204 protein-coding genes and 3 tRNA genes (1 of these 207 running past the window's edge) are annotated in these 230,686 nt (G+C 63.9%); 111 read left to right on the plus strand and 96 right to left on the minus strand.

Annotated elements, in window-relative coordinates:
* The 6 genes from SZ64_RS11125 to SZ64_RS11150 form a co-directional block, all read right to left on the minus strand.
* On the minus strand, positions 1-7,400 hold a 7,400-nt coding region (locus SZ64_RS11125), incomplete at its 3' end, for an autotransporter outer membrane beta-barrel domain-containing protein (RefSeq protein WP_054530890.1).
* Positions 7,401-7,789: 389 nt separating this feature from the next.
* On the minus strand, positions 7,790-8,647 hold the full coding sequence (locus SZ64_RS11130; RefSeq protein ID WP_054530891.1) for an alpha/beta hydrolase: 858 nt from the start codon (positions 8,645-8,647) through the stop codon (positions 7,790-7,792).
* A 1-nt stretch (position 8,648) separates the two neighbouring features.
* On the minus strand, positions 8,649-9,764 hold the full coding sequence (locus SZ64_RS11135; RefSeq protein WP_054530892.1) for an NAD(P)-dependent alcohol dehydrogenase: 1,116 nt from the start codon (positions 9,762-9,764) through the stop codon (positions 8,649-8,651).
* Entirely contained in the window at positions 9,761-10,309 is a 549-nt protein-coding gene (locus SZ64_RS11140) for a nuclear transport factor 2 family protein (RefSeq protein ID WP_054530893.1), read from the minus strand. Before SZ64_RS11140 ends, SZ64_RS11135 begins: the two co-directional genes overlap by 4 nt.
* Entirely contained in the window at positions 10,306-11,754 is a 1,449-nt protein-coding gene (locus SZ64_RS11145) for a carotenoid oxygenase family protein (RefSeq protein ID WP_054530894.1), read from the minus strand. The genes SZ64_RS11140 and SZ64_RS11145 overlap by 4 nt, the downstream gene beginning before the upstream one ends.
* Positions 11,755-11,766: 12 nt before the next feature.
* The gene (locus SZ64_RS11150; protein WP_054530895.1) at positions 11,767-13,212 is read right to left on the minus strand and encodes an aldehyde dehydrogenase family protein; all 1,446 of its coding nucleotides are present in this window, start codon (positions 13,210-13,212) and stop codon (positions 11,767-11,769) included.
* Between the two features lie 125 nt (positions 13,213-13,337).
* On the opposite strand from SZ64_RS11150, the gene SZ64_RS11155 reads away from it, so the two are divergent.
* Positions 13,338-13,847: a MarR family transcriptional regulator gene (locus SZ64_RS11155; RefSeq protein ID WP_054530896.1), complete on the plus strand. Its 510-nt coding sequence runs from the start codon at positions 13,338-13,340 to the stop codon at positions 13,845-13,847.
* 95 nt (positions 13,848-13,942) lie between these two features.
* Entirely contained in the window at positions 13,943-14,617 is a 675-nt protein-coding gene (locus SZ64_RS11160) for a response regulator transcription factor (RefSeq protein WP_054530897.1), read from the plus strand.
* 282 nt (positions 14,618-14,899) lie between these two features.
* On the opposite strand, the gene SZ64_RS11165 is transcribed toward SZ64_RS11160, so the two are convergent.
* Together SZ64_RS11165 and SZ64_RS11170 are read right to left on the minus strand one after the other, a co-directional pair.
* Positions 14,900-17,677: a TonB-dependent receptor gene (locus SZ64_RS11165; protein WP_054530898.1), complete on the minus strand. Its 2,778-nt coding sequence runs from the start codon at positions 17,675-17,677 to the stop codon at positions 14,900-14,902.
* A 108-nt stretch (positions 17,678-17,785) separates the two neighbouring features.
* The gene (locus tag SZ64_RS11170) at positions 17,786-19,354 is read right to left on the minus strand and encodes a hypothetical protein (protein WP_054530899.1); all 1,569 of its coding nucleotides are present in this window, start codon (positions 19,352-19,354) and stop codon (positions 17,786-17,788) included.
* 329 nt (positions 19,355-19,683) lie between these two features.
* On the opposite strand from SZ64_RS11170, the gene SZ64_RS11180 reads away from it, so the two are divergent.
* The 11 genes from SZ64_RS11180 to SZ64_RS11230 all read left to right on the plus strand — a co-directional run bounded on the left by SZ64_RS11180 (position 19,684) and on the right by SZ64_RS11230 (position 32,015).
* Positions 19,684-20,067, plus strand: a complete 384-nt coding sequence (locus SZ64_RS11180; protein WP_162225115.1) for a tetratricopeptide repeat protein — start codon at positions 19,684-19,686, stop codon at positions 20,065-20,067.
* A 179-nt stretch (positions 20,068-20,246) separates the two neighbouring features.
* Positions 20,247-20,927 carry a lytic transglycosylase domain-containing protein gene (locus tag SZ64_RS11185; RefSeq protein ID WP_054532208.1) on the plus strand — a complete coding sequence of 227 codons (681 nt, stop codon included), beginning with the start codon at positions 20,247-20,249 and terminating at the stop codon, positions 20,925-20,927.
* Positions 20,928-21,245 carry a TrbC/VirB2 family protein gene (locus SZ64_RS11190; RefSeq protein ID WP_193391522.1) on the plus strand — a complete coding sequence of 106 codons (318 nt, stop codon included), beginning with the start codon at positions 20,928-20,930 and terminating at the stop codon, positions 21,243-21,245.
* A gap of 3 nt (positions 21,246-21,248) precedes the next feature.
* Entirely contained in the window at positions 21,249-21,533 is a 285-nt protein-coding gene (locus SZ64_RS11195) for a type IV secretion system protein VirB3 (RefSeq protein WP_082384555.1), read from the plus strand.
* Positions 21,534-21,568: 35 nt separating this feature from the next.
* On the plus strand, positions 21,569-24,007 hold the full coding sequence (locus SZ64_RS11200) for a VirB4 family type IV secretion/conjugal transfer ATPase (RefSeq protein WP_054530901.1): 2,439 nt from the start codon (positions 21,569-21,571) through the stop codon (positions 24,005-24,007).
* Positions 24,004-25,197 carry a type IV secretion system protein gene (locus SZ64_RS11205; RefSeq protein ID WP_054530902.1) on the plus strand — a complete coding sequence of 398 codons (1,194 nt, stop codon included), beginning with the start codon at positions 24,004-24,006 and terminating at the stop codon, positions 25,195-25,197. Before SZ64_RS11200 ends, SZ64_RS11205 begins: the two co-directional genes overlap by 4 nt.
* Positions 25,194-25,991, plus strand: a complete 798-nt coding sequence (locus SZ64_RS11210) for a TrbG/VirB9 family P-type conjugative transfer protein (protein WP_082384556.1) — start codon at positions 25,194-25,196, stop codon at positions 25,989-25,991. Before SZ64_RS11205 ends, SZ64_RS11210 begins: the two co-directional genes overlap by 4 nt.
* A complete protein-coding gene (locus SZ64_RS11215) occupies positions 25,991-27,106 on the plus strand; it encodes a TrbI/VirB10 family protein (RefSeq protein WP_054530903.1) in 1,116 nt (371 codons plus the stop codon). The genes SZ64_RS11210 and SZ64_RS11215 overlap by 1 nt, the downstream gene beginning before the upstream one ends.
* Before the next feature lie 28 nt (positions 27,107-27,134).
* On the plus strand, positions 27,135-28,139 hold the full coding sequence (gene virB11 / locus SZ64_RS11220; protein ID WP_054530904.1) for a P-type DNA transfer ATPase VirB11: 1,005 nt from the start codon (positions 27,135-27,137) through the stop codon (positions 28,137-28,139).
* Between the two features lie 158 nt (positions 28,140-28,297).
* The gene (locus tag SZ64_RS11225) at positions 28,298-30,442 is read left to right on the plus strand and encodes an RNA degradosome polyphosphate kinase (protein WP_054530905.1); all 2,145 of its coding nucleotides are present in this window, start codon (positions 28,298-28,300) and stop codon (positions 30,440-30,442) included.
* 25 nt (positions 30,443-30,467) lie between these two features.
* Positions 30,468-32,015 carry a Ppx/GppA family phosphatase gene (locus SZ64_RS11230; RefSeq protein ID WP_241773025.1) on the plus strand — a complete coding sequence of 516 codons (1,548 nt, stop codon included), beginning with the start codon at positions 30,468-30,470 and terminating at the stop codon, positions 32,013-32,015.
* Between the two features lie 21 nt (positions 32,016-32,036).
* Here the strand turns inward: SZ64_RS11230 and SZ64_RS11235 are convergent, their stop codons facing one another.
* From SZ64_RS11235 to SZ64_RS11245, 3 genes are read right to left on the minus strand one after another with little or no spacing between them, the layout of a single operon-like run.
* Positions 32,037-33,395 (minus strand): alkaline phosphatase PhoX, encoded by a 1,359-nt coding sequence (locus tag SZ64_RS11235; RefSeq protein ID WP_054530907.1) that lies wholly within the window; start codon positions 33,393-33,395, stop codon positions 32,037-32,039.
* Entirely contained in the window at positions 33,365-34,414 is a 1,050-nt protein-coding gene (locus tag SZ64_RS11240; protein ID WP_054530908.1) for a phytase, read from the minus strand. Before SZ64_RS11240 ends, SZ64_RS11235 begins: the two co-directional genes overlap by 31 nt.
* Positions 34,414-37,188, minus strand: coding sequence for a TonB-dependent receptor (locus SZ64_RS11245; protein ID WP_054530909.1), 2,775 nt, complete (start codon positions 37,186-37,188; stop codon positions 34,414-34,416). Before SZ64_RS11245 ends, SZ64_RS11240 begins: the two co-directional genes overlap by 1 nt.
* A gap of 245 nt (positions 37,189-37,433) precedes the next feature.
* Between SZ64_RS11245 and SZ64_RS11250 the strand changes: the two genes are divergently transcribed.
* The 3 genes from SZ64_RS11250 to SZ64_RS11260 all read left to right on the plus strand — a co-directional run bounded on the left by SZ64_RS11250 (position 37,434) and on the right by SZ64_RS11260 (position 40,203).
* Positions 37,434-37,817, plus strand: a complete 384-nt coding sequence (locus SZ64_RS11250) for a protocatechuate 4,5-dioxygenase subunit alpha (RefSeq protein ID WP_054532212.1) — start codon at positions 37,434-37,436, stop codon at positions 37,815-37,817.
* Positions 37,814-38,668 carry a class III extradiol dioxygenase family protein gene (locus tag SZ64_RS11255; RefSeq protein ID WP_054530910.1) on the plus strand — a complete coding sequence of 285 codons (855 nt, stop codon included), beginning with the start codon at positions 37,814-37,816 and terminating at the stop codon, positions 38,666-38,668. The genes SZ64_RS11250 and SZ64_RS11255 overlap by 4 nt, the downstream gene beginning before the upstream one ends.
* 77 nt (positions 38,669-38,745) lie before the next feature.
* Positions 38,746-40,203, plus strand: coding sequence for a carotenoid oxygenase family protein (locus tag SZ64_RS11260; protein WP_054530911.1), 1,458 nt, complete (start codon positions 38,746-38,748; stop codon positions 40,201-40,203).
* 185 nt (positions 40,204-40,388) lie between these two features.
* On the opposite strand, the gene SZ64_RS11265 is transcribed toward SZ64_RS11260, so the two are convergent.
* The 10 genes from SZ64_RS11265 to ccoN all read right to left on the minus strand — a co-directional run bounded on the left by SZ64_RS11265 (position 40,389) and on the right by ccoN (position 49,744).
* On the minus strand, positions 40,389-41,702 hold the full coding sequence (locus SZ64_RS11265; protein ID WP_054530912.1) for a radical SAM protein: 1,314 nt from the start codon (positions 41,700-41,702) through the stop codon (positions 40,389-40,391).
* A gap of 68 nt (positions 41,703-41,770) precedes the next feature.
* The gene (locus tag SZ64_RS11270) at positions 41,771-42,022 is read right to left on the minus strand and encodes a hypothetical protein (RefSeq protein WP_054530913.1); all 252 of its coding nucleotides are present in this window, start codon (positions 42,020-42,022) and stop codon (positions 41,771-41,773) included.
* On the minus strand, positions 42,022-42,171 hold the full coding sequence (gene ccoS / locus SZ64_RS11275) for a cbb3-type cytochrome oxidase assembly protein CcoS (RefSeq protein WP_054530914.1): 150 nt from the start codon (positions 42,169-42,171) through the stop codon (positions 42,022-42,024). The genes SZ64_RS11270 and ccoS overlap by 1 nt, the downstream gene beginning before the upstream one ends.
* 13 nt (positions 42,172-42,184) lie before the next feature.
* Positions 42,185-44,305: a heavy metal translocating P-type ATPase gene (locus tag SZ64_RS11280; RefSeq protein ID WP_054530915.1), complete on the minus strand. Its 2,121-nt coding sequence runs from the start codon at positions 44,303-44,305 to the stop codon at positions 42,185-42,187.
* Complete coding sequence (locus SZ64_RS11285) at positions 44,302-44,784, minus strand: FixH family protein (protein WP_054530916.1); 483 nt, start codon at positions 44,782-44,784, stop codon at positions 44,302-44,304. The genes SZ64_RS11280 and SZ64_RS11285 overlap by 4 nt, the downstream gene beginning before the upstream one ends.
* Complete coding sequence (gene ccoG, locus SZ64_RS11290) at positions 44,781-46,253, minus strand: cytochrome c oxidase accessory protein CcoG (protein WP_054530917.1); 1,473 nt, start codon at positions 46,251-46,253, stop codon at positions 44,781-44,783. The genes SZ64_RS11285 and ccoG overlap by 4 nt, the downstream gene beginning before the upstream one ends.
* Positions 46,240-47,169 carry a cytochrome-c oxidase, cbb3-type subunit III gene (gene ccoP, locus SZ64_RS11295; RefSeq protein WP_054530918.1) on the minus strand — a complete coding sequence of 310 codons (930 nt, stop codon included), beginning with the start codon at positions 47,167-47,169 and terminating at the stop codon, positions 46,240-46,242. The genes ccoG and ccoP overlap by 14 nt, the downstream gene beginning before the upstream one ends.
* Positions 47,162-47,332: a cbb3-type cytochrome c oxidase subunit 3 gene (locus SZ64_RS11300; protein WP_054530919.1), complete on the minus strand. Its 171-nt coding sequence runs from the start codon at positions 47,330-47,332 to the stop codon at positions 47,162-47,164. The genes ccoP and SZ64_RS11300 overlap by 8 nt, the downstream gene beginning before the upstream one ends.
* On the minus strand, positions 47,329-48,078 hold the full coding sequence (ccoO, locus tag SZ64_RS11305) for a cytochrome-c oxidase, cbb3-type subunit II (protein WP_054530920.1): 750 nt from the start codon (positions 48,076-48,078) through the stop codon (positions 47,329-47,331). Before ccoO ends, SZ64_RS11300 begins: the two co-directional genes overlap by 4 nt.
* Before the next feature lie 13 nt (positions 48,079-48,091).
* A complete protein-coding gene (gene ccoN, locus SZ64_RS11310) occupies positions 48,092-49,744 on the minus strand; it encodes a cytochrome-c oxidase, cbb3-type subunit I (protein ID WP_054530921.1) in 1,653 nt (550 codons plus the stop codon).
* A gap of 215 nt (positions 49,745-49,959) precedes the next feature.
* Here ccoN and SZ64_RS11315 point away from each other — a divergent pair, with 215 nt between their 5' ends.
* Positions 49,960-50,643: an OmpW family outer membrane protein gene (locus SZ64_RS11315; RefSeq protein ID WP_054530922.1), complete on the plus strand. Its 684-nt coding sequence runs from the start codon at positions 49,960-49,962 to the stop codon at positions 50,641-50,643.
* Positions 50,644-50,700: 57 nt separating this feature from the next.
* Here SZ64_RS11315 and SZ64_RS11320 read toward each other — a convergent pair whose 3' ends face one another.
* From SZ64_RS11320 to SZ64_RS11355, 8 genes are all read right to left on the minus strand, one after another.
* Positions 50,701-51,396, minus strand: a complete 696-nt coding sequence (locus tag SZ64_RS11320; RefSeq protein WP_054530923.1) for a Crp/Fnr family transcriptional regulator — start codon at positions 51,394-51,396, stop codon at positions 50,701-50,703.
* A 138-nt stretch (positions 51,397-51,534) separates the two neighbouring features.
* The gene (locus SZ64_RS11325) at positions 51,535-55,158 is read right to left on the minus strand and encodes a hydantoinase B/oxoprolinase family protein (protein WP_054530924.1); all 3,624 of its coding nucleotides are present in this window, start codon (positions 55,156-55,158) and stop codon (positions 51,535-51,537) included.
* Between the two features lie 30 nt (positions 55,159-55,188).
* Positions 55,189-56,526 (minus strand): MFS transporter, encoded by a 1,338-nt coding sequence (locus SZ64_RS11330; protein ID WP_054530925.1) that lies wholly within the window; start codon positions 56,524-56,526, stop codon positions 55,189-55,191.
* A 15-nt stretch (positions 56,527-56,541) separates the two neighbouring features.
* Positions 56,542-57,885: an MFS transporter gene (locus SZ64_RS11335; protein ID WP_054530926.1), complete on the minus strand. Its 1,344-nt coding sequence runs from the start codon at positions 57,883-57,885 to the stop codon at positions 56,542-56,544.
* Positions 57,886-57,928: 43 nt separating this feature from the next.
* Positions 57,929-59,083 (minus strand): alpha-hydroxy acid oxidase, encoded by a 1,155-nt coding sequence (locus tag SZ64_RS11340; protein ID WP_054530927.1) that lies wholly within the window; start codon positions 59,081-59,083, stop codon positions 57,929-57,931.
* Positions 59,084-59,198: 115 nt separating this feature from the next.
* Positions 59,199-59,933: an SDR family oxidoreductase gene (locus SZ64_RS11345; RefSeq protein WP_156313626.1), complete on the minus strand. Its 735-nt coding sequence runs from the start codon at positions 59,931-59,933 to the stop codon at positions 59,199-59,201.
* 1,235 nt (positions 59,934-61,168) lie between these two features.
* Positions 61,169-62,176, minus strand: coding sequence for an LLM class flavin-dependent oxidoreductase (locus tag SZ64_RS11350; protein ID WP_054530928.1), 1,008 nt, complete (start codon positions 62,174-62,176; stop codon positions 61,169-61,171).
* Positions 62,177-62,224: 48 nt separating this feature from the next.
* The gene (locus tag SZ64_RS11355) at positions 62,225-62,887 is read right to left on the minus strand and encodes a queuosine precursor transporter (protein WP_082384557.1); all 663 of its coding nucleotides are present in this window, start codon (positions 62,885-62,887) and stop codon (positions 62,225-62,227) included.
* Between the two features lie 143 nt (positions 62,888-63,030).
* Here SZ64_RS11355 and SZ64_RS11360 point away from each other — a divergent pair, with 143 nt between their 5' ends.
* From SZ64_RS11360 to SZ64_RS11400, 9 genes are all read left to right on the plus strand, one after another.
* Positions 63,031-64,344: a nucleoside transporter C-terminal domain-containing protein gene (locus tag SZ64_RS11360; protein WP_054530929.1), complete on the plus strand. Its 1,314-nt coding sequence runs from the start codon at positions 63,031-63,033 to the stop codon at positions 64,342-64,344.
* 9 nt (positions 64,345-64,353) lie between these two features.
* Positions 64,354-65,283 carry a 2-oxoglutarate and iron-dependent oxygenase domain-containing protein gene (locus tag SZ64_RS11365; protein ID WP_054530930.1) on the plus strand — a complete coding sequence of 310 codons (930 nt, stop codon included), beginning with the start codon at positions 64,354-64,356 and terminating at the stop codon, positions 65,281-65,283.
* 280 nt (positions 65,284-65,563) lie between these two features.
* Positions 65,564-69,013, plus strand: coding sequence for a TonB-dependent receptor (locus tag SZ64_RS11370; RefSeq protein ID WP_054530931.1), 3,450 nt, complete (start codon positions 65,564-65,566; stop codon positions 69,011-69,013).
* A 140-nt stretch (positions 69,014-69,153) separates the two neighbouring features.
* Complete coding sequence (locus tag SZ64_RS11375; RefSeq protein ID WP_054530932.1) at positions 69,154-70,065, plus strand: alpha/beta hydrolase; 912 nt, start codon at positions 69,154-69,156, stop codon at positions 70,063-70,065.
* Positions 70,065-71,684 (plus strand): NAD(P)/FAD-dependent oxidoreductase, encoded by a 1,620-nt coding sequence (locus SZ64_RS11380; RefSeq protein WP_054530933.1) that lies wholly within the window; start codon positions 70,065-70,067, stop codon positions 71,682-71,684. Before SZ64_RS11375 ends, SZ64_RS11380 begins: the two co-directional genes overlap by 1 nt.
* A 275-nt stretch (positions 71,685-71,959) precedes the next feature.
* Complete coding sequence (locus tag SZ64_RS11385) at positions 71,960-75,016, plus strand: TonB-dependent receptor (protein WP_054530934.1); 3,057 nt, start codon at positions 71,960-71,962, stop codon at positions 75,014-75,016.
* 171 nt (positions 75,017-75,187) lie between these two features.
* Positions 75,188-76,006, plus strand: a complete 819-nt coding sequence (locus SZ64_RS11390; RefSeq protein ID WP_054530935.1) for a universal stress protein — start codon at positions 75,188-75,190, stop codon at positions 76,004-76,006.
* Positions 76,007-76,184: 178 nt separating this feature from the next.
* A complete protein-coding gene (locus tag SZ64_RS11395; RefSeq protein WP_054530936.1) occupies positions 76,185-78,143 on the plus strand; it encodes a PQQ-binding-like beta-propeller repeat protein in 1,959 nt (652 codons plus the stop codon).
* A 37-nt stretch (positions 78,144-78,180) separates the two neighbouring features.
* The gene (locus SZ64_RS11400) at positions 78,181-79,200 is read left to right on the plus strand and encodes a VOC family protein (protein ID WP_054530937.1); all 1,020 of its coding nucleotides are present in this window, start codon (positions 78,181-78,183) and stop codon (positions 79,198-79,200) included.
* Positions 79,201-79,278: 78 nt separating this feature from the next.
* Here SZ64_RS11400 and SZ64_RS11405 read toward each other — a convergent pair whose 3' ends face one another.
* Entirely contained in the window at positions 79,279-79,647 is a 369-nt protein-coding gene (locus tag SZ64_RS11405; protein ID WP_054530938.1) for a cytochrome c, read from the minus strand.
* A 226-nt stretch (positions 79,648-79,873) separates the two neighbouring features.
* Between SZ64_RS11405 and SZ64_RS11410 the strand changes: the two genes are divergently transcribed.
* The 8 genes from SZ64_RS11410 to SZ64_RS11445 all read left to right on the plus strand — a co-directional run bounded on the left by SZ64_RS11410 (position 79,874) and on the right by SZ64_RS11445 (position 88,625).
* Positions 79,874-80,350 carry a hypothetical protein gene (locus tag SZ64_RS11410; protein ID WP_054530939.1) on the plus strand — a complete coding sequence of 159 codons (477 nt, stop codon included), beginning with the start codon at positions 79,874-79,876 and terminating at the stop codon, positions 80,348-80,350.
* Between the two features lie 6 nt (positions 80,351-80,356).
* Positions 80,357-81,046, plus strand: coding sequence for a HupE/UreJ family protein (locus SZ64_RS11415; RefSeq protein WP_054530940.1), 690 nt, complete (start codon positions 80,357-80,359; stop codon positions 81,044-81,046).
* Positions 81,043-81,642, plus strand: a complete 600-nt coding sequence (locus SZ64_RS11420; RefSeq protein ID WP_199797074.1) for a hypothetical protein — start codon at positions 81,043-81,045, stop codon at positions 81,640-81,642. The genes SZ64_RS11415 and SZ64_RS11420 overlap by 4 nt, the downstream gene beginning before the upstream one ends.
* Positions 81,643-81,844: 202 nt before the next feature.
* A complete protein-coding gene (locus SZ64_RS11425; RefSeq protein ID WP_054530941.1) occupies positions 81,845-83,815 on the plus strand; it encodes a pyrroloquinoline quinone-dependent dehydrogenase in 1,971 nt (656 codons plus the stop codon).
* On the plus strand, positions 83,815-84,858 hold the full coding sequence (locus SZ64_RS11430; protein WP_054530942.1) for a hypothetical protein: 1,044 nt from the start codon (positions 83,815-83,817) through the stop codon (positions 84,856-84,858). Before SZ64_RS11425 ends, SZ64_RS11430 begins: the two co-directional genes overlap by 1 nt.
* On the plus strand, positions 84,848-85,921 hold the full coding sequence (locus SZ64_RS11435) for a hypothetical protein (RefSeq protein WP_054530943.1): 1,074 nt from the start codon (positions 84,848-84,850) through the stop codon (positions 85,919-85,921). The genes SZ64_RS11430 and SZ64_RS11435 overlap by 11 nt, the downstream gene beginning before the upstream one ends.
* Positions 85,922-85,926: 5 nt before the next feature.
* Complete coding sequence (locus SZ64_RS11440; RefSeq protein ID WP_054530944.1) at positions 85,927-86,973, plus strand: hypothetical protein; 1,047 nt, start codon at positions 85,927-85,929, stop codon at positions 86,971-86,973.
* Positions 86,974-86,978: 5 nt separating this feature from the next.
* A complete protein-coding gene (locus SZ64_RS11445) occupies positions 86,979-88,625 on the plus strand; it encodes a carboxylesterase family protein (RefSeq protein ID WP_054530945.1) in 1,647 nt (548 codons plus the stop codon).
* A 390-nt stretch (positions 88,626-89,015) separates the two neighbouring features.
* On the opposite strand, the gene SZ64_RS11450 is transcribed toward SZ64_RS11445, so the two are convergent.
* Both SZ64_RS11450 and SZ64_RS11455 read right to left on the minus strand, forming a co-directional pair.
* Positions 89,016-89,519 carry a DUF6644 family protein gene (locus SZ64_RS11450; protein ID WP_054530946.1) on the minus strand — a complete coding sequence of 168 codons (504 nt, stop codon included), beginning with the start codon at positions 89,517-89,519 and terminating at the stop codon, positions 89,016-89,018.
* 15 nt (positions 89,520-89,534) lie between these two features.
* Positions 89,535-90,074, minus strand: a complete 540-nt coding sequence (locus SZ64_RS11455; protein ID WP_054530947.1) for a DUF6644 family protein — start codon at positions 90,072-90,074, stop codon at positions 89,535-89,537.
* A gap of 215 nt (positions 90,075-90,289) precedes the next feature.
* Between SZ64_RS11455 and SZ64_RS11460 the strand changes: the two genes are divergently transcribed.
* From SZ64_RS11460 to SZ64_RS11470, 3 genes are read left to right on the plus strand one after another with little or no spacing between them, the layout of a single operon-like run.
* Positions 90,290-92,206, plus strand: a complete 1,917-nt coding sequence (locus tag SZ64_RS11460) for a PQQ-binding-like beta-propeller repeat protein (RefSeq protein WP_054530948.1) — start codon at positions 90,290-90,292, stop codon at positions 92,204-92,206.
* A 10-nt stretch (positions 92,207-92,216) separates the two neighbouring features.
* Positions 92,217-93,071: a hypothetical protein gene (locus SZ64_RS11465; RefSeq protein WP_054530949.1), complete on the plus strand. Its 855-nt coding sequence runs from the start codon at positions 92,217-92,219 to the stop codon at positions 93,069-93,071.
* 52 nt (positions 93,072-93,123) lie between these two features.
* The gene (locus tag SZ64_RS11470; RefSeq protein ID WP_156313628.1) at positions 93,124-93,549 is read left to right on the plus strand and encodes a DUF6152 family protein; all 426 of its coding nucleotides are present in this window, start codon (positions 93,124-93,126) and stop codon (positions 93,547-93,549) included.
* A gap of 136 nt (positions 93,550-93,685) precedes the next feature.
* On the opposite strand, the gene SZ64_RS11475 is transcribed toward SZ64_RS11470, so the two are convergent.
* From SZ64_RS11475 to SZ64_RS11495, 5 genes are all read right to left on the minus strand, one after another.
* Positions 93,686-94,882 (minus strand): ABC transporter permease, encoded by a 1,197-nt coding sequence (locus SZ64_RS11475; RefSeq protein WP_054530951.1) that lies wholly within the window; start codon positions 94,880-94,882, stop codon positions 93,686-93,688.
* Positions 94,882-95,628, minus strand: coding sequence for an ABC transporter ATP-binding protein (locus tag SZ64_RS11480; protein ID WP_054530952.1), 747 nt, complete (start codon positions 95,626-95,628; stop codon positions 94,882-94,884). Before SZ64_RS11480 ends, SZ64_RS11475 begins: the two co-directional genes overlap by 1 nt.
* Complete coding sequence (locus SZ64_RS11485) at positions 95,625-96,914, minus strand: efflux RND transporter periplasmic adaptor subunit (RefSeq protein WP_054530953.1); 1,290 nt, start codon at positions 96,912-96,914, stop codon at positions 95,625-95,627. The genes SZ64_RS11480 and SZ64_RS11485 overlap by 4 nt, the downstream gene beginning before the upstream one ends.
* Positions 96,911-98,290 carry an efflux transporter outer membrane subunit gene (locus SZ64_RS11490; protein ID WP_241773026.1) on the minus strand — a complete coding sequence of 460 codons (1,380 nt, stop codon included), beginning with the start codon at positions 98,288-98,290 and terminating at the stop codon, positions 96,911-96,913. The genes SZ64_RS11485 and SZ64_RS11490 overlap by 4 nt, the downstream gene beginning before the upstream one ends.
* Before the next feature lie 272 nt (positions 98,291-98,562).
* Positions 98,563-100,392 (minus strand): diguanylate cyclase, encoded by a 1,830-nt coding sequence (locus tag SZ64_RS11495; RefSeq protein ID WP_054532216.1) that lies wholly within the window; start codon positions 100,390-100,392, stop codon positions 98,563-98,565.
* Positions 100,393-100,653: 261 nt separating this feature from the next.
* Between SZ64_RS11495 and SZ64_RS11500 the strand changes: the two genes are divergently transcribed.
* Positions 100,654-104,193 carry a PAS domain S-box protein gene (locus tag SZ64_RS11500; RefSeq protein WP_054530955.1) on the plus strand — a complete coding sequence of 1,180 codons (3,540 nt, stop codon included), beginning with the start codon at positions 100,654-100,656 and terminating at the stop codon, positions 104,191-104,193.
* On the opposite strand, the gene SZ64_RS11505 is transcribed toward SZ64_RS11500, so the two are convergent.
* The 5 genes from SZ64_RS11505 to SZ64_RS11525 all read right to left on the minus strand — a co-directional run bounded on the left by SZ64_RS11505 (position 104,190) and on the right by SZ64_RS11525 (position 109,504).
* Positions 104,190-105,611 carry a glycosyltransferase family 2 protein gene (locus SZ64_RS11505; RefSeq protein ID WP_054530956.1) on the minus strand — a complete coding sequence of 474 codons (1,422 nt, stop codon included), beginning with the start codon at positions 105,609-105,611 and terminating at the stop codon, positions 104,190-104,192. The genes SZ64_RS11500 and SZ64_RS11505 overlap by 4 nt on opposite strands.
* The gene (locus SZ64_RS11510; protein ID WP_054530957.1) at positions 105,608-106,570 is read right to left on the minus strand and encodes a HEAT repeat domain-containing protein; all 963 of its coding nucleotides are present in this window, start codon (positions 106,568-106,570) and stop codon (positions 105,608-105,610) included. Before SZ64_RS11510 ends, SZ64_RS11505 begins: the two co-directional genes overlap by 4 nt.
* A gap of 2 nt (positions 106,571-106,572) precedes the next feature.
* Positions 106,573-107,643 carry a YaiO family outer membrane beta-barrel protein gene (locus SZ64_RS11515; RefSeq protein WP_054530958.1) on the minus strand — a complete coding sequence of 357 codons (1,071 nt, stop codon included), beginning with the start codon at positions 107,641-107,643 and terminating at the stop codon, positions 106,573-106,575.
* Positions 107,633-108,022: a response regulator gene (locus SZ64_RS11520; RefSeq protein WP_054530959.1), complete on the minus strand. Its 390-nt coding sequence runs from the start codon at positions 108,020-108,022 to the stop codon at positions 107,633-107,635. Before SZ64_RS11520 ends, SZ64_RS11515 begins: the two co-directional genes overlap by 11 nt.
* A 156-nt stretch (positions 108,023-108,178) precedes the next feature.
* A complete protein-coding gene (locus tag SZ64_RS11525) occupies positions 108,179-109,504 on the minus strand; it encodes an MFS transporter (protein WP_054530960.1) in 1,326 nt (441 codons plus the stop codon).
* A gap of 87 nt (positions 109,505-109,591) precedes the next feature.
* Between SZ64_RS11525 and SZ64_RS11530 the strand changes: the two genes are divergently transcribed.
* Positions 109,592-110,737: a Ca2+-dependent phosphoinositide-specific phospholipase C gene (locus tag SZ64_RS11530; RefSeq protein ID WP_156313629.1), complete on the plus strand. Its 1,146-nt coding sequence runs from the start codon at positions 109,592-109,594 to the stop codon at positions 110,735-110,737.
* Positions 110,738-111,020: 283 nt separating this feature from the next.
* Entirely contained in the window at positions 111,021-111,641 is a 621-nt protein-coding gene (locus SZ64_RS11535; RefSeq protein WP_054530962.1) for a TetR/AcrR family transcriptional regulator, read from the plus strand.
* A 76-nt stretch (positions 111,642-111,717) separates the two neighbouring features.
* Here SZ64_RS11535 and SZ64_RS11540 read toward each other — a convergent pair whose 3' ends face one another.
* Both SZ64_RS11540 and SZ64_RS11545 read right to left on the minus strand, forming a co-directional pair.
* Positions 111,718-113,523 (minus strand): alkaline phosphatase D family protein, encoded by a 1,806-nt coding sequence (locus tag SZ64_RS11540; protein ID WP_082384563.1) that lies wholly within the window; start codon positions 113,521-113,523, stop codon positions 111,718-111,720.
* Between the two features lie 63 nt (positions 113,524-113,586).
* Positions 113,587-115,899, minus strand: a complete 2,313-nt coding sequence (locus SZ64_RS11545) for a TonB-dependent receptor (RefSeq protein WP_199797075.1) — start codon at positions 115,897-115,899, stop codon at positions 113,587-113,589.
* A gap of 388 nt (positions 115,900-116,287) precedes the next feature.
* Between SZ64_RS11545 and SZ64_RS11550 the strand changes: the two genes are divergently transcribed.
* Both SZ64_RS11550 and SZ64_RS11555 read left to right on the plus strand, forming a co-directional pair.
* Complete coding sequence (locus SZ64_RS11550) at positions 116,288-117,271, plus strand: sterol desaturase family protein (protein WP_054530964.1); 984 nt, start codon at positions 116,288-116,290, stop codon at positions 117,269-117,271.
* Positions 117,272-117,429: 158 nt separating this feature from the next.
* Positions 117,430-118,065: a hypothetical protein gene (locus tag SZ64_RS11555; protein ID WP_054530965.1), complete on the plus strand. Its 636-nt coding sequence runs from the start codon at positions 117,430-117,432 to the stop codon at positions 118,063-118,065.
* 481 nt (positions 118,066-118,546) lie between these two features.
* On the opposite strand, the gene SZ64_RS11560 is transcribed toward SZ64_RS11555, so the two are convergent.
* A tRNA-Thr gene (locus tag SZ64_RS11560) sits at positions 118,547-118,622 on the minus strand.
* A gap of 57 nt (positions 118,623-118,679) precedes the next feature.
* Positions 118,680-118,753 (minus strand) — tRNA-Cys (locus SZ64_RS11565).
* A gap of 152 nt (positions 118,754-118,905) precedes the next feature.
* Between SZ64_RS11565 and SZ64_RS11570 the strand changes: the two genes are divergently transcribed.
* The 8 genes from SZ64_RS11570 to SZ64_RS11600 all read left to right on the plus strand — a co-directional run bounded on the left by SZ64_RS11570 (position 118,906) and on the right by SZ64_RS11600 (position 123,266).
* The gene (locus SZ64_RS11570) at positions 118,906-120,384 is read left to right on the plus strand and encodes an FAD-dependent oxidoreductase (RefSeq protein WP_082384564.1); all 1,479 of its coding nucleotides are present in this window, start codon (positions 118,906-118,908) and stop codon (positions 120,382-120,384) included.
* 203 nt (positions 120,385-120,587) lie between these two features.
* Positions 120,588-120,854: a translation initiation factor IF-1 gene (infA, locus tag SZ64_RS11575; protein WP_054532219.1), complete on the plus strand. Its 267-nt coding sequence runs from the start codon at positions 120,588-120,590 to the stop codon at positions 120,852-120,854.
* Positions 120,826-121,059: a hypothetical protein gene (locus SZ64_RS18635; protein WP_156313630.1), complete on the plus strand. Its 234-nt coding sequence runs from the start codon at positions 120,826-120,828 to the stop codon at positions 121,057-121,059. Before infA ends, SZ64_RS18635 begins: the two co-directional genes overlap by 29 nt.
* A gap of 53 nt (positions 121,060-121,112) precedes the next feature.
* Positions 121,113-121,313 (plus strand): hypothetical protein, encoded by a 201-nt coding sequence (locus SZ64_RS11580; protein ID WP_054530966.1) that lies wholly within the window; start codon positions 121,113-121,115, stop codon positions 121,311-121,313.
* Positions 121,314-121,511: 198 nt separating this feature from the next.
* A complete protein-coding gene (locus SZ64_RS11585; RefSeq protein WP_054530967.1) occupies positions 121,512-121,721 on the plus strand; it encodes a cold-shock protein in 210 nt (69 codons plus the stop codon).
* A gap of 89 nt (positions 121,722-121,810) precedes the next feature.
* Complete coding sequence (locus SZ64_RS11590) at positions 121,811-122,002, plus strand: hypothetical protein (protein ID WP_054530968.1); 192 nt, start codon at positions 121,811-121,813, stop codon at positions 122,000-122,002.
* A 97-nt stretch (positions 122,003-122,099) separates the two neighbouring features.
* Positions 122,100-122,552 (plus strand): hypothetical protein, encoded by a 453-nt coding sequence (locus tag SZ64_RS11595; RefSeq protein WP_054530969.1) that lies wholly within the window; start codon positions 122,100-122,102, stop codon positions 122,550-122,552.
* A 369-nt stretch (positions 122,553-122,921) separates the two neighbouring features.
* On the plus strand, positions 122,922-123,266 hold the full coding sequence (locus SZ64_RS11600) for a GatB/YqeY domain-containing protein (protein WP_054530970.1): 345 nt from the start codon (positions 122,922-122,924) through the stop codon (positions 123,264-123,266).
* A gap of 4 nt (positions 123,267-123,270) precedes the next feature.
* Here the strand turns inward: SZ64_RS11600 and ilvD are convergent, their stop codons facing one another.
* The 4 genes from ilvD to SZ64_RS11620 all read right to left on the minus strand — a co-directional run bounded on the left by ilvD (position 123,271) and on the right by SZ64_RS11620 (position 128,529).
* Positions 123,271-124,926 carry a dihydroxy-acid dehydratase gene (ilvD, locus tag SZ64_RS11605; RefSeq protein WP_054532220.1) on the minus strand — a complete coding sequence of 552 codons (1,656 nt, stop codon included), beginning with the start codon at positions 124,924-124,926 and terminating at the stop codon, positions 123,271-123,273.
* A 22-nt stretch (positions 124,927-124,948) separates the two neighbouring features.
* Positions 124,949-126,349 (minus strand): MFS transporter, encoded by a 1,401-nt coding sequence (locus tag SZ64_RS11610; RefSeq protein WP_054530971.1) that lies wholly within the window; start codon positions 126,347-126,349, stop codon positions 124,949-124,951.
* A 106-nt stretch (positions 126,350-126,455) separates the two neighbouring features.
* Positions 126,456-127,268: a crotonase/enoyl-CoA hydratase family protein gene (locus SZ64_RS11615; protein WP_054532221.1), complete on the minus strand. Its 813-nt coding sequence runs from the start codon at positions 127,266-127,268 to the stop codon at positions 126,456-126,458.
* A gap of 61 nt (positions 127,269-127,329) precedes the next feature.
* Positions 127,330-128,529 (minus strand): LL-diaminopimelate aminotransferase, encoded by a 1,200-nt coding sequence (locus SZ64_RS11620; RefSeq protein ID WP_054530972.1) that lies wholly within the window; start codon positions 128,527-128,529, stop codon positions 127,330-127,332.
* A gap of 154 nt (positions 128,530-128,683) precedes the next feature.
* Here SZ64_RS11620 and phaC point away from each other — a divergent pair, with 154 nt between their 5' ends.
* From phaC to clpS, 3 genes are all read left to right on the plus strand, one after another.
* On the plus strand, positions 128,684-130,591 hold the full coding sequence (gene phaC, locus SZ64_RS11625) for a class I poly(R)-hydroxyalkanoic acid synthase (RefSeq protein WP_054530973.1): 1,908 nt from the start codon (positions 128,684-128,686) through the stop codon (positions 130,589-130,591).
* Positions 130,592-130,772: 181 nt separating this feature from the next.
* Positions 130,773-131,600 carry a phasin family protein gene (locus SZ64_RS11630; protein WP_054530974.1) on the plus strand — a complete coding sequence of 276 codons (828 nt, stop codon included), beginning with the start codon at positions 130,773-130,775 and terminating at the stop codon, positions 131,598-131,600.
* Between the two features lie 193 nt (positions 131,601-131,793).
* Entirely contained in the window at positions 131,794-132,213 is a 420-nt protein-coding gene (gene clpS / locus SZ64_RS11635) for an ATP-dependent Clp protease adapter ClpS (RefSeq protein ID WP_241773027.1), read from the plus strand.
* Positions 132,214-132,232: 19 nt separating this feature from the next.
* Here clpS and SZ64_RS11640 read toward each other — a convergent pair whose 3' ends face one another.
* Positions 132,233-132,940, minus strand: a complete 708-nt coding sequence (locus tag SZ64_RS11640) for a VIT family protein (protein WP_054530975.1) — start codon at positions 132,938-132,940, stop codon at positions 132,233-132,235.
* Positions 132,941-133,093: 153 nt separating this feature from the next.
* On the opposite strand from SZ64_RS11640, the gene lptF reads away from it, so the two are divergent.
* Together lptF and lptG are read left to right on the plus strand one after the other, a co-directional pair.
* On the plus strand, positions 133,094-134,317 hold the full coding sequence (gene lptF, locus SZ64_RS11645) for an LPS export ABC transporter permease LptF (RefSeq protein ID WP_054530976.1): 1,224 nt from the start codon (positions 133,094-133,096) through the stop codon (positions 134,315-134,317).
* On the plus strand, positions 134,307-135,404 hold the full coding sequence (lptG, locus tag SZ64_RS11650; RefSeq protein WP_054530977.1) for an LPS export ABC transporter permease LptG: 1,098 nt from the start codon (positions 134,307-134,309) through the stop codon (positions 135,402-135,404). Before lptF ends, lptG begins: the two co-directional genes overlap by 11 nt.
* Before the next feature lie 19 nt (positions 135,405-135,423).
* Here lptG and SZ64_RS11655 read toward each other — a convergent pair whose 3' ends face one another.
* The gene (locus SZ64_RS11655) at positions 135,424-136,512 is read right to left on the minus strand and encodes a fatty acid desaturase (RefSeq protein WP_054530978.1); all 1,089 of its coding nucleotides are present in this window, start codon (positions 136,510-136,512) and stop codon (positions 135,424-135,426) included.
* Between the two features lie 137 nt (positions 136,513-136,649).
* Between SZ64_RS11655 and SZ64_RS11660 the strand changes: the two genes are divergently transcribed.
* Both SZ64_RS11660 and SZ64_RS11665 read left to right on the plus strand, forming a co-directional pair.
* The gene (locus tag SZ64_RS11660) at positions 136,650-137,813 is read left to right on the plus strand and encodes a hypothetical protein (protein WP_054532223.1); all 1,164 of its coding nucleotides are present in this window, start codon (positions 136,650-136,652) and stop codon (positions 137,811-137,813) included.
* 281 nt (positions 137,814-138,094) lie between these two features.
* A complete protein-coding gene (locus SZ64_RS11665; protein WP_054530979.1) occupies positions 138,095-138,883 on the plus strand; it encodes a response regulator in 789 nt (262 codons plus the stop codon).
* Between the two features lie 30 nt (positions 138,884-138,913).
* Here the strand turns inward: SZ64_RS11665 and SZ64_RS11670 are convergent, their stop codons facing one another.
* Positions 138,914-140,563, minus strand: a complete 1,650-nt coding sequence (locus SZ64_RS11670; RefSeq protein WP_241773028.1) for a CHASE domain-containing protein — start codon at positions 140,561-140,563, stop codon at positions 138,914-138,916.
* Between the two features lie 187 nt (positions 140,564-140,750).
* Here SZ64_RS11670 and SZ64_RS11675 point away from each other — a divergent pair, with 187 nt between their 5' ends.
* The 3 genes from SZ64_RS11675 (at position 140,751) to SZ64_RS11685 (ending at position 142,878) form a co-directional block, all read left to right on the plus strand.
* Entirely contained in the window at positions 140,751-140,954 is a 204-nt protein-coding gene (locus tag SZ64_RS11675) for a NepR family anti-sigma factor (RefSeq protein WP_054530980.1), read from the plus strand.
* Entirely contained in the window at positions 140,951-141,580 is a 630-nt protein-coding gene (locus SZ64_RS11680; RefSeq protein WP_054530981.1) for a sigma-70 family RNA polymerase sigma factor, read from the plus strand. The genes SZ64_RS11675 and SZ64_RS11680 overlap by 4 nt, the downstream gene beginning before the upstream one ends.
* 71 nt (positions 141,581-141,651) lie before the next feature.
* Positions 141,652-142,878 (plus strand): AI-2E family transporter, encoded by a 1,227-nt coding sequence (locus SZ64_RS11685; RefSeq protein ID WP_054530982.1) that lies wholly within the window; start codon positions 141,652-141,654, stop codon positions 142,876-142,878.
* Between the two features lie 42 nt (positions 142,879-142,920).
* Here the strand turns inward: SZ64_RS11685 and SZ64_RS11690 are convergent, their stop codons facing one another.
* Positions 142,921-143,526, minus strand: a complete 606-nt coding sequence (locus SZ64_RS11690; RefSeq protein WP_054530983.1) for a superoxide dismutase — start codon at positions 143,524-143,526, stop codon at positions 142,921-142,923.
* A 75-nt stretch (positions 143,527-143,601) separates the two neighbouring features.
* On the minus strand, positions 143,602-144,867 hold the full coding sequence (locus SZ64_RS11695; RefSeq protein ID WP_241773029.1) for a dicarboxylate/amino acid:cation symporter: 1,266 nt from the start codon (positions 144,865-144,867) through the stop codon (positions 143,602-143,604).
* 86 nt (positions 144,868-144,953) lie between these two features.
* On the opposite strand from SZ64_RS11695, the gene glmM reads away from it, so the two are divergent.
* The 3 genes from glmM (at position 144,954) to thiD (ending at position 147,359) form a co-directional block, all read left to right on the plus strand.
* Complete coding sequence (glmM, locus tag SZ64_RS11700) at positions 144,954-146,291, plus strand: phosphoglucosamine mutase (RefSeq protein ID WP_054532225.1); 1,338 nt, start codon at positions 144,954-144,956, stop codon at positions 146,289-146,291.
* Positions 146,291-146,518: a DUF1272 domain-containing protein gene (locus SZ64_RS18310; RefSeq protein WP_082384566.1), complete on the plus strand. Its 228-nt coding sequence runs from the start codon at positions 146,291-146,293 to the stop codon at positions 146,516-146,518. Before glmM ends, SZ64_RS18310 begins: the two co-directional genes overlap by 1 nt.
* Positions 146,519-146,609: 91 nt before the next feature.
* Positions 146,610-147,359: a bifunctional hydroxymethylpyrimidine kinase/phosphomethylpyrimidine kinase gene (gene thiD, locus SZ64_RS11705; protein WP_054530985.1), complete on the plus strand. Its 750-nt coding sequence runs from the start codon at positions 146,610-146,612 to the stop codon at positions 147,357-147,359.
* Positions 147,360-147,468: 109 nt separating this feature from the next.
* On the opposite strand, the gene SZ64_RS11710 is transcribed toward thiD, so the two are convergent.
* The 3 genes from SZ64_RS11710 to SZ64_RS11720 all read right to left on the minus strand — a co-directional run bounded on the left by SZ64_RS11710 (position 147,469) and on the right by SZ64_RS11720 (position 149,807).
* On the minus strand, positions 147,469-148,362 hold the full coding sequence (locus SZ64_RS11710) for an LOG family protein (protein ID WP_054530986.1): 894 nt from the start codon (positions 148,360-148,362) through the stop codon (positions 147,469-147,471).
* 150 nt (positions 148,363-148,512) lie between these two features.
* Complete coding sequence (locus tag SZ64_RS11715) at positions 148,513-149,565, minus strand: carbon-nitrogen hydrolase family protein (RefSeq protein WP_054530987.1); 1,053 nt, start codon at positions 149,563-149,565, stop codon at positions 148,513-148,515.
* Between the two features lie 168 nt (positions 149,566-149,733).
* A tRNA-Gln gene (locus tag SZ64_RS11720) sits at positions 149,734-149,807 on the minus strand.
* A 154-nt stretch (positions 149,808-149,961) separates the two neighbouring features.
* Here SZ64_RS11720 and SZ64_RS11725 point away from each other — a divergent pair.
* The gene (locus SZ64_RS11725) at positions 149,962-151,182 is read left to right on the plus strand and encodes a Ppx/GppA phosphatase family protein (protein WP_054530988.1); all 1,221 of its coding nucleotides are present in this window, start codon (positions 149,962-149,964) and stop codon (positions 151,180-151,182) included.
* Positions 151,182-151,844, plus strand: a complete 663-nt coding sequence (locus tag SZ64_RS11730) for an RlmE family RNA methyltransferase (RefSeq protein WP_054530989.1) — start codon at positions 151,182-151,184, stop codon at positions 151,842-151,844. Before SZ64_RS11725 ends, SZ64_RS11730 begins: the two co-directional genes overlap by 1 nt.
* A 278-nt stretch (positions 151,845-152,122) precedes the next feature.
* On the opposite strand, the gene SZ64_RS11735 is transcribed toward SZ64_RS11730, so the two are convergent.
* The gene (locus SZ64_RS11735) at positions 152,123-152,755 is read right to left on the minus strand and encodes a cytochrome c family protein (protein WP_054530990.1); all 633 of its coding nucleotides are present in this window, start codon (positions 152,753-152,755) and stop codon (positions 152,123-152,125) included.
* 115 nt (positions 152,756-152,870) lie between these two features.
* Here SZ64_RS11735 and SZ64_RS11740 point away from each other — a divergent pair, with 115 nt between their 5' ends.
* The 8 genes from SZ64_RS11740 (at position 152,871) to SZ64_RS11775 (ending at position 160,782) form a co-directional block, all read left to right on the plus strand.
* Positions 152,871-153,764 (plus strand): prephenate dehydratase, encoded by an 894-nt coding sequence (locus tag SZ64_RS11740; RefSeq protein WP_054530991.1) that lies wholly within the window; start codon positions 152,871-152,873, stop codon positions 153,762-153,764.
* Positions 153,765-153,887: 123 nt separating this feature from the next.
* Positions 153,888-154,571, plus strand: a complete 684-nt coding sequence (locus tag SZ64_RS11745) for a hypothetical protein (RefSeq protein ID WP_054530992.1) — start codon at positions 153,888-153,890, stop codon at positions 154,569-154,571.
* Entirely contained in the window at positions 154,568-155,893 is a 1,326-nt protein-coding gene (locus SZ64_RS11750) for a DUF4350 domain-containing protein (RefSeq protein ID WP_054530993.1), read from the plus strand. The genes SZ64_RS11745 and SZ64_RS11750 overlap by 4 nt, the downstream gene beginning before the upstream one ends.
* Positions 155,890-156,852: a MoxR family ATPase gene (locus SZ64_RS11755; RefSeq protein WP_054530994.1), complete on the plus strand. Its 963-nt coding sequence runs from the start codon at positions 155,890-155,892 to the stop codon at positions 156,850-156,852. The genes SZ64_RS11750 and SZ64_RS11755 overlap by 4 nt, the downstream gene beginning before the upstream one ends.
* Positions 156,853-156,856: 4 nt before the next feature.
* Entirely contained in the window at positions 156,857-158,176 is a 1,320-nt protein-coding gene (locus SZ64_RS11760) for a DUF58 domain-containing protein (RefSeq protein WP_054530995.1), read from the plus strand.
* 124 nt (positions 158,177-158,300) lie between these two features.
* Complete coding sequence (locus tag SZ64_RS11765) at positions 158,301-159,359, plus strand: stage II sporulation protein M (protein WP_054530996.1); 1,059 nt, start codon at positions 158,301-158,303, stop codon at positions 159,357-159,359.
* Positions 159,356-160,249: an RDD family protein gene (locus SZ64_RS11770; RefSeq protein WP_054530997.1), complete on the plus strand. Its 894-nt coding sequence runs from the start codon at positions 159,356-159,358 to the stop codon at positions 160,247-160,249. The genes SZ64_RS11765 and SZ64_RS11770 overlap by 4 nt, the downstream gene beginning before the upstream one ends.
* Positions 160,246-160,782 carry a GNAT family N-acetyltransferase gene (locus SZ64_RS11775; protein WP_241773030.1) on the plus strand — a complete coding sequence of 179 codons (537 nt, stop codon included), beginning with the start codon at positions 160,246-160,248 and terminating at the stop codon, positions 160,780-160,782. The genes SZ64_RS11770 and SZ64_RS11775 overlap by 4 nt, the downstream gene beginning before the upstream one ends.
* 100 nt (positions 160,783-160,882) lie before the next feature.
* On the opposite strand, the gene SZ64_RS11780 is transcribed toward SZ64_RS11775, so the two are convergent.
* The gene (locus tag SZ64_RS11780) at positions 160,883-162,643 is read right to left on the minus strand and encodes a cation:proton antiporter (protein WP_054530998.1); all 1,761 of its coding nucleotides are present in this window, start codon (positions 162,641-162,643) and stop codon (positions 160,883-160,885) included.
* Between the two features lie 159 nt (positions 162,644-162,802).
* On the opposite strand from SZ64_RS11780, the gene SZ64_RS11785 reads away from it, so the two are divergent.
* The 6 genes from SZ64_RS11785 to SZ64_RS11810 all read left to right on the plus strand — a co-directional run bounded on the left by SZ64_RS11785 (position 162,803) and on the right by SZ64_RS11810 (position 167,419).
* On the plus strand, positions 162,803-163,696 hold the full coding sequence (locus SZ64_RS11785) for an SMP-30/gluconolactonase/LRE family protein (protein ID WP_054530999.1): 894 nt from the start codon (positions 162,803-162,805) through the stop codon (positions 163,694-163,696).
* Between the two features lie 100 nt (positions 163,697-163,796).
* Positions 163,797-164,936 (plus strand): flavodoxin-dependent (E)-4-hydroxy-3-methylbut-2-enyl-diphosphate synthase, encoded by a 1,140-nt coding sequence (ispG, locus tag SZ64_RS11790; RefSeq protein ID WP_054531000.1) that lies wholly within the window; start codon positions 163,797-163,799, stop codon positions 164,934-164,936.
* Positions 164,933-165,262: a hypothetical protein gene (locus SZ64_RS11795; RefSeq protein ID WP_241773031.1), complete on the plus strand. Its 330-nt coding sequence runs from the start codon at positions 164,933-164,935 to the stop codon at positions 165,260-165,262. The genes ispG and SZ64_RS11795 overlap by 4 nt, the downstream gene beginning before the upstream one ends.
* The gene (locus SZ64_RS11800) at positions 165,259-165,753 is read left to right on the plus strand and encodes a GNAT family N-acetyltransferase (protein ID WP_054531001.1); all 495 of its coding nucleotides are present in this window, start codon (positions 165,259-165,261) and stop codon (positions 165,751-165,753) included. Before SZ64_RS11795 ends, SZ64_RS11800 begins: the two co-directional genes overlap by 4 nt.
* A gap of 397 nt (positions 165,754-166,150) precedes the next feature.
* The gene (locus SZ64_RS11805; RefSeq protein ID WP_156313631.1) at positions 166,151-166,714 is read left to right on the plus strand and encodes a DUF6624 domain-containing protein; all 564 of its coding nucleotides are present in this window, start codon (positions 166,151-166,153) and stop codon (positions 166,712-166,714) included.
* An 81-nt stretch (positions 166,715-166,795) separates the two neighbouring features.
* A complete protein-coding gene (locus SZ64_RS11810; protein WP_054531003.1) occupies positions 166,796-167,419 on the plus strand; it encodes a murein L,D-transpeptidase catalytic domain-containing protein in 624 nt (207 codons plus the stop codon).
* A gap of 1,033 nt (positions 167,420-168,452) precedes the next feature.
* On the opposite strand, the gene SZ64_RS11815 is transcribed toward SZ64_RS11810, so the two are convergent.
* Complete coding sequence (locus tag SZ64_RS11815) at positions 168,453-169,775, minus strand: L,D-transpeptidase family protein (protein ID WP_156313632.1); 1,323 nt, start codon at positions 169,773-169,775, stop codon at positions 168,453-168,455.
* Positions 169,776-169,937: 162 nt separating this feature from the next.
* Here SZ64_RS11815 and SZ64_RS11820 point away from each other — a divergent pair, with 162 nt between their 5' ends.
* Complete coding sequence (locus SZ64_RS11820) at positions 169,938-170,834, plus strand: DMT family transporter (protein ID WP_054532228.1); 897 nt, start codon at positions 169,938-169,940, stop codon at positions 170,832-170,834.
* Here the strand turns inward: SZ64_RS11820 and SZ64_RS11825 are convergent.
* Positions 170,831-171,004 (minus strand): hypothetical protein, encoded by a 174-nt coding sequence (locus SZ64_RS11825; protein ID WP_156313633.1) that lies wholly within the window; start codon positions 171,002-171,004, stop codon positions 170,831-170,833. The two genes, SZ64_RS11820 and SZ64_RS11825, sit on opposite strands and share 4 nt — an antisense overlap.
* 202 nt (positions 171,005-171,206) lie before the next feature.
* Between SZ64_RS11825 and acnA the strand changes: the two genes are divergently transcribed.
* The 6 genes from acnA (at position 171,207) to SZ64_RS11855 (ending at position 177,302) form a co-directional block, all read left to right on the plus strand.
* Positions 171,207-173,879: an aconitate hydratase AcnA gene (acnA, locus tag SZ64_RS11830; protein WP_054531006.1), complete on the plus strand. Its 2,673-nt coding sequence runs from the start codon at positions 171,207-171,209 to the stop codon at positions 173,877-173,879.
* A gap of 450 nt (positions 173,880-174,329) precedes the next feature.
* A complete protein-coding gene (locus SZ64_RS11835; RefSeq protein ID WP_054531007.1) occupies positions 174,330-174,872 on the plus strand; it encodes a DUF6644 family protein in 543 nt (180 codons plus the stop codon).
* A 16-nt stretch (positions 174,873-174,888) separates the two neighbouring features.
* Complete coding sequence (locus SZ64_RS11840; protein WP_054531008.1) at positions 174,889-175,392, plus strand: hypothetical protein; 504 nt, start codon at positions 174,889-174,891, stop codon at positions 175,390-175,392.
* A gap of 158 nt (positions 175,393-175,550) precedes the next feature.
* Positions 175,551-176,102 carry a rhodanese-like domain-containing protein gene (locus SZ64_RS11845; RefSeq protein WP_054531009.1) on the plus strand — a complete coding sequence of 184 codons (552 nt, stop codon included), beginning with the start codon at positions 175,551-175,553 and terminating at the stop codon, positions 176,100-176,102.
* A 222-nt stretch (positions 176,103-176,324) separates the two neighbouring features.
* A complete protein-coding gene (locus tag SZ64_RS11850; protein ID WP_054531010.1) occupies positions 176,325-176,654 on the plus strand; it encodes a hypothetical protein in 330 nt (109 codons plus the stop codon).
* A 114-nt stretch (positions 176,655-176,768) separates the two neighbouring features.
* Positions 176,769-177,302 (plus strand): hypothetical protein, encoded by a 534-nt coding sequence (locus SZ64_RS11855; RefSeq protein ID WP_054531011.1) that lies wholly within the window; start codon positions 176,769-176,771, stop codon positions 177,300-177,302.
* A 363-nt stretch (positions 177,303-177,665) separates the two neighbouring features.
* On the opposite strand, the gene ruvB is transcribed toward SZ64_RS11855, so the two are convergent.
* Positions 177,666-178,697 (minus strand): Holliday junction branch migration DNA helicase RuvB, encoded by a 1,032-nt coding sequence (gene ruvB, locus SZ64_RS11860; RefSeq protein ID WP_054531012.1) that lies wholly within the window; start codon positions 178,695-178,697, stop codon positions 177,666-177,668.
* A gap of 29 nt (positions 178,698-178,726) precedes the next feature.
* On the opposite strand from ruvB, the gene SZ64_RS18945 reads away from it, so the two are divergent.
* Positions 178,727-179,014 carry a hypothetical protein gene (locus tag SZ64_RS18945; RefSeq protein ID WP_241773032.1) on the plus strand — a complete coding sequence of 96 codons (288 nt, stop codon included), beginning with the start codon at positions 178,727-178,729 and terminating at the stop codon, positions 179,012-179,014.
* Here the strand turns inward: SZ64_RS18945 and SZ64_RS11870 are convergent.
* On the minus strand, positions 178,983-179,234 hold the full coding sequence (locus tag SZ64_RS11870) for a type II toxin-antitoxin system ParD family antitoxin (RefSeq protein ID WP_054531014.1): 252 nt from the start codon (positions 179,232-179,234) through the stop codon (positions 178,983-178,985). The genes SZ64_RS18945 and SZ64_RS11870 overlap by 32 nt on opposite strands.
* A gap of 403 nt (positions 179,235-179,637) precedes the next feature.
* Here SZ64_RS11870 and SZ64_RS18880 point away from each other — a divergent pair, with 403 nt between their 5' ends.
* Positions 179,638-179,940 carry a hypothetical protein gene (locus SZ64_RS18880; RefSeq protein WP_206742911.1) on the plus strand — a complete coding sequence of 101 codons (303 nt, stop codon included), beginning with the start codon at positions 179,638-179,640 and terminating at the stop codon, positions 179,938-179,940.
* Between the two features lie 47 nt (positions 179,941-179,987).
* Here SZ64_RS18880 and ruvA read toward each other — a convergent pair whose 3' ends face one another.
* Positions 179,988-180,596 (minus strand): Holliday junction branch migration protein RuvA, encoded by a 609-nt coding sequence (gene ruvA, locus SZ64_RS11880; RefSeq protein ID WP_054532229.1) that lies wholly within the window; start codon positions 180,594-180,596, stop codon positions 179,988-179,990.
* A 111-nt stretch (positions 180,597-180,707) separates the two neighbouring features.
* Here ruvA and aroC point away from each other — a divergent pair, with 111 nt between their 5' ends.
* From aroC to ahpF, 3 genes are all read left to right on the plus strand, one after another.
* The gene (aroC, locus tag SZ64_RS11885) at positions 180,708-181,772 is read left to right on the plus strand and encodes a chorismate synthase (RefSeq protein ID WP_054531016.1); all 1,065 of its coding nucleotides are present in this window, start codon (positions 180,708-180,710) and stop codon (positions 181,770-181,772) included.
* Positions 181,773-181,935: 163 nt separating this feature from the next.
* Positions 181,936-182,502, plus strand: coding sequence for an alkyl hydroperoxide reductase subunit C (ahpC, locus tag SZ64_RS11890; protein WP_054531017.1), 567 nt, complete (start codon positions 181,936-181,938; stop codon positions 182,500-182,502).
* A gap of 107 nt (positions 182,503-182,609) precedes the next feature.
* Positions 182,610-184,199: an alkyl hydroperoxide reductase subunit F gene (ahpF, locus tag SZ64_RS11895; protein ID WP_054531018.1), complete on the plus strand. Its 1,590-nt coding sequence runs from the start codon at positions 182,610-182,612 to the stop codon at positions 184,197-184,199.
* Positions 184,200-184,284: 85 nt separating this feature from the next.
* Here ahpF and SZ64_RS11900 read toward each other — a convergent pair whose 3' ends face one another.
* From SZ64_RS11900 to SZ64_RS11910, 3 genes are read right to left on the minus strand one after another with little or no spacing between them, the layout of a single operon-like run.
* On the minus strand, positions 184,285-185,889 hold the full coding sequence (locus SZ64_RS11900) for a HAMP domain-containing sensor histidine kinase (protein ID WP_054531019.1): 1,605 nt from the start codon (positions 185,887-185,889) through the stop codon (positions 184,285-184,287).
* Complete coding sequence (locus SZ64_RS11905) at positions 185,886-186,608, minus strand: response regulator transcription factor (RefSeq protein WP_054532230.1); 723 nt, start codon at positions 186,606-186,608, stop codon at positions 185,886-185,888. The genes SZ64_RS11900 and SZ64_RS11905 overlap by 4 nt, the downstream gene beginning before the upstream one ends.
* Positions 186,609-186,619: 11 nt before the next feature.
* Positions 186,620-188,227, minus strand: a complete 1,608-nt coding sequence (locus SZ64_RS11910) for a DUF4173 domain-containing protein (RefSeq protein ID WP_054531020.1) — start codon at positions 188,225-188,227, stop codon at positions 186,620-186,622.
* Positions 188,228-188,562: 335 nt separating this feature from the next.
* Between SZ64_RS11910 and SZ64_RS11915 the strand changes: the two genes are divergently transcribed.
* Positions 188,563-190,368 carry a DEAD/DEAH box helicase gene (locus tag SZ64_RS11915; protein ID WP_054532231.1) on the plus strand — a complete coding sequence of 602 codons (1,806 nt, stop codon included), beginning with the start codon at positions 188,563-188,565 and terminating at the stop codon, positions 190,366-190,368.
* Positions 190,369-190,434: 66 nt separating this feature from the next.
* Here the strand turns inward: SZ64_RS11915 and SZ64_RS11920 are convergent, their stop codons facing one another.
* Genes SZ64_RS11920 through SZ64_RS11935 form a run of 4 tightly spaced genes read right to left on the minus strand, consistent with a single transcriptional unit; the run spans position 190,435 to position 193,442 of the window.
* Positions 190,435-190,890, minus strand: coding sequence for a hypothetical protein (locus tag SZ64_RS11920; RefSeq protein WP_054531021.1), 456 nt, complete (start codon positions 190,888-190,890; stop codon positions 190,435-190,437).
* A 59-nt stretch (positions 190,891-190,949) separates the two neighbouring features.
* A complete protein-coding gene (locus tag SZ64_RS11925) occupies positions 190,950-191,543 on the minus strand; it encodes a Smr/MutS family protein (RefSeq protein ID WP_054531022.1) in 594 nt (197 codons plus the stop codon).
* Positions 191,544-191,553: 10 nt separating this feature from the next.
* Entirely contained in the window at positions 191,554-192,768 is a 1,215-nt protein-coding gene (locus tag SZ64_RS11930) for a murein transglycosylase A (RefSeq protein ID WP_241773033.1), read from the minus strand.
* Positions 192,769-192,776: 8 nt separating this feature from the next.
* On the minus strand, positions 192,777-193,442 hold the full coding sequence (locus SZ64_RS11935) for a Tim44/TimA family putative adaptor protein (protein ID WP_054531023.1): 666 nt from the start codon (positions 193,440-193,442) through the stop codon (positions 192,777-192,779).
* Positions 193,443-193,716: 274 nt separating this feature from the next.
* Between SZ64_RS11935 and secB the strand changes: the two genes are divergently transcribed.
* From secB to SZ64_RS11955, 4 genes are all read left to right on the plus strand, one after another.
* Positions 193,717-194,238 (plus strand): protein-export chaperone SecB, encoded by a 522-nt coding sequence (secB, locus tag SZ64_RS11940; protein ID WP_054531024.1) that lies wholly within the window; start codon positions 193,717-193,719, stop codon positions 194,236-194,238.
* A 24-nt stretch (positions 194,239-194,262) separates the two neighbouring features.
* Positions 194,263-195,867 (plus strand): murein biosynthesis integral membrane protein MurJ, encoded by a 1,605-nt coding sequence (gene murJ / locus SZ64_RS11945; RefSeq protein WP_054531025.1) that lies wholly within the window; start codon positions 194,263-194,265, stop codon positions 195,865-195,867.
* A gap of 249 nt (positions 195,868-196,116) precedes the next feature.
* On the plus strand, positions 196,117-197,139 hold the full coding sequence (gene trpS / locus SZ64_RS11950) for a tryptophan--tRNA ligase (protein ID WP_054531026.1): 1,023 nt from the start codon (positions 196,117-196,119) through the stop codon (positions 197,137-197,139).
* Positions 197,140-197,366: 227 nt separating this feature from the next.
* The gene (locus SZ64_RS11955; RefSeq protein ID WP_054531027.1) at positions 197,367-198,035 is read left to right on the plus strand and encodes a DUF4136 domain-containing protein; all 669 of its coding nucleotides are present in this window, start codon (positions 197,367-197,369) and stop codon (positions 198,033-198,035) included.
* 97 nt (positions 198,036-198,132) lie between these two features.
* Here SZ64_RS11955 and SZ64_RS11960 read toward each other — a convergent pair whose 3' ends face one another.
* The 3 genes from SZ64_RS11960 to SZ64_RS11970 form a co-directional block, all read right to left on the minus strand.
* Entirely contained in the window at positions 198,133-198,441 is a 309-nt protein-coding gene (locus SZ64_RS11960; protein ID WP_054531028.1) for a PilZ domain-containing protein, read from the minus strand.
* Between the two features lie 182 nt (positions 198,442-198,623).
* Positions 198,624-199,091: a dUTP diphosphatase gene (dut, locus tag SZ64_RS11965; RefSeq protein WP_054531029.1), complete on the minus strand. Its 468-nt coding sequence runs from the start codon at positions 199,089-199,091 to the stop codon at positions 198,624-198,626.
* On the minus strand, positions 199,078-200,811 hold the full coding sequence (locus tag SZ64_RS11970; protein WP_054532233.1) for a bifunctional phosphopantothenoylcysteine decarboxylase/phosphopantothenate synthase: 1,734 nt from the start codon (positions 200,809-200,811) through the stop codon (positions 199,078-199,080). The genes dut and SZ64_RS11970 overlap by 14 nt, the downstream gene beginning before the upstream one ends.
* Positions 200,812-200,963: 152 nt before the next feature.
* Between SZ64_RS11970 and SZ64_RS11975 the strand changes: the two genes are divergently transcribed.
* Positions 200,964-201,362 (plus strand): DUF4345 family protein, encoded by a 399-nt coding sequence (locus SZ64_RS11975; protein WP_054531030.1) that lies wholly within the window; start codon positions 200,964-200,966, stop codon positions 201,360-201,362.
* A 135-nt stretch (positions 201,363-201,497) separates the two neighbouring features.
* Here SZ64_RS11975 and ubiB read toward each other — a convergent pair whose 3' ends face one another.
* The 3 genes from ubiB to SZ64_RS11990 are packed head-to-tail and all read right to left on the minus strand — an operon-like array spanning position 201,498 to position 204,722.
* A complete protein-coding gene (gene ubiB, locus SZ64_RS11980) occupies positions 201,498-203,048 on the minus strand; it encodes a 2-polyprenylphenol 6-hydroxylase (protein ID WP_054531031.1) in 1,551 nt (516 codons plus the stop codon).
* Between the two features lies 1 nt (position 203,049).
* Complete coding sequence (locus tag SZ64_RS11985; protein WP_054531032.1) at positions 203,050-203,781, minus strand: class I SAM-dependent methyltransferase; 732 nt, start codon at positions 203,779-203,781, stop codon at positions 203,050-203,052.
* 23 nt (positions 203,782-203,804) lie between these two features.
* The gene (locus tag SZ64_RS11990) at positions 203,805-204,722 is read right to left on the minus strand and encodes a DMT family transporter (RefSeq protein ID WP_054532234.1); all 918 of its coding nucleotides are present in this window, start codon (positions 204,720-204,722) and stop codon (positions 203,805-203,807) included.
* 82 nt (positions 204,723-204,804) lie between these two features.
* On the opposite strand from SZ64_RS11990, the gene mutM reads away from it, so the two are divergent.
* The 5 genes from mutM (at position 204,805) to SZ64_RS12015 (ending at position 209,364) form a co-directional block, all read left to right on the plus strand.
* Positions 204,805-205,617 (plus strand): bifunctional DNA-formamidopyrimidine glycosylase/DNA-(apurinic or apyrimidinic site) lyase, encoded by an 813-nt coding sequence (gene mutM / locus SZ64_RS11995; protein WP_054531033.1) that lies wholly within the window; start codon positions 204,805-204,807, stop codon positions 205,615-205,617.
* A gap of 157 nt (positions 205,618-205,774) precedes the next feature.
* Entirely contained in the window at positions 205,775-206,035 is a 261-nt protein-coding gene (rpsT, locus tag SZ64_RS12000) for a 30S ribosomal protein S20 (protein WP_054531034.1), read from the plus strand.
* A 515-nt stretch (positions 206,036-206,550) separates the two neighbouring features.
* Positions 206,551-207,972: a chromosomal replication initiator protein DnaA gene (dnaA, locus tag SZ64_RS12005; RefSeq protein ID WP_082384570.1), complete on the plus strand. Its 1,422-nt coding sequence runs from the start codon at positions 206,551-206,553 to the stop codon at positions 207,970-207,972.
* A 179-nt stretch (positions 207,973-208,151) separates the two neighbouring features.
* Positions 208,152-208,577 carry a DUF983 domain-containing protein gene (locus tag SZ64_RS12010; RefSeq protein WP_054531035.1) on the plus strand — a complete coding sequence of 142 codons (426 nt, stop codon included), beginning with the start codon at positions 208,152-208,154 and terminating at the stop codon, positions 208,575-208,577.
* A 10-nt stretch (positions 208,578-208,587) separates the two neighbouring features.
* Complete coding sequence (locus tag SZ64_RS12015) at positions 208,588-209,364, plus strand: HesA/MoeB/ThiF family protein (protein ID WP_054531036.1); 777 nt, start codon at positions 208,588-208,590, stop codon at positions 209,362-209,364.
* Here SZ64_RS12015 and SZ64_RS12020 read toward each other — a convergent pair.
* Positions 209,353-210,054: an NAD-dependent deacylase gene (locus SZ64_RS12020; RefSeq protein WP_054532236.1), complete on the minus strand. Its 702-nt coding sequence runs from the start codon at positions 210,052-210,054 to the stop codon at positions 209,353-209,355. The two genes, SZ64_RS12015 and SZ64_RS12020, sit on opposite strands and share 12 nt — an antisense overlap.
* A gap of 35 nt (positions 210,055-210,089) precedes the next feature.
* Between SZ64_RS12020 and dapB the strand changes: the two genes are divergently transcribed.
* From dapB to nth, 3 genes are read left to right on the plus strand one after another with little or no spacing between them, the layout of a single operon-like run.
* Complete coding sequence (gene dapB, locus SZ64_RS12025; protein WP_054531037.1) at positions 210,090-210,818, plus strand: 4-hydroxy-tetrahydrodipicolinate reductase; 729 nt, start codon at positions 210,090-210,092, stop codon at positions 210,816-210,818.
* Between the two features lies 1 nt (position 210,819).
* Positions 210,820-211,671 carry an ion transporter gene (locus SZ64_RS12030; protein WP_054531038.1) on the plus strand — a complete coding sequence of 284 codons (852 nt, stop codon included), beginning with the start codon at positions 210,820-210,822 and terminating at the stop codon, positions 211,669-211,671.
* On the plus strand, positions 211,661-212,323 hold the full coding sequence (gene nth, locus SZ64_RS12035; RefSeq protein WP_054531039.1) for an endonuclease III: 663 nt from the start codon (positions 211,661-211,663) through the stop codon (positions 212,321-212,323). The genes SZ64_RS12030 and nth overlap by 11 nt, the downstream gene beginning before the upstream one ends.
* Here the strand turns inward: nth and SZ64_RS12040 are convergent.
* Both SZ64_RS12040 and dapE read right to left on the minus strand, forming a co-directional pair.
* On the minus strand, positions 212,274-213,599 hold the full coding sequence (locus SZ64_RS12040; RefSeq protein WP_082384572.1) for a dicarboxylate/amino acid:cation symporter: 1,326 nt from the start codon (positions 213,597-213,599) through the stop codon (positions 212,274-212,276). The two genes, nth and SZ64_RS12040, sit on opposite strands and share 50 nt — an antisense overlap.
* 64 nt (positions 213,600-213,663) lie before the next feature.
* Positions 213,664-214,815, minus strand: coding sequence for a succinyl-diaminopimelate desuccinylase (gene dapE, locus SZ64_RS12045; protein WP_054531040.1), 1,152 nt, complete (start codon positions 214,813-214,815; stop codon positions 213,664-213,666).
* A 57-nt stretch (positions 214,816-214,872) separates the two neighbouring features.
* Here dapE and SZ64_RS12050 point away from each other — a divergent pair, with 57 nt between their 5' ends.
* Positions 214,873-215,337, plus strand: coding sequence for a cupin domain-containing protein (locus tag SZ64_RS12050; RefSeq protein WP_054531041.1), 465 nt, complete (start codon positions 214,873-214,875; stop codon positions 215,335-215,337).
* A gap of 3 nt (positions 215,338-215,340) precedes the next feature.
* On the opposite strand, the gene SZ64_RS12055 is transcribed toward SZ64_RS12050, so the two are convergent.
* The gene (locus SZ64_RS12055; protein ID WP_054531042.1) at positions 215,341-216,012 is read right to left on the minus strand and encodes a glutathione S-transferase family protein; all 672 of its coding nucleotides are present in this window, start codon (positions 216,010-216,012) and stop codon (positions 215,341-215,343) included.
* A gap of 384 nt (positions 216,013-216,396) precedes the next feature.
* On the opposite strand from SZ64_RS12055, the gene SZ64_RS12060 reads away from it, so the two are divergent.
* Positions 216,397-216,579 (plus strand): hypothetical protein, encoded by a 183-nt coding sequence (locus tag SZ64_RS12060; protein WP_054531043.1) that lies wholly within the window; start codon positions 216,397-216,399, stop codon positions 216,577-216,579.
* A 78-nt stretch (positions 216,580-216,657) separates the two neighbouring features.
* Here SZ64_RS12060 and SZ64_RS12065 read toward each other — a convergent pair whose 3' ends face one another.
* The 10 genes from SZ64_RS12065 to SZ64_RS12105 form a co-directional block, all read right to left on the minus strand.
* A complete protein-coding gene (locus tag SZ64_RS12065; protein ID WP_054531044.1) occupies positions 216,658-218,835 on the minus strand; it encodes a TonB-dependent receptor in 2,178 nt (725 codons plus the stop codon).
* 114 nt (positions 218,836-218,949) lie between these two features.
* Positions 218,950-219,348, minus strand: a complete 399-nt coding sequence (locus SZ64_RS12070; protein WP_054531045.1) for a DUF2946 family protein — start codon at positions 219,346-219,348, stop codon at positions 218,950-218,952.
* Positions 219,349-219,393: 45 nt separating this feature from the next.
* A complete protein-coding gene (locus SZ64_RS12075; protein ID WP_054531046.1) occupies positions 219,394-220,014 on the minus strand; it encodes a DsbA family protein in 621 nt (206 codons plus the stop codon).
* A 21-nt stretch (positions 220,015-220,035) separates the two neighbouring features.
* Positions 220,036-220,722, minus strand: coding sequence for a hypothetical protein (locus tag SZ64_RS12080; RefSeq protein ID WP_054531047.1), 687 nt, complete (start codon positions 220,720-220,722; stop codon positions 220,036-220,038).
* A 9-nt stretch (positions 220,723-220,731) separates the two neighbouring features.
* Complete coding sequence (gene yihA / locus SZ64_RS12085) at positions 220,732-221,373, minus strand: ribosome biogenesis GTP-binding protein YihA/YsxC (RefSeq protein ID WP_054531048.1); 642 nt, start codon at positions 221,371-221,373, stop codon at positions 220,732-220,734.
* A 16-nt stretch (positions 221,374-221,389) separates the two neighbouring features.
* Positions 221,390-223,177, minus strand: a complete 1,788-nt coding sequence (gene yidC / locus SZ64_RS12090) for a membrane protein insertase YidC (protein ID WP_054531049.1) — start codon at positions 223,175-223,177, stop codon at positions 221,390-221,392.
* A 63-nt stretch (positions 223,178-223,240) separates the two neighbouring features.
* On the minus strand, positions 223,241-223,450 hold the full coding sequence (yidD, locus tag SZ64_RS18320) for a membrane protein insertion efficiency factor YidD (RefSeq protein WP_082384573.1): 210 nt from the start codon (positions 223,448-223,450) through the stop codon (positions 223,241-223,243).
* Positions 223,447-223,821, minus strand: a complete 375-nt coding sequence (gene rnpA, locus SZ64_RS12095; RefSeq protein WP_054531050.1) for a ribonuclease P protein component — start codon at positions 223,819-223,821, stop codon at positions 223,447-223,449. Before rnpA ends, yidD begins: the two co-directional genes overlap by 4 nt.
* Positions 223,822-223,975: 154 nt before the next feature.
* Positions 223,976-224,110 carry a 50S ribosomal protein L34 gene (rpmH, locus tag SZ64_RS12100; RefSeq protein WP_054531051.1) on the minus strand — a complete coding sequence of 45 codons (135 nt, stop codon included), beginning with the start codon at positions 224,108-224,110 and terminating at the stop codon, positions 223,976-223,978.
* A gap of 102 nt (positions 224,111-224,212) precedes the next feature.
* Positions 224,213-225,019 (minus strand): alpha/beta hydrolase, encoded by an 807-nt coding sequence (locus tag SZ64_RS12105; protein ID WP_156313635.1) that lies wholly within the window; start codon positions 225,017-225,019, stop codon positions 224,213-224,215.
* Positions 225,020-225,207: 188 nt separating this feature from the next.
* Here SZ64_RS12105 and SZ64_RS12110 point away from each other — a divergent pair, with 188 nt between their 5' ends.
* Together SZ64_RS12110 and SZ64_RS12115 are read left to right on the plus strand one after the other, a co-directional pair.
* Entirely contained in the window at positions 225,208-226,716 is a 1,509-nt protein-coding gene (locus SZ64_RS12110; RefSeq protein ID WP_054531052.1) for a YifB family Mg chelatase-like AAA ATPase, read from the plus strand.
* Positions 226,717-226,728: 12 nt separating this feature from the next.
* Entirely contained in the window at positions 226,729-227,226 is a 498-nt protein-coding gene (locus SZ64_RS12115; protein ID WP_054531053.1) for an N-acetyltransferase, read from the plus strand.
* 3 nt (positions 227,227-227,229) lie between these two features.
* Here SZ64_RS12115 and SZ64_RS12120 read toward each other — a convergent pair whose 3' ends face one another.
* Positions 227,230-227,664, minus strand: coding sequence for a helix-turn-helix domain-containing protein (locus tag SZ64_RS12120; RefSeq protein WP_241773034.1), 435 nt, complete (start codon positions 227,662-227,664; stop codon positions 227,230-227,232).
* 220 nt (positions 227,665-227,884) lie between these two features.
* On the opposite strand from SZ64_RS12120, the gene SZ64_RS12125 reads away from it, so the two are divergent.
* Complete coding sequence (locus SZ64_RS12125) at positions 227,885-228,226, plus strand: hypothetical protein (protein WP_054531055.1); 342 nt, start codon at positions 227,885-227,887, stop codon at positions 228,224-228,226.
* Between the two features lie 93 nt (positions 228,227-228,319).
* On the opposite strand, the gene SZ64_RS12130 is transcribed toward SZ64_RS12125, so the two are convergent.
* The 3 genes from SZ64_RS12130 to galE form a co-directional block, all read right to left on the minus strand.
* On the minus strand, positions 228,320-228,943 hold the full coding sequence (locus SZ64_RS12130) for an HAD family phosphatase (RefSeq protein WP_054531056.1): 624 nt from the start codon (positions 228,941-228,943) through the stop codon (positions 228,320-228,322).
* Between the two features lie 125 nt (positions 228,944-229,068).
* Positions 229,069-229,194, minus strand: coding sequence for a type B 50S ribosomal protein L36 (ykgO, locus tag SZ64_RS12135; protein ID WP_029941846.1), 126 nt, complete (start codon positions 229,192-229,194; stop codon positions 229,069-229,071).
* A gap of 70 nt (positions 229,195-229,264) precedes the next feature.
* Positions 229,265-230,269, minus strand: a complete 1,005-nt coding sequence (galE, locus tag SZ64_RS12140) for a UDP-glucose 4-epimerase GalE (RefSeq protein WP_054531057.1) — start codon at positions 230,267-230,269, stop codon at positions 229,265-229,267.
* Positions 230,270-230,395: 126 nt separating this feature from the next.
* Between galE and SZ64_RS12145 the strand changes: the two genes are divergently transcribed.
* Positions 230,396-230,686, plus strand: partial view of a hypothetical protein gene (locus SZ64_RS12145; protein ID WP_054531058.1) — the 5' end (the start) only. Its footprint extends 564 nt past the window's final position; the window shows 291 of its 855 coding nt (coding positions 1-291); the start codon lies at positions 230,396-230,398; its stop codon lies beyond the right edge, outside the window.

Raw genomic sequence — 230,686 nt, forward strand, 5'->3', positions numbered from 1 at the left:
TACGACTTATCCCAGTCGAAGAACACGATGTACGGGCCCTTGTTGCACACCGGCGGCGGCGGAGGCGGCGGAGGCGTGGCAGCCTTGCCAAACTCGTGACGCAGCGTGATCGCACCCGAGTGCACGTCGTGGCCATCGGCCATCCAGCCCTCGTAACCAAGCTTCAGCCAGGTGTTATCCGTGACGGTCGCGGCGATCGAGGCACCCAGAACGAGCGCATCTTCAGCCCGGTAGGGGCTGATCACCGAGAACGGCGTGCCCGGCTCTTCCGAATAGAAGGCAGTGAACATCGCGGGTTCGTCGTTGAACTCGTGACGCCAGCCGGCCTTCACTTCCGGAACGATGCCGCCGACATTGCCGGAGAGCTTCAGACCCAGTTCGGAGGTCAGGAAGTCATCCGTGCTGTCGTTCACCGTCAGACGGCCAGCAAAGGTGCCGCCTTCAGCGAAGCTCTCCAGCTTGGCCGAGACATAGTCGAGGCCAGCATACGGAGTGACCGTCGCACCACCCAGATCGAAGCGGTAGCCCAGTTCGCCACCGGCAGCCCAGATGTTGGCATCGGGCGAAGCCGTTACCGTACCGGTGATGCTGCCGACAGTGGCGGTGCGGATCGATTCACCGTTCAGGTCAGAGTAGCTGACTGCCGCCTTCACATAGAACTGACCTGGATCGTAGGCACCGTAGACACCGACCTGGAAGCCGTCGGCGTCCATGCTGCCGCCGTACCAGTCGAAGTCGCCCTGGTTCTTGACGTAGCCGCCACCGATACCGAGCACGAAGTCCTCGGCAACCGGGAAGTCGACACCGATCGCAGCCAGCCACTGTTCGCTCTCGTAACCGGTCGCATCGGCAGTGGTATCGCTGTCGATGTTTTCCTGACCGTAGTTGAGCGTACCCCAGATACCGGCGCTTTCGCGACGGCAGGTAAGGGTGCTGTCTTCGAGCTGGAGCGCAGCGCATTCGCCCATATCAGACAGGACACCGTTGAAGCGGTTACCCATCCAACCCAGCGACTGCAGGTAGGTGGCGTACTGCGCACCATGCAGGTTGCTGAGAGCCGAACGATATTCCGGCACGTCGAGAGTGAAGACTTCGGCGAGCATGTCGGCGAACGGACCGGTCAGCGACGAGGAGTAGACATCCTCGATACCGCCAGCAGCGGCAGCCTGATTCGGCGTGAGGCCGAAGCGGCTGTCATCGAACGCGACGCGCTTGATGCCCAGATCGACGTTGTCTTCTGCGTCATAGATGTCCGTCAGGTCGAGGAACATCGTGTTCGACACATAAACGTCGCCGAAGGTGCCGGTCAGATCGTCGGAGTCGATGACGTTGTTGAAGAAGTAGTCATCATCGTAGAGCCCGTTTTCGGTCGAGGCCCGGATCTCCAGAGCGCTGTCTGCACCCAGAACCGCCGTGTTGGCGAAGATCTGCTGGTAGTTGAACGGCGCCACGCTGTTGTTGACGTCCCCGGCATCCGAATAGTTCGGAAGTTCGAGCGCCAGCGTACCGCCGGAAGCAACGGTGAGGTTGTCCACCCAGCCCTTGGCAGGTCCGGCATACTTGTCGTTCGACGCAGCCGGATTATCGCGAAGGTAGAGGACGCCGCCGTCAGCGATCGTCAGGTCACCGACCATGTTCGCCGAGTCATTGATCTGGCCGTCGAACTGGGTTTCGCCGTTATCGACGGTGATGGTGTCACCGGCGCCAACGAGGATGTTACCGTAGATCGTTGCCGGACCGCTGGCCCCGCCATTCAGGTTGATAGCCGTCAGGGTCGGGTTGTCGCGAACGTTGATCGCATTGCCCCAGGTCCAGCTGTCGCCATTGTCGCTGCTCACGCGAACGTCAATGTCACCCGAGTTGGTGATGGTGAGGGTTTCAGTACCAAGCGGCACACCGACGGCCGGGCCGGTCCCGGCATAGATGCCGTTTGCGGTTACCAGACCACCATCAGCTGCAACTGCCGCCACGTCAATGAGACCGGAGTTGGTCACATCCATCGTGTTGTAGTCGCCAAGCAGGACAATGCCATTGGCCGATGCGCTCGAAGCGCCCGATCCTGCCATTGCGGTTGCGCTGACGACCAGATCACCGCTGTTGGAGATCGAGCCGGCAAGGCCGGGTTCGCCAACACCTGCTTCAAGATACAGGCCCGTTGCATAAGCTTCGGCGTAACCAGCGCTGGTCGCTTCCGCATATGCACCGACCGTGATGGTACCTTCGTTGACAACGTTTACTTCTTCGAAGTCACCGCTGGCAACATAGGCTGCAGCACCAGCCATCGCGAAGCTGGACGAAGTGCCTTCGGCAACTGCGCTGGCGTTCACGTTGATCGAATTGCTGTTGGTCATCCACGCCATGGCATCAGTGCCGGCCGCAGAGTGGTGTGCCTGAACAACGCCAGTCGCAAAGGCGAGGGCATCAACCGAGTAACCGCCGATTGCGTGAGCGTTTGCCGCCACGGTGAATTCACCGCTGGAACCGTTCACGAACGACATGCTCGCGGTCGTACCACCTTCAACGTACTGGAAGACCCCGTTTGCGGAAGCGTAAGCATACGCCTGCGACCCGGAAGACGCGCTGGAAGCCACGGCGTTGGCAACCGCCGAGAAGGTGCCTTCATTGGTGAATTCGGCAACTGCTTCGGAACCCCACGCATACTGGCTGACGGCCGAAACCGTTGCGAGAGCGTAGGCATGCGTGACCCCCACGGCGCTGGCGTCAGCCAGGTAAGCCATGGAGCCATTGTTCGTCACGTTGACGGTCGAACCGTAAGCTTCCTGAACGATGCCGGTCGCATAGGCCCAAGCATCGGCATAACCGGTGCTTGCGTCGGCCTTGGCGATTGCCGAGACCGAGAACTCGCCGTCATTTTCGACCGATGCCAGCGAGTCAGTGCTGCTGACGAACTGATAGAGGCCGAAGTTGACGTCAGCGTAGGCGCTCGCGGCACTGCCGACGGCCGAAGCCGAGCCGAGTACCGAGAATTCTGCGCTGCTGCCGTTCTCGAACACTGCTGCTGCCTTGCCACCGAACGCGGTTGCCCCCTGGACAACACCGTTCACGTAGGCGTTAGCATCTGCAAAGCCGCTTGCTTCGGCGACCGCACCAGCTGCCAGCGAGAGGCTGCCCTGGTTGTCGATCATCGCAACGGCGTCGTAGCCGGTCGCATCGAACGAACTGGTGTCAATCGGCGGTTCGTAGTCGTAAGTACCGGCCACCACGTTCTGGGAAATCACGCCGCTCGGCATGCCATCTTCCTGAACAGCGATCATGCCCGAACCGCCGAGTGCAGCCATGGCGAAACCATCGGATGCTTCGACTTCTTCTTCCACGACATCAGCCGTGGAAAGGGCACCAGCGCCGCCGTCGGAGTGAGCCATCGCCGAGATGGTGATGTCCGCATCGACAGCATTCGCGATCGAGACCAGAGCCGTGCCGTTGGGCGTGTCGGCCGCCTGGCTGATGCCAGAGACAACCGCGGCACCCGCTCCGGCATAACCGGCAACGGCACCTGCGTCAGCATTGGCAGTTGCGCCAACCGACATGCTGCCGCTGTTTTCCAGCGTCGCAGTCGCGTCACCACCGGACAGAGCGATCTGACCGATGCCAGCCTGCACGAATGCCTGAGCCGTAGCAGAGTTTGCACCCGTAGCGGTTGCATTCGCGCTGATGTCGAATGCGGTGCCAGCATTGGTGATCGAGGCAAGCGCCGAGCCGCTGCCGATAGCCATCTGGCCGACGCCGATCACGACGCCTGCAAGAGCATCGCCCGAGTCAGTCGCACCCGCACCGTGAGCGGAGGCGCTGATTTCCAGCGACGTGGCATTGGTGAGCGAAACCGTGGCGGTATCGTAAGCGTAGGCAATCTGGCCGACACCCGCGCCGACAAAGGCGTAGGCTTCACCGTCTTCACCGGCAACCGCCTCAGCGGTGGCGCCGATCGACAGCTGACCGTTGTCGAACGTTGCGGTGGCATCGCCGGAAGTGGCGATGGCAGCCTGAACAACGCCCGCACCGAAGATGGCGATCGAGTGAGCGTCATCGGCATCGGCCGTGGCCGAAGCCTTGGCGCTGTAGTCGATCAGGCCTTCGTTCGTGATACCAACGGTGGCGGTTTCGTCTGCGTATGCAACCTGAGCGATACCGATGCCGTAACCGGCAGCGGCAGTCGCTTCATTGGCGGCATCGGCAGTTGCCTTGGCAGCGCCGCCGATGACGGCGACTTCGGTGGCGTCAGCAGTTGCTGCGTTCACGAGGCTTACGGAAGCTTCCGTGCTGCCGATAGCGACCTGGACGTTGCCGGCGAGGACGCCGGAGAGAGCAACGGCGTTGTTCGCACCGCCGCCGAGGCTGCCCGAGGTAGCCTTGACAGTGGAGGAAACGTCAACCGAACCGCTGTTCATCACGGTAGCCGAGGCGTTCATGTCACCATAAGCGACCTGAGCGACGCCGCCGCCGACGAAGCCGACTGCAGTGGCGTCTTCACCGCCATTTGCCGAGACATTGGCAGCGATCGTGAGGTCACCGCCATTTTCCAGAAGCGCCGAAGCGGTCTGGGTGGTTCCGACTGCGACCTGCACGACACCGGCAAGCACACCGCCGAACGCATGCGCGTCGTCAGTGCCGGCGATTGCCGTTGCGTCAGCGGTGATTGCCAGCGAACCGTCGTTGACGAGACCGACGGTCGCGTCAGGACCGACGATACCGCCATCGGCGACAGCCAGCTGGCCGACACCGAGACCGACGAAGGCGTTGGCGGTAGCTTCGACAGCGCCATCGGCACTAGCCGCAGCGCCGATTGCGATCGAACCGTCAGCAGCGTTGGTGAAGTCGACGTGAGCAGAGGTGCTGCCCCAGGCGACCTGAGCGACACCAGCCATCAGCATGGCGTTGGCATCGGCAGTGCCGTCCGTGGCATCAGCCGAGGCAACAGCGGTCAGGCTGATGAGGCCCGAGTTTTCGAAGCCAACCGAAGCAACTTCGTCACCCAGAGCGAACTGGCCGATGCCGAGACCCAGCGAAGCGTCAGCCGAAGCGGTGGTCACACCAGTGGCAGCCGCGAGGACGTTCACGTTGAACTCAGCCGGAACAGCCGGAGCCGTGCCGGTTGCAGCCGGGGTCAGGTTGCTGAAGGTGGCCGAGGCATCGACGCCTTCAACCATCTGCAGCAGACCGGCGCCAATGCCGGCTTCTGCTTCGGCGCTATCCGAAGTCGAGACCGCACCGGCAGCCGCCATCACACCGGCGCTGCCAGTGTTGGCAAGGGTCGCGCTGGAAACGCCGCCCGAACCGGCATCCTGAAGGATACCGACTTCGACACCAGCGCCAGCATAGGCACTGGAAGAAGCCGTAGCGTTCGCGAGGGCCGAAACCCCGAGCGCGCCGCTATTGTCGACCAGCAGGGTTGCGCTGTCGGCAGCGCCAGCTTCCTGGTTGATGCCTGCCACGATGGAAGCCTGGGCATCCGCCTGGCCACCAGTGGTGTTGGCATTTGCATCGGCGAGCACACCCAGCGAGGCGCTGTTGGTTACCGTTGCAGAAGCGTCGCCACCCGAACCGGCGGTCTGATAGATGCCGGTTTCAACGGCAGCACCTGCATGCGCATCAGTGCCAGCGGTCGCAGTTGCGACGGCCGCGAGGTCGAACGATGCGGCTTCACCCGAATTGGCGAAGGAAGCCGAGGCCTGATCGGGGCCGCCGACGTCCTGATAGACACCGTCGTCGATCGACGCGTCGGCATCAGCGTCACCTTCAGCAACAGCCTTGGCCGAAGCGAACACGCCGCTGTCAGCGCCGGATACGGCGATCGAGGCCGAGTTGACCGGAGCGCCCGAACCCACTTCCTGACGAAGACCGTCATTGATGTGTGCATCGGCATTGGCGTTGTCGGCAGTGAAGAGGGCGTCGGTCGGAGCAACGGCCGAAGCAGTCGCCTTGGCCGAAACAGCCAGAGTGTCTTCAACGTCGATGATCGCGAGCGAGCTGTTGCCCGTGCCAGCACCACCGTCGACAGTCTGGAAGATGCCGAATTCTTCAATGTCGGCGCGAGCAACCGCATCATCAGCGGTCGAAACAGCCTTGGCGGCCGCGCCGATGTCGATCGAGCCGGTGCCGGTGATCGAAGCGGTGGCGTTGTCGCCCGAACCGGCGTCCTGATAGATGCCGGTCTGGATGTCAGCATCGGCAACAGCGTCGTTGGCGGCAGTCGCGTCAGCAAGCGCGTTGATGTTGATCGCAGCAGCCGTGTCCGAAGCCGTGCCGTTGACGATCAGAGCGTTAGCCGTGTTGGCCGCGCCCGCATCCTGATAGATGCCATAGTCGATGTCAGCATATGCGGTTGCGTCATCGAGACCGAATGCGTCAGCGTCGGCGAGAACGCCCACGGTGCCGCTGTTTTCGATTTCGACGGTAGCAACGTCACCCGAACCAGCATGCTGGTAGATGCCGGTGTCGACGCCAGCGTCAGCATCGCCGGAATCGAAGAAGGTGCCGGTCGAGGAAGCCGACGCGACAGCCGAAATGTTGATCGAGCCGCCAGCTGCGTTGGAAATACCGGCGTAAGAATCGCTGCCCGAACCGGCGTCCTGGCGGATACCGATATCAACGTCAGCGTCTGCATCAGCGTCGTCGGTACCGAAAGCGGTAGCGACCGCACCGATGTCGATGCCGCCGGTGTTGGTGATGGTGGCCGAAGCAGAGTCGGAACCGCCAACATCCTGGTTGATGCCGTTGTAGACGTAAGCGTCTGCATCGCCGTCACCCGATTCGCCCATGGCGATGGCGGTAGCCTTCACATACAGCTCGGCAGGCGCAGTGGCCGCAGAAGTTGCCGCATTGGTGATCTCAGCGTTGCCGGCCGTGCCGCCGTGCGCGCTCTGGTTCACTGCGGGCAGGATGTAGATGTTCGCTTCCGCGTCGGCATTGCCGGTCGGGTTGGTCGCCTGAGCAAGCGCACCTACACCGAGCGAGCCGGTGTTGAGGATCGTTGCAGTGTTGGCACCCGGGGAGTTCGGATCCTGGTAGATCGCGCCGAAGACGTCAGCATCGGCAATCGGGCCGCTCGTATCGACTGCGATGGCCGAAATGGCCACATCGCCGGCAGCAACGATTTCGATGTCTGCAAAGTTGGTCGCAGTAGCGGTCTGAATGACCCAGCCGCTGGCAACGCTGTTCACGTCCGAGAAGGGCGGGCTGTCATCACCGGCCTGACCATCGGCAAGGTCGCCGATGTGCGTAATGACCAATGTGGCCTCGACCGTAGAGGCCGGGCCACCAAAGCCATCATCATTTTGCTGAATGACGCCGGCGCCTTCTGCGAAAGCAGTGCCTGAACCCACCGAGTTCAAAGCCAGCGCAGACACACCGACCGCCAAAAGGCGACGCGTATTGCGGTTCATCCGTATAACTCCCTCATATCGCCCCCACCGGAGGCTTCTGCAGTCGAATCTTTAGTCGGGCCTTTGAAGGCCCTGAAAGCTTAGCGACCCGCCCTTTTTGGGCGATTTTGTTGTTATCGGTGACCTATTTGGCAGTTTTCATACCGCCTCAGCCACCATTCGTCCATGCCCAATGACCCATTTTTATGACAACAAGCCGGCAAAAAGGCCGATAACAAAAGTTATCCGTCGTTTTGCGGACCGCCTGCCTGGGCGAAAGGCATACACGCCAGCAGTGTTAGATTATGTCCCCCCTAAGCAACTGTCCATGCCGAAGAGTGCCTCCTTGCGAAATCCGGCACCCCCGTCACCTTCCGGCAACAGTTCCATGCCGGGCTAACTATCCGTCCTTAACGAGCACTTACGAAGGCACTCAGGATAGGCCCGAAGGAATCGACGTTTGATCCGATCTGGCGCGCTGCCGAAATGTGGTTGTGGCCGGGCTGGACGAAAATCACCGGAAGAGCGCCCTTTGCCGCGTACCAGCCATCCGCCAGAGCCTTCGCCTGATCGTGGCATTCGGCCATATCCAGTTCGCACAATGCGAAGAGGCAGGGAACGGCGCTGGCGATCAGGCCGGGTAGCGGCGACATGGGCGACCAGTCTGCCACGTCGGCCCCGTAATATTGCGGCTTGAAGGGATCGCGGACCGCGATGGAAAGGTCGTAGAAGCCGGAGCTCATGATCGCACCAGCGAACCGGCCCGCAGCCTCGCCCGGTGCGGCGACCACATCTGCCACATGGGTGGCGCCGGCCGAATGGCCCATCAGGTAGATCCTTTGCGGATCAATCCCGTATTCCGCAGCATGGGCCGCGAGGTGGAGGATCATCGCGATCACATCCTGCCTGCCCGCCGGCCAGCGCACTTCGGGGGCAAGCCGATAATTCATCGCCGCACAGACGAAGCCCTGCCCTTGTGCCCATGCACCGACGTTGTTGTAAAAGGGCGCGCCGGGCGCCCCCTTGTCCCCCATCACGAAGCCGCCATCATGGACGAACAGCAGGCAGGGCGCCGGTTCCCCAGCCGCCGGACGGAACAGGTTGAAGCGATGCCTTTCATGCGGGCCATAGGCGATGTCGCGCGTGGTAAGCGCCTCGTCAGGCGAAGGCACGAGCGGTGCGAGCAGGGCATTGGTCTGCTCGATCAGTTCCATGGTGAAATCGCTGCCCATGGCGCGCAGGGTTGCGTGGAAGGTCTTGCGGTCCATCTCAGGCTCCGTTTTGGGGAGTTGGCATCATCAGCACGGGCTTGATCGCAGCCGCCGTTTCGCAATCGTGCCAGGCGCGGGCGAAATCGGCGAAGGGATAGCGGGCGATCATCCGCTCCACCGGGAAGCGACCCTGGCGCCACAGATCGACCAGTTTCGGGATGAACAGGCGCGGCGAGGCACTGCCGCCCAGAATGCCCTTCATGCTGCGGCCATGGGCGAGCATCGCCATCATGTCCGGCGTCCAGGGTTCGCGCGGGCGGGTTACGAAGCCAGCCGTGCCCTGCATCGCCAGCACCTGCAGGCTGGTGGAGAAGACCTCCGCCGAAGTGGTGGTGTTGAAGCTGAAATCCGCACCAAAGGGCAGGGCCGCCCTCACCTGCCCGGCAACATCGCCTTGCGCGGCGTCGATAATGTGGGTGGCCCCCAACTCCTTCGCCAGTTCAAGCCGCTGGGCCACAGTGTCGACCGCGACAATGGCGGCGGCGCCTGCCACGCGGGCGGCCATCACCGCGGAAAGGCCCACGCCGCCCACGCCGAACACGACGATGCTCTGGCCGGGCTTCACTTGCAGCGCCTCGATCACCGCGCCAGCGCCCGTAATGACACCGCAGCCCATGGGGGCGACAATGTCCAGCGGCACGTCCGGCGAAACGGGCACAGCTCCGCGCGCATTGGCAATGCAATGAGTGGCGAAGCTCGACTGGGCGAAGAAGTGGCTCGCGACCTTCTCCCCATTCTGGATGAGCGAGGTGGAGCCATCGCTGCGCTGCCCGCCGAAGCTGCGCGGCATGGCCTCGCGACAATAGGATGGCTTGGCGGAAAGGCAGGACGGGCAATTGCCGCAAGAGCCGCCCGAGATGACGACATGGTCCCCCGCCTTCAGGTGAGTGACGGCGCTGCCGACCTTCTCCACCACGCCAGCCCCTTCATGGCCCAGCACGGCGGGCTTGGGCACGGGCATGCCGATACCGGCATGGGAATGCAGGTCCGTATGGCAGATGCCGGCAGCCACGACGCGGACGAGGATTTCATCCTCGCGCGGTTCGCCCAGATCGACCTCTTCCAGCACCGGCACGGCTGCACCCGCGCGCGAGACGGCAGCGGTGATCCTCATTCCACGCCATCCTTTGCATCGTCGAGGCTGTGGCGCGGCGGAGTCATCTTCGGGCGGCCCTTCATCAGCAGATCGCCCTTCCATGGCACGTCCTCAAGGCTGCGCCAGGCGTTGACCAGCAGTTGCTTGAACACCCACACACCGTCTTCCTTGATCAGGATATCGTCGCGCGTGCCGATGCCGAACACGAAGTTCGTGCCGTATTCGATGTTGAACTGCAGGATCTGGAACATGGAGCGCACCCGCGCGCCCTGTTCCGTGGGCGTCATCAGGAAGTGCTGGAACAGATGCTGGCGGCCCAGCCACCAGTGCTGGCGGTGATACCACAGCTCCTTCAGGTTCTCGAGAATGGCGGCATGCCCCCGCACTTCCCCCTGCCACAGATGATCGAAGCTGGCATCGCGGGCGAAAGAGGAAAGGGCAAGGTCCGCATCGGCAAGGTCAATGCCCCAGGCATAGCGGGCATAGGTTTCCATGATATCCCCGCGATCCTGCGCGGGCATGGTCTTGGGGACGCCGTCGGGCCAGCAGGGCGTATCGCTCATGCCACTGCCTCCATCTGGTACTTGCCGGTTTTCAGTACCTCCTCGGGCACCCACACGCCATGGAAGGTGGAGCGCACACGTACGGGCATGTGCAGCCGCGCGATGGGGCCTTTGGCCAGGTTCAGCGCATCGAACACGCCGATTTCGCTATGGCCCTGATCCAGCCGACTGAGGAAGGACAATATCCAGCCGTCCCCTTCCTTCGAACTGCCGCTGCGGGGCACGAATTGCGGTTCCTGCACGGAAATCATCTGGCCGTGTTCCCACACGTCCAGTTCGCCCGTCTTCACGTTGACATGGCCCAGTGTGCTGGTGCCATCGCCCGAACGGTACACGATCACCCAGCCATGGCTGTAATCGCGGCCCTGCCAGCGATCGTCCGTGCGCGGCATTTCGCAGGGCACCGGCATGATCGGGCGGGTTTCGTACCCGCCATCGTTGCGGGCCAGATCGAAGGTCATGCGGGTGAGGATCGGCGGCACGGCCGGCCAGACCTTGCCATCGGGCGCGGGGAAGAAGGGGAAGCAATTGCCGTTATAGAGGCAGAGGTCGAGATGGACCTTGGTTCCATCCGTCACCGCGTTGAGCATGTGCCCGGCAGTGGTGTTCGGCCCTTCGAACCAGCGCACGTCCTCCGCCTTGCCGTAACGCGGCACAATGGCGACCATGGTGGGCTTGTCCGGGTGGTATTCGTAGAAATGGCGCCCTTCCTTCAGCCCGTCGATACTGGGGGTGATCAGGGGGAAGAACGGCACCACGATGTGGCTTTCGGTGATGGCGAAATCATGCACCACGCCCGGCCAGGGGGCGTTGAACCAGATCTCGTTCACTTTCGCGCCGTCCGCGTCGAAGATGTAGATGGCAAAGTCGGTCGTTGAATCGCCCTTCGCCTGATAGGAATAGGTCAGCAATTCGCCCGTTACCCAGTCCACCTTGGGATGGGCCGTAAGGCTGACCGCGCTCACCTGCCCGCCAAGATCGGTCTGCGGGCCGGTTTCCAGCGTATCGGGATCAATCTCGTAAGGCAGGGCATCTTCCTTCTGGGCCAACAGCTTGCCTGCGTGGAACAGCATGGAAGTGTTGGCCGTGCCCGGGCTGGTGCCCGCCGCCAGCGGATCGGCGGTGTAGCGGTTGCGATAGCGGCCGAACAGGCTGCGGCGATGTTCCTCCTGCAGCTTGTAGCGGGGCGTTTCGATCCAGCGGCTGCGATAGCTGACATGGCCATCCTCGAAGCGGACCATATGGGCCATGCCCTCGCCGTCGATGAAGATATCCTCGCCATTCATCGGCGGATATTGCCGGTCAGCGCCGCAGCGATACCAGGTGCCGCGCAATTCGGCCGGGAGATGCCCTTCGACGATCTCCAGCCCCTCCACATGGGATTCGCTGCGCAACGGCTTGCCCCAGCCCTTGTAGAGCGGGATGTCGGGGAATGTGATTTCCATCGGAGCCTCTCTTCAGCCGATTGCCTGATCGACAGCACTGACGGCCTGCCGCGTCAGGCAGACCGGTTCGCCGGAATTGATGAGCAGTGCCTGCTTGCGCACGTAACGGGTAAGGTCCGGGCGCAGGCCCGGCAGGCCCGAGAAGCCGAAGCTGTCGTTCTTCGCCTCAGACCCGAAGAAGGTCAGGAATGCGTCCTGAATGCTCACCTTGCCCGCATCGATCCGCTCGCCCACGGCCATGGCGCTTTCCTCGTCCGGACCGATCACGGCGGCGGACAGGCCGTAATCCGTATCGTTGGCAAGGCGGATCGCCTCCTCGATATCGTCATAGGCCATCACCGGCATGCAGGGGCCGAATGTCTCTTCGCGCATGATCTTCATTTCATGCGTCACGCCGGTCAGCACAGTGGGGCGCATATAGTCCCCGCCGTCGATCTGGAACGGCAGGCCGCCTTCCGCGATGGTCGCACCCTTGGCCAGTGCGTCTTCCAGATGCCCCCGGACGATCCCGGCCTGATGAGGCCCCGTGAACGGACCGATATGGCCACCCAACGGATCGGGGTGATTGAGTTCGATCTTCTTCGCCCGCTCGACCAGAGCGGCGACATATTCGTCGTGAATCTGGCGATCCACATAGATGCGCTCGATCGAGAAGCAGACTTGCCCCGTCGCGCTGATGGCACCGCGGATCGTGGCGGAGACCGCCCGGTCAATGTCCGCTCCCTTCATCACGATCAACGGGTCTTTCCCGCCCAGCTCCACGTCATAGGGGATCATCCGTTCCCCGCAGGCCGCGGCCACCTTGCGGCCATTGGGAACGCTGCCGGTGAAGGAGATGTAGTCCGCTTCCTGGATCAGCGCCTGCCCGGTTTCCCCGTCGCCCAGCACGCAGTCGAACACTTCGGCCAGTTCGGGCACTTCGCGCACGCTGTCGAACAGCGGGCCGGTAAAGCGCGGCGTGACTTCGGACGGCTTCAGCAGCACCGCACAGCCCGCGAACAACGGCGGGATGGCGTGCAGCATGGAAAGCATGGTCGGCGCGTTCCAAGGGCTGATGATGCCCACGAGGCCATAGGGCTTGAGGATGCTGGTGAAGCGAATGTCCGGATTTGCCCGCGCCACGCCTTCGCGCAGGGCGCCCTTCAGCTGGGCCGGGGCACTGGCGCACAGCCCGCCGATCACGCCCAGCATCATGTCGGGCGCGATGCGGCTGATCTCGCAATAGCCGGTGTCGTGCGAATCCGCGTCAATGATCGCCTGCCGGTATTTGCTGGCAATCACCTGCGCCCAGCGGCCCATTACCTTCACGCGCTCTTCCGGCGGCATGGCGGCCCATTTGCGCTGCCCCGCCCGCAGCCTTGCGGCCTTGGCGGCAACCGCCGTGCGGTCGGCAACTTCGATTTCCAGATCAGGTTTGCCAGTGCGCGGATTGCGCACGGCCAGGCTACGCCCTGCCATCCGTCTTCTCTCCCGTATATCCTCGTTGTATCGAGTGCCTTTGACGGCACCGCTCTTTATTGATTATTCAATGAATGGCATGATCGAGTCAACCGGGGATCGGTGAAAGGAAAGGCGGACGGGGAATGGCCAAGGGACGGAGCGCAAAGGCGCCTGCAAATGACGGGATGCCGCCGCTGGCGGATGAGGACATCCCCCCTTCCTACCGCCTCGGCGGAATGGCGTTCTTCGGCTATCGTCTGGCCGTGACGGCGAAGCTGTTCGACCGTAAATTCGTGGAAATGCTCAAGGCCAATTCCACCCTCACCCTGCCTCAATGGCGGTGCGTAGCGCAGCTTGGGCTGGCGGAGCGCGGGACAGTGCGCAGCCTTGCCGAAGGCGCCGTGGTGGACCGGGCCGAAGTCAGCCGCGCCCTGGCCCGTCTGGAGGCGCAGGGGATCGTACAAAGGCACCGAAATGAAGAGGATCAGCGCAGCCCGCAATTCAGCCTGACGGCCGATGGCCGCGCCCTTTACGACCGGTTGCGCAAACCCGTTTCACAATTCATCGGAACATTGGTTTCGCAGGTCGAAAAGAGCGACATCGAAGCCGCCGACAGAGTACTCTGGACCATCTCCAAGGGCTGCTTCGACTGAGCCGGAAAACGCCGCGGTCAAATTTGTTCTGATCGTCATAAACGAGTCACATGAACCCGGCAGTTCGCCCTAGTTTAAAGGGGAATTGCGCGGCTATGGCACTGGTCAACATCTTCCTGACAGACCCCAAGGGGGACGTGATGGAGGATTTCGTCCATGACGATATGACCTTCACTTTCAACAGCATGGACGGGGCAGGCCCCCGCCGCCTGGTGGAAGGCCCGATGTGGGCGTTTGTCGACTGGGTGATGCTCGATCTCTCCGGTCTGGAAATGTGCCGGCGCCTTCGGGCAGACCCGCGCACACAGGACTGCCACATCACCATCGTGCTGGAACAGGACGATCAGGAAGACCGCCGCCGCGCCTTGCGCGCCGGGGCTGACGATTACATCGTGGGTCCGCTCGACCGGCAACGAATTCTGGACCGTGTCCTTGCCCTCCAGTCGCGCCAGCAGCAGCGCCATGCCACCCAGATGGTGGAGCTTGGATCGCTGAAGATTGATCTCGGTGCCCAGCAGGCCCGCTGGTCGGAAAAGCCGATTCCGCTGCGCCCGAACGAGTTCCGCCTTCTGCGCTTCCTGGCCGAGAATCCCAACCGGGTGCTTTCCCGGCAGGAGATGATCGAAGGCCTAGGCAAGCAGGAACCGCCGATCGATCCGCGCACTGTGGACGTATGGATCGGTCGCCTGCGCCGCGCGTTCCGCTCGGCCGGCGCGGGCAATCCGTTGCGCACCGTGCATGCCATGGGTTACGTCCTCGACGCGCCCTGAACGGCGCGGCCGGAAACAACGGCCAAGCCACTTCAATCACGATAAGCGAACCCATCGCAACGGAGTGGGCGCCGCCTGACGGCCTTTTGCTGTCGCGCGCCTGTTCCAGACACAATCTCGCCCGGAAGCCGCAAAAAAACCCGGCCGCAAGTTACCTTGCGGCCGGGCTGAGTGGGTGGCTCTAAAACCGGGTGGAGAGGAGCCTGAGATGGCTCCTCTCAATCTGTTCCAAACCCTGTCTAATTTGCGGAGCCGGCAAAAGCCAGCCCCGCCGATGCAGGATCAGAGCGTCGCCGAAAGCGAGATCGCGAACGTCGTTCCGACGTCGTAGGTGTTGTTATCGATACGCAGGCCGGCAGCATTGACCTGATATTCCTGATGGCGCGTTCCAAGGACGTTGCGCGCTTCGAACTTCGCCTCGATTTCCTTGCCCTTGATGGTGAAGCCCTGACGCGCCACGATGTCCAGGCTCACGCCCGGCTTTTCAATGACGTCAGGCAGGCCACCCTGGCTGCGATAAGTCGGGCGCTCGCTGGAGTAAGACACCAGGAAGGTAAGCTGCTGCAGCTTATCGGTATCTTCGAAACCGAGCTGGAGGTTCACCAGGTGATCCGACTGGCCGATCAGCGGAGCGCCGTCAGTGAAGATCTGGTTCGCCGGGAACTCGCTGGCATTACCACCCTGATCGATCAGGATCGTCTCGCTGCCGACCTTCAGGCTGGACTGCGTGTAGGTGTAGTTGCCGACCAGCACGAGTTGCTTGGTTTCGAACCAGCCGCCCCAGTCCGAAAGATCCTGGAAAAGCTGGGCCTCAAGCTCGGCGCCATAGAGCGTCGCGCTGGGGGCATTGGCGTAGGAAATCGTACCGTCGCCTGCCAGGAAGGCTTCTATCGGATTGTCGATCTTCTTGTAGAACCCGGCCAGCGAGAAACGGCTCTGGCTGTTCAGATAATACTCGCCGCGCGCTTCGAAGTTGAGAAGCTCGCTGTCGTTGAGATTCGGGTTACCGCTATAGGAACGGTTGGTTTCCGGATCGAAATAGATCTGCGAAATCAACTCGCGGAACTGCGGACGCGCGATGGTGCGCGAACCGCTGGCCCGGAGCTGGAAGTCGTCAGCCGGTTCCCAGGTGAGGGTAAGGCCGGGCAGGAAGTAGTCCTTCTTGTTCACGCGCGCGGTTGCCGTGTTGTTGGCACCAATCGGCGTGGAGGACTGTTCCGCGCTTTCGAAGCGCACGCCGCCCTGAACCGTCACGGACGGCGCAGGCAGCCACTGCAGCTGGCCATAACCGGCATGGATCGTCAGACCCGCGCCGAAAGCCGGCGTGGTGCTGCCCGATTCAAGCAGATTCACGTTGAACATGTTGAACGTCGCGGCGTTGAAGAGCAGCCAGGGCGAACGCGTTCCGGCAGCGGTGAGGATCTGCTGAAGTGCCGGAATGGCCGCCGGATCGAGCGGCGGGATGTCCGGATCGCCGTCCGGATTGAGGAAGTTCAGATCGACGCTGGCGCGAAGCTGGAAGGCCCGGCGTTCGGTATAGCGACTGGTGTCGGTATAGGCATAACCGACTGTTGCGCTGAGATTATCCGCCATCTCATAGCTGAGATCCAGCCCACCATACCACAGCTCTTCGTTCAGGTCCGAGAAGGACACCTGAACGCCGGATTCCTGCAGCGCCTGCTGCCCGGAACCGCTCAGGTCGACCCGGTAATAGTCGCCATAGGTATCGGCCGCATTGTTGGTCTTGGCGTAGATGTAGGTCAGGTTGTAGGGCGCGCGGCGATCCGTGCGGGCATAGCCGCCACGAACGTCAAGGCTGAGCTTGTCGAACTTGAATTCGCCGACCAGCTGGCTGTCGATAAGCTGACGCTCATACCAACCGGTATTCTGGCGCAAGAAGTCCGCCTCGGCCACGTCGGCGATCTTGTAGGAAGCAAGGCTCGCCTGCTTGACCGTGTCCCGGATGAACAAATTGGTCCAGCGGATGACGTGATCGTCGAATTCATAGCCGGCGCTGAACAATGCGTTGGCCAGGATGTGGTTGTCGGTCACGAAATCGTTTTCGTAGCGGGAATAATCGGTATTCGCGTTACCGGCTTCCTGGCGCGTGATCTCGCGATTGTTGAGGCTGTTGCTGAGGTTTGCGCTCAGCACGAGGCCAAGGCGGCCATCGTCGCCGACATCCAGCGAAGTGCCCGCCGAAAGACCGCCCGAGAAGTTCGGCCGCTGTTCGCCAATGATCTGCAGCGTCGCGAAGCGGCGCGGGGTCAGCGTCCAGGCAAGGTCTTCGATCTGGCTCTGGTTCATCGAACCGATCGAAGTGCCGTTGGCGATCGAATCGTCCAGATAGTTGCGCAGCACATCGGGAATGTCGCGAGCACCACTGTCGAATCCGGTCCAGTCGGAACTGCTGCCATAATAGGCATAGCCGTTCTGGAAGGTGGTTTCGGTATCGCCGCTAATGCTCCCGCTGATGGTCAGGAAGGTCTCGTCCGGAACCGCGCGAGTGGTCAGGTTGATCACGCCGCCGCCGAACTCGCCGGGGAAGTTCGGCGAATAGGTCTTCTGCACGAGGCTGGAAGCGATGACGTTGGTCGGGAAGATGTCCAGCGGAACCACGCGGCTGAGCGGCTCCGGGCTCGGCAGAGGAAGACCGTTCAGCAGGGCGAGCGAGTAGCGATCGCCGAGGCCGCGAACATAGACGCGGCCGTTGCCGACAACCGACAGGCCGGTAACGCGGCCGAGCGCGCCGGCGATGTCGCCTTCACCCGTGCGGGCGATTTCCTCGGTGGAAAGAACCGACACCACCTGAGACGAACTGCGCGTGATGTCGCGTTGGCGGCGGCCGGTAACGATGATCGCCCCGCCGGGAACGGAAATCTCGGGCACATCGGCCTGATCTTCCTCGTTGGCAGCGTCAGCGGACTGATCGATCGGCTCTTCGTCAGCCTCCGCATCGACCGCGGCGTTGCCGTTGGTTCCCTGGGCGTATGCCATTCCGGGAAATGTGAGTGCGGTGGTGAGCAAGAGCAGCCCAGCCAACTGCTTGGCAGTGGTCATGACAGAGACCCCCTCAAAATAAGGACCATGTTTTCAATGGGCTAAGCCCAAGACAAAGGAGGAGGCGCCCGCTGAACACGCGAGCGCCTCCCTATCCTTCAAGCCTGCTTAGTAAACCGGCAGGGACTTACAGGAGACGCCGCTGCCGAAGGAGACGGTCGTGCTGTCGCAGGTCCAGCCCTTGGTCCAGGCCAGGTCGGCACCCGCAGGACGGGCAACCGCACCGACATAAGCGGCCGCAGTGAAGAAGCTGGAGAACCCGGCGGTCGCGTCATAGATCGGCGTGAAGGTCATTTCCTTGTCGCCGTTCAGATACTTGCCGGTCAGCGTATTTACCGCGAATGAGTTGCCGCTGCCGTTGGCAACCGCAGTGTTGGTGGCGGAGTTGGCGGCGCAATCCAGTTCGACCGAATAGAACTTCACGAGCGCACCGCGGCCACCGCCGGTGTTGCCGTTGTCGTTGGTGCAGGACTGGGTCGAAGCGGCCGGCTTGTAGATTACGCCGTTGGCCAGAGTGAAGTCGCCAGCGCCGCGAGCTTCGATCGCCTTGCCGGTGCTGGTCGCCCAGAAGGTGAAGTTCGAGATACGGGTCATGGTGCGCGGCATGGCGTCGGGGATGGTCGTGCCCGGACCCTTGTCGTCCGGCGGCGAGTCGTTTTCGAGCGCCTTGTCACCGACGTTGTCGCGCTGAACGGCCAGAGCGAACTGGAGGTCCAACTGCGCGCCGCTGTCGACGTCGAACGAGTCGTCTTCCGCACCGACCGCGACGAAATGCTTCACATTCGGGTGACCACCGAAGAATTCGACGCCGTCATCCGAGCTGTTGTAGGACTGGATGTAGTCCAGCGTGGTGCCGCTGCCGACGCCGCCCAGGGTCAGCGACTGGAGTTCGCTGCCGAGTTCGAGCGTGAAGCCCGAGTAGCGGATCTGGATGTACTGCAGGTTGCCCGAACTGTCCGCGGGGGTGTTGCCGCCGAAGAACGGAATGTTGTTGGCGATGCCTTCCACGCGCATTTCGCACTTGGTCTGGTCCGCCTGATTGATGCCGCCGGCGAAGCAGTCGGCAACCGGAGCGCGGCCGAGCAGCACGATACCGCCCCACAATGCGCTGGTGTCGTCCTGAGCTTCGCCCTTAACATCGGCTTCCGCAGTGAAGATGATCGGGCTGGCGCGCTCGCCAACGGCGGTCAGCTTGCTGCCGCGATTGACGATCATGTACGAACCGCCGCTGACGCCGGCAGCGCCGTACAGGATCGCGCCCTTCTGAATGGTGAGGTTCACCTTGGTGCCGGTCACGCTATCAGAATTGTCGGCGGTCGGGCCGTCGTCGCGACCCACGTCCACGCGGCCGTTGATCTCGTAGACCACGCCGGAAACAGCAGGCAGGGTAGCATCGGCAGTGAACAGCGAAGGCAGGGTGCAGACGCGATAGGTGCCGGTCGGGCCGGTGATCGTGCCGTTGTTGAGCAGGTTGTCGCCGCCGGCAAGGGTCGGACAATCAGCCGCGGGCGTCACGCCCGTCGCGCCGGTCGGGGTCGGCGTCGGCGAGCCGCCGACGTTGATGGGGCCGGTGTTGATGTCGCCATTGACACCAGGCGAGCCAAGGTCGTCCGGACCACAGGCGGAAAGAGCCAGCAGGCTACAGCCGATAACGAGCGAGCGGTGGATATTTTTCACGGCGAGCGGTCCCCTCAAAAACCGAAGAATCGAAGTCGCGAACTGTTGATCGCGACTCGCCCGCTAGACGGGGGACATGACAGTTTCTTTGCAAAGTTACGCCTGACCTCCGGCGCGAATTTTATGAAGTTTTTGTTACACTTATTACAGTTTGAGGACTCGCACTCGCCGCGCAGCCAACACTCGGAACAGGCGTCGAAAAATGTCTCGCCAACCTCACTCCAAAGCCATTTGTTACACTTCGATGACATTATGACGTTTTTGTTGCAGTCCATGGGCATCGGGAACACTCTGCGCTCATGAAGAACATGCAAGCGGGAGATTCTGTGATGCAAAAAGTCCTTGCCTTTGCCCTGCTGGCAGCCTCCGTTTCCCCGGCTGCCGCGATTGCCGCCGACACTGCCGACTCCAATGTGCAGAGCGTCGACGTTGCTTACGAAGCCCTTTCGGAAGGTCGCACTGCCGAAGCTATCGCCAGCCTGGATGGAAGCGCTGCCGTGCAGACGTCCGATCCGGCTGCCCTGATCAATCTGGGCACTGCCTATGCGCGCCAGGGTCGCATCGCAGAGGCACGCGCGATGTTCACCGCCGCTGCAGAGAGCAGGGAACGCTATTCGCTGGAAATGGCGGATGGCAGCTGGGTCGATTCCCGCAAGGTGGCGAAGCTGGCGCTGAAGAACCTGGAGAAGAGCAACGGCATCGCCATGCGGTGACACGCTCCCCGGCGCTCGGACATGAGTGAGCGGGCCTGAGTAGATAAATCCGGCCTTTCGGCCATCGGACCCGCGCGAGATCGCCCCCTCGCGCGGGTTTTTGATTGCAGCTCAATGCTTCGGTCCAGACCAGCATTGCATGTCACGCCTTTGTCATGTGCTGCCCGCATCAGGCGGCAATGATGAGGGATCTGATTCTCCTGACGGGCCGTTGCGCGGCACCCGTCTCGCTGGCTTGCGCGGGCGCCCTTGTGGCCGCTTCGCCCGCCCGCGCGGACGTGCTCGAAATCGGCGGGGAAGGAGCCTATTGGGTCGCAGGCCCGGCACTCGGGCAGGAAGCCGGTGCCCCGGCCGCCCAGCAGCTCTCGGCCAGCTATGCTCCGCGTGCCGCGCTGGAGCAGGTGCCGGAAGACATCGCCGTGCCCGACGTCGCCGTTGCCGTGCCGGAACAGCACGCCGCGATCGTTCCCGACGCTTATGACGCCAAGGTGCGCGAACTTGCCCGCCGGTTCGATCTCAGCCCCGCCCTGATCGAAGCGCTGGTGTGGCAGGAAAGCCGCTGGCACGCCGGGGCCGTTTCGCCCAAGGGCGCGCGCGGCCTTGCCCAGCTGATGCCCGGAACCGCCCGCCAACTGGGTGTGGATGCGCGCGATCCCTTCGCCAATCTGGAAGGCGGCGCGCGCTACCTGCGCGAGCAGCTCGATCGTTTCGACGGCGATCTGGAGAAGGCGCTGGCTGCCTATAACGCCGGACCCGGCCGGGTGGAGAGCGCCGGGGGCGTTCCCAACATCCGGGAAACAAAAGCCTATGTCGCGGCCATCATGGGCCGCCTTTCGAACCATTCGCGGAGTACCGACTAAATGCGTGCGCTTATCCGTTCCAAGTTCCTGGCCCGCCTTGCCGTTCTTGCCAGCTTCCTTGCACCCGCCGCTGCCCATGCGCAGCAGGTTGGCGATCCGCAGGGTTCCGGGCCGATCGTTTCGGCACTGCTGTGGCTGCAGGGCACGATGCTGGGCAATGTCGCCACTGCCGTTGCCGTGATGGCCGTAGCCGCCGTGGGCTTCATGATGCTGACCGGCCGCCTCAACTGGCGCTTCGGTGCGACCGTGATCATCGGCTGCTTCGTACTGTTCGGTGCTGCCTCGATCGTGGCGGGCATCCAGGGCGCGGCGGGCTGATCCGTGAGCGGGCTGATCCGCTACCCCGTGCACCGGGCGCTTACCCGCCCGCAGATGTTCGCCGGGGTGACATATAACTTCTTCATCCTGAACTTCGCGCTGACGACGGAGCTGTTCCTGATCAGCGGCAGTTTCTGGGCACTGCCCGCTGCGCTGGTGTTTCATGTGGTCGGCTATTTCGCCTGTCTGCGCGAACCGCGGATTTTCGACCTGTGGCTCACCAAGGTCAGCAAATGCCCGCGCGTGCGCAACTGGAAGCGCTGGGGCTGCAACAGCTACGCCGCCTGACCGGCGGCATTGGGGCCTCAGGAGGGCCTGTTCGAATGGTGAAATGGATCGGAGCCGCCGCCTGGAGCGCGAAGGAAGCCCTTGCGGGCGACCGCCTGCCCTATGCCCGGCTGGTGGACGAGAACACGGTGCTGCTGCGCGACGGATCGCTGCTGATGGCGCTGCAGGTTCCCGGCCTGCTGTTCGAAACCGAGGATAGCGACGCGTTGAATGCCCATGCGGCCACGCGCGAAGTGATGCTGCGCGCCAATCTGGATGCGCGCTTCGTGATGTATCACCACGTCATCCGCCGCCGGGTGCAGGTGGAACTGGAAGCGACCTTCGAAGACCCGCTTTCCGCCCATATCGACCGCCGCTGGCGCGAGAAGCTGAGCCGCGGATCGCTGTTCATCAATGATCAGTTCGTCACGCTGGTGCGCCGCCCGGCGCGCGGCAAGGCCGGCATTGCCGAACGCATGGCCAAGATGTGGCAGCGCGCCGGCAAACGTGGGGCGCAGGAAGTCCTTGAGGCCGACCCCAAGGACATCCGCAGCCTGCGCGCGGCCGCTGGCGCCCTGATCGCCTCGCTGGGCCAGTATGGCGCCACATTGCTGGGCGATTATCAGGGCAATGGCGGGCAGACCAATTCCGAAGTGCTGGAACTGCTCTCCGCCCTCTACAATGGCGAGATGCGCCCCGTGCGCCGCCCGGTGGAGGATACGGACATCGGCCAGATGCTGCCCTATCGCCGGGTGAGCTTCGGGCTGGACGCGATGGAATCCAAGGATGGGCGCGGCACCGATTTCGCCTCCATCCTCAGCCTCAAGGATTATCCGGACGCCACTTCGCCCGGCTTGCTGGACGCACTGCTGCGGCTGCCCTTCGAAATGGTGGTGAGCGAGAGCTTCGCCCCCTGCGAACGCCAGACCGCACGCGAGAAGATGGATCTTGCCCTGCGCCGCCTGCGCTCTGCCGACGAGGAAGCCCGCGCCGAACGGGCCGACATGCTGGCCGCACGCGACGAGCTGGGCGCCGGTTCGGTGGGCTTCGGCGATCATCACCTGAGCGTGCTGATCCGCGAGAGCAATCTTGCCCGCCTGGACGATGCCAGCGCCGCCTGCGCCGCCGCGCTTGCCGATACGGGTGCCATCGCGGTGCGCGAGGATACCAATCTGGAGCCTGCCTTCTGGGGCCAGTTCCCCGGCAATGAAGGCTATATCGTGCGCCGCGCGATGATCTCCACTGCCAACATGGCCAGCTTCGGTTCGCTCCACGGCTTCGCGCTGGGGCAGGCCAGCGGCAATCACTGGGGCGATGCGGTGACGCTGCTGGAAACCACCAGCGCCACGCCGTTCTTCTTCAACTTCCACAATGGCGATCTGGGCAACTTCACCGTCATCGGGCCTTCGGGGTCGGGCAAGACGGTGGTGATGAACTTCCTTGCCGCGCAGGCACAGAAATTCGCGCCCCGCACGATCCTGTTCGACAAGGATCGCGGCGCGGAACTGTTCATTCGCGGGATCGGCGGCCGGTATGACCGGATCGCCGCAGGCAATCCGGCGGGCTTCAACCCGCTGGCCCTGCCCGACAGCGCCACCAACCGCGCCTTCCTGCGTGACTGGCTGGGCGTGCTGCTGAAGGCCGAAGGGCCGGAAGAACTGGCCACCATCGCGGGCGCGGTGGATGCTGCCTATGCCAACGATCCCGCCCTGCGCCGCCTGCGCAATTTCCGCGAGCTGCTGGCCGGCACCCGCCGCCCGATGCCGGGCGATCTGGCCGACCGGCTGACCCCCTGGATCGAGGAAGGCGAGCATGGCTGGCTGTTCGACAATGCGGAAGACAAGCTCGAACTGTCCAACCGCGTGCTCGGCTTCGACATGACCGCGCTGCTGGAAAGCCCGCGCCTGCGCACGCCGGTGATGATGTATCTGTTCCACCGCATCGACGAGCGGCTGGACGGCCAGCCGACCATGATCCTGATCGACGAGGGCTGGAAGGCGCTGGACGACGAGGTATTTGCCGCCCGTATCCGCGATTGGCTGAAGACGCTGCGCAAGCGCAACGCGCTGGTCGGCTTTGCCACCCAGTCCGCGCGCGATGCGCTGGAAAGCCGCATTTCCACCGCGCTGGTGGAACAGACCGCCACCATGATCTTCATGCCCAATGCCCGCGCCCGGGCCGAGGATTACTGCGAAGGCTTCGGCCTGACCGATCACGAACTGGCGCTGATCCGCTCGCTGCCCGCGCATAGCCGCTGCTTCCTTGTACGCCAGCCCGATGCAAGCGTTGTGGTGCGACTGAACCTTTCCAACGCGCCGGAAGTGCTGACCATCCTTTCCGGCCGCGAAAGCGCCGTGCGCCGTCTCGACGCCCTGCGCGAGGCTGTGGGCGACGAACCGGCCAAGTGGTATCCCGCCCTTACCGGCCATGCATGGCCCAATGCCCAGGGCGATGACGGCGAGGACGATCTCGCCATCTGGGAAGCCGCGGAATGAGCCCGCAATGCCAGCAGGCCGTGGCCGAGGTCGGCGAAGGCATCAGCGCATCCCTGCGCGGGGTGGATTGCCTTGCCGCGGACATGACGCAGGCCGCCTTCGGGCGCCTGTTCGGATCGCAGGGCGCACTGGTGCCCGTGCTCACCAGCCTGCTGACCCTGTTCATCATCTTCTTCGCCTTCGCGCTGATTACCGGGCGCACGCAGATCAGCATCCGCGCGCTTGTACCGCGGATCGTGACGCTGGGCATGGTCGTGACACTGGCGACCAGCTGGCTGGCTTATCAGACGCTGGTCTGGAACGTCGCCACCGGCGCGCCTGACCAGATCGCGGGCATCCTGACCGGCACCAAGGGTTCCGCCACGCAGGTCTTCGGCGACAAGATCGACATCGTCTTCACTGCCATTCAGGATGCGACCGGCCAAGGCCAGGACCAGGCCGGCGGCGAAGCCAAGAAGGACGTTTCCACATTCTCGCCGGAAGGCATGATGTGGATGGGCGCCACGCTGCTGCTGCTCGGCACGGTGGGCGTTCTCGTCACCACCCGTATCGCGCTGGCAGTGCTGATGGCCGTTGGCCCCGTCTTCGTGGTGCTTGCCCTGTTCCCGGCTACACGCGGGCTGTTTGCCGGCTGGCTGAGAGCATGGGTGATGATGGCCGTCACGCCCCTGTTCGCAGTGGTCGGCGGTACGATGATCCTCGAACTCGCCATCCCGATCATCAATTCGCTGCTGGCGGTTCCCGGCCAGCTAGATCCGCGCGCGGCCATGGCCTTTTTCCTGATCGGGGCGGTCCATGTCTCGCTGATGGTCATGGTCATCAAGCTCGGTTCGACCATGGTCGGCAACTGGAGCGTGTTCGGCCTCGCCGGTTCCGGCCGAAGCGAACCGCGCGACAATGCGCCCGCCCCCACGGCGCACCCGGCCCCTGTGCCGGTCGAAATGCCGGTTGCCCAGCCCGGCGCGCAGGGTTCCGCCCCGCCGCGCCACATTGCCATCGCCCCCGCAGTGGCAGGCATGGCCGCCAATGATGCCGGCCCGTCCGGTAATTCCACTCACAGCCGGGAAACGCGGATCGTGGGCACTGAAGGCAGTGCTTCCACCCCGCTTTCGGCCTCCCCCTCGCGCACTCGCGGCATTGGTAGCCGCTTCCGCGCCGCCCCCGTTCGTTCATCGGAGAAGTTCAAATGAACCGCGCCCTGCTGCCCGCGCTGATGCTCGCGGCCGCATCTGCCGCCTTTGCCGCCCCCGCCCATGCCGGGGACGCGCGCCTTGTGGAACGCCTCTACAATCCGTCCGAAGTCGTGCTGATCGAAGGCAAGCCCAATGTGCAGGCCACGATCACTTTCGGCGATGACGAGCATATCGAAAATGTTGCCATCGGTGACAGCAACAGCTGGCAGGTGACGCCCAACAAGCGCGCCAACCTGTTGTTCGTGAAGCCGCTCGCCGCCCGCGCCAGCACCAATATGACGGTGGTGACCGACCGGCACACCTATCTGTTCGATCTGGTCGCCCGGCCCGACGCGAAGCCGCTTTACGTGCTCAACTTCACTTATCCGGAAGAACCGGAAGCGGCGGAGGACGAAGCCCAGCTCGCCCGCCAGCCCGGTGCCAGCGATCTGGAAATGGCCGCCGCCAGCGATCCCTATGCAGTCGCCGATCCGGCCAAGCTTAATTTCTCGTGGACCCGCAAGGGCGCGCCCAAGCTGATGCCCGAGCAGGTCTATGACGACGGTGACGCGACCTTCATCACCTGGCCTGCGGATGCGACCATTCCCGCGATCCTGGTGAAGGACCGCAACGGCACCGAAGGGCCGGTCAATTACGCCGTGCGCGGCACCACTACCGTCGTGGACGGGGTTCCGAACGAGATCATCCTGCGCTGGGGCGACGATGTCGCCACTCTGACCCATGCGGCTCAGGTCGGCGCGGCCATGGCGGACAAGAGCAAGGCTCTTGCCAGCAACAGGGAGGCGAAGTGATGCGGCTTGCGATGCAACTGCCCGAGAAGAAGGGTTCCTCTTCGGCCAATGATGCCGATCCGCGCGAGGCCATGCCGGCCGAGGTGATCGACCTTGCCAGCCGCAATGCCTTCCCGGCCGTAACCCAGCGCAAGGGCGGTTCCGACATGGTCGGGCTGATGGCTGGCGTGGGCATTGTCGCCTTGCTCGGTGTCGTCACCCTGTGGGGCATGAACGCGGCTCGCGTGGATAGCGGCCAGCAGTCCGGCACGCAGCAGCAGGCCCAGCCAGTTCCCGCCGCTCTGCCGCCCGCGCCGGAAGAAAACCCTGCCCAGCCGCAGACCGTTGCCCCGCCCGCACCTGCCGCCGATCCGGCACCGGCACCGGTACTGTCGGCCATGCCGGCCGTGCAGCCCGGCTTCGCCGCCAATCCCTACAACACCCCGGCTGTGGTATTCGATGCCAGCTCCATGCCGCTTCCCGCGGCAGCGGTCACACCTTCGACCCCGGCGGGCAGCACCGTTTCCAGTTCGGCCAACGATTTCGCCAGCCGCGTGGGCGGCATTGGCGGCGGCCCGGCGAAGGCCGCGCGCCAGTTCGATCCGCAGACAACTGTGGCGCAGGGCACGCTGATCCCGGCGGTTCTGGAAACCGCCATCAATACTGACGTGCCCGGCTATGTCCGCGCCGTGGTGAGCCAGGACGTGCGCAGCTATGACGGCAGCCGCGTGCTGCTGCCGCGCAGTTCGCGCCTTGTCGGCCAGTATCAGTCCGGATTGCAGGCCGGGCAGAAGCGCGCCTATGTGATCTGGACCCGCGCCATCCGGCCCGACGGGATCACGGTGGACCTGGCCTCACCCGCCACCGACTTTGCCGGGATGACCGGCCTGCCGGGCGATGTGAACTCGCACTTCTTCAAGCGCTTCGGTTCGGCCATGCTGCTTTCCGTCATCGGCGGCCTTGGCGCCTTTACCGGCGCGGGCACGGCAGTGGTGCTTGGCGGCGGGCAGAGCGCGGCGGCCACCGCCCTGCAGCAAGACGGGCAGATCGGCCCCACGGTGCGCGTACGCCTGGGCGAGCCGATCCGCGTCTTCGCCGCGCGCGATCTCGATTTCTCGACCGCACCGACGCTGTAAGGAACCCAAGTTGAGCGCATCGGTCCACATGCTGTCTCCCACCGACGAACCTTCGGCACCGGTTCAGCCGCCGCTGGCCGGGCCGCGCAGCGTCTATCTCGACGCTTATCTAGCGCCTTTCGCCGAATGGCTGCAGCGCGACACGGTGACCGAGATCATGGTCAACGGTCCGGGCGAGGTATGGGTGGAAGATGCCGCCCATTCCGGCATGCAGCGCATCGCCGCGCCGGAAATCGACGACCGGCTCGTGCAGCGTCTGGCAGAACAGGTCGCTCGTGTCAGCCATCAGGGCATCAACCGCGAACATCCGCTGCTGGGTGCGACCCTGCCCGACGGCGCGCGCATCCAGTTCTGCGGCCCGCCCGCCACGCGCAAGCACTGGACCATGGCGATCCGTCGCCATCGCCGGCTGGACCTGCCGCTCGATGCCTATGACACCGGCCCGCTGGTGCCCCGTGCGCCCGCTTCCCTGCCCGATCCGGCAGAGCAGCCGGTGGCTTTCCTGCGCGAGGCGATCCGCCAGCGCATGACCATCCTGATCTCCGGCGGCACCTCAACCGGCAAGACCACCTTCCTCAACGCCATGCTGGGCGAAATTCCCGTGGAAGAGCGTGTGGTGCTGGTGGAAGACACGCCGGAACTCAAGCTGCCGGGCGCCAATGGCGTGGGGCTGGTGGCCGTGAAGGGCGAGCTGGGCGAGGCCAAGGTCACTGCCAACGAATTGCTGCAGGCCGCCCTGCGCCTGCGCCCCGACCGGATCGTGCTGGGCGAATTGCGTGGCGCGGAAAGCGTCAGTTTCCTGCGGGCTATCAATACCGGTCACCCGGGCAGCTTCTCCACCATTCACGCCAATTCGCTGCGCGGCGCGCTCGATCAGCTGGCCCTGATGGTGATGCAGACGGGCATCGGCCTGACCCGCAACGATACCATCGCCTATGCCGCGTCGGTGATCGACGTTGTGGTCCAACTGGGCCGCAATGGCGACGGCAAGCGCGGCATCGCCCAGATCGCGCTCAGCCATCAACTGGTGTGACCTTTTGGGCGCGGTCCGGGGTGGATCAGATTACCAGTTGTGACCACCTATGGTTGGTTGGTGCTATTTTCACAAATATGTAACATACCCCTCCCATCGAGCCAGTGACAGGCCGGGAATTTCCGGCCAGCCAGGGGCCTTCGCTGCCAAGCAGGAACATGAGTACCCAACTCGACAGCAGAGCCGATGCGTCCATACCGGTGGACCGCTATTTCAACCGGGAGCTGAGCTGGCTCGCCTTTAACGAGCGCGTGCTGGCCGAGGCCCGCAACGCCCGTTATCCACTGCTGGAGAGGCTGCGCTTCCTCTCCATCTCGGGCAGCAATCTCGACGAATTCATCATGATCCGCGTGGCCGGTCTCGCCGGTCAGGCCCAGCGCAACATCGCCACTACCTCACTCGACGGGCGCACTCCTTCGCAGCAGCTTTCCGCAGTGCGCGCCGCGATTGCGGAACTGGAAGTGCAGCAGCAGCAGAGCTGGCGCGAATTGCGCCCGCTGCTGGCCGGCAAGGGCATTCACGTTGCCGATGAAGGCCGGATCGACGCAGCCGCCGCCAAGTGGCTGCGCGAACATTTCATCGACAATATCGCCCCCGTCATTACCCCGCAGGCGATCGACCCGGCCCACCCCTTCCCATTCGTGGCGAATGAGGGGATCGGCGTGCTGTTCAACCTCACCCGCCTTGCCGATGACGAGCAGGTGGTTGAGATGATCCTGGTGCCCACCGCCCTGCCGCGCTTCGTGCGCGTGCCGGGGGAAGAGGCGATCTATATCAGCATCGAAAACCTGATCTGCCGCCATGCGGACATCATCTTTCCCGGCTTCCGCGTGGAAGGGGACGGCGTGTTCCGCGTGCTGCGCGACAGCGACATTGAAATCGAGGAAGAGGCCGAGGATCTCGTCCGCTTCTTCCGTACCGCGATCCAACGCCGCCGCCGTGGCCGGGTGATCATGCTGGAACTGCAGGACGATTTCGATCCGGATGCGGAACAGCTGCTGCTGGCCCAGGTGGGCCTCGACGATGCGATCCTGATGCGCACCGATGGCACGATCGGTCTTTCCGGCCTGTCCGCCATTGTCGAGGAAGAGCGCCCGGATCTGAAGTGGGAGCCTTACATGCCCCGCTATCCGGAACGCGTTCTGGAACATGACGGGGATTGCTTCGCCTCGATCCGCGAAAAAGACATCGTGATCCACCACCCTTACGAAAGCTTCGAAGTGGTGGTGGACTTCATCCGGCAGGCAGCCGCCGACCCGGAAGTGGTAGCGATCAAGCAGACGCTGTATCGCGCGGGCAAGCAATCGGCCGTCATTGCCGCCCTGATCGCGGCGGCGGAAGCCGGCAAGGCCGTGACCGCCGTGGTGGAACTGAAGGCCCGCTTCGACGAGGAACAGAACCTCCTCTGGGCCAACCAGTTGGAACGGGCGGGCGTGCAGGTGATCTACGGCTTCGTGGACTGGAAGACCCACGCCAAGGTCAGCATGGTGGTCCGGCGTGAGGAAGGGCACCTGCGCACTTACTGCCACTTCGGCACCGGCAATTACCATCCGCTGACATCCAAGATCTATACCGACCTCAGTTTCTTCACTGCCGATCCCAAGCTGGGGCGCGATGCTGCCAAGCTGTTCAATTTCATCACCGGCTATGTCGAGCCGCGCAATCTGGAGATGCTGGCCATCTCGCCCATCGGCCTGCGCGCGAAGCTGGAACATCTGATCGAGCGCGAAATTGCCAACGCCTGCGCAGGCAAACCCGCCTTCATCTGGGCCAAGCTCAATTCGCTGACCGACGGCCAGCTGATCGACCGGCTGTATGAAGCCAGCCAGGCGGGCGTGCGCGTCACTCTGGTCATTCGCGGAATCTGCTGCCTTCGGCCCGGCATTCCCGGCCTGTCGGAAAATATCGCGGTGAAATCCGTGATTGGCCGCTTTCTGGAACACGCACGCATCTGGGCCTTTGCCAATGGCTTTGCCATGCCCAGCCACCGGGCCAAGGTGTTCATCTCCTCCGCAGACGGGATGGAACGCAATCTGGACCGACGCGTGGAAACGCTTGTGCCGATCAAGAACCCCACGGTGCACGATCAGGTGCTGCAGCAGGTTTTGCTGGCCAATCTACTCGATACCGAACAGAGCTGGGAACTGGGGCCGGACGGCACTTATCACAGGCTGGAATCGGGTGAGCGCCCCTTCAACCTGCATCGCTATTTCATGACCAACCCCTCACTCTCGGGCCGCGGCACCGCGCTGGACGAAGGCGCCAAGGTGCCCAAGCTGGCCCTGCGCAAGGGCGGGGTCTGACCGTGTTTTTGAGGACTGCTTTCACGTGATTGGCGACAGGGACACCGCATTTCCCAACACTTTGCCCCACCGGGCAGTGATCGACATCGGATCGAATACCGTGCGCCTGGTGGTCTATGGTGGAGCGCCGCGTGCGCCCACCGTGCTGCTCAACGAGCGTGTGACCGCCCGGCTGGGGCGCGACCTGATGCACGATGGACGCATTCCCGAAGTGGCGACGCAGATCGCGATTGCCGGGCTGAAGCGCTATCGCCGCATCCTGACAGATCTGCACGTCACCGAAATGGACGTGATCGCCACGGCCGCCGCGCGCCTGGCGAAGAACGGCCCTGAATTCCTGGATCTCGTGCGCGAATGCGGTTTCAATCCCACGCTGCTTTCGGGCGAGGAAGAGGCACGCACCAGCGCCATGGGCGTGATCGGCGCATTTCCGGGCGCGCGCGGCGTGGTGGCGGACCTTGGCGGCGGCAGCATGGAGCTGGTCGAAATCCGCGACGGCAAATGCACCCACGGCGCCAGCATGCCGCTGGGCACGCTGATGCTGGGCGAATTGCGCGCCGAAGGGCCGGAAGAATTCAAGCGGCGGGTGAACAAGGCCCTCAAGCATGAAGACTGGGCACATTCCATGTCGGAGCCGCTCTACATGGTAGGCGGCACGTGGCGCGCACTGGCCGGTTTCGCGATGGAGGCTGCGGGCCATCCGCTGACCGACCCGCACGGTTTCGAACTGACCGGTGAGGAAGCGCTGAAACTTGCCAAGCGAGTGCGCGGCATGACGGCGGAAAAGCTTGTCGAAACGCGGGTTTCCTCCATGCGCGCGGCCATGCTGCCCGATGCGGCGGCGCTGCTCTACATCCTGCTGGGCAAGCTGGAACCGCCCAAGCTGATCTTCTCATCCTGGGGCCTGCGCGAAGGGCGCCTTTACGACCAGCTCGATCCGGCCGCACGGGCGCAAGACCCGCTGTTGGCGGGTGTGGCAAGCTTTGCCGCGCCGCGCGGCGGACCGCCTGTGCTGGCGGCGCGGATCGCGGGCTGGACGGTGGATTCCCTGCCCCGCGATGGTGCCGGATCGGAACGCGTTCGCCTTGCCGCTACGATGCTGGCGCTGGCTTCCATGCAGATCGAGCCCAATCTGCGGGTGCGGCAGGCCATCAATTGGGCGCTCTACAAGCGCTGGATCAATTTGACGGACGAGGGCCGCGCGATGATCGCCGCCGCCCTTGCCGCCAATTGCGGCACCACGGACCTGCCCAAGATACTCACCCGGCTGGCCAGCCAGAAGCGGCTGGACGAAGCCATGTGCTGGGGCCTTGCGGTGCGCCTTGCCCGCCGGCTGGGCGGCGGATCGCGCACATCGCTGCGCAACACTGCGCTGGGCATTTCCGGTGATCGGCTGGTGCTTTATCTGGGCGAGACCCATGCAGACCTGTGGGCCGACCATGTGGAACAGGATCTGGGCGCGCTTGCCACCCGGCTCGGGCTGGAGCCGGTGATGGAAGTAGTGCCGAATGACAGCCTGCTGGAACGCAGCAGTTTCGAAATCCCCGCGCCGGCGCCCTCGCAGGACGCCTAGGCGCGGGAATATCCTCCCGGATCAGGCCATCCAGGGGCCAGTGATCGCGAAAGTGGTAGTCGGGCTGAAGGCGTTGACGAACAGGGTCTTCCCGTCGGGCGAAAAGCACGCGCCGGCCAGTTCGGTCTGCATGCGCAGGCGGCCCAGCGTATAGGATTCACCGGCAGGCGTGATACCGCGCAGGTGATTATCGACCACTTCCGAATACTGGTCTTCGCACACCACCAGATGCCCGTTGGGCGCAACGGTCAGGTTGTCGCCGTAGTTAAACTGATCGAGGGAGGCGGTTTCAAAGAAGAGCTGCAGGCGATCTCCGCTGGCCTGCGGCTTCAACCGGAAAATCTGGCCGCGCTGCAGCGCGCCGCCTGAGGTACAGCAGAAATAAAGCTCCCCCTCGCCCATGTGGATGCCTTCACCGCGGGCGAAAAGAACTGCACCCTTCGCCGCACCCTGCAGGCGCAGATCGTCCTGCGGACTGTCTGGCACGTCGATATCCACCCAGTGGACTGAATGCCAATCGCCCACCTGCATCGCCGCACTGTCGTGATTGCGGCTGTCAGTCAGGCCACCTTCAAGCGCCAGCGCCTGCAGCCTGCCGCCTTCGGCAAGCTGACCAGGAACCTTCGGAATGAAGCGATAGAGCAGCCCATCTCCGCGATCCTCGGTCAGATAGACCATGCCGGTCGCGGGATCGACACAGGCGGCTTCGTGATTGAAGCGGCCCATCGCCTTGAGCGGCACCGGATGGACAGGCCCGGTGGCAGCGGCAGGCACTTCGAACACATAACCGTGATCCTGCCCCAGCCGCCCGCCAGCCTTGGCGACGAATTCCTCGCAGGTCAGCCAACTGCCCCAGGGCGTGGTGCCGCCGGCGCAATTGCGGATCGTGCCGCCCAGCGAACGGAACTGGCTTTCGACCTCCAGCGTCGCCGCGTCGAGCACAATGGTGGTCGTCCCGCCGGGCAGGACCGGGCCGGTGCCGTCCTGGCGATCATAGCCGAGCGCGATTTCACCGCCGCTGTCGGCATCGGGCATCAATTCGTGATTGCGGACAAGCGCGATCTTGCCGCCGGGCAGCGCAAAGCAGCCCATGCCGTCGCCGTGATCGGGCACGCTGCCCCCATCGCTCATTCCGTCGCCAAGGCGCGAGACGATACGATAGGAAAAGCCCGCAGGAAGATCGAGGATACCGGCGGCATCCGGCACCATCGGGCCATAGCCTTCAGCCAGCTTCAGTGCGGCCGCCATTGCCGGGCGGGCCATGCAGTTCGATGCCACGAGCGCGGCAAAGGCGCTGCCCGTCGCGCGCAGGAAGGCGCGACGGTCAGCTTCGGGAAGCCTGGCGAAAGTCAGTTGGTCGCCGGAGGCGGTGCGGTCCATGTTTCAAGTGCCTTTTCGATGTCGGCCCATGAAACCAGCTTGAAGTTCTGGGCGCGCGTACCGTTGAATCCGTCCTGGGCCACGAAGAGCCCGCCCGGATATTTCGGCCCGAAATCGCCACCTTGCAAGTCAATCCCGTCAGTTTCCTCGGTCGAGCCGAGAGTGCCTTCGGCAATGCGGAAACGACCGGCAGGCTCCATGCCAGGCAGGCGATAGACCGCATAGGTATTGTCGCCCTGACTGGACGCGACCAGCCAGCCACCCTTTTCGCCCTGAGGCAGGATGGCGAGGCCTTCCGTGTCGGCAACAAGCTGGAGATTATCCACCTTGGCCACCAGTTCACCCTGCGTCGCCCCGGCGACAAAGCGCCAGATGCCGACATCTTCTTCCCCGACATACAGCGTGCCGTCGCGCGGATCGGCAACGCAGCCTTCGGTCTGGGTAGGAAGCTTCATGGTGCGCACCGGTACGGAAGCAGGCGTTGCCCCCAGTTCGAGGCGGAATTCCTCGATCGTCCCGTCCTTCAATACGGAAAAGGCATGGAGGCCGTCAGCCTGTTCGAGCAGGCAGATGCCATAGCCTTCGCCGGTGCCGCCAGCCACGGCGCCAAGCGGGACCAACTTCGCCGCCACCGTGTCGAGCCGGTAGAGGCGAATCTGCGCGGCAGTGACGATGTTGCGATCGCTCGCCGCCACGATGACGCCAGACGAACCCATATCCTTCAGATCGACATTGTTCAGCCGCCCGTCGGGATGGAAATCGCGCACCTGCCCATCAAGGCCATAGACGTAAAGTCCCGCCTTCTTGTCGGTGCCGATCACCAGGCTGGCTTCCGGATTGGCCGGGTTACGCCAGATCGCCGGATCGTCGGCAGCATCGGCATTGCCGGTGCCGACCGGAACGGTCTCGCCCTGTGCGAAAACGGGCGCCGCCGGCCATGACCTGACCGGCGGCGTGGTGCTGCAGGCGCCCAGGGCGCCTGCAAGCGTGACGATCAGAGCAGCCTTGCTGACCCGCATCAGAAGTTCGCCTTCACGCCGAACTTGAAGGTCGGGCCATACTTCTCGAACTGCAGCAGGCGCTGGACACCGCCGAAGTCCTGATAGGCGAAGTATTTGGCGTTGTTCAGGTTGATCGCGTCGAAGGTCAGGCGCAGGTTTTCCATCACCTTGAACTTCGCCGAGAAATCGAGCTGGAAGTGATTGTTCACCCAGCGATCCTCTTCCGCATCGCCGCCCACTTCGTCGAGATACTTGTCACGATAGGTGCCCGCCAGACGCAGGTCGATGGGGCCCTTATCGTAACCGAGTACCACGTTGAACGTGTTGCGGGCAGCGGCAGGCATGTGGATCTCGCGTCCGTCAGCCAGCGTCGCCTTGCTGTAGGTGTAGGTGTAGTTGAGCTGCGTCAGCAGCCCGTCGAAAGGAGCCGGCAGCATCGTGTAGGCCTGGCTGTAGCTCGCTTCGATGCCCATGACTTCCGCGCTGTCACCGTTGATGGTGGTCGTGAACTCGTCGTAGGTTTCGCCTTCATAAGTGAAGTCGGTGAAGCTCTGCGTGACGGCGTAGTTCTTGATGTCCTTGTAGAAGCCGCCGAGCGAGATCGCGCCGTTGCCGGAGAAGTAATAGGCCACGCCGGCATCCGCGTTCCATGCCTCGTAAGGCAGCAGGTTGGGATTGCCGAATTCAGCCTCATTATCCTCATTCACGGTCGAACGCGGTGCCATGGCGGAAAGCTTCGGGCGAACCAGCGTCTTGTAACCGGCCAGACGGAAGACGAGGTTGTTTTCCGGGCTGTAACGCAGCGTCAGGCTGGGCAGCCAGGTGGTGTAGTTACGCTCGTACTGGACGGGATCGACCGGCGGAGTATCGGATTCGCCATCGTCGGTCACGACGTTGCCGTTCAACTCGTTATGGGTGTGCTCCATGCGCACACCGCCGATGGCGCGCAGCGTGGTGCTGTCCCAGCGGCCCAGCAGGTAGGCTGCTGCAATGTCTTCCTTCACGGAATAGTCGCTGGTCGCCGAGTCCAGAGCCGATGCATATTCGTCGATCGACAGGTCGGCCTCGTTGGCGAGGAACCATTCGGCCGTATCGGTCTTGCTCATGACCGGGCCCATATTGAGCAGGCGATAGGTCTGCTCGCCCAGCACATCGGCCAGGGTGTAGTTCTTCGACTTCTTGTAGCGGGTCATTTCGAAGTCATAGGACTTCTCGCGCCAGCGGGCCTTGGCACCGGCCTGCACGGTGAAATCACCGCCGGTCATGGCGAAGGTGCGGGCCAGATTGGCCTTGAGCGCATATTCCTCGTCGGTGCTGTCCGAAAGCGTAGTCAGTTCGACACGGTTGAGCGTGTAGTTCTCGGGGTTGTTCACCTCGTCAGCGCCGCTGGAGATGGAATAGACCGGGAAGTAGCGGCCCGAATTATCGAAATCGATCACCACGCCGGATTCATCGTCGAACCCACCGTTGAAGCGGACCGGATCGAGCGACCAGGTTTCCTTCTCGGACGACTTGGCATAGCTGGCCTGCCAGTCGAACTTCCAGGTGCCGGTATCGGTTTCGCTGCCGACCGAGACCGAGCGGATGAGCTGGCGTTCGAAGCGATCCTTCAGGTCGCGCTCGATGGTAATTTCCTGGTCGGCCGTATCGAAGCTGGCGGTCGAACCATTCACGGAAGACGGACCATCATCTTCGAACTCGCTGAGATCGAAGGTGGTGCGACGGCGATATTCATGGTCGTCGAACTGCGCCCAGTTGCCGCGGATATAGGCCTTGGTGGTGTCCGAAGCGCGCCAGTCGAACGAGAGCGAGGCGTTGATGCGCTTACGCTTCACGTCATAGTCGCGATATTCGACCGCCGGGTTGAAATAGGTGCCATCGACTTCGAGCCAGTTATCGGCTTCGACATTGTCGGTTTCGAACTGGCGTTCGTAATAGCTGACCGAGCCGGCAACGCCGAAATCGTCACCCAGCTTCTGGGTAAAGTCCAGGCTGCCCTTGGGGGTCACGCTGCCGTCGTAATCGTTGTAGCTGCCTTCGGCGGACACCGAATAACGGTTCTTGCGCGCGTCGAAGGCGCTGGCGGTCTTGATCTCGACCGAGGCGCCGATGAAGTCGCCGTCCATGTCGGGAGTGGCGGACTTCTTCACTTCGATCGATTCAATCGTGTCCGAAGAGATGACGTCGAGCGCCACGGAGCGGACATCAGATTCCGGAGCGGGCAGGCGCACGCCGTCGATCGAGGTGCCGTTCAGTTCCGGATCGAGACCGCGCACCGAGACGAAGCGGCCTTCGCCCTGATCGTTGAGGATGTTCACGCCCGGCAGGCGGCGCAGCGATTCAGCCACGTTCTGGTCGGGGAATTCGCCCACGGCGTCGCGGGTCAACACGCTGGTCACGCCATCGGCCGCCTTCTGGCGCGAAAGGGCGCTGGCAACATTGGCGGCTTGGCCAATGACGAGAATCGTGCTCGAATCGCTGCCCAGCGCGATGTCCTGATGGATCGTGCCGCTCTCGGGAACTTCGACCGTGTACTTGGCCGGTTCGGCGCCGACATAGGTGACTTCCAGAGTGTAAGTGCCGGCGGGCACGTCGGCGATTACATAGCTGCCGTCGCGGCCGGTGGTCACAACGCGGTTCAGTTCCGCGATGCGCACCTGGGCCGACTGGAGAGCAGCCGTTTCCGACGCGTCGTAGACGAAGCCGGTAACGTCGCCCGCAAAGGCAGGGGCAGCCGCGCCCAGCGCAATGGCTGCTGCGCAGGTCGATACGAGCAAACGGGGGGTCTTCATGAGAGGAGGTCTCCGATCCTGAGTTCGCGGCGGGCGGTAGGAACGGTTCGTGACGTGTCAGCTACGTGTCAGTGACAGTTGCGTGACATGAAAGACCTGTTGTCGAACGGCAACAGTCTTACCCATCGCAGGATAGGCCGAAGCGGCCGGATCGCGCATTCCGCAATTTGATCCCGCTCAACAACAAGCTTTCCCGACTCGGCTATCCGGCGATCAGTGAAGAGTTCGATCCGGGAGATAGCGCGATGAACGCTGGCCAGGCCGTGAGCGGCAAAAGGCAGATTTTTGGCACGGAGCCGTTTGACGGCGATCTGGCCATGCGAGGCTATGCGCTCAATGCCATGTGTTATTCCTTCAACACGAAGGACAATCGCGACGCCTTTGCGGCGGACGAAGAAGGCTACATGGCCAAGTTCGAACTGACCGACGAACAGAAGGCCGCCGTGCGCAATCGCGATGTGCTGGCCATGCTCGATGCGGGCGGCAACGTCTATTACCTCGCCAAGCTGGCGGGCATCCTTGGCCTCAACGTTCAGGATCTCGGCGCGCTGCAGACGGGCATGACGCTGGATGCCTTCAAGGCGGCCCTGCTGTCCCATGGCGAAACCACGCGGAGGGCGGCGGCATGACTCAGGTTGCAGGCGGCATTTTCACCAGCCACGTTCCGGGCATTGGCAACGCCATTGCGCGCGGGCTGCAGCAGGATCCTTACTGGAAGCCTTTCTTCGACGGGTTCAATCCGGTCCATGAATGGCTCGCGCGGGAAAAGCCCGACGTGGCCGTGGTGTTCTACAACGATCACGGGCTGAACTTCTTCCTCGACAAGATGCCGACTTTCGCCATCGGCGCGGCCGCCGAATACCGGCACGAGGATGAAGGCTGGGGCCTTGCCTTCCAGCGCCCCTTTGCGGGCCATCCGGAACTTTCCTGGCACATCATCGAACAGGTGGTTGCCAGCGAGTTCGACCCGGTGACCTGCCAGTCCATGCTGGTCGATCACGCTGTGGCCGTTCCTTACGAATTGTGCTGGCCGGGCACGGAGGAATTCCCGGTCAAGCTGGTGCCGATCGCGATCAATACGGTGCAGCACCCGCTGCCCAGCCCCAAGCGCTGCTTCGATCTGGGCCGCGCCGTGGGCCGTGCGCTCAAGAGCTGGAAGGGCGGCGAGAAGATTGTCGTCTTCGGCACGGGCGGGCTTTCCCACCAGCTGGAAGGCAAGCGGGCCGGCTTCATCAACAAGGAATACGATCACTTCTGCCTCGACAATATCGGGCCGAATCCGGAAGCGCTGCTGCGCCACGATTCGCTGGAAATCGTCGAGCTGGCAGGCAGCCAGGGGGTGGAAATCCTCAACTGGCTGGCCGCACGCGGCGCCCTGACGGGTGACGTGGTGGAGTTGGCTTCCAACTATCACGTGCCGATCTCGAACACGGCCGCCGCAACGGTGCTGTTCGAGAACCGCGAATTCCTTCCGGCGTGAGCGTGATTTGATGAAGGTCAAAGCCCTCTTCCTCACGACCGTTATCGTAACGGTCGTTATAAAGGAGAGGTGATGCCATGGTCCATTTTCCGCCCGAACCGCTCTATCAGGATGTCCTGCGGCTGATCCGCCTCGAAGGGGACATCAATGACCTCGAGGTCGAAGGGGAAATCCCCGCCGACCTCGACGGGGCGTTCTATCGCGTCCATCCCGACCCGCAATTCGCGCCCAAATATCCGCATGACCAGTTCTTCAACGGCGACGGCATGGTTTCCATGTTCCGCTTCCGGGACGGCAAGGTCAGCTTCAAGCAGCGCTATGCCCATACCGACAAGTGGAAGCTGGAAAATGCGGCGGGCAAGAGCCTGTTCGGCATGTACCGCAACCACCTGACCGACGATGAGAGCGTGAAGGGCCAAATTCGCGGCACTGCCAATACCAATGTGCTGGTCCACGCCGGCAAGCTGTTCGCCATGAAGGAAGACAGCCCGTGCCTGATCATGGACCGCAATTCGCTGGCCACTGACGGCTATACGGATTTTGACGGCGATCTGGGCAATGCGCCCTTTACGGCCCACCCCAAGATCGATCACGAGACCGGCAATTTCTGCGGCTTCGGCTACGCCATTGACGGCCCGCTGACCGAAGCCTGCCACTATTTCGAGATCGACCCAGCCGGCAAGGTAGTGCGCAAGGCGAACTTCAGCGTTCCCTATTACACCATGCTCCACGATTTCTGCATCGCGGGCGATTATGCGGTGTTCAACGTCAGCCCCTATCACTCCGACTGGAACGTGCTGGAGGAAGGGCGCCCGCATTTCTATTACGACCGCGATCTGCCCTTCTATCTGGGCGTGTTGCGGCGCGACGGCGACGGCAGCGACATGCGCTGGTTCAAGATGGACCCGAGCGTGTGCGGCTGCCACGTGATGAACGCCTTTCAGGACGGGACGAAGATTCACTTCGACCTGCCCACCAGCAAGACGGGCAGCCTGCCCTTCTTCCCGGAAAAGGACGGCCGCCCCTTCAATCCGCAGGAAGCCGTCACCAATCTGATGCGCTTCACCGTGGACCTTGCCTCCAACAGCGACGATATCCAGTCGATGGAGCCGCTCGGCAAGATGCCGGGCGAGTTCCCGCGCATCGACGATCGCTTTGCCGGCAAGCCCTATCGCCACGGCTGGATGATCACTTACGATTTCGCCAAGCCCTATAACGGCCCTCCGGGCCCGTTCGCTGGCGTCATCAATTCGCTGACCCATTATGACCACGCCACGGGCGAGGAACAGAGCTGGTGGTGCGGGCCGGACGGCGCCTTGCAGGAACCCTGCTTCATTCCGCGCAGCAAGGACGCGCCGGAAGGCGACGGCTGGCTGGTCGCGCTCGTCGACAACCACGTCACAAACTATTCCGACTTGTGCATCTTCGATGCACTCGATGTCGCAAGAGGTCCTGTTGCTCGTGCCAAGCTTCCCCTGCGACTGCGTCAGGGACTTCACGGCAATTGGGCAGACGGGGATAAGCTCGCGGCCTGACCGCCAAGAGCCCCCTGTCGCTTCTCCCGACTTGGCGGTCTGCCCACCTAGCCCAGGGCAGGCCGCCTTCTTTTTGTTGTTGGGGGAGGGTCTGACGAATTTCTCCGGCCTTGGCAAGACGGTGCGAGCAGGCACGAAAAAGCGGGGCCTGCAGATGCAGACCCCGCTTTCCGGGAGAGAGGGTTTCAGACAGCCGAACTGAAGCGGCGCTGGGAATCCTGACGATAGGGATCGAAGGCCGCTGCAATGCTGCGTGCATAGGGCAGAGCCTCGCCCGCAATGGTCAGCAGACCCTCGTCATAAGTGCACAGGCCACGCTCGAAATAGGGGGCCAGAATCGGCATGGCCTCGCGCACCAGCGCGGGCGCAATCGTGGCATGGCCCTGGCACAGCAGCGCCTCGATCACCTTGCCGCGCATCTGGTCGTCAGCATCGCGAGCGATGCCTGCCGAATGGGGCAGGATGTCCTGCGAAAGCAGCATGCGATAGCGCCCGGCATTCTTCTCGTTCTGCACCAGCAATTGGGGGAAGCTGCTGATCGCCGATGCGCCCAGCCCCAGCAGGACCGGCGCCGTATCGTCAGTGAAGCCCTGGAAATTGCGGTGCAGCCTGCCGGACAGGGCCGCCTGCGCCAACGGATCGCCGGGCAGCGCGAAATGGTCGAAGCCCACCGGCTCATAGCCAAGGCCGGTCAGTTCGCGATAGCCGAACAGGGCCATGGCGAAGCGCTCGTCCTGTCCCGGCAGATTGGTCGCGTCGATCTGCTTCTGGCGCGGGATCAGATGCGGCACATGGGCATAGCCGAACAGGGCCACGCGATTGGCGCCCAGCAGCGCGGTGCGCTCCAGCGTTTCCTCAAGATCCTGCTGCGTCTGGCCCGGCAGGCCATACATCAGATCGAAATTGAGCGAGCCGACACCTGCACGGCGCAGCATGGCAGTGGCGCGTTCGATCATCTCGGCCGGCTGGACCCGCCCGATCGCTTCCTGAAGATGCGGGGCAAAGGTCTGCACGCCAAGGCTGGCATGAGTGATACCGACGCCCGCCAACACCTCGCCCCAATGGTCTTCCAGCGTGCGGGGGTCCAGCTCGATGGAAATGTCGGGTGTGGAGAGCGGGAAATGCACCACCAGCGCGTCCATCAGCCGGACGAAATCGGTGGGCGCAATCGCATTGGGACTGCCGCCGCCAAAGGCGATGCGGCGCACCTTCGCCCCGCGCGGCAGGCGCGATCCGACCAGTTCTATCTCGCGGTGCAGTGCCTCAAGATAGCTGGCCAGCCGGTGCTTCTTGTTGGCGGCCCCGGTGTTGCACCCGCAATACCAGCAAATCTTCTCGCAATAGGGGATATGCAGATAGAGCGAGACATCGCCGGTCGCAGCTTCCAGCGCGGCGCCATATTCCTTCGCGCCTGTGCCGGGCTTGAACTCGGCGGCGGTGGGGAAGCTCGTATAACGCGGCACGGGCCGCGAGAGCAGATCGGGATAATAAGGCCACATGAGAGCCTGTAGAGCAGGCTGGTGGCCTTTCCGCATTGCGGTGGGTCAAAGAAGAAAAAAGGCGCGCCCTATTCGCCGTCAGGCTCTCCGGGCAGGCCTGAGCCGTCGGCGGCGCCCTTGCGCTTCTTGTCGGTGGAATGGCAGCCCTTGGCGCAGCAGGCCGCGCCCTGTGTGCCCGGCAGGGGATTGCCCAGCGGCACCGAAATCGACGCCCCGCTGCACAGGGTCATCAGCAGGGCTTCACCGCGCAGCATGAGCGAGGGATTCGCTGCGGCCGGAACCAGCGCGATCACGGCAAAGGCCTGTGTCAGCGGACCCATCAGCTATCCTCCTCATCGTCGATCAGAATGCGGTTGGCCGCGCCGTCCATATCCTCGAACTGGCCACTTTTCATCGACCAGAAGAACGCTGCCAGCCCGCCCAGCCCCAACAGCAGGGCCACGGGGATCAGGAAGGCGATCACATTCATGCCGCTGCCCCTCTCACCGTGCCGAGCGCGCAAGGCGCAGCGAATTGGCGACCACCACCAGCGAACTGGTAGACATGGCCAAGGCCGCGATCATCGGCGTGACGAAGCCAGCAATCGCCAGCGGTACGGCCAGCATATTGTAGCCGACGGCCAGCGCGAAATTCTGCTTCACCACCCGCATGGTGGAACGCGCCACCTTTACCGAGCGCGGCAGGGCCATCAGCGAATCCTGCACGAAGACGAGGTCCGATGCCTGCAGCCCCACATCGCTGGCCGAGCCAGGGGCAATGGAACTGTCCGCCTTGGCCAGAGCCGGGCCATCGTTCAGCCCGTCGCCCACCATCAGCACGTTGCGGCCGGCGCCCTGCAGGCGGCGGATGAGATCCTGCTTGTCCTGCGGCGAAGCCTCTGCCTGAGCGAACAGGCCGGTCTCGCGCGCGACCTGGGCGACCGATTCCGTGTGATCGCCGGAGATGATCGAGGCTTCCACCCCCATCTTCGCCAGCCGGGTCAGCGCCTCGTTGGTTTCGGGGCGAAGACGGTCGGCAAAGGGGATGAGCCATGTCGGGCGGCCCGCAATCTCCAGCGTCACGGCAATGCCGCTGGCGCCTTCGGGGCGGCGCAGGGCAACCTTGCTGCCCTGATAGGTGGCGAACACGCCTTCACCGGGGCGTTCCTCAACGCCGTCCAGTTCCACGGCGCGAATGCCGCGGGCGGTCAGCGCGCCGGCCAGCGCTTTGGAAATCGGATGGCGGCTATGCGAGGCAAGCGACAGGGCAACAGCCGCCGCATCGGCGGGCAGATTGGCCAGCACTGCCGGATCGGGCACCGGGCGGCCGAGCGTGAGCGTGCCGGTCTTGTCCAGCAGGGCGCGGTCAGCCTTTGCCAGGCGTTCGAGCGCGGAACCGTCCTTCACCATGATCCCGGCCCGCATCAGCGCGCCGCTGGCCACTACCTGCGCTACAGGCACGGCAAGGCCCAGCGCGCAAGGGCAGGTGATAATCAGCACGGAAATGGCAATGACGAGCGATTGATACCAGCCCGCCCCGGCAATCATCCAGCCGATGAAAGTCAGCGCCGCTAGCGTGTGGACCGCAGGGGCATAAAGCCGCGCCGCACGGTCCGCGATGCGGACATATTTGGAACGGTCCTGTGCGGCGGCTTCCATCAGCCGGGCGATTTCCGCCAGCGTGGTGTCTTGCCCGATGGCCAGCACGCGCACGTCCACTGGCGCATCGAGATTGAGCGTACCCGCCAGCACGCGATCCCCGGCCGCGCCGGGCACGGGCGCGCTTTCGCCCGTAAGCAGCGACTGGTCGAACCGGCTGCCGCCCGAGACGATCTCCCCATCGGCGGCCAGCCTTTCGCCCGCCGCCACGCGCATCACCATACCGGCGGCCAGATCATCGGCCTTCCGCCATTCGACAGTGCCGTCTGCCGCCACGACCATGGCGCCCTGCGCCGCATGGCTGAGCAGCGCATCCACGCCGGTGCGCGCGCGGTCGCGCATCATCGCATCCAGCACGCGGCCCGCCAGCAGGAAGGCCAGCAGCATCAGCGCGCCGTCGAACCAGGCATCGTGCCCGCCGGTTACGGTCTCGTAGAAGCTCAGCGCGGTGGCCAGGATCACGCCGATGGAAATCGGCACGTCCATGTTCGTCCGCCCGCGCCGCAGCACGCCCCAGGCCGATTTGAAGAAGGGCATGCCGCCATAGAGGATCGCCGGAATGGCGATGGCAGCCGAAATCCAGTGGAACATAGTGCGGGTGGGGCCATCGGCCCCCGACCAGACGCTGACCGAAAGCAGCATCACATTCATGCAGGCAAAGGCCGAAACCGCCAGCGGCGCCAACAGCGGCTTCACGGCCGATTGCGTGCGGGCCAGTGCGCCCTTGCGCGGTTCCGCCTCAAACCCGATGCGGTCCAGTTCCTCCACCAGATCGCGTGGGCGCACTGATGCATCATGCGCGATGGTGACCTGCCGGGCGGAGAGGTTCACGCGCGCCGAAACGATGCCGGGGCGCCCTTCCAGCCCGCGCTCGATCTTGGACATGCAGCCCGCGCAATGCATGCCGGGAACGGCAAGCACTGTCTGGACCGCATCGTCCCGATCATGGCGGGCCAGAGCCGTCACCGCAGTTCTTCTTCCGCGCGCCAGCTGGCACTGCCGGAATGGGCCGCCAGCCGCAGGGTCCAGCGCCCGGCAGGCAGGGGCTGGGCCGAGACGAAGGTGCCGTCCGCCTGACGGGCGAAGCTCATCTGCACATCGTCCAGCCTGCCCAACGGATGGCGGGCTTCGGCTTCAAGCACGGCATCCTGCGGTGCCCCCTGTAGCGCAATCGCTACGCGCCCGTCAGCCAGGCGGCTGGCCTCGGCCTTCCAGCCGAGTTCCTTCGACTGTTCGGCCTGATCCAGCCAGCCGTTGAATTCCTGACTGGCGACATAGGAGTTTTCGACCACCACCCCGCCGAATGTGGAAGTGGCGAACCGCGCCATCACCACATTGACGGTGCCGACCGTGCCGAAGAAGGCCACCAGGATCGCCGCGGCGTGCCAGCCGGTGAAGCGGGCGACCTTGCGGGTTTCAGCCTGCTGGGAAGAAGTTCCGTTCATTCCTCTGCTCCCGGTGCTTCGAAGTTCGTAACGCCGCTGTCGCTTTCGCCCGCTTCGTCAAGCGAGCGCAGGGTGAAGGTGAACTTCTGGCTCCTCGCGCCATCCGGCATGACGACATAGGCACGCATCGTGTCGATCTCGTCGGCGGGAACCTCGCGCACGATCTTGCGGGCGGCTGCTTCGCGCGGCATGTCCTCGCTCCACATCACCGCGCCGGGCAAGCCCTCGATCGCCACTTCCATCTTGCGCGGACGGCTTTCCATATTGCGCAGCTTCAGGGTGTAGGCATTGCGGACCGAACCGTCGCTCATCAGCATGAAGGGCGGGTTGCGATCCTGCGCGATGGTGATGTCGGTATGGTTGCGGGTGCCGAGCGCGAACAGCAGGCCAAGGCCGAGCATGCCCCAAACACCCAGATAGATCAGCGTGCGCAAATGCAGGATCGTCTTCCACACGGGGCGCGGCGTCTCGCCGGCGGCCTCGCGCGTATTATCCTCCAGCGTGGCATAGTCGATCAGCCCGCGCGGGCGGCCCACTTCGCGCATCACGCGGTCGCAGGCGTCGATGCAAAGCCCGCAGGTAATGCAGGCGATGTCCGGCCCGTTGCGGATGTCATAGCCCGTGGGGCAGACGGCCACGCACTGGTTACAGTCAATGCAGTCGCCGAATTCGCCGGGGTTCTTTTCCGCCTTCTTCAGGCTGCCGCGTTTTTCACCGCGCCAGTCCTTGTAAGTGACGATCAGCGATTTCTCGTCCAGCATCGCGGTCTGGATGCGGGGCCAGGGGCACATATAGATGCACACCTGTTCGCGCGCGAAACCGCCCAGCAGGAAAGTGGTGGCCGTCAGCACCGCCACGGTCGCATAGGCGATGGGCGCGGCCTGCCCGGTCCAGAAATCGTGGGTCAGCGTGGGCGCATCCGCGAAATACATGATCCACGCGCCGCCGGTCCAGAAACTGATGGCGAGGTAGATCGAATATTTCAGCGTGCGCTTGAAGATCTTGGCCGGCCCCCAGGGCGCCTTGGCCAGCCGCGCCTGTGCGTTGCGGTCCCCGTCGATGAAGCGGTCGACATGCTGGAACACGTCGGTCCACACGGTCTGCGGGCAGCTATAGCCGCACCATGCGCGGCCCACGGCACTGGTCACCAGGAACAGGCCGATACCCGCCATGATGAGCAGGCCCGCCACGAAATAGAATTCATGCGGCCAGATCTCGATGCCGAACATGTAGAAACGGCGATGGGCGAGATCGACCAGCACTGCCTGATCCGGGGCATAAGGCCCGCGATCCCAGCGCAGCCAGGGGGTTCCGTAATAGATCGTCAGAGTGACGAACATCACGAACCATTTGAAGCGGCGGAAGGGGCCGTCGATCTTTTGCGGATAGACGGCCTTCCGCTTTTCGTAGAGCTTCTCCGGCCCCGGGACGTGCGATCCCGGGACCGTTATTCTGTCAGGGTTGTTCATTGGTCTGTTCCGCCGGGGTTGCGGGGGCAGCAGGCGCAGCCGCCTGCTCGGTGAAATCTTCGCCCCCTCCCAGCGAATGTACATATGCCGCCAGCATCTTGATCGTCACGGGGTCCAGTCGGGTTCCCCATGCCGGCATGACGCCTGCGTGTGCGTTCGTGACGCTGGCGATCACGTCCTTGCGGGCGCCGCCATACAGCCAGATCGCGTCGGTCAGGTTCGGCGCGCCAAATTCGCGCATCCCCTTGCCGTCAGGCCCATGGCAGACGGCACAGTTTTCCTGGAACAGCTGCGCCCCCGCCGCACTGTCCTTGCCCTTGCCCGAAAGCGCGAGCACATGGCTGGCCACGGCGCTGATCTGGCCGCCGGTCAGGATGCCGTCACGGCCGAAGCTGGGCATCTGGCTGAAGCGGGTCTGATCGTCGCCCGGCTGACGGATGCCGTGGATCAGCGTGGTCTCAATCGCCTTCAGGTCGCCGCCCCACAGCCAGTCATCGTCATTGAGGTTGGGATAGCCCTTCCCCCCTGCCGCGCCCGAACCGTGGCACTGGACGCAATTGACCTTGAAGGCCGCGCGCCCGCCGGCAACGGCGGCACGCATCAGCTCGGGATTGCCGGGCAATTGCTCGATCGGCATGTTGGCCAGTGCAGCCACGCTGGCAGCGCGTTCTTTCTCCTGCGCTTCCATTTCCGCGGCGAGCTGGCCGCGGCTGGTCCAGCCGAGCATCCCCTGCGTGGCGCTGGAGATCATCGGCCAGGCCGGATAGGCCACGCTGTAGACAAGCGCCCAGAAGATGCAGACGTAGAAGGTCAGCACCCACCAGCGCGGCAGCGGGTTGTTGAGCTCTTCGATGCCGTCCCATTCGTGCCCGACGGTTTCGACGCCGGTTGCCTCGTCGATTCTCTTGTCAGTCATCGCTATCGTCCTTGAAGATCGCTTCGGCGGCTTCCTGATTTTGGCCCCTCGAGCCAGGCCGGAACGGCCACAGGCACAGCCCAACGAACACCACCATCATCGCCATCAGGCCCCAGCTGTCGGCGATGTGGCGGAGGTTGTCGTAGATCGAATGGCCGCTCATCGGCCCTTCTCCTTGGCCAGGTCTTCCTGTGCGGCCGCGCTGTTCACGTCCACCAAGGTACCGAGCATCTGGAGATAGGCGACCAGCGCATCCATTTCGGTCAGCCGCTGCGGATTGCCGTCATAATCGCGGATCTGCGCCTTGGGATAGCGCGTGGCGAGATCGCCGGCATCGGCATCGGGATTGGCCTGGGCCAGCAGATCGGCCTTGGCGCGTTCAATGTCGGCCTTGGTATAAGGCACGCCGACATCCTTGAGCGCGACAAGCCGCGCCGCCGGATCGCCGATCTCGAGATCGCGATCCGCCAGGAACGAATAGGGCGGCATCACGCTTTCGGGAACCACTGCGCGCGGATCCTTCAGGTGCTGCACGTGCCATTCGTCCGAATAGCGGCCGCCCACGCGGGCCAGATCCGGCCCGGTGCGCTTGGAGCCCCACTGGAACGGGTGATCGTACATGCTTTCCGCGGCGAGGCTGTAATGGCCGTAGCGTTCGACCTCGTCACGGAAGGGGCGGATCATCTGGCTGTGGCAGACATAGCAGCCTTCGCGCACATAGATGTCGCGCCCCGCCTGTTCGAGCGGCGTGTAGGGACGCATCCCCTTCACCTTCTCGATCGTGTTGTCGATCCAGAACAGCGGAGCGATTTCCACGATGCCGCCAATGATCACCGCGACGAAGGCGAACACGCCCAGCAGGGTGACGTTGCGTTCCAGCTTCTTGTGATGCTGAGTCAGGCTTACCATTGCTTTTCCCTCCTCACTCGGCCGGAACAGGGGCCGCCGGACGGTCGGCCTCTTCATTGTATGCAGCGGTGCTCATCGGAGCTTCCTGACGCTGATGCCCCAGGATGGTGCGCCACACATTGATCACCAGCAAAACGGCACCGCTGAGATAGAGCAGACCACCGAAGGCACGGGCCAGATAATCCCAGTGAAGGGCGGCAACCGTATCGGCGAAGCTGTTCACCAGATAACCGTCGGCACCGTATTCACGCCACATCAGGCCCTGGGTGACACCGGCCACCCACATGCTGGCGGCGTAGAACACGATCCCCAGCGTCGCGAGCCAGAAGTGCCAGTTGACCATGCGGATCGAATAGAGCCGTTCACGTTTCCACAGGCGCGGGACCAGGAAGTAGATCGCCGCGAAGGTGATCATCCCGTTCCAGCCCAGCGCACCCGAGTGCACGTGGCCGATGGTCCAGTCCGTATAGTGGCTGAGCGAGTTCACGCTCTTGATCGACATCATCGGGCCTTCGAAAGTGCTCATGCCGTAGAAGGCCAGGCTGAGCACGAACATGCGCATGATCGGATCGGTGCGGACCTTGTCCCATGCGCCATTCAGCGTCATCAGACCGTTGATCATGCCGCCCCAGCTGGGCATCCACAGCATGATCGAGAAGACCATGCCCAGCGTCTGCGCCCAGTCGGGCAGCGCCGTATAGTGCAGGTGGTGCGGACCGGCCCAGATGTAGAGGAAGATCAGCGCCCAGAAGTGGATGATCGACAGGCGATAGCTGTAGATCGGGCGTTCGGCCTGCTTGGGCACGAAGTAGTACATCATGGCCAGGAAGCCGGCGGTCAGGAAGAAGCCCACCGCATTGTGGCCATACCACCACTGCACCAGCGCGCCCTGCACCCCGCCGAAGAACGGATAGCTCTTCGAACCGAGGAAGCTGACTGGGATGTCCACATTGTTGACCAGGTGGAGCATCGCGACAGTGATGATGAAGCTGAGGTAGAACCAGTTGGCCACATAGATATGCGGCTCTTTACGCTTCAGGATCGTGCCGACGAAGACGATGAGATAGGCCACCCACACGATGGTGAGCCACCAGTCCACGTACCATTCCGGCTCGGCATATTCCTTCGACTGGGTGATGCCCATCAGATAGCCGGTCGCGGCCAGAACGATGAACAGCTGATAGCCCCAGAAGACAAAGCGGGCGAGGCCGGGAAAGGCCAGGCGCGCGCGGCAGGTGCGCTGCACGACATAGAAGCTCGTGGCGATCAGCGCATTGCCGCCGAAGGCAAAGATCACGGCGGAGGTGTGAAGCGGACGCAGGCGCCCGAAATTAAGGAACGGCTCCAGATTAAGGAGCGGATAGGCCAGCTGCAGGGCAATGAACAACCCTGCCGTAAAACCTGCCATCCCCCAGAACACCGTCGCGATCACGCCCCAGCGAATGGGATCGTCATCGTAACGCGATTCGTCGGGTGTCCTGAGAATCCCCTTGGCGATCGCGGCGTAGTCCGCCTTGTTCACGCTCACCACCAGCCCGATCAGGGCGGCAATGGCGACGATCGTCATGTGGACGGCGAAGCCGCTGTCCTGAGCGCCGGCTACGGCGATCACGGCCAGCAAGAGGATCGCGAGCCAGATGCCCGCGCCTGATACCACCTTTACCATGAGACGTTACCTCCAGTCCGGAGCGGCCTTTGCCCCTCGCGCGTCTGCGCCACATTGATCGCCGTCAAATCACCATGCCTCAAGGGCCAATTGGCGTTTTTGCCCATTTTGCGCCGGATCAATGTTTTGCCGGCGGCACGGTGGGAAGGGAGCATCGCGCTGCAAAAATCCTTGGCCGCACAGGGTGGCCGCTGCGGCGCGAGGGAAATGACACGATGCGTATGATGACCGCCGCCGTGGCCCTGGCAACGGCATTCGCCCTGTCGGTTCCGGCTCACGCCGAAGACGGCGCCAGCGGCGACAAGGGCAAGTGGCAGTTCAAGCTGCTTGGCACTGCCGTGCTCGCCGATGGCAAGCTGACCGAAGTGAACAACGACCTTGTCGGCCTTCCCGGTACGCTCGAAACCAAAGCCAACGACAATTACGTGCCCACCGTGGCGATCGAATATTTCTTCACCGACAATATCTCGGTGGAAACGATCTGCTGCGTCACTCAGCACGATGTCGATGCCACCGCCGGCCTTCCGGGCGCAGAACTGGTCAGCGATGCCAAGATCATTCCCGCCACCTTCACCCTGAAGTACCATCTCGATGCCGGCCCGATTAAGCCCTATATCGGCGCGGGTCCGACCTACTTCATCTTCATCGACGAAAAGCCTGGCGCCGACGCAGTCACTCTTGGCGCCAACGGGTTTAAGCTGAATGACAAGTTCGGCGTTGCCCTGCAGGCCGGTGTGGATATTCCGCTGGGCGATGGCGGCATGTCGCTCGCCCTCGATGCCAAGAAGTATTTCCTCAACACTTCGGCCCACTGGTATGTCGACGGCACTGAAGTGATCGCGACCCGCCATGCGCTCGACCCTTGGGTGCTGAGCGCGGGCATGGGCTTCCGCTTCTAGGCAGGTCCACACCACCCTTCCTCTCCGAAAGGAAGAGGAAGGGCCGGGCATCGGGGGTCAGCCCGCCCTTGCCTCTAGCGCCGCGCGGTCAAGGATCGTAACCGCGCGGCGCGACGGCAGATCGACGATCCCATCCTTCTTGAGACGCGTGAACTGGCGGCTGACGGTTTCGATCGTCAGGCCCAGAAGATCCGCGACCTGCTGGCGCGAGAAGGGCAGTTCGAATTCGTTCAGCATTTCGTCCGGATCTTCGCAGCCCGGTTCGGAAAGGCGTTCCGACATGTCGAGCAGGAAGGTCGCCAGCTTTTCTTCCGCATTCTTGCGGCCCAGCAGCAGCATCCAGCGCCGCGTGCGGTCCAGCTCCGAAAGGGTGCGCTTCAGCAGCTTGTGTTCCAGCGCCGGATGGTCATGCGCGAAGCTGTCAAAATCGGCGCGCGAGAACACGCAGACATTGGCTTCCGTCAGCGCGGTGACTGAATGGCGGGTAGTGGTGCCGAAGGGGCGGCCGATGAAATCCGAGGGATAGACCACGCCAACGATCTGTTCGCGCCCGTCTTCCGTGCCGGTGGAAAGCTTCAGCACGCCTTCGATCACATTGGCGACCAGCAGCGAATCGTCACCTTCCCAGATCAGCGATTCCCCGGCTTCCAGCTTGCGGCGGCGGCCGATCGAATTGAGCGCGGAAACCTCATTCGCGTCAAGCGCGGCGCAAATTGCCCGGTTGCGCACCACACATGTATCGCAAAAGCCCATAGGGCCGCTTACCAATGGCTGCGCCCCACGACAACAATTCAATGCCAAACCGCTGATCCGGAACGGGAAACAGGATCAATTTCATCATAGCTGGCCATGGCGGGCGGCCATCTGCCCGAGTCTGGCGCCGCCGCGCCGTCAGCCCCCGTCAGGCGCCCCGAAACCGCCGCCACCCGGCGTTTCGATCAGGAAGGCGTCCCCCGGTTCCATTGCGACCGTGGCCGATGGGCCGAGCGTTTCGACGCTGCCATCCGCCCGGATCACGCGATTCGATCCCGGCAGGCCATCGCCGCCGCCCGCCAGCCCGAAAGGCGCGGTGAGCCGCCGGCCGGAGAGAATCCCCGCCGTCATCGCTTCCAGAAAGCGCAGGCGGCGAACCGCGCCATTGCCGCCCATCTGCGCGCCCGCGCCGCCCGATCCGCGCCGGATGGAAAATTCTTCCAGCAGGACGGGGAAATTGCCCTCCAGCACTTCCGGGTCGGTCAGGCGGCTGTTGGTCATATGCGTCTGGATCGCATCGGCGCCCGGAAAATCCGCCCCGGCGCCGGAACCGCCCGCGATGGTCTCGTAATATTGGTAGCGGGCATTGCCGAAGGTGAAATTGTTCATCGTGCCCTGCGCCGCCGCCATGGCCCCCAGCGCCCCGAAGATCGCATCGGTGACGATCTGGCTCGTCTCCACATTGCCCGCCACAACCGCCGCCGGATGGCGCGGATTGAGCATGCTGCCTTCGGGCACGATCAGGCGCAACGGCCGCAGGCAACCTTCGTTCATCGGCACTGCATCGTCGATCAGCGTGCGCACGGCATAAAGCACCGCAGCCCGCACCACCGGCAGGGGCGCATTGAAATTATCGGCAAGCTGGGCAGACGATCCGGTAAAGTCGATCACCGCTTCGCGCGCGGCGCGGTCGATCCGCACTGCCACCTGCACCTGCCCGCCATTGTCCATCGGCGCGATGAAGCTGCCATCCTTCAGGCGAAGCAACAGCGCGCGCACTGCGTCCTCGGCCTGCTGCTGGACATGGCCCATATAGGCATCCACCGCCGCGCGGGATTGTTCGCCCGCCACGCGGCGCAATTCCGCCGCGCCCTTGGCACAGGCGGCGATCTGGGCCTTGAGGTCTTCCAGATTGCGCCCCGGATTGCGGGCGGGCCAGCGGCCAGAGGCAAGCAGCGCGCGCATTTCCGCATCGCACAGTCGGCCCCGGTCCACCAGCAGCACATTGTCGAGCAGAATGCCCTCTTCCTCTACCGAGCGGCTGCCCGGCGGCATGGAACCCGGCGCGATCCCGCCAATATCGGCATGGTGCCCGCGCGCGGCGACATACCAGGCAGGCTGCGTATCCCCGGCATCGGCGAAGACCGGCATCACCACGGTAATATCCGGCAGATGGGTTCCGCCTTCATAGGGGGCGTTCAGCGCATAGGCATCGCCCGGCAGAATGCCGCGCCCGTCGCGTCCATCCGCACGGTGGCGGATAATGGTGCGGACACTTTCCCCCATGGAGCCGAGATGCACCGGCATATGCGGGGCATTCGCCACCAGATCGCCGCGCCGGTCAAAGATCGCGCAGGAAAAATCGAGCCGCTCGCGGATGTTCACCGAACTGGCCGCACCCTGCAGCGCGGCGCCCATTTCCTCCGCAATGGCCATGAACAGGGCGCCCATGATTTCCAGCCGGACGGGATCGGGCGCTTCGCCTTTCTCCACCCGCGTGGCCATGGCCCTGCCCGCCTCGCGCCGCAGGATCAGATTACCCAGCGGGTCGATCCGCCCGCCCCAGCCCGGTTCGATCACGATGGTCGACACATCGTCCACCACCAGAGCCGGGCCGCTGGCCTGCCAGCCCGCCGCCAGCCCTTCACGGCGATAGAGCGGCGCATCGTGGAACTGCCCGCCCGAATAAAGCCGGACGATTTCCAGCGGCGGTTCCGATGCCGGCGGCAGCGCTGCGGCAACCGCAGGCGCGTCGCCCGCCGCGATCGCTTCCACCCGCAGGTTCTCCGCAATCGGCGTACCTTCGAAGGCGAAGCCGAACCGGGCGTGGAAAGCATCGGCAAAGGCCGCGCGCATTGCGTCCGCCGGGCCGAAGGGCACTTCCACCATGCTTTCGCTGCCGGGCGGACGCAGGAACAGGCTTGCCTCCTGCCGGATGGCGGCCCCAGCCGCACCCCCTGCCCCACCGCCACATTGGGCGGCCAGTTCCGCCTCGGCCTCTGCCCCATGGGCGGCAACCGCAGCAGCAATGGCAGCCATGCTCCCATCGTCCAGCGGAAGGGCCAGTGTCGCCTCACGCAGCACGCGCCGGTCGGCCAGGCCCATGCCATAGGCGGAAAGCACGCTGGCCAGCGGGTGGCACATCACTTCGCCAATGCCCAGCGCATCGGCCACCAGGCAGGCATGCTGCCCGCCCGCACCGCCGAAGCTGGCCAGCGTGGCACTGGTCACATCATGCCCGCGCCGCAGCGAAATGGTCTTGATCGCATTGGCCATGTTGGCCACCGCGATGGACAGGAAACCTTCGGCTGCCGCTTCGGGAGTATAGTCCTGCCCCGTCGCTGCCTTCACCTGTGCCACCAGTTCCGCGAACTTGCCGCGCACCGCGCCATCGTCCAGCGGCCGGTTGCCTTCCGGGCCGAAAACATGCGGGAAATGGCCGGGCTGCAGCTTGCCCAGCAGCAGGTTGCAATCGGTCACCGCCAGCGGCCCGCCGCGCCGGTAACAGGCCGGGCCGGGCACGGCGCCCGCGCTTTCCGGCCCGACCTGAAAGCGCACCCCGTCGAATGAGCAGACGGACCCGCCCCCTGCCGCCACGGTGTGGATGCGCATCATCGGCGTGCGGATGCGGGCGCCTGCGATGCGGGTTTCGCTGTCACGCTCATAAGTGCCGGAAAACCAAGAGACATCGGTGGAAGTGCCGCCCATGTCGAAGCCGATTACGCGGGCGATACCGGCCTCTTGCGCAGTGGCGGCCATGCCCACGATGCCGCCCGCCGGGCCGGACAGGATCGCATCCTTGCCGCGAAACCCCGCGCCATTGGCCAGCCCCCCGCCCGATTGCATGTAGAGCGTGGACACATCCGGCCCCAGCAGCCGTTCCAGCGTGCCGACATAGGCCTGGAGCACGGGGGAGAGATAGGCATCGGCAACCGATGTCTCCCCCCGGGCAATCAGCTTCACCAGCGGAGCGACCTCGTGGCTGGGCGAGATTTGCGTAAAGCCGATCTCGCGCGCGATCTGGGCCACGCGGCTTTCATGGGCCGTGAACTTCCAGCCATGCATCAGCACGATGGCCACTGCGCGGAAGCCTTGATCATAGGCGGCCTGAAGGGCGGCGCGGGCGGCATCCTCGTCCAGCGGGGCAAGCACTTCGCCCTTGGCCGTCACCCGTTCGGCAATCTCCACCACATCGGCATGGAGCGGCGGATCGCGGCGGATGTGGCGGGCAAAGATTTCCGGGCGTTCCTGCGTGCCGATGGTCAGCGCATCGCCCAGCCCCTGCGTGATCGCCAGCAGCACCGGCTCGCCCTTGCGTTCCAGCAGGGCATTGGTGGCAACTGTGGTGCCCAGCCGCAATTCCGCTGGCGGCAACGGGCCTTCGCCCACGCCGGTGAGGCGGCGCATCGCCTCCACCGCAGCATCTTCATAGCGGCCGGGATCTTCCGACAGCAGCTTGGCACGGTGCAGCGCGCCATCGGGCGCCAGCGCCACGACGTCGGTAAAAGTCCCGCCCCTGTCGACCCAGAATCGCCAGCCCATCCGGCCCCTATAGCACCGATATTCGCCCCGTCAGGCAGCAGCGCGCGCGGGCGGCACCTGCCGATCGACAATGAATACCGATGCCGAAACGAGGATCGCGGCAATGCACAGCACGGCAAAGAAGGGCACCACGCTGCCCTGCCCCAGATCGAGCAGCCAGCCGCCCAGCCCGCTGGCCGAGATCGCCCCGATCCGGCCCACGAAGATGCCAAAGCCGATCCCGGCCGAGCGGCAGGACGCCGGATAGCCGTAAGTCATCATGGCATAGAAGCTGGCGATGGCCGCGCTGAACAGGGCCGCGGCAAGGCCGATCAGCGCCACGATCACCTTGCCTTCGCCCGCGCCCGGAACGCCGGAAAGCTGTTCCAGCCGGAAGGCCAGCAGCAGCAGAGTGAAGAACAGGCCCACCGTTATCACCGCCATGACCCTGCGCGATCCGAAATGCTGGACCAGCAGGCCCGCCGCGATGGAGGATGCGATGGACGTCAGCCCCGCGACCGATACGGCATAGCTCGCCTCCTCAAACGTGAAGCCCTTGGCGGTCAGCATGGTGGTGGTCCAGTTGAGGATGCCATAGGCGCAGGTGGCCGCCGCCGCGAAGGCGATGCCGATGCCGAGATTCAGCCGGAAATTGCCCTTGTCGAACACGCCCACGGCAACCCCGTCGCGGTCCGTATGATGGCGTTCGGGCACGATGTCGTCATCGCCGGGCAGCACCTTGGCCGCCGCCGCGCGGGCCTCTGCCGCCTTGCCGCGTGCCAGCAGGAAGCTGGGGCTGTCGCGCAGCACCATCACGATCAGCACCACCACCAGCAGGGTGGCAAGGCCGATCACCACGAAGGAACCGCGCCAGCCATAGAGATCGACCAGCGTGGGCGCGAGCGCGGCCACCACCAGTCCGCCGGCGGGCGTGCCCACCGAAAGGGTGGTGACCCCTACCGAGCGCCAGCGGTCCGGCAGCCATTCGCCCGCCAGCGTGATCGCATTGGCATAGGCCGAACCGAAGCCCAGCCCACCCACTACGCGCCATGCGGCCATGTGCCACACATCGCCCGCCTGGCTGGCGCCGACCGTGGCGAGGGAGAACAGCACGGTGGCGATGGCCAGCGACCAGCGCCGCCCGATCGTGTCGCCCAGCCAGCCGCCGCCCCATGACCCGATGCCGAAGCCGACCAGCGCCGCGCTCATCGCGATGCCGAAAGTGCCGCCCGCCACGCCGAATTCCTCGATCACCTTGGGGGCCACGATGCCCAGCAGCTGGGCATCCATCCCGTCGCACACCAGCACCAGCATGCAGATGGCGAAGGTCGCCACCGAAAAAGCCTTGAGCGGCGAGCGCGACAAGGCCTCGCTGAAGGTCTGCGCCATCCTCTGTTCTCCCTATTATACCCGTGCCGGCGCGATATGCCGGTCTATGATCCAGGCCGACGAACTGACCGCCAATGCACAGGCGGCCATCACGCCGAAGAATGGCAGCACGGATGTGCCGCCCCAATTGAGCAGATATCCGCCCGACAACGCCATGGCGATCCCGCCGATCCGGCCGAGCAGCATGCCGAGCCCGATACCGGTCGACCGGCAGGATACCGGATAGCCCAGCGCCATCATGGCATAGATCGTGGAAATGCCGAGGCTGACCACGCCGCCAACCAGGCCTGCCAGAACATAGACCGCTGCCAAAGCGGCACCGTCCGGCGCGGCAGAGAGATGTTCCACAATCAGAAACAGGATTGCGACCGCCGCGAAGGTTATCACCGAACACGCCGCCATCGTCCTGCGCGATCCCAATATCCGCACCACTGGCCCGCCTGCCAGTGCACCGGCGACCGACATAAGCCCCGCCCAGAATATCACGCCGATTGCCTGAGCCTGCGTAAAACCGCGCGAGGTGAACAGCACCACGCCCCACAGCGTCACCCCATAGACAATCGCAGTGCATGCGGAAAAGGCAACGGCGACGCCCAGCGTCAGCCGCGTATGATCGCGATGGAATAGGCCGATGCGCTTACCCGCTGCGCCCGGCGCCCCTGTCGACCCGGCCGGTTCGGGCAACAACTCGATCTCTTGCCCAAAAATCCGCCGCGCGGTGCGATTGGCAGCATCTTCCCGCCCTTTGGCAAGCAACCATGACGGAGTTTCCCGCACCAGCAGCAGAGCCAGGAAACCGATCAGGATCGAGGCTCCGCCAAAAATGGCGAACAGCCCGCGCCAGCCGAAATCCTCCAGCAGGAAAGGCGCGATGCCCGCGGCCACTGTCGCTCCCGCCGGTGTACCGACCGAAAGCAGCGCGATGACATAGGTGCGGAACCGTTCGGGCGTCCATTCGCTGGCCAGTGCCAGCCCGTTCGGCCCCGCCGCCCCGAAACCAAGCCCACCCAGCAAGCGCAGGGCGGCAAGTGTTCCCATCGTTTCGGCCTGGCTGGAGGCCATTGTGGTCACGCCGAAGAACAGAGCGGAGGCGAACAACATATTGACTCGCCCGAACCGGTCCCCCAGCCAGCCGCCCAGCAAAGCCCCAATACCCGCACCCAGCAGTGAAGCTGTCAGGGAAGTGCCGAATTCGGCCCGGTCCACGCCCCATTCGGCAATGATGCTGGGCACCACAAGGCCAAGGGCCTGGGCGTCCATCCCATCGAAAACCAGTACCAGCAGAACCATCGCCACCACGGTCAGCTGGAACAGCCGCACCGGGCCTGTGCTTACGGCCTGCGAAAAAGTGATCTGCACCCAGTCATCCCCCTTCTCCCGGCCGTCCGCTCTCTATGGCGGATCAGCCCAACAGGTCTTTTGTCACCTCGCTTATGTCTCTTGCGCCCAGCAGGCCCATGGTCCTGACGGTTTCAGCCTTGAGAAGTTCCAGCGCGCGCACCACGCCGTCTTCACCGCCAGCGGCAAGGCCATAGAGCGCGGCCCTTCCGGCCAGCACGCCCCTGGCGCCCAGGGCCACGGCCTTCACTACATCGCTGCCGCGCCGCACGCCGCTGTCCAGCAGGACTTCGAGCTTGTTGCCGACGGCCGAAACTATGGCAGGCAGCGCCTCCATCGAGGAGATGGAACTGTCCAGCCCGCGCGCGCCATGGTTGGAAACCACGATCCCATCCGCCCCGGCCTTCGCTGCCAGTTCGGCATCGTCGGGCCGCAGCAGGCCCTTGAGAACGAGCTTGCCCTTCCAGCGATCGCGCAGGCGGGCAATCTCGTCCCAGTCGATATTGTCCTGCTTGAACAGTGCGCCGGGATGCGCGCTTTGCGTCACCCGGTTGCGCAGCCGGTCAGGCAGGTTGGCCTGAGAAGGAATGCCGCCGCTCATCGCATAACGGCCCATCACGCCCAGCAGCCAGCGCGGATGCATCAAGATGTCCGCCGTGTTCCGCGCATTGAGGCGGAAGGGCGTACCGAAGCCATTACGATAGAGATATTCGCGATTGGGCGGCACCGGCAGGTCCAGCGTGACCAGCAGGGCCTCGCAGCCCAGTTCCTGCGCCCGGTCCACCACGGCATAGGACAGCGAACGGTCCTTCCATGTATAGAGCTGGAACCACAGCCGCCCGCCCGCCACGGCGATCTGATCTATATCCATCGTGCTGGCGCTGCAGATGGTGAAAGGTACGCCCGCGCGCGCGGCGGCCTTGGCCAGCGCCAGATCGCCCTGATACCACAGCAGCCCCGCTGCCCCGGTGGGGGCCACGGCCAGCGGAATGGCGGACGGCGTGCCCAGCAGGCTGGTCGATCCGTCCACCTGTTCCACATTGCGGGCCACATGCGGGCGGAAGGTTACGGCATCGAAGCCCGCGCGGTTACGCGGCAGGCCCAGTTCGTCTTCCGTCCCGCGCTCGACATATTCCCACACGCCCAGTGGCAGGCGGGCTTTCGCCCGCTTGCGCAGGTCGGCAATGTTGAAACTGCCGAAGGTGGGGCTGCCGGTCATGCAAAGATTCCTTCGTCATCGCGAGCGAAGCGAAGCGATCCAGAGCCTGGCGCGTCAGGCCCTGGATTGCCGCGGGCCTCCGGCCCTCGCAATGACGAAAAGGAAAGCAAGTCCCTCAGCCGCGGCCGAGGAAAGGCAGCTTGTTCTGGACGATCATCGCCTCATAGAAATTGAGGTGATCGGGCAGCGCGGTCATGTGGATGATCGCATCGGCGATATCTTCCGGCATGGCCGCGAAATCCTTGTCCAGCTTGACCGCGCCGGGCGCGATTTCGGTGGCGACGATGCCGGGATTGAACATCGAAGCGGCAATGTTGAATTCCCGCCCGTCAATGGCGAGCGAGCGGGTCAGCCCGTCGAGGCCCCACTTGCTGGCGGCATAGGCCGGGCTGTCCGCACGGGGCACGCGGGCCGAGATCGAGCCGACATTGATGATGCGGCCATGGCCCTTGTCCTTCATGATGCGGAAGGCCTCGCGGCTGCACAGGAAGGCGGAGGTAAGGTTGGTTTCGATCACCCGGTGCCACATTTCGAGCGAAAGCTCGTAAACCGGGGTGCTGTCGGCAATGCCGGCATTGTTGATCAGGATGTCCACGGTGCCGAAGCGGTCCACGGCCTGCTTGAACAGATTGGCCACGGCTTCTTCGCTGGTGACGTCGGTCGCCACGGCCAGCGCTTCGCCGCCTGCGTCCTCGATCTTCTTCACCAGCCCTTCAAGGCGGTCCACCCGGCGCGCGGCCAGCACTACCTTGGCACCGGCAGCGGCATAGCCCAGCGCGCAGGCCTCGCCGATGCCGGAACTGGCACCCGTGACGACCGCGACACGCCCTTTGAGGATTTCAAGATTCACCGGCTTCCTCCAAATATCTCGTTTGATCTAATCCCTCCCCCTCCCCAACCGGAAACCGGAGCGGAGTGCAAGCCGATAGTGCGCAAACGACTGGTGAGGTGCGCCTGTGCCCTGTCGTCATCCCGGCTCTTCGACAGGCTCTGGGTGGACCTCCGAGCGGTCGGTCCGGGATCGCTGGCCTTTGCGCACGCCTGGTTGCCTACTTCCTGTTTCGTCATCCCCGCGCAGGCGGGGATCCAGTCGACGGTTGCTGCTGGATCCCCGCCTGCGCGGGGATGACGAAGATCGGGTTCAACCCCCTGCCCCCTTGGTCATCCCGGACCTGTTCCGGGATCCAGCTTCTTCTTCTCGCCAAAAAGCTGGACCCCGGAATAAATTCGGGGTGACACGTAAAGTGCAATGGGCGAATTTGGCGTTTTCAATTGACATTACGAACCGTTTCGGTTATATGCCCCACACCTTGCAGCAATAGCACGCTGCGAGCCTCCAATCCGGAGGGCGGCATGTCGACTGCCTTTCCTCCCTTGTTCGCTTTGAACAACGCGGCCGGTGCGGGTGTGTGTCTGTTGGGGGCGTTACCCCTTGGCAAAGCCGCCTGCGCCAGATGCGGTTACCGGATGTGCGGATTCACCGGCCGCCCCCGATCCTGCCCCCTCTTGCGGGCAGGCCATCCGGGGCGTGCACGCAGAACCGCCAGTGGCGCGGGATCATCACCCGCGAGAATGGGATGCCCGGCTGCGAGCCCGCGGGCGCCTTTTCCGGCCGGTCACCGATCGGGTTGAGCCAGGTGCATGGTGGATGTGCCCGGCCCTTCGCTATCCTTCCGCCCGCCCCCTGCACGCGCCATTCCTGACGCCGTGCCGGCCGCGCGATTGGTTTGTTTGCACTACACTGGCGGTAAGGTCCGGGTTTGCCGCCGGATGGGGTTTTGTGCCTGCGCCCCAACTACAACCCCAACCTTCGTCATCCCCGCGCAGGCGGGGATCCAGTTCAACCCTTGCTGCTGGATTCCCGCCTGCGCGGGAATGACGAATTAGGGGGAGAGTGCGTAATCACCCACACCCGCTCATCCTGAGCTTGTCGGAAGCGAAGCTGGCCGAAGGCCAACGACACGCGAGACCTTTGCCCAGCCGGACCCGCACAGGGACCAAGTCCAACACGCATCCCGCATCCTTCGACAGGCTCAGGATGGGCGGAGGTGGGGAGGCCGGGCCGGGATGGGTCTTGCGGGTAACTCACCCAAATGCCGGCATGACCTCCGCCGCAAACAATTCCGCCGAGCGGGTCACTTGCGGCAGGCGCATGTCGCCGAAGGCGAACCAGCCGACCAAATAGGTGATGCCGCGCTCCACTTCCCGCTCCACGAAAGCCCGGACTGTCTCGGGCGAACCGGCGCAGCAATTGCCGCGGGCCTGCAATTCGTCCCAGTTGTCGGGATAGATCTCGGTGAAGGGCCGGGGATAGCCGCGCTCGATCCATAATTGGGCGAAGCTGTCGCGCCAGCGCAGATAGGCCGGGCGGGCGATGGCCAGCGCCGCTTCATCCGTATCGGCCACCACCATGTGGCGGCTCACCCCCACCAGCGGCATATGGGCCACATCGCCGCCATGGGTCAGCCATTCGCTGCGATAGAGGTCCGCCACCTGCCGCACCCGTTCCCCATGGGCGAGCGTGACGATATTGATTCCCTCGCGCGCGCACCACTGGATCGAGGCCGGGCTGCCCGCGCCATACCACAGCGGCGGATGCGGCTGCTGCACCGGCTTCACTCGCATCGGCACGCGGTCGAACCGGAAATGCGCGCCTTCATAGCTCAGTTCGTCACCGGTGAGGCCTTGCAGCAGCACCTCCAGCGCCTCGTCGAACAGGGCGCGCTGATCGTCCATCTCGATGCCGAAGAAGCCCGCCTCGATCAGCGAGGCCCCCTTGCCCACGCCCAGTTGCAGCCGCCCGCCCGAAAGGCTGTCGAGCATCGCAACCTCCTCTATCAGCCGCAGCGGATGGTAGAGCGGCAGGCAATAGACCAGCGGGCCGAATTTCAGCCGCGTGGTGCGCTGGGCCAGCGCCGCCAGCAGCACGGAGGGCGAAGGGGATCGGCCCAGCGGCGTGCCGTGATGTTCGGCCACGTGATAGGCATAGAAGCCGCAGCGATCGTAGACTTCCGCCATCCGCAGTCGGTCTTCCAGCTGGCGGTGCAGCGGCTGCCCGTCATCGTCCACATGGTCGAATATGCCGAAGCGCATGGTCCCTCCCCCTTGTCCTTTGGGCGGGAGGCTAACCCATTCCCCGCCTCAGGAATAGCGGCGGGCGAGCTTCACCAGCAGCGCGATCAGCGGCGGCACCAGCACCAGCGACAGCACCACCTTGGCCAGCGCCTGCCCAAGGATCAGATTGCCGATGGGCCGCACGCCAAGGAAGGCGATGGTGATGAAGATCAGCGTATCGACCACCTGGCTCAGCATGGAAGCAATCGCCCCGCGCAGCGCCACCAGCCGCCCGCCAAATGCCGCCAGCTTGGAAAAGATCAGCACGTTCAGCGTCATGGAAACGCCATAGGCTGCAATGCCCGCCAGCATCAGGCGCCAGCTCTGGCCAAGGATGATCGGGAAGGCTTCCTGCGCCGGGGGATACATGCCCGGATCGGTGGGCAGTTCGATCACCAGCCAGGTCAGCAGGATCGCAGTGGACAGCGGCACGAAGCCGAAACGCACCAGCCGGTCCGCCACCGGGCGTCCGTAAAGTTCCGCCACTGCGCTGGAAATCGCCACCAGCATCAGGAAGGGGAAAATCCCTGCCTCCACTGCCAGCGGACCCAGCCCCACCTGCTTGGCCCCCAGCACGCCCGCGATGCAGGTCATCCCGCCATAGAGCAGGGCGAACAGGAACAGCGGTTGCGGGATGGCCTTGAGGGCGGCGGAGGATGCGGGTTCGGGCGCGTGATCGGCAGAGTCCATGGCCCTGCCTATTGCGCAATCCCGCATTTGGGAAGTGGTTCGGCCTGCAACCTGTTTGACCTTGCTGCATTGCACGCGCCATAACTGCCCCAAGACGGGATTCGGGCGCCGCCGCGGCGCCGCCGTGGAACAGGGACGCCGCTTTGCTCATCAACCTGGCCGGGATCGCCGCGATCCTCCTTATCGCCCTGCTGCTGTCCACCGGCAGGCGGCGCATCCGCCTGCGCGTGGTGGGCGCGGCCTTTGCCCTGCAAGCGGGCATCGCGCTGATCGTGCTGCGCACGCCATGGGGCAAGGCCGCGATCCAGGGCATGGCGAACGGGGTTTCGGCCCTGCTTTCCTATGCCGACAAGGGCACGGAATTCCTGTTCGGCGCACCAGCGGACAATCCGCTTTCCGGCACTTTCGCGCTGGGCGCCCTGCCGGTGATCATCTTCTTCGCCTCGCTGGTTTCCATCCTCTATTACCTTGGCATCATGCAGCGCGTCGTGCGCTGGGTGGGCGGCGCCATCGGCTGGGTGACGGGCATCGGCCGCGTGGAATCGCTGGGCGCGGCGGCGAATATCTTCGTCGGCCAGTCGGAAAGCCCGCTGGTGGTGCGCCCCTATCTCGCGGCGCTGTCCCCCTCGGGCATCTTCACGCTGATGACGGTGGGCATGGCGGGCGTGGCAGGCACGATCCTGGCGGCCTATGCCGGTGTGCTGGGCCATGAATATCTCCCCTATCTGCTGGCCGCCGCCTTCATGTCGGCGCCCGGCGGCATCCTGATGGCCAAGATCATCATGCCGGACGACAGCCCCGCCACGCCCGAGCCGGAGGGCGAGATCGCCCTGCCCAAGGCCCGCATCAGCGCAGAAGGCCCCGCCGCCCTGACCGAAGGCGGGGAAAAGCCGCATGAAGTGGAAGTGGCCCAGACCTTCGAGGAAGGGGAAAAGCCCGCCAATATCATCGAAGCCGCCGCGCAAGGCGCGCAGACCGGGGTGAAGCTGGCCGTCGCCGTGGGCGCGATGGTGCTGGCCTTCGTGGCGCTGGTGGCGCTGGCCAACGGCATTCTGGGCGGCATCGGCGGCTGGTTCGGGCTGGACGGGCTGACCTTCCAGAAGCTGATCGGCTATGTCTTCGCCCCGGTGATGTACCTGCTGGGCATCCCCTGGAACGAAGCGCAGATCGCAGGCGGGCTGTTCGGTACCAAGGTGGTGCTGAACGAATTCGTGGCCTTCATCGAACTGGGCGGGATCGACGGCTCCATGCTGTCGGACCGCAGCCGGGCGATCGTCACCTTCTCGCTCTGCGGTTTCGCCAATTTCAGCTCCATCGCGATCCAGATGGCGGTGACGGGCGGCCTTGCCCCTAACCAGCGCCCGGTGATTGCGAAGCTGGGCCTGCGGGCACTGGCGGCCGGCTCGCTCGCCAATCTGATGAGCGCCGCGCTGGCGGGCCTCTTCCTGTCGTTCTAAGGTAGTTCCATGAACCAGATCGCCACCGTCTCCCTCGCCCGCCCCCTGCCCGACATGGCGGACGAACTGGGCCAGAGCTTCCGCGAATGGGGCTTTGCCGTGGTGCGCGACCATGGCCTGCCCGCCGATCTGGTGGCCAAGGCCTGGGAACTGACACGCGAATTCTTCGCCCTGCCCGACGATGTGAAGCGCACCTATCACATACCCGGCACGGGCGGCGCGCGCGGCTATACCCCCTTCGGCACGGAACGGGCGAAGGATGCCGAAGTCCATGACCTCAAGGAATTCTGGCATATCGGCCGCAGCCTGCCGCCCGGCGATCCGCTGGAACAATTCATGCGGCCCAATATCTGGCCCGCCGAAATCCCCGAATTCCGCGAAACCTTCGAGGCGCTCTATTCCGCCTTCGAAGTGGCAGGCGGCCGTATCCTTGCCGCCATCGCGCTGCATCTTGGCCTGCCGGAAGACTGGTTCGCCCCCACGGTGAAGGACGGCAATTCGGTGATGCGCCTGCTGCATTATCCGCCGCTGCCCGAAAGCGCGCCGGAAGGGGCGATCCGCGCCGCCGCCCATGGCGACATCAACACGATCACCCTGCTGCTGGGCGCGGAAGAAGCCGGGCTGCAGGTGCTTTCGGCCAAGGGCGAATGGACCTCGATCACTCCGCCCGATGGCGCATTGGCAGTGAACATCGGCGACATGCTGGAACGGCTTACCAACAACCGCCTGAAATCCACCCTGCATCGCGTGGTGAACCCGGTTGGCCCGGCGGCCCGCCGGTCGCGCTATTCGATGCCGTTCTTCCTGCATTTCAGGCCGGATTTCGTGATCGAAACCCTGCCCGGCTGCGTGGACGATGCCCATCCGGACCTCTATCCGCAGCCGCTTTCCAGCCACGAATTCCTGCTGCAGCGCCTGCGCGAGATTAACCTGGCCTGAGTCGCGCGAAGACCAATCGAAGGCGCTGCAACGCACCAATTGAGCCTTTTCGCCATGTGGACGGCTTGTGGAAAACGGCCGCAAGGCGAAAATTCCCGGAATGTTGCAACGCGGCAACAACGCGCAAAAAACCCGCGGAAATCAGGCCTCGCAGCGGCAAAAATCGCTGCATCGCAATAGCTGGTTCCCGCTGTAACCAACCCGTCATGAAACAGACATGGTTGCGTCTCGAACCAACCATACGCACCCCGGCACCACGCTAACAGGGAGCGTCACTCCAATGAAACTGAAGTATCTTCTCGCAGCCAGCGTTGCAGGCCTGACGGCCGCCGTTGTGCTTCCGGCGCCCGCCGCCGCCCAGCAGATCACCTCCGGCATTCAGGGCCGCGTGCTTGCAGAAGACGGCAACGCGCTGCCTGGCGCCATGGTAACGGTGCGCGATGACCGTACCGGCGTCGAACGCACGATGGTTGCCGACAGCGAAGGCCGCTTCCGCGCCTCCAACCTCACCACGGGCGGTCCCTACACCGTCACTTCCGATCTCGATGGCTATGAAGGCCAGTCTGTCGGCGGCGTCTTCCTGACCCTGCAGGGCGAGACCAGCCTGACCTTCACGCTGATGCCCGGTTCGGGCGCCATCGTGGTTTCGGCTGCGCGCGTGGGCGCCACCCAGCTGGCAGTCGGCCCCGGCCAGAGCTTCACCAGCGAATTGCTGACCGATGCGCCCAGCTTCAACCGCGACGTGCGCGACGTGATCCGCATCGACCCGCGCGTCAGCCTTGACCGCGACGACGGCGGCTCGGGCCAGGATCGCATTTCCTGCCTTGGCGGCAATGACCGCGGCAACGCCTTCACGGTGGACGGCACCAGCCAGGGCGATATTTACGGCCTGAACGACACGGGCTTCTCCTCGCGCAGCTCCACCCCGATCCCCTATGCGGCGGTGCGCGAAACCCAGGTTCAGTTTGCCCCGTTCGACGTCGATTACGGCGCCTTCACCGGCTGCTCGATCAACGTCGTCACCAAGTCGGGCACGAACGATTACCATTTCGGCGGCTTCTTCGAATATTCGGATGACGGCCTGCGCGGCAACAAGGTGGCCGGCGTAACCGTCGCCCCGATCGAGCCGGAAAAGCGCTGGGGCGTTCATCTCAGCGGCCCGGTGATCAAGGACTATGTCTGGCTTTACGGCGCCTATGAGCATCAGCAGGCTGGCCAGTCGCAGGATGACGGTCCGGCAGGCGGCAATTACCCGAACACGATCACGCAGGTTACTGTCGATCAGTTCAACGAAATCTCGCAGGTTCTCAGCGATGTCTACGGCGTCGAAACCGGCCCGCTGATCAAGAGCCGCCCCTATAGCAACGATCGCTATTTCATTCGCGGCGACTTCCAGCTTTCCGAACGCCACCGCGCCGAGCTGACCTATCAGCGGCTCGAAGAAAGCACGATGCGTTCCGACGATCAGGCCCGCACCGGCACCTATGGCGGCACGGTCATCGGCGAGAACACCTATTACCTCAGCGGCACCCGCTCCAACTACTACTCCGCCCGCCTCTATTCGGACTGGACCGACAACTTCTCCACCGAAGTGCGCTATTCGCGCTCCGAAGTGCGCGACGTGCAGGATCCGGTCGGCGGCGGTGAAGCACAGGATGCCAACCCGATCCCGCGTATCGTCGTGGGCGTGGACAATGGCTCCGATCCGGCAGGCGCCGTGGAAGCCGGCCCCGGCTTCTCGCGTTCGGGCAACGACCTGCGCACCAATCTCGACCAGTGGCGCGTTGCCGCCAAGCTGGATCTCGGTGCGCACAAGCTGAAGTTCGGCGGCGAGATCAACCAGGCGAACCTGTTCAACCTGTTCGTCCAGAATGCTACCGGCACGCTGGTCTTCCGCAATATCGACGACCTCAAGGAAGGCATCCTGGCCAATGGTTCGGGCACCACGAACTCGCCGGGCAATGTCGTCAGCGGCAATGTCTCGGGCGCGTTCGGCAACTTCTCGTCCACTGGCGACATCAACGATGCTGCCGCCAAGTTCCGCCGCACCATCTACTCGTTCTTCGTGCAGGACGATTGGGAAGTGACCGATCGCCTGTCAGCCACGCTGGGCCTGCGGGTGGACTGGTACAAGGGCGGCCATCCGACGCTGAACCAGAACTTTGTCAACCGCTACGGCTTCGGCAACGACACCGGCTTCGACGCGCTCGATCCGGTGTGGATGCCGCGCCTTGGCCTGACCTACGATCTCGACGATTTCGCCGTGTTCAGCCGCGCCCAGCTGCATGGCGGCGTGGGCATGTTCTCCGGCGGTGACCCGCTGGTGTGGTTCGGCAATGCCTTCCAGAACGACGGCCGCGGCTTCGCCCAGGGCACTTCGGCGGATTCCGCCTGCCCGGCAGGCCCGCTCGACGTGGTGGTGGACGGCCAGTTCACCGGCGTTCCGGACTGCTTCAAGGCGGCGGGCGTAGCCAGCGCCGCCGCCGGCCTTGGCGATACTCAGTCGATCGATCCGAATATCAAGATGCCGTCGGTGCTGCGCGCCAATTTCGGCCTCTCCAGCGACCTGAACTTTGCCGACAGCGGCTTCTTCAGCGGCTGGCACGTCGATCTGGACTACATCTACAGCCACTACATTAACCCGTTCAACGTGGTGGACCTGTCGATGGCGCCGAACATTTCGAAGGGCCTGAACGGCTATTCGATCGACGGTCGCCCGATCTATGCGGCTGTCGATCCCACCCGCTCGGGCTGTGACGCCACGCTGGTAAGCGCTTCGCCGGTTCCGACTTATGAGAACCTCTCGGCCGCATGCTTCGGCACCAGCCGCGACGACGAACTGATGCTCACCAATACGGGCAGCTATGACAGCCACATCGCCTCGATCATCCTGTCGAAGTATTTCGATGGCGGTGTCTTCACCTCGGGCGGTTCGACGAACTTCACCTTCGGCTATTCCTATACGGACTCGCATGACCGCCGGAGCATGTACAACTCGACCGCCGGTTCGAACTACGACAACCTCGCAGCCTTCGACCGTCAGAACCCGACCTCGACGACCGGCTTCTATTCCAGCCGCCACAACTTCACGGTCAGCGCGAATTTCCGCGAGGAATTCATCGAAGACCTGAAGACCGGCCTGGGCATCACCTTCGTCGCCCGTTCCGGCCGTCCCTATAGCCTGACCTTCGGTGGCAACGGCTATTACGGCGATTCGTCCTCGGGTTCGGACAATGCGCTGGCCTATCTGCCGACCGGCATCGACGATCCGAACATCTCGCCGTCCTCGCCGATCCTGGCCATCGCATCGAGCGATCCGAAGAGCTTCGATTCGATGATGAGCTGGATCAACAGCACCAACTGCGCGAAGCAGTATATCGGCACCAGCATCCCGCGTAACACCTGCGACGGCGACTGGTACTTCGATATGGACCTTTCCTTCTCGCAGGAAATCCCGGGTCCGGGCCATCTGTTCGGGTACAAGGAAGACAAGATCAAGCTCTACGCCACGATCGACAACTTCCTGAACCTGCTCGACGGCAACTGGAACGTGCAGCGCCGCCGCAACTATGCCGGTCTGCAGGACATCGTCGCCTCCACCGGCGTCGACAGCCAGGGCCGTTACATTATCGGCGCATTCAACGGCGCAGAATCGATCGCGGACGACAATGCGATCAACTTCAGCTCGTCTGTCTGGCGCATCAAGGTCGGCCTCAGCTACGATTTCTGATCGCAGCTCCGATTAAACTGAACAGGAAGCGGCGGCACCTTCGGGTGTCGCCGTTTTCGTTTGCGTGCCCCATCGGCGCCGCTACTCTCCCGACTCGATAAGGGCCGCGCATCATGCGGCCGATTGTTTGGGAGAGACTTGTGAATCCACGCCGTGGGGAAGAACCCGCGCTTGCTGCGCTTATCGAAGGCCTGCGTCAGGGCGGCCCCAACTTCGCCGACGATCCGGTGAAAGCGCGCGCCGATTTCGAAGAAACACTGGCCATGGTTCCCGTGGCGGAAGACCTGGTGTTCACGCCGGGCGAACTTGGCGGCATCCCTGCCCTGCACGGCACCTATCCCGGCGCCGATCCGGAAGCGGTGCTGGTCTATGTCCATGGCGGCGCCTTCATCGCGGGCAGCGCCTATGGCTATCGCGCGCTGGCAGGCGAACTCGCCCGTGCAGGCGGGCTTACCCTGTGGTCCATCGACTATCGCCTTGCCCCGGAACACCCCTTCCCCGCCGCGCTCGACGATTGCATCAATGCCTATCGCGCCTTGCTGGAACAGGGCATCGCGCCCGAAAAGATCGTGCTGGCGGGTGACAGCGCGGGCGGCGGGCTGGTGCTGTCCATGCTGATTGGCCTGCGCGAAGCGGGCGATCCCCTGCCCGCGGCCGCCCTGCCGATTTCCCCTTGGGCCAATCTGCTGTGCGATGGATCGACTTATGAAACCAATGCAGAGGCCGATGCATCGCTGACTGCCGAAGGGCTGCTGACGGCAGCCATCGCCTATATGGCGGGCAATGATGCGCGCAACCCCTATGCCTCCCCCGTTTTTGGCGGTTTGCATGGGTTGCCGCCCTTGCTGATCCAGGTCGGATCGGCGGAACTTCTGCTGGAGGATGCGATACGCATCGCCGCCAATGCAGCAACCAGCGGCACGCCGGTTCGGCTGGATGTGTGGCCGAACATGCCGCACGTCTTCCTGGCATTCAACTTCATGCTTGAAGCCGGGAAACTGGCCATAGAGGATGCTGGCACCTTCATGCGCCAGTCGCTCGGGAGGGCCTGATGGAAGGCCGCAATCCCGTCCCCTCGACACTCGACGTGCTGGTTGTGGGGGCGGGGTTCACCGGCCTCTACATGCAACTGAAACTGCGTCAGGCCGGGTTTTCTTCCCATGTGGTGGAGGCCGGCTCCGGCGTCGGCGGCACATGGTACTGGAACCGCTATCCCGGCGCGCGCTGCGATATTCCCAGCATCGAATATTCCTATTCCTTCTCGCCCGAGCTGGAGAAGGAATGGCGCTGGACCGAACGCTATGCCGCGCAGCCCGAGATCCTCGCCTATCTGGACCATGTAGCGGACCGCTTCGACCTTAAGCGCGACATTACCTTCGACACGCGCGTCACCTCTGCCCGCTGGAACGAGGCGGAGGCGAACTGGACGGTCGAGACCGATATGGGCGATATAGTCACCGCCCGCTTCGTAGTGCTGGGCACAGGCGCGCTCTCCGCCCCGAAAACGCCGGACCTGCCGGGCATCGAGAACTTCGCTGGCCCCATCCTCCACACCGCGACCTGGGACGACAAGATCGACCTTGCGGACAAGCGGATCGCGATCTTCGGTACCGGCTCTTCCGGCATTCAGGCGATCCCGCAACTGGCCAAGGCCGCGTCACGCCTCACCGTGTTCCAGCGCACGCCGAACTTCGCCGTGCCGGCAAACAACCGCGATCTGTCGGACGAGGAATTCACGGCCGCCCAGGCGACGTTGCAGCAGGACAGGGAATCCGCCCGTAATTCGCCGCTGGGCTTCTTCGGCGCGCCCCATCCCGGCGCGGCCAAGGCCCAGAGCGAGGATGCGCGGTCGGCCCGGTTCGAACAGCAATGGGGCGCAGGCACCACCGGCATGCTGATGGCCTATGAGGATCTGCTGTTCGACGAGGAGAGCAATTCCTACGCCGCGCGCTTCATCAACGACAAGATCGCGGGGATCGTGAAAGACCCGGCGAAGGTCCGCAAGATGAGCCCGCAATATCCGCTCGGCTCGCGTCGCATGTGTTCCGAAATCGGCTTTTACGAAACCATGGCACAGGACAACGTCACGCTGGTGGACGTGCGTGAAGACCCGGTGGCAGAGATCACCGCCGACGCCGTCGTGACGGAAAGCGGCGCGCATTATCCGGCCGATGTGATCGTCTTCGCCACCGGCTTCGATGCCTGCGTGGGCGCGATCAAGGCAATCGACATTCACGGGCGCGGCGGTGTTGCGCTCCGCGAGGAATGGGAGCTAGGGCCACGCTGCTATCTGGGGCTGGCGGTCGCGGGCTTCCCGAACCTGTTCACCGTCACCGGGCCGGGCAGCCCTTCGGTGCTGTCCAATGTCGTCGTCTCGATCGAGCAGCATGTCGAATGGATCGCACGCTGCCTCGAAGATCTGCGCGAACAAGGCGCTGCCTCCATCGAGGCCGAAGCGGATGCCGAGCAGGCGTGGATGACCCATGCCGACGAGGTGGCGAACATGACGCTCTTTCCCCGCGCCGACAGCTGGTACAAGGGCCGGACGCGCGACGGGCGCGAAGTGTTCATGCCCTATGTCGGCGGCGTGGGCGCCTATCGCGAGAAATGCGAACAGGTGGCCGCATCCGGCTACGAAGGCTTTGCCATAAGGCAGGCCCCTCCCGGCTGATCACCTGGACAAAACACCGACTGCACAAGCGCGCGAGGCCCCGGTTTCGCGCGTTTTTTGTTTGCGTACTGCCTCTTCCTATCGCTCACAAACCTCGCCCGGCCACTCCGGGCGCCTCCTGATTGCCCCGATTGACGTTTTATGAATATGTATTCATATTCATATTAGCGAGCGATGCTTCGGAGAACCACGGCAGGCTCGCCGCCCGCAAGGGCGATGGGGATCGGAGCCGGCGCACGGGACGCACCGGCCCACAGGATTGGGAGGGAATTTCAATGAACCGGAAGACGCATTTTGCTGCCCGCATGGCCTTGCGCGGCATGTTTGCATGTGGCGCCAGCGCGGCAGCCATGACCATGGGGGCGACCGTCGCTCTCGCCCAGGACGATACGGCAAGCGAGGAACAACCAACTATCGTGGTGACAGGCTCTCGCCTGGTCACCAACGGAATGGACACACCCGTTCCCGTCACTGCCGTGCAGGCCGAGGAACTGGAGGCCATGGACCCCAGTTCGCTAATCGCCTCGGTCAGCCAGTTGCCGCAATTCTATGCCAACCAGACACCGGGCAATGCGGCCTTCTTCACCCGTTCGGGCACCGGCACGCTCAATCTGCGCGGGCTTGGCGTCAACCGGACACTGACACTGCTTAACGGCCGCCGTTTTCCTTCGTCGAGCGCATTTGGCGGAGTGGACATCAATGTCTTCCCCGAAGCGATGATCAAGGGGATCGAGACCGTGACCGGCGGCGCGTCGGCCGCTTACGGCACCGATGCCGTGGCCGGCGTGACCAACTTCCTGCTCGATACCGATTTCACCGGGGTCCAGTTGGACCTGCAAGGCGGCATAACCTCACGCGGGGACAATGAGAATTACGAAGGCAAGCTGGCCTGGGGCACCAATCTGGGCGACCGTGGCCATCTGCTCGTCGCCGCGTCCTATGCCAAGACCGAAGGCGTCCACTCCTATGAAGGGCGCGACTGGTACAATGCGACCGGCGCGCTGCAGATCAACGGCGTGTGGACCGACTATGCCAATGTGCGATCCATGCATGGCAGTTTTGACGGCATCATCTCTTCCGCCAGCCCCTTGCTCAATGGCCTGCAGTTCAGTGCGAACGGCACCACATCACCCTTCGTGCCCGGATCGGTTTCGACCGGGGCAATCGGCACCAGCGGCGCGCGCAGCGTGGGCGGCAGCGGCGACGACATCGGCGGCGGCGAAGTCAACACGCTCTATCCCGATACCGACCGCTATTCGATCTTCGCCTATGGCGATTACGAGTTGAGCGACAACTTCAAGGTCTTCGCCCAATATGTCCGCGGCTACAATCGCCAGTGGCAGCACAGCTTCCCGCGCGGTTATTTCCTGGGCAATCCGCAGGGCACGATCACGATCTTCAAGGACAATGCGTTCCTGCCGGAAAACATCCGCGACATCATGAACGACAATAACATCGCTTCGTTCAATCTCCGCCGGGTGGGCAGCATCGAGGACATCGGCCAGTCCTATTGGGAAGACCGGGTGACGCAGAATGTCGGCACCGCAGGCTTCGAGGCCGAGATCGGCGGAGATGGCTTCCTGTCGGGATGGACGGTCGAAGGCTTCTATCAATATGGCCATTCACGGCGCGTGTGGGACCAGTACACCATCCGGCTTGACCGTATCTATGCCGCCCTCGATGCGGTGGATGATGGCACCGGCAATATCGTCTGCCGTGTGTCGCTCGATCCCGAAGGCGCTGCGGCGTTCCCGGGTTGCGCACCGCTCAACCTGTTCGGCCGGGGCAATGCCTCGGCAGAAGCAATCGACTATGTGCTGGGCAACGACGTCGGCGTGCACGTGGATACGCCGCTCTATTTCGCAAACCTCGGTTATACGGGCGAGACGCTGTCTTATGACTCCGTGGCGCCGAAGCGGAACATTACGACGTTCGAGCAGCATTTTGCTGAAGTTTCCGCACGTGGCGCATTGTTCGATAATTGGGCTGGCCCGGTCTCGCTCGCGCTGGGGGCTTCCTATCGCGAGGAATCGATCCGGCAGGTGGTGCAGGACACCACCAACCGCACATCGGACTTCGACACCAAGCCGTACACCGTTGTGAAGTGTGACAGCGCCGCTCTTGGCCTGCGCGGCGTGCCGGTGGGTGATTGCGCAAACAATGCCGTGGGCTTCCAGTTCTCCAAGGTTTCCAACATCCAAGGTGCAACCAAGGTGAAGGAAGCCTTTGCCGAAATGCTGTTCCCGCTGGTGAGCGATCAGCCCTGGATGCAGTCGGCAGCCATCAACGCGGCGGGTCGCTGGGCGAATTATTCGGGCGCGGGGGACATCTGGGCCTACAAGGTGGGCCTCGATCTGACCTTCTCCGACGCGTTCCGCCTGCGCGGTACCTATTCCCGCGACGTGCGCGCCGGCAATCTTTCAGAACGCTTCGACAAGACCGGCGGCGCGGCCAGCGTGGACGATCCACGCACGCCCGCACAGGAATCGATCTCCATCACCACCTTCAGCGGCGGCAATCCGAACATCAAGCCGGAGAAGGCCGACACACTGACCATTGGTGGCGTGTTCCAGCCAGGCTTCCTTCCGGGCTTCTCCGCATCGGTTGACTGGTATCAGGTGAAGATCAAGGACGCGATCGGGCGGGTAGGCCTGAACGAAGTGCTGCGCCGCTGCCTGGTGGATAACGAGGCTCAGTTCTGCGACCTTGTGACGCTGGTGAACGACGTGCCGACCAATGTGGGGGACCAATATGTCAACGTCGCCCAGTCCAAGGTGGAAGGGATAGATGCCGAGATCGGGTATCGCAGCAAGCTGAAGCTGTTCGGCGGGGATGAATCAATTTCCGCACGCATCTTCGCCGCCTGGCTGCTGGACCGCAGCGACACCGGCGCAACCGGAACCGTCACCCGGTTCGACGGGGTCACCGGCCTTTCCCCAGATACGGCGGCGGCAGGCCTGTTCCCCAAGTTCAAGGCGACCGGCAATGTCACATATCGGAACGGTCCGTTCACCGGCTTCCTGCAGGGCCGCCTGATCGGATCGGGCGTACGCACCTATCTGATCGGCGGTGCCGATGCCGTGGAAGGCGCCAATATCGCGGACAATTCCGTGCCCGCGATCTTCTATCTCGATGCGCGGCTCAGCTATGATTTCGATGTGGGCGGCACCGAAATACAGGCCTTCGTTTCAGCCACCAACCTGCTCGACAAGGATCCGCCCACCACGGGCGCCTTCCCCGTCAGCCTGGGCGGTTATGCCGTGCAGACCAATGCCAGCATGTTCGACGTTCTGGGCCGCCGCTTCACCGTGGGGGTCAAGCTGAAGATGTAAACTCTCCAGTGCCTTGCCCGGAAACGGGCATGGCGTTCGGGGGCGGATGGCAACATCCGCCCCACCCTTTTGCGCTGGATCATTCCTTTGTCATTGCCGCCGGCTACTGTAGTGTTTCGGAAAGGCGTTTCCCCGATCGGAGCGCTATGGCAGTTCGGGAGTGCGGCAGTCATGAAATCGGTACTCGTACAGATCAATCGCGACACCGGGCAGGAAGCCCGTTTTCAAGTCGCGCTGGACATCGTGCGCCACTTCGAAGGGCACCTCAGCTGCCTGCAGGTGGCACAGGTGGAGGCCTTCGCCGCGCTCGACCCCTATGGCGTGGGCCACATGCTGTCCGAAACCATCTCCATCGTGCGCGAAGCGGAAGAGGCGGAGAAGAAATCCTTCGAAACCCGCCTGAAGAACGAAGGCGTCAGCTGGGACTGGATCAGCGAAACCGGCGATCCTTCCCGCATGATCGTAGATCATAGCTGGCTGTCCGATCTGGTGGTGGTCAGCGCCCCTTCCGGGGATTGGCTGCCCCGGATCGATGCCCCGCCGACTGCCGCCGAAGTGCTGGTGCGCAGCCGCGCGCCCGTGCTGGTAGTACCCGACGCTTGCCGCGGGATCGATTGTGAAGCCCCGATTGCCATTGCGTGGAATGGATCACCTGAATCCTGCGCCGCAATTCGTGGCGCGCTGCCCCTGCTGCGCAATGCCGGTTCGGTCTGCCTGCTCAATGCCGCCCTGCCCGAAGGCGATTACGACCTCCCGCCGACCGAAGCCGCCACCTATCTCTCGCGTCACGGCGTGGCCTGCGAACTGGTGGAACTCCACCCCGGCGCCGGTCCGATCACCGATGCCGTGCTGGAAGCGGCAGAGGCACGCAAGGCAGGCATGCTGGTGATGGGCGCCTATGGCCATTCCCGCCTGCGCGAAAACATCCTTGGCGGGGTGACGCGCGGCATGTTGCAGAAGGCCCGGCTTCCGCTGCTTCTGGCGCATTGACCGCCTGGGCAGCTGCAGCGGCTGCCCAGACTTCGCCGGGAGTTGCGCTGGCGCGCGCGCCAAAAACTTAGCGTTCTATATGTTTACATTTCACCTATCGTGCCTCTAGACACTGTCTGGAACCGATGGCCCATGCGGCCTTTCGGAAAGACAGAATTGCCGGGGGAGAGGCACGAAAATGCGGATTCGGATTTCACTGGCGCTGGGCGCTGCCTGCCTTGCCATCGGCTCGCCGGCGATGTCGGGCGAGGATCTGACCAAGCCGGCCGATTGGCCGCGCTATGCGCGCGACATGGGCGGCACCCGGTTCTCGCCGCTGGACCAGATCAATACCGGCAATGTGAAGGATCTGCAGCAAGTTTGGACCTATCGCCTGCGCCCGCAGGGCGGCGCCGGGCTGCTGGGTGGCAGCGTGCCGATCGTGATCGACAACGTCCTCTACATGCCGCTGGGCGATGCGGTGGTGGCGCTGGAAGCTGATAGCGGAAAGGAAATCTGGCGGCACAAGGCCGAAGGCGGGCTGGTGCGCCGCGCGGTCAGCTACTGGCCCGGCGAAGGCAGGATCAAGCCGCGCATCTTCTATTCCACCGGCGATGCAATCTGGGCCTTGTCGGCAAAGACCGGCGAGGTCGATACGTCTTATGGCGACGGCGGCAAGTCGGCCATCGATGGCACGCCCTATTCCTATCCGCCTTCGGTCTACAAGAACGTGCTGGTGATCGGCGCGAACACTGCCGAGGATTCCAAGGGGCCGGCGGGCGACAGCCGCGCCTATGACGCGCGCACCGGCAAGAAATTGTGGCAGTTCCATACCGTGCCCCAACCCGGCGAAGTGGGCCACGAAACCTGGCTGGACGATGGGTGGAAGGAACGCTCCGGCACCAATATGTGGGTGTGGTACACCACTTACGATCCCAAGACGAACCTGCTGTATATGACCATCGGCGGACCCAGCCCGAACTATTACGGGGGTGACCGTCCGGGCAGCAATCTGTTCGGCAATTCGCTGGTCGCGGTGGACCTCGATACGGGCGAATATCGCTGGCACTTCCAGACCATCCATCACGATCTGTGGGACTGGGATCTGCCCGCCCCGCCGGTGCTGTTCGACGTGGTTAAAGATGGCAAGACCATCCCGGCCCTTGCCGAAACCGGCAAGCCGGGGCTGATGTATATCCTGAACCGCGAAACGGGCGAGCCGATCCACGGCGTGAACGAACATTTCGTGGCCGCCGCCAATGTGCCGGGCGAATGGTATTCGCCCACTCAGCCGATCCCGGTGAAGCCCGAGCCGCTGAACCGCGTGCGCTGGACGCCCGACGATGTGGTGACCGAAGCCGACACCAATGCGGAACATGTGGCGGCCTGCCACAAGCTCCTCGACTCTTACGGCGGCACCTTCTTCAACTCCGGCCCCTTCACGCCCTTCTTCCTGCATGAGGAAGGCGACCCCCCCCGCGCCTCGATCAACATGCCGCATAATGGCGGCTCGGTCTGGGGCGGCAGCGCGGCGGACCCGCACAAGGGGATCGTCTATATCAACACCAGCGAGGGCGGCTCGATCGGCTGGATCGAGAAGCGCGATCCCAAGGGCGATTACGGCCGGGGGACGACCACCTCCAGCCAGCCCTACGATCGCGGCAGCCTGACCGGGCCGGGCGCCTATTCCGGCTTCATGGCCAGCTTCACCAATGCGGATGGCCGCAAGGTCACTCTGCCCTGCTTCAAGCCGCCATGGGGCCGCCTGCTGGCGGTTGACGGCAATACGGGCGATATTCTGTGGGCCAGCAAGCTGGGGATCACGGAAGACCTGCCGAAGGAAAAACAGGATACCGGCGCCAATAACGGTTCTGGCGGGCCGATTGCCACGGCTGGCGGGCTGGTGTTCATCGGCGCCACGTCCGACCGCTATTTCCGTGCCTTCGATGCCGCCAATGGCGAAATACTGTGGGAGCAGCAGCTCGATTACGCGCCGCTTACCGTTCCCGTCACCTATCAAGGCAAGGACGGGCGCCAATATGTGGCGGTGATGGCCAGCGGATCGAGCCTGGCCCCGGCGGCGCGCACGCCGGAAGGCCGACCGGCCAATAATGAATCCCTCGTCGTCTTCGCGCTTCCCGGCCAGAAGGCCAAGTGAAGACAAGGCGAGCAAAAGAATGAACGGAGAGGCACGAATGCTCAGAAAATCCGCCTTCGCCCTTGCGGCAGGCATGTTCGCCATCGCGGGATGCACCGCCTCAGCCCAGACCGGCTCGGCACCCGCATCCACACCTGCGCCGGGCACCGTCACCACGCCCGAAGGCGCGCTGATGAGCGTCCATCCCGATCTGGCCTACAAGCCGGGCGAGCTGACGCAGGAACAGCTGATGAGCTCCACGCGTGACCTGATGGCGATGGATGCCATGAATGTATTCCGCCGCTTCCCGAACGGCATGACGCAGGAAATGGTGAAGTTCTATGTCGAGGGGCTGGCGCTGCGCTCGCTCAATCCGATCCAGCTCACTTCCACCCAGCAGATGATCCTGACCGGCGTGGGCAAGGCACAGATCAAGCTTTCCGCCGGACAACAGGGCAATCGGAAATATAATCTGGAAGGCGGCGTAAAGGGCGGCACCGGCATCCGCTATTTCTCGCTGAGCTATCCTGACAAGCAGGCCGTGATCGAACGGTTCAAGGCGGCGGGCCTTGCAGCACCTGCCTTTGTCGATCAGGGCAACGGGACACTGGCCGCGCTGGTCACCGATCCGGGCGGCTTTCCGATCCAGATCGTCATCCGCCCCGGCGCCAAGGATGGATCGAACGATGGCGTGGGCGTGGGCATCAGCGTCTCCGATCTGGAGAAGAGCCGCGCCTTCTATCGTGAATTCGTTGGGCTGGACGAACTGGCCCCGGTTACGGACAAACTGCTGGGCCTGACGCTCTATCCCTATCGCAACGGGGAAACGACCCTGTACCTCTATCACGCGGGCGATAATCTGCCGCAGGATAATGGCAGCGCGGGCATCCAGTATGTGGTGAAGGATTCCCCCATGGCCAATGCCAAGGCGCAGGCGCGCGGGATTGCGGTGGAAACGCCGCTGAACAAGCTCAACGGCTTCGATCTCATCACCGTCTGGCTCAACGATCCGGACGGGGTGACAAATTACTACGCCCAGGTCGGCCCCAATTCGCGGACCGCACAGGGCCGGAACTGACGCAAAAAGCCCCGCCAGTGGCGGGGCTTTTCAGTCTGGCGCTGGCCGGGCGGTGCCGAAGCACTCGTCCGCTGCAGCTTACTTGTTCGATTCAGCCGAAATGTAGGTCGCCAGCTGGTCGATTTCCTCGTCGGTCAGCATGCCGCCGAAGCTGGGCATGGCGCCCTGCCCGTTGGTAACGCGGCCCAGGACGAATTCCTTGGTCAGCTTGGTGCCGTCCAGCTTGGGGCCGACATGGCCAGTACCGCCGGCATCCTTGAGCTCGTGGCAGCTGCCGCAGGACCAGTCGTTGAACAACTGGCGGCCCTTTTCGGCCACGGCGGTTGCTTCGTCGTTCGCCTTGGCCTGACCGGCCTGCATCATGCTGCCGGAAATCGCCGCGACAGCCAGCGCAAGCGAAGCCATGCCCATTCCGGCGAGCTTGCGATTCGAAACTTTGTCACCCATTTCTACCGATCCCAATCTATTACGCAGGTGCAGAAAGCCGCCTTCCAGGCGGATGTGCCCCACTATTCCAACTGAATTGCGTGTCAAGCAAAGTCCGGACAAAATCATCAATCGGGCAGATGACATTGACCGATGCTTAACGGCAGGATTGGCAATTTGTCAGGATAATGCAAGCTTGCGCCGCAAGGGATAGGGCAGCTACACGGCCGAATCCGGGGAGAAGGACATGATCAAGAATTCTATCGTCGCGCTGGCCGGGCTGGCGCTGCTGTCGGGCTGCGGCGCGAAAGAGCCGGAAATGGCTTCCGTGCGCGACCTGATGAAGGACGAAGTGCAGCCGACCGCCGAGATCTTCTGGAACTCCGCCGGTGCTGTTTCAGATGAAAACGGCACCCGCGACCTGACGCCCACGACCGACGAAGGCTGGCAGAAGACACACGATGCCGCCACAAAGCTTGGCGAACTCGGCAAGAAGCTGATGGAGCCGCAATATTCCAAGGATCGCGGCGAAGCTTGGATGCGCCTGTCGCAGGGCCTGATCGACGTCAGCAAGCTGGCCGAACAGGCAGCGGCGGACAAGAGCGGCGACAAGGTGTTCGAAGTGGGCGGCACGATCTACGACGTATGCACCGCCTGCCATCAGGCCTATCCGCAAAGCGAAGCTCCCGCCGCGGAAGGTGAAGGCGAAAGCGCCGCCGGGTAAGCTGGCATGACCGCAGCCAACCGCAACCTGACCCTGCTGGTACTTGCCGCCTTGGCGTTGCTTCCCGCAGCGGCCTGGGCGCATGACATCAGCCAGGCCAACCGCGCCTTCGTGGAAGCAATCGACGGCCCCGCCTTCCTGCCCTTCTTCTATCTGGGCGCGAAGCACATGGTCACCGGCATCGACCATGTGCTGTACCTCATCGGGGTAGTGTTCTTCCTCTACCGGCTGAAGGATGTGGTGCTTTACGTATCCATGTTCACCATCGGCCATTCGCTGACCCTGATGGGCGGCGTGCTGTTGGGGACGGGCGCCAACTCACATATCGTCGATGCGATCATCGGCATCTCGGTGGCCTACAAGGCGTTCGAGAACATGGGCGGCTTCCGCAAGTTCGGCCTCAGCTTCGATCCGCGCATCGCCGTGCTGGCCTTCGGGCTGGCACACGGGCTGGGCCTTGCCACCAAGCTGATGGATCTTGCAGTCTCACCCGACGGGTTGCTGGTGAACCTGATCGGCTTCAACCTGGGGGTCGAGGCGGGGCAGGTGATCGTGCTCGCCGTTGTCGTCACCCTGCTCAATCTCTGGCGGCACAGCGCCTCATTCGGGAAGGCGGCCTTCGCGGCCAATGTGGCGCTGATGACGGCCGGCCTCGTGCTGGCCGGCTACCAGTTCACGGGATATTTCGCATCATGACGCTGGCAACTTCCGCAACACCCTCCACCCGCAAGCTCGTCACCGGCACGCTGGCGGCCACAGGCGCTGCCGCCGCGATCCTCGTATTGTTCGTGCTGCCATCCGAATACGGGATCGACCCGACGGGCGCGGGCGCCGCCATGGGGCTGACGGACCTTGCCACATCTGGCGAGATGACCGAGCTGGAGCGCGGTGCGCTGCGCAAGGGACAGGTTCTCTCCCTGTCCGATGCGCCGATAAAGAAGGATCGCTGGGAATTCGAACTCGGCCCGTTCAAGTCGATCGAGTTCAAATATACGATGGATAAGGGCGCCGCCATGCTGTTCGACTGGAAGGCCACCGGGCCGCTCCATTACGATATGCATTCCCACCCCTTCGACGGCGGCACCGCCATGACGGAAAGCTACAGCGTCTCCGATGCGAAGGAAATGAAGGGCAGCTACGTCGCCCCCTTCAGTGGCATTCACGGATGGTACTGGCAGAACCAGTCGATGGACAATGTCACTCTGGTCGTGGAAGCGACGGGCGGCATGATCGAATCCACGATCTTCGACGAGACCGGCGAGCACAAGCGCCCGATCCCGTCGCCGGAGTAACACAGCCTGCCAAAATTCGCAGTGCGGGTGGAACCGGAATGCCGCGAATGCGTTGCGCCGCGCCTTCCGGATTTTGTCAACGAAACGGTATTTTCCGCCTTGTTGCCTTCGCGCGATCTCGTATAGGCTTTGGCTGCCGGCCCGTGCCTACGGGAACGGCCGTAGACATATAAGGCAAGGGGAGTCGGGAGTGTTTGGCCTAGTGCACCAGCATCGTGAAGTTCGTTCGCGCCGTCGCCGGGTGGCATATTGCCTCGCCGCCGCCGCGCTTGGCCTCGTTTCGGCAGGCGCCGTGCAGGCCAAGACGCCTGCCGCTGCCACGAAGACTCCGGGCGCGACTTTCGATCTCGCTGGCTGGGATTCCTATCTCGGCGGCAGCGAATCGTCGCAATATTCTTCGCTGGATCAGGTCAACAAGGCCAATGTCTCCCAGCTCAAGCTCGCCTGGACCTACAAGACCGGCGAAGGCCAGCCCCCGCATTTCAATCCCGTGATCGTGGGCGGCAAGCTCTACATCCTCACGCCCGACAATGCGCTCGCCGCGCTTGACCCGGCATCCGGCAAGGAACTGTGGAAGCGTAAATATAGCGGCCGCGTGGCTGGCCGCGGCATGAATTACTGGGAAAGCAAGGACGGCAAGGACCGCCGCCTGTTCTTCATGATGGACGGCATGCTGACCGCCGTTTCGGCCGAAAACGGCGATCCCATTGCCACTTTCGGCGAACAGGGCGGCGTGGACCTGCGCAAGGGTCTGGATGTTGACATCAGCCAGTTGCGCCCGCTGCAGACCGACAATCCGGGCCGTATCTACAAGGATACGATCATCATGTCGCTGCCCGCAGGCGCATATGACTATGCGTCCGCCCCGGCCGACATCCACGCCTATGACGTGCGCACCGGCAAGCTGAAGTGGAAGTTCCACACTGTCCCCAAGAAGGGCGAGTTCGGCTACGAAACCTGGCCTGAGAAGGACCACGAAAAGTTCGGCGGCGTCCACAACTGGTCGGAATCCACCGTCGATCCCGAAACCGGCATCATCTACATCCCGACCGGCACCGCCCGTTACGATTTCTACGGCGGCAACCGCGAAGGCCAGAACCTGTTCGCCAACTCGATCGTCGCGCTCGACGCGCAGACGGGCAAGCGCATCTGGCATTATCAGGTTCTGCATCACGACCTGTGGGACTTCGACAATCCGCAGGCCCCCAAACTGCTGACGATCCACAAGGACGGCAAGGACATCCCGGTGGTGATCCTGGCCACCAAGATGGGCTTCGTTTTCGTGTTCAACCGGCTCACGGGCGAACCGATCTGGCCGATCGAGGAACGTCCGGTTCCCGCGTCGGATGTGCCGGGTGAAAAGGCCTGGCCGACCCAGCCCTTCCCCACCTGGCCCGAACCCTTCGCGCGCCAGTCCTTCACCGAGGCGGAAATCAATCCGTACATCCCGGAAGAGGACAAGGTGAAGCTGCGCGAGCTGTTCAAGACCGCGCGCAACGAAGGCATCTACACACCGCCCAGCGTCGTCGGTTCGATTTCCGCGCCGGGCCACAATGGCGGCGCCAACTGGGGCAGCTCGGCAGTCGATCCGAAGAACGGCCGTTTCTTCGTCGTCTCCAAGCAGATGCCGACCTTCGACAAGCTGAACCTCGACAAGCGGCCTGAAGCGCTGGAAGCCATGCCCAATGGCGGCGGCGACGTTCAGCCCTACAAATCGGGCGTGAACTTCATGCTGCAGTCCAACGGCCTGCCGGCAATCAGCCCGCCCTGGTCGCTGATCACCGCTTACGACATGAACACCGGCAACAAGATCTGGGAACTTCCCAATGGCGAAGTGACAGAGCTGGTGAAGATGAACATCAAGAACACCGGCAGCACCGCACCGCGTGGTGGCCCGGTGGCTACCGCAGGCGGCATCGTTTTCGTCGGCACCTCGTCGGACCGCAAGATCCGTGCGCGCGACGCCGAAAACGGCAAGGTTCTGTGGGAATTCGAACTTCCGGCCGCATCCGAAGGCGTGCCGGCCGTCTATGAAGCCGATGGCCGCCAGTATCTGGTGATCGCCGTGGGCGGTGACGGCCTGTTCGCCCCGCAGCTTGGCCAGACGCCTCCGGGCGAGAGCCAGTACATGGCCTTCGCCCTGCCGCAGGCCCCTTCGGGCGGGAGCAACTGATGCAGCTTCGCAGCCTTGTCCTTGCTTCGGCGGCCGCCATGGCCGCCTTCGGCGCCGCCGCATCCGCCGGCGCCGAAGAGCAGGATCTCGTCACCATTCCGGCCGTCCCCAAGGACTACAAGCCGAAGACGACGCCGTGGGGCGATCCCGACCTGCGCGGCAGCTGGCCGATCGACCACCTCAACGCCACGCCGTTCCAGCGCACGCCGGAACAGGGCAACCGTTATTATCTGACGGATGAAGAGTTCGCCCAGCGCAACGCCCGCATGACTGCGATGGCCGGTGGCTACGACAAGGAAATCGAGACCAATACGCTTGGCATGGGTGCGTGGATGGAAGTGGGTACGGCCAATCGCCGCACCTCCTTCCTGATCGATCCGGCCAATGGCCGCCTGCCCGCCAAGACCGCCGAGGGCGAGCGCCGCTCCAAGCTGATGCGCTCAAGCTATCGGCAGGGCCAGACCTTCGACTGGGTAACGGATTTCGACAGCTGGGACCGCTGCATCACGCGCGGCCTGCCGGCTTCGATGTTCACCATCAATTACAATAACGGCATCCGCCTGTGGCAGGCCCCCGGGCTGGTGGCGATCCAGCTGGAAATGGTGCACGAAACGCGCATCGTCTACACCGACGGCCGCCCTGCGATCTCGCCGAAGATCGGCAACTGGATGGGCGAAAGCCGCGGCCACTGGGAAGATGGCAACACGCTGGTGGTGGAAACCACCAACTTCACGCCCGGGCCTTCGGCCACCAATGTCGGCACCTGGGGCGCCCCGCCCGAGAACGACACGCCGGTCAGCACTGAAGCGAAGATGACCGAGCGCTTCACCATGACCGGGCCGAACACGATCGTCTATGACGTAACCTGGAACGATCCCACGATCTTCACTGCCCCCTGGAGCGCAAGGCTCGATTGGCGGCGCAATGACGATTATCAATTCTACGAATATGCCTGCCACGAAGGCAATGTGCAGGTTCGCGGCTATATCAGCTCGTCGCGGGCCGAACGCGCACAGAAACAGGAGGGTGCCAATGAGCAGTAAAATTTCCAAGATCCGTGCCGCGATGGCTTCTGCCTCGCTGGCCGTGGTCGCACTCGCCGGCATCGGCGCTGCGCAGGCGCAGCCCGTTCCCGCCGATCTCACCACCATGCCGCCGGTTCCGACCGACTATCAGCCGGCGAAGACCGCCTGGGGCGATCCCGACCTGCGCGGCACCTGGCCGATCGACAACATCGCCAGCATCTTCTTCACCCGCATGCCGCAATATGGCGATCGCTTCTGGCTGACGGACGAGGAATTCGCCCAGCGCCAGGAACAGGCCGACCGCTCGACCGAAGCCTACAAGGCCGAAGAAGAATCCGGCAAGATGGGCATGGGCCATTGGGTGGAATCCGATGCTTCGGGCCGCCGCACCTCGCTGCTGATCGATCCGACCGACGGCAAGCTGCCGGAATTCACCGATTACGCGAAGAACATGATCAAGATCGGCCGCTCCAGCTGGGTGGCCGGCCAGACCTATGACTGGGTAACGGACTTCGACAGCTGGGATCGCTGCGTGACGCGCGGCTTCCCGGCCTCCATGTTCCCCTTCCGCTACAATAACGGCATCCGCATCCATCAGGCGCCGGGCTATGTGATCATCAGCCTGGAAATGATCCACGATGCGCGCATCATCCCCATCGGGAAGAAGACGCATAACGACAGCCGCGTGAAGGAATGGATGGGTGACAGCATCGGCCACTGGGAAGGCAATACCCTGGTGATCGAAACCACCAATATCCAGCCGGGCGCCTCGCCGCTGAACATGGCCACCATGGGCGTGCCGCCGAACAACGTCATCCCGACCAGCGACGAAGCCAAGGTCGTGGAACGCCTGACGATGACCGGCCCGGATCACATCATCTACGAACTGACCTATTCGGACCCGAAGGTGTGGACCAAGCCCTGGACCGCACGCCTCGACTGGACCCGTAACGACGATTACGCGTTCTTCGAATATGCCTGCCACGAAGGCAACGTGCAGGTTCGCAACTACATCAATGCATCGCGCGCCACCCGCGGTACCGATGCTGCGATGAAGGCTGACGAAGCAGCCGCAGAGTAACGCGAATGCGCTCTGCAAAATTCGGCATCATCCTGGCCCCCGTCGCGCTTGCCGTGGCGGGGGTCATGTCTGTCCCCGCCCATGCCGAAGGGGAAGACCTGACTGTCGTTCCGCCCGTCCCGCGCGATTACAAGCCCGCCACAACCTCGTGGGGCGAGCCGGACCTGCGCGGCGGCTGGCCGATCGACCACCTCAATGGCCGCACTCCGCTGGAGCGTGATCCGAAATATGGCGACCGTGTGTTCCTGACCGATCAGGAATTTGCCGAGCGTGACGAGGCCGTGCAGGCCCTGTCCAAGCGCTATGAGAACGAAGAAGCCAGCGGCACGATGGGCATCGGCCACTGGGCCGAAGTCGCCTCCGCCAATCGCCGTACCAGCTGGATCATCGATCCGCCGAACGGCCGGCTGCCTGCTTATACAGAAGAAGGCAAGCGCCGCTCAGACGCCATGCGGTCTACCTGGGCGCCCAACCAGCCCTTCGATTGGGTGACGGATTTCGATAGCTGGGACCGCTGCATCACGCGCGGCCTGCCCGCTTCCATGTTCCCGTTCATGTACAATAACGGCATGCGCATCTTCCAGTCGCCGGGCCTTGTCGCCCTGCAGATGGAAATGGTCCATGAAACCCGCATGATCTATACGGACGGCCGCAAGCCGATCCCGTCCCAGATCATGAACTGGTTGGGCGAAAGCCGCGGCCATTGGGAAAACGGCAATACGCTGGTGGTGGAAACCACCAACCTCAAGCCGGGGCCGTCTGCCACCAATATCGGCACAACGGGTTCACCGCCGACCAACGACACGCCGATCAGCGAGCAGGCGAAGATCACCGAACGCTTCACCATGACCGGCAAGGACAGCATCGTCTACGAAGTGACCCTGGACGATCCTGTGGTGTTCACCAAGCCCTGGACCGCGCGGCTGGACTGGCAGCGCGACGATGGCTTCGGAATCTTCGAATATGCCTGCCACGAAGGCAATGTGCAGGTGCGCAACTATATCAACGCCTCGCGCGCGGAACGCGCGGAGGCCACCAAAACTGGGGAGTAAGCCTGATGAAGACCCGCGCAATCGCGCTCCGTGTCGCCTTGGCCTCGGCCCTGCTGGCCTCGGCCGCAACGGCTCAGGCGGGCCAGCCCACGCTGGCCAAGCCTGTCTCCACAAAGCAGGGCAAAATCCAGGGCGCAGCTGGCGCCGAAGACGGAATCACCGTCTTCAAGGGCATTCCCTTTGCCGCACCGCCCGTGGGCGATCTGCGCTGGGAACAGCCGCAACCGCCCGCCAGCTGGAGCGGCGTGCGCGACGGCAGCAAGTATGGCGCGCCCTGCATCCAGAACCCGGCGCCCACCCGATTCCCGATGAACGGGGCGACCGATTTCAACAATGCGCCCGAAATGTCGGAGGACTGCCTCTATCTGAACGTCTGGACGCCCGCGAAGACCGGCAAGGAAAAGCTGCCGGTGATGATCTGGCTCTACGGCGGCGCCTATAACGAAGGCGGCGGCAATGCCCCCTTCAGCGAAGGCGACAAGCTGGCCAAGAAGGGTGTCGTCCTCGTCACCTTCAACTATCGCGTCGGCTCGCTGGGCTTCATGTCGCACCCGGAACTCACGGCGGCCTCGCCCCACCATGCCTCGGGCAATCAGGCCATGGGCGACGCAATTGCAGCGTTCAAATGGGTGAAGGAAAACATCGCAGCCTTCGGCGGCGATCCCGATCGGGTGACCCTGTTCGGCGAGAGCGCGGGCGCAGCGATGATCGGCGGCCTTGTGGGCGCCCCGCCCGCACGCGGCACGTTCGAGCGCGGCATCCCCGAAAGCGGCGCCTGGATGGGCCTTGGCATCGCCAAGATGGGCACGCGCGAGGCATCCGAAGCCCGCACGCTGGAAGCAGCAGAAAAGCTCGGCGCCAAGAGCCTTGCCGAACTGCGCGCCCTTCCCGCCAAGGACGTGTTCAACGGCATTCGCGGCCAAGGCATGATCATCGACGGCTGGATCATTCCACAAGACGTCTCGATCACCATTGCCGAGGGCAAGCAGAACCCGGTCGACATCCTGGCTGGTTCCAATGCGGAAGAAGGCTCCTTCACGGCAGGCTTCGGCCCGCCGGTGACGAAGGAAAGCTGGGCCGCCGGGGCGCAGCAGCGCTGGGGCGATCTCGCGGAAACCGGCATGGCTGCCTATCCGGCGGCCAGCGATGCCGAAGCCGCCACGGTTTCCACCCTGCCCTTCTCCGACGCGATGGCGTGGCACATGCGCCTGCTGGCCGAAAGCCAGTCCGCCATCGGCAAGAATGCGTGGCACTACTGGTTCACGCATCGTCCGCTGTACGACGAAGGCCAGAAGGATCTAGGCGCCGGTCACACGGCCGAGATTCCCTATGTCTTCAACAACCTCGCCGCTCCGCGCACCTATCCCGCCGGCAGCTCGGTCGACCTGATGAAGAATGATCCGGTGCAACTCGCCTTCGCGGATCAGGTCTCGCAATATTGGGTGAACTTCGCCGCCACCGGCAATCCCAATGGCGCAGGCCTGCCCGAATGGCCGGCAGTGAAGGATCTCGGCTCGACCGAGGCCATGCTGCTCGATGGCGTCAAAGGCTCAGCCAAGGGCCACTGGACCACGGACGCCAAGCTCAAGCTCTATGAGGGCCTGTTCGAACGCGACGTTGCAGGGCCGCTGGGCCTCAAGGAAGGGGAATAAGGGCACAGCCCCCTTCCCCATCCGGAGCAGAACAGCAAAGCCGCGGGACCGAGAGGTCTCGCGGTTTTTGTTTGGGCAAGGAACACGATCCCCAATTCGCGCCAGCCGCCCGTCCTGAGCCTGTCGAAGGGCACGCGAGACAACTGCTTTCCGCACTGTCGTGATCCCAGCGCACGCTGTCGTGCCTGAAGGTAACATGCCACTGGGCAAAGAGCAGTGCGTGTCCTTCGACAGGCTCAGGATGGACGGAGCTGGAGAGATTCGTCCCGACGAATACTCCTTGTTCGGCTTTCCCGCCTCCAAAAGAAAAGCCGCGAAACCCGGTGGGGCTTCGCGGCTTTCTCTTGCCGGGCCAGCGCTTGGGACGCAGGCCTGTGCGCTGTCAGGCGATCAGTAGAAGATGCCCAGGGTGAAGCCGATGGTACGGCCCATCATCACCACGCCGACCCACAGGATCAGCGAGAGAACGCCAGCGACCTTGGCTGCCACGGGGATAATGCCACCCGTGTCCCACTGCTTTACCGACTTCCAGGTCAGCACATGGAACACGCCCATGTTCACCCCGGCCAGTGCCAGCAGGATCATCTTCCGGATGAAGTACGGATTGATCATGTAGTCATGCGCCTTCGCGGTGAAGAGCAATGACCCGGTGATGGCCGCACAGATGAAGGCAATCCAGGTGATCTTGAGCGTATCGTTGCTGATGACGGTGACCGGATAGTCGGTCGAGGTCAGGCCCAGCAGACGGATGTCGACGATCACGATGGTGCCCAGCACGGTGACCAGAGCGATCACGTGCAGGGTTTCCAGCGTCGGGAACGCCCAGGTGGAGGTGGCGATGAAATCGCCGACGGCGGAGGCCTGAAGAGCCTGCCAGAAGGATTCGAGAATCATGAGAAATCTTCCCCCTTAGACCGGCGCGTAAGCGATCCAGCGACCGCCGAACATGACCGCGCACCACAGGATGAGGAGCAGGATGGCTGCGAGACGCAGGCCGCCAGTGGCGCCGCCATTGTCCCAGTTCGGAGCGCGACGCTTGATCGCACCGTTGAACACCAGCGTGGCGATGACGGCGAGAACGATCAGAACCATCTTGATCCAGAAGATCGGGTTGATCAGTTCGCGCACAGGCTCGCCGATGATCAGCAGGATGCCCGAGAACACCAGCAGGCCAAAGGCCCACCAGATCCACGGCATGTAGCGCTGGCTCGTCTGCACCATGGTGCGGCTCATGCCCGTAACGCCGACCGCACGCAGGCTGAGCATCATGGCCGAGCCGAACAGTGCACCGATCGAAAGGATATGAAGCGACTGGATAGACGGAATCGCCCAGAAGTGGGTTTGAATCCACAGGCTGAGCGACCAGTCATTGATCGCGAGAGAGAGTTCGGTAAGCGACGTGCCGCGAAGCCAGTCGGTGAACTCAAAAAGAAGGTCGGATATCGACATCAGAGCATCGGTCCCTTTCCCCGAGGCGTGGCTGCCCAAGCTGGCCACGCTCCAATTGTTTGGTTACGGCCCCGCCCCCCAGCGGCGCCAAAATTTGCCTGCCCTTAGCGAAGCACCGTTGCCACGGCAAGCTTCCGCGTCTAGGACAAAGTCAAAGAAAGCGAAATGGGTGCCCGTGCGGCGTCCTTTATCATACCCGCTGGGAGAGAATTCAAATGCGTCTTGCAGGCACCGCGCTTCTCGCGACGATATCCGCTATCGGATTGTGCGCTGCGGCATCGGCGGAAGTGCCGATGCCGGATGGTGACTGGCGCACTATCAACCGCGATCTTGCCGCGACTCGCTATTCCCCGCTGGACGAGATCAACAAGTCAAACGTCACTCAGCTCCAGCAGGCATGGTCCTACCCCCTGCGCACCTTCAGCACTGCCGTGCCGATCGTGGTGGACGGGGTGATGTATGTGCCCGCCGGTTTCAAGGTGGCTGCGCTCGACGCAGCGACCGGCAAGGAGCTGTGGGTCCATGAAGAACCCAAGCCGGAAGGCCAGGGCGGATTCGGCGGCGGATTCTCCGGCCGCGGCCTTGGCTACTGGGCAGGCAACGGCAAGCTGAAGCCGCGCATCCTTGTGATGCTGGGCAGCAAGATGGTCGCGCTCGACGCGAAGACGGGCAAGCCGGTAACCAGCTTCGGCGCAAAGGGTTATGCCGATGTCGGCGTGTCCTATGGCGGCACTCCCACCATCGTGGGCGATGTTGCCGTGATCGGCGCCGCTTCGCTGGAAAACCCGCGCGGCGCCCCGGGCAATCCGCGCGCCTTCGACGTGAAGACCGGCAAGAAGCTGTGGGAGTTCCAGACCGTTCCGAAGAAGGGCGAGCCCTTCAACGAAACCTGGGGCGATGGCTGGGAAGGCCGCGGCGGCACCAATATGTGGGGCTTCGCCGCCACGGTGGATGCCGATACCGACACCGTTTACCTGCCCATCGGCGGCCCGGCGCATAATTATTACGGCGGCGACCGTCCGGGTTCGAACCTGTTCGGCAATTCCGTGGTCGCGGTCGATGCCAAGACCGGCAAATACAAGTGGCACTTCCAGTCGGTGCACCACGACCTGTGGGATATCGACATGCCCACCGCCGGCCCCCTGGTCGACGTAACGATCGACGGCAAGCGCCAGAAGATTCTGGCCAACATCAACAAGAACAGCTTGTTCTTCGTGCTCGGGGCCAGCGATGGCAAGCCCGCCCTGCCGGTGGAGGAACGCCCCGTTCCCGCTGGCAACGTCCCGGGCGAATATTACAGCCCCACCCAGCCATTCCCGGTTAAGACGCCGCCGCTTAGCCGTGTTGCCATGAGCTACGACGATATCGTCACGGCAAAGGATACCAATCCGGAACATGCCGCAGCCTGCAAGGCCATGTGGGAGAAAGCCGGCGGCTACATCAACGTCGGGCCTTACACTCCGTTCGTCTATCGTGCGGAGGGCGATCCGGTACGCTCCACCATCCAGTTCCCCGGCGGCATCGGCGGCGTGAACTGGGGCGGCCCCGCCGCCGACCCGACCACCGGCATCGTCTATATGAACGCGCTCGACACTTCGCTGGTCGGCTGGGTGGAAAAGGTACCGGAAGGCACCAAGCCCTACAGCTTCGATGCCACCGAATCGCCCGATTACGATCGCGCTAGCGTGGACGGCAAGGGTCCGTTCTTCAGCTTCCAGGCTCCGCTGAGCGGCAAATATGACGCGCAGGGCCGCCCCGAGGGCACTAGCGTGCCGTGCTACAAACCGCCATGGGCGCGCCTGACGGCGGTGGATGCGAACACCGGCGAAATCAAATGGGCGGTTCCTCTTGGACTTTATGAGGAACTTCCTGCGGGCAAGCAGGTTGTTGGCAATGCCGGAAGCGCAGGTCCGACGGTTACCGCAGGCGGACTGGTGTTCGTCGGCGCTACCAACGACAAGCGATTCCGTGCCTTTGATGCCGCAACTGGCAAGGAATTGTGGGAGGCATTGTTGTCTAACAACGCCAATGCCAATCCGATGAGTTATAGGGGCAGCAACGGCAAACAATATGTTGCCATCAATGCAGGGGGGGCGATCGTGTCCTTCGCGCTGCCCGGAACAGGGACCTAAAGGAGAGTTTATGCTGGGAAAGGACAAGTTCGTGAAGAAATTCGTGCTGGGCGCGTTGCTGCTTGCGGGGGCGAGCACCGCTGCGATGGCTGAAGAGCCCGCGAAGCTTGGCGGGCATCCGAACCTCAACGGTGTGTGGCAGGTGCTGAACACCGCCAATTACGACCTGGAACCGCATTCGGCTTCGACCAACACCACTGCAGAACGCACCATGGGTGCGCTGGTCGCCACTCCGGCCGGCCTTGGCGTGGTTGAAGGCGGCTCGATCCCCTACAAGGCCGAAGCGCTTGCCCTGCGCAATGCGAACAAGGCCAATGCGCCGAGCCACGATCCGGAAGCCATGTGCTATCTGCCGGGCATTCCGCGCGCGACCTACATCAACCTGCCGTTCCAGATCGTGCAGGGTGAGAAGGACGACATCCTGATGGTCTACGAATATGCGTCGGCCAATCGCGTCGTCCAGATGAAGGACGTGGAAGTTCCGCCGATCGACACCTGGATGGGCACTTCCTACGGTTCGTGGGATGGCGATACGCTGAAGGTTGTGACCCTGGGCCAGAGCCCGGGCGACGTGAAGCTGCCGGGCGGCGCACTGGAGCCGGGCGTGACTTGGCTTGACCGCACGGGCAACTACCTGACCAACACCGCTGCGGTGACCGAAACCTTCAAGATGATCGACAAGGATCACATCGAATACACCGCCACGATCGACGATCCGTCGATCTACACCAAGCCCTGGACCATCAAGATGCCGCTCTATCGCCGCGTCGAAGACAATGCCCAGCTGCTTGAATACAAGTGCGTGCCTTTCTCCGAGATGCTGCTTTACGGCGATCTTCTGGAGTCCAAGAAGTCGGGAGAATGAGGGGAACAAATAACTCCCCCACACGTTGATATTTCAAAGGAGTGACCACACAATGCGTATGAAGACCCTGCGAGCGGCGATGATCGGCGCCGTTCTGGCGGTGAGCGGCGCGGCGGGCACGGCATATGCCCACCACTCGTTCGCGGCTGAATTCGATCGCAACAAGCCCATCAAGATCGAAGGCACCGTGGTGAAGTTCGAGTGGGTGAACCCCCACTCCTGGATTCACATCAAGATGTCCAACGGCCAGGTGTGGCGCGTTGAAGGCGGTGCGCCGAGCGCCCTGCTGCGTCGTGGCTGGAACCGTAACTCGCTGCCGGCCGGCACCAAGATCATCGTGAACGCGTTCCGTGCTCGCGACGGGGACACCCGCGCAAGCGCCGCGGAAATCAGCTTCCCCGATGGTCGCTCGCTCTCGCTCGGCAATCCGACCACGGAAGCCGCAGCCGCAGCAGCCAAGCGCGCCGGCGGGAACTGATAGCCGCAAGGCATCGTTCCTTACGAACGCAAAGAACCCCCGCAAGCCACCCGGCTTGCGGGGGTTTCTTTTTGCCTGTCAGACGCTTCCAGAGGCCGGACGCAGATGGTCCGCTCCTCCCCCGGACGACTGCCCCTTATTCGTGCCGAAGTGCCTCGATCGGATCGAGCGCCGCCGCGCGGCGGGCCGGGAAATAGCCGAAGACCACCCCGATCAGCGCGGAGACCAGGAAGCTCAGCACGTTGATCGTGGGTGAGAAGACAAAGGGAATGTCCACCGCACGGGCGAGGCCGAAGGAGAATATGAAGCCCAGCACGATCCCCATCACCCCGCCGAAGCAGCATAGCACCACCGCCTCGGTCAGGAATTGCAGCCGCACCTCTCTGGCCAGCGCGCCGATGGCAAGGCGGATGCCGATCTCGCGCGTGCGCTCGGTCACGGAGACGAGCATGATATTCATGATCCCCACGCCCCCCACTACCAGGCTGATGGCCGCAATGGCCGAGACCATCGCAGTCAGCAGGCCCACGGCCGTGGAAACGGCATCGTTCACCTGCGCTGTATCGAGAATGTTGAAATCGTTGACCTGCCCTTCCTGCAGCAGGCGCCGTTCCCGCAGCAGGTCCACCAGCGAGCTTTGCATCGCCGCGCTGTCGTATGCCGGGTCATAGCTGATGACCATGTAGAACACGTTGTCATTGCCCAGGAAGCGCCGCTGGACGTTCTTGATCGGCATGAACACCGAATTGTCGTCATCCTGATTCTGGGCGCCCTGCGCGCGCGATTCGAACATGCCGATCACCGTGCAGGAGACATCGTCCAGCCGCATCCGTTCCCCGATGGGGCTGGTGCCGGCAACGAAGATCTCTTCATAGACCTTCGGCCCGATGATGCAGACATTGGCCCCGGCGGATTCCTCTGCCGCAGTGAAGCGCCGCCCTTCATCCATGCCGATGCCGCGTGCATCCATGAAGGCGTTGGACACACCCTCCACGCGCGAGGACCAGTCCTGCCCGTTGTGGATCGCCTTGACGTCGCGATTCACTTCGCCCGCCACGGCCTTCACGCCCGCGATCTGTTCGCGCACCGCGGTAATGTCATCTTCCTTGAACGGACGCGGCTGGCCGCGATCGGTCTGCTGCGGGAAGACGATGAACACGTTGGAACCCAGCGCGCTGATCTGTTCCTTGATCGAAACGGTCACGCCATTGCCCAGCGTCACCATGGTGATCACAGCCGAAACGCCGATGATGATCCCCAGCGTGGTGAGGAAGCTGCGCAGCAGGTGCCGCCGGATTTCGCCCAGGGCTAGCATCAGGGTGGTGCCCAGCATCAGCGCGCGCCCCCGGCCTCAGGCCCGGCGTGGGCATGATGACGGTGGCCCTTCTCGATCCGCTCCACCAGCCCATCACGGAAATGCACGATGGTCCTGGCGTAGGCGGCCATTTCCGCCTCATGCGTTACCATCAGGACGGTAATGCCCTTGCGGTTGAGATCGGCGAGCAGTTCCATGATCTCGATCGAACGTTCGGTATCCAGATTACCGGTCGGCTCATCCGCCAGCAGCACTTCCGGGTCGCTCACCAGCGCGCGGGCAATGGCAACCCGCTGCTGCTGGCCGCCCGAAAGCTCGGCCGGGGTGTGATCGGCCCAGGGGGCAAGCCCCACCTGCTCCAGCGCGCGCATTCCGGCCTCCTTGCGCTCCGCCTTGCCCAGCCCGCGATAGAGCAGCGGCAGTTCGACATTCTCCAGCGCGGACGTGCGGGCAAGCAGGTTGAAGCCCTGAAAGACGAAGCCGAGATAGCGCCGCCGCAACAGCGAACGCTGATCGCGGTTCAAGGACTGCACTTCCACGCCAAGGAACCGGAACACGCCACTGCTGGGCGTATCGAGGCAACCGAGGATATTCATCGTGGTGGATTTTCCGGAACCGGATGGCCCCATCACCGCCACGAAATCCCCGTGATTGATGGAGAGGTCCACGCCCTTGAGCGCCTGGAACGCAGCCGCGCCCTGCCCGAAGGTCTTGGTTATCCCTTTCAGCTCAATCAGCGGATCTGTGCGCTCGGTCTGCGTCACTTCTGGTTCGCCTTGACCCCCGTGACGACCTTCATGCCCGGCTTGAGTTCCGAAGAATGGACCACGGTGAGTTTGCCGTCGCTCTGCCCGGTCGTGACCTGGATCGTCTTGAGCTTGCCGTCGTCACCCAGCACATAGACCTGCTGCCGGCTGCCCACGCCAATCGTGGCCTTCTCCTCTTCCTGCTGCAGGCCGATCTGGGGATTGAGCGCCCCGCCCCCGCCCAGCTTCTGGGCATCGGGCTTGAAGCGCAGCGCGCCATTGGGAACGAGCATTTGCACGCCAGTGCTGTCCGTGGCGATATTGGCCGTGGCCGTCATGCCCGGGCGCAGCAGGCCCTCCGGATTGGCGACCGACAGGCGGGCCTCATAGATCACAACGGCATTCTGCGTCGTCGTGGTGCTCTGCGATGCGCTGACGGTGTTGTTGGAGCCGAGATTGATCCGCTCCACCGCAGCGGGGAAGCGGCGCCCCGGATAGGCATCCACTGTGAAATTGGCCTTCTGCCCGGCCTTCACCTGCCCGACATCGGCTTCGTCGATAGAGACACGCAGCTGCATTTGCGAAAGGTCTTCGGCAAGGATGAACAGGGTGGGCGTGCTGAAGCTGGCCGCCACGGTCTGCCCCGGCTCTACCTGCCGCGCCAGCACCACGCCCGACACGGGCGAGACGATGATCGCGCGGCGGCGATTGGTTTCAGCCGTGGAAAGCTGCGCCTGAGCGGAAGTGACATTGGCCTGTGCGGAAGCGAGCGAGGCCCGGTCACGGGCGACATTGGCCTCGGCAATGTCCAGCTCGCTTTTGGACGGAACCTTGCCGCCCGAAAGCCGCGCCACTTCCTGCAGGCGCGAAAGCTGCGCCTGATCGAGGCTGAGCGTCGCCTGAGCCTGTGCCACCGAAGCACGGGCGGAAGCAAGGCTGGCGCGCGCCTGCTTGATCTGATCGTCGATCACGTCGGTATTGATCCGCGCCAGCACCTGCCCGCGCGTGACCCTGTCGTTCACGTCGACATAGATCTCGTCGATCTTGCCCGAAACTTCGGAGCCGACATCCACCTGATTGGTCGGCCGCAGATTGCCCGTAGCGGTAACTTCCACGTCCAGCGAGCGCTTGACGATGTCTTCCGTAACATAGCCCGGCCCGCTGTTGCGGCCGATCAGCAGTGCCGCCACGATCAGGCCCACAACCAGCACCACTGCCGGAACCCAGAACATCGCCCAGCGCTTCCAACGCGGGCGATCGGACGTGCCGAGAAATTCGTCGATCGAGGTCTGGCCGTCACTCATGGCGTGTTCCCATCATCGGAAATTGCTGGCGCGCCTTCGCTCCAGCCTCCACCCAGCGCCTGGGTGAGGCGGACAAAGGCAGTGGCGCGATCGGCCTCAGCCGAAGCCACCGAATTGCGCGCGGTAAGCAGCTGGCTTTCGGATGAAAGCAGCGTCTGGAAATCGGTGAGGCCGGCCTGATACTGGCTGCGGGCAAGGATCGCGGCATTATTCGCCGCGTCCAGCGCCTCGGTCAGTTCGGCCAGCCGCGCATCGGCGGCGCGGCGTGCGGCGATGGCGCTTTCGACTTCCTCCAGTGCCGTGAGGATCGACTTGCGCCACCCGGCGAGCGAGCCTTCCGCCGCTGCCTCTGCTGAACGGACCTGCGAACGCGTGCGCCCGCCATCGAACAGCAGCTGGCTGATCGTGGCGGAGATCGAACCCGTCACCATGTCGAACAGGTTCAGCGGCCCAGCATCGTTCGTCCCGATCGAACCGGCAAGCCGAAGCGCCGGATAAAGCTGCGCCCGCGCCACCCCGATCCGGGCACTGGCGGCATAGAGGCTGGCCTCCGCCCCACGAATATCCGGACGGCGGCGCAGAATGTCGGCCGGCACATCCAGCTTTGCCAGCGGGGGCGGCGCGGGGATTGCACCGGGCTGGGCCAGCAAGGCCAGCACCCGGCCCGGCGTTTCACCCGCGAGAGTGGAAATGGCGTTGGATGTGGCCGCAAGGTTGCTTTCCAGCAGCGGAATGCTGGCCGCCGTCTGCGCGCGCTGGCTGCGTGCCTGCTCGACATCGAGGCTGGAGACCAGCCCGGCCTGATTGCGCCAGCGGGCGATCTGCAGATTCTCGTCCTGAATGCGCAAGGTATCGCGCGCGATGGCCAGCTGGCTGGCAGTGGCACGCGCGGAAATCACCTGGCTGGCGACCTGCCCGGCAATCGCACGGCGCAGATCGTCGAGCGAATAGCCTGCGGCGTCGTAATCATAGCGGGCGGCACTGGCCGAATTGCCGATCCTGCCGAACAGATCGGCTTCCCAGCTCGCATCCACGCCCAGATTCAGCAGGGGATCGCCGCCACCGCCATCCAGGATATCCTGCCGCGCACCGCCGCTGGCATTCACTTGCGGCAGGAATCCTGCGCGGGCTTGCGCCAGTGTCTCGCGCGCCTGTGCAAGCCGGGCCGCCGATTGCGCCAGGTCGAGGTTATTCGCCAGAGCGGCTTCGACGATTTCGGTCAGAGCCGGATCGCCCAAGGCCTGCCAATAGACGGCTTCATCATAGGAAGGGGCCGCGCGGCCTTCATCCGACCATGCAGGCGGCAGGGCAATGGCATGGTCGGGAACGGCCCCGCCACCGATGCTGCTGCACCCGGCAAGGCAGAGCGCAAGCATGGCCGCGGGCACAGCCCGATAAGCCCAACTAGCCTCAGCCTTTGCCCGCATTGTAATCCCCCTTCCGCAGCACCTGCAGATTAGATCGCTTTGGCGCAGAGGCCAGTCACGAAATGTCGCAAAGTGCCACGCTGCAACCCAGCCCATGCGTCAGCATCAGGTGAGTTACCCACGTAAGACAGATGGGCACAGGCAGCGTCAAATTCCTGCGTCGTTCTGCCAACCGCCGATGCCGCCTGATGAGCGACATGGGTATGCCGAGGGGCGAACGGTCAGCCGGCGGCTGCGCGTCGTTCCTGCGGGACGTTGGGGGCAGGCCCGGTGGCCACTTCCACCTGATCGCGCCCGTTGGCCTTGGCGCGCAGCAAGGCGGCATCGGCGCTCAGCACCAGCCGGCTCAGGCGGCACTGGTCCGGAGCGCAGGCAACGCCGATAGACGCAGTGATCCGGCCAAGGTCTCGCTCGCCATAAGCGATCTGGATCGCACCGATGCGGGACCGGATTTCCTCTGCCCGCGCGGCGGCCTGCGTGGCATCCACCCCCGGCAGCAGCATGGTGAATTCCTCCCCACCATAGCGGAAGACGAATTCCGGCTCGCGCGTGGCGCCGCGCAGCACCGCGCCCACTTCGCGCAGCACGGCATCCCCGGCATCGTGGCCGAACGTGTCGTTGAACTTCTTGAAGTGGTCCACGTCGATCATCACACAGCTGAGCGGACGGCCCTCGCGATGGGCAAGGTCCAGCTGCTGTTCCAGCACCGCGTCGAACTGGCGGCGATTGGCAAGCCCGGTCAGAGTATCCGCCATCGCCATTTCGCGCAGGGCATCGCGCAATTGCAGGTTAGCCAGCGCCAGCCCGATATTTTCGGCCAGCATGTTCAGGTAGATTTCCGGCGTTGGGCCGACATCGTCATTGCCCGCCGCCGGTTCCAGATAAAGCAGGCCCAGAGTCTCGCGCTGCGCCGTCAGCGGCAGGCAGAGCGTATCGGGCAGATGGCCTTCCTCGAAGTCCAGATGCTGGCAGGGGACGTCTACCATCCCGCCAGAAGGGCGATGCACCAGCCCGCGCCGCAGCGCCCAGCAGGCGGTCGGCGGGAATTCGCGCGGCGAGTGGATCGGCGAGAGCCAGCTACAGGCCGCAACAACGGCATTGCGCTCCTCGTCCACCAGATAGAGCCTGCCGGCGCGCGCCGGGGCAATCTCGGGCACGAAGCGCTGCACCACGCCTTTCAGGTCGTCCAGCGTGTCGCAGCCCTGCATCCGCTGGGTCATGCGCGAGAGGAGGTCTCGCACTGCCAGATCGGCGTCGCGTTCGCTTTCCAGCCGCTGGCGCTCGATGCCGTTTTCACGAAAGACGCGGATGGCCTGCGCCATGTCGCCGATCTCGTCGATCTGGCCGATCTCGGGCGGTTCGACCGCGAAATCCTGCGCGGCAAGACGGTTTACCACATCGCTCAGCTTCACGACCGGGCGAAGGACGCGCTGGCGGAAGACAAAGAACAACACGCACAGAAACAGCAGGCCCGTCACCGCGATGGCCACTTCCGACAGGCCGCGCCACACCTTGGCGACGCCAGTTGCCGCGCGCACTTCATCCTCCACGCGGCGGTCGAGCAGATCCTGGAAACGGGCGATCAACATATCGACCCGGTCCAGCTCCCGCTCATATTCCGGACCGAACAGGATCTTGCGCGCACCGGCCGCGTCGCCGGCCTCATTAGCGGCAAGCGCGGCAGACTGCTCGTCATGCAATGTGTCGGCCCAGCGCACGGCCTCTTTCAGTGCGGCCAGTTCGTCAGCACTGGCCCCGGCATCCTCGATATGGGCAATTCTTCTTTCGACCGTGCCAAGGTCAGCCAGTTCGCGGCGATAGGCGATCAGGTAGGACTGGTCGCCCGTGTCGAGGAACTGGCGCGCATGATCGGTCAGCGCGCGCGTATCCACGTTGAGCCGGGCAGTCGCCTTGCCAAGGCTGTGCCGCAGTTCCACCGCCGCCCGCTCATCCTGCTGGGCGTTGGACGCCAGCAGCATGGTTGTCCCGGTGACGAAAGTAAGGGCAACGGTGATGCCGTATGCCCAGTTAGTGATAGTTGCCAGCCGCATGATACGCAGTTCTACCGGCGACAAACGGCGAAAAGGTTAATGGCTGCGCGGCCGCCCGTACTCCTCCGGCGCAGTGAAGCGACAGGTGACTTGCGGATACTGCCGGCCAAAACCCGCGCAAATACGGGGTCTGCCGAATGGCCAACCCGATCAGGCACCATGCCGTGCGGGGCCTGCTTTCAACGAGCGACCCCAAATTAACCATATCTAAGCGAAGATTCCCGAAACCGGTCGCTTCAATCTGACCGGGAGTGTCACTGGGTGCCCATTATTCCGGAACGTGAAGGGCGGGGTTTCGTGGCAGTAAGCGCCCGCGTGGCATTCGTCGCGCTCGCGTTTGGCCTGCTTGCCTGGCACGGTATCACGTTGACGCGCGATGTCGGGCGCATTGCCGCCCTGTGGCTGCCCAATGCCTTTCTGGTCGTAATGATCCTGCGCCGCCCTTGGCAACATGCCCTGCGCTTTGTGGTGCCCTGCTTCTTTGCCAATGCCGCAGTGGGTTTCCTGGTGGGGGACCATACGGTGCAGGCATTTGGCCTTGCCCTGGCCAACAGCGTGGAGATCATGCTGGTCTATTTCGGCGTCCGGCGCGTTGCCGGGCCTCGGCCCGATCTGTCCGACTTCCGCACTTTGGCGTGGTTTTCCGGTATCGGCGGGATCATGGCGCCGATGGTTTCGGCCGCGATTGCCATCGCCGTCCTGTGGCTGGGCGGGGTAGCGCCTTCGCTGCACACATGGTTCACCTGGCTGATTGCTGACGGCCTGGGCATGCTGATCGGCGCCCCGCTGCTGATGGTGCTGCTGCAGATGGCCTATCGTCGCCAACTGATGGAGCCCGGAGAAGCCACCGAATGGGCCATCGTTATCGGGCTGGGCACGCTGGGAACGTCGCTGGTGTTCGTGCAGACGGCATATCCTTTCCTGTTCATGGCATCGCTCTTCGTGCTGCTGGCCGCGTTCCGGCTGGGGGTGAGCGGTGCTGCCGTCGCCACCGCCATCGTCGCCACAATTGCCACCATCGCCACATCGCTGGGTAGCGGGCCGATCCAGCTTGTGCATGGCGGATTGCAGACGAAAGTGATGGTGCTTCAGCTGTTCCTCGCCTTCACATACGCCGGGTCCATGCCGGTGGCCTTCGCGCTGGCCAAGCGGCGCAAGCTGGAGCAGCAGCTTCGCCACAGCCGGGACTTTGCTCAGTCGATCCTCGACAATATGCGCGAAGTGGTGTTCCGCACCGATCCGAACGGCAGCTGGACCTTCCTGAACCCCGCCTGGGAAAAACTGACCGGCTATTCGGTGATCGAATCCCTCGGCACGCCGATCACCCGGCTGCTGGTGAAGGAGGATTACCTCAAGACCAAGTTCCAGTACCCGCCACTGGTGAGCGGCGAGGTGGACGAGCTGCAATTGCAGCAACGCTTCCTGCGCAAGGATGGCGAAATCCTGTATATCGACGTCAGCGTGCGGGCCTTGCGCGGGCCGAACGGGGAATTCGCCGGGACGACCGGCAGCATCCGCGACGTTACCGAGGCACGCGAAGCCCAACGTGCGCTGAGCGAGAGCGAGCAGCGCTTCCAGACGCTGGCGAACCTCTCACCCGCGGGCATCTTCCGCACGAAGCTGGACGGCGATTGCACCTATGTAAACAAGGCCTGGCTGGACCTTGCCGGGCTGGAGCGGGAACAGGCGATGGGGCCGGGCTGGGCCAAGGCGCTGCACCCGCAGGACCGGGCCAAGATCGCCAAGCTGTGGGCCACCACAGTAGAGGCAGGCGCCCGTTTCCACGCCCAGTTCCGCTTCCTGCGGCCGGATGGCGGCATCAGTTGGGTCATGGCGATGGCAACGCCCGAAACCAACGACGGTGGCGCGCGCGTCGGCTTCATCGGCGTGGTGTTCGACATTACGGAAGTTGTAGAGGCGCGTGAGGAACTGGAGGAGCAGCGCGCGCAGTTCCAGTTCCTGGCCGATAATTCGACGGATGCAATCATCACAGTCGGCACCGACCAGATCTGCCATTATGCCTCGCCCTCGCTGTTCGACATCAGCGGCTACACGCCCGAGGAAGTCATCGGCAAACAGGTCGAAATCCCGATTAACGAGGCCGATCTGCTGAAGATCAAGGCTGCTTACGAAGACATGTTCGCCGGGCGCAGCGAAGGCGCCCTGCTTAGCTATCGCACTCTGCACAAGACCGAGGGCTGGCGCTGGCATGAATCGCACGTCCGCCTCGTCCGCGACCGCAAGACCGGCGAGCCGATGGAAACCATCGCAACCGTGCGCGACATTACGCAGCGCAAATCCCTTGAGGAACGCTTGCGCCACGCATTGCACCAGGCGGAAAGCGCTGCCCTCGCCAAATCGGCCTTCCTTGCGAATATGAGCCACGAAATCCGCACGCCGATGAATGGAGTTCTGGGCTTTGCCGAACTGCTGCGCGAAGGCGATCTGGACGAACAGCAGCGCCACTATGCCGATCTGATCGTCGAATCCGGCCAGTCCATGCTGGCGCTGATCAACGACATCCTCGACATATCGAAGATCGATTCCGGCCAGACAACGATTGCCGTCGACAGTCTGGACATAAGAAAGACCGTGGACGGCACGCTGCAACTGATGCGGGCGGCTGCGGCAGGGAAGAAGCTGGAGCTGAAGGCCGAATTTGCCGGCGAGATCGCGCCCTATATTCTGGCGGACAAGCTGCGCCTGCGCCAGATCCTGTCCAACCTGATGGGCAATGCGATCAAGTTCACAGATCGCGGCGCTGTCACCGTAAACGGCGTGCTTGCCGTGCGGGACGGAGAGCAAGGCATCGAAATCACCGTGGCCGATACCGGCATCGGCATCGCGCCTGAAAGGCTGGACGCGATCTTCGACGAATTCGTACAGGCCGATGCCACCACGGTGAGGAAATATGGCGGGACCGGGCTAGGCCTTGCCATCAGCCGCAGGCTGGCGACGCTGATGGGCGGGACGCTGCGCGTGGAAAGCCAGCCGGGCAAGGGGTCGCGCTTCACGTTACGCCTGCCCTATGTCCCCAGCGACATTCCCGAAGCCGAAGAGGAACGGCTCCCCGCCGAACGGCGCCGCGAGCCTGAAGGTACAACCGATGATCGCTGCATCCTTGTGGCCGACGATCACGAGATCAACCGCCTGCTCGTCACGGCGCTGATAGACAGGGCAGGCTATCGTCACGAATCTGCGGCAGGCGGCACCGAAGCGATCCACATGATCGAAGAGGCGAAAGCCAAGGGGCAACCCTTCCAACTGGTGCTGATGGACATCCAGATGCCCGACATGGACGGGCTGGAAGCGACCCGCCGCATCCGCGCAGCAGGTATCACAGCGGAAGAACTGCCCATCGTCGCTCTGACCGCCAATGCCTTCCAGAGCGATGTGGAAGCATGCCTTGAGGCCGGGATGCAGGCCCATCTGGCCAAGCCCGTACAAATGGGCGAACTGGGCCGCATGTTCGACCGGATGTTGCCCAAGCGCCGCAAGGCCGACCTGCCGGACGAGGATACGGCCACAGTGGAGGCGCTGCGTCCGCGTTACGAGAAGTTCAAGAGTGATGCGGTCGCCCAGCTGGAACGCTGCCTTGCCGCCCTGCCCGGCACACCAAAGGAAGATACGGAAGAATTGCGACGGCTGATGCACAAGCTGGCCGGTTCGGCCGCCATCTTCGGCGACGAGGAACTGGGCGCGCAAGCCGCCAGTCTCGAACATGCGATCGAGGCCAGCGACGCTTCGGGTGAGGCAGACGAACTGGAAGACGCCATCGTCCAGTTCCGCAAATATCTCTAGCTGAAACCGGTGCGCGGCACGGCGGACCAGCCAGTCTCCCGCTTGAGGTGACGTTTGATGCCCACCAGCCGGAAGACGAGGTTGGCCTGCCGGAAACCGAAATTCTCCAGCAGGGCGGCCGCGGCGATCTTCAGCAGGTCTGCCGCCGAAGGGGTGCGCCGCAGCTGGGCCTCTTCCAGCGCCAGCGTGGCGATGCTCAGCCCCGTGCCGAAGGCCACCGTCAGGGCGAGGAAGGCCAGCGCCATCTGGCCTGACAGTAGGCCCAGCGCCCATGCGGCTGGCACCACCAGATAGCCGATCACTTCAGCCGGCGGGCCGATTACGTCCTCCACCAGCATCTGGGGCGTGGCCAGCATCCCGATGCGGCCATAGCGCGGGTTGAACAATATCCCGCGATGGGCCTCCAGCGTTTCGAGCGCGCCCTGCTGCCAGCGCGAGCGCTGGTTCTTCAGGCCAAGCATCGAAACAGGGGCTTCCGTCCAGCACACGATCTCCGGCACGAAGCCGATGCGATAGGGAATGTTCCGTTCAAGGCTGTAGCGATGCAGGCGGACGACCAGTTCCAGATCCTCGCCCACCGTATCGTGGCGATAGCCGCCGATCTCAACCAGCGCAGACCGCCGGAACAGGCCGAATGCCCCGGAAATCAGCAGCAGCGAATTGAAATGGGCATTGGCAACGCGCGCGGTGAGGAAGGCGCGAAAATATTCGATCACCTGAAAGCGGGCGATCCATTCGCGCGGGATGCCGATCTTGCGCAGCGATCCCCCGCGCACTTCGCAGCCGTTCACGATGCGGATCGCGCCGCCCACGGCCAGCAGCGATCCGTCATCGGTCATGAAGGGTTCTGCCGCGCGCAGCAGGCCATCGGTCTCGATGATCGAATCCGCGTCGATCACGCACACCAGCGGCGTGCGGGCAAATCCGATGCCCATATTCACAGCGTCCGCCTTGCGCCCGTTCTCCTTGTCGACCACCAGCAGGTTGCGGTGAACGCGCGAGCGATAGACGCCGAGGATCTTCGTGCGCTGCAGCGCCGCGATCTGCGGACGGTCCGACGGCTCAAGCTCGAAATCGCGGATCAGCGTGGCGAGCGTTGCGTCCTTCGATCCATCATTGACCACGATGATCTCGTGTTCGGGATATTCCAGCGCCAGCAGCGCACGCACGCTCTGCGTGATGGAAAGCTCTTCATTATAGGCAGGCGCGATCACCGAGATGGGTGGCGCCAGATCGACCGAGCGCGACCACAGATCGATCGCGCGCGGTGCCGGTTCGATCCGGGTCCAGAAGACCCATGCCGCCACGGCCAGTTGCACCCCGCTGACCAGATTGCGCGCGAGCACCACCAGAAAGCACGACCATGCGAGAACCATCACCGCCATTGCGGCAATATGGAGGGCCTGCGCGCTGCTCATCCCGCTTCCCCGGCCGGGGCCTGCGGTGCGAGCAGGGCCATGGCATCTCCGGTCCGCACGCGGACCCATACCGATGCGTCATCCTGCAATTCGCGCAGCTTCGGCAAGGCGGACTTGAAGCCCAGCTTGGCCACGCTCTGCACGGCCTGAATGCGCACGATCTCCGCTTCGTCTGACAGGGCGGCGATCACCCAGGGCTCCGTCCGGGGATCGCCCACCAGCCGCGCAGCACGCACGGCCGCCGCGCGGATTTCCGCCACGGGTTCGCGCGCAGCGCGTTCCAGTTCGGCAACGTCACGCAGATCGCCGCCATAGGCGACCGCGTCGATCAGCACGGCGCGCAGGTCCGGCTGGACATCCTCATGCAGCAATTCGCGGATCTGTTCGGGATGCTGGGCCGCGATAGAGCGGAACAGGGCACGATGCAGCCGGATCACCTGCCCGTGCCGCAGGCCCAGCATTGAAATCGTATCCTTGGCGGAGGGAAGCCTGCCCAGCCGCGCCAGCGCCGCCGCCGCCTCCAGCCGGATTTCGTTTTCCTCGTCATTGGCCATCAGCATCTGCAGGGCGCTGACGCAACGTGGGCTGCCGAACTGGTCAAGCGTGCGGATCGCTTCCGAACGGCGCGCGGCACGCGGGCTTTCCGCAAAATGCAGGGCAGTGTCGAACAGGCGCTCCTCATCTGCGATCTGAAGCAGCTTGTCGCGCTCGCTCCCGCGCAGGAGCTGCAGCAGGTGCGATACCGCCTCCAGCCTTACCTGCGGCGATGCCTGTATTATTTCCGGCGGCAATGTGCTGACTTCCAGTCGCCCGACATAGGCCTGCGCGATCCTGCGGCGCAGCTCGGTGCGCGTCGCGCGATCTTTCTCCGACAGCCAGCGACGGAATGTGAGGATTGCCAGAACGATCGACGCTGCAAGGAAGAAGGCCAGAGTTATGTCGATGACGATGATCGGCATAGCTAACCGCCGAACCTCCATGCCAGGCCGAGCGTGGCGGCCTTGCGGGTGTAACTGCGGTCGCGCTCCTCATATTCGGCCGAAGCGCGCAGAGCCAGGCGGCCGGACAAGGGCACGGCAAAACCGGCAAAGGCCGATCGGACCTGCCGCGTGGTGCCCGCTTCCGTATCGGGATAGGTCGCCGCACCGGCAAAGATGCTGCTCCCCTCACCCAGCGTCCAGTCGCCCCGCAGGGACGCGCCGCTGCGATAGCCTCCGTCGGACTGGAACAGGTTGATCCAGCGCGCGGTGAGGGAAAGGTTGGGCGAGGCATGCCAGCGCAGGGCCGGCTGCAGCGCGACCACGTCATTCGCCGCGTAATGGGCATAACGTGCATCGAACACCAGATCGAGCGAAGGCAGTGTCGGGACATCCACCCCGCCAGAAACGCTCCATTCCTCCCGGAAATCGGCCGATGGCGTCACGGCAAATGCGGCATAGGCCGTGCCTTCACCTATCCGTTGATCCACTCGCAGGCCAAGCCGCGTATCCGCGGTGGCACGTTCCTCGTAATCGGCTGTTGCGGATAGCGTCGTATTCCCGAAGCGGTGGAAGATGCTGCCGCCGGCGCTGTACCACGTAGCGCTGCCGCCCGCCTCGAAGTCGATCCCTGACACGCCGCCATAGACTGACAGGCCCGATTGCGAGGTCGGCCTCTCCTGCCGTTCAAGCGCCTCGATCACTTCGGCCAGATCGGGATAGTCCGGCGTGCGCAGCCTTACGGCTTCGGCCTGTTCACGCGCCTCCTTCCGTCGTCCTGACCACAGGAGGATGCGCGCCCTTGCCAGCAGCACGTCATTGTCCTGCGGTGCCAGCGCTGCGGCGCGGTCGATAGTGGCAAGGGCCGCCGCCAGGTCACCAGCGGCGGCCTGCGCACCAGCCAGGCGCCGCAGAGCGTCCGCATCACCGGGAGACTGACGGACTGCGTTTTCAAGGGTGGTCACGGCGCTGGCCGCGTCTTGGTCTGCGGTCTGGGCAGAGGCGATTGTCGCCGAGCCGAGCAAGAAGGCTGCCGCAATCAGCCTAGGCAGCATTGCCGCCCTTCCCGCTCTGGCGAAGCACGCTTTCAACCCTTGCGGCGAGTTCCTGCGGCCGGAACGGCTTGGTGATATATTCATTCGCACCGAGCTTGAGAGCGGAAACCACATCGTCCTCTCCCTTTCGCGAAGTCAGCATGACAACCGGTATCCCGGCTGTTTCCGCGTCTTCCCGTATCCTGCGCAGCGCCTCAGGCCCGGTCAGGATCGGCATCATTGAATCGAGAATTATCAGATCCGGCCGATGCTCGCGAGCGAGTTCCACGGCCTGCGCACCGTCGCTCGCCACGATCAGCCGGTGCCCTTCGCTTTCCAGCCGGAAGCGGACAAGATCGGCCAGAATATCGTCGTCATCGGCGAGCAGAATGAGGGGCATCCAAGTTTTCCGTTTTGTCCCAGCACCCTAGGCACGATAGCATTACGCCTCGTGCATGCCGAGCATGGTGCGTCAGCCTGTCCCCCGGTTTCTATGAAGCGACAGAGCGGTAAATCGTTCCCGGGCAACGGCTTTGCGCTGACCGATGCCTTCGCGTTAGCGCCCTTTGCCGACCTGTCCGCGCAGCAGCGCCAGCAGCGCTATCGCCAGCAGGGAACCCGCCAGCGGCACTGCGAAAGCCCCTGCCACGATCGTGGCCCTTGCCGCCATGCCGGGCTGCGCATCGGCCACATAGCCCGAGAGCTGCAGTGCCAGCCCGAACCCTGCCACGCCCCCGCCTATCGCCAGTTTCTGCGTCAGGATCGCGCTGGCGAAGACCACGCCGTTCGCATCCGTGCCGGTCTGCATCTGAAGCCGGTGCGCGGCATCGGCGATCAGGCCCCAGATCAGCGAATATATGCCCGAAGCGCCAAGGCCGCAGATGAACATGGCGGGCAGAAGGAGAGGTTGGAAGCGGAACAGCGCCGCCAGCCCCACGGCCATGCCGATGGCGCTTGCCAGATGGGCAGCCGCCAGCATGCCCGCATGGTTGAGGCGCCCGGCAATCCCCATCCACACAGGCAACCCGCAGAACTGCCCCGCAATCATCACCGCCAGCATGCGCGGCGCCAGTTCCGGCTGGTGGAGCAGCGGGCCTGCGACATAGAGTACGCATTTGGGCAGCAACGGAACCGTGGCCGATGCCACTGCGCCGGCGAGGAGCGCGCGCAGGAAAGGCCGATAGCGCCAGACCTGCAGCACCAATGCACGAGCCGGCTCGCTGCGGGGGGCGCGCCTCCGAAACTCCCGGTCACGCGACGCGACGGAGCGCCAGGACAGGATCATCACACCCATCGACAACGCCCCGGCCAGCATGCCGTAGATGGCGATATTTCCGGGCGAGAGGCCGGCACCCGCAATCATTGCCGTGAGGAACATGGCCACGGCCAGCGATGCGAGCGAACTGAAGAAGAAGCGATAGATCGTCAGCCGCGATTGGCCCGTTTTGTCGGTCGTCACCGCCGAAAGCAGCGCGTTGTGCGGCATGTCGATCAGCGAGTAGGATATGCGGAAGGCCACGATCAGCGTGAAGGCCAGGGCCGCATTGCCGATGCCCAGCCATGGTAATGCATAGATCGCGGCAAAGGTCAGCCCGGCCAGCGGCGCCCCGATCAGGATGAACGGGCCATAGCGCCCCAGCGGGCTGGAAATCCTGTCACTGAGGATACCCACCAGCGGATCGAAAATCGCATCCACCGCCAGTGAGACGAGCAGGATAGCACCTGCCACATCGGCCCTGATGCCCAGCAATTGCGTCATCATGAACAGCAGGGTGACTTCCGTAGAACCCCACAGGAGGTTCTTGGCGAAATTCCCGCTGGCATAGCCGATGCGCGACAGATCGAAGCCCTGCGCGCCCGTGCCTTCCTGCGCCCGGCTCACGGATACATGCCTGAAGAACGGGTGATGGCCGGATCTGTCACGGAAACTTCACTTGCTGCGTCCATTAAATCACCTAACGAAAATTAAGTGACCGTGAAAGACCCGCCCAGCATGAACAAGCCTATCGCCGCTTTTGCGGCGGCCATTCTCTTGTCCGGCACCACGCTGGGCAGCGGGCCGGAACCTTCGCGGGAACATGCCAAGCTTGGCGCGCTACGGCTGGATCAGGTTCAATATATCGAGACCCATAACAGCTATCATATCGCGCCCGACAGCACGATGCTGCTTTATCTGATGAGTTCGGGATATAGCGACGGTCCTGAATGGCCGGGCCAGGCACTGGCACGCGCCATCGCCTATTCCAACCTGCCGCTCGAAACCCAGCTTCAACTGGGCCTGCGCGCCTTCGAACTGGACCTGTATGACGATCCGCAGGGCGGCCGCTTTGCCGAACCCGGCATATTCGCCGCATTGCGCAGGCACGGGTTGGCACCCGATGCCCCGTGGGATGCGAAAGGGACGATGGGCCAGCCCGGCTTCAAGGTGTTCCACAAGGAAGCCTATGATCCGCGCAGCACCTGCCCGCTATTCCGCGAATGCCTGCGCGAGATCGCGAACTGGTCTGACCGACATCGCGATCACGTTCCGATCCTGATCATGCTGGAAATCAAGGGAGGCACGCCGGGCAGGCAATGCCCGATCCTCTGCAAGGATGGCTGGACGCGACTGGAGGCGGAGATTTCCAGCACCTTCGGCCCTGATCGTCTCATTCGCTCCTCCGATGTGGCGGCGGGCTGGCCGACAATCGACCGGAGCAGGGGCAAGGTGATGTTCTTCCTCCTCGACGAGGATCGAGTAGCGGCCAGTTATCGCGTGGCCGCTGCCAGCTCAAACCTGTCGCTGCTGCTTGCGGGCGAACGGCCCGGCGAAGGCGCGCCACTGCCTGTGGAGCGCGAGCGCTGGGCGATCCTGCCAGATCCGGCGGACCCGCGTATCGCCACGGCGCAAGGTGCCGGAATGCTCACCTACACACGGGCCGATACGGATACGGCGGAAGCACGGGCGGATGACGTATCCCGGCGCGACCGCGCACTGGCGAGCGGGGCGACAATCGTCTCGACGGACTATCCCCTGCCTGACAGGCGCTTCTCCGACTACATGGTGCGGTTCGCCGATGGCAGTTACCTGCGTTGCAACCCTGTCACGGCCAAGGGGCACTGCCCTGCGCCCTGACTGCAATCCGGGACTTTCAACGCCGCCAAGTCACGCCATGTCGAGAGCGCCAGCCTGAAGGCGGCACATTTACCTTACGCAGCGTGATTTAAGAAGCCCGATTGGGGCCGTTCTACGCTCGACTGGACCGCAATTCCGGAACGAGCCGGAATGTGCGGCAAGGCCTTGCCCGGCTTGCACTCGATCCGCCGGTCCTGTACCGTTTCCCAGACGTCGGAAATGGCTGTTTTCCGTGCTTTTTGGCTATAATGGCAGGCTTGCCGGAACTTACAGGATTTCTTCAATGCCGCCCCGCCCTTTGCAGCAGGAAACCCTGGAGAAAGAGCCGCGCCGTCGGGGCAGGCCCGTGGATGCCGAAAAGAGCAGAAAGATCTCGCAAGAGACATGGCGCCTGCTGTCTGAGCTTGGTTACGACGCGCTGACTTTCGAAGCCGTGGCGGCAGCGGTCGGCTGCAACCGGGCGACGATCTATCGCCGCCACCCCTCGAAAGCCGCGCTGGTCTACAGCGTGTTGCGGGATACCCTGCTGTCGTTCCAACCGGAAATCGACGAAAGCGCGACACCGCGCGAAGGCCTGCGCTCGCTGATCCAGACCGCCGTGACCTATCTTTCGGAAGAGCGTGGCGGGGCCATCCTGCACATTGCTTCGCTGGCGCGCCGTTCGCCCGAAATGGCCTCGATCCTCGACACGCATCTGCGTTCGGTGGAGCCATATTATCTCAAGCAGTTCCGCAAGCTGGGCAAGGATGTGGATGAGGAGCAACTGCGCTTCACGGCGCATGCGCTGCTGGGCAGCGTCGTTTACCGCCTCACCTTCCTGCGGGCCGAGCTGACGCCGGAACAGATCGACATGCTGGTCGATCAGGCCATCGCGATGCTGGATGCCTTCCCCGCAAAGCAATAGGGTGATGCATGCATAGCGGCGGCGAGGCCATTTCCGCCCCGCCGCCGCCCGATTGGCTGCGTCCTGACGCGACAGCCTATGCCGTGGGCGTCAGATCCTCCCACTGCCCGATATGCCCTTCGGCATCTGTGGGCAGGCGGAAGGATTTGAGCACGAAGCGCTGATAATCCCGCTGCAGCACGGTGGACATGCCGATCAGGTCCACCCGCATATCGTCCGGCGTCAGCGTGACGAGGCTATAGCCGCGCGTGAGGTGCTGACAGAAACGCACTTCCGGGCAGGACCCGGAAAAGAGCGGCCCCAGTTCCAGGCCGCCCAGCATGTTGCCAAGGCTGCTGCTGGTGATCGAGGTTGTGCCGACTTCGGCGGCCACCTGCCTGCCCTGCGCATCGGTAAGCGAGTTGACCCAGAACGCGTGGCTGTCCCCCGAGAGCACGACCGGGCGCCCGCCGCTGCTGGCAAGCATGGCATCCATCCGCGACCGCGCGGCGGGATAGGCATCCCAGCCGTCGAACTCGAAGGGCAGATCGTCCGGCAGGGTCTCAAGCTGCTTCAGCCAGGGGCGAAGCTGCGGCGTGACCTGCGCATAGGCCTTCTGCCAGCCCTCTGGGCCGAGGAAGTCCACGATGTCCGCACCCGTTGTGCGGGCCATGACCACCTGATTGCCGATGATCTGCCACTTCTTCCCGGCGGCCACCGAAGTGCGCAGCTGGCCGGAGAGCCATTCCTCAAGCGAATGACCATATACGCTGCGATCCGGCCGTGAGATCGCCTTGCGCAGGCTCTCGGGATCGACGCGCACTTCATAGGGCGCCGGCACAGGTTTGCCGGTCAACGCCGCAGTGAGAACGTCTTTCCGAATGGCGGGATCCGTGACCAGCGCGGGCTGGTCCGGCCCGGTCATGTCCAGCACGTTCCATGTCACATCCGTGGGATTACGCAGATCGACCTGCCGGTCGCGCCCCACAAGCCGGTTTTCCATCATGATGATGGTAGCGAGGTTCCCCAGCTCGAATGTGCGGCTGATGTCCACTCGCGGCTTGCCCGCTTCGGGCGGGCGTATCGGAATCCATTCGAAGAAGGCCTGAACCGATGCGGCCTTGCGATCTTCCCACGATCCTTCACTCGGCTGGTGGTTCTGTGCGCCGCCCACCCAGTCGTCATTGGTGGTGTCGTGATCGTCCCACACGACGATCCACGGCGCGCGGGCGTGGGCGGCCTGCAAATCCTCGTCGCTGCGATAACAGGCATAGCGCTCACGATAATCGGCCAGCGTCACAGCTTCATGGGCAGGCGTGGGCGCACGGCCGATCTGCTGGCCAATGCTCATGCCGAGCTGATCCGGCGCGCCGCCATATTCGTAGGTATAGTCACCCAGATGCATGACCAGATCGAGCCGGTCGAGGCTGGCGATGTCGCGATAGGCATTGAAGAAGCCAGTCGAGAACAGCGAGCAGGACGCCACTGCCATCACCACATTATCGACATTGCCGACCGGCAATGTCTTCGTGCGGCCCACTGGCGAGACCACATCCCCGCAGCGGAAGCGATAGGCATATTCGGTGTCCGGCTTCAGCCCGGCAGCGTCGACCTTGACCGTGAAGTCTGCCGCGCCGCTCGTCAGGGTGGTACCGCGGCGGATCACTCGGCGGAAATCGGCATCCTTAGCGATTTCCCATTCCACTTGGAGGGATTGCGGCGGATCGCCTTCCGGCGTCACTCTGGTCCAGAGGATAACCCGGTCATGCAGCGGATCGCCCGATGCGATACCGTGCCGAAAGCTGACCTTCTGTGCGGCCTTCGCGCCTGCCGGGACGCCGGACGCTCCGAGCAGCATGGCGCCGACTGCGGCGCCCATGACTTCACGTCTGTCGAGTTTCATGTTGCCTCATTCCGGCAGGCGGCCCGTGCCCTTGGCAACGCGCCGCCTGCCATTTGCTGGTGATCAGAAATGTGCGCTCACTTCGAGCCTGACAGTCCGGCGCGCCCCGACGATGAAGGTGGGCATGCCGAACGAATCGCCCGTATTGCCCGCATCCACGATGAATTTTTCATCCGTGAGATTGTCGCCGATCAGATTGATGCTCCACGGGCCATTGGCGATGTTCAGTCCAAGCCGCGCGTTGAGCAGGCCGTAAGCAGGCTGGAATTCATCGACGGCCGTATCGGAGAATGCCGCGCGTGAGCGGACCTGCAGATCTGCCCGGTCATTATCGTCGCTGAAGAAGATCTTCGATTGCCAGGTGTAGACCGGGACGAAGGACAGATCGCCCAGCCCGGTCGGCACGCTCGCCTCGAAGCCCAGCGCGAATTTGTGGTCCGGCGCATTGCGGAACCGGTTGCCGTCATAGGCGCCGGTGGTGAAGCGGGCGTGGTTGTAGGAATAGCTGCCGAAGACAGTCAGCCCCGATATGACGCGCCAGTTCGCCTGCGCCTCCAGCCCGGTCGCTTCCGCCTTGCCGGCATTGACCGGCACCAGCCGGTCCTGATTGCGCTGGTAGGTCTGGAAATCCGAATAGCGGAAGTGATAGGCGGCAATATCCCCCGTCAGCCGCCCGCCGAATGCGCGGAACTTGCTCCCGACCTCGAAAGAGCTGAGGCTTTCGGAAGGAAGGATGTTGGCTGCGCCCGTCGGGCCAAGGTCGATTACTTCCGGCCGCTTGCCCAGGCCATAGACGGCATAAAGGTTGAACTCGGGCGAGAATTCGTAGCGAAGCCCGGCCCTGCCCGTGATGACGGATGAATTGTGATCGCCGCTCACAACCGCGCCGCCAGTGGTCATCGTCATCAGCAGGCCGCCACCCGTCAGGCGCGAGACGCCCAAAGGTGTCGTCACCTGCATCGCGATATCCTTGCGATCCCACGTCACGCGGCCGCCGACAAAGGCCTCGAACTTGTCTGTAAGGTGGAAAGTGCCATCGGCGAACACGTCGAAGGTCTCGATATCCGCATCCGTCCGGCGGCGATCGAGATGGAGCGCCTTGTAGTTGGACGCCGTGGCGCCAAGCGCGCCAACGATCTGGTTGGTGGTGAGGCCCATGGGAGCAGAGCGGAGCAGTGATCCCGAAAACAGCAGGGCTGCCGCGCGCTCATCCGTGCCCAGATCGGTCATCTGGTAATTGCTGGCATTGAAATAGCTTGCGCCGACGAACCCTTCGAACATGCCGGTCCGGTCGATATTGAGGCGCAGCTCTTCCGAAACCTGTTCCCCGCCATTGCAAAGATCATAGGCGATGATGTCGGTCGTGGTGCCGTCGATGTCGCCCGCCTGACAGGCCTTGTACCAGCGATAGCCGGTGATCGACGTGAGGCGGAAAATGTCGTTCAGGTCTAGTTCCGTCGTACCGCTGAGGCCGAGGATCTCGCGCTTGCTATAGGCATCTGCCATGCCCGGCAGGGTGCTGAGATGCGTTGGGCTCCAGAAATCGAGATCGCCGATCACCTCGCCGGTGGTCTGGTCGCGCGGCAGGTAGACGTTGGATTTGAACGCGCCCCCGCTATCCGTGTCGTCCACATCGTAAGTCGCCGCCAGGCTGAAGCGCAGATTGGCAGTAGGTTCGAAGCGGGAGGTCAGGCGATAGGCCTGGCTGTTGACGTTGTTATACGTCCCTTCGCCATCCGCATCGGCCAGAGCACCATCGCGCTGGCGCATAAGGGCGCCGAAGCGGACGCCGAAATTGTCGCTCACCGGCACATTGACCACGGCCTGCCCCAGCAGGAAGCCGCGGTCGCCCACGCCCGCCTTGAAGTCCACGCCCAGGTCCGGCTCCGGCATCTGCTGATAGACGGAAATGCCGCCATTCAGGGCCGAGCGGCCATGGAGGGTCGACTGGGGGCCGCGCTCCACCTCGATGCGGTTGACGTCGAACATCTCCGCATAGGCCGAGGCGATCTGGGTGATCGGGATACCGTCCTGAAACAGCGCAACGCGCGGTTCCGATGCGGGCGATGTGTCATCGGACGTGATACCGCGCACCGAAATACCGGGCAGCAGGCGGTCCTGCAGTTGGATCGAGATGCCGGGCGTAACCTGTGCCACGCGCTGCAGTTCCGTTGCGTCGATCCGCTCAAGTGCGGCCGCATCAAAGGCGCTGATGGCAATCGGCACTTCGGAGAGGCGCTGAGAGCGCTTCTGCGCGGTAACGACGATGTCCCCACCGTCAGCCTCTTCGTCCTGCGGTTGCGAAACAGTCTGCGCATGCAGGGGCGTGGCGCACATCAGGGCAGTGGCAGCCAGCAGGAATGGCTTCTTCGACACGATCTCTGTCCTTCTCTGGTAACCCTGGCGAGCCGGAATCAGGCCGGGCCGGGGAATTGGTTCTGATTTACAGAACGTGCACGTACCGTAATTATGTGACGGATTCTTTTCAGACGGGATCGCGAAGCACCGACTGAGTGCACCTGCACAGATTTGAGAGAGGAAAGGCCGCTTCAAGCCACTTCCGGCATGTCTCACCCGCGGTCAATGCAGGCGCGAAGCCCAGTAAATCTGCGGCGAAGGGAATTCGCGGCAGGCCATTTCGGCATCCGCGAACAAGAGATTGCTGCACCCGCGAAAGAATCTAGACGCGAAAAATATTTAGTATTACGCTGACAACGATTCGTATTACCAAGACTGGCATCCACGCATTGCGAGGGCGGGCGTTATGGACGGAGTTCGTGTAGGCAACAGGGTAATCGGCGCAGACGCGCCAGTGACCATCGGCTGGGAAAATATCGGCAGGCTGGAAGGCGGACCGGTAAAGCAGTTCATCTTCACCTGGTTCCAGCCCACAGTGTTGTTCGCACTGATAGCGTTCTGGTATTACGCACCCAATTCCATCGCCAAGGCATCAACCGCCATCGGCATCGGCATCGGCTTCAGAGTGCTGCTGATGGCGCTGGAATGGGTGAACCCTCGTTATGACAGCTGGCGCCTGACCTGGAAGGAACTGGCGACCGACCTGTTCTATGTCTCGCTGGGCTATACGATCCTGCGCATGGTCGACAGCTATGTCGGTGACGGTGCGATGATCGAGGCGATCCAGAATTCCTTCCATTGGGAAAAATTCGCCTGGTTCACGGGCCTGCCGCTGCTGGTGCAGGCACTGATGATCTCCATCATCTTCGATTTCGGCCAGTACTGGATGCATCGCGGGATGCATAACTGGTATCCGCTGTGGCTCACTCACGCGCCGCATCACTTCATCACCCAGCTGAACATCAACAAGGGCGCCGTCGGCAATCCGGTGGAACTCTTCCTGATCGGGCTGGGAATCGGCGGGTTCTTCGACTTCCTGCCCCGCGCCGCGCTGCTCGCCGGCACTCTCGGCCTCGCGGTCGGTTCCTACCAGCACATCAATGTCCGCTTCAATTCGCCCCGCTGGTGGCGCTTCCTGTTCAACACGACCGAACATCACAGCGTGCACCACTCGCAGGATTACGAAGCCAGCCGCAGCAATTATTCCAGCACCTGGATATTCATCGACCGGATCTTCGGCACCTGTGTCGATGGCGAGGCGGAGCTGCTGGGCATGGAAGGTGGACGCCGCATGTCGATCCGCGAGACCATGCACTATCCCTTCACCGAAGCATGGAAGACGCTGAAGGAAAAATTCGCCCGGCACCCGGTTGCGGTTCCGGCGGAGTGATCGGGGGGCAGCGCTGCCCACGCGGCCTGCCCCATTCCACCACCACCGTTCCATTACTCTTTCCCAGGTCATTGCCCGCACCAGGATCGCTGTGAGCGATCCGGATCGAGCCCTTGCGCCCGGGTCGCCCCAGAAAATCTTACCCGACTGGAATTGATGTGAACCTGCGCTTCATCGACTGGATATGGCATATCAGGGGCAGTCTGGAACTGCCCCCCGAACAATCGAACGATGAAGCCTTCGAACGGCTGGCCCCGCTGTTCGACCAGAACGGCACTTCCCATGCCCGGACGGGAGACAGCCTGACCTTCACCAAGAAGGATCAGGCAGCGCAGGACAAGATGTCCGTCTTCGACAGCGGCGTCCTGAAGATCGAGAACGGCGCGACAGGCCCCGTTCTACGCTATCACCTGATCAGCCGCGCACTGCTGTTCTGCTTCCTGGCCCCGCTGCTGTTTCTGGGCTTTGCCCAGCTCGCCATCGCAGTGAACTCACTTGAAAAGCAGGCCACCGAAGCCGCCGAAAAATCCGGCAAGGCCAAGGATGCGGAAAAGAAGCCCGAGAAGAAGGACGTGGCCCTGCCACAGAACCCGATCGACAAGGCCCTGGGCGCCCCGGCCCCTGAAAAGCCGAAGAAGGACGACGACAAGGACAAGAAGGAAAAGAAAGACAAGCACTCGCCCACGCCCGCCTATGTCTTCGCCGGAATCTTCGCGGCCCTCTATGTGGGTGGCCGGGTACTGGAAGATCGCCTTATCCGATCCCTGTTCAGGAAGAAGCTGCAGGGCGCTTAGTGCTGTTCGGGCAGTGGCCGTTTTCAGCCCTCATACCCCGGCGCCGCGAGCACAGCCGCACACCATCAACCATGACTGCGACCAGTCAACAGGCCACATAGGCCCGGATTTTAGGACCGTACCTGCGCCCTTTCCGACAAGGTGAATGAAGCACGCGAAGACGCAACCGCCGCCTAGCGCTTCTCCCCAGATCGAGAAAGACTTCCGCAGTTGGGGAATCGAGATTCAACGGGAAATAGGCGCCCTGCCCCGGTGCAGGCGGGATGGCACCCCCACGTGTGACTAAGCAGAAAGGCCGGGCCGATCGGACTCCAGCACTTTGCCCAAATATATGTCCGCCGCGCCTGCGCGAACCAACCAGCCAAAGCCTCTCCAAAGCCACTGTGTTCGAGCATTCGAACCTGGGCAAAATCGGGCGTCCAGCGAAAGACCCTTTCGCTGTTAAGCCGCAGATTTCCTAGGGAAAGTACCTTTGAGTAGGTGGTGCCGCTTACGTGACTCGAACACGTGACCCCATCATTACGAATGATGTGCTCTACCAACTGAGCTAAAGCGGCACTCTGCCGCGCCCCTTAATGGTCTTGCGGTGGTGCCGCAAGCCGGGGCGTGGAAGGTGGAGGCCCGAGCCGGAATCGAACCGGCGTATACGGATTTGCAGTCCGCTGCGTCACCACTCCGCCATCGGGCCTCATCCCCGCCTGTGGAAGAATCCACAGTCATGGGAAGGCGCGCCCTAGCGGAGAGGTGGCAGGCGCGCAATCCGCTTTCGTGCGTGAGATCGCCTTGCGTGGCGCGCGCCATATGATTAGCAGGCTAGCAAACAGATTGAGGATCCGGGAAATGGCCGACGACAAGCCGAAGATGCACCGTGTGGAAGGGCATAGCGAGGAACGCTTCCTGGGATCGGACGTGTTCGAATCCACCAGCCACACCCTGCCCCCGCGCAACGGCACCGGCACCATCCGGGAGGATGCGCGCGATGTGGACGTGTACCACCGCTGCGACGTGGCCGTGATCGGCGGCGGCCCGGCCGGCTGCGCGGCGGCCTGGGCGGCGGCGAAGGCGGGCGCGGACGTTACGCTGATCGAACGCTATAATTGCCTTGGCGGCCTTTCCACCGGCGGCCTGGTCATGTGGATCGACCGCATGACCGACTGGCAGGGCAACCATGTGATCCAGGGCTTTGCCCGCCAGTTCATCGAACGCATGCCGCCCGAAGCCGTGGCCGGCCCGCCACGCGAGGACTGGGGTTCGCAAGATCCGATCAAGGCCGGCTACTGGGGCCAGCGCACCACGGCCTTCCATGGCATAGTGCAATGGGCGCCCACGCTCGATCCTGAACGGATGAAGCTCAACAATCAGGAAATGCTGCTGCAGGCGGGCGTGCGAATCGTGTTCCATGCCTGGGCCGCACGGCCCGTGGTGGAAGATGGCGTGGCCAAGGGCGTCATCTTCGAATCGAAGGCCGGGCGTCAGGCAGTGATGGCCAAGGTGGTGGTGGACACCACGGGCGATGGCGACATGTTCGCCCGCGCCGGGGCCGCCTTCGATACCGATATCGAGGAAGGCGACGTCCACCATTCGATGAATACCGGCTGGGTGCTGGGCGGCGTCAACATGGACCGCTGGATCAACTGGAAGGTGCTCTATCCCGAGCAACTGCGCGAGCTGATGGCGCGCGGGCGGGAAGAGCTGGGCTTCTTCCAGACGCCCTATGTCAGCTGGCGGCCGGACATCGCCCTGTTCCTCGGCCCCCGCCAGTCCGGCCTATCGGCGCTGGACGTGGACGATTTGACCGAAGTGGAATTCCGCAGCCACCGGCTGATGGAAGGGCACTGCCAGTTCTTCCGCCGCCACGCGCCGGGCTTCGAGAACGCCTATTCCCTGCAGAGCGCCAGCCAGCTTGGCGTGCGCCACACGCGGCGCCTGGCAGGCATCGGGCGGATCGAGCGCCAGAACTGGGGCAACGGCACGCCGGTGGCGGACGAAGTGGGCATCAGCCCTTCGATCAGCCCCAAATTCCCGACCGTCTCCGTGCCCTATGGCAGCCTCGTGCCGCGCCAGCTGGACGGGATGCTGGCAGCCGGGCGCCACATCAGCTGCGATGCGAACAGCCACGGCTTCATGCGCGAAATCCCGCAATGCTGGCTGACCGGCCACGCAGCAGGTGTGGGCGCCGCCGTGGCGGCCAATCGCGGCGTGCAACCGCGCGAAGTGGATGTGGCCGAAGTGCGCAAGATCCTGCGTGAACAGGGCGCGCACCTGTCTGACGATACGGCCGTGGCGGCAGCGAAAGCCGAAGCGGTTCCGGCGGAATAAGGCTTGCAGGGGCGGCGGGGGTAATCCCGTCTGCCCTGCACACCTTGTAATTTTTAATCACGCTGTTATATAGAAATTGCCTAACGTCGTTTGCGACGGAATTTGACGGCCGCACAGACGGCTCCGTTTTCCCTTTCATGCAGCATGGCTCCGCCCCGGGATACGCCCGTGCGCGGATGGATTTTCGTATGCAAGGAAGTGGTTTGGCGAAAGAAGAGCTCCTCACAGTAGAAGGCGTGATCGACGAGATCCTGCCTGACGGACGCTTCGGCGTAACACTGGAGAATGAGCATCGGATCATCGCCTATACGGCTGGCAAAATGCGCCGTTACCGCATCCGATCGGTCGTTGGAGACCGCGTACACGTGGAAATGACGCCTTACGATCTGTCCAAGGGACGGATCGTCTTCCGCGAACGGACACCCGGCCAGGGGCCAGGTGGTGGCCGCAAGCGAGCTTTCAGGCGCTGACCCGATTTCAGGAAAAGCGGCGGCAATGGGCCGACCGCAAGGAAAAGATGAATTGTATCAATATCGGCGCTGCGAAGCGCCATTCTATCTCGCCGCGCAAGAGCCCGGCGAGCAACCCTGCCATGGCATCGAATCTGTCTTTGCCGGCAATGCTTTCGACCCTCGAATTGCGGCGACTGGTCGCCGCTATGGTCGACTGATCTGAAACACAAACGCCGCCATATGCGTGGCATTCGCGCCCCGGACAGGAGAACGCAATTGGACCTCAACCAGGAATATGCCGCCCATCAGGGCGCATTGATGCGGGCAGGAAACGCAGCCAGCGCAAAGGATCGTCTGGCGCATCTCACCAAGGCATCCACCATCGCGGGCCGGATCAGCATGTTCCAGCAGGGGCTCGGCGCTGCCGCCGCCTGCGCCTGGAGCATTTCGCAGTTTTCTGCGGCCGGCCGCACCTGAATTTACAGCACCCGAATAATCGGGCACTGTAATGTTGCTCTCGTTGAATTTCGACGGGTATCGACGATTTGGTTACGGATTCGGGAAATTCATTTCCCCTTTTCGCAAGATGACGAACTCCTTTCAATTGACGACTTGACGCACGACCCTGCCCGCATTTTGCGGGCAGAAATAACCGTTTCTTGAAAGGAAACGCACATGACTATCGGTACCGTAAAATTCTTCAATGAAGACAAGGGCTATGGATTCATTCAGCCCGACGATGGCAGCAAGGACAGCTTTGTCCATATTTCGGCCGTCCAGGCAGCCGGGATGGCCACGCTGAACAAGGATCAGCGCCTGTCCTATGACGTCGAAGCCGGCCGCAATGGCAAGGAATCGGCCGTCAATCTGTCCCACGCGGACTGAATGGCGCATGCCCCGGCTGCTTTTCGAAGTGGCCGGGCATTCCCCTCCTGCACTTTCCCTCTTTTCCTGCACACCCAAGGAGAAATCCGTTGGCCCTGACCTATGAATTCTACATGGCGCGTGCGCAGGAAGCAGCGAACGACGCCGAACTGGCTGTGCTGGAAAACGTCCGCGAGCGCGCTTTGCGTTCCGAAGCGGCATGGCGCGAAATGGCCGACCGTGCCCTGAAAGCGACGCATAGCCGCGAGGCCGCCCTGCGGGAAAAACTCCTCCCGGAATAGGCCCGATTTGGCGCGTAGCCTTCCAAACTGTCACATGGTCCTGCTAGGCTCGGCGTAGTCACCCGAATCCCCAAAACAGACCTCGGTCGCCGCCCACATGCTGTCAGCATTATTCAGGCCCCTGCTTGGCGCCCGCAACCGCGCGGTGCGCGATGCCTTTGCGGGTAACTGCAAGGCGATCTTCCTGCATGGGCAAGGCGAATTCGCTGTGACCGTAGCCGGGGTGGCGCGCCATCAGGCGGCGATCCGCGAGAGCGTGCCCGCCAGTGTCGATGCCGGACAGCCCTTTGCCTGCCTTGCCGAACTGGTGCTGGATCAGGGCAATGGCTGCAGCGTGGCAATTGGTGCGCGTGTGATCGGCTATTGCCCGGCCTATCTTGCCACGCGCTATCGCGAATGGCTGCATGAGTGGCGGCTGGAGGGCGCGCAGGTTCGCTGCCGTGCGATCATCCACACCACCGCCAATCGTTCCGGTGAGGAAACGCTGTTCGCGGTGAAGCTGGATATAGAACAGCCCTTCAAGCTCACCACCATCAAGCCGGGGGCGTGACGCGCAGAGCAAGGCAGGCGAGCGCGGCGGAAATGATTTTCCTACAGGTGACCAGGCGTGGCAGGGACTGCGTGGTTCCTTGACATGGTGAGTTGCCTATTGGCCGGGGAATGCCCCGTCAGACATCTTCATTTTGCCTTGAGTACCGCGCGAGGATCGTGGCCTGAAACACTCTGCAAATGCGCCAAATTCAAAGGTCACACGGCGCCTTCTCCTGAATCGCGCCAACCGCCTGTAAAACAGCGATAATCCAGCCGGATGGTCACATGGTTTCGCAGGCTGTTCTGCGTCAACCTTCGCCCGGCTCGCCTCGCCGCGGGTGAAGCGCCATAAGGCACCTATCGAGTCATTTTTCCGTGGAGCCATGCCATGCCCGAAGATCATGCAGCCCAGCTGAAGGCGCGGATGCGGCTTGATCTGAAGGAAGCGATGAAGGGCAAGCGCGCGGAGGAGATCGCCGTGCTGCGCGTGTTGCTCGCCGCGATCGACAATGCCGAAGCGCCCGCCATCGGATCGGCTCCGTTGCAGGTTTCGGGCCTGTCGAATGAAGTGGAACGGCTGGCACTTTCGCCGCAGCAGCTCGATGCGATCCTTGCCGCCGAGCTTCACGACCGCGAACAGACGGCCGCCCAGCTTGCCCCCATGGGGCAGGCCGGGCGGGCCGAAGCCCTGCTGCGAGAGGCGGAGATCGTCAGGCGCTATTGCAGCGCCTGAGCGCCTATTCGTCGAGCGGCAGCAGCACCCCGCCAGTGGAGAGCGGATGCACTGCCTCGCGGAAATTGCTGAGATAGCCAGTGGCCGGAATGCGGAAACCCGGCCCTTCACGCGCCGCCAGTTCTTCCGGCGAAAGGGCCACATCGATGCCGCGATTGGCCACGCTGATCGTCACGATGTCGCCATCGCGGACTTTGCCGATAGGGCCGCCAGTCGCCGCCTCGGGCGAAACTTCCGCCACGGTCAGACCTTTCAGGCACAGGCCGGAAAGCTGGCCGTCAGTGACGAAAGCGGTCGTCTTGGCAAGGCCTGCCGCGTCCAGCGCGAACAGCACCATGGAAGCGCCGCCGCCCATGGCCGGGCCGCCCTTCAGGCCCTGATTGCGGGCCACCACCACGTCGCCCGCCACGACCTTGCCGTCCTCGATGGCCTGGAGGCATTCCAGCGAATCCTCGAACACCTTGGCGGGGCCACTGAATTCCTCGGGCCGCGAACCGTCGCGAATACCCAGGCGGACCACGGCGGTATCGGCGAAATTGCCGCGCAGGATGGCAATGGCCGGGCCTTCGCCCACCGGATCGTCCACAGCGTGGATCACGTCCGGGCCGGGAATGACATAGTCGGCAAGGTTCTCGCCCAGCGTCTTGCCCGTGCAGGTCATGGCCGAAGTGTCAATCCGGCCTTCCAGCCGCTTGAGCACCGCACGCGCGCCGCCTGCATCCTCGAACTGTTCGATCCGCACCGCGCCGGTGGGGCGCACGGCAGAGAGGACCGGCACATCGCTCATCTCCTCCCACAGGGCATAGACGTCGATATCCGTCTCCGCCTCGATGGCAGTGGCCTGCAGATGCTTGATCGCGTTGATGGAGCCGGAAACGCCCAGCACAGTGGCGACGGCATTGCGGAAGGCCCCTTCGGTCAGGATCGTACGCGGGCGCAGGTCTTCGTGCACCATCTCCACGATGCGACGGGCAGCCGCGCGGGCGCCTTCCTTCATCTTGGGCGAATTGGCCCGCACCGGGGCACTGCCCGGCAGGCTCATGCCCAAAGCCTCGACCACGGAATGCATCGTGTTGGCCGTGGCCATGCCGGCACAGACGCCGGGGCCGCGAATGGCATTCTCGGCCATGTCGGCCACCGGGAATTTGGGCTTTGCGCCGAAACGTTCGCCCACCGAGCCGGACCAGACATCTTCCACGTCGACCGGCTCGCCATCGATCTCGCCTGCCTGCTGGTAACCGCCGATCACCAGGATCGTCGGGATATTAAGCCGCGCGGCGGCCATCAGATGGCCCGGCGGGGTCTTGTCGCAACTGGTCAGGCAGATCATGCCGTCCAGCAGGGCGGCCTCCACCTGCACTTCGATGTCATTGGCAATGATGTCACGCCCGGCAAGGATATAGCTGCCGCCCTTGGCCGCGCCGGTGATGAAGTCCGAAGGGGCGGCTGTGCGCACCTCGAAAGGCACCCCGCCGGCCTTGCGGATTTCTTCCTTCACGATGGCGGCAATGCCATCGAGATGGGCATAGCAGATCGCCAGTTCCGAGGAGGAATTCACCACCGCGATCTTGGGCTTCAGCATGTCTTCCGCGCTGAGGCCCAGCGCCTTCCAGTTGGCGCGGCGGCCGGGAGAATTCGCGGCGATGCTGCGAAGGGTCATGTCAGTGCTCCGGTCAATCGGGTCAGGCAGGTTCGGGTTCAGGGTCGGTGTGAACATGCGCCTGCGGCAATTTCCGGGCGAAGAACGCCAGCGCCACGATGCCCACCACCACGCCGGCCAGGCACAGGCCGGTAAACAGGTATCCGTCCAGCACGGCCTGACGGTCCGCGAGGAACCAGGCCGCACCGATATTGGGCGCGGCCACCGCAGCGAACTTGGCCATGAAGCTGGCCATGCCGCCGCCGGTCGAACGGATCGCGCTGGGATAATAGATGCTGGTGATGGAAATCACCGCCGCATGGCCAATGCCAATGGTGATCGAGCCGAGCAGAATCACCGGGATGAACAACGGCCCGCCATCAATGTGACCCGCGCCGATGAAGATGGCCAGCGGTACGCCCAGCAGGGGGGCGACGGCAATCCAGATCGGGCCGCGCTTTTCGGTGAAGCCCAGCAGGAACACCCCGCCAATGGCTCCGATGATACCGCCGATCGAACCGAGATTGGTTGCGGTGGGCAGATCGATCCCGAGTTTTTCGAGGAACAGGATGCCGAAGCTGGACTTCAGGTAGATCGCGAAGGACGAGAAGAAATAGGTCGCCCAGATGATCGGGGTGATGAACAGCAGCGGCCCCTTGAACAGCGCGAAGAACTTGGTCCACGGCGCCTCGCCAGAGCTTTTCTTCTCGTCCGAAAGGATCAACGAAGTGATCTTGCGGCTTGCCAGCGCGGGATCGAAACGCTGCAACAACGGCAGGACTTTCTCCACCGGCCGCCCCCGCGCCACCATCCAGCGAGCGGATTCGGGCAGAGTGAACTGCAGGATGATCGCCAGCACGAAGGTGGCCGCACCGCAGAAGAAGAACACGCCTTCCCAGCCAAAATGCGGCGCGATCAGATTGGTGATCTGTCCGGCCGCTGCCCCGCCAAGGCTGAAACCCAGCATGATGATCGTGACCGAAGTGGCCCGCAGCGAGAACGGCATAGCCTCGATATTGAGTGACCACGCCGGGGCGAGCAGACCGCCAATCGCCAGGCCTCCAAGGAAGCGTAACGCGATCAGCATTTCAGGGCTGTTGGCATAACCGGTGATGAAGGTCAGCGCCGCGCCCAGCACTGTGCACAGCAAGATAACCGGGCGGCGGCCCATCACGTCAGCCACATAGGAACCGGCCAGCGAGCCGACCATCTGACCGGCAAAGGCCGCCGAGCTGACCAGGCCCATCATCGTGGTGGTCAGACCCATCTCGTCCCGCACATAAGGCAGGGTGAAGGTCATCAGCGAGAAGTCCAGCCCGTCAAAAAAAGTGACGAGGCAGGACAGGAAGATCAGCCATCTGTGAAAGGGGGTGATTTTCAGCCCGCCGAGGAAGCCGGCGACATCCAGAGTCGTCCCGCCTTCCGCTTGCGCCTGTCCGGCCATTCGTGATTTCCTCTCCAGTTCCCGACACCGCTGCTAACTGGTATTCCGCTAGCCTGCTATCTTTTTTCCGGTGTCTTCTTAATCTTGTTATCCCACTCAGGGCACCTCACGGATCATCGAATCTGGGTGCCCTGCCCTGTAGCTGGCTCATAACAGCCTCAAGCTGGTTCTTCGAATAGATCAGTTCGTGCTGCGCGCGCGATTCTTCGAGCAGGATTTCAGCGACCGAAAGATCGTGGCTGATATTGGCAAGATGCTTGGCCTTGCGAATCGCGTGAGGGTTCTTGGCGGCGATCTCATGGGCGATGGCCGTTGCCCGTGCCACCGGATCGGCATCGAGAAGCGTCACCAGACCCACTGCCTGCGCTTCCTCGCCGCCAAGCTCGCGGGCGGTGTAGATCAGTTCGCGCAGCACATCCTCGCGCACCAGCCCCCGCCACAGGGCAAAGCCGGCCATGTCTGGCACGATCCCCCACTTCATTTCCATGATCGAAAGGCGCGCATCGGGCGCAGCGACGCGGAAATCGGCCCCGCTGGCGATCTGCAATCCACCACCCAGGCACGGCCCGGCAATCGCGGCAATCACCGGCACCGGCAATTGGCGCCATTGCAGGGTGACATGCTGATAGATGTTGGCGACGCCATGCGTGCGCTCTGTAATATCCGGCGCTTCCGGCCCCGGCCATCCGGCAAAGCTCGCCAGATCGAGTCCGGCGCAAAACCCCCTGCCCTCCCCCGCCAATACGACGGCGCGAAGGCCCGGCATGCGGGAGAGAATCTCGCTTGCCTCCACCAGCGCCTCGAACATCGGCCGATCTAACGCATTGAGCTTATCAGGCCGGGCAAGCCGGACCTGCGCCACTCCGCCCTCTTCAAGGGCGATAGTGACACGGCCAGCCTCCCCGACCGACTGGATCATCCTGCGGCCCTGCAAGGCCGGCTGCCCCTGCGGGGCATCGACTGGCAAGGCCGGAACATGGTCATGCAGCGCTGGAATTCACGCCCATGGAGGCGAGATAGCGCTTCACGTTGCGGGCTGCCTGACGCAGCCGCTGTTCGTTCTCCACCATGGCGATGCGGACATAGCCTTCGCCGTCCTCGCCATAGCCCACGCCCGGCGCCACGGCGACGTCGGCATGGGTGAGGAGCTGCTTGGAGAATTCCAGGCTGCCCATTTCCTTGAGCGCCGGCGGAAGCGGCGCCCAGGCGAACATGGATGCCTTGGGCGCGGGAATGTCCCACCCGGCGCGGCCGAAGCTCTCCACCAGCACGTCGCGGCGCTTGTGATACAGCTCGCGGTTCTGCTGGACGATGTCCTGCGGACCGTTCAGCGCGGCGCAGGCCGCCGCCTGTATCGGCGTGAAGGCGCCGTAATCGAGATAGGACTTCACACGGGTCAGCGCCGAGATGAGCTTCTGGTTGCCGACCGCGAAGCCGATCCGCCAGCCGGCCATCGAGAAGGTCTTGCTGAGCGAAGTGAATTCCACCGCAACGTCCTTCGCACCCTTTACCTGCAGGATCGAGGGGGTCGGGTTGCCGTCGTAATAGAGTTCGGAATAGGCAAGGTCGGAAAGAACCCAGACCTTGTTTTCCTTCGCCCAGGCGACCAGCCGTTCATAGAACGCCAGATCCACCGTTTCGGCCGTCGGGTTGGAGGGATAGCCCACCACAAGCACACTGGGGCGCGGCACGGTGAAGGCCATCGCCCGGTCCAGCGCGCGCCAGTAATTCTCGTCCGGCGTGGTCGGCACGGAGCGGATGGTGGCCCCGGCGATGATGAAGCCGAACATGTGAATCGGGTAGCTGGGGTTGGGCGCCAGCACCACATCGCCCGGCGCGGTGATCGCGGTGGCGAGGCTGGCAAGCCCTTCCTTAGAACCCATCGTCACCACCACTTCGGTTTCGGGATCGAGATCCACGCCGAAACGGCGGCCGTAATAATTCGCCTGTGCCTTGCGCAAGCCCGGGATGCCCTTGGACTGCGAATAGCCATGGGCGCTGGGCTTCTGGGCAACTTCGCACAGCTTGTCGATCACATGCTGCGGCGGCGGCAGGTCCGGATTGCCCATCCCGAGGTCAATGATGTCGCGCCCCGCCGCTCGTGCTGCTGCGCGCATGCCGTTGACTTCGGCGATGACATAGGGCGGCAGTCGCTTGATGCGGTAGAATTCGTCTTCCATGACCTCAATTCAATCCAAAAAATTAGCGCGGCGAAATTGCCGCGCGCACAATTGTGGAGGAATCGTGCGCGTCGCGCAATTGATGTGTTCGCAATCGGTGTTGCGACGCGCTTTTGGGGTCACATTCCCGGCAATTGCGGTTATGCAGTAAGTCATGGCCAGCCGCAGCACGTCCGACGACGATTCCGCCCGCCTCTATACCGAAATGCTCAAGGCCCAGGGGGAAGCCGCCCGGGCCATGTTCGGCCACTTCCTTTCCGATGCGGACCAGAAGCTGCCTGTCGGCGAAGAGATCGAACAATGGGCGCAGACCATGGGCGGGGCCGCCGCCGAATGGCAGGAGATGTGGCAAAGGTTCCAGCAGCAACAGGCCCTGCCCGAACATCTGCCCGCAATCATGGCCAATCCCGGCCAGTGGTGGGAAGCGATGGAAGAATTCTATCGCCAGGTGCCGATCGCCAATCCCGAGAAGCAGCAGGCCATGTGGCGCGAGGGGATGGAACTATGGGAGGAAGTGCTGGGCCAGTACGGCATCGGCCCGAAAGCAAAAGAAGCCGGAGACGGAGATGGCAATCGCGAGCCGTTGCTGCCGCTGCATGACCGGCGCTTTGCAGATCCCAAATGGCGTGAACAGCCCGTCTTCGCGCTGATCCACCAGAGCTATCTGATGTTCGCCCGCCAGATGATGGCGCTGGTGGATGAGGCAGAGGGGTTGAAACCGCAGGAGCGCGACCAGCTTCGCTTTGCGACGCGCACCATGGTGGACGCCCTGTGCCCGGCCAATTTCCCGATGATCAATCCTGTCGTGCTGGAACGCACGATGGAAAAGCAGGGGGAGAATCTCGTCAAGGGGATGAGCCGGATGGCTTCCGACCTCGAGCGGGGCCAGCTGACCCACACAGATTCCGGCGCTTTCAGGCTGGGTGAGAATGTGGCCGTCACGCCCGGCAAGGTGGTGCATGAAACGCGGCTCTACCAGTTGATCCAGTACTCGCCATCAACCGAAGACGTGCTGGAAACGCCGCTGGTGATCTTCCCGCCATGGATCAACCGCTTCTACATCTTGGACCTCAACCCGAAGAAGAGCTTCGTAAAATGGGCCGTGGATCAGGGCCTCACCACCTTCATGGTGAGCTGGAAATCCGCGGATGAAAGCCTGGCCGACGTGACCTGGGACGATTACGTGCGCGCCCAGATCGATGCGATCGACCATATCCGCGCGCGGCTGAAAGTGCCCAGTGTCCATACGATCGGCTATTGCGTGGCGGGCACCACGCTTGCCGCCACGCTGGCGATCCTTGCCCGGCGCGGTGAAGCCGCCAAGGTCAAGAGTGCCACCTTCTTCACCGCGCAGGTCGATTTCGAACGCGCAGGCGAACTGAAAGTGTTCATCGACGATGCCCAACTGGAGATGATCCGGCAGGCTAGCCAGAAAGGCTTCCTCGACGGGCGCTACATGGCGGCGACCTTCAACCTCCTGCGTGGGCCGGAGCTGATCTGGAACTACGTGGTCAACAACTACCTGCTGGGCGAGGATTACCCCGCCTTCGACCTGCTCTATTGGAACGGCGACGTTACCAACCTGCCGTCGAAATGGCACGTGGCCTATCTGCAGGATCTCTATCGCGACAATCTGCTGGTAGTGCCCGACAGGCTGAGCGCCGACGGCACCCCGATCGACCTTACCCGGATCGAGACGCCGGCCTATATCCAGGCCGGCCGCGAGGATCACATCGCCCCGGCCGAAAGCGTGTTCCGCATGACGTGGTTCCTCAAGGGGCCGGTGCGCTTCGTGCTGGCTGGCAGCGGGCATATCGCCGGTGTGGTGAACCCGCCCGATGCGCGCAAATATCAGTTCTGGACCAATGAAGGCAGCTTCGCCGATCTGGAAACTTTCCGCGAAGGCGCAACCGAACATCCCGGCAGCTGGTGGCCGGACTGGCTCGCTTGGCTGGAAGGGCAGGACAACGCCCGCGTGCCTGCCAAGGGCAAGCGCAAGCCGGGATCAAAGGGCGACACAGTGATCGAAGACGCGCCTGGCCGTTATGTCACGATGCGGTAGCCTTCGCAGGGCATAGGCTGGCCCTGTACCGGGGCCGTGTGCCGTAACGTCAGCGCCCGGCACTCGGTCCGTTCCGGATATTGTGCACTGCACAAAAAATCCTTGACTCTGGACGCACAACTCTTATTTTGTGCAGTGCAACATAAGGCCGAAAGGCCCCAAATGCAGGAACCAGGAAACCATGGCTGACGAAGCCGACAAGGCAACCGAATCCGCCGAAAAGGCCTATGCCGCCGCAGCTGAAGCTACGCCGGCCAAAGCCGAACCGGTCAAGGCGCCCGAACCCGCCCCCGTGGCGGAAGCCAAGCCCGCTCCCGTAGCGGAAAAGGCGAAACCGGCGCCCGTGGCAAAGCCCGCACCCAAGGCCCCGGCGGCCAAGGCGAAGGCTCCCGCCGCGAAGGCCAAACCGGCTGCTGCGAAGGCCCCGGCCAAGGCCAAGGTTCCCGCGAAACCCAAACCGATGGCAGCACCGATTGCTGCCAAACCGGTGAAAGCCGCAACCGAGAAGGTGCTTCCGAAGAAAGCCCCCGCCCCGAAGAAGCCCGTAATCGAAGCGAAGGAAATTTTTATCATGGCGAAGACCACCGATTTCACCAAGCCCATGACCGATGCGATGGGCGAAATGCAGACCCGCGCGAAGGCCGCCTATGAAAAGGGCACCGAGATGGCTGGCGAAATCAGCGATTTCACCAAGGGCAATGTCGAAGCTCTGGTCGAGAGCGGCAAGATCCTGTCCGAAGGCGTGCAGGAACTCGGCAAGACCTATGTCGACGAAGCCAAGTCGGCTTTCGAGACCATGACTGCCGACATGAAGGAAATGGCTGCCGTGAAGTCGCCCACCGAGCTGTTCCAGCTCCAGGGCAAGCTGATGCGCCGCAATTTCGACTCCATGGTCGCCTTCGGCTCCAAGTCGAGCGAAGCGATGGTCAAGCTCGCCAATGAGAGCATGGCTCCGCTGTCCAGCCGCATGAGCATGGCGGCCGACAAGATTTCCAAGGCTGCTGCCTGACGCGCAGCCTGAACCGATTTCGCCCCGCCGGATTCCTCTCCACCGGCGGTGCGGCGAGAGACGAGCCGGTTGGCCCCTGTGCCGACCGGCTCGTTTACTTTTGCGGCCCTGACAGGCACCTTCACGCCTTTCAGAGCACTTTTTGCGGCAGCGCATCTTGCAGCTTCGCCCGCCGATACGATATTCAGGCCCGATGAAGCTTTCCGCCGCCCCTGAAGCGGACGCGATCAGCGTTGCGCAACTGCCCTTCCCGGCAGACCTGGCCCCCTATGCGGGCGAGGATGACAGTGCTGCGGACGATGGCGGTACGGATGGCGCGGGTCAGGTCGGCCTTGCCACACGCACGCGCGCAAAGCCCAAGAAGCCCAGCCAGTACAAGGTGCTGATGCTGAATGACGACTACACCCCGATGGAATTCGTGGTGATGGTGCTCAAGCGCTTCTTTCGCATGGATCTGGAACAGGCAACGCGGGTGATGCTTCACGTCCACCAGCGCGGCGTGGGCGTATGCGGCATCTTCCCCTATGAAGTGGCCGAAACCAAGGTCCACCAGGTGATGGATTTCGCGCGGGAAAATCAGCACCCGTTGCAATGCACGCTGGAAAAGGCCTGAATTTCCGCCGGGGCCTGCGTCAGGAAACACTGGCCCCGAACAGCTTGCCGATCCCGTAAGTGGCCGCCATCGCCACCGCGCCCCAGAACACTACCCGGATGACTGCCTTGCCGATGGGCGCATTGCCCGCCTGCGCGCCCATTGCCCCCAACACCATCAGGAACAGCAGCGAGGCAACCGACACGCCGATAGGCACGCTGGCAAAGGGCAGCAACACAGTTGCCAGCAATGGCAGGGCCGCCCCGGCAGAAAAGGTTCCCGCCGATGTCAGCGCAGCCTGTACCGGCCGGGCGCGGGTAACGTCGACTATTCCCAGTTCGTCGCGCAGATGAGCCTTGAGCGTGCCTGCTTCTTCCAGCGCATTCGCCACCTGCTCCGCCAGATCGGCCGGCAAACCGCGCGCGGCATAGATGCCGACCAGTTCGGCATGTTCAGCCTCCGGCATGGTCGCCAGTTCCTGCTTCTCGCGCTGGAGATCGGCCTCTTCCGCATCGGCCTGACTGGAGACCGAGACATATTCGCCCGCCGCCATCGACATGGCCCCCGCCACCAGCCCGGCAATACCGGAAACCAGCACTGGCCCCTTATCCGCCGAAGCCGCGGCTACCCCCACGATCAGGCTGGCAGTGGATACGATGCCGTCATTGGCACCCAGCACGGCGGCGCGCAGCCAGCCTATCCGGTCTACAGTGTGGCGTTCACGGTGGGATGGCGCTCTTCCAGTCATCGCTTTTTCCTCCCGGTGGGTTGGCGAATGCGCCAGCCGCGGCCAACCTTTCTTGCCTAATTGTCGGATTCTCGGCAAGGAGTCCCAGAGGCGGGTTTCGCCCGCAAGCCCTGCCCCGGCAAGGTCCAAATCCGCGAAAGACGCTTCGACCACGTGAAGTTCCTCACTGCCATCGACCGCTACATCTTCCGGCTGGTACTCACGCCGATGCTGGCCGTGTTCGTCATCGCGGCCTCGCTGCTGGTGCTGGACAAGATGCTGCGCCTGTTTGACTTCGTGGCGACCGAAGGCGGGCCAGTGAGCATCGTATTCAAGATGCTGGCCAATTTGCTGCCGGAATATGCCAGCCTTGCGATCCCGCTGGGCCTGATGCTGGGCATCCTGCTGGCCTTCCGCACATTGGCGGTATCCAGCGAACTGGACGTGCTGCGCGCAGTGGGCATGGGCTATACGCGGCTGCTGCGGGTGCCCTTCCTGATCACTTTCGCGCTGGTGGCGCTCAACTTCGCCATCGTCGGCTATCTCCAGCCTTACGCCCATTATTACTATGCCGAGCTTCAGCACGAGCTGCGCACCGGCGCGCTGGGCGCGTCGATCAAGGTAGGCGAATTCACTACGCTGGAAGACCGCATGGCCCTGCGGATCGAAAAGAGCGAGGACGAAGGCACCAAGCTGATCGGCATCTTCGCCCGCGTGGCTGACGAGAAGGGGCAAGTGCTGTCCATCTCTGCGCGCGAAGGGCGCTTCCTTGCCAACAAGGAAAACCGCGACACAATCATCCTGCGGCTGACCGACGGAACAATCGTGCAGGATACGGGCGGCACCAACCCGCGCGTGCTGAGCTTCTCTTCCCACGATCTGCCGATCGACCTGCCGGCGATCGAGCAATTCCGCCAGCGCGGCGGGGAGGACAAGGAATATATCCTGCCCGAATTGCTGCGTATCGGCTGGGCCGACGATTCGTCGGGCGCGGCGCGGGCGGAAAGCCAGGCGAGCTTCAATTACCGCATGGTGGAAGTGGTTATGATGCTGCTCCTGCCCTTCCTGGCGGTCTCCCTGGCCATCCCGCCCAAGCGCTCCACCTCCTCGCTGGGCGTCTTTGTCTCCATCGTCATGGTGGTCGCCTATCACAAGGTGAACCAGTATGGGCAATCGGTCGCCGCGCTGGGCCGCGTCGATCCGATCATCGCGCTATGGGTGCCCTTCGTGATCTTCGCGGCGCTGATCGTGTGGATGTATTACCGCGTGGCCTTCGTGCCGGGTGGGCAGGCAATCGGTGCGCTGGAAACGCTGTTTGCCAAGTTGACCAAGCGGCTCAAGGCGCTGGTGCGTCGCCGCCACTCTCAACAGATGAAGGCAGCCCGCGATGCGGCTTGATTTCTTCCCGTCGCGCACGCTGACGACCTATCTCGCCAAGATGTTCATCCTGCGCATCCTTGCGGTGCTGCTGATGCTCGTTCTGGTTCTGCAGATGCTCGACCTGCTGGGCGAAAGCGGCAAGATCCTGGGCTATCCCGGCAATGGCGAAGGGCAGCTGTGGCACTATGTCTCGCTGCGGTTCCCCCAGCTGGTCGCACGGTTCCTGCCATATTCGGTGCTGCTGGCCACGATCATCACTCTGGCTACGCTCAACCAGAACAGCGAAGTGATCGCGATGAAGGCGGCAGGCATGTCGGCCCATCAGGTGCTGGCGCCACTGCTGATTTCCGCTTTCGTGGTCTCGCTGGCCAGCTTTGCATTCAACGAACGGGTCGTGACGCGCTCCACCGCCACGCTCGATGCATGGCAGGATGTCGATTACGGTGCGATCCCGAAGGATTCGGGCGTTCGCACCAATATTTACATGGCCGACGGCATGAATGTCCTGACTGCCGGATCGCTCACCGGTCGCGGTGCGGATGCGGTGCTGGAAAATGTCATATTCTATGTCCGTGACCATAACGGCATGATCGAGGAGCAACTGCGCAGCCCGCGCGCCACCTTCGCCAATCCGGGCTGGCTGCTGGAAGCCCCCTCTCGCTTCGACGTGGAGACCGCCGCTACCAGCAAGCTCGGCCCCATGGTCGTTGCGAAGGATCTGACCCCGACGAACGTGGCGCTGAGCAAGGTCAACGGCGATTCGCAGGACGCGATCGAACTGCGGGAATCGATCGCCCTGCTCAAGGAATCCGGCCGCCGCACCACCGAGCTGGAAAGCAAGTGGTGGCACAAGTTCTCTGGCCCGCTTTCGGCCGCGCTGATGCCGCTGCTGGGTGCCGTGGCCGCCTTCGGCCTTGCCCGCTCCGGCCAGCTCTTCGTGCGCGCGGTAATCGGCATGGCACTGGGCTTTGCCTATTTCGTGGTCGACAATGCCGCGCTGGCGATGGGCAATTTCGGCGGCTATCCGCCGCTCCTGGCAGCCTGGGCGCCCTTCCTGCTGTTCGCGCTGGTGGGTGAGACGGTGCTGATCCGCACGGAAGAATAAACGACCGGCAGCCGGGGCCTCAACGGCCCCGCACCATGGTGCTCTTCGCGATCCGCATCACCAGCATCGCCATCCCGGGATAGTTCGCGCGGGTATAAGTCGATTCATTGCCCAGCTTGGCGACCAGCCGGCGATTGGCCTCTGCCAGCGAGTGATAGGGCAGGCTGGGCAGCAAGTGGTGCGTGGCGTGATAGCGCAGGCCCACCGGCGCCCAGAGTTCGGCCCACGGAGTAGGCGGCGGAACATTCACCGAATCGAGATACTGGCCCGTCACCGTCATCGTCTCGCCCTCGTTCTCCCACAGATGAGCGACGAGCGTGCGCAGCTGGTTGAGCACCGCCGTGAGCGACAGCACCGCCATGGCGATGAGCAGCGGCTTCCACCCCAGCACGAAGATGCTGGCGATCAGCGTCATTGCCCAGAGCGTTGCGCCCAGTTCCTGCCAGAACACCAGGCGAGCAAATTCGCCCTCTGGGGGCCGGCGGCGGAAGTCCGGATTGATCGACAGGGCCGAAAACCGCTCCCACACGAACTTGCGCAGGGGCGGAATGATGACGCTGAGCGGGTTCAGGATACCGAAGCGGATGATCAGCGCCGGTGGCGCCAGCAGCGACACCAGAATGAACAACGGCAAGGACCACGGCTTCATCAATGCCAGCGGGAGATATTCGGGATCTTCCGCCGTGCCATAGCGCGTGCGGGCATGGTGCAGCGTGTGGACGCCTTCATACATGAAGCTGGGCGTCAGCACCGGAATGCCGACCAGCAGGTTCCACGCGAAGCGGAAGCCCGGCAGTGCATTTTTGTGAATATGCGTCAGTTCATGAATGAACAGCAGCGCGCGATAGAGCGCAAGCGAGGCGAACAGGCCAAGCCCGACCGCCAGCCACGGGCTGGAAACGAGGATCGCCCCGGCCAGCGCGGCATAGCCGAGCGCCGCGGAAATCAGCATGTCCGGCCAGTATATCTCCGGCCGCGCCGTGTTGATGTCGCGCGTCAACTCTGCCGCGGCGCGCAGCATATCCATGTCATCGGGAATCCGGGCAAGCACTGCGGCAGGGGCGGGCTTGGCTGCGGACGGGACTTCGATCGTATCTTGCGCTGTCATATGCGGTTTCCGGTTGCGCCCATGGTACACAAAAGTGGCAGCAACATGTCGCCCTGCCCCGCTTCTCCCGCACCCCGCGCTTGACAAGCGGGCAGCGCCATATTCTCTGCCGACCGCTCCGCATCAAGGAAATGGCCGTGGCTGACACTGAAGTAGTTATCTCTCCCGTATCCGGCAAGAAGGACCTCGATGCCTTCATCGCCCTGGCCTGGCGTATCTATGCGGACGATCCGAACTGGGTTCCCCCGCTCAAGAGCGAAATGGTGGAACTGCTGACCCCCGGCAGGAACCCGTTCCACGAACATGCGGACATGCAATTGTTCCTCGCCCGGCGCGGCGGCGAGGTAGTGGGGCGCATTTCCGCCCATATCGACCATCTGGCGATTGCACAGCCGGTGGAACAGGGCATGGGCCCCGGCACCGGCAACTGGGGCTATATGGAAGCTGTGGATGAGGCCACCTGCCACGCGCTGATCGCTGCGGCGGAAGGCTGGCTGAAGCAGCAGGGCATGCACCGCGTGCTGGCGCCGATCAGCCAGTCCATCTGGGAAGAGCCGGGCCTGCTGGTGCAGGGCTTCGATCATCCGCCCGCGATCATGATGGGCCATCACCGGCCCGAATATAAGGGCTGGATCGAAAGCTATGGCTACGCCAAGGCCATGAGCCTGAAGACTTACGATCTGGACGTGACGGGCGGCTTCCCGCCGCTGGTGAACAAGATCGTGGAGATGGGCGAGCGCAATCCCCGCATCCGCATCCGCGAACTCGATCTGGCCAATTTCGAACGCGACGTGCAGATCGTGATCCACATCCTGAACGATGCATGGTCCAAGAACTGGGGCTTCGTGCCCTTTACCGATACTGAAATCCGCTATGCCGCCAAGAAGCTGAAGCCGCTGATCCGCCCGGATGTGAACATGATCGCGGAGCTGGACGGCAAGGCCGTGGCCTTCATGCTCACGCTTCCTGACGCCAATGAGGTAATCAAGGCGATCAAGGGCAAGCTGTTCCCCTTCGGCTGGATCAGGCTGCTGCTGTGGATTCGCAAGCCAAAGCCGCGCACCATGCGCGTGCCGCTGATGGGCGTGCTGAAGGAATACCAGTCCTCCCGCATGGCCAGCCAGCTGGCTTTCATGATGATCGAATATATCCGCCGCGTGGCCGTGGGGACTTATGGCACCGAACGCAGCGAGATCGGCTGGATCCTTGACGACAATCAGGGGATGAACGCCATTGCCGATGCCATCGGCAGCAAGGTCAACAAGGATTACTGGATCTTCGAAAAGCCGCTGGAGGGCTGAATTCCGCCCTTCCCGGCCGGGAACAGCTCGAAAAAAAGGCCCCCGTCCTTGCGGAACGGGGACCTTTCGGGATCGTATCACCGGCCGCTTGGACGGGAGGGGGGTCTCGGCGGTGACAAGGCGTAAATGCATGGGCCGCGTCCCGGTTCCCGATCTTGTCACCGCAGACTGCAAATTTTTGGCATTATCGTTTGGCGATCCCCGGTCTAGACTGGAGCCAATGGGCTGCCTTGCCGGAATCCGGCGTGTTTCGGGCGCCTTATCGTTCGGGAAAGGGTCTGATGTCGCTGGGTAACAAGGTCGCCGCCGATCTGCCATTCCTGCGCCGCTATGCGCGCGCGCTGGCCGGATCGCAGGAACTGGGCGACGCGCAGGTCCGCGCCTTGCTGGAAGCCGCCGTGGCCGATGCCGGGCTGCGCGCCTCGCTCGATGGCGGAAGGGTGGCGCTGTACCGGGCATTCAATCTCCAGTGGTCATCCTCCAGCGCCTCCGTGGCTGACGAGGCGGAAGGACTGCACGAAGCAGCCGCACAGGCGCAGTTGCGCAAGATCACCCCGCTCAGCCGGCAGGCCCTGCTGCTGACCACGCTGGAGGATTTCAGCCCGGATCAGGCCGCCGATATTCTTGGCCTTGCAGTGACGGACGTGGAAGATCTGGTGCGCGAGGCGATCGCGGAGATCGCACGCGAAACCGCCGCCGCCGTGCTGATCATCGAGGACGAACCGCTGATCTCCATGCAGCTGGAAGAACTCGTCCGTTCGCTGGGTCATGACATTGCCGGCACTGCCGCCACGCGCAGCCAGGCGCAGACCGTGGCAGCAGACACCATGCCCGGGCTGGTGCTGGCGGACATCCAGCTGGCCGACGGCAGTTCCGGCCTCGACGCGGTGGACGATATTCTTGCGCTGGGCGAGGTGCCGGTGATCTTCATCACGGCCTATCCGGAGCGGCTGCTGACCGGCTGCTGCCGCGAGCCGACCTATCTCATCACCAAGCCGTTCACCGAAGCAAGCGTGCGCGCCGCGATCGGACAGGCGCTGTTCTTCGGATCAAGCCGCCCGGTGGAGTGACCGGCCGGAAGGCGGCGTGATGCGCCCAGCCTAGAACCGGCGGCGCAATTCGAAGAAATGCGCCGCGCGCACGGGCACCACCAGAGTGCATTTGACGCCTTCAGGCTCGAAGCGCAGATCCACCGGGTGCTGCAATTCGTGGGCCACGATCTTTTCGATCAGGTCCATCCCGAAGCCCCGCTTGCGCTCTGTCGGAACGGGCGGCCCGCCGGATTCGGCCCATTCGATCCGCGCCTTGCCATCGGCCTGCTCCCACCGGATCGACAGCCTGCCCCCAGCCTGGCTGAGCGCGCCATATTTGGCGGCATTGGTTGCCAGTTCGTGGATCGCAAGGCCCAGTGAAAGGGCATCGTTGGGCGCCAGTTCGATCTGCGGCCCCTCCATCTCGATCACTGGCCCGCAATCGCGGGCATAGGGCGCCAGCTCCGCCTCCACCACCGATCCGATGGGCGTTGCGCCCCATTCGGACTGAGTGAGAAGATCATGTGTTGCCGACAGGGCGCGGATGCGGCCTTCCAGTCCTTCGGCAAACTCGTCCAGATCGGTCGCACGCCTGCGGGTCAGCGCCACGATGGACAGCACATTGGCCAAAGTGTTCTTCACCCGGTGATTGAGTTCGCGGGTCAGCGAATCGCGGATCGCGTTCTGCTCCTCGAACCAGACCAGCCGGGCGCCGTCTTCCTTGGCCTGCTGGGTCAGCATCCGCGCCAGCAGGGCCAGCAGCAGCGCAACTGCCAGTCCGAACACCAAGGTCGTGACCGAAAGGGGCGACAGCATCGAACCGCGCCCGCCGGTCACTTCCAGCACCCATTGGTTATCGGCGATCGTCACCCCTTCGCGCACATTCAGCAGGCCGGGCTCGGGTGACGGGATCGAGGCAAGCAGCCGGTCCTCGCTCACCACCTCGTCATACAGCTTGATTCCCAGATCCCCGCGCGACGCAATCAGCAGTGCCGAAGCGAGAAAATCCTGCGCCACGAAGGCGGAATAGACAAAGCCGCGCAGCCGCGCCCCGCCCGGCACGCTTTCGAACACGGGCATGTAGATCAGGAACCCCGCACCGCTGTCGCGCCCCTGCCGGCTGAGCGATACCTTGCCGCTGGCACTGGGCCGGGCGGTCCGCTCCGCCTCGATCATCGCCGCGCGCAAGGTCGGCTCCACATACATGTTGTAGCCCAGCGCGCGGCGGTTGCGCTGCGTATCGGGTTCCAGCAGCGTGACCGGGACGGCATAGGGCTGGCCGGGCGCGATGGCCGGGCGGATATGCACGTCCTCACCATATTCCAGCATCACCAGCCGGTCGAAATCCTCAACCTGCCCCGCGTCCACTCTCTGCGCCCAGCCGATGCCGTCGGCCCCGCGAAAATCGGTGTCGAGGCGCAATTCGCTGACGAAACGGCGGAAGTGATCGGCCTGCGAATTCTCCAGCGTGCCGAACAGGGCGGCGCCTGCGCGCAGATAGGCCGCGTTGGCGTTGGCCCGGCGTTCCAGCGCGGAGGCAATGGCGCCCGCCCTTTCGCGCAACTGGGCAACTTCGCTGCGCTGCTCCACCCGCTCGATCGCATAGATGGCCATCAGGGTGACGGCCATGACCAGCGCGAAGATCGCCAGCGGAACGGCGCGCGGGAACTGCACCAGCCAGCGCCGCGCCGCACTCTTCTGGGAAAAAAAACGTGCCAATGAACCGCCCTTGTGCCCACCCTGCATCCGGCTTCTAGCGCCGGGTCTTCGCCGTTGCACCCTTTTCGCCGCTGCCCTACTCACACAGAGTAACAGGCAGGAAACACGGACCGGCCGGATTAGGTTCCGGAAAGCACCGCAAACCCGGCCTGCCAAATAGCCATCCTGCCGGAGCACCAGGCACCCAATGTCAGAACGCAGCGATAATCCCGACAAGACAGAGGGCAAGGCTCCTGCTGCAAAGACCGGCGCGCGCAGGGCAGCGCAGCCCAAGGGCAAGAAGCCTGAATGGGCGGATGGGCTGAAGCGGCTGTACGATTCGGTAGTGGAAGAACCCCTGCCCGACACTTTCAAGGATCTGCTCTCCCGTCTGGATGACGATCAGTCATGAACAGGGACGGATTAGACAAGTCAGGCCGCAGGGCCGGAGAAGCCTTCAAGCGAGAGCTGACCGATGTGATCCCGCATCTGCGCGCCTTTGCGCGCGGCCTGTGCGGCCGGTCCGACCTGGCGGACGATCTGGTGCAGGAAACCCTGCTTAAGGCCTGGGCCGCGCGGGAACGATTCGAGCCGGGCACATCCATGCGCGCCTGGACCTTCGTGATCCTGCGCAACGCCTATCTCACCGACATGCGCCGCGCACGCTTTCGCGGGGAATATGACGAGGGACTGGCCGAACGCATCCTGACCGCGCCTGCCGATCAGGAAGAGCCGGTCCATCTGGGCGACCTGCACCGCGCGCTGCAAACCCTGCCTGCCGAACGGCGCGAGGCCCTGCTGCTGGTGGGTGCTGGCGGCTTTTCCTACGAGGAAGCGGCCGAGATTTGCGGCTGCGCCGTGGGCACGATCAAAAGCCGCGTGGGCCGCGCCCGCGCCGCGCTGAGTGCAATGATCGAGGAAGGCAAGATTCCCCGCCGCAGCGTGAGCGATGCCGAGGCCCATCGCGCGATCCTGGAGGAACTGGACAGCGTATCGGGCGGCATCCCCGACGGGGCAGGCCATTCGTCGGGCGATTAACCGCCCGATTGACCGGAAACGCAACCCACGCCAATGATAGCAGCGCCGCCCACAGGGAGGGGCGAGCGTGGATGAGTTCCGACACGACCAGCAGTCCGACACCGCAGCATTCCGCACCCGGAGCCAACCCGGATGGCGCACCGCGCCGCCGCACACTGGCCTTTGCCGCACAGGAATTGCGGCTGATTTCCGCGCTGGTGCTGCTGATCGCCATCGGCCTGTTCCTGGCCCTGCCCTTCGTGCTGTCTATCGGGTCGGTGGTGTTCCTGCCGCTGGTTTCGGCCATCGTGCTGACCATTGTGCTTTCGCCCTTGTCCGACAGGCTCGCATCCTTCGGCATACCCAATATGCTGGCATCCTTCCTGTCGATGCTGCTGTTCATCGCCATTCTGGTGGTGGCCCTCGTCACCATCCTCAGCCCGGCGGTCGATCTGTTCGACCGCATGCCCGCCATGGCCGAAGCCGTGGGCCAGCAATTCAGCCAGTTGCGCGGCAGCCTGGCATGGGTGAACAAGCTGAACGAGCAGCTGGCGGAAATCGCCGGCCATCGAAACGGCCCGCAAGTGGTGCTGGCCAGCCCGTCCTTCCTTGAAGAAGTGGCCTTCGCCACGCCCAGCGTGGTGGTGGAAGTGCTGCTGACCTTCCTGATGGCATTCTTCATGATCGAAGCGCGTGGACGGATGCGGCACCATGTGCAGTTGCACCACGCTTCCATCAACACGAGCGTCAAGGCTGCGCGAGTGATGCGCGACGTTCAGGACCGGGTGGCGGCCTATATCCTGACTGTCACACTCGTCAATGTGGGGGTGGGGTGCATCGTGGCCTTCGGCGCATGGGCGCTGGGCATGGACGCACCGATCATGTGGGGCGGGCTTGCCGCGCTGCTCAATTTCCTGCCCTATGTCGGCCCGCTGATCATGATCGGGGTACTTACCCTGTTCGGGCTGGGCACAGCAGATACGGTGCTGTGGGGCATGGTGCCCGCCGCAATCTATCTGGGGCTGCACACGGTGGAATCGAACGTGATCACGCCCGCGATCCTGGGCGCGCGCTTCACCATGAACCCGGTGCTGATCCTGATCGCCCTATCCTACTTCTCGTGGATATGGGGCGTGCCGGGCGCGCTGCTGTCCGTGCCGATCCTGCTGACGCTGACGGCGGTCGTGGACCATCTGGGCAGGCCCAATCTGCTGGGCTTCCTGTTCGGGGAGCCGCTGTTTCCGCTCAACCCGATCGACCCGCCAGCCGAACCCGCATCCGATGCGGGCGTTCCGGCTGGCGATCCCGGCCAGCCCTGAACCGCAAGGTTCCGGCCGGCCGGGTCACTCAAGGCCTGAAAATCAGGCCGGGTACTTCCACGCAGTGCCGCGAGCCAGGTTCTCGGCCGCGAAAGCCCAGTTGAGCTGCGCGATCACCTTGTCGAGGTAAGCGGGGCGCGCATTCTGGTGGTCCAGATAATAGGCGTGTTCCCACAGGTCGATCACCAGCAGCGGGTTGCCGCCCTGATCGGCGAAGGTTTCCGCGTCGTGCGAATCCTTGACCACCAGCTTGCCGCCTTCTTCGACCAGCCACACCCAGCCCGAGGCGAAGTGACCGGCGCCGGCAGTTGCCAGCTTTTCCTTAAGCGCGTCGAGCGAGCCGAAATCGGCGTCGATCTTGGCAGCCAGATCGCCTTCGGGAGCAGTCGCTTCCGGCGACAGCGAGTACCAGAAGAAGCCGTGGTTCCACACCTGCGCGGCATTGTTGAACAGGCCGGCATTGCCGCGAGCCTTGGCGATCACGGTTTCGAGATCGTCATTGGCCATATCGGTGCCATCGATGGCAGCGTTGGTCTTGTCCACATAGGCCTTGTGGTGCTTGCCATGGTGGAACGAGAAGGTCTGGGCGGAGATCGCCGGTTCGAGCGCGTCGCTCGCAAACGGAAGGTCGATAAGTTCGAAAGCCATTGTAAATCCTTGCAAGGGAGCTTCGGAGGCGTTTCCATAACGCCCCTTGGCGCTTAGCGGTGCCGTCTTTTTCGCTCAATCTTTAGATCGTGATTGATCGACTGAAGCGGTCACAGACACGTCCATCGTCACATTTCCCACGGTTCGCACGATGTCGGGCAGCATTTCCACTGCCACCAGCAGGGCCAACGGGCCGATGGGCACGCCCATGGCCAGTGCGATGGGGCCGACCGAGGCGACGAAACTGATCGTTCCGGGCAGGCTGACCGAACCGATGGTAGTCACCAGCGCCACGGCCGCACCGGCTGCGATTGTGGCGGGAGTGAGCGGCACGCCGGTCAGCTTCGCCACATAGATTGCCACGGCAAGGTTCATTGCCGGGCTGGTGGCGCGGAAGATCGCGACGGCGAGCGGCAGGACGAAATCCGCGCTTGTCTCCCTCACGCCCAGCTGACGGCAGGCGGCCAGCATGGCGGGCAGGCTGGCGAGCGAGCTTTGCGTGGAAATCGCCACGGCCTGCGCGGGCAGCACAGCACGGGCGAAGGCAGCCGGGTTTCTGCGTCCCGCCAGCACGGCCAGCGGATAGGCCGCGATCAGTACCACCAGCCCCATACTGGCCACCACGAGGATATAGTGCCCCAGCGCCAGGAAAGCCCCCGTCCCCGCCCGCGCCGCCACACCAATGGCCAACGCAAACACACCGGCCGGGGCCAGCCACAAAATCCAGCCGACAATCGTCAGCATCGCATTGCCCAGCGCGGCGAAGAAGCCGGTCATCAGGCTGCGCTGACTTTCAGGCAGTTTCGCCACCGCGACGCCGAACAGGGCGAAGAACAGGACCAGCGGCAGCATGGCGTTCTCCGCTGCCGCGCTGACCAGATTGGGCGCCACGAGCGAACGGATGAACTCCCCGATGCCCGGAACAGCCTGCCCTTCTCCCGGTGCGACGGCCAGTGCCTGCGCGGCCGATGCGGGAATGGGGAATGCTTCCAGCAGCAGAGGGGTGGCAATGGCGGCAAAGGCCGTGCCCGAGGCCAGCACGCCGAAGATGTAGGCCAGGGTCCGCCGCGCCATGGCCCCGGCACGTGCGGTTTCCACCATGCGCGCGATGCCGGTGACGAGCAGCGCGGCGACCAGCGGGATGATCGTCATCTGCAAGGCGCGCAGCCACAGGCTGCCAATTGTCTCCGTGGCTTCCACCAGCGGGCCTTCCAGCCTTGTGCCCGCCAGCAGTGCGCCCAGCACCAGCCCGGCCGCAAGCCCGCCGAAAGTCCACCACACGGGCAGCTTCAGCGCCTCGAACCCGGCTCTCGCCTCGCCTCGCTCCATCGCTTTCCCCACGTAGAATGCCCTAACCCATGGTGACATTAGCGGCGCAAAGCGGCATGGCAATCAAGGGGGCAGGCAATGGCGTTTCAGGAGCCTCGATGACGCGCAAATATTTCGGGACGGACGGGATTCGCGGGCGGGCCAATGCCGGCATCCTCAATGCGGCCACCGCGATGAAGGTGGGGCAGGCCGCAGGCCGCCACTTCCTGCGCGGCAGCCACAAGCACCGGGTGGTGATCGGCAAGGATACGCGCCTGTCAGGCTATATGATGGAAACGGCGCTGGTGGCGGGTTTCACCAGCGTGGGCATGGATGTGATCATGACTGGCCCATTGCCCACCCCGGCAGTGGCCCTGCTGACCCGCGAAATGCGCGCGGACATCGGCGTGATGATTTCCGCCAGCCACAATCCCTATGCCGATAACGGCATCAAGCTGTTCGGCCCGGATGGCTTCAAGCTTTCCGACGAGGACGAGCTGGCGATCGAAAAGGCGATGGGGGAAGACATTCCCCTCGCCCAGGGTGACCAGATCGGCCGCGCCCGCCGGATCGAGGATGCACGCGGGCGGTATATTCACGCGATCAAGCAATCCCTGCCCAGCGACATCCGGCTGGACGGCCTCAAGATCGTGGTCGATTGCGCCAATGGCGCGGCTTACACCGTGGCCCCCAGCGCGATCTGGGAACTGGGCGCCGAAGTGATCGCCATGGGCGTGGAACCCAATGGTCTCAACATCAATGACGGCGTCGGCTCCACTTCGCTCGATGCGATCAAGGCCCGCGTGGTGGCTGAAGGTGCGGATATCGGCATCGCGCTGGACGGCGATGCGGACCGGCTGATCGTGATCGACGAGAAGGGCCAGACCGTTGATGGCGACCAGATCATGGCCCTGATCGGCAGCCGCCTTGCCGAGAGCGGCGAGTTGCGCGGCGGCGGCGTGGTGGCGACCGTGATGTCCAATCTCGGCCTCGAACGCTTCCTCGCCGGCAAGGGCATTGACCTGCTGCGCGCCAAGGTGGGCGATCGCCACGTGCTCGAGAAGATGCGCAAGGGCGGCTACAATGTCGGCGGCGAACAATCGGGCCACATGATCCTGCTGGACCATGCCACGACCGGCGATGGCTGTGTTGCCGCGCTGCAGGTACTCGCCGCGCTGGTGCAGACCGGGAAGAAGGCCAGCGAAGTGCTGCATCTGTTCGATCCCGTGCCGCAGCTTCTCAAGAATGTCCGCTATTCCGGTGGCGCCCCGCTGGAGAATGAAACGGTGAAATCCGTGATCGCCGATGCCGAGGCCGCGCTTGCCGGCAAGGGCCGCCTGGTCATCCGCCCTTCCGGCACGGAACCGGTGATCCGCGTAATGGCCGAAGGCGATGACGAGGCTCAGGTGAAGCAGGTGGTGGAAGACATCTGCGCAGCCGTGGAGGGAGCCGTCTGATGCCGCTGGAAATGCGCCCCGATTGCGAGCGTTGCGGTGCCGACCTCCCGGCAGAGGTCGGTGGGGCCTTCATCTGCAGCCTTGAGTGTACCTTCTGTGCCCCTTGTGCGGACGCTCTGGACGAGCTCTGTCCCAATTGCGGCGGCGAACTGCTCGACCGGCCGACGCGGGCGAAGAAGTGGCATGAGAAATATCCGCCCTCAACGGAGCGGCGGTTCAAGGGCTAGACCGCACGCATGCTTCCACAGGTTCGAGATTGTGACCACACCCGCTCAGCCTGAGCTTGTCGAAGGCCACGCACCACCCTACCCCGGCAACATGACCACGCCACCGCGCATCCTATCCATCGCCGGTTCCGATTCCTCGGGCGGCGCCGGAATCCAGGCCGACATCAAGACCATCGCGATGATGGGCGGCTATGCGATGACTGCCATCACTGCCGTGACCGCGCAAAACACCATGGGCGTCACCATGGTGGAAGCCCTCACGCCCGCCATGGTCGCCGCCCAGATCGACGCTTGCCTGTCGGACATTGGCGCGGACGCGGTAAAAATCGGCATGCTCGGCTCGCCCGAAATCGCCGCCGTGGTTGCCGAAAGGCTGGAACGGCAGGCAATCCCGGTGGTGTTCGATCCCGTGATGGTGGCCACCAGCGGCTCCGTACTGGCCGATGAAGCCACGATAGCCGGGTTCGAGCGGCTGATGGCGCTTGCCACCCTTACCACGCCCAACGTGCCTGAACTGGCCGCGCTGGGCGGGGCGGAGCGCATGACGGAGCGCGGCATTTCCTATCTGGCCAAGGGCGGCGATGCGGAAGGCCCCGTGGTGGAAGACCGGCTGGTCCGCCCCGGCATGGCAGACATTATCTGGCACTCAGGCCGGATCGAAACCCGCCACACTCACGGCACGGGCTGCACCCTGTCCAGCGCCATTGCTACCGGGCTGGGCCGAGGCCTGCCGCTGGGCGAGGCGATTGCACAGGGTCGAGAATTCGTCCGCGCCGCCCTGCTGGCCGCGCCGGGCTTCGGCGCGGGGCATGGGCCGATGGGGCATCAGGCGGTCCGCTAAGGCAGACACCTCATTCGTCATTGCGAGCATAGCGAAGCAATCCAGACCGCCGCGCCGGCTCTGGATTGCTTCGCAGCTGTGCCGCTCGCAATGACGAAACAGCCGAAATCTAGAAGTCGCCGCTTTCGTCCAGCGGGTCTTTCAGGTCGTAGAAGTCCTGAATGTGCTTCCAAGCATCTTCCGCCGTCTCACACCAATGGAACAGCTTCAGATCGGCCCGGTTGATCGTGCCTTCATCGGCCAGCGCCTCGAAGTTGATGACCTTGTCCCAGAACTTGCGGCCGAACAGCAGGATCGGGATCGGCTTCATCTTCTGGGTCTGGATCAGGGTGAGCGTCTCGAACAGCTCGTCCATCGTGCCGAAACCGCCGGGGAACACCGCAATCGCCCGTGCACGGATCAGGAAGTGCATCTTCCTGAGCGCGAAATAGTGGAAGCGGAACGAGAGATAGGGCGTGACATAGGCATTCGGCGCCTGCTCATGCGGCAGCACGATGTTGAGGCCGATGGATTCTGCCCCCGCGTCGGACGCGCCCTTGTTGGCTGCTTCCATGATCGAGGGGCCACCGCCCGAGCAGATCACGAATTGCCGTTTGCCGTCCTCAATGATCGACTTCTCGCTGGCGATGCGGGCCAGCTTGTAGGCTTCCACGCAATAGCGGGCCTTGGCGGCGAGATTTTCCGCCACCTTCTTTTCCTCATCCGTCTTGGCCCGGGCGAAAACGGCCTCGATTTCCTCTGGCGCCGGAATGCGGGCGGAGCCGTAGACCACCAGCGTGGAGCCGATGCGAGCCTCGTCCATCAGCATTTCCGGTTTCAGCAGTTCGAGCTGGAAGCGGATCGGGCGCAGTTCCTCGCGCAGGATGAAATCCGAATCGCGGAAGGCCAGGCGATAGGCCGGATGCTGGGTCTGCGGGGTTTTCGCAGGGCGCTGCTCGGCAAAGCGGGTTTCCTGCTCCGCGCCGTAAAACCGCTGGTCGGTAAGATCGTGCTCGTCAGTCAATTCGAGCCTCTCCTTGAAGTTGTCGCGTGCCTCTGCACGAGTGATTTTCCGGCACCTGCCTAGGAGCAGGTGCCGCGCTTGGGAAGCGCCAAAGGGCGCGGGATGGGCGCTGCAAACGCCCGGCAGCTTGCTGTCAAAGCGCCTCGCGCCTTAGCGGCCCCCATCCGTGGAGGTGGGCGTCACATCCCTGAAAACCGGCGCCGGGTCCGCCTTTGGCTCGGCAAATCCGGACACGGCAGGATCGGACTGCCCGATGGCCACCATATTGGTCTGCTCCTCGAAATTGACAAGCAGCCGCAAGACGTCGGGCCGGGAGTAATGGCCGATGCTGTCGGACACATATTTGAACTGCGCGATAAGCGAGAGGTCCAGCTCCGCATGGAGAATCGCCTCCCGGTCGCGATTGGGGCCAGCCAGTATCTGCCCGGTCGGCGCGATGATCGCCGTCCACCCGCCACCTTCGCGCACCATGTCAGGCTTCCCTTCGAACCCCAGATCCCTGATCGTCGCGGCATCCACGCAGGATTGCACATTGATCACGAAACACTGGTTCGCCGCCGCATGATGGCGCGCAGCCGCCTCGGTCAGATCGTCGAACACGCCGGAACTGGGATCGTGGCTGACTGCGGAGCCTGCAGGCCAGACCGCCACGTGAATCTGCTCACCCTGGCTTGCCAGCGCATAGCGGGCCAGATCCATCGAATGTTCCCAGCAGATCAACCCGCCCAGCTTGCCGAAGGGCGTGTCGATCGGCTTCAGGCCGGAACCGTCGCCCCGGCCCCACACAGTCCGCTCCACGCAGGTGGGCACCAGCTTGCGATGCCGCCCCACGATCTGCCCGGAATCGTCGAAATAGAGCAGCGTGTTGTAAAGCGTGCCCCCATCCTTTTCGGAAATGCCGATCGCCACATAGGCGCCTGCCTTGCGCGCCGCCGCGCCGAGGCGATCCGTCGCCTCGCTGGGCACGGTGATGCTGTTGGCGAACAGGCGCAGGAAATAGGGGCTGCCCGTGGCCGGAGTATGGGTCCAGATCCAGACCGGGTAACCGGGGATGAAGGTTTCGGGGAACACGATCAGCTCGGCCCCGTCCTTGGCCGCCTCGGCAATCAGGGCGCAGGCTTTTTCAACGCCCGCTTCCCGATCCAGAAACGGCGACGCCGCATGAACGGCGGCCACCTTCACCTTTGGAAAACTGTCTCCCATCGCGCCTCTCCACGGCTATGCCTGTTTTATCGGGCAAAACTATGTGGCGGGCAGGGATCGATGTCCAGCGCCCGACCGAGGCACAGGACAGGCACCCAGGACACCCGCGAAGGCTACGCGAGGCCCTGCCTGACTGGCACGGAGGGAGGCTGATGATGGTGAAGGTGCTGGATGCCCCGCGAGGATTCGAACCTCGATAGACGGAATCAGAATCCGTAGTCTTACCATTAGACGACGGGGCAGTGCGGGGCGAGCCTCTAGGGCGCGTTCCACACTTGGTCAACCCCACCATGCCCTGTTCTTTCGCGCCGCTTGCTCCCTATCCCGCATGGCGCTAGCTTGCGCGGCAGGTACCCCCCTTGCAGGGCGGGCAAAAGAACAAGAAAGAATACGAGTATGGCGGACATTTCTCCGCCGGACAGGCAGCGGGACGCTGCGCGACGGTCGGGCCGGGGCAAGCGGAAGGGAAAATCCCGCAGTACCGGATCGGAGGGCAGGCAATCCCGCGCTTCCGGCGAAAAGCAGGAAGCCCGGGCGAATGCGCCCGAACCGGGTGGTCGCACAAAACCCGGCATGTTTCAGGGCAATGCGGCGCCGCGTGGCCCATTGCCGTATCGCAATTCCTATGCGGCGATCGATCTGGGCACCAATAATTGCCGCCTGCTGATCGCGCGGCCCTCCGGCAATAATTTCACCGTGATCGACGCGTTCAGCCGCGTGGTTCGGCTGGGCGAAGGGCTGGCACAGACCGGGCGCCTATCCGACGAGGCGATGGACCGCGCCGTGGGCGCGCTGCGCATTTGTTCGGAAAAGCTCAAGCGCCGCAATGTCCACCTGGCCCGTTCCGTTGCGACGGAAGCGTGCCGCAGGGCCACCAATGGCCGGGAATTCATCGAACGGGTAAAGCGCGAGACGGGCATCGTGCTGAATGTCATCACCGCCGAAGAAGAAGCCCGCCTTGCCGTGCTGGGCTGCCACATCCTGCTGGAAAACGGCCAGGGCCCGGCCGTGATCTTCGACATTGGCGGCGGATCGACCGAACTGGTGCTGATCGAGCAGGGCGGCCCGATTCCCGAAATCGTCGACTGGCAGAGCGTGCCCTGGGGCGTCGTCTCACTGACCGAGACCTGTGGGCATGACGAATCGTCTGCCGAGGCGCGGGGCGCGCGCTATGCGGAAATGCGCCGGCTGGTGAGCGAAAGCTTCGCCCCCTTTGCCGAGCGTATCGCGTCCGCCCGCTCGCCCGATCTGCGCCTGCTGGGCACCAGCGGCACAGTGACGACACTGGCCAGCGTCCATCTCGACCTGCCGCAATATGATCGCAAGGCCGTGGATGGCCTGATCGTGCCGGCCGATTCGATGCGCTCCATCAGCAGCCGCCTTTCCACTCTCTCCCCGGCAGAACGGCGGCAATTGCCCTGTATCGGCAACGAGCGAGCCGATCTGGTGGTGGCAGGCTGTGCGATTCTCGAATCGATTCTGGACATTTGGCCCGCCGAAAGGCTTGGGGTGGCGGATCGCGGCATTCGCGAAGGCATTCTGCGCAGCCTGATGAGCGCCGACAATGAAGGCGAACAGGCGCGCGCCCATCTGCGCCGGACGAAGAGGCAGGCATAGTGAGCCGATCCGGACGCAACCCCGAAAAGCGCGTGAAAACCGCGCGCGGCCGCACGGCCTCTTCGAATCGCTGGCTGTCGCGCCAGCTCAACGATCCTTACGTGAAACAGGCCAAGGCCGAGGGCTATCGCAGCCGCGCGGCCTACAAGCTGATCGAACTGGACGAGAAATTCGGCCTGCTGAAGGGTGCCCAGCGAGTCGTGGACCTTGGCATCGCCCCGGGCGGCTGGAGCCAGGTGGTGCGCAAGGTGGCGCCGCGCGCAGCCATTGTGGGCATCGACCTGCTGCCTACGGACCCGATCGAGGGCGTAACCATCTTCCAGATGGACTTCATGGCCGACGAGGCGCCCGAGGCGCTGGAATCGGCGCTGGACGGCCCGCCTGACCTCGTCCTGTCGGACATGGCCGCCAATACGGTGGGCCACAAGCAGACGGACCATCTGCGCACCATGGGGCTGGTGGAAACTGCCGCCGATTTCGCGATCCAGACGCTGGCACCGGGCGGCGCCTTCGTGGCCAAGGTTTTCGCAGGCGGCACCGATCCCGAACTGCTGACCCTGCTCAAGCAGAAATTCACCACCGTGAAGCACGCCAAGCCGCCTGCGAGCCGCAAGGGATCGTCCGAGTGGTATGTGATCGCGCAGGGCTTCAAGGGCAACTGAGGGACTCAGCCCTCGCAAGCGCCAGCCGGCAACTCACGTTCAGACCGCAAAAATGCTTCGAGAGGCAAGGTTTCACGCTGCCTCAATCGTCACCCTGAACGTGTTTCAGGGTCCATTTCTCCTGATCGGTCCGCCGCTTGTGGGGATAAATGGATGCTGAAACGAGTTCAGCAGGACGACTGCGGATGGCAAAGGTCCACCGCATCGAACATCCGCAAGTGACAAACAAAAAGGGCGGGAATTACCCCGCCCTTTTCAATTCGGTGCTGTGCGCCGGATCAGTGAGCGGCGGGGGCCGCTTCTGCTGCCGGAGCTTCCGAACCTTCCGCGGCAGGCGCTTCGCCTTCGGCCGGAGCCGCGGCAGCGTCTTCAGCCGGAGCGGCATCGGCGGCCGGCAGGGGCAGGTTCGAGCCCTTGGTGTTGAGGAAGGCGATCAGGTTGGCGCGGTCTTCCGGATTGGAAAGGCCGGCGAAGCTCATCTTCGTGCCATTGGCGAAACCGCGCGGGCTCTTCAGCCATGCGTCGAGGTTTTCGAAGGTCCACTCACCGCCATGGCCCGAAAGGGCGCTGGAGAAGGCGAAACCGCCACGGCCCTGGGCAATGCCTTCACCCACGACTGCGAACAGATTCGGGCCGATGCCGTTGGCAGCGCCCTGATCGATCGTGTGGCAGGAAACGCACTTGGAGAAGATCTTCTCGCCCTTGGCGGGATCGGCTGCTGCAAGCAGGGTGTTGAGCGACGGGCCGGAGCCCGCGCCTTCTTCCGCGACGCCAGCGATCGGGAAGCCCATCTCGTGCGGACGGTGGTGCTTGTCGGCCTGAAAATACATGCCGCTCAGGATCGAAAGGCCAAGGGCCACGATACCTGAAAAGAGAAGCCATCCGGCAAAGGTGTTGAAACGGTCGGTCATCCGTGATCTGTCCGGGCGATTGGAGTTTGGGCGCCGCTCTAGTCAGCCCCCGCGCGCTTCGCAAGTGTCAACGTGACTTGTTCGCACAGCCCACTGCGTTTAGGCGCTTTGCACAATGCACAGCTTCCCTGCCCCCGCGCTCGCCCTGGTCGAGCAGATGACCGCTTCGGCGGCCGAAGATCCCGCGCGCGCGATCGCCTTTCAGGGCGCTCCGGGCGCCAATTCCCACCGCGCCGCGCTGGAATATGCGCCGGAATGCCTGCCTTTGCCGTGCTTCAGCTTCGAAGACGCGCTGGATGCAGTGAAGGCCGGTCGTGCGGGGGCCGCGATCATCCCGATCGAGAATTCCCAGCACGGGCGCGTGGCGGATATTCATTTTCTGCTGCCCGAAAGCGGGCTGTCCATCGTGGGCGAATATTTCCTGCCGATCACCTATACGGTGATGGGAATCGGCCCCGGCCCCTATACGGCGGCCTTTAGTCACCCCCAGGCACTGGGTCAGACGCGCCATTATCTGCGCAGCCACGGCATCGTGCCGATGGCCTATGCCGATACTGCGGGCGCGGCGGCCTATGTGAAGGAAATGGGCGACCCCAAGGCCTGCGCCATCGCGCCCAAGATCGCGGCCGAGCTTTATGACCTCACCGTCGCGGCGGAAGGCGTGGCCGATGCGGATGACAACACCACGCGTTTCGTCCTGCTGGCGAAAGAGCCGCTCGACCCGGCAACGCTGGAAGACGAACCTGCGATGACCACCTTCGTCTTCGAAGTGAAGAATGTGCCCGCCGCGCTTTACAAGGCACTGGGCGGGTTTGCCACCAATGGCGTGAACATGACCAAGCTGGAAAGCTATCAGGCGGGAGCGAGCTTTGCCGCGACCATGTTCTTTGTCGATATTGTCGGCCGCCCGGGCGAACCGAATGTGGACCGCGCGCTGGAGGAACTGAAGTTCCATTCCAAGGAAGTGCGCCTGCTGGGCAGCTATCGCATGGCGCGCGAACGCGGCTAGGCTGCTTCGCGGCGGCGCCTTCCGGCCCCTGCAAGGCAGCCTGGAACGCCCGATAAGAGATTGATCCCGTTTCGGGTCCAGTCGTTGCTTGCGCGGCCCGCGTGGCCATGCCACCACCGGCCGGTGACGAGGGCATCGGGCGAAATCGCTGGGGGGACGGCTGCCGGGTCCGCATCCGATGCGGTGCGCGATTGGGAAGCCGTGCGCGCCAATGCGGACATCCAGTTCGCGCCCGTCCAGATGCCCGAACAGGCCCCGCCACCCGACTGGCTGCTGCGCTTCCTGCAATGGCTGGGCGAGGTTTTCCGCCCGATCGCCGATGCGCTGGGCCTGTCCTGGCCGGTATTCAAATGGATTCTGCTTGGCATCGCCGTACTGGCCGTGCTGGCGCTGCTGTGGCGTCTGCTGGCCCCCATCGCGCGAATCCGCTTCGCCGGAAGCAGCCCCTCCGCCCCGGATGAAGGCTGGGCACCGGAACGCAGTGCCGCCATTGCCCTGCTGGAAGATGCGGACCGACTGGCGGCGGAAGGCCGGTTCGACGAGGCGACTCATCTCCTGCTGCAGCGCAGTGTTGCCCAGATCGCGCAGGCCCGGCCGGACTGGCTCGAACCGTCCAGCACCGCGCGCGAGATTGCGGCCCTGCCTGCCCTGCCAGATAATGCGCGCCGCGCCTTTTCGACCATAGCCACTCGGGTGGAGCGCAGCCTGTTCGCGCTGCGCCGCCTCGAATCGGAGGATTGGCTCGCCGCCCGCGCGGCCTATGCCGATTTCGCGCTGGCCGATTTCCGCAGCGGGGCAGCCGCATGAGCACCTCCGCCACGCCGCATGTGTCCGGGCCAGCACCCTTTTCAGGCAAGGCCGTGCTGGGCCTGCTGCTGTTTGGCGCCCTCGCCTTTCTGGCCGCGCTCTATTTCATGGGCGCTGGCGCCACGGGCGATAGCGGTAATGACGGCGGCGGCCATGCTGCGGGCGATGGACTCAACGGTTATACCGCGCTGGCCGAACTGCTGGAAAAACGCGGCAATGAAGTAAGCTTCCTGCGCAATCCCGGGCAGCTCGATCCCGATGCACTGCTGGTGCTGACACCGCCGCTCCATGCCGATGCGGAGGAGATCGACCGGATCATCTCGGACCATCGCCGCACCGGGCCGACCCTGCTGATCCTTCCCAAATGGCAGGCGTCCCCCATCCCCGCTTCCCTGGCAGTGAAGGCGGAAGAAGGCTGGGTATTCCTGTTCGGCGCTGACAGCCCGGAATGGGCAGCCGAGATCGGCCGGAAAGGCATGCTCAAGGCTTCGGTTTCCATCCGGCAGTCGGGCACTCGCATCGGGTGGCAGGGGCTGGGACAGCGCGGCATCCTGCCTGATGCGGATGCCGTGCAGTCCATGACATCTACCGAGATGGTCCCGCTGGTCGGCGCGTCTGATGGCCGCGTGCTTGCAGGGTTCTGGAACGATGGCGGATATTATCCCGACCTGTCCGACTGGGCCGGGGTCGAACCCCGCGACGATGACAAGGCCGATGAAGAATTGTGGCCGGTCGTGATCGTGGCCGAACCCGATCTGATGAACAATTATGGCCTGGCCGACAGGGACCGGGCAATGGTGGCCCTGACCATCGTGAGCGCCGCGCTGGAAGATTACGACCTGCCCGTGGCCTTCGACCTGACGCTGAACGGGCTGGGCCTGCAGCCCAATCTGCTCACCCTGGCTTTCACGCCGCCCTTCCTGGCAGCAACCCTGTGTTTCATCATCGCTGCCATCGTGGTGGCATGGCGCGCATTCAGGCGCTTCGGCCCGCCGCTGGTGGCCATGCCCGTCTTCGCTTTCGGCAAGAGACAGCTGGCCACTAACGGTGCGGCACTGATCCAGCGTTCCAAGCGGCTCTACCTGCTGGGCGCGCCCTATGCCGCGATCCTGCGTGGCCGCGTGGCGCATGCGCTGGGGATCAGGCCCGGCGGTGACGCCGCACATACGGAAAGCGAGATCGACCGGCTGCTGGAGCGGCGCGGGATCGAGCCGGCCAATTTCACGACCCATGCAGAGGCCCTGCGCGCCGCGCGCACTCCGCATGAATTGCTGCGCCATGCGCATGCGCTGAAGACCATCGAAAGGAAGCTTGCCCGATGACCACGACGCTTGCAGACGTCCGCGCGCTCGCGGATTCCATCCGCGCCGAAATGGCCAAGGCGGTGGTGGGCCAGCATGAAACCATCGAACACCTGCTGATCGCGCTGGTCAGCCAGGGCCATGTGCTGCTGGAAGGTCCGCCGGGAACCGCAAAGACCTTCCTTGCCCAGTGCTTCGCCCAGACGCTCGGCCTCGATTTCGGGCGCATCCAGTTTACGCCGGACCTGCTGCCGGGCGACATTCTGGGTTCCAACCTGTTCAACTTCCAGACCAGCCAGTTCACGCTGACGCGCGGGCCGATCTTCTGCGAATTGCTGCTGGCCGATGAAATCAACCGCACGCCGCCCAAGACGCAGGCCGCCCTGCTGGAGGCGATGCAGGAACGCCGGGTGACGCTGGATGGCGAAACCCACGCCCTGCCCAATCACTTCATGGTGGTGGCAACCCAGAACCCGATCGAGAATCAGGGCGTCTATCCCCTGCCCGAGGCGCAGCTTGACCGTTTCCTGTTCAAGCTGCTGATCCCCTATCCCAGCGCCGAGGAAGAAGCGGCAATCGTCACCCGCTTCGGCGAGCGGAGCGGCCCACCCCACCCGGCCGATTTCGGCGTTTCGCGCGTAACCGATGCCGCCACGCTGAACGCCGTGGCCGATGCCGCCAAGACGGTTACTCTGGCGCAGGAAGTGATCGAATATATCGTGCGGCTGGTGCGGGCCACGCGCGAATCGGCCGAACTGGCCAGCGGCGCATCGCCCCGCGCGGCCGTGCTGATGGCCAATGCCGCCCGCGCCCGGGCCGCGCTGGCCGGCCGCGACTATGTGCTGCCTGACGATGTGAAGGCACTGGCCACCGCCGTGCTGCGCCACCGCCTGCTGCTGTCGCCCGTGGCCGAGATCGAAGGCCGCCAGATCGAAGACCTGGTGACCCAGCTGGTCGAGCAGACCGAGGCCCCGCGCTGATCGCATGATCGTTCCGACCGCCCGCAGTCTGGCCCTTGCCGCTTTCGGCGCGCCTGTCGCGCTGCTGGTGGCATCCAGCGCGCCCAGCGCGTGGATCGTCGCCCCGGCGGCGTGTTTCGCGCTGCTGGTGCTGGTGGTGCTGGACGGGCTGGTAGCGGGCGTGCTGACCGATCTGCGAGTGATCGCGCCGGCCGATGCGGAAATCGGGCAGGAACTGGACGTGACGGTTCTGGCCGATATTGCCGGGCGAACCATGGGCGGGTTGCCCGAGGCAGCGCTGGCCTTCGATCCGCGGCTTGGCGATGGCGGCAAGGCACAGCTGCGTCTCACCGCCGATCCGGCCAGCAGCAGCTTTGTGGGCCGCGCGCAGTTAACACCCGTGCGGCGCGGCACGGGGGAAGTCTCTCGCATCTGGCTGCGCTGGCCCGGCCCGCTGGGCCTTGCCCACCGCCAGACCACGCGCGATCTGGAAACGAAAATCCGCATCTGGCCGGACCTTACCCCGGTGCGTTCCCCGGCTTTGCAGACCTTTCTGCGCGATGCCCAGTTCGGCCTGATCGCCCGGCGCATCCGGGGCGAAGGCACCCAGTTCGAGGCCTTGCGCGAATATGAGCCGGGGATGGATCGCCGCCGGATCGACTGGAAAAGCTCCGCCCGGCAGACCCGGCTTTATGCCCGCGAGAACGAGAGCGAGCGCAACAACCAGATCGTGTTCGCCTTCGATTGCGGTCAGGCCATGTGCGAGCCGGTGGACGGGTTGCCCCGGATCGACCGGGCAGTCTCCGCCGCGCTCACATCCGCCTATGTCGCGCTGAAGGGCGGGGACAAGGTCGCCCTGTTCGGCTTCGGCCAGCGGCCCGAATTGTTCACGCCCTTCGTCACTGACAGCCGCCAGTTCCACCGCCTGCAAAGCGCGGCATCCGATCTGGATTATCACGCGGCGGAACCGAATTTCACCCTCGCCCTCGCCACGCTTGCCTCGCAGCTCAAGCGCCGCTCGCTGATCGTGCTGTTTTCCGATTTCACCGATCCCACCAGCGCGCAGCTGATGGTGGAAAGCATCGGCCGCCTTGTGGAGCGCCATCTGGTGCTGTTCGTGACGCTGGAGGATACGGAACTGGCCAGCCTTGCCCAGGCCGATCCTGAAACGGTGAACGACGTGGCAGTGGCAGTCACCGCCGGTACGCTGGCCCGCCAGCGCGCCATCGTGCTGCAGAAGCTGCGCCAGCTGAATGTCGACGTGATCGAGGCCCCCTGGCAGGCCGTCACCTATCGCCTGATCGACCGTTATCTGGACATCAAGCGCAGCGGGAGCATCGGATGATGGGGCGCCTTTCGTCATTGCGAGGGGCTGAAAGCCCCGCGGCAATCCAGCGCCGAGCGCGCAACCGCCCTGGATCGCGTCGTCGTCTGCGCCTCCTCGCAATGACGAGGGAGGCACTTCGTCCATGAAGCCGATCAGCCAATTCTTCCGTTCCAAGCCAATCGAGGAACTGCCCGACATCGAAGCGGCCAGCCTGCGATCCGACCGTTTCCGGCTGGAGCGCGAGCAGGACTGGAAACGGCTGGAGGCGATCCTCAAGCGCATGGAGGGCGGGCGACTGCGCAAGGTGCCGGACGAGGATCTGCTGGACCTGCCCGCGCTTTATCGCACTGCTGCCTCCAGCCTTGCCATTGCGCGCGAAACCTCACTCGATGCAGCAACGCTGGCCTATCTGGAATCGCTGGTGCAGCGCGCATGGTTTCAGGTCTATGGCCCGCGCAGTTCGCTGATCGGCTGGCTGCGGCGCTTCTTCGGCGGCGGGTGGAGCGCATCGGTGCGCGAAATATGGCTGGAACTGTGCATCTCGCTGGCCGTGATGGTGGCGGGCGCGGTGGTCGGCTGGCTGCTGTGCGCGCGCGATCAGGCCTGGTATTATTCGCTGGTCCCGAACCAATTCGCCGATACCCGCATCCCCGGCGCATCGCGTGCGGTGCTGGAAAAATCGCTCAGCGGCGCGGAAAGCGCGGACGGCCTTTCTCTGTTTTCCGCCGCATTGTTCAGCAACAATGCCCGCGTGGCGATTCTTGCCTTCGCACTGGGCTTTGCCTTCGGCATCCCTTCGCTGATGCTGCTGATGCAGAATCTGGCAACGCTGGGCGCGATGCTGTGGCTTTTTCACGGGCAAGGGCTGACGCTGGACTTTGCCGCATGGCTTTCCGTCCACGGCACGACCGAACTGTTCGCGATCCTGCTGGCAGGGGCAGCGGGCCTGCATATCGGCCGATCCATGGCCTTTCCGGGCGAGCGCACCGTCATCGCGGCCGCCGCCGCCAGCGGGCAGCGCGCGGCGCAGGTTATGGCCGGGGTTGTGCTGATGATGGTGGTGGCCGCCGTGCTGGAGAGCTTTGCCCGCCAACTGGTCACCGATACTGGCGAAAGGCTGCTTATCGGCGGCACCATGCTGGCCTTCTGGCTGGCCTATTTCTTCGCCTTCCAGCGCAGCGTGGACCGCAGTGGCGAATGAGCAAGGCACGCGGCAATCGGCGGACAGACAAGCGTAAGCGCACGCTGGTGACGCCGGAAGGGCTGAGCCTGCCCATCACCATAGCCAGCAGAGGTGCCCGCGCGGCTGCCCTGATTCTGGACATGATCTTCATGGCCGTGATCCAGGTTTCGGTCACGCTGGCGCTGATTGCGATCATGGGCGGGATAGTAATGAACGGCGGGGACAAGGGGCCGGGCGAATTCCTCGCCGTGGTCTGGATCATCGCCATGTTCCTGTTCCGCTATGGCTATTTCCTGTATTTCGAACTCGGTCCGCGCGGGGCCACGCCGGGCAAGCGCATTCTGGGCATCCGCATCGCCGCGCGCGATGGCGGCAGGCTGAGCGTGAATGCCGTGATCGCGCGCAACCTGCTGCGCGACATCGAACTGTTCCTGCCGCTGACATATCTCATCATCAGCCTGGCCACCGGCGGCGCGGATAATTGGGCCATCTTCGCCTGGCTGGCGGTTTTCGTACTGTTCCCCTTCGTCAACCGGGACGCCCTGCGCGCAGGCGATGTGGTTGCGGGCACATGGGTGGTGGAAATGCCCCGGCGCAAGCTGGAACAGGCCATGTCGCTGGGCGAGGCAGCGCGGGGCCGTTCCGTGGCGACCGGCGCGCAATATCGCTTCGGCGAGGCCGAGCTTTCGGTCTATGGCGAATATGAATTGCAGACGCTGGAACGCGTGCTGCGCGAAAACAATGAAGAGGCGCTGGTGGCGGTGGCCACGGCGATCTGCAACAAGATCGGCTGGTCGGCCGGATCGGGGGACGAGCGGGCTTTTCTCGAAGCCTTCTACGCCCAGCTCCGCGCCCGGCTGGAACAGGGCATGCGCTTCGGCAAGCGCAAGGCGGATAAATTCTCATGAGCGAAACCAAGGCAAAGATCACCCTTCGCGAAGCCACGCAGGCCGACATTCCGGCCCTTGCCGCGCTGGGCCGCGACAGCTTTGTCGCCAAGTTCGGCCATATCTATTCGCAGGAAAACCTCGACGCCTTCCTGGCCGAGACCTTCAGCGAGGAAGCGATCGGCAGGGAGCTGGCGGATGAGGGCCGCCTCTACCGCCTCGCCTTCGACGAAGCGGGCGAACTGGCCGGCTATTGCAAGATCGCATTCAAATCCGCCTTCCCCGACCATGCGCGGGGCCAGCGCGCAATGGAACTGAAGCAGCTCTATGCCGCGCCCGACAGGGTGGGGCAGGGCATCGGCGCGCTGCTGATGGATTGGGCGATGGACCAGTTCCGCACGCGCGGCGCGGATGAAGTGCACCTGTCGGTTTTCTCCGAGAATCCCGGCGCCCACAAATTCTACCGCCGCTATGGCTTCGACAAGCTGGCGGACATCTATTTCTGGGTGGGCGACCACCGCGACGACGAGTTCCTGTTCGCGCGGATGCTGTGAGGGGTTTCTCTCGTCATTGCGAGGAGCGGAGCGACGAAGCAATCCAGGGCGGAACGCGATTGGCGCTGGATTGCTTCGCTTCGCTCGCAATGACGAAAGACTAAGGCTCCCCGACCCGCCTCGGCTCAGTGAGGATCTTCTCGCGCGAGCTGCGCACGTCGCCTGAGGCGAACTGGTCATGCAGGCGCTCGCGATCATTGGCGCGGAAGGCGTCTTCGGCGCGTTCGATCTCGTCCTGACCCAGCCCGAGATTTTCCAGCGCCATGCGGCCCATGGCCACGGCTGATTCCAGCACTTCGCGCATCACGTAATTCACCGGGCTGCCGTGCAGCGCGATCACGCTGCGCCGGTCAAACCCGCGCACATAGATCGCCGCTTGCGGGAAGGCTTCATGCACGGCCTCCACAAGGCCCGGCTCGGCCTGATCGCGATCGATGCAGAAGGCGATCAACTGGGCTTCCCCTGCCCCGGCCTGCCGCAGCAGGTCCAGCCGCGTGCCGTCCCCGAAATAGACCTTGGCGCCGAACTGGCTGGCCACGTCGATCATGTCCACATCGCGGTCGATCAGGGTCACGGGAATGCCGCCCGCCATCAGCATTTGCGCCACTGTCTGGCCGAAGCGGCCATAGCCCACCACCAGCGCCTGCGCGCCGTCGGCCTTCGGCCCATCCCGCGTGGCGAGCTTGGCATCGGGCACCTGCCGCACACGCTTGGTGGCCAGCATCAGGAAGGGCGTGGTCGCCATGGAGAGCGTGATGATCGCCCCGAACAGGCTGGCGGCCTGCGGCTCGATCAGCAGCGCTTCCTGTGCCTGTGCGAACAATACGAAGCCGAATTCGCCGCCCTGACTCAGCAGCAGGCCGAGGCCCAGCGCACTGCGCCAGGGCATGCGAAATGCCGTGGCGATGCCGAAGATCACGGCAACCTTGGTGGCAATCAGCGCCGCGGCCATGGCGGCAACGAAGAAGGGGTGTTCCGCAATCGCCCGCAGGTCGAGCAACATGCCCACCGAAAGGAAGAACAGGCCCAGCAGGATGGAGCGGAACGGTTCCACATCCGCCTCCAGCTCGTGCCGATAGGGGGAATCGGCCAGCATCACGCCCGCGATGAAGGCGCCCAGCGCGGTGGAAAGGCCCAGCATTTCCATCAGCGCGGCCGAGGCGATCACCGTGAACAGGGCCGTGACGACGAACATCTCGCGCTCGCCCAGATTGCCGATCAGGCCGAAGAGCGGACGGATCAGGAAGCGCCCCGCCGCAATCAGCCCCACAATGGCCGCCGCCGTATAGAGCACCAGCAGCCAGCCCGGAGGGCCGCCCGCATCCAGCGGATTACGGCTCATCGCCGCGATCACGGTGATAAGCGGGATGATCGACAGATCCTGGAACAGCAATATGGCAAAGGCCCGCTCGCCAAAGGGAGTGCGCAGGCGTCCGGCCGATTGCAGCATGGGCAGCACCTGCGCGGTAGAGGACAGGGCCAGCGGCAGGCCCAGCGCCAGCGCCGCTTCGGGCGTGAAGCTGGTGAACAGGAAGATGATCCCGCTCACCGCCAGCCCGCACAGCACCACCTGCAACAGGCCCAGCCCGAAAATCTCGCGCTTCATGCGCCACAAGCGCTGCGGCGAAAGTTCCAGCCCCACGATGAACAGCAGCAGGGTGATGCCCAGTTCGGCAATGCCGATCTTCTGTTCCGCATCGCCCACAAGGCCCAGCACCTGCGGGCCGACCACGGCGCCGGCCACCAGATAGCCCAGCGTGGCGCCCAGCCCCAAACGGCGGAAGACGAGCACGAAGAACAGCGCAAAGCCCAGCAGCAGGAACCCGTCATGCAGCAAGGACGCCTGGCCAGCTTCTTCCATTACCCGTCTTTCCGATCAGCCCGTTGGGGCAGCTTCTTGGGCCGAATCCGGCAGGGGCGCAACCCGCGCATCTGCCCCGCGCCGATGGACGCGGGGCGCCAAGAAGTTGGGCGCTGCGCTCCATTGCTCCGGCCCGGCCGCCCGTCCATTGCGGGCGCCATGCAGACTTTCCAACCCATCGTGGCGCTCGATGCGCGGGCCGAACTTGGCGAAAGCCCCATCTGGCATGCAGGCGAAAAGCGGCTCTATTGGGTCGATATCTTCCGCAGCGAGTTGCACCGCTTCGATCCCGCCACTGGCACGGATGAAAGCCGCGCCTTCGATCAGGCGCTGGGCTGCTTCGCCTTCCGCGCCGGGGGCGGCTTCCTGCTGGCGATGAAGGACGGGCTGGCCACGCTGGACAGCTGGGATGCGCAGCCCGTGCCCTATGGCGATCAGATGCTGGCGGGCAAGGCGGACCTCAGGCTCAACGATGGCTGCACCGATCCTGCCGGGCGTTTCTGGGTCGGTTCGGTGAACGAAGCGAAAAGCGCGACTGACGCCGCGCTCTATCGCGCCGATGCCGATGGCACGGTGACTTTCCTCGAAGGCGGGATGACCACCTGTAATTCGGCAGGCTTTTCGGCTGACGGCACCATGTTCTGCCATGCCGACAGCCCCAGCCACATGCTGCGCGCCTATGATGCCGATCCGGCCAGCGGCGCCCTGTCCAACCGGCGCATCCTGCACCACTTCCCCGAAGGGAAGGGCACGCCCGATGGCGGCTGGTTCGACATGGAAGGCTGTTTCTGGGTGGCGCTGTTCGGCCTGTCCGACGGGGGCGGCAAGGTGGTGCGCCTTTCGCCGCAGGGCGAGATTCTCGCCACGGTAGAGATTCCCACGCACCGCACCACCATGATCGGCTTCGGCGGGGAGGACATGCGCACCGCCTATGTCACCAGCGCCCGCGCGCTGATGAGCGACGCGGAACTGGAACGCCACCCCCATGCAGGCGCGATCTTCTCCTTCCAGGTGGACGTCCCCGGCGTGCCCGCCACGCCCTTTGCGGGGTGAGCCCTTGGGGTAGTCGCCATTTGCAGGCCGGCATGGGCTGAATGGCGGCTGCCCCAAAGCGTCATTGTCCGGCAACGCGCTTGCCCCTATATCGCGGACCATGTCTTCCATCCGTCCCTGGCGCGACATCATGCGCCGCAAGAGCCGCCAGATCATGGTCGGCAATGTGCCCGTTGGCGGCGATGCGCCGATCACGGTGCAGACCATGACCAACACGCTCACGTCAGATCCCGTGGCGACGATCGACCAGATCCGCCGCTGCGAGGAAGCGGGGGCGGACATCATCCGCGTTTCCTGCCCGGATGTGGAAAGCACCGCCGCCTTCAAGCAGATCGCCAGGGCCGCCCGCGTGCCGCTCGTGGCGGACATCCACTTCCACTACAAGCGCGCGCTGGAAGCGGCAGATGCGGGCGCGGCCTGCCTGCGGATCAATCCCGGCAATATCGGCAGCAGCGAACGCGTGGCCGAAGTGGTGCGCGCGGCCAAGGCCAATGGCTGTTCCATCCGCATCGGCGTGAATGCGGGCAGCCTTGAGAAGGATCTGCTGGAAAAATACGGCGAACCCTGCCCTGAGGCTCTGGTCGAAAGCGCGCTCGATCATATCAAGCTGCTGCAGGATCACGATTTCCACGAATACAAGGTGGCGGTGAAAGCCAGCGACGTATTCCTGGCGGTCGCGGCCTATATGGGCCTGGCCGAAGCAGTGGACTGCCCGCTGCATCTGGGCATTACCGAGGCGGGCGGGCTGATCGGCGGCACGGTGAAAAGCTCCATCGGCATCGGCAATCTGCTGTGGGCCGGGATCGGCGATACGATCCGCGTCTCCCTCTCGGCCGAGCCGGAGGAAGAAGTCCGCGTCGGCTATGAAATCCTCAAGAGCCTCGGCCTGCGCACGCGCGGGGTGCGCGTCGTCTCCTGCCCCAGCTGCGCGCGGCAGGGCTTCGACGTGATCCGCACCGTCGCCGCGCTGGAAGACCGGCTGAGCCACATCAAGACGCCGATGAGCGTTTCCGTGCTGGGCTGCGTGGTCAACGGGCCGGGCGAAGCGCGCGAGACGGATATCGGCATTACCGGCGGCGGCGCGGGCAAGCACATGGTCTATCTTTCGGGTGTGACCGACCACCATGTGAACGATGCCGACATGCTGGATCACATCGTGAAGCTGGTGGAAGCCAAGGCGGCCGAAATCGACGCAGGCACTTCCGTCAGCATGGATACGATCCACGGGAAGGCGGCATGAAGCACAAGCCCGCCCCGACGGTTCTGCCGGTCGAGGCGGACAGCGCCCTGCCCGCCACGCACAAGCCCTCCCTTTCGCGCGGTGCGGTCGCAACCGGGGCCAGCGCCACGGGAGCATCGGCAACCGGCGCGGCTGCACTGGGCAGCGGCGCGATCGGGGCGATTGCCATCGGAGCCTTCGCGCTGGGGGCCTTTGCCGTCGGCGCGCTCGCCATCGGGCGGCTCGGTGTAGGCAGCTTGGGTATCGGCAAGGCCCGCATCCGCAAATTGAGGATCGACGAGTTGGAAGTCGGCCGCATCATCCAGACTGGCACTGACGAAAAATGAATCTTTCCATCCGCGCGGCTGCCCCCGCCGACATGCCCCTGATCGCCTCGCTGATCCGGGCACTGGCCGAGTACGAAAAGCTCTCCCACGAAGTCCGCTTCGACGAGGCGGTGCTGGAGCAGAAACTGTTCGGGCCCCGTCCGTATGCTGAAGTGCTGATCGGCGAAGTGGATGGCGTGGCGCGCGGCTTCGCGCTGTTCTTCCATAATTTCTCCACTTTCGAAGGGCGTCCGGGGATTTACCTCGAAGATCTGTTCGTCATGCCCGAAGCGCGCGGGGCGGGCCTCGGCAAGGCGCTGCTGACCGAACTCGCCCGGCTGGCCGTGGAACGCGATTGCGCCCGGCTGGAATGGTGGGTGCTGGACTGGAACGAACCTTCCATCGGCTTCTACAAATCGCTCGGCGCGAAGATGATGGACGAATGGACCGTAATGCGCGTGGACGGCGATGCACTGACCGCGCTGGCAGGGCAGGCCGAAAGCGGTTCCTGACCGGCTCCTCCGCAAAGGCACTAATTGTCTGAGCGCGGCCTCTGCTGAACACTCCCTCCCGTCCGGCCATCGAGCGACGGCGGCAAAGGGGAGAGGAAATATGCGTGTCTTGATGTGGGCGATTGCCTTCTTCTCATGGCCGTGCGGAACCGCCCTTGCCCAACAGCCGGCCCCTGCTGCGGGAGCAATGGTTTTCGGCTGCGGGCCATCACCGGAAGAGATCAAAGCCACCGCGTTTGCCCGCCTTTCCGAGACGGTCCCTTCTCCTGACGAGAGGGAAATCCACTTGGCTGCCGCGCGCGAAGCAATCGCGAGAGTTGCGCAGTTACGCAGCGATGCTCTTGCCGGAAAGCCAGTCGAAGAGCCCTATAAGTCTGTCAGCTTTTTTGGGGAATTTTTGGCCAAGGCGCCTTCCGAAGAACTTGCCGAACTTTATCGGCGCACTGTCGAAGATCAGTTCGCCCGCTCGCATTTCTCCGCCGTGGCGGAAAAAAGCAGTTGGGCGGCGGACCTGCCGGAACCGGCCCTCGCTTACGCCTATTACATCATCGGATCCGATGTCTGCAGCGCGGACGCAGCCAATATGCTATGGCTAAAAGCCCGGCTCCGCGAACATGGCTGGTACACCATAAGCAAATATGGCTCCTCAGCGGACCTTGCGGCCTGGATTCTGGTGCAACATGCGGACCGTGATCCGGCCTTCCAGGCCGAAGTTCTCGAAATGCTGGAACCCTTGCTGATCGAGAAAGAAACGCAGCAGAAGAATTACGCCTATTTGTATGATCGGGTTGCCGTGAATGGGAACCGTCCGCAACGCTATGGCACGCAGGGCCGTTGCATATCCAGCAAGTGGGAACCGCGCGAGGTTGAAGCTCCTGAAGAACTCGATGCGCGCAGGGCAGCAGTGGAGCTGGAACCGGAAGCGGATTATGCCGCGAGATTTACATGCCCTCCCGCCTAGGCCGCATACCACTGCGCGAAACGGCGCGAACAGCGCCCAGCATTCATTTTCCTCTCAGGAATTTTGTGCCATAACAGCGCCATGAGCACGGCATTCGACAGACGAAATCTGCTGAAGGTCGCAGGCGCCGCCGTCGCAGCGGCTGCCCTGCCCACGCGGGTCTTTGCGCAGGCTTCTCCGCTTACGGAGCGGGATCGCAAGCTGCTGGAAATCGCGAAGCGCGAGGTTGAGCGGGCGGGCAGCGCATTGTGGCGGACCGATCTGGCCGGGATTGCGGATTACGGCGTCCATTCGGCCATTCCGCGCTTCCATTTCGCCAATCTGGAAGCGGGCACGGTGCGCAGTTTCCTGGTTGCCCACGGCACGGGATCGGACCCGGATCATTCCGGTTTCCTGCAGCAATTTTCCAATGTGGAAGGCTCCAACGCCACCAGCCGGGGGGCCTATGTCACCTGGGAATGGTACAAGGGCAAATATGGCACCTCGATCCGCCTTGGCGGGCTGGATCAGGATAATTCCAACGCCCTGCCCCGCGCCATCGTGATGCATTCGGCCGATTATGCCACGCAGGCCCATGTCGAGAAATGGGGCCGCCTCGGCCGCTCCAATGGCTGCTTCGCCATGAGCCCGGAAGATTTCAACGAAGCCCTGTGGCACCTTTCCGGCGGCCGGTTGCTCTATGCGGAGCGGCTTGGGCTGGTCTGAGCGCCCGGTTCCCGCAAAGGTCGCTGAGGGCGCCCTCCCTAATTCGTCATTCCCGCGCAGGCGGGAACCCAGTTCGGCGGTTGCTGCTGGATCCCCGCCTGCGCGGGGATGACGAAGATCGGGTTCAGCCCCCTTGGTCATCCCGGACCTGTTCCGGGATCCAGCTTCTTCTCCCCGCCGAAAAGCTGGACCCCGGAATAAATCCGGGGTGACATGCGAGGTGATGCAGGCGCATTTGGCGATTTCAATTGACATTACTAACCGTTGCGGTTATATACCCCGCACCTTGCAGCAATAGCACGTTGCAAGCCTCCAATCCGGAGGGCGGCATGTCGACTGCCTTTCCTCCCTTGTTCGCTTTGAACAACGCGGCCGGTGCGGGTGTGTGTCTGTTTGGGGGCGTCACCCCTTGGCAAAGCCGCTTGCGCCAGATGCGGTTACCGGATGTGCGGATTCACCGGCCGCCCCCGATCCTGCCCCCTCTTGCGGGCAGGCCATCCGGGGCGTGCACGCAGAACCGCCAGTGGCGCGGGATCATCACCCGCGAGAAAGGGATGCCCGGCTGCGAGCCCGCGGGCGCCTTTTCCGGCCGGTCACCGATCGGGTTGAGCCAGGTGCATGGTGGATGCCCCCGGCCCTTCGCTATCCTTCCGCCCGCTCCCTGCACGCGCCATTCCTGACGCCGTGCCGGCCGCGCGATTGGTTTGTTTGCACTATGATGGCCAAAGGTCCGGGTTCGCCGCCGGATGGATTTGCGTAGCTGCCCGATCCTACCCTTCGTCATCCCCGCGAAGGCGGGGATCCAGTTCGACGGTTGCCGCTGGATTCCCGCCTTCGCGGGAATGACGAATTAGGGGGAGCGCCCAATCACGCAACACCCGCTCATCCTGAGCTTGTCGAAGGGCACGGGATGCGTGTTGGACTTGGTCCCTGTGCGGGTCCGGCTGGGCAAATGTTCCGCGTATCCTTCGACAGGCTCAGGATGGGCGGAAGTTGGAGGAATTTACCCGGAAATCCGGAAGTGGGCCGCAGATCAGATCTGCAGATCGTCCACGATCTCCACCACTTCCTCGTCCGTCTTGCGGGCACGGTTGGAGACACGGGGCTGGTCGAAGCTGGCCAGCACGGGCGCGTCGCGGCCGTAGATGTCGTTGAAGGTGGTCAGCTGGCCGTTGATGTCGCGGCCCATGGTGAAATAGGTGATGTAGACCGGGAAGGTCTTCTGCAGCGGCACCTTGGTATATTTGCCCGAGGCGGAAATGGCCGCGGCCTCTTCCTTCGTCGCGCCCTTGCCCAGCATCGCCATGGTGATGGCCAGAACCTGCGCCCCTTCGGTGCGGATGCAGCCGTGGCTGAGCGCGCGGTCTTCCTTGTCGAACAGGTGGCGCGAGGGGGTATCGTGCAGGAAGATCGCGTGTTCGTTCGGCATGTCGAGCTTCATCAGGCCGAGCGAATTGGTCGGCCCCGGCTGCTGCACCACATTGACGAAGCCATTGGCGCCCTTGGTCACTGCATAGCCCTGCGCACGGGCCGATGCCGGGTTGGCCAGCAGGCGTGCGCCCAGCCCTTCGCCCTTCACGATGCTTTGCGGCACGGTCCAGGTGGGGTTGAAGATCACGCCTTCCACCACTTCGGCCAGCTGCGGCGTGGCCGTGCGGCCGGGCTTGCCCACGATGGTGCGATAGGTACGGATGATCTTGTTGTTCACCGTCAGCCGCAATTGATATTCCGGCACGTTGGTGAGCAGATATTGCGAGCCGAGATCCTTCGCCAGCCAGCGCCAGCGATCCATATTGGCGCGGATCAGGGCGATGCGCGCCTTGTTGGCCTTTGGCGTCTCGGCCAGTGCCTGCTTCAGCGCGGCATAATCGGGCACACTGGGGGCCAGCTTGGCCACTACGCCGGCAATGTCACCGCTGGTCAGCGCCTCGGCCATGACATTGCGCGTGGGCAGCACATCGGGATCGGGATCGACCACGAACCACTGCTTGCGCGCTTCCATCGGGGTGCGCCCGTCGCGCAGATCCTCGATCAGCCAGGAAAAGCTGCGGGTGGCCTGTTCGTTCAGCGCATCGCCTTCGCCCTCGGCAATGGCGGCGGCAAGGCCCTGCATCTGGTAATCGGAGGAGAACAGCCCTTCCGATCCGATCCCTTCGATCAGCGAGAGCAGCGCGTCGGCATCGGCCTTGCTCCACTGCATCGGGGCATCGGCATCGGACAGCAGTTCCGGCTGGGGCGGGACGACAGGCAGAGGCTGCACGGCGGGTTGAGCGGCAGATGCGGCATCGCCTGCGCCAGGCTGAGCGGCGACGGCAGCCGGAACCGCCACAACCGCAACACCCAGAAGAACACGCATGCGCATCGAAACCGTCATCTGAAACCTAGCCCTGTCAGTGGTCCGAACCCGGTTCGGACATGTTTCATAATATTTCACTCACGCTTCCAACAAAAGCGCTGTCTGTAATCTGAACCGCAATTCGGCGTGACGGCGGCCCGGCGCCCGCCTATGCGCCCGCCCATGAGCCACACCGATCCCCACCGCCATTCGCTGGCGCCCTTCGTGGCGATCGCCGTTTCCATCGCCTTTTATTCGGTGATGGACGGGGCAATGAAATTCGCCTCGCTGGCGCTGGGGGCCTATAGCGCCACATTCTGGCGCAATGCGCTGGGCGCGGCAATCGTCCTGCCGATGTGGCTGCGCGAAGGGGCGCACCGGCCGGGCTGGCCGCAGATAAAGCTGCACCTGATGCGCGGTACGGTTTCCGCAGGCGTTGCAACCACCTTCTTCTATGGCCTCATCCGCCTGCCGCTGGCCGAAGCCATTGCCATTTCCTTCATCGCCCCGCTGATCGCCCTGTTCCTGGCCGCACTGCTGCTGAAGGAGAAGGTCGGCAAACAGGCCATCGGCGCTTCCGTGCTGGGGCTGGTGGGCGTGCTGGTGATCGCGGTGGGCCGCACGGGCGAGGCCAATGCCCATCCCGAGGCTTCGCTGGGCGTGGCCGCCGTGCTGGTTTCTGCCTGCCTCTATGCCTGGAACCTGGTGCTGCAACGCCAGCAGGCATTGCTGTCCAAACCCGCCGAAGTGGCCCTGTTCCAGAGCCTTGTGGCGGCCCTTGTCCTGTCTTTCGCCGCGCCCTGGCTGCTGGTGATGCCTGACGCGGAAAGCTGGATCAGCCTGGGCGTCAGCGCGCTGATGGCGGTGATTGCGCTGATGCTGGGCAGCTGGGCCTATGGCCGGGCGGAAACGCAGGCGCTGGTGCCGTTCGAATATACCGCCTTCCTGTGGGCAGCCCTGTTCGGCTGGATCGCCTTTGGCGAGAAAGTGACCCTGCCCACCGTGCTGGGCGCGGTGCTGATCGTGGCCGGGTGCTGGATCGCCGCGCCAAGGAAGCGGACGGAGCAGACCGCGCTTTAGGCGGCCTCGTCAGCGGCCTGACTGGCCTGCGCGGCAGGCTCTTCCGCGCTGAACAGATCGAGCAGGAAACCAAGCCCCGCACCCGCACAGGCGGCCAGCACCAGTGCCACGGCCATCGCCAGCACGCGCAGCGGCTCCACGCCGCGATTCGAGTTTCCCTGTCCAGGCATGCCACGCCCGATAGCGTGGCTGTTGCACGGCGCCAACGATTCGCCACAGGCCATGAAAAAGCGCTTTCCCGGCGCGCTATTTGAAGGGCCGAACCCTTGACCTTCCGGGGCAAAACGCGCAGGTGCCGGGCGACTCCCCGCCCTTCGCACCTGCAGCGCCGGGCGGGCTCCGCAATTCGGAAACAAGAGGACGGCGCAACAGATGACCCAGGTCGGCAAGAACTCGCTCGGCACCCGCAGCACCCTCAATGTGGGAGGCAAGGATTATGCCTATTACTCCCTCAAGAAGGCGGCGGAGAAGATCGGCGACGTCAGCCGACTGCCCTTCTCGATGAAGGTGCTGCTGGAAAACCTGCTGCGCTTCGAGGACGGCGGCTTCACCGTTTCCACCGATGACATTCAGGCCATTGCCGACTGGCAGAAGAACCCCGTCACCGGCGCTGAAATCCAGTATCGCCCGGCCCGCGTGCTGCTGCAGGATTTCACCGGCGTTCCCTGCGTGGTCGATCTGGCCGCCATGCGCGACGCGATCGCGAAGCTGGGCGGCGACACCAGCAAGATCAACCCGCTGGTTCCCGTGAACCTCGTCATCGACCACTCGGTGATGGTGGACGAATTCGGCCATCCCAAGGCGTTCGAAGAGAACGTGGAGATCGAATATCAGCGCAATATGGAACGCTATGACTTCCTCAAGTGGGGTTCCAAGTCGCTCAACAATTTCTACGCCGTGCCTCCGGGCACCGGCATCTGCCATCAGGTGAACCTGGAAAACATCGCCAAGTCGGTGTGGACCAGCGTGGACCAGAACGGCGAGACAGTCGCCTATTTCGATACCTGCGTCGGCACGGACAGCCACACCACCATGGTCAACGGCCTGGGCGTACTGGGCTGGGGCGTGGGCGGCATCGAAGCGGAAGCCGCGATGCTGGGCCAGCCGGTTTCCATGCTGATCCCCGAAGTGGTCGGCTTCAAGTTCACCGGCGAACTCAAGGAAGGCGTGACCGCGACCGACCTCGTGCTGACCTGCACCTCCATGCTGCGCAAGCATGGCGTGGTTGGCCGCTTCGTCGAATATTACGGCCCGGGCCTCGCTTCGCTGACGCTGGCCGACCGTGCGACGCTGGCCAACATGGCGCCGGAATATGGCGCCACCTGCGGCTTCTTCGGCATTGACGACAAGACGCTGGACTATCTGCGCCTGACCGGCCGCGAAGAAGAACAGATCGCGCTGGTGGAAGCCTATGCCAAGGAACAGGGCTTCTGGATGGAACCGGGCGCTGCCGATCCGGTGTTCACCTCCACTCTCGAACTCGACCTGTCGACCGTTGTGCCCTCGCTCGCCGGTCCGAAGCGTCCGCAGGACTGGGTGGCGCTTCCCGAAGTGGACGACGTGTTCAACAAGGACATGGCCGAAACCTACAAGAAGGCGCAGACGCGCGTTCCGGTGGAAGGCAAGGATTTCGACGTGGGCGATGGCGACGTGATGATCGCCGCGATCACCAGCTGCACCAACACCTCGAACCCGGGCGTGCTGGTTGCCGCCGGCCTCGTCGCCAAGAAGGCCGATGAATTCGGCCTCAAGCCCAAGCCCTGGGTCAAAACCTCACTGGCCCCCGGCTCGCAGGTGGTGACGGACTATCTCAACAAGGCAGGCCTGCAGCCCCACCTCGACAATATCGGCTTCAACCTGGTCGGCTATGGCTGCACCACCTGCATCGGCAATTCCGGCCCGCTGGCCGAACCGATCAGCAAGGCGATCAACGAAAACGGCCTGGTCGCCGCTGCCGTGATCTCGGGCAACCGCAACTTCGAAGGCCGCGTCAGCCCCGACGTGCGCGCCAACTTCCTCGCTTCGCCCCCGCTGGTGGTGGCCTACGCCCTGAAGGGCACCGTGGTGGAAGACTTCGTCACCACCCCGATCGGCACCAGCAAGGACGGCAAGGAAGTGTTCCTCAAGGACATCTGGCCGACCAACCACGAAGTCTACGACACGATGGCCAGCTGCATGGACCGCGCCATGTTCCAGGCCCGCTATGCCGACGTCTACAAGGGCGACAAGCACTGGCAGGCCATCGACGTAGCCGGTTCGGAAACCTATTCCTGGCGTGCAGGCTCCACCTACATTGCCAACCCGCCTTACTTCGAAGGCATGACCATGACCCCGGCCCCGGTTTCCGACATCGTGGAAGCCAAGCCGCTGCTGATCCTGGGCGATTCGATCACCACCGATCACATCAGCCCGGCAGGCTCGATCAAGGCAGACAGCCCGGCCGGCGCATGGCTGATGGAACATCAGGTCGCCAAGGCGGACTTCAATTCCTACGGCGCGCGCCGTGGCCACCACGAAGTGATGATGCGCGGCACTTTCGCCAATATCCGCATCAAGAACGAAATGGTCCCCGGCATCGAAGGCGGCATGAGCCGCTATGGCGAGGAAGTGCTGCCGGTCTACGACGTGGCGATGAAGCACAAGGCCGCCGGCACTCCGATGGTCGTCGTCGCGGGCAAGGAATATGGCACCGGCTCCAGCCGTGACTGGGCCGCCAAGGGCACCAACCTGCTGGGCGTGCGCGCGGTGATCGTGGAAAGCTTCGAGCGTATCCACCGCTCCAACCTCGTCGGCATGGGCGTGCTGCCGCTGCAGTTCAAGGAAGGCGATACCCGCACTTCGCTGGGCCTCGACGCCGATTGCGCCTTCACCATCAAGGGCGTGGCCGATCTCAAGCCGCGTCAGGACGTGGAAGTAGAAGTGACCCGCGCCGACGGCTCGACCTTCACCTTCACGGCCCTGTGCCGCATCGATACCGCCAATGAAGTGGAATACTTCATGAATGGCGGCATCCTGCAATATGTGCTGCGCAAGCTGGCCGCCTGATCCGCGCCAGTACGGCACAGTCCGGCCCCTGTCCGGCACTGCCGAAATCGAACAGGCCCCGCAGCGATGCGGGGCCTTTTTCGTTGGAGCGTGACCGCCTCGGTCCCTTCCCGTCATTGCGAGCGGCGCAGCCGCGCGGCAATCCAGAGCACGGCACGTTTCGCCCTGGATTGCCGCGGGACCTTCAGCCCCTCGCAATGACGAGGCAATCAACGCCAGCCCGACCTCAACGGCGGTTTGTTCCCGCCCCGGTTCCCCCTGTCCCTTTCAGGTTCACGTCAGCCCAGTTGATCCAGGTCAATGGCGGACGAAGTCAACTAAGCCATCAGGAAGGCTTGGATGGGACGAGCGCCGCGAAGCCCAAAAGGACTCGCGGAGCTTGAGTGACAGGAACAACCGGACAGGGTCGCGCCGCCATGCGCCTGCCGGATACAGGGGAGGTTGTAACCCATGTCGATTGGCGAATTTCTATTCCAGATGACGGAGGCGATCAGACAGACGCCAATCGTCGAATTCTCGCTCTGGGTCTCCGACTGGCCCTTCGCACTTTGGCTGCAGAGCCACTTCCTGGCGATTCCGAGCTTCCAGACCCTGCACATCCTCGCAATCGCGGTGCTGTTCGGCTCCACGCTGATGCTCAACCTCAGGGTTCTGGGCGTTAGCGGCAAGGACCAGACCCTGCCGCAGATATTCAATCGCTATCAGCCCTGGATCAAGGGCGGCGCACTGGTGCTGATCACCACGGGCATCATCCTGCTGATCAGCGAACCGGTCCGCAACATGGTCAACCCGATCTTCTGGATCAAGATGGGCGCCCTGCTGGTCACCATCGTCGTCAGCTTCTGGTACCAGGCGGCCGTGCGCGGCCGGATGGACAAGTGGGACGTCACGCCGGACGGCCAGGGTTCGATCAAGGCCGGGGCCGTCGCGCTGATCGTGCTGTGGATGCTCGTCATGGTCGGTGGTCGCTGGATCGCCTACGCGCCGGTTTGAGGGGGGAGAAACAACAATGGCAAATTCTATCTGGGCCAGCCTCGAACAGTCGGGCATCGGCACTACCATCGCCAGCAATGAATGGATGTTCCCGACCATCGAGACCATTCACGTCTTCGCGCTGGTCACCGTTATCGGCGCCATCGCCATCATGGACATGCGCCTGCTGGGCATCACGTCGAAGAATCGCAGCGTGAAGGCGGTGGAAAACGACACGATCCCCGTCACCTGGATCGGCTTCTCGGTGGCCGTGGTCACCGGCCTGCTGCTGTTCGTCAGCAAGGCCACCACTTACATGGCCAACCCCTATTTCCTCTGGAAGATGGGCCTGATGGCCGTGGCCGGCGTCAACATGGCGATCTTCCACCGCGTCATTTCCAAGGGCGTGGATGAATGGGGCCAGCCCGGCGGGACCATTCCCGGCGCGGCCAAGCTTTCGGGCGCGCTGTCGCTCGGCATCTGGCTGATCATCCCCTTCTGCGGGCGCGTGATCGGCTTCACCCTGGGCGTCTATTACTAAGCGCCAAAGGCCAACGAGGTCACCCCGGCGAGCGCCCAACTCGCCGAAAGGGCCGGCCCGGTGCAGTAGGCCGCACCGGGCCGGCTTTTTTCTGTTCAGCGCGGATTTAGCACACGGCAGGCAGGCTCCTTTCCAATCCGACGATTGGGAGACTGCCAATGCCCCGCCTGCCGATTGCCATGCTGGCCCCCATTGTGCTGGGCGCTCTGCTGGCCGCCCCGGCCGCAGCGAGCGAGCCTGCAATCCCCCAGACCAACCCCCAGGTCGACTATGACGGGTTCGTCCAACTGACCGGCGATCTGGCCGCGATCCGTCAGGCCCACCTCTTGCCTTGGGAAGAGTTTTTGCAGCGCATCGCACAGGAAGGGGCCTTGCTGCTCGATTCCCGATCCCCCGCAGCCTTTGCCCGCGGCCATATCGAAGGGGCAGTGAACCTGCCCTTCTCCGACTTCACGGATGAGGCACTAGCGGCCGCCATTGGGCCGGACCGGACCCGGCCGATCTATATCTATTGCAACAACAATTTCACCGATAACCGCCCGCCCGTACCGGCCAAGCGCCCACCGCTGGCGCTGAACATCCCGACCTTCATCAACCTGCACGGTTATGGCTACACCAATGTGTGGGAACTGGCGGACCTGCTGGAAACGGCGGATGTCCCATGGGTTTCCACGCCGCTGGCCGCGAATGGCATTGCCACGCGCGACTGAGCCGGACCCCGAACAGGTAGGGGCGGCCCTTGCGGACCGCCCCTGCATCCCCCCGGATGTTTGCCCTGCCTCCGAAGAGGGCGACCCGAAGACTGGGCTCGAACGCGCAGCCCTCAGGCGGCGCGCTTTTCCTTGTTCTTGTCCTTGCCGAAACGACGCCGGCCGAACACCGCAGCAGCGCCTGCGCCGAACAGCAGCAGCATCGGCGGGGCAGGCACCTGAGTGCCGCTGCTCGTGCTGGTGCTGGTCGAACCGCTGGTGGAGCCAGACGTGCTCGACGAGGTCGAGGAACTGGTGGAGCTGCTGGTCGAGGACGAGGTCGAGCTCGACGAAGTGCTGCTGCTGATATTGCCCGAGCTGGTGCTGGTGGAGCTGCTGCCCGAGGACGAACCCGAAGAGCTGGAAGACGAGCTACCCGAGCTGGAACCGCTGGAGGAACCCGAGGAACTGCCGGAGCTCGACCCGCTCGAAGACCCGGACGAACTGCCCGAGCTGGAGCCGCTCGACCCGCTGGAGCCGTTCGAACTGCCGCAATGCTTGTGGCAAGGGTAACCCGAGCTGGAGCCGCCGCTGGAACCCGAAGAGCTCGACGAACTGGAAGAGCTGGACGAGGACGACGACGAAGAACTGGACGAGCTGGAGGAAGACGAACCGCCGGAGCTGCTGGTGGTCGTGCTGGTGATACCGCCCGAACTGGTAGTGGTGGTGCTGCTCAGCCCCCCGGTGGAGGTCGAGGTCGAACCGCCGCTGGTGCTGGTGGAGCTGCCGCCGGTGGACGTGGAGCTACCTCCGGTTGAGGTTGAACTGCCACCCGTAGAGGTGGAGCTGCCCCCGCTCGACGTGCTGGTAGAGCCACCGCTGGTAGTAGTGGAGGTCACCACCACGCTGCCGCCGGAAGAGCCGCCGCCGAAGAAGCCCCCGAAGAAGCCGCCGCCGAAACCGCCGAACCCACCCGAGCCGCCGATCACGGTAACACCGCCGCCGCTCGACCCGCTTACCGGCGGAAGCGCCGGAAGGGGCTGCGGCAGCGGAACCGGCATCATGGCGATCTGCGGGGTGCAGTCGGGGCCGCCCTGGCTGCAATCGTCCTCGATCACGCGGCGGATGCGCTTCACCACGCGCGGCTTTTCCGCAACGCGCTTGGCGGGCTTCTGCTTCACGTATTTCGGAGCCGTCTTGACTGCCTTCACCGACTTGTAAGTGGTGACATTCGCGGCCTGCGGCTCGGCGACATGCACCGCACCGCCGCCAAGCAGCGCGCCGCCAGCAGCGGCAGCAGACAATTTCGCGAGGGCCATTCTTACCGACATGGTCTCAAATCCTGTTCGCTTCAGGGAAGGCTTGAGCCGCGGGTACGACTCCCCCTTTCACCTCCCTGATCTGCGCAACAGGGCAGACCACCTATTAACGGGCAATCACGTTAACCGTGTTTTCCCGCGCGAAAGGCGATTATTTTGGGACAGAAGCCGGCCTGCACGGCAAGATGTCCCACTATGGGACCGAAAGCCATTCCACAGTTGCGGAAAAGGTTAACACTTTCGGCAGGATAGTTGCCGCACCGGTTTACTTGCCGGCGCCGAACAGGCCCCCTTGCACCCCGCCCGCCGGGGGAGTGATTCCCAAATGCGCCCAGCCCCGATCATTGAGCACACGCCCGCGTGCCGTACGGGCAAGCAGGCCCAGCTGGATCAGGTAAGGCTCCACCACTTCCTCCACCGTATCGCGTGGTTCGGCGAGGCCTGCGGCCAGCGTTTCGACGCCCACCGGGCCGCCCTTGTAGATATCCGCGATCATGGTGAGATAGCGCCGATCCATTGCGTCCAGCCCCAGCGCATCCACTTCCAGCCGGGTCAGCGCCTCGTCCGCGACCTTGGCGGTCACCACGGGCGAGCCGAGCACATGGGCGAAATCGCGCACCCGCCGCAGCAGGCGCCCCGCCACACGCGGCGTGCCGCGTGCGCGCCGGGCGATCTCGCGCGCGCCTTCGCTGTCCATTTCCACCGAAAGCAGCTTCGCGCCCCGGCGCACGACCAGTTCCAGCTCCGCCTCGGTGTAGAATTGCAGCCGCACCGGGATGCCGAACCGGTCCCGCAAAGGCGTAGTCAGCAGGCCCTGCCGCGTGGTCGCGCCGATCAGGGTGAAAGGCGCAAGGTCGATCCGCACGGAACGGGCAGACGGCCCCTCGCCAATGATCAGGTCCAGCGCGCGATCTTCCATCGCGGGATAGAGCACTTCCTCCACCACCGGATTGAGGCGATGGATCTCGTCGATGAACAGCACATCGCCTGGTTCAAGATTGGTCAGCAGCGCGGCCAGATCGCCGGACTTGGCGATGACCGGTCCGCTGGTGGCGCGAAAGCCCACGCCAAGTTCCTTGGCCACGATCTGCGCCAGCGTGGTCTTGCCGAGGCCCGGCGGGCCATGGAACAGCACATGGTCCATCGCCTCCCGGCGCGACTTCGCGCTTTCGATGAACACCCGCAGATTATCCCGCGCCGCCTCCTGCCCGATGAATTCGGCAAGCGACTTGGGCCGCAGCGCCGCGTCCTGATCCTCCGGCTGGCGCTGGGGGGAGAGGGTTGGGTTAGTGGTCATCGCCTCAAATGCCTGCGGCTGTCCTGAGCATGATGAAGGATGCGCACGACAAGCAGGCCACCCTCATCCAGCCGGTAGAAAATCCTATGACGCCGGTGAATCAGACACCGCATACCTATTCCCAGCCTCGGCCTTGCCTCACCAAGTTCCGGGTGCCCGCAAAGCAGGTCAAACGCTTTGGCAAAGCTGCGGGAATAGGCATCGGCCACATCGTCGCCAAATTGGCGCGCGCCATATTCGTCGATGGAGGCAAGATCGGCGCGGGCAGCAACCGACAGTCTCAGCTCAACCACGCCCAGCGCGCCGCTGGGCAATGATCTGCTCGATCACATCCTTCGGATCCGCATCGACGACGCCAGAGGCAAGCCCCTCGTCGATCATCGCGCGCAGCCATTCGGCCTCCTCCTCCGCCGCCTCCTGATCGCGCCGGACGAGATCGCGGACATAATCCGCCGCATCGGCATAGCGCCCTTCGGCCAGCCGCATGTCGATCCATCGCCGAAGCTCGGGGGGAAAGTCGAAGCTCAATTCGCCCATGGCCTGACTATATGTCCTTTCGCGGGCCGTTCCAAGCGGCGAGGGAACAGGCTTTCCCGTACTAGCCCGCATACACGACCGTGTGCGAATAGCTGCCCTCAATCGGGTTGCCTGCGCGATCTCTCGCGGGCTTGAATTTCAACCCAGAGACCATCAGCAGCCCGCAGGTATACTGATCCAGTTCCTCAATACCGCTGCTCTCTGCGACATCACAGCCTGCGATATCGCCCTCCCTGCTCACTACAATTTTGAAACCTACTCGCCCGGATTGCTTGGGCCGTGGCATCCCCTTGGGCCGTTTGGATGGAGTAAACAACTCGGCCAGCTTCACTTGTCCGACCGTGGCTCTAGCGGCGAGGTAAGGTCTGAATTCACCAAACTCTTCCGTCGAACAGGAGAAGACATGCTCATCCTCGAAATCCGTCCCGATCCCGCGCCGATCACTGATCTGCATGTTTCCAAGATCATAGATGAGGAGCTTGTCCCCCAGCCCTCGATCCTCCACGTCCCCGAGCACAATTCCGGCCTCATCTGTCCTGACAATCAATTCGACAGTCGAGCACTGCTGCTCGCACCATCGGCCAGTGGCCGGGTCGATCTGGAAATGGCGAGGATCAACTCCGCGCCGAACCTGGCCATTCTCATCGACCATTGCGCATTCGAGATCAAATGCCTCCGCATGAGCGGCACTTCCTATCAGAAGTGAACCACAGGCAATTCCGATGGACAGAAATTGAAAAGCACATTGCACCATCACCCCGCCGCCCTCTTCAACGCAACGCGCACCAGATCGTTCAGCCCGGCACCCTCGCCCAGTTCGCCCACCGCATGGGCAACCGCGCTGGCTGCCACGGCGGGCTTGAACCCAAGGTTCTGCAAGGCCGAAACCGCGTCCGCGCTCACCGAACCGGCCGGAGCCGCAACCACGCCCAGCGTGACGCCGCCCGAGCCGCCGGGCATTCCGCCCGCCTTGTCCTTCAGTTCATTGACGATGCGGCCCGCCAGTTTCGGCCCCACGCCATTGGCGCGTGCGACCTGTGCGGCATCGCCATTGGCGCAGGCATTGCGCAATTCCTCGATGGAAAGTGCCGAGAGGATCGCCAGTGCCACCTTGCTGCCCACGCCCTGCACCAGGGTCAGCAGCCGGAACCAGTCCCGCTCCGCACTGGTGGCGAAGCCGAGCAGGCGCATGTCGTTTTCGCTCACCTGCAGATCGGTGAAGATGGTGACGCCCTCGCCCTTCTCTCCCAGTGCGCTGAGCGTCTTGGCTGAGCAATGGACGAGATAGCCCACGCCCTGGACGTCGATTATCGCCCAGTCGGTTCCGGTTTCGTCCAGCAGGCCGCGTAGCTTCGCAATCATGTTTTGTTCCTGCCTGAAACCAGGGCACATGGCTAGTGCCGGTGCTTGCTTATCGTCCTCGCATTTGCGGGGTGTGGACATGTTGGGAATTTCCGACAATAGCCCCATGCCATGAGCTTCAACACTTTCGGCCGCGTATTCCGCTTCACCACCTGGGGGGAAAGCCATGGCCCCGCTCTGGGCGCCGTGGTTGACGGCTGCCCTCCGGGGCTGGCGCTGGACGAGGCGTGGATTCAGCCCTTCCTCGATGCGCGCAAGCCGGGCACGTCCAAGTTCACCACCCAGCGGCGTGAGGCCGATGAGGTAAAGATCCTGTCCGGCGTGTTCGAGGGCAAGACCACCGGCACGCCGATCAGCCTGATGATCGAGAATACCGATCAACGCTCGAAGGACTATTCGGAAGTCGCCAAGGCATACCGCCCAGGCCATGCCGATTATGCCTATGACGCAAAATACGGCTTCCGCGACTATCGCGGCGGCGGCCGTTCCAGCGCGCGCGAAACCGCGGCGCGCGTGGCAGCAGGCGCGGTGGCGCGGCTGGCGATCCCGGAAGTGACGATCCTGGCCTATGTCAGCGAAATCGGCGGGGACCGGATCGAGAGCTTCGACGCGGGCGAAATCCGCAATAATCCCTTCTTCTGCCCCGATCCCGCCGCCGCCGCGCGCTGGGAAAAGCTGGTGGACGATGCACGGCTTGCCGGATCGTCGCTCGGCGCGGTGGTGGAATGCGTGGCCACGGACGTTCCCGCAGGCTGGGGCGCGCCGCTTTACGGCAAGCTGGATGCAGACCTTGCCGCCGCCATGATGGGCATCAATGCGGTGAAGGGCGTGGAAATCGGCGAAGGCTTCAACGCGGCGCGCCTGCGCGGCGAGGAAAATGCCGATCCGATGCGCCCCGGCGCCCATGGCTCGCCGGAATTCGACGCAAACCATGCAGGCGGCATCGCCGGCGGCATTTCCACCGGCCAGCCGGTGGTGGTACGCGTGGCCTTCAAGCCCACCAGCTCGATCCTGATCCCCCAGCCGACCATCACGCGCGATGGGGAAGCGACGCAACTGGCCACCAAGGGCCGCCATGACCCTTGCGTGGGCATTCGCGGCGTGCCGGTAGTGGAAGCGATGATGGCGCTGGTTCTGGCGGACCACAAGCTGCTCCACAGGGCGCAGGTGGGGTGATCCGGAGGGCAGGCACAGCCTCGCCCTCTTATCAATGATTCCGATCAATCTCGTGTGATTGATTTATTCTATCAAACCAATCGGACTCTTTTGTTTGGCAGATGAGGTGCGCGCCCCTATCTCGGCGTCACTGAGTTTCATCCCAGACAAACGGAGCAGATTGATGGGTATCATCGGCAGCGAAATCAAGCCGTTCAACGCCACCGCCTTCCAGGCCGGCAAGGACTTCTTCCAGGTCACCGACGCCGACGTGAAGGGCAAATGGTCGGTGTTCTTCTTCTACCCGGCGGACTTCACCTTCGTGTGCCCGACCGAGCTGGAAGACATGGCCGACCAGTATGACGAGCTCTCGAAGCTCGGCGTCGAAGTCTATGCCGTCTCCACCGACACGCATTTCAGCCACAAGGCCTGGCATGACAGCTCGCCGGCCATCAGCAAGATCAAGTTCCCGATGCTGGGCGACCAGCTGCACACGATCTCGAAGAACTTCGGCGTGCTGCGCGAGGAACAGGGCCTGGCCGATCGCGGCACCTTCGTGGTCGATCCCGATGGCGTGATCCAGGTGATGGAAGTGACCTGCGAAGGCGTGGGCCGCAATGCTGTCGAACTCGTCCGCAAGATCAAGGCCGCGCAGTATGTCCGCTCGCACCCCGGCCAGGTCTGCCCGGCCAAGTGGGAAGAAGGCAGCGAAACGCTGGCTCCCTCGCTCGACCTCGTCGGCAAGATCTAACACCCTCGAGCCCGTGTAAACGGGACGCATGAGCGGCTCGGGGCGTTCCCTCCGCCCCGGGCCGCTTTTGTTTTCAAGAGATCCGAATTCCCAAAGGAACCCAACTCATGCTCGACGCCAATCTGACGCAGCAGCTCAAGACCTACCTTGCGAATCTGCGCGAGCCGATTGAGCTCGTCGCCTCGCTTGGTGACGATGCCAAATCCGCCCAGACCCGCGAATTGCTGAACGAAATCGCCGCCCTGTCCGACAAGGTGAGCGCCAGCTTCGACGGCAGCGATGCCCGCAAGCCCAGCTTCGCGATCATCCGCGCTTCCGATCCCAGCCGTCAGGTGCGCTTTGCCGGCCTGCCCATGGGCCACGAATTCACCTCGCTGGTGCTGGCCCTGCTGTGGGCCGGTGGCCACCCGCCAAAGGTGGAGCAGGACGTGCTCGACCAGATCGCGGCGCTGGACGGCGATTACAATTTCGAAATGTACTTCTCGCTCTCCTGCCACAACTGCCCGGATGTGGTGCAGGCGCTGACGCTGATGGCGCTGACCAATCCGCGCGTGAAAGCCACGCTGATCGAAGGCGGCACCTTCCAGGCCGAAGTGGATGCCCGCAACGTGCTCGCCGTGCCCGCGACCTTCCTCAACGGGGAAATGTTCGCCAGCGGCAAGATGGGCGTTGAGGAAATCATCGCCAAGCTCGACAGCAATGCCGATGCCAAGGCGGCGGCCAAGATTGCCGACAAGAAGCCGTTCGAAGTGCTGGTGGTGGGCGGCGGCCCGGCCGGCGCCTCGGCCGCGATCTACACCGCGCGCAAGGGTTTCAGCACCGGCATCGCGGCGGAGCGCTTCGGCGGGCAGGTGCTCGACACCATGGGGATCGAGAACTTCATCTCCGTGCCCTACACCGAAGGGCCGAAGCTGGGCGCCGCGCTGGAGGCTCACGTCAAGGAATACGATATCGACGTGATGAACCTGCAACTGGCCGAAAAGCTGATCCCGGCCAAGGTGCCCGGCGGCTATCACGAAGTGGTGCTGAAGAACGGCGCTTCGCTCAAGGCCCGTGCGGTGGTGCTCACCACCGGGGCGCGCTGGCGCAATCTGGGCGTTCCGGGCGAGTTCGAATATCGCAACCGGGGCGTGGCCTATTGTCCGCACTGCGACGGCCCCCTGTTCAAGGGCAAGCGCGTGGCAGTGATCGGCGGCGGCAATTCCGGCGTCGAGGCGGCGATCGATCTGGCCAATATCGTGGGCCATGTCACGCTGATCGAATTCGACAGCCAGCTGCGTGCCGACCAGGTGCTGCAGGACAAGCTGCGCAGCATGCCCAATGTCACCATCCACACTTCGGCCCAGACCACCGAAGTGACCGGTGATGGCGAGCGTGTGAACGGCCTTGTCTACAAGGACCGCGAGAGCGGCGAGGAAAAGAAGGTCGAGCTGGAAGGCGTGTTCGTCCAGATCGGGCTGGTGCCCAACAGCGAATGGCTGAAGGATTCGGGCGTCGAGCTTTCCCCGCGCGGCGAAATCGTGATCGACGACAAGGCGGCCACCAACCTGCCCGGCATCTTCGCCGCGGGCGATGTGACCACCGTGCCGTACAAGCAGATCATCATCTCGATGGGCGAAGGCGCCAAGGCGGCCCTCAGCGCCTTCGACTACATCATCCGCACAGCTCCGGCGGAAGACGTGGCCGAGGCAGCCTGACACCCTTCAAGCGATGATGCGCAAGGCGGGCGGGGACCGGAAGGTTCCCGCCCGTTTGCTTTGGCGGCCATGCCTCGCTGACGGTTCAGAAAGGCTCCGCCCAAACCGGAATCCGCAGCACGAAGCATGCCCCCTGCCCGCCCTCGGCCAGTTCGAGCGAGCCACGGCTGTTCTGCACCAGCGCGCGCGCAATGGGCAGGCCAAGCCCGGTTCCCCCTTCGCCGCGCCTGGAAGTGAAGAACGGGTCGAAAATCCGCTCCCGATCCGCGACGGGGATGCCCGGCCCATCATCCTGCAAGACCACGACCCCTTCTCCACCTGACGCTTTGGCCGAGATGGAAAGGTGCGATGCCCCTGCCTGCCGGGCATTTTCGATCAAAGTGGTCAGCACCGTTTCCAGCGCCGCGCCTTCCATCGCCAGCGGAGGCATATCCGGGGGCACATCCACCGTCACCGCGAAGGAAGCCCCGGCCAGTCCGTCTGCCAGCCGCGCAAGGATCGGTGCCAGGCTGGCCGGTTCCTGCACATCGCCGCCGCGCATGTCGGCCTGCGCCAGTTCCATCAGGCGGCTGACCAGCCGGGAAAGCCGGTCTGCATCGCCCGCCATATTGGCAAGGAAACGCTCCCGCTCCTGCCCCGTCATGCTCCCGCCGTGATCCTGCAGCAGTTCGATCCCGCCCCGCAGCCCGGCAAGCGGCGTCTTGAATTCGTGGCTGAGCGATGCTGCGAAATCTCGCAGATAGCGGGACCGGCGGGCAATGCTGGCCGCCATGGCTTCAAAATCGTCATAGAGGCTGCGAATCTCGCGCACTTCCAGCGTGGGGCGGCGGGGTTCGACCTGCGCGCCCGAGGCAAGCGAGCGCGCAGCCTCGCTCAATTTCTCGACCGGGCGCACGATGGCCCGCGCGAGAATGGAGGTAAGAGCAATCAGCAACAGGAAGATCGCCAGCGTCCCCGCCGCGATCTTGCCCGCATCCTCCCACATCCCGCGAAACAGCGCCGCCGGGCTGCGCGAAACCAGCACAGCGCCAACAGGCTTGCCACCGACCATGATGGGCCGCGCCTGATGCAGCCGAATGGAGGTGGCCCGGCTGACCCATTCGAGCGGCGAGGAACGGCTATAGGCATCGTTATGGCGCAGCACGGTGACTGGCCTGCCAGACAAGGCGACACGCAGTTCCGGCAAGGCAGCAAGGCTACGCCCCGCCTCCCGCCCGTTCAGCACGATGCCATTGCGATCCAGCAGCACGATGGAGGCAAGTGTCGTGCGCTTGATTTCCGCCAGCGCCGGGGCAAGCCGTGCAGCCAGGGCCTGAGCCTCCAGGTCTGGCGGCCCGCTTGCAGGCAAGGCAGGCGGGCGGGACGGGAGCACCGGGGATGAGCGCAGGTCGATCTCGGTCGGCGACAGTTCATAACGCTCGCCATAAGTTGCACCGGACTGCGCCTGAACCGGCGGCGCGGAGGCCGCACTGGCGCCGGGCCAGAGCAAGGCCGCCATGGCCGCGATGGACGCCGCCTGCGCGGTCACCTCCGCCTCGGTGCGCCGGACCAGCGCATTTTCATAAACGCGCAGGCCCAGCGCGGCGAAGCCGGGAAGCGCCGCGACGAACAGCAAGGTGCCGAACAACACCCAGCGCAGCCGCATGACCGGCCAGAAGCGCCGCGCCAATGCGCGCAGCCGTTCGATCACCCGCTGGCCCTCTCGCCGCCTAGACAGGCACCCAGCCGGTATCCGACGCCCGCCTTGGTCTCCACCAGATCGTGGCATCCGGCATCGGCGAATTTGCGGCGCAGATTGCGAACGTGGCTGTCGATCGTGCGGTCGGTAATCGCAAAGCCCGGCCCGTGCAGCCGGTCGATCAGCTGATCGCGAGAAAAGATGCGCCCCGGCGTGGCGGCGAGCGTGCGCAGCAGGTTGAACTCGGTCACCGTCAGTTCCACCTCGCCGCCCTGCCAGCTTGCTGACCACGCATTGCCATCGAGCGCCAGCGCCCCGTGGCGGAGCAGCCCGGCCGCCGCATCCGCCGCGACCGGTGTCGATTGCCCGGCTGAACGGCGCAGGATCGCCGAGGCCCGCGCGACCACTTCGCGCGGGGAGAAGGGCTTCACCACGTAATCGTCACCGCCAAGCTCGATCCCCAGCACACGATCGATCTCGTCATCGCGGGATGACAGGAACAGGATCGGCACCTGCCCTTCCCCGCGCAGCCGGCGGCAGACCTCCAGCCCGTCCATGCGCGGCATGTTTATGTCCAGCACGATAAGGTCCGGCGCATGTTCGGCGGCAAGCGCAAGGGCTTCCTCCCCATCCCGCGCCTCGATCGATTCCATGCCTGCCTTGCCGAAGGCGAAGACGAGCACCTGGCGGATATGGGGGTCATCATCGACCAGAAGGACCGTTCGTGGCATGGCAGCGTTCTTCACCGTTCCGTTCCCCCGGTCAACGCGGCGGCGGCCGTTTCGGTTGCCACGGGGACGGGAGCGGCCGCGGAAGGCGCGGGCGGGATATAGGCCTCAAGACGTTCACCGTCGCAGCCATAGTCCCAATCCACAAGCCTCGGGCCGATCCTGCCGCCCAGCAGCGCACTCGCCTCGGCAAGCTGCTGCCGGGACCGCACATCCCATCCGCCATGCTGCACATCGTCGCGCAGCCGGTGATGGACAACCAGGCGCACATTACGCACCCGCTGGTGCAATTCATCCGGCAAGTCGCTCTGCTCCAGCCGGATCAGCGGCACCAGCGCGGAACCACCCAGCCCATTGAGATAGCACAGATCCAGCACCGCTCCGTCGCCATCCACTTCACGCGCATGGCGCACATTCCATTCCGCCGCCACTGCCCCCAGATCGACGAAGCAGACACCCGTCAGCAGCAGCCCTGCAGCGCCGAGGTTGGCGTTGATCAGCCACGCCGCGCTCTTGCCCGCAAACATCCGCCACAGCACCAGCACAAGGCCCACCGCGACCAGTGCCATCCACAGCAGGGCGGAAATGCGCAGCACCGTCAGCGAATAGGCTTCCACATAGTCCACGGTGCGCAGGGCTGCATTGAACACCAGAAACAGGTTCTGGGCGATCCACAGCACCACCAGCACACGCACGGAACGATTGCCTGCCGTCGTCGATCCGGGGCGCAGCGCCACCAGCACGAACAGCGCCGCCAGCAGGGCAGTGGCGATCAGCGGATAGGCTCCACGATGGGCATAGGAAGCCAGCGTCATCCCGTCGGGCAGCGGCACAAACCCCCACAGCCATGCCGCATCCATCATGTTCTGCATCAGGAAAAGGCCGTTGAAGACCACCAGCGAAAGCAGGACGGATTCGGTCGAAACTCCAGGAATATTCAGATCGCCCCGACCGTCGAATGTGCCCAACAGATTCCGAGGCAGATGCGGGCGCATCAATGACCATGCCATCCAGACAAGCAGGAGCCACAAGGCCAGACGCAGGAACGTCCAGCCATCGACGCTGGGGCCGCTGAACGATGCCAGCCAGTTCTCGATGACCGGGTTGGCCGCCGCGAACAGGCCGACGAACACCAGCGAACCGGCGATCGGCAGAATTATCACCGGCAGCAGCCGCTTCAGCCCACCCGGCGCAGTGCCCCGGCGCGCATTTGCACCCGCACGGCGGCCAAAGTCGAACGGCGGGCCGATCAGGGAAACGATCGCATGATAGGACAGCCGCTGGAACCAGCGCCAGCCATCGTCGAAACCCACGGTCCCCGGCATCAGCGTGGCAATACCGGCGGCAATCCAGAACAACAGCCACGGCAGCGGGCTGGCATTGTAAATCATCGCTAGCGCATAAAGCGCCGCAAGGCACAGCACCAAGGCCGGGCGCAGGTGGCCGATCACGGCTGGCCGCGCCAGGGCAAGCGCGGCCAGCATCGCGAGACCGTATAGGCCAAAGGCACCGCCATGCAGCCCCTGCTGGAAGAACATCAGATCGCCCAGCGCCACCAGCGCCACTGTCAGAATGGCCTTGAGGCCGAATGTGCCCCTGAACCGAGGCTGCCGGAAATCCATCGCGCTTCTCCATCCCTGCGGAAATGGAGGCCCTTCTGCCCGCGCCGCGCGCAGCCAGTGGCCACAAGGGGTGCCGTATCGATGTGGTTCCTGTGCAGATTCGGTGCAGGCTATGGACGGTGCGTGGGGGCGATGAGACGAGCCGCCAAGGCTCCCCTAAAAACAATTGAAGCCAAACGCGGTGCAAGTCTGTATGGGGCCGCCAAAGCTGCCGACATTGAGGGCTGGCTGGGCGGACTTTGTCCATGGGGGCCCGGGCCGGCGTATGGCGGCCACCAAATCTTTAGAAACGCCCAGCATCGTGCCAATGCGCGATGCCAATCATTGTGAGTTCCATGAGTTTTTCCAATCTCCCGCCGATCCTCGGCGAAGCCCTTGCCGAACGCGGCTATGCCCAGCCCACGCCCGTCCAGGCAGCTGTGCTTGAACCTGAGGCGCTGGGCCGCGATCTGGTCGTTTCCGCCCAGACCGGCTCGGGCAAGACTGTCGCCTTCGGCCTCGCCATGGCCGGCGAACTGCTTAACGAAAGCGGCACTGCCGCCGGTTTCGGCCTGCCCAAGGCTCTCGTAATTGCACCCACGCGCGAACTGGCCCTGCAGGTCAGCCGCGAGCTGGCATGGCTCTATGGCAAGGCCGGTGCCCGCATCGCCACTTGCGTTGGCGGCATGAACCCCTCGCAGGAACGCCGTGCCCTGCAGGCCGGTGCAACCATCGTCGTCGGCACACCGGGCCGCCTGCGCGACCATCTGGAACGCGGCGCGCTGGACCTGTCGGAACTGGCCGCCATCGTGCTCGACGAAGCGGACGAGATGCTCGACATGGGCTTCCGCGAAGATCTGGAAGAGATTCTGGACGCCACGCCCGAAACGCGCCGCACGCTGCTGTTTTCCGCCACCATGCCTCGCCCGATCGAGGCCATGGCGCGCCGTTACCAGCAAGATGCGCTGCGCATCTCAACGGTCGGCAATGAGCGCGGCCATGGCGACATCGCCTATCAGGCCGTCACCGTGTCCCCGTCCGAGATCGAGAACGCGGTGGTCAATCTGCTGCGCTTCCACGAAGCGGAGACGGCAATCCTGTTCTGCGCCACGCGCGACAATGTCCGCCACCTGCACGCCACCCTGCAGGAACGCGGCTTTGCCGTGGTTGCCCTCTCCGGTGAGCATTCGCAGTCCGAACGCAACCACGCGCTGCAGGCCCTGCGCGACCGGCGCGCGCGCGTCTGCGTGGCGACCGACGTGGCCGCGCGCGGGATCGACCTGCCCTCGCTCAGCCTCGTGGTCCATGTCGAGATTCCGCGCGATGCGGAAACGCTCCAGCACCGTTCCGGCCGCACCGGCCGCGCGGGCAAGAAGGGCACTGCCGTGCTGATCGTGCCCTTCCCGCGCCGCCGCCGGGTGGAATCCATGTTGCACCACGCGCGCATCAATGCCGAGTGGATCGACGCGCCCAGCCCTGATGACATCCGCGCACAGGACCGCACCCGCCTGCTCGCCGCCCTGCTCGCGCCGGTGGAACTGGACGAGACCGACCGCGAGCTGGCCGAGGCCCTGCTGGCCGAACGCAGCCCGGCGGACATTGCCGCCATGCTGGTTCGCGCCCATCGTGCCGCCCTGCCCGAGCCGGAAGAACTGATCGAGAATACGCCGGAAGCCCGCCGCGCCGCGCAGAAGGAAAAGCACCGCCCCGGTTTCGAGGATGCAGTGTGGTTCCGCATGGATGTGGGCCGCCGTCACAATGCCGACCCGCGCTGGATTCTGCCGCTGCTGTGCCGCCGCGGACACATCACTCGTAACGAAATCGGCGCGATCCGCATTGCCCCCAATGAAACCCACTTCCAGGTGACCCGCGCCGTCGCCGCCAAGTTCAACGCTGCATTGCAGCGCACTGCGGGCGGCGAGGGAGACGAGGAAGGCGTTCGCATCGAACAGTCGAACGAAGCCCCGCGTGAGGCCGCGCGCCGCAACGGCCGGGATGCCCGCGCACCGCGCGACAATGCCGCCGGCGCGCATGGCCGGCCCCGGCATCCGCATAAGGGCCACGGCCCCCGGCCGGACCGCGACGGTGGTGGCGGAGGCGGCAAGCCCGCCCCGTGGAAAGGCAAGAAGAAGCCCTTCCACGCCGGCAAGAAGGACAAGTGAAACGAGACGGGCGGGAAGCGATCTTCCCGCCCGTTTTGCGTTCAGGGCTCAGCGCATTTGGGCTGGTTAGGCCCGCTCGATCACTCGAGGGCTAAATCGATTGAAAACAAGCCCGATGAACAGCGCGCCAAACAGCACTTGCCGATCAAATGGCGAAAACAGGCCCCATTCACCCACGAAATTCGCGCCAGCAAGGACCATCAGGCTGAGCACGGCCACGCCGAGCGCCTTCACGTTCCGACTTGGTGCCCGGGGAACATATTCGAGTTTCCCAACAGGGGTCTCCCACAGAATTTCACCACTGCCAGCGTCTTTTACGAATACGACATCGCGGGGCGAGAAGCTTGTTTCAAGCGAACCAAGCAGCTGGAAGCGCTCACCTTGGGAACCAACTTCGCACTCTCGCACCTGCTCCGCTTCCAGCACACGACCGTCAGACAAGACAATTATGGTCAGCTTGCCAAAGCGCTCCCGAAACAGGGCGGCGATTAAATCGCGGTCATCTGGAATGCCGGAGGCCATTGCGAGAAGCTAGGATATCGGGGATTCCAGCGCCAGCGAATTGGCGCAGTTGTATTATCTTACCGCCCCCGCCGCAGCACGATGTAGATCGCCCCATCGCCGCCATGGCGCCGATGTGCACCGCGTACGGCAGCGATGTCCGGGCCGTGCGGCCCGGCAGCGAGCCAGTCGAGGACTTTGGCGCGGATGGCACCCCGGCGCTCGCCCCGGTCGGCATGTTCCACCGGGCGGGATTTGCCAGTGACGACCAGCACCAGCCGCGCGCCCATGGCCTTTGCCTGCGATAGGCCCCGGTCAAGCCGGACATGCGCCTCGTCCAGAGTATGGCCATGCAGGTCCAGCGTGAAATCGGGATCGATCCGCGCACCCTTCAGCTTGCGTTCCCAGCTTGAATCCAGCCCGTGACGATCATGCAGGGTTTGGCGCGGTGCCGGAGTTGCCTTGGGCGGCAGCGGTGCGGGGACGCGGCCTTTGATCGCCTTCGGCTGGGGCTTGGGCGGCAGGGGGGCGACGGCAGTTCGCACCGCTTCACCTGCCTGCGACTGGTTACCCTGACCGGTGCGGGGCGGCTTGGGGTGAAGCGGCTTTACGGTGCTGGCCACACGCTGCCACAGGGCCTTTTCCTCGAGCGAAAGCCCGCGCGGCGTGCGCATGGCCTGCCCCTTATTCCGCGCCCAGACGGCGCAGTGTGCCCTTGGGCAGCAGCAGCACCGCCTGCCCGCGCGTGGACATGCCGCCCGCCACCTGCCGCGCTTCCTCACCCGCGCCCCAGAAAGTGTCGAAGCGATTGGCGCCCTTGATCGCGCCGCCCGTATCCTGTGCGATCCACAGCCCACTAGCGAGCGGGTTGTCGACATCGAGGAACACCGGCGCGCCCAGCGGCACGAATTTGGGGTCCGCCGCAACGGAGCTTTGCGGGCGCACCGGCACGCTCAACGCGCCTATCGGGCCATCGCCGGTCAGTTCGCGGAAGAACACCCAGCTCTTGTTCTCGCGCATCAGGGCGCGGCCATCTTCAGGATGTTCACGCAGATATTGCATGATGCCTTGCATCGATCCGGAATATTGCCCCGGCCCGCTGCCGATCAGGCCGCGTTCGCGCATCAGCGAGCCGATGCCCGCATATTCGCGCCCGTTCTGCCCGGCGTAGCCTATGCGCAGCACGGTTCCGTCCGGCCCACGCAACCGGCCCGAACCCTGGATCTGCAGGAAGAAGAATTCCACCGGATCGGCCGCCCAGGCGATCTCCAGCCCTTTGCCGGCCAGCGCGCCCTGGTCGATCTCCGCCCGTTCGTAATAAGGCACGAAGCGGCCCTGTTCGTCGAACCTGCCGAGCGGAGGCTGGCCGGTCCGTTCCGTGGCGGGCATATCGTCATACCAGCCGCGCGTCAGGTCTTGCGGCAGGGCATAGACAGGCACGTCATAGCCCGGCTGGCGATTGCGCACCCCGGCGATTTCCGGTTCGTAATAGCCAGTGGCGAAGGCCTTGCCGTCGCCCACGATGGCGGTTTCGAAATATGTAGCGAAGAACCGGCTTGCATCGTTCCTGTCCCAAGCCGTGGCGGCTTGGCAGGCCGGGCGCCAGTCTTCCTTCCGCGTCAGGCCGCTGCCATCCTCGCGCGCAGTGAGGCGAGGGCAGCTTTCGGCAAAGGAGGCCAGCGCATCGCCCGCATCGTAGCGCGAAAGGTTGAGCGCACTCACGCCTTTGCCCGGCGCAAGGCCCGCAACCAGCGCAGTAGCGGGCGTGGGCGTCGGAACGGGAAGCGGCCGAGGCGCAGGCTGCGCTCCCGGCCCGGAGACTTGCGGAATGATGTGCCCGCAGGCCGAAAGCATGGCCAGCGCGGCGAGCGATCCGAGCCCGCGCATGCTCACGGCCATGGGAGCCCTCAGCCTTCGTCGGTTTCGTCGAGCAGCCAGTCAGGCGCGGAGGACGTCACGTCGCGCATGAAGGTCCACACGTCGCGGCTTTCCACCGCATCGTGAAGCGACCCGGCAACCACATTGCCATCCTTGTCCCGCGTGACTGCGGCGATGTCCGCGACAAAGCTCACCGCGATGCGGGCCATGCGTCCGTCGAGCGAGGCAGAGCGCAGCTCCACTTCCTCGATACGCACCAGCCGGTTGTCGAGCGTTTCGCCTGCGGCTTCACGCGCGTCGATAGCGGCGGCGAACTGTTCATATACGTCGGAATCGCACAGGCTGCGCAGCGTATCGCGGTCACCGCGCCAGAAGGCTTCGAGGATCACGCCATAGGCCATCTTCGCCCCTTCGAGGAAGGCGGGCAGATCGAACTGGCGATCGGCCGAAACGATGGCGCGCAGGCCCTGATCCAGCGCGGGCGGATAAAGGCCGAACTCACGCTGGCGAACAGGCTGCAGGGCAGGCTGGGCGGGGGGTGGCGAACGGCGCGGCAGGCCCTTCTGCCCTTCCGGCTGGTCGAACCGGGTAGGCACAGGCTCTTCCTCATGCTCGGCACGGCGGCCCAGCACGGAATAGAGCCTCAGGCCCAGAAAGGCAGCGATCGCGGCCAGAATGACAATTTCGTAGATCATGAATCTCGGGCTCGAAAACCGGTGTAACACGGGCGACACCAACAGGCACCACCGTTAATCTGCAATTCTGCCTGAAATAGGTACATATTACAAATGAACAACAGGTGGACCGAAATTGCGGCCATTCGCCTGTGGCAAGCGGGAGACTCCACCCATTCCGGCCAATCCCCGCCGCGCGGGCGTTGCGGGGCGGCATCCCAGATGCTAACCGCGCGGCCGGACATCGCCCCTGCGCGATGAAACTGAGCGGATTCCTTGTAAGAAAGCGAAGATCATGGCCGACGAAGGCGACGTGCTGACCAACCTCGATTCCAATGCTGGCGCAAACGGCGCGGACACTCAGCCCGTGGCCGGGCTGCTGTCGCAATATGTGAAAGACCTTTCGGTCGAAAACCCGCGCGCACCGGAAAGCTTCCAGTGGACCGAACAGCCCGAACTGGACGTGCAGTTCAACATCGGCACCCGCCAGGTGAATGCCGAAGTGCACGAGATCGAACTGAAGATCGGTGCCACGGCCAAGACCTCGCAGGGCGTCAGCTATGTGGTCGAGCTGGCCTATTGCGGCCTGATCGGCCTGCGCAACATGCCTGAAGATCAGGCGCACGCCTTCCTGTATGCCGAAGGCCCGCGCATCCTGTTCCCCTTCGCGCGCCGCGTGCTGGCCGATGCCACCCGCGATGCGGGCTTTGCCCCGCTGCTGCTCGATCCCATCGACTTCCACGGCCTTTACGCCCAGCAGCTGCAGCAGCGGCTCGATCAGGGTCAGGCCGAAGGCATGGCAACCGGCAACGCCTGACAATAGACAGGCAGGGCGCAGGCGATGAGCCTCGTTCGCAACGTCGGCACGATCGGCGGGCTGACCGCCATCAGCCGCGTGTTCGGCTTCATGCGCGATATGCTGCTGGCCCGCGTCCTTGGCGCAGGGCTGGCAGCAGATGCGTTCCAGCTTGCCTTCACCCTGCCTAACACCTTCCGGCGGCTGTTTGCCGAAGGCGCCTTCTCGGTCGCCTTCGTACCGCTCTATTCGCGCGCCCTGCATGGCGCGAACGGACAGCCCGGTAGTGAGGAGGCGGCGGAAAAATTCGCCGACGACGTGCTGGCCGTGTTCGTCTGGGTGCTGGTGGCATTCAGCGCGCTGGCAATGCTCGCCATGCCGGGGATCGTCTGGCTTCTGGCCAGCGAGTTCCAGAGCGTGCCCGGCAAATATGAGCTTGCCGTTACCCTCAGCCGGATCACCTTTCCCTATCTTGGCCTGATCAGCCTGGTCGCCATGCTGTCCGGCCTGCTGAATGCACGGGCCAAATTCGCGCCGGGCGCGGCCGCGCCCGTGCTGCTGAACATCGCGCTGATCTCTTCATTGGGGGTCGGCTGGTTTCTGCGCGAACAAGGCGGGACGGACATCACCGTGGCCACTGCGCTGGCATTCGGCGTTTCCGTGGCGGGCCTGTTGCAGCTGATCTATCTGGCATGGGAAACCCGCCGGGCGGGCGTGCGCCTGAAGGTCACCTTCCCGAAGATCACGCCCGAAGTGAAGCGGCTCGGCGCACTGATCCTGCCCGCCACCTTCGGTGCGGGCATCTATCAGATCAGCCAGTTCGTCGACACATTCTTCGCCACCAGCCTGCAACAGGGATCGCTGACCCTGCTCAAGCTGGCGGACCGGCTGAACCAGATGCCGCTGGGCATCGTGGGCATCGCACTGGGCACGGCGATCCTGCCCATGCTCTCGCGCCATATCCACGAGGATAATTCCCGCGAGGCGCAACGGTTGCAGGCCAATGCCTTCGAAATGGGCACATTGCTTACCCTGCCTGCCGCGGCAGCGTTGGCCGTGTGCGCACCTGCCTTCGTCACTGCCTTCTTCGTAGGCGGGAAATTCACCCCGGCTGACGGGGCGATCATGGCGAATATCGTGGTGGCGCTGGTGGCGGGCCTGCCTGCCTATGTGGTGGTGAAGATCCTCAATCCCGGCTTCTTCGCGCGGGAAGATACACGCACTCCGGTGCTTTCCGCGCTGGTCTCGCTGGTCTTCAACATCGCGGTGAACCTCTATGTAGTGCAGCGTTTCGGCATAGTCGGGCTGGCAGCGGCAACGGCCGCTTCGGCCACACTCAACTGCACGATCCTCTACACGATCCTGCACCGGCGCGGCTGGTTCCACTTCACCGGCAGGCTGGCCGGGCAAATCGCCCGGCAGATCGTGGCAACCGGCGCGATGGCGCTGGCGCTCTATTTCGTGATGCCGCTGATGGCGGATCGCTATGCCGGCAATGCCTTCGAACGGGCATGGTCGCTCGCGGTACTCGTGGGCCTCGGCATGGCCGTGTTCTTCGCCATTGCCTATGCCATCGGCGCGCTCGACAAGGATCTTCTGCGGCAATTGCGGCGTCGGCGCCCGAACAGCAATGCGCTGGATACGGACTGACCTGCCGCCTTCAGGCAAGGGCCTGAAGATCACGGGCTTCCTCCATGCGCAAATTGTGATATGCGCCCCGCCCATGGAACGAATCCCATCCTGCTCTTGCATCATGGCCCATATCGGCCGGGGGGCACCAGAGGAGTCCGGGCGATGGCGTGAGGCGGCATCGCGCGCCGCGCACTGATTTCTCATGCCTGTCGTCTGCATTCGCCAGACGGCAACACCGACAGTTCGTTTTTCGAAAGTTCCAAAGCAATGCGTATCGTATCCGGCATCCAGCCCACCGGGCAGCTTCACCTCGGCAATTATCTGGGCGCCATCCGCAACTGGGTCCGCATGCAGGACGAGATGGAAGAAGGCAGCGAATGCCTGTTCTTCCTGGCCGATCTGCACGCCATTTCCATGCCGCACAGCCCGAAAGAGCTGCATTCCGCCACGCTGGAAATGGTCGCCGCGCTGACCGCCTGCGGGATCGATCCCGATCGTTCCGTCCTGTTCAATCAGGCACAGGTTCCCGCCCATTCCGAACTGCAATGGTTGCTGAACGGCACTGCCCGCATGGGTTGGTTGAACCGCATGACACAGTTCAAGGACAAGTCCGGCAAGAACCGCGAAGGCGCCAGCATCGCCCTGTTCACTTATCCGGTGCTGCAGGCGGCCGACGTGCTGCTGTATCAGGCCACTCACGTTCCAGTGGGCGAGGACCAGAAGCAGCATCTGGAACTGGCACGCGACATCGCCCAGAAGTTCAACAACGACTTCGCCAGTGAAGACAAGCCCGTCTTCACGCTGCCCGATGCGATCATCCCGCCCGACGCCGCCCGGATCATGAGCCTGCGCGACGGCACATCGAAGATGAGCAAGTCCGATCCCTCGGACATGAGCCGCATCAACCTGACCGACGATGCCGACACCATCATGCAGAAGGTGAAGAAGGCCAAGACCGATCCCGAACCGCTGCCTTCCGAGGTCGCAGGTCTGGAAGGCCGGCCCGAAGCTGCCAATCTGGTGGGCATCTATGCCACGATGGCCGACACAACCGCCGAAGCGGTGCTGGCCGATTTCGCCGGCAAGGGCTTCGGCGCGTTCAAGCCTGCGCTGGGCGATCTGCTGGTGGAAACGCTGGGCCAGATCACCAGCCGCTTCGTGGAACTGAAGCAGGACCGCGAGGCTCTGGACGCGATTCTGGCGAAGGGTGCGCTCAAGGCCCGCGACATTGCCGGCCCGACTCTGGATGCGGCCTATGACGCGCTGGGGCTGGTGCGCAGCCACCATTGATCGCTATGCCGCAGCCGGAAACGGCAATGGCAGCACAAAATCGCGCGGGGCCGCCTTTCCTTACCGGGATCGGCGGCCCCGTTCGCATTTTCGCACCCCGGATTCCGGCCTGCATTCAACGCCTATTAAGCCAGCCCAAGGCAGGTTAGTGTCAGGATATAAAGTCTATCAGCGCGGTCTATTGGGGGCGCACTCCCGTTTGCCGGGCATTCCAGAAGAGACCTGACATGACGATAGAGAAGAATACGATCGGTCGCACGATCAAGCTGGTGGTGGTTCCGCTGTTGCTGGCCGCCCTTGCCGCCTGCGCGTCTTCCTTCAAGGCGGACGTCTCCCGTTTCCAGAGCCAGCTTCCCGCGCCGCAGGGCCAGACTTTCGCCGTGGTGGCCGAAGACCCCAAGCTGGCCGGCGGGCTTGAGTTCTCGCAATATGCCCATCTGGTCGAAGGCCAGATGCAGAAGCTGGGCTATGAACTGGCCTCGCCAAACAATGCCACGCTGCTCGTCCGCTTCGACTATGGTGTGGATACCGGGCGCGAGAAGGTGACCGGCAGCAGCTTCAGCCGCGATCCGTTCTGGAGCCCGTGGTACGGCTATCGCGGTTATTACGGCCGTTCGGCCTATTACCGCAGCCGCATGTGGGGCTTCGGCTGGTACGATCCGTTCTTCGATGATCGCTCGCTTGACAGCTACACCGTCTATACCAGCGGGATCGAACTGAAGATCGACCGCACGGCCGATGGCCAGCGCCTGTTCGAAGGCAAGGCCCAGGCCGTCTCCACCTCGAACCGCTTGCAATATCTGGTGCCCAATCTGGTGGAAGCCATGTTCACCGACTTCCCCGGCAATTCGGGCGAGACGGTGCGCATCACCATCGCGCCGGAAAAGAAGAAGTAGGTCCCCGGCCACCTTCCCGAGGCTGACGGACAAACGAAAGGCGGGCCCCGCGGGGTCCGCCTTTTTCATTTCCGACACTGGCCGGAGTGTAGAGGCTTCAGCCGTTCCTGCGCGGCAGGAGCGATTGGCGCAGCCGCGCCAGGATCGGTTCGTACAGCAATTGTTCGAACATCAGCCCGGCCCGGTCATCTTCCACCCACACCACGGTGGCGGGCTGGTAGCTGAGGCCTTCGAGCTTGATCAGCACCCGGTCATCCGTGCGGATGGACCAGGCGCGACGGTCGATCATGCAACCGATGGGGGAGATGTCGAGCACAGGTAACTCCAGCACGCCACCACCGCGAGTGCGGCACTGGGCAATGAGCTGCCTTGCCTCGTTCGGAGCGTCGATGGACACGCTGGCCATATCAATATTCCCTGCAGCGCTGCGGGAAAGCGGCTCAATTCCGCGCCCTTGCAGCGCCAAGGATTAATGATGAATATTGATCAGCAAAGGGCTTAGAGGTCTGGTCAATTTGGGGTGAACAACAAATTTACCCCAAAGTAAGCATGTGGCCCAGCACCCGTCAGGCGCTGGGCACCGCCCGTTCAGCCCTTGAGAGAGACGACCCCGCCTGTCGATCCGAAGCCGCCTGTGCCGCGTTCCGTATCGTCAAGCTCGGCCACTTCGGACCAGCTTGCCCGCGTAACTGGCGCCAGTACCAGCTGCGCCACGCGGTCGCCCCGGTGAATCGCGAAAGGTTCGCTGCCGAAATTGATCATGATGACCTTCAGCTCGCCGCGATAATCGGAATCGATCGTGCCCGGCGTGTTGGGCACGCTGACCCCATGCTTGAGCGCAAGGCCAGAGCGCGGGCGCACCTGAATCTCGTAGCCATCGGGAATCGCCACGGCGAGGCCGGTGGCCACAGGATGGCGCATGCCCGGTTCCAGCACCACGTCCTCAGCCGAGAGAACGTCCATCCCGGCTGCACCGGGCGTGGCATATTTCGGAAGCTCCAGACCCTCGCCATGCGGCAGGCGCTTGACCTGTACCGCAACGTCATTCGAGGGCATCGGCAATCCTTTCCATCAGCTTCAGCGCTACGTCTTCCTTTGGCATCGCGGGCCAGTCCTCGACAGCCTTGGCCGTGACAATATGCACAGTGTTCTGTTCGCCGCCCATGGCATCGCCGGTCACGTCATTGGCCACGATCCAGTCCGCGCCCTTGGACTTGCGCTTCTTCTTGGCGTTCTCGATCAGATTGTCGGTTTCCGCCGCGAAGCCCACCAGCAGCTTGGGCCGCTTGGTGCCCGCCGCCACCGTGGCGAGAATGTCGGGATTTTCGGTCAGCAACAGGGCCGGCGGGGCATTGGCGCGCTTCTTGATCTTGGCATCCGCAAATTCCTTCGTCCGCCAGTCGGCCACGGCAGCCACCATCACCGCCGCATCGGCAGGCAGCGCTCGCTTGACCGCCTCGGACATTTCCAGCGCGGATTCGACGTCGATCCGGTCAACCCCCGGCGGCGTCCTGAGGTGGACCGGGCCGGTCACCAGCGTCACGCGCGCACCCAGAGCGGCGGCGGCAGCGGCAATGGCGAAGCCCTGCTTGCCCGAGGAACGATTGGCGATGTAGCGCACCGGATCGATCGGCTCATGCGTCGGCCCGGCGGTCACCAGCACATGCTTGCCGTAAAGCGGGCGATGCTCGGGCGAAATCTCGAAGCCCGGCTGGCCTTCCAGCGGGTCGTCCAGCACCGAACCCATTTGCGGCATCGAATGTTCGGGCACGACCGGTTCGGGCGCCGCAGCGCCGGAGCCTGTGTGAACGAGATGATTGATCGCCTCGACATCGGTCGGCGGAGCAGACCGGGCCTTGCCCTTCTTGGCGAAGAGAGAACCGGTCAGATCGGGCACTGCGTCGATCGGCGCTTCTTCCGGCAACGGTTCCGGCTCCATGCCCGGCTCGGGATAGGCCTTGGACAGCGCATCCTCGAACGGGGCCTGCGTCGGCACGAAATCGGCCGGGATCGCCGGAATGTCGCCATATTCGACTTCTTCCTCGCGGATGCGGCGCGGCGTGGTGCGGTGGATCAGCGAAGCAAACAACCCACTGAGGCCACCCTTGGCGGAAGCGGATTCCTCTTCCTCCTCCGGTTCCCAGCTTTCTTCCGGCTCGTCCTCAGGCTCCAAGGCCTGGAGATAATCGGCAATCTCGTGTCTGCCAGCCCCACCAGCACCGAGCATGCCGGGGTCGACACCCAGCATCTCGGCGATTTCCAGCCAGACCATTTCCGGCTCGGGCAGTCGCCCGGGGCCGAATTCGCCGCAGGCCATCGGCCCTTCGTCTGGCTGCATCACCCGCACGCCTGCCTGCGTGAGCCAGGCGACATTACGCTGGGTTGCCTCATGCTCCCACATGCGCACATTCATCGCGGGCACGGCCAGCACCGGCTTGTCCGTGGCGAGAATCAGCGTGGTGCCCAGATCATCGGCAATGCCTGCCGCCATCTTGGCCAGCAGATCGGCCGTCGCCGGGCAAACCACCACCAGATCGGCCGCACGGCTGAGCTGGATATGGCCCATCTCCGCCTCGTCCGTCAGATCCCACAGCGAAGTATGGACCTTGTTCTCGCTCAGTGCCGCAAGCGACATGGGCGTGACGAATTGCGCCCCGCCTTCTGTGAGCACGCAAGTGACATCGCCGCCGCCCTTGCGGATCAGGCGGACGAGTTCGCACGACTTGTAGGCGGCGATACCTCCACCTACGACCAGCAGGATGCGTGGTCCCGTCATATGTGCAGCCTGCACCTCCCCGGCCATGAGATTCATTCAGCCAACCTAGCGCCGCTGTTAACCTAAGGCCAGTCATGCCCGAGTGTGGTTAAGTTTTGCCTAGCGCCCGCTATCCGGGCATATCCGGATTTCGAGACGGAGGAGAATTTTAGATGCGCCTGATCCTCACCGCCCTGCTGTTCGTTGGCGGGCTGTTTTTCATCATCAACGGGCTGAGCTTTCTGGCCACGCCGCAATCCTCGGTCGGCAGCTTCGGGCTGGACGCAGCCGGCACCGCAGGCTGGTCCACCATTCGCGCGGATATGACCGCCTTCTTCGTGGTCGGCGGTTTCTGCATGGTGTGGGGCGCATGGAAGCGCGCAGGCGACATGCTGCTGGTGCCCGCCGCCCTGTTCGGCATTGCCTTCACCGGACGGCTGGTGAGCCTGTTTGCCGATGGCAGCTATGAAGGCGCGGCCATGCCCATGGCAATCGAGGCCGCCGTGGTGCTGGTGTCCATCATGGGCAACCGCATGCTGCCCCACCACAAAGTGGAAGAACTGACGAGCTGAGTCAGGATTGCATTCACTTTATCGTCATTGCGAGGGGCCGCAGGCCACGCGGCAATCCAGGGCGAAACGCGTTTGGCTCTGGATTGCTTCGCTACGCTCGCAATGACGGAACCGCATCAGGCGGAGGCTCTCGCCCTAGCCGATCCACCCCAGCGCCAAGGCACCCCACATTGCCGCGCCGCCGATCAGGGCGGCGGCGGCATAGCCCGGCCAGCGCCGTTCACCGCGCCGTTCCCAGATGAGCGGCACCGGATCGAGCGGCGGGGCTTCCGGCGCTCCGCCCTTGGCAGGGAAGCGTTCTTCCAGCCGCCGCAGCATGTCGGGCAGGCGCAGCAGGGTCTTGAAATCCTCGCGCAGGCGGTCGGCCAGCATGGCCTCGGGGCCAAGCTCGTCGCGTATCCAGCTGCGCACGAAGGGCGATGCGACATCCCACATGTTGATGGCGGGATTGAGCTGGGTGGCTACGCCTTCCACCATCACCATGGTCTTTTGCAGCAGCAGCAGATGCGGCTGGGTCTGCATGTCGAAATCGCGGGTGATGGCGAACAGGCCGTCCAGCATCTGACCAACGGAAAGCTCGCTCACCGGCTTGCCGCGCATCGGCTCGCCCACGGCGCGCAGCGCGGTCGCGAATTCGTCTACCGAGTGATAACTGGGCACATATTGCGCCTCGAAATGGATCTCGGCCACGCGGCGATAATCGCCGGTAGTGAGGCCATAGAGAATCTCGGCCAGCCATTGCCGCGCACGCCGGTCGATCCGGCCCATGATGCCGAAGTCGATGGCCACGATGGTGCCATCCGCCGTCACGAACAGGTTCCCCTGATGCATGTCGGCATGGAAGAAGCCCGCGCTGATCGCCTGGGTCAGGAAGGCGAGGACCAGCCTGCTCGACAGCTTGGGCAGATCGTGCCCGGCCGCCTTCAGCGCCTCGACATCGCTGATCTTGACCCCGTCGATCCATTCGACGGTCATCACTCGGCCATTGGTGCGGTCCCAGTCGATTTCCGGAACGCGATAGCCTTCGAAACCCTTCATCGCGGCGGCCAGTTCGCTGGCAGATGCCGCCTCGCGCCGCAGATCCAGTTCGCGCGCGGTCCAGCGGCGGAAATTCTCGATAGTCAGGCGCGGGCGCAGACGCACGGCCTCGCCGCCCAGTGCCTCCAGATGGGCCGCGGCCCATTCATAGGTCTCGATGTCGCGCTCGAAACGGCGGCGGATGCCGGGGCGCAGCACCTTGATCGCCACAGTGCGCCCGTCGGTCGTCACGCCCTTATGGACCTGCGCGATGGATGCGGCACCCACCGGCACCGGATCGACGCTGGCGAACAAGGCCTCGAGCGGCTGGCCGAAGCTGCCCTCAATCTCGCGCCTGATCGCCTCGAAGGGCACGGGCGGCAGGCTGTCCTGCAGGCTGAGCAGATTATTCGCCGCATCTTCACCCACCAGATCGGGCCGGGTGGCAAGCGACTGGCCCAGCTTGATTGCCGCGGGGCCAATGGCCTTGAAGGCGCTGGAATAGTCCGGCTCGCGCGGCTGGAACGTGCCGAACCGGGCAATCTTGGCCAGCCTGCGCACGGGGGCAGGCGTGTTGGGATCGCGCTCGATCCCGCGCAGCGCACCATGCCGCGCCAGTGTGCGGCCCCAGGACAGGAGCCGGACAATATGTGTCGCGGGGCTGGTCACCCTATGCCTTCCACCCCGAATGGATCGCCACCAGCCCGCCAAGGATCGGTTCCACCCGCGTCTGGGTGAAGCCGGCATCGCGGATCATCTGTTCGAATTCGGGCATGGGCGGGAAGCGGCGGATCGATTCGATGAGGTAGCGATAGCTTTCCTCGTCATGGGCAATCGCCTTGCCGATCTGCGGCACCAGCTTGTGCGAATAGAGGTCGTAGACTTCCTTGAAGCCCGGCCATTCGGTGGTCGAGAATTCGAGGCAGTAGAAGCGCCCGCCGAATTTCAGCACGCGATAGGCTTCGGCCAGCGCCTTATCGATCCGGGTCACGTTCCGGATGCCGAAGGCGATGGTATAGGCATCGAAGAAGCGGCTGGGGAAGCTCAGTTCCTCGGCATTCTGGCGCGACCAGACGAGTTCATCAAGGCCCCGTTTCATCGCTCGCTCGATACCGACATCCAGCATGTCCTGATTGATGTCAGACACGGTCACGATTGCCCCGCGCTCGGCCATGCGGAAGGCGATGTCGCCCGTGCCGCCTGCCATGTCGAGGATCTGTTCGCCCGGCTGGGGCTTCACCCGGCGCACGAAACGATCCTTCCACAAACGATGCATGCCGCCGGACATGGCATCGTTCATGATGTCGTATTTCGCCGCCACATTGGAAAACACCGCGCCTACACGCCGAGTCTTCTCTTCCGGGCTCACTTCTTCGTAGCCGAAGGAAACGCTGTCAGTCATGACCCGTCCTCTAGCTGTGGGCGTCACTTGGCGCCAGCACCGACTTCCTTCTTCGCACCGAAAGACCCGGCGACGATCCCCACCAGGATCAGCGCCATGCCCGCCCAGTGATAGGGCAGCAGGCTTTCGCCCAGAATCGCGGCGGACAGCAGCGCGCCGAACAGCGGCAGCAGCGTGATCGCCTGCCCGGCCCGTGCAGGCCCGATGCGCCCCGCCGCCCAATTATAGATGAAATAGGACACCAGCGAGGAGAACAGCGCGACATAGACAATGGCGCCCGCCACGCCCGCATTCCAGTGCACGAAGCGGCCTGCGTGCCATTCGCTGGCGGCCAGCGGCACCATGGCCAGCATACCCACTGCGAAAGTGACGGCGATGAAGCTGCGCGGCCCGATTGGCGGGCGTTTGCGCAGCAGCACAGTGTAGAATGCCCAGGCCGCCACGCCGATCAGCACCATGGCATCGCCAATGCCGAAATGCAGGCGCATCAGTGCGGCCGGATTGCCTTCGAACACAATGGCCATCACACCCAGGGTGGAGAACACCACGCCTGCCACCTGCAGCGCATGGGCGCGCGTGCCGAAAAACAGCCGGTCCAACAGCAGGACAGCGGGCGGAATGCCTGCCTGCAAAAGCAGCGCATTGGTGGCGGTGGTATATTGCAGCCCGCTATAAAGCGCGGCGTTGAACACACCCACGCCGAGAATGCCGAGCGCCAGCAGCCACTTCCAGCCCTTCACGATCTCCGCCCAGTCGCGAATCACCGATTTCGCGGCAAAGGGCGCCACCAGCAGCAGAGCCGATCCCCAGCGCAGAAAAGCAAGCGTGAAAGGCGGCACATCGAAGCGCACCGCGCGGGCCACGATGGAATTGCCGGCCCAGAGCAGCATGACCAGCCCCAGCATGGCCATGGCCTGGAATTCGGTTCTGTCCTTTTGCATCGCGGCCACATAGGCCCCCGCGCGCCGCTTGGCGAGCGGGGGAAGCGTGACAGGCGCCTCCATGCAAACTAACGCACGCTGCATGCCCGAATTACCAGAAGTCGAAACCACCGTGCGCGGCCTCGCCCGTTTTCTGGAAGGCGAACGGATTGAGCGCGTGGCCGTGAACCGGCCGGACCTGCGCCGCCCCTTCCCCTCTGCTTTGGTGCAGGCGCTGACGGGCGCGCGAGTGACCGGGCTGGGTCGCCGGGCCAAATATGGCCTGATCCATACCGACCGGGACCAGACAATGGTGTTCCATCTGGGCATGAGCGGGCGCTGGCGCATCGACCCTTCGGAACCGGGCAAGCACGACCATCTGGTGATCGAGACCTCGGGCCATCTCTTTGCGCTCAACGATGCGCGGCGGTTTGGCTCGGTCGATCTTGTCGATACGGCAGGACTGGAATTCTGGCCGCAATTCGCCGCCATGGGTCCGGAGCCTCTGGGCGAGGAACTCAGCGCGGCCCATCTGAAGGCTGCGCTGGCAGGCCGCAAACAGGCAATCAAGCTGCTGCTGCTGGATCAGCGGATCGTGGCCGGGTTGGGCAATATCTATGTGTGCGAAGCGCTATACCGCGCAGGGATCAGCCCGGTGCGGGAAGGTGGCAAAATATCCCTCGCCGCGCTCGACCGGCTGGTGCCCGCGATCAAGACGGTGCTGACCGAATCGATTGCCGATGGCGGCTCCACCCTGCGCGATTATGCCCGGCCCGATGGCGAGCTGGGCTATTTCGCCACCCGCTTCGACGTCTATGGCCGAGAGGCGGACGAATGCCGCCGCTGTGGCGGGACCGTGAAACGGATCGTCCAGGGTGGCCGCAGCACATGGTTCTGCCCTGCTTGCCAGAAGTGATCCCGGCCTTGGCCCGGCCACGCCAGAGACCACTAGCTGTTGACGATTCGGGCATGCGCCGTTAAGGGCGCCGCTTTCCGGCAGGCAACTGCCGCTTTTCGCAAGTTTACGAATCAGGAATCCGGCCGCGAGCTGAGCGGCCCGACAGAGGACGAAGATGGCCAATACGCCGCAAGCACGCAAGCGCATCCGTCGCAACGCCAACCGCGCCGAAATCAACGGTGCACGCATTGGCCGCATCCGCACCTTCGTGAAGAAGGTGGAAGCCGCCATCGCCGGTGGCGACAAGACCGCCGCCGCCGACGCGCTGAAGAGCGCGCAGCCGGAACTGGCTCGCGGTGTCGCTCGCGGCGTGCTGCACAAGAATACTGCGGCCCGTAAGATGTCGCGCCTGACCAAGCGAATCGCCGCTCTCTGATTCGCCCTCGCCGAAAGGCGTTGGCAGGAACACAAAACGAACAAGGCCGGTGCGATTTGCGCCGGCCTTTTTCGCACCTGCGAGGGGCGAATATTACATTTTCGCGTAAGTGCCAGTATTCCCACGATTCGCAACCTGAAACAGGGTAAAAATGGCGGAAATCAGCCACTTCCACGCAAGTCTGCGCACCTCGGACGAGTCAAGACTCATTATTTCACTTTTTTTACGGGACTGCCCTTGCCCAATCCCGTGCCGGGTCCATAAATCGGCTCAGGCCCACGGCGAGTCCGTTGGGGGCATCAACAAGTCGCAAAGATAGCATCAGGTTCCGGTCTTGGGGGGATTGGGGCTTGGCGGAGCTTTTGCTCCGAAAGCGCGGGCAAACGTGTTCGCGTGAAGGCTGTCTGTTTGGGAATCAAACACCGGATACTAGGGATGGGCGGTAGATGATTCGGATGGGACCACATGCAGAGCGGACATCTGCATCAGCGAGGAAGCGCAAGGGCGACGATGATATGACCGAAGACCAGGAGGCGCTGGACCTCGCGGCCGACTGGGCAGACATCAGCCAGGGCCTTCGCAAAGACCTTGGGCATCAGCTCCACAGCCAATGGATCAAGCCGATCCAGTTGGGCAGCTTCTGCAAGGAAACCGGCACGCTCAATCTGTTCCTGCCGACCGAGTTCTCCGCGAACTGGGTGGCCGACCGCTTTGCGGACCGGCTCTCGCTCGCATGGAAGATCGCGCGCAGCGAAGTGCGTCAGGTGCGCATCGGCGTGCATCCCGGCCGCCGGCAGCTTCCGGAAGTGACGCTGGGCGGGCAGGACGGTTTCGGCCGTGCAGCCAATGACGGCGCGATGGACAGCTTTGCCGCTCTGGCTGCGGGCACGATCGGCGATGCAGGCTTCACGGCCTCAGTCGGCCTCGACCCGAGCCTGACCTTCGGCGCCTTCGTGACGGGCACCACCAATGTGCTGGCCTTCAACGCGGCCGAGCGCATGTCCAAGGTGGAGCAGCCGCAGTTCAGCCCGCTCTACCTCAAGGCCGCGACCGGCCAGGGCAAGACGCACCTGTTGCACGCCATCGGCCATGCCTATCTGGCAGCCCATCCGCGTGCGCGGATTTTCTACTGCTCGGCAGAGCGCTTCATGGTCGAATTCGTATCGGCCCTGCGCCAGAACGAGATGATCGAGTTCAAGGCACGCCTGCGCGGCTTCGACCTGCTGCTGGTGGACGACATCCAGTTCATCATCGGCAAGGCTTCCGCCCAGGAAGAACTGCTCTACACGATCGACGCCCTGCTGGCCGAAGGCAAGCGGCTGGTCTTTGCTGCCGACCGCGCGCCGCAGGCACTGGACGGGGTGGAACAGCGCCTCCTCTCGCGCCTGTCCATGGGCCTTGTGGCCGACATCCAGCCCGCCGACATCGAACTGCGCCGCTCGATTCTCGAATCGAAGCTGACCAAGTTCGCTCCGCTGGAAGTTCCGGCGGATGTGATCGAGTTCCTGGCCCGAACCATCAATCGCAATGTGCGCGAACTGGTGGGCGGCCTCAACAAGCTGATCGCCTATGCGCAGCTGACCGGGCAGGAGGTTTCACTCCAGCTGGCCGAGGAACAGCTGACCGATATCCTGTCGGCCAACCGCAAGCGCATCACGATCGACGAGATCCAGCGCACGGTCTGCCAGTTCTACCGGGTCGACCGGGCCGAAATGTCCTCCAAGCGCCGCGCGCGCGCGGTGGTGCGGCCCCGTCAGGTGGCAATGTACCTCGCCAAGGTGCTGACGCCCCGCTCCTATCCGGAAATCGGGCGCAAGTTCGGCGGGCGCGATCACTCCACCGTGATCCACGCCGTGCGCCTGATCGAAGACCTCAGGAAGCGCGATGCCGATATGGACGGCGATGTGCGCAGCCTGTTGAGGCAGCTGGAAAGCTGATCGCTTTTCCCGGCGGTGCGCACAGGCTGTGCACCGCCGTTCCATAATTCGCCAACCTCTTTTCGACAGGCTTGTCGACAGCCTGTGGCGCCTGTTCGGGCGCGTGGCGCCCTGCGCCCGGCACCGGCCCGCTGCAAGCCTTGTCGACAGACAAGGCGATCCATGCATAAAGCCGCCAAATGACCGAAATCGCCGAGTCTCCGCTGCCCCGCACGCTGCCGTCCTCTTATCTGGAGGCGGCGATCCGGGGCGGATTGCGTTGCACCTGCCCGCGTTGCGGACAGGCACCCCTGTTCCGCAAATGGCTTAAGCCTGTGGATTTCTGCTATGTCTGCGGACAGGACTGGACGCTGCAACGCGCCGACGATTTCCCGCCCTACATCTCGATTCTGGTCACCGGGCACCTGATGGCGCCAGTGCTGATCCTGCTTGTGCTGGACCTGCAGCTTTCCATGCTGGCGGTGGGCGCCATTGCCCTGCCGCTGGCCGCCGCGATCATGCTGGCGATCCTGCAACCCGCCAAGGGTGCGATCATCGCCGCGCAGTGGTGGCTGGGGCTGGTAGGATTCCGCAAGGAACGCCTGCCTCAGGCTCCGGGCGTTTAAGGCCCGAACGATGAGCCTTACGCCGGACCGTCTGGAGCGCTTTGCCCGCCATATCGTGCTGCCCGAAATCGGCGGGCCGGGGCAGCTGAAGCTTGCCGCATCGCATGTCGTGCTCGTGGGACTGGGCGGCATCGGATCGCCTGCCCTGCAATATCTCGCCGCTGCCGGAATCGGACGCCTGACCCTGATCGACGACGATCGGGTGGATGCCAGCAACCTCCAGCGCCAGACGATCTATGCCGAAGCCGATGTGGGCATGTTGAAGGTCGAGCGGGCAGAGGCATGGCTCGCCCGGTTCGATCCCGCCATTACCTGCCAGGCCGCTGCGATTCGCGTGACGCCGGAAACAGCCCCTGCCCTGATCGCCGGTGCGGACCTTGTGCTGGACGGCTGCGACAATTTCGCCACCCGCCTTGCCGTATCAGATGCCTGTGTGGCAGCCGGTGTACCGCTGCTGAGCGCCGCCGTAGGCCGCTTCCAGGGGCAGGTTGCCGCCTTTGCGGGCCATCTGGAGGGGCAGAGCTGCTATCGCTGCTATGTCGGCGATGCTTTCGATGCGGAAGATTGCGACACCTGCGCCGAAGACGGCATGCTGGGCGCCATGGCAGGCTGGGCCGCCACTTTCGCGACAATGCAGGCCGTGCGCGTGCTGCTGGACGGGGTCAGCCCGCTGGGCGATCCCCAATGGGGCAAGCTGCATCTGCTCGACGGCCTTGCGCCTTCGCTGCGCACGCTGAACATCGCCAAGGACCCGGGTTGCCGGGCCTGCGGCAGTTCACCCACCTAGAACCTCACCCACCCATTCGGGCACCAGCACACTGGCTGGGCCGAGGCGGCTTTCGTCGAACCAGCGCGATCCCTGACTGGGTTCAAGATTGAGTTCCAGCGTGCGGACGCGGTGGCTGCCAGCCTGCTGAACGAAGCCCGCTGCGGGATAGACCGCGCCCGATGTGCCGATGGAAACGAACAGATCGGCACGCGCAATCGCGGCAAAGATCTCGTCCATGCGATAGGGCATTTCGCCGAACCACACGATGTCCGGCCGCATAGCCACCTGCCCGCAGGCTGGGCAAGGCGGCCCGTCCAGCAGAGTGCCTTCCCAATGGTGACGCGCATCGCAAGCCTGGCACCACACGGAAAGCGCTTCCCCATGCATGTGCAGCACGCGTTGCGCCCCGGCACGCTCGTGCAGATCGTCAATATTCTGGGTGACGATCAGCAAATCGCCGCCCCACTCGCGATCCAGCCGGGCCAGTGCCTCATGTGCCGGATTGGGCCGTGCGGCGAGCACGCCCGCGCGCCTTTCGTCATAGAAGCGCTGGACAAGTTCCGGATCGCGGCGAAACGCCTCGGGCGTGGCGACATCCTCCACCCGGTGATCTTCCCACAAGCCATCTTCGGCACGAAACGTGCGCAGGCCACTTTCGGCGGAAATGCCTGCCCCGGTCAGGATCACGATATTGCGGATGTCGCTCATGTCGCCCATGAAGCACGCGACATCAGGGAGTGGCAATGACGAGTATCGGAATCATCGGCAGCGAAGGGCGCATGGGCAAGGCGCTGGCCATGGCAGTGGAAGCTGCCGGGCAGAGCCTTGCGGGCGGCGTGGGCCGCAAGGGCGATCCTGCCGCGCTGGCAGCGGCAAGCGACGTGCTGATCGACTTTTCCGCCCCTGCCGCGCTGGGCGCCAGCCTGGATGCGGCGGTTCAGGCGGGCATTCCCATCGTCATCGGCACTACCGGCCTTTCCGATGCGGACCATGCGGCCATCGATGCCGCAGCGGGTTCGATCCCCGTCCTGCAGACGGGCAATACTTCGCTGGGCGTTACGCTGCTGGCCCATCTGGTGCGCGAGGCAGCATCGAAGCTGGGCATCGAGTGGGACATCGAGATCGTGGAGATGCACCACCGCATGAAAGTGGATGCCCCCTCCGGCACGGCCCTGCTGCTGGGCGAAGCCGCCGCCGAAGGGCGCGGGATCGACCTTGCACCCAATTCGGAACGCGGGCGCGATGGGCATACCGGCGCACGCCGCCCCGGCGCCATCGGCTTTGCCGCCTTGCGCGGCGGCACGGTGGCCGGCGAGCATTCCGTGATCCTTGCTGGCGAGGAAGAACGCATCACCCTGTCCCACCTGGCCGAAAACCGCATGATCTTCGCCCATGGCGCAGTGAAGGCGGCGGGCTGGCTGATCGGCAAGGCTCCGGGCCGCTATGCCATGCCGCAAGTGCTGGGGATCTGACATGCCCGACCTGCGCCAGACAGTTTACAACAAGCTGTTCGTCGGCGCAGGCACGAGCAACCGGCTGTCGCTGGTTAACCTGACTCTGGTGATCCTGATCCTGTCGGCGGTCGCCGTCTCGGTTATCGGAACCGAACCGACGATAACCGGCAAGCATCACGATCTGATCATAGGCATAGAGATGGGCTTCGGCGTCATCTTCCTGGCCGAATATGTCGCCCGCCTGTGGAGCGTGGCCGAAAGGCCGGGGCCGGGTTCCGCCACGTCCAAGCGGCTGCGCTTTATCTTCTCGCCGCTGGCCATCATCGACCTGATCGTGGTGCTTACTTCGCTGGCACCCTTCTTCATCGGCGATGCGGCCATGCTGCGGCTGATCCGGTTGGTGCGGATTTTGGCACTGACCAAGTTCACGCGCTTTTCCCACGCGATAGAGGAAATCTCCGCCGCCGTATGGGGCCGGCGGTACGAATTGATCGTCACTATCGCGCTGGCCTGGGTGCTGCTGCTGCTGGGCGCAGTGGCGATGTATTGGGCAGAAGGCGCGGCCCAGCCCGAACAGTTCGGCAGTATCCCGCGCGCGCTGTGGTGGGCCATCGTCACCCTGACAACGGTGGGCTATGGCGATGCGATCCCGATCACTCCGCTGGGCAAGATCACCGCCGCCATTGTCGCCCTGGGCGGGGTGGCGCTGGTGGCGATGCCTGCCGGTATCATGGCCGCCGCGTTCAGCGATGCGATGCAGAAGAAGCGCGAGCTGGAACTGGCGCGGCGAATCGAACAGGAAGTCGAAGAAAAAGTGGAAGAAGAGATCGAGCGCCTGATGGACGTGGAAGAGAGCCGGCGTGACACGTGACCAGATTTTCGCCTTCTTCTCGGCGCTCGCGGAGCTGAACCCCACCCCCCAGACAGAACTCGAATTCGGCAACACCTATCAATTGCTGGTGGCCGTGGTGCTTTCTGCCCAAGCGACCGATGCCGGCGTGAACAAGGCGACCCGCGCCCTGTTCGAGAAAGTGAAGACCCCGGCCGAGATGGTCGCGCTGGGCGAGGAAGGGCTGAAGCAGCACATCAAGACGATCGGGCTGTTCAATTCCAAGGCGAAGAACGTCATCGCCCTGTCCGAGATATTGGTGCGCGATTTCGGCGGGGAAGTGCCGCAGGATCGCGATACGCTGGTGACCCTGCCCGGCGTCGGCCGCAAGACGGCCAATGTGGTGATGAACTGCGCCTTCGGGGCGGAAACCTTCGCGGTGGACACCCATGTGTTCCGCGTTTCCAACCGCACTGGCCTCGCCAAGGGCAAGAATGTCGATCAGGTCGAAGCGAAGCTGGAAAAGCGCGTGCCGCAGCCCTTCCGCCGCGACGCGCATCACTGGCTGATCCTGCTTGGCCGCTACACTTGCAAGGCGCGCAGCCCGGAATGCTGGCGCTGCCCGGTGGTGGAATTGTGCGGGTTCAAGCCGAAGGTTCTGGAAGCTCCGAAGGCTCGCGCGAAAGCGAGCTGATCACCTGAGCGCAAACCAGATCGCCCACCACGTTGAGCGTGGTGCGGCACATGTCGAGGAAGCGGTCCACGCCCAGGATCAGGCCGATCCCTTCGGGCGGCACGCCCACCCCGCCAAGGATCAGCGCAATCACCGGCAGCGAACCGCCCGGCACGCCTGCCGTGCCGATGCCCGCCAGAATGCACACCAGCATCACGAAAAGCTGGTCCGACAGGGAAAGGTCCACGCCGAAGAACTGGGCGAGGAACAGCACCGTCACCCCTTCGAACATCGCCGTGCCGTTCTGGTTGGCCGTGGCGCCGATAGTGAGGACGAAGCGCGCGATACGCGGCGGCAGTTTCAGCCCGCCTTCCGCCACGCGCAGCGAGGTAGGCAGGGTGGCATTGGAGCTGGCGGTGGAGAAGGCCATGACGCTGGCCTCCCGCGTCTCGCGGAAGAAGGCCACCGGGCTTTTGCCGCCGACGAATTTCAGCAGCGCCGGGAATACGCCGAACATCTGCAAGCCCAGTGCCAGCAGGACCACGCCCACATAGGCTGCCAGTTTTACCAGCAAGTCCCACCCGAACTGGGCGGACAGGTTGAACATGAAGCAGAAGATGGCCAGCGGCGCGAGCTGGATGACGATGCCGATCAGCCGCATGGCCACTTCGAACACGCCCTCGATCGCGTCTTTCAGCACGGCGGTGCGCGGTGTGCTCACCAGCAGCAGCCCGATGCCGAAGAACAGGGCGAAGAACATCACGGCCAGAATGTCGTTATTGCTCATCGCGCCGACGATATTGTTGGGCACGATGGCCACGATCTGGCTGACGCCCATCTCGCTCTGCGCCGAAGCCGCTACGATGCCCGCCGCATTGTCCCGGCCCTGCGCCAGCAAGTCCTGCGCGGCGGCGGGATCGACGCCCTGCCCCGGCCGCAGAATGTTCACCAGCGCCAGCGAAAGCGCCACGGCAATGCCCGAAACGATCACCGTATAGACCAGCGTCCTGACCCCGATGGCCCGCAGCGAGCGGATCTCGCCCATTTCCGAAATGCCGACGACCAGCGCTGAAAACAGCAGCGGGATCACCAGCATGAACAGTAGGCGCAGGAATATCTGGCCGATGGGCGTAGTGACATAAGTCACCACCGTATCGACCCAGCCCGCATCGGCGGCGAAACTATGCACCAGCAACCCGGCACCCAGCCCCAGCAGGAAGCCGAACAGGATTCGCATCTGCAGCTTGCCATGGCCGATAGGCGCGGCTTCCTTTGCCATTTCGGCGGCGTCGGTCATGTCTGGATTCCCCGGCAATTCTGCTTGGTCAGCGAAGAATGCACGCTCGCAATGACGGAGGCTTTTAGCAAGCCCCCAGAGCAGCCATCGCGACTCTGCGATAGATGCGAACCAGCCTTTCCAGATCCTCCACCGCCACGGCCTCGTCCCGCTTGTGCATCGTGGCGTTGAGCAGGCCGAATTCGATCACCGGGCACAGGTCTTTCAGGAACCGCGCATCGGAAGTGCCGCCGCTGGTGGAAGGTTCGGGCACGATCCCCACCTCGGCCTGCACCGCATCGGCAATGATCTGAGAGAAGGCACCGGGCGGTGTCAGGAAGGGTTCGCCATAGATCACCGGTCGGGCGCTTGCGCCGTGCCTGTGTGCGATCTCGGTCACTTTCTGCGCAAGCTCGGCCCCTTTATGCATATCGTTGAAGCGGATCGAGATACGCGTGCTGGCGCGGGGCGGGATCACATTGGTGGCCGGATTGCCCACCGTGATCTCCGTGATTTCGAGATTGGAAGGCTGGAACCAGTCATTGCCATTATCCAGCTCCATCGCGTCCAGATCGGCCATGAGGGCCACCAGACGCGGGATCGGATTATCCGCCAGATGGGGATAGGCCACATGGCCTTCACGCCCTTCCACTTCGAACCAGGCGTTGATCGAGCCGCGGCGGCCGATCTTCATCATGTCTCCCAGCCGGTTCACCGAAGTCGGTTCCCCCACCAGGCACAGGTCCGGGATTTCGCCCACCGCGCGCATATGGTCGATCAGGGCGCGCGTGCCGTGCATCGCCTCGCCTTCCTCGTCACCCGTTATGATGAGGCTGACGGTCCCGACATCGGCGGGAATGTCATGCAGCGCGGCGATCATGGCCGCGACTGCGCCCTTCATATCCACTGCCCCGCGCCCATAGAGCAGATCGCCGCCCGGCATGGCGCGAACTTCCGGTGTGAAGGGATCGCCCGTCCAGCCCTCGCCCGCAGGCACCACATCGACATGGCCGGCGAAGGCAAAGTGCTTCGATCCTTCCGGCCCCTTGCGGATGGCGAACAGATTCTCCACCGGCCCTGCCGGCGGCTCCCCAGCGATGAAGCGATGGACCGCGAAACCGAGCGGCTCAAGCATAGCCTCAAGGCAATCGAACACCGCGCCCGTGGCCGGAGTGACGGAGGGGCAGGCGATCAGCACAGAGGCAAGATCGACGACATTCGCGGATGGTTCTGTCATGGCTGGGCAATCGCATATGGGCTATGCGCGGGCGACACAAGGAGGAGCGCCCCCGCCATGCCCAAGCTCGACGTCGAAGCCATCCCGCAATCCAACGCCACCGGCTATCCCGCTCCGTTCGACCGGGAAGTGGAAGGTCGCTGGTGGCGCAGGCTGGCTCCGGCAGGCGGGCTGACCGCTTTCGGGGCGAGCCATGTGGTGCTAAAGCCCGGCGCCTGGTCTTCCCAGCGGCACTGGCACGAGGGCGAGGACGAGCTGCTGGTCATGCTGAGCGGCGAGGCCGTGCTGGTGGAGGACGATGCCCGCACTGTGCTGCGCGCAGGCGATGTTGCGGCATGGGCCATGGGCAGCGCCAATGGCCACCATCTGCGTAACGAGAGCGATGCGGATTGCAGCTTCGTGGTGGTCAGCGCCGGAGACCGGAGCAAGGGCGGCGCCTATTCGGACATCGACATGGTGTTCACCGAAGGCGGCTATCTCCACCGCGACGGCACGCCCTATCCCACTGACCGGATCAAGTGATCCTCAGGTGTTGACCGGCGGCGCGTCCCACTGGGCGATCACCCATTGTTCGTCCTCGGCCGCATTGACCCAGGCCTGCATCCACTCATGCTCCCACAGGGCCTGCATATAGGCTTCTGCAAAGCCGGGCACGCCGATGCCATAGGTCAGGAAACGGCTGACGATGGGGGCATAGAAGATATCGGCCGCGCAGAAGGTGCCGAACAGGAATGGCCCGCCCTTGCCGAAGCGCGCCCGCGCCTCCGCCCACAGGGTGAGGATGCGCACGATATTGCCCTTCACCTCGTCCGTCAGCTGCGCGCCTTCGAAGCGGCGGCGGACATTCATCGGCATGGAACGACGCAGCGGCAGGTAGGAGGAATGCATTTCCGCCACCATGGAACGGGCCATGCCGCGCGCGGCATCGTCCTTGGGCCAGAAGCGGTCGCGACCCACACGGTCGGCGAGATATTCGAGGATCGCCAGACTGTCCCAGATGACCGCATCGCCATCCCACAGGATCGGCACCTTGCCGCCGGAGGGTGCGAAATCGCCCTGCTCGCGCTTGGCCTCTTCCCAGTCCTCACCATTGATGTTGACGGTCAGCTCCTCGAAATGGAGCCCGGACTGCTTGACTGCCAGCCAGCCGCGCAGCGACCAGCTCGAATAGTTCTTGTTGCCGATGATCAGCTTCACAAGGCCCGCCTTTCGTTCGCTTTGCCGCCCTAGGCATTCAGCCTGCCGCTGTCGAGGCTGAACGGTGTTACACCTGTTACGCCCTCCATCGGAACGCCGGGCCGGGGCCACATCCCGCCCCTGTGCATCCAGCACGCCAAGGCGAATCCATTCATCGCGCAAGGCGCGGACAAGGGCGGTTCGGGGGATATAGGGCGGGCGTTCCATCGGCGATTCTATGGCCGATTGCTTGCATGTAGGAAAACGGTTTGGCGTATGCAGGAAACGCCTGCCGCGGGCGGCCCCTGCTATCCTGCACCCCGGCGCAAGCGGCGGAACACCAGGGGGTGCCGGGACATTGCCCTTACATGCCCAATCAAGGGCGTGACGAGAGGAGTGTCCACCATGGAAAACCGTCCCAACCAGAATCAGGACCAGAACCGCAATCGCCAGGCCGAACAGCAGGGCGACGCGAACCGCCAGCAGGGTGAACAGGACGGCCGCCGCGAACAGCGCCAGCAGGAGCAGGAAGCCCAGCGCGAGCAACGCCAGCAGGGCGAGCAGCAGGATCGCCGCGGCCAGCACTGATCCGCCGGCTCCATTGCCCATGCGGCAGAAGGATGGCCGGCCGTCTCCCTGGTGGAGGCGGCCGGCCTTCTTCATGGATCAGAAGCGGGTGCTCAGCCCCACATTGATCGAGCGGCCACGGCCGGGCACCGGGCGCAGATCGCCGGTCACACCGTAATCGCCCAGCGACATGCCGCCCAGCGGCAGGGCATAGGCCTTGTCGAGCAGGTTCTGCGCCTCAAGGCTCACCCGCACCCCGCCGACAGTATAGGCCGCGCTGAGGTTCACCAGCGCATAGGCGCCCGTCTCCACCTCGTTGCGGGTGGCATCGACACGGGTCTTTTCCGCGACCCATTCCAGCTCCGCACCCAGTTCAAGCGCGCCCTGCCGGTGATCGAGCGAGAGGCGGGCATTGAACGGCATCTGGCGATAGAGCGGCCCGCCATCGGTGAGGTTGTCCCCCTGTAGCCACGACGCGGTGGCATTCAGGCGCGTGCCGTCCTGCCCTTCGCCCCGCCACAGATCCACGCCGCCCGACACATCCACGCCGTAGAATTCGGCTTCCTGATTGGCGAATTTGAGCTGCACGAAGGGCGTGGGCATGCTCATCATGTCGGTCAGGACCTTGACGAACTCGGCGTCGACATAGTCGCTGACATGGGTGTAATAGGGCGCCACACGCAGCGACCAGGCCTGCGATCCGCCGCCCAGTTGCAGCGCGGCACTGACCGTGTCTGCCCGTTCCGGCTTCAGGTCCAGATTGCCGACATAGCCATTCCCGTCGCCATACCAGCCGATCATCCGGCTGGCCATCGAACCCACCCCCCAGGTGTAGCGTTCATAGATATTGGGCGAGCGGGCCTTGTGGGCATAGCCCAGTTCCAGCGCAGCCATATCCGACGCCTGCCAGGTGAGCAGGAAGGAGCCGGACCAATTATTGTCGGTGCGCTTGTGGTCAGCCGCGTTGAACGCATTGGCGGCCATCACATCCGCCATCTGCATCATGCCGGTGCCATAGGGGGCCACGTCGCCCGTATTCATTTCCACCCGGTCATAACGGATGCCCGCCGTGGTTCGGATGGAATTGCTCCAGTGGCGTTCCCATTCGGCATAGGCACCGATCCGGTCGCGCGTGGCGGCATTGATGTTCACGAACTCGTCCGGACCCATCATCATGCTGCCCGCAACCGGCGGCCAGTAATCGTCCAGCCACTGGTGGTGATATTCGCTGCCCAGCCGCACCGTGTCATGCATCGACAGCGGCAGTTCCACCTTGGCCGAAGCATCGAAGCTGTGCACTTCGGTGTTCATCGGCATGGAACCGGGCAGCTTGTCTTCCAGGAAATTCATCACATGGTCGGTGTCGCGATATGCGGCGGCAAGGTCCAGCTTGCCCCAGTCGAACACCCCGCGATAGCTGCCATTGAGGAACCAGCTCTTGTTGGAGGTCATGTCCATCCACTGGTTCACGAAGCCTTCGTAAGGCGAGAAGTGATAGCCGCCCTTGAGCTGGAACAGGCTTGTGCCGCTCTGCACGGCCAGCGCCAGTGCATGGTCGGTCTTGGCATATTCGGTGGAGCGGACCATCCCGTCATCCCCGCCGCCATCATACTGGTCGGACTGGGTGTAGGAGCCGGTATAGGTCGCGCTGACATGGCGGCTGGCCGCCGTCAGCTTCACCGCGCCGCCAAAGCCATCGCCATTGGAACGGTAGAAGGCAGAAGCCTCGCCCGTCAGCAGCATGGAATCGCTGATCGAGAATTGCGGCGGGGCCGAATCCACCGTGATCACGCCGCCGATATTGTCGCCGCCCTTGCTGACCGGCGCCACGCCGGTGAGCACGCGGATGGAGGCTACATTCTGCGGATCGGTGTAGGACAGGGGCGAATTCATGTCGTTGGGGCACGACATGTCGATCGCCTGCCCGTCCACCAGCACGGTCAGTCGCTGTTCGGACAGGCCGCGGATCGCGGGCATGGAGGAAAAGCCGCCGCCGGTCGCCACGCTGACGCCGGGAATGCGGGTCAGCACGGCAGCCGTGTCGCTGGTGGAAGCCTGACGGCGGGCAATGGTGCTGCGGCCCAGTTCACCGCCCGTGATCGGCCCGGTGATGGTGACCGTGCCTTCGCCGCCTGCTTCCAGCGTCCCGGTTTCGAGCGTGGCTGCATCCTCTCCTTCGTCCGCTTCCTGCGCGAAGGCCGGGGCGGAAAGGGAAAGGGCGGAAAGGCAGCAGCCTGCGGCAAGCGCGGCGCGGCGGGTGGAAATGCGAAGTGTCATGGAAATTGGTCCCGATTGTCCCCCTCATGGGGATCGCCTGACGGATTGGCCCATGCCGCGCGCGGCGGCCGGGCAGTGTCACAAAGACGGAAGGCCGGAAATCCGGCCCGCCGGTCAGGCGTAAGCGGGTGGGCCGCGCAAGGGCGGCGTGACGAAGGGAACGGGGCGCAGAACGGGCGGCGCGATCGGCGCGAAGCCCAGCAGCAGGATGAAGACCAGCGCCGCCGCCAGCAGCAGCATGTCGGCCCCCGCCAGCCCGCCCATGGCAAGGGCTGTATAGGGGCAGTGGCTGGCTTCCTGCGCGCGGCTGGTGTCGGGATCGGCCTTCTTACCGGGAATCGCCACTTCGATGGTCTTCACCGTCTGCCCATCGCAGATGCGCATGGTGAAGGTGGCGCCCGTGGCATCCAGCATATAGCCCATCGGCACCACGGCCTTCAGGCACAGGGCCAGCGCCAGCAGCAGGGCTGCCAATGCGCGATGGCGCAGGAGGATATGCCGGAACCCGGTCATGCCGGCCCCTCTAATCCGATTCCGCGTGAATGGAATTGATTTTCATCAGGCGCCCGTGCGGACGCGCTTAACAACGTCCATCAGGCCGGTAATGTTCATCGCCCCCGGCACGATGTAGCTGCCCACTACCATTCCCGGCGTGCCTTCCAGCCCGATCTGAGCAGCCTGGCTGCGCGACTGGCGCATCAGCGCGTCGATCTTCGCGCCATTGGCGGCCAGATCGGCCTCCAGCCTTTCCCAGTCGACCTTTGCTGCGCGGGCCGCGGCCTTCAGCGCGTTTTCGTCCAGCTTGCCCTTGGCGCGCATCAGCGCATCGTGGAATGCGGCATGGCGCCCCTGAAACTGCGAGGCGATGGCCAGCCGCGCGGCGCGCTGCGACATGGCACCGAAGATCGGCCAGTCGCGATAGACCACCCGCACCTTCGGATCGCGCTGCAGCAGGTCCATCAGGGCAAGGTGCTGCTTCTTGCAGTAGGCGCATTGGTAATCGAAATAGAGCACGATGGTGACGTCATAAGCCTTGGGCTTCACCCCCGGCGCCAGCGGCGCTTCGGCCAGCCCGGCACGGAAGGCCGCACCAGGATCGGCAGCAGGCGAGGCACCGGCCAGCATCAGGCCCGCAGCCAGTGCGAACAGCGGGGCGAATGCCGATGCGATGCGCTTCATGCCAGCCTACCCTTTCCGCTCTCAGTCCCGGCCACGGCTTGCATGGCGGGCAAACCAGATCACATGCTTGGCGCCCTTGCCATTGCTGCGCGCCCGCACGGCCACTTCCTCCACATCGAAGCCCGCCTTGCGCAGGCGCCCGGTAAAGGCCGGGTCCGGCCCGGCAGACCAGATTGCCAGCACGCCGCCGGGGCGCAGGGCCTCACGCGCGGCCAGCAGGCCCTGCCGGGAATAGATGCGGTTATTCTCTTCGCGTACCAGCCCGTCAGGCCCGTTATCGACGTCCAGCAGGATCGCGTCATAGGTGTTGCGCGCATTGGCAATCACCAGCGCCACATCTTCCTCGATCAGGCGCACGCGCGGATCGTCAAGGCAGCCCGCGGCCACTTCGGCCATCGGCCCGCGCGCCCAGTCGATGATCTGGGGCACCAGTTCGGCCACGGTCAGCTTCGCGTCCGGACCGAGCACTGCCAGCGCGGCACGCAGGGTAAAGCCCATGCCATAGCCGCCGATCAGCAGATGCGGGGCACGCTGCCCGGCGATCCGCTCGCAGCTCATCGTGGCCAGAGCCTGTTCTGAGCCGCTCATCCGCGTGCTCATCAGCTCGTTGCGGTCCAGCACGATCATGAAATCGCGGCCGTGGCGGAACAGGCGCAGTTCTTCTCCGCCCGGCACAAGCGCCGTATCGATCAGCTCCCGCGCGATCATTGCAGGCGGTTACAGCTCGACATCGGACAGCACGGCGGCCCGCAATTCGTCGATGCCCATCTTCTTTTCCGCCGAGGTGACATGCACCACCGGGAAGGCCGCCGGATGCTTGCGCGCTTCGGCCTGTGTGGCGGCAAGGGCCGCGGCCAGTTCGCTCGCCTTGATCTTGTCGGCCTTGGTCAGCACCACGCGATAGCTGGCGGCGGATTCGTCGAGCATGTTCATCATCTCGATGTCCACCGGCTTGGGGCCGTGGCGGGCGTCGATCAGAACCAGCGTGCGTTTCAGCACTTGCCGCCCGCGCAGAAAATCGCGCACCAGCATCTTCCACTTCGCCACCACCTTGGGCGGCGCCTTGGCAAAGCCATAGCCGGGCATGTCGACCAGGCGGAACATGGTCGGCTCGCCCACTTCGAAGAAGTTCAGTTCCTGCGTGCGGCCCGGCGTAACCGATGCACGCGCAATGGAGCGGCGGCCGGTCAGCGCGTTGAGCAGCGAGCTTTTGCCCACGTTGGAACGCCCGCAAAAGGCGATCTCCGGCACTTGCGGATCGGGCAGGAACTTGAGTTCCGGGGCGGATTTGAGGAATTCCACCCGCCCCGAGAACAGCTTGCCCGCACGTTCGGCCAGATCGTCGATTTCTTCACTCATGCCGAACGGATGCTCCTCAAGCCTTCCCGTCGCGGGCCTTGGCCCGCTCCTGATCGGTCTTGTCCTTCTCGGCCTGCGCCTTCAGCTGCGGATGGCGGCTGTAGAGATAGGCCTGCTGGGCAATGGTCAGCAGGTTGGACGTGCACCAGTAAAGCAGCAGACCGGCTGCGAAGGGCGCCATAACGAACATCATCATCCACGGCATGATCATGAACATCTGCTGCTGAATGGGGTCCATCTGGGCCGGGTTCAGCTTGAACTGCAGGAACATGGTGATGCCCAGCAGCAGAGCCAGCGGCCCGATCGCCAGATAACTGGGCACGTCGAACGGCAGGGTGCCGAACAGGTTCAGGAAGTGCAGCGGATCGGGCGCGGAAAGATCCTTGATCCACAGCGCGAAGGGCTGGTGACGCATGTCGAGCGACAGGATCAGCACCTTGTAGAGCGCAAAGAAGATCGGAATCTGCAGCAGCAGCGGCAGACAGCCGGCCAGCGGATTGACGCCCTCTGCCTTGTAGAGCGCCATGATTTCCTGCTGCTGCTTCTGCTTGTCGTCCTTGTAGCGTTCCTGCAGCGCCTTCATCTTGGGCTGGATGGCCCGCATGGCCGCCATGGAAGCGAACTGCTTCTGAGCGACCGGGAACATCAACCCGCGGATCACGACGGTCAGCAGCATGATCGCCACGCCGAAATTGCCCACCAGCGCGAAGAGGTGCTTCAGCAGCCAGAGAATCGGTTTTTCGAGGATTTCGAACCAGCCCCAGTCGATTGCGCGGCTGAACACGGGGATGCCCGCATCCTCATAGGCACCCAGCAGGTCGCTTTCCTTGGCACCGGCAAACAGGCGCGTGGTGCGCGTGGTCGCCTTGCCCGCAGGAACGGTGACCGGCTGATAATTAAGATCGGCCTGGAACAGTTCCCCGCCCAGCGAACGGAACTGCGGCTGGGTCTGCTGGCCATCCTGCGCAATCAGCGCGGAGAGCCAGTAAATATCGGTAAAGCCCATCCAGTTCGTCCGGCCGGTAGGCTTCTCGCTGCCGCTTTCGGCCAGATCGTCGTAATTGGGGCCATAGGTCACGGCTTCGTCAAAGGCGCCGATGGGGCCGGAATGGACGTTCCACGAATCGCCGCTGGCCGTCTTGCTGGTGCGCTTGATCAGGGCATAGGGCTGCACCACCACCGGGGCAGCGCTGGTGTTGGACACGGTCTGCTCGGCCGTGATCATGTAATGCTCGTCCACCGAGAACTTGATGGAGAAGAGCTGGCCCTTGCCGTTATCCCAGCTGAGGGTGACCGGCTTGCCCGGAGCAAGCGGACCGCCCGAGGTCTGCCAGGGCGTATCGCCCGACGTGGCAAGTTCGCCGTCCAGCATGAAGCCGAACTGGCTGAAATACTCCGCGGGAGTGCCTGCGGGCGAGAAGAGGCGGACAGGATCGCTGCCCTTCTCGATGCCCTGCAAATGCTTGGTCAGCGTCAGGTCGTCGATGCGCGCACCCACCGGGTTGATCGAACCGGCGATTTCAGGCGCCGCGATCTTCACGCGGACGGGCGCTGCCAGGTCGGCAGCCAGATCCTTGCGTTCCTGCGCGATGTCGGCGGCATTATGCAGGCCGCCCTCGCGATTGGTGCGCGAATGGCGCAGCTTCTCGTCCTCTGCCGAGGATGAGCCGGCCGCTGTCTGGCTCTGTTCCACTGCGGGCTTCTGCACCGGCTGGGGGAAATACCAGCGCGAGAACGCGTCCCAGCCGAACAGCATCACGGCGCTGAGCACCACGAACAGGATGATGTTGCGCTTATTGTCCACTGGCGATCCTAGTTCCCGTCAATTCATCGGCTGACCGCGCCGCACAGATGCGACACAGGTATTTCATGGCACGGGGTCGTACCCGTGCCCTCCCCAAGGGTGGCAGCGCAATAGACGCTTGAGCGCAAGCCATCCACCCTTCATCGCACCATATTTCTCCAGCGCCTCGATCGCATATTGCGAGCAGGACGGCGCATAGCGACAGGATGGCGGCAGAATGCGCGATGGGCCAAGCTGCCAGAAGCGCGCCACGAGGATCATAATCCGCTTCATCGCCTTTTCCCGCGCGGACGGCGCGGCGCATCCCCCTTGCCTTCGGCGGCGCGTTTCAGCGCAGCGCCCAGTTCGTCCTTCAGCCGGGAGAAATCGCGTTCGATCCCGCCTTCGCGGCCGATCAGAACATGGTCATGATCGGGCAGACCTTCAAGCGGCAGGGCCGCGCGTAGCAATTCGCGGAAGCGCCGCTTCATGCGATTGCGCACCACGGCATTGCCGATCTTCTTGGTGACGGTGATGCCGAAACGCATGCCCTGCCCGCCATTGGGCCGGGCCAGCAGCACGAATCCGGGGCGCGCCACGCGCAGCCCGTGATTCGCGGCGAGAAAATCCGCCCGTTTGCGCAGGGTGGAGATATCCGGCTGCATGGCTGGATGTCGTTAGCCGGAAAGCCTGTGCGCCGGAAGCGGCACCGGCCCGCTTCCTTGCCCGGCCGCCCCATTCGGGTACAGCAAGGAAAGGAAGCGGGCCGGAGCAATGCGTAAGGCCCAGCCTGAGCCGGGCCCGCAAAGAACCGCTAAATCAGGCGCTCAGCTTCTTGCGGCCGCGCGCGCGGCGGGCGGCGAGAACCTTGCGACCGCCGACAGTGGCGGTGCGTGCGCGGAAGCCGTGACGGCGGCTGCGCACGAGATTACTCGGCTGGAAAGTGCGCTTCATGATCTGAACCCTTCAGAAATTCCAAACATGTGCCGCTTGTGCGGCACCAACAAAAAAGCCGTCCCGCCCGTGGACGAGGCGACCTTGAGAATGCGGGCGCGGTTAGTAGAGCAGCGCCGCCAAGTCAAGATATGCCAGCTTCGGCACGAATTCCTCTTCGCCTGGTGCCGCCGCCGGCAGGGGCACCACCGACGGCGGCGCTTGAAGTGCCTGCCCATAATCCACCCAGCCGCGCATTTCCTCAGCGGAAAGCCAACGGGCGTCCTCGAACGGCACGGAATTCGTCATCGCATAGAAGGCCTGCGCCTGCTCGCCCGACATGCCCATTTCTCGGTAATAGCTGATGTATTTGCGGTTCTCGGGCGCGCCAATTGCGTAATCGCCCGCTTGCCGCCCCGAATCGTCTTCCCAGGCATGGACCGCAAAGCGCGCACCATCCTCGATCGTCCGGTTCGCACCGGCCAGGAAGAGTTCAACCGCACCCGAACGGACCGACCCACCGCGCGGCACGCGGGTTTCGATCCCGGCCCGGCGAATCATCCGGCCCAGTTCGAGATTGGCAATATCGTCGAAAGTGCCGGGGCACTCGATCAGTTCCAGCGTGGCCAGGCCCGGATAATCGCGCAGCATGGCGGCAAATTGCCGGGGGCTGCGCTCATCCGTGATGCCGACCAATGCGGCATGGCTTTCATCCACCACGCGGAAGGGGCCGTAAGTGGCAATGCCGGAAACCTGTTCCAGCGGAATGCCCGAAACGAAGCGCTCTGCCGAACCCGCCGAATAGGGGGCCTGCTCCACCACTTCGTATTCAACGATTTCCGTCACCGTCACGCGCGCATTGGCGATAGCCGGCGCGCATATCGCTGCCAGCCCGCAAATGACGGTAAGGAAATGGTGACCCCGTTGCATGAACAGATAGTGGGCCTGCGAGCCCTGCCCAAATCTGATCAAACCTGCTTTACGACATCTTCACCCTGTTCTGCGCGGACTTCCGTATCTTCAGTCTTGGGTCCGAAGCGGAGGGAACTGCCCTGCGAAGATGGACAGGCCCGCGCTTCACGCTATCGTCCTCTCCGCAAAGGGTATTTGGGGGTATCTTGGTCGCACTCGTATCGACGGTGGCCTATCTCGGGCTGGAAGCGCGCGCCGTGGAAGTGCAGTGCCAGGTGGCCCCGGGCATGCCGCGCTTCGCAATCGTGGGCCTGCCGGACAAGGCCGTGGGCGAAAGCCGCGAGAGGGTGCAGGCCGCATTGGCCGCCATGGGCCTTTCGTTGCCCCCGAAGCGGATCACGATTAACCTTTCCCCAGCGGATCTGCCCAAGGAAGGCAGCCATTACGATCTGCCGATCGCACTGGCCCTGCTGGCCGCCATGGGTGTTACCGATGCGGAACAGCTGGCGGACTGGGTTGCCGTGGGCGAGCTGGCGCTGGACGGACGGATCGTGCCTTCGCCCGGCGTGTTGCTGGCCGCGATCCACGCCAGCCAGCAGGACAAGGGCCTGATCTGCCCAGCCGCGCAAGGTGCCGAAGCGCGCTGGACCTCCGGCGTGCCGGTCTGCGCCGCGCCCGATCTGGTCAGCCTGCTCAACCACCTCAAAGGCACTCAGCGCTTGCCCGAGCCGGAACCGGGCGAAGTGGATGCCCCCGCGCGCGGGCCGGACCTGCGACAGGTGAAAGGGCAGGAAACCGCAAAGCGCGCGCTGGAGATCGCGGCGGCAGGCGGCCACAATCTGCTGATGATCGGCCCGCCCGGCGCGGGCAAGTCCCTGCTCGCCTCATGCCTGCCGGGCATATTGCCCGACCTTACCCCGGCCGAGGCGCTGGAAGTTTCCATGGTCGCCTCAGTCGCGGGGGAACTGGAAGGCGGGCGGATCAGCCGCACGCGCCCCTTCCGCAGCCCGCATCATTCCGCCTCCATGGCCGCGCTGACTGGCGGCGGCCTGCGCGTGCGGCCAGGCGAAGTATCCATGGCCCATCTGGGCGTGCTGTTCCTCGACGAATTGCCCGAGTTCCAGCGCGCCGTGCTCGACAGCCTGCGCCAGCCGCTGGAAACGGGCGAGGTCAGCGTGGCACGGGCCAATGCCCATGTCACCTTCCCCGCAAGGGTACAGCTGGTAGCGGCGATGAACCCGTGCCGCTGCGGCCATCTGGGCGATCCCGCGCTCGCCTGCAGCCGCGCACCGCGCTGCGCCGCCGATTACCAGAGCAAGGTTTCAGGCCCCCTGCTCGACCGGATCGACCTGCATGTCGAAGTCGATCCCGTCAGCGCGGCGGACCTCGCCCTGCCCCCGCCCGCCGAAGGCTCTGCCGAAGTCGCCGCCCGCGTTGCCCGTGCGCGCCATGTCCAGAGCGCGCGAACCGCCGAGACAGGCGCGCGCACCAATGCGGAGCTCAATGGCGAGGCGCTGGACCGCTTCGCCACGCCCGACGATGCCGGGCAGAAACTGCTGCTGCAAGCCGCAGAAGCCATGCGCCTTTCCGCGCGCGGCTACACCCGCATGCTGCGCGTGGCCCGTACTATCGCGGACCTTGCCGGAGCGGATCGGGTCGGGCGGATTCACATTGCCGAGGCGCTGAGTTACAGGAGGCAACCCCCTCGCGCCTGAAAAAGCAGAACAATGTCCTCAGCAGACCTCATCATCCGCCCCGTTACCCCAGCCGACCACGATGCGATCTGGTCCATCCTGGAGCCGGTGATCCGTGATGGGGCGACTTATCCGCTGGACCCTGCGCTTGATCGGGCGGGCGCCTTCGAATATTGGTTCGCGCCCGACAAGACGGTGTTCGTGGCGGAGCTGGATGGCGCGGTGCTGGGCACTTATTACCTCAAGCCCAATTCCACCGGCCTTGCCGACCATGTCGCCAACGCCGGCTACATGACCCATCCCGCCGCGCGCGGCAAAGGCGTGGCCAGTGCCATGGCGCATGACAGCTTCGCCCGGGCGAAAAATGCCGGTTACCGCGCGATGCAGTTCAATCTGGTGATCGCCACCAACGAACAGGCCGTGCGCCTGTGGCAGCGCCTTGGGCTGCAAGTGATCGGCCGCCTGCCCGAAGCCTTCCGGCACCGGCGGCTGGGCTATGTCGATGCCTTCGTGATGTACAAGAAGCTCTGACGGCTAGAGATTCGGGTCCGGCTCAGTCGTCTCCCGGTCGCAGCATTCGCCCAGGCGCGAACGATCCTGCCAGCGCAGTTCGGCATATTTCAACTCCCGCCCATCATGCCCGTGGATCGTGATCGGGGCGATCGGCAGCCAGTCGCGCGAATCGACCAGCACCGGGTTCGATGCTTCCTGCATCGTATATTTCTCGCCCCATTGGCGCAGGGCCAGCATGGCGGGCAGCAGGTCGATGCCCTTTTCCGTCAGGCGATATTCGATCTTTCGCCGGTCGTCCGGGCACGGCTCGCGCTTCAGCACACCATGCTCCACCAGCTTGGCGAGACGGTTGGAGAGGATATTGCGCGCAATGCCCAGCTCGCTGAGGAATTCCTCGAAATGGCAGAGCTTGTTGAACGCCGCGCGCAGGATCATGAACGACCATCGCTCGCCCATGACTTCCAGCGCTTGCGGCAATCCGCAGGCGACGACGTCTGATAATGGCTCTCGCAGAGCGGCATTCCTCTTCCTGTGAAGTGGCCTAATCACCATGCAGTGTTGGCGCAGTGCAATAAGTTTTTAGTTGCTACTAAAAACCTAATTATATAAGTAGCGATTCGCAACCGGGTTTGGAGCGCCGCGCCACCTTTCTCCAGACCGAGTGAGGGAATCTGCCATGATCCGCCTTTTCAGCTCTGCCCGCCGTGCCAATGCCGCCTTCTTCGTGTCTACGCTGGTGCCGGCAGGCGCCTTTGCCGGCCTCGCGCCCACTCCCGCCGCCGCTACCGGCAATGCCTATTACCGCGCTGAGCTTGCCTCTCCGCTGGCGGAACCCCGCCGCGAAATCCTCAATGGCGTGATCTGGAGCTGTTCGGACAATAGCTGCACCGGCACCAAGGGCGGCTCCCGCGCCGAACTGGAATGCGCCCGGCTGGCCCAGAAGGTCGGCCCCATCGCCGCCTTTGCCAAGGGAGAGGCTGCGCTGGATGGAAACGCGCTGGCCCGCTGCAACAAGTGATCTGAAACACGTTCCCGGCCGCCTGCCCCATCTCCGGCCGGGATGTGAGGGCCTCTGCGACACACTCGCGGGGGCCCTTTTCCTTTGTGCCGTTCAGCCCAGCAGGCCGAGGGCCTTCAGTTCCGTTTCCAGATTGGCGGCATCGGTGAACAGATGGCCGTTCCAGCCGCATTCGCGCGCGCTGGCGATATTGGCGGGATTATCGTCCACGAACAGCATCGCTTCCGGCGCGTGGCCGAAGCGGCCCTCGGCCAGCCGGTAAATCGCCGGATCGGGCTTGGCCAGTTTCTCCGTGCCGGAAACGACAATGTCGCCGAACAGATCGAAGACCGGGCGGCCCGGACGGAAATCCGCCCAGAATTCGTGACCGAAATTGGTGATGGCATAAAGCGGCACGCCGCGTTCATGCAGGGCCTGCACCAGTTCGATCGTGCCTTCCACCGGGCCGGGCACGGTTTCATTGAAACGCGTGGCATAGGCACGGATCAGATCCGCATGGTCGGGATAGAGCGCGATCCGTTCCGGCACCATGTCCGCCAGGGCGCGGCCATGATCATGCTCGAAATGCCATTCTTCGGTGACGACATTCTCAAGAAACCAGTCCAGTTCGCCCTGATCCTCGATCAGCTTTTCGAACAGGTGGCGCAGGTTCCAGTGATAGAGGACGCGCCCGACATCGAACACGACGGCTTCTATGTTTCCGGCAGGCTGGCTCATGGGTCCTCGGGGCGAATCGACACGTGCCAAATCGCAGTCACGGATTGCAGCCATAAGAAAAGCCCCCGCTTTCGCAGGGGCCTCTCTTCAAATCCCACCACGGCAATGCCGCGGCGAGGCAGACATCAACCCTGGCGCGCCTTGAAGCGGCGGTTGGTCTTGTTGATCACATAGGTCCGGCCACGACGGCGGATCACGCGGCAATCCCGGTGGCGGTCCTTGAGCGACTTGAGGCTGTTACGAATCTTCATGGCTCTATCTCGTCTGCGGATTACCCGCTGAAAATTGAAGCCGCGCCGTTACGGGCGATGGGCTTCCAAGTCAACCTTCCCCACGGATTTCGCTCAATTTCCGCTCCCAGGCGAGCGCATGGGTGACGATTGTGTCCAGATCGGCATGCTGCGGCACCCAGGGAAGGGTCTGTTTGATCCGGCGGTTGTCCGAAATCAGCGAATCGGGGTCCCCCGCACGGCGCGGCCCCATGATTCGCTCGATCCTGCGATTGGTCACCCGGTCCACCGCGTCGAGCACTTCGAGCACGGAGAAGCCCCGGCCATAGCCGCAATTCATGGTGAGCGACTGGGCCGGATTCGCGATCAGTTCCGCCAGCGCCAGCACATGGGCGGCGGCAAGATCGGAAACATGGATATAGTCGCGCACGCCGGTGCCGTCGGGCGTATCGTAATCCGTGCCGAAGACCTGCACGCTCTCCCGCTTTCCCAGCGCCGCTTCCACCGCGACCTTGATCAGATGCGTGGCCCCGGCGGTCGACTGGCCGCTGCGCGCCTGCGGATCGGCACCCGCCACGTTGAAATAGCGCAGCGCGCAATAATTGAGCGGATGCGCCCTGGCCGTATCCGCCAGCATGATCTCCGTCATCAGCTTGGACATGCCATATGGATTGATCGGCAGCTTCGGGCTGTCCTCGCTCACCGGCGACACTTCGGGAATGCCGTAAGTGGCGGCAGTGGAACTGAAGATGAAATGCTTCACCCCGCCCCTCACTGCCGATTCGATCAGCGCCCGGCTCTTGGCCGTGTTGTTGTGATAATATTTGAGCGGGTTCTCGACCGATTCGGGCACGATGATCGACCCGGCGAAATGCATCACCGCGCCGATGCCTTGTTCCGCGATGATCCGCGCCAGCAGCGCCCCGTCTTCGATATCGCCTTCATAAAAGGCCACCCCATCGGGCACAGCGAAACGGAAACCGGTGGTGAGATTGTCAATCACCGTCACATCCCACCCCTGATCGAGCAGGGCGAGGACAGCGTGGCTGCCGATATAGCCGGCTCCGCCGGTTACGAGCACGGGAAGTCTGGTCATCCTCGGGCCTCTATCCGCTCATTGGTTAAGGGCGTGCATCGAAGGCGGTTCATAGCCGGGCAATCCGGCAGGGCATAGGCCGGTCTGGCTCTGCATAAGAACAACCGGACGTTTCGGATCGCCTCCATGCCCCAATCACCTCACTCCCCCCGTTTCCCTCGCTCCATCGCCCGGAATGCAGGGCTTGCCTGCCTGGCCGCTGCCACGCTCCTTTCCTCCGTCCCGGCGCTCGCCGGGCCATCGGCCTGGGAAGGCGGCTGGGGCAATGACCGCTGGGGCCGGCCCAGCTCCAGCTTCGACCGTTCCCCTTCCCGCATTTCCAGCCGCAGCAGCCAGAAGGACATCGAAGGCGAAGTGGATGTGACCCGCTTCGTGGTGGAAGGCGATGCTGCCGCCGCCTTGGGCAAAGGCCCGTTG

Source organism: Erythrobacter sp. SG61-1L, assembly GCF_001305965.1.
Taxonomy (GTDB): domain Bacteria; phylum Pseudomonadota; class Alphaproteobacteria; order Sphingomonadales; family Sphingomonadaceae; genus Andeanibacterium.

Coding starts and splice junctions, on each gene's coding strand:
- SZ64_RS11130 (WP_054530891.1), bottom strand. CDS start 8,647: ATGGACCGCAAGACCTTCCACGCAACCCTGCGCGCCATGGGCAGCGAT.
- SZ64_RS11135 (WP_054530892.1), bottom strand. CDS start 9,764: ATGAGGATCACCGCTGCCGTCTCGCGCGCGGGTGCAGCCGTGCCGGTG.
- SZ64_RS11140 (WP_054530893.1), bottom strand. CDS start 10,309: ATGAGCGATACGCCCTGCTGGCCCGACGGCGTCCCCAAGACCATGCCC.
- SZ64_RS11145 (WP_054530894.1), bottom strand. CDS start 11,754: ATGGAAATCACATTCCCCGACATCCCGCTCTACAAGGGCTGGGGCAAG.
- SZ64_RS11150 (WP_054530895.1), bottom strand. CDS start 13,212: ATGGCAGGGCGTAGCCTGGCCGTGCGCAATCCGCGCACTGGCAAACCT.
- SZ64_RS11155 (WP_054530896.1), top strand. CDS start 13,338: ATGGCCAAGGGACGGAGCGCAAAGGCGCCTGCAAATGACGGGATGCCG.
- SZ64_RS11160 (WP_054530897.1), top strand. CDS start 13,943: ATGGCACTGGTCAACATCTTCCTGACAGACCCCAAGGGGGACGTGATG.
- SZ64_RS11165 (WP_054530898.1), bottom strand. CDS start 17,677: ATGACCACTGCCAAGCAGTTGGCTGGGCTGCTCTTGCTCACCACCGCA.
- SZ64_RS11180 (WP_162225115.1), top strand. CDS start 19,684: ATGCAAAAAGTCCTTGCCTTTGCCCTGCTGGCAGCCTCCGTTTCCCCG.
- SZ64_RS11185 (WP_054532208.1), top strand. CDS start 20,247: ATGATGAGGGATCTGATTCTCCTGACGGGCCGTTGCGCGGCACCCGTC.
- SZ64_RS11190 (WP_193391522.1), top strand. CDS start 20,928: ATGCGTGCGCTTATCCGTTCCAAGTTCCTGGCCCGCCTTGCCGTTCTT.
- SZ64_RS11200 (WP_054530901.1), top strand. CDS start 21,569: ATGGTGAAATGGATCGGAGCCGCCGCCTGGAGCGCGAAGGAAGCCCTT.
- SZ64_RS11205 (WP_054530902.1), top strand. CDS start 24,004: ATGAGCCCGCAATGCCAGCAGGCCGTGGCCGAGGTCGGCGAAGGCATC.
- SZ64_RS11210 (WP_082384556.1), top strand. CDS start 25,194: ATGAACCGCGCCCTGCTGCCCGCGCTGATGCTCGCGGCCGCATCTGCC.
- SZ64_RS11215 (WP_054530903.1), top strand. CDS start 25,991: ATGCGGCTTGCGATGCAACTGCCCGAGAAGAAGGGTTCCTCTTCGGCC.
- virB11 (WP_054530904.1), top strand. CDS start 27,135: ATGCTGTCTCCCACCGACGAACCTTCGGCACCGGTTCAGCCGCCGCTG.
- SZ64_RS11225 (WP_054530905.1), top strand. CDS start 28,298: ATGAGTACCCAACTCGACAGCAGAGCCGATGCGTCCATACCGGTGGAC.
- SZ64_RS11235 (WP_054530907.1), bottom strand. CDS start 33,395: ATGGACCGCACCGCCTCCGGCGACCAACTGACTTTCGCCAGGCTTCCC.
- SZ64_RS11240 (WP_054530908.1), bottom strand. CDS start 34,414: ATGCGGGTCAGCAAGGCTGCTCTGATCGTCACGCTTGCAGGCGCCCTG.
- SZ64_RS11245 (WP_054530909.1), bottom strand. CDS start 37,188: ATGAAGACCCCCCGTTTGCTCGTATCGACCTGCGCAGCAGCCATTGCG.
- SZ64_RS11250 (WP_054532212.1), top strand. CDS start 37,434: ATGAACGCTGGCCAGGCCGTGAGCGGCAAAAGGCAGATTTTTGGCACG.
- SZ64_RS11255 (WP_054530910.1), top strand. CDS start 37,814: ATGACTCAGGTTGCAGGCGGCATTTTCACCAGCCACGTTCCGGGCATT.
- SZ64_RS11260 (WP_054530911.1), top strand. CDS start 38,746: ATGGTCCATTTTCCGCCCGAACCGCTCTATCAGGATGTCCTGCGGCTG.
- SZ64_RS11265 (WP_054530912.1), bottom strand. CDS start 41,702: ATGTGGCCTTATTATCCCGATCTGCTCTCGCGGCCCGTGCCGCGTTAT.
- SZ64_RS11270 (WP_054530913.1), bottom strand. CDS start 42,022: ATGGGTCCGCTGACACAGGCCTTTGCCGTGATCGCGCTGGTTCCGGCC.
- ccoS (WP_054530914.1), bottom strand. CDS start 42,171: ATGAATGTGATCGCCTTCCTGATCCCCGTGGCCCTGCTGTTGGGGCTG.
- SZ64_RS11285 (WP_054530916.1), bottom strand. CDS start 44,784: ATGAACGGAACTTCTTCCCAGCAGGCTGAAACCCGCAAGGTCGCCCGC.
- ccoG (WP_054530917.1), bottom strand. CDS start 46,253: ATGAACAACCCTGACAGAATAACGGTCCCGGGATCGCACGTCCCGGGG.
- ccoP (WP_054530918.1), bottom strand. CDS start 47,169: ATGACTGACAAGAGAATCGACGAGGCAACCGGCGTCGAAACCGTCGGG.
- SZ64_RS11300 (WP_054530919.1), bottom strand. CDS start 47,332: ATGAGCGGCCATTCGATCTACGACAACCTCCGCCACATCGCCGACAGC.
- ccoO (WP_054530920.1), bottom strand. CDS start 48,078: ATGGTAAGCCTGACTCAGCATCACAAGAAGCTGGAACGCAACGTCACC.
- ccoN (WP_054530921.1), bottom strand. CDS start 49,744: ATGGTAAAGGTGGTATCAGGCGCGGGCATCTGGCTCGCGATCCTCTTG.
- SZ64_RS11315 (WP_054530922.1), top strand. CDS start 49,960: ATGCGTATGATGACCGCCGCCGTGGCCCTGGCAACGGCATTCGCCCTG.
- SZ64_RS11320 (WP_054530923.1), bottom strand. CDS start 51,396: ATGGGCTTTTGCGATACATGTGTGGTGCGCAACCGGGCAATTTGCGCC.
- SZ64_RS11325 (WP_054530924.1), bottom strand. CDS start 55,158: ATGGGCTGGCGATTCTGGGTCGACAGGGGCGGGACTTTTACCGACGTC.
- SZ64_RS11330 (WP_054530925.1), bottom strand. CDS start 56,526: ATGGCGCAGACCTTCAGCGAGGCCTTGTCGCGCTCGCCGCTCAAGGCT.
- SZ64_RS11340 (WP_054530927.1), bottom strand. CDS start 59,083: ATGACCGGCAGCCCCACCTTCGGCAGTTTCAACATTGCCGACCTGCGC.
- SZ64_RS11350 (WP_054530928.1), bottom strand. CDS start 62,176: ATGCGCTTCGGCATATTCGACCATGTGGACGATGACGGGCAGCCGCTG.
- SZ64_RS11355 (WP_082384557.1), bottom strand. CDS start 62,887: ATGGACTCTGCCGATCACGCGCCCGAACCCGCATCCTCCGCCGCCCTC.
- SZ64_RS11365 (WP_054530930.1), top strand. CDS start 64,354: ATGAACCAGATCGCCACCGTCTCCCTCGCCCGCCCCCTGCCCGACATG.
- SZ64_RS11370 (WP_054530931.1), top strand. CDS start 65,564: ATGAAACTGAAGTATCTTCTCGCAGCCAGCGTTGCAGGCCTGACGGCC.
- SZ64_RS11380 (WP_054530933.1), top strand. CDS start 70,065: ATGGAAGGCCGCAATCCCGTCCCCTCGACACTCGACGTGCTGGTTGTG.
- SZ64_RS11385 (WP_054530934.1), top strand. CDS start 71,960: ATGAACCGGAAGACGCATTTTGCTGCCCGCATGGCCTTGCGCGGCATG.
- SZ64_RS11390 (WP_054530935.1), top strand. CDS start 75,188: ATGAAATCGGTACTCGTACAGATCAATCGCGACACCGGGCAGGAAGCC.
- SZ64_RS11395 (WP_054530936.1), top strand. CDS start 76,185: ATGCGGATTCGGATTTCACTGGCGCTGGGCGCTGCCTGCCTTGCCATC.
- SZ64_RS11400 (WP_054530937.1), top strand. CDS start 78,181: ATGCTCAGAAAATCCGCCTTCGCCCTTGCGGCAGGCATGTTCGCCATC.
- SZ64_RS11405 (WP_054530938.1), bottom strand. CDS start 79,647: ATGGGTGACAAAGTTTCGAATCGCAAGCTCGCCGGAATGGGCATGGCT.
- SZ64_RS11410 (WP_054530939.1), top strand. CDS start 79,874: ATGATCAAGAATTCTATCGTCGCGCTGGCCGGGCTGGCGCTGCTGTCG.
- SZ64_RS11415 (WP_054530940.1), top strand. CDS start 80,357: ATGACCGCAGCCAACCGCAACCTGACCCTGCTGGTACTTGCCGCCTTG.
- SZ64_RS11420 (WP_199797074.1), top strand. CDS start 81,043: ATGACGCTGGCAACTTCCGCAACACCCTCCACCCGCAAGCTCGTCACC.
- SZ64_RS11430 (WP_054530942.1), top strand. CDS start 83,815: ATGCAGCTTCGCAGCCTTGTCCTTGCTTCGGCGGCCGCCATGGCCGCC.
- SZ64_RS11435 (WP_054530943.1), top strand. CDS start 84,848: ATGAGCAGTAAAATTTCCAAGATCCGTGCCGCGATGGCTTCTGCCTCG.
- SZ64_RS11440 (WP_054530944.1), top strand. CDS start 85,927: ATGCGCTCTGCAAAATTCGGCATCATCCTGGCCCCCGTCGCGCTTGCC.
- SZ64_RS11445 (WP_054530945.1), top strand. CDS start 86,979: ATGAAGACCCGCGCAATCGCGCTCCGTGTCGCCTTGGCCTCGGCCCTG.
- SZ64_RS11450 (WP_054530946.1), bottom strand. CDS start 89,519: ATGATTCTCGAATCCTTCTGGCAGGCTCTTCAGGCCTCCGCCGTCGGC.
- SZ64_RS11455 (WP_054530947.1), bottom strand. CDS start 90,074: ATGTCGATATCCGACCTTCTTTTTGAGTTCACCGACTGGCTTCGCGGC.
- SZ64_RS11460 (WP_054530948.1), top strand. CDS start 90,290: ATGCGTCTTGCAGGCACCGCGCTTCTCGCGACGATATCCGCTATCGGA.
- SZ64_RS11465 (WP_054530949.1), top strand. CDS start 92,217: ATGCTGGGAAAGGACAAGTTCGTGAAGAAATTCGTGCTGGGCGCGTTG.
- SZ64_RS11470 (WP_156313628.1), top strand. CDS start 93,124: ATGCGTATGAAGACCCTGCGAGCGGCGATGATCGGCGCCGTTCTGGCG.
- SZ64_RS11475 (WP_054530951.1), bottom strand. CDS start 94,882: ATGCTGGGCACCACCCTGATGCTAGCCCTGGGCGAAATCCGGCGGCAC.
- SZ64_RS11485 (WP_054530953.1), bottom strand. CDS start 96,914: ATGAGTGACGGCCAGACCTCGATCGACGAATTTCTCGGCACGTCCGAT.
- SZ64_RS11490 (WP_241773026.1), bottom strand. CDS start 98,290: ATGCTTGCGCTCTGCCTTGCCGGGTGCAGCAGCATCGGTGGCGGGGCC.
- SZ64_RS11495 (WP_054532216.1), bottom strand. CDS start 100,392: ATGCGGCTGGCAACTATCACTAACTGGGCATACGGCATCACCGTTGCC.
- SZ64_RS11505 (WP_054530956.1), bottom strand. CDS start 105,611: ATGAGCAGCGCGCAGGCCCTCCATATTGCCGCAATGGCGGTGATGGTT.
- SZ64_RS11510 (WP_054530957.1), bottom strand. CDS start 106,570: ATGCCGATCATCGTCATCGACATAACTCTGGCCTTCTTCCTTGCAGCG.
- SZ64_RS11515 (WP_054530958.1), bottom strand. CDS start 107,643: ATGCTGCCTAGGCTGATTGCGGCAGCCTTCTTGCTCGGCTCGGCGACA.
- SZ64_RS11520 (WP_054530959.1), bottom strand. CDS start 108,022: ATGCCCCTCATTCTGCTCGCCGATGACGACGATATTCTGGCCGATCTT.
- SZ64_RS11535 (WP_054530962.1), top strand. CDS start 111,021: ATGCCGCCCCGCCCTTTGCAGCAGGAAACCCTGGAGAAAGAGCCGCGC.
- SZ64_RS11540 (WP_082384563.1), bottom strand. CDS start 113,523: ATGAAACTCGACAGACGTGAAGTCATGGGCGCCGCAGTCGGCGCCATG.
- SZ64_RS11550 (WP_054530964.1), top strand. CDS start 116,288: ATGGACGGAGTTCGTGTAGGCAACAGGGTAATCGGCGCAGACGCGCCA.
- SZ64_RS11570 (WP_082384564.1), top strand. CDS start 118,906: ATGGCCGACGACAAGCCGAAGATGCACCGTGTGGAAGGGCATAGCGAG.
- SZ64_RS11585 (WP_054530967.1), top strand. CDS start 121,512: ATGACTATCGGTACCGTAAAATTCTTCAATGAAGACAAGGGCTATGGA.
- SZ64_RS11595 (WP_054530969.1), top strand. CDS start 122,100: ATGCTGTCAGCATTATTCAGGCCCCTGCTTGGCGCCCGCAACCGCGCG.
- SZ64_RS11600 (WP_054530970.1), top strand. CDS start 122,922: ATGCCCGAAGATCATGCAGCCCAGCTGAAGGCGCGGATGCGGCTTGAT.
- ilvD (WP_054532220.1), bottom strand. CDS start 124,926: ATGACCCTTCGCAGCATCGCCGCGAATTCTCCCGGCCGCCGCGCCAAC.
- SZ64_RS11610 (WP_054530971.1), bottom strand. CDS start 126,349: ATGGCCGGACAGGCGCAAGCGGAAGGCGGGACGACTCTGGATGTCGCC.
- SZ64_RS11615 (WP_054532221.1), bottom strand. CDS start 127,268: ATGATCCAGTCGGTCGGGGAGGCTGGCCGTGTCACTATCGCCCTTGAA.
- SZ64_RS11620 (WP_054530972.1), bottom strand. CDS start 128,529: ATGGAAGACGAATTCTACCGCATCAAGCGACTGCCGCCCTATGTCATC.
- phaC (WP_054530973.1), top strand. CDS start 128,684: ATGGCCAGCCGCAGCACGTCCGACGACGATTCCGCCCGCCTCTATACC.
- SZ64_RS11630 (WP_054530974.1), top strand. CDS start 130,773: ATGGCTGACGAAGCCGACAAGGCAACCGAATCCGCCGAAAAGGCCTAT.
- clpS (WP_241773027.1), top strand. CDS start 131,794: ATGAAGCTTTCCGCCGCCCCTGAAGCGGACGCGATCAGCGTTGCGCAA.
- SZ64_RS11640 (WP_054530975.1), bottom strand. CDS start 132,940: ATGACTGGAAGAGCGCCATCCCACCGTGAACGCCACACTGTAGACCGG.
- lptG (WP_054530977.1), top strand. CDS start 134,307: ATGCGGCTTGATTTCTTCCCGTCGCGCACGCTGACGACCTATCTCGCC.
- SZ64_RS11655 (WP_054530978.1), bottom strand. CDS start 136,512: ATGACAGCGCAAGATACGATCGAAGTCCCGTCCGCAGCCAAGCCCGCC.
- SZ64_RS11665 (WP_054530979.1), top strand. CDS start 138,095: ATGTCGCTGGGTAACAAGGTCGCCGCCGATCTGCCATTCCTGCGCCGC.
- SZ64_RS11675 (WP_054530980.1), top strand. CDS start 140,751: ATGTCAGAACGCAGCGATAATCCCGACAAGACAGAGGGCAAGGCTCCT.
- SZ64_RS11680 (WP_054530981.1), top strand. CDS start 140,951: ATGAACAGGGACGGATTAGACAAGTCAGGCCGCAGGGCCGGAGAAGCC.
- SZ64_RS11685 (WP_054530982.1), top strand. CDS start 141,652: ATGAGTTCCGACACGACCAGCAGTCCGACACCGCAGCATTCCGCACCC.
- SZ64_RS11690 (WP_054530983.1), bottom strand. CDS start 143,526: ATGGCTTTCGAACTTATCGACCTTCCGTTTGCGAGCGACGCGCTCGAA.
- glmM (WP_054532225.1), top strand. CDS start 144,954: ATGACGCGCAAATATTTCGGGACGGACGGGATTCGCGGGCGGGCCAAT.
- SZ64_RS18310 (WP_082384566.1), top strand. CDS start 146,291: ATGCCGCTGGAAATGCGCCCCGATTGCGAGCGTTGCGGTGCCGACCTC.
- thiD (WP_054530985.1), top strand. CDS start 146,610: ATGACCACGCCACCGCGCATCCTATCCATCGCCGGTTCCGATTCCTCG.
- SZ64_RS11715 (WP_054530987.1), bottom strand. CDS start 149,565: ATGGGAGACAGTTTTCCAAAGGTGAAGGTGGCCGCCGTTCATGCGGCG.
- SZ64_RS11725 (WP_054530988.1), top strand. CDS start 149,962: ATGGCGGACATTTCTCCGCCGGACAGGCAGCGGGACGCTGCGCGACGG.
- SZ64_RS11735 (WP_054530990.1), bottom strand. CDS start 152,755: ATGACCGACCGTTTCAACACCTTTGCCGGATGGCTTCTCTTTTCAGGT.
- SZ64_RS11740 (WP_054530991.1), top strand. CDS start 152,871: ATGCACAGCTTCCCTGCCCCCGCGCTCGCCCTGGTCGAGCAGATGACC.
- SZ64_RS11750 (WP_054530993.1), top strand. CDS start 154,568: ATGAGCACCTCCGCCACGCCGCATGTGTCCGGGCCAGCACCCTTTTCA.
- SZ64_RS11755 (WP_054530994.1), top strand. CDS start 155,890: ATGACCACGACGCTTGCAGACGTCCGCGCGCTCGCGGATTCCATCCGC.
- SZ64_RS11760 (WP_054530995.1), top strand. CDS start 156,857: ATGATCGTTCCGACCGCCCGCAGTCTGGCCCTTGCCGCTTTCGGCGCG.
- SZ64_RS11765 (WP_054530996.1), top strand. CDS start 158,301: ATGAAGCCGATCAGCCAATTCTTCCGTTCCAAGCCAATCGAGGAACTG.
- SZ64_RS11770 (WP_054530997.1), top strand. CDS start 159,356: ATGAGCAAGGCACGCGGCAATCGGCGGACAGACAAGCGTAAGCGCACG.
- SZ64_RS11775 (WP_241773030.1), top strand. CDS start 160,246: ATGAGCGAAACCAAGGCAAAGATCACCCTTCGCGAAGCCACGCAGGCC.
- SZ64_RS11780 (WP_054530998.1), bottom strand. CDS start 162,643: ATGGAAGAAGCTGGCCAGGCGTCCTTGCTGCATGACGGGTTCCTGCTG.
- SZ64_RS11785 (WP_054530999.1), top strand. CDS start 162,803: ATGCAGACTTTCCAACCCATCGTGGCGCTCGATGCGCGGGCCGAACTT.
- ispG (WP_054531000.1), top strand. CDS start 163,797: ATGTCTTCCATCCGTCCCTGGCGCGACATCATGCGCCGCAAGAGCCGC.
- SZ64_RS11795 (WP_241773031.1), top strand. CDS start 164,933: ATGAAGCACAAGCCCGCCCCGACGGTTCTGCCGGTCGAGGCGGACAGC.
- SZ64_RS11800 (WP_054531001.1), top strand. CDS start 165,259: ATGAATCTTTCCATCCGCGCGGCTGCCCCCGCCGACATGCCCCTGATC.
- SZ64_RS11810 (WP_054531003.1), top strand. CDS start 166,796: ATGAGCACGGCATTCGACAGACGAAATCTGCTGAAGGTCGCAGGCGCC.
- SZ64_RS11815 (WP_156313632.1), bottom strand. CDS start 169,775: ATGCGTGTTCTTCTGGGTGTTGCGGTTGTGGCGGTTCCGGCTGCCGTC.
- SZ64_RS11820 (WP_054532228.1), top strand. CDS start 169,938: ATGAGCCACACCGATCCCCACCGCCATTCGCTGGCGCCCTTCGTGGCG.
- SZ64_RS11825 (WP_156313633.1), bottom strand. CDS start 171,004: ATGCCTGGACAGGGAAACTCGAATCGCGGCGTGGAGCCGCTGCGCGTG.
- acnA (WP_054531006.1), top strand. CDS start 171,207: ATGACCCAGGTCGGCAAGAACTCGCTCGGCACCCGCAGCACCCTCAAT.
- SZ64_RS11835 (WP_054531007.1), top strand. CDS start 174,330: ATGTCGATTGGCGAATTTCTATTCCAGATGACGGAGGCGATCAGACAG.
- SZ64_RS11840 (WP_054531008.1), top strand. CDS start 174,889: ATGGCAAATTCTATCTGGGCCAGCCTCGAACAGTCGGGCATCGGCACT.
- SZ64_RS11845 (WP_054531009.1), top strand. CDS start 175,551: ATGCCCCGCCTGCCGATTGCCATGCTGGCCCCCATTGTGCTGGGCGCT.
- ruvB (WP_054531012.1), bottom strand. CDS start 178,697: ATGACCACTAACCCAACCCTCTCCCCCCAGCGCCAGCCGGAGGATCAG.
- SZ64_RS18945 (WP_241773032.1), top strand. CDS start 178,727: ATGATGAAGGATGCGCACGACAAGCAGGCCACCCTCATCCAGCCGGTA.
- SZ64_RS11870 (WP_054531014.1), bottom strand. CDS start 179,234: ATGGGCGAATTGAGCTTCGACTTTCCCCCCGAGCTTCGGCGATGGATC.
- SZ64_RS18880 (WP_206742911.1), top strand. CDS start 179,638: ATGCTCATCCTCGAAATCCGTCCCGATCCCGCGCCGATCACTGATCTG.
- ruvA (WP_054532229.1), bottom strand. CDS start 180,596: ATGATTGCGAAGCTACGCGGCCTGCTGGACGAAACCGGAACCGACTGG.
- aroC (WP_054531016.1), top strand. CDS start 180,708: ATGAGCTTCAACACTTTCGGCCGCGTATTCCGCTTCACCACCTGGGGG.
- ahpC (WP_054531017.1), top strand. CDS start 181,936: ATGGGTATCATCGGCAGCGAAATCAAGCCGTTCAACGCCACCGCCTTC.
- ahpF (WP_054531018.1), top strand. CDS start 182,610: ATGCTCGACGCCAATCTGACGCAGCAGCTCAAGACCTACCTTGCGAAT.
- SZ64_RS11905 (WP_054532230.1), bottom strand. CDS start 186,608: ATGCCACGAACGGTCCTTCTGGTCGATGATGACCCCCATATCCGCCAG.
- SZ64_RS11910 (WP_054531020.1), bottom strand. CDS start 188,227: ATGGATTTCCGGCAGCCTCGGTTCAGGGGCACATTCGGCCTCAAGGCC.
- SZ64_RS11915 (WP_054532231.1), top strand. CDS start 188,563: ATGAGTTTTTCCAATCTCCCGCCGATCCTCGGCGAAGCCCTTGCCGAA.
- SZ64_RS11920 (WP_054531021.1), bottom strand. CDS start 190,890: ATGGCCTCCGGCATTCCAGATGACCGCGATTTAATCGCCGCCCTGTTT.
- SZ64_RS11925 (WP_054531022.1), bottom strand. CDS start 191,543: ATGCGCACGCCGCGCGGGCTTTCGCTCGAGGAAAAGGCCCTGTGGCAG.
- SZ64_RS11930 (WP_241773033.1), bottom strand. CDS start 192,768: ATGGCCGTGAGCATGCGCGGGCTCGGATCGCTCGCCGCGCTGGCCATG.
- SZ64_RS11935 (WP_054531023.1), bottom strand. CDS start 193,442: ATGATCTACGAAATTGTCATTCTGGCCGCGATCGCTGCCTTTCTGGGC.
- secB (WP_054531024.1), top strand. CDS start 193,717: ATGGCCGACGAAGGCGACGTGCTGACCAACCTCGATTCCAATGCTGGC.
- murJ (WP_054531025.1), top strand. CDS start 194,263: ATGAGCCTCGTTCGCAACGTCGGCACGATCGGCGGGCTGACCGCCATC.
- trpS (WP_054531026.1), top strand. CDS start 196,117: ATGCGTATCGTATCCGGCATCCAGCCCACCGGGCAGCTTCACCTCGGC.
- SZ64_RS11955 (WP_054531027.1), top strand. CDS start 197,367: ATGACGATAGAGAAGAATACGATCGGTCGCACGATCAAGCTGGTGGTG.
- SZ64_RS11960 (WP_054531028.1), bottom strand. CDS start 198,441: ATGGCCAGCGTGTCCATCGACGCTCCGAACGAGGCAAGGCAGCTCATT.
- dut (WP_054531029.1), bottom strand. CDS start 199,091: ATGCCCTCGAATGACGTTGCGGTACAGGTCAAGCGCCTGCCGCATGGC.
- SZ64_RS11970 (WP_054532233.1), bottom strand. CDS start 200,811: ATGACGGGACCACGCATCCTGCTGGTCGTAGGTGGAGGTATCGCCGCC.
- SZ64_RS11975 (WP_054531030.1), top strand. CDS start 200,964: ATGCGCCTGATCCTCACCGCCCTGCTGTTCGTTGGCGGGCTGTTTTTC.
- SZ64_RS11985 (WP_054531032.1), bottom strand. CDS start 203,781: ATGACTGACAGCGTTTCCTTCGGCTACGAAGAAGTGAGCCCGGAAGAG.
- SZ64_RS11990 (WP_054532234.1), bottom strand. CDS start 204,722: ATGCAAAAGGACAGAACCGAATTCCAGGCCATGGCCATGCTGGGGCTG.
- mutM (WP_054531033.1), top strand. CDS start 204,805: ATGCCCGAATTACCAGAAGTCGAAACCACCGTGCGCGGCCTCGCCCGT.
- rpsT (WP_054531034.1), top strand. CDS start 205,775: ATGGCCAATACGCCGCAAGCACGCAAGCGCATCCGTCGCAACGCCAAC.
- dnaA (WP_082384570.1), top strand. CDS start 206,551: ATGACCGAAGACCAGGAGGCGCTGGACCTCGCGGCCGACTGGGCAGAC.
- SZ64_RS12010 (WP_054531035.1), top strand. CDS start 208,152: ATGACCGAAATCGCCGAGTCTCCGCTGCCCCGCACGCTGCCGTCCTCT.
- SZ64_RS12015 (WP_054531036.1), top strand. CDS start 208,588: ATGAGCCTTACGCCGGACCGTCTGGAGCGCTTTGCCCGCCATATCGTG.
- SZ64_RS12020 (WP_054532236.1), bottom strand. CDS start 210,054: ATGAGCGACATCCGCAATATCGTGATCCTGACCGGGGCAGGCATTTCC.
- dapB (WP_054531037.1), top strand. CDS start 210,090: ATGACGAGTATCGGAATCATCGGCAGCGAAGGGCGCATGGGCAAGGCG.
- SZ64_RS12030 (WP_054531038.1), top strand. CDS start 210,820: ATGCCCGACCTGCGCCAGACAGTTTACAACAAGCTGTTCGTCGGCGCA.
- SZ64_RS12040 (WP_082384572.1), bottom strand. CDS start 213,599: ATGACCGACGCCGCCGAAATGGCAAAGGAAGCCGCGCCTATCGGCCAT.
- dapE (WP_054531040.1), bottom strand. CDS start 214,815: ATGACAGAACCATCCGCGAATGTCGTCGATCTTGCCTCTGTGCTGATC.
- SZ64_RS12050 (WP_054531041.1), top strand. CDS start 214,873: ATGCCCAAGCTCGACGTCGAAGCCATCCCGCAATCCAACGCCACCGGC.
- SZ64_RS12060 (WP_054531043.1), top strand. CDS start 216,397: ATGGAAAACCGTCCCAACCAGAATCAGGACCAGAACCGCAATCGCCAG.
- SZ64_RS12065 (WP_054531044.1), bottom strand. CDS start 218,835: ATGACACTTCGCATTTCCACCCGCCGCGCCGCGCTTGCCGCAGGCTGC.
- SZ64_RS12070 (WP_054531045.1), bottom strand. CDS start 219,348: ATGACCGGGTTCCGGCATATCCTCCTGCGCCATCGCGCATTGGCAGCC.
- SZ64_RS12075 (WP_054531046.1), bottom strand. CDS start 220,014: ATGAAGCGCATCGCATCGGCATTCGCCCCGCTGTTCGCACTGGCTGCG.
- SZ64_RS12080 (WP_054531047.1), bottom strand. CDS start 220,722: ATGATCGCGCGGGAGCTGATCGATACGGCGCTTGTGCCGGGCGGAGAA.
- yihA (WP_054531048.1), bottom strand. CDS start 221,373: ATGAGTGAAGAAATCGACGATCTGGCCGAACGTGCGGGCAAGCTGTTC.
- yidD (WP_082384573.1), bottom strand. CDS start 223,450: ATGAAGCGGATTATGATCCTCGTGGCGCGCTTCTGGCAGCTTGGCCCA.
- rnpA (WP_054531050.1), bottom strand. CDS start 223,821: ATGCAGCCGGATATCTCCACCCTGCGCAAACGGGCGGATTTTCTCGCC.
- rpmH (WP_054531051.1), bottom strand. CDS start 224,110: ATGAAGCGCACTTTCCAGCCGAGTAATCTCGTGCGCAGCCGCCGTCAC.
- SZ64_RS12105 (WP_156313635.1), bottom strand. CDS start 225,019: ATGCAACGGGGTCACCATTTCCTTACCGTCATTTGCGGGCTGGCAGCG.
- SZ64_RS12115 (WP_054531053.1), top strand. CDS start 226,729: ATGTCCTCAGCAGACCTCATCATCCGCCCCGTTACCCCAGCCGACCAC.
- SZ64_RS12120 (WP_241773034.1), bottom strand. CDS start 227,664: ATGGGCGAGCGATGGTCGTTCATGATCCTGCGCGCGGCGTTCAACAAG.
- SZ64_RS12125 (WP_054531055.1), top strand. CDS start 227,885: ATGATCCGCCTTTTCAGCTCTGCCCGCCGTGCCAATGCCGCCTTCTTC.
- SZ64_RS12130 (WP_054531056.1), bottom strand. CDS start 228,943: ATGAGCCAGCCTGCCGGAAACATAGAAGCCGTCGTGTTCGATGTCGGG.
- ykgO (WP_029941846.1), bottom strand. CDS start 229,194: ATGAAGATTCGTAACAGCCTCAAGTCGCTCAAGGACCGCCACCGGGAT.
- galE (WP_054531057.1), bottom strand. CDS start 230,269: ATGACCAGACTTCCCGTGCTCGTAACCGGCGGAGCCGGCTATATCGGC.